At 44.0% G+C, this 230,686-nt stretch carries 210 protein-coding genes, 2 tRNA genes, 1 other RNA gene, 2 pseudogenes, 2 riboswitches and 1 other annotated feature (2 of these 218 only partly in view); of the genes and pseudogenes, 167 read left to right on the plus strand and 48 right to left on the minus strand.

Annotated elements, in window-relative coordinates; translation table 11 throughout:
* From BMX69_RS04125 to BMX69_RS04200, 16 genes are all read left to right on the plus strand, one after another.
* Positions 1–12,559, plus strand: partial view of a hypothetical protein gene (locus BMX69_RS04125; protein ID WP_100041638.1) — the 3' portion only. Its footprint begins 50 nt before the window's first position; the window shows 12,559 of its 12,609 coding nt (coding positions 51–12,609); its start codon lies off the left edge, out of view; its stop codon occupies positions 12,557–12,559.
* A gap of 35 nt (positions 12,560–12,594) precedes the next feature.
* A complete protein-coding gene (locus BMX69_RS04130; RefSeq protein ID WP_166433169.1) occupies positions 12,595–13,191 on the plus strand; it encodes a hypothetical protein in 597 nt (198 codons plus the stop codon).
* Positions 13,192–13,200: 9 nt separating this feature from the next.
* Positions 13,201–13,986, plus strand: coding sequence for a class B sortase (srtB, locus tag BMX69_RS04135; RefSeq protein ID WP_100041639.1), 786 nt, complete (start codon positions 13,201–13,203; stop codon positions 13,984–13,986).
* Positions 13,976–14,875 (plus strand): peptidylprolyl isomerase, encoded by a 900-nt coding sequence (locus BMX69_RS04140; protein WP_054789479.1) that lies wholly within the window; start codon positions 13,976–13,978, stop codon positions 14,873–14,875. The genes srtB and BMX69_RS04140 overlap by 11 nt, the downstream gene beginning before the upstream one ends.
* Before the next feature lie 4 nt (positions 14,876–14,879).
* Positions 14,880–15,362, plus strand: coding sequence for a hypothetical protein (locus BMX69_RS04145; protein WP_054789480.1), 483 nt, complete (start codon positions 14,880–14,882; stop codon positions 15,360–15,362).
* Positions 15,363–15,543: 181 nt separating this feature from the next.
* Positions 15,544–15,981: a coiled-coil domain-containing protein gene (locus tag BMX69_RS04150; RefSeq protein WP_100041640.1), complete on the plus strand. Its 438-nt coding sequence runs from the start codon at positions 15,544–15,546 to the stop codon at positions 15,979–15,981.
* Positions 15,982–16,344: 363 nt separating this feature from the next.
* Positions 16,345–16,602, plus strand: coding sequence for an HPr family phosphocarrier protein (locus BMX69_RS04155; RefSeq protein WP_054789482.1), 258 nt, complete (start codon positions 16,345–16,347; stop codon positions 16,600–16,602).
* Between the two features lie 134 nt (positions 16,603–16,736).
* Entirely contained in the window at positions 16,737–17,828 is a 1,092-nt protein-coding gene (locus tag BMX69_RS04160; protein ID WP_054789483.1) for a DUF871 domain-containing protein, read from the plus strand.
* Positions 17,829–17,875: 47 nt separating this feature from the next.
* Complete coding sequence (locus BMX69_RS04165; RefSeq protein WP_100041641.1) at positions 17,876–19,795, plus strand: BglG family transcription antiterminator; 1,920 nt, start codon at positions 17,876–17,878, stop codon at positions 19,793–19,795.
* A gap of 150 nt (positions 19,796–19,945) precedes the next feature.
* A complete protein-coding gene (locus tag BMX69_RS04170; RefSeq protein ID WP_054789484.1) occupies positions 19,946–20,284 on the plus strand; it encodes a PTS sugar transporter subunit IIA in 339 nt (112 codons plus the stop codon).
* Between the two features lie 38 nt (positions 20,285–20,322).
* Positions 20,323–20,643, plus strand: a complete 321-nt coding sequence (locus tag BMX69_RS04175) for a PTS sugar transporter subunit IIB (RefSeq protein WP_054789485.1) — start codon at positions 20,323–20,325, stop codon at positions 20,641–20,643.
* Positions 20,644–20,702: 59 nt separating this feature from the next.
* Positions 20,703–22,034 (plus strand): PTS cellobiose transporter subunit IIC, encoded by a 1,332-nt coding sequence (celB, locus tag BMX69_RS04180; protein ID WP_100041642.1) that lies wholly within the window; start codon positions 20,703–20,705, stop codon positions 22,032–22,034.
* Between the two features lie 15 nt (positions 22,035–22,049).
* The gene (locus tag BMX69_RS04185) at positions 22,050–22,574 is read left to right on the plus strand and encodes a GrdB-related putative oxidoreductase (protein WP_100041643.1); all 525 of its coding nucleotides are present in this window, start codon (positions 22,050–22,052) and stop codon (positions 22,572–22,574) included.
* 15 nt (positions 22,575–22,589) lie between these two features.
* Positions 22,590–23,558 (plus strand): N(4)-(beta-N-acetylglucosaminyl)-L-asparaginase, encoded by a 969-nt coding sequence (locus BMX69_RS04190; protein ID WP_100041644.1) that lies wholly within the window; start codon positions 22,590–22,592, stop codon positions 23,556–23,558.
* A 3-nt stretch (positions 23,559–23,561) separates the two neighbouring features.
* A complete protein-coding gene (locus BMX69_RS04195; protein ID WP_100041645.1) occupies positions 23,562–24,719 on the plus strand; it encodes a Sapep family Mn(2+)-dependent dipeptidase in 1,158 nt (385 codons plus the stop codon).
* 228 nt (positions 24,720–24,947) lie between these two features.
* A complete protein-coding gene (locus tag BMX69_RS04200; protein WP_054789488.1) occupies positions 24,948–25,169 on the plus strand; it encodes a sulfurtransferase TusA family protein in 222 nt (73 codons plus the stop codon).
* Here BMX69_RS04200 and BMX69_RS04205 read toward each other — a convergent pair.
* Positions 25,159–26,058, minus strand: a complete 900-nt coding sequence (locus BMX69_RS04205; protein ID WP_100041646.1) for a LysR family transcriptional regulator — start codon at positions 26,056–26,058, stop codon at positions 25,159–25,161. The genes BMX69_RS04200 and BMX69_RS04205 overlap by 11 nt on opposite strands.
* Before the next feature lie 251 nt (positions 26,059–26,309).
* Here BMX69_RS04205 and BMX69_RS04210 point away from each other — a divergent pair, with 251 nt between their 5' ends.
* From BMX69_RS04210 to BMX69_RS04235, 6 genes are all read left to right on the plus strand, one after another.
* Positions 26,310–26,996 carry a YeeE/YedE thiosulfate transporter family protein gene (locus BMX69_RS04210; RefSeq protein ID WP_100041647.1) on the plus strand — a complete coding sequence of 229 codons (687 nt, stop codon included), beginning with the start codon at positions 26,310–26,312 and terminating at the stop codon, positions 26,994–26,996.
* Positions 26,997–27,024: 28 nt separating this feature from the next.
* Positions 27,025–27,252, plus strand: a complete 228-nt coding sequence (locus BMX69_RS04215) for a sulfurtransferase TusA family protein (protein WP_025232355.1) — start codon at positions 27,025–27,027, stop codon at positions 27,250–27,252.
* 19 nt (positions 27,253–27,271) lie between these two features.
* On the plus strand, positions 27,272–27,829 hold the full coding sequence (locus tag BMX69_RS04220; protein ID WP_310579650.1) for a YeeE/YedE thiosulfate transporter family protein: 558 nt from the start codon (positions 27,272–27,274) through the stop codon (positions 27,827–27,829).
* A 73-nt stretch (positions 27,830–27,902) separates the two neighbouring features.
* The gene (locus tag BMX69_RS04225) at positions 27,903–29,123 is read left to right on the plus strand and encodes an FAD-dependent oxidoreductase (RefSeq protein ID WP_100041648.1); all 1,221 of its coding nucleotides are present in this window, start codon (positions 27,903–27,905) and stop codon (positions 29,121–29,123) included.
* Between the two features lie 520 nt (positions 29,124–29,643).
* Positions 29,644–31,365, plus strand: coding sequence for an ABC transporter ATP-binding protein (locus BMX69_RS04230; RefSeq protein ID WP_330387621.1), 1,722 nt, complete (start codon positions 29,644–29,646; stop codon positions 31,363–31,365).
* Between the two features lie 3 nt (positions 31,366–31,368).
* On the plus strand, positions 31,369–33,213 hold the full coding sequence (locus tag BMX69_RS04235) for an ABC transporter ATP-binding protein (RefSeq protein ID WP_100041650.1): 1,845 nt from the start codon (positions 31,369–31,371) through the stop codon (positions 33,211–33,213).
* 67 nt (positions 33,214–33,280) lie between these two features.
* Here BMX69_RS04235 and BMX69_RS04240 read toward each other — a convergent pair whose 3' ends face one another.
* From BMX69_RS04240 to BMX69_RS24345, 3 genes are all read right to left on the minus strand, one after another.
* Complete coding sequence (locus tag BMX69_RS04240; protein ID WP_100041651.1) at positions 33,281–34,171, minus strand: helix-turn-helix transcriptional regulator; 891 nt, start codon at positions 34,169–34,171, stop codon at positions 33,281–33,283.
* 170 nt (positions 34,172–34,341) lie between these two features.
* Entirely contained in the window at positions 34,342–34,563 is a 222-nt protein-coding gene (locus tag BMX69_RS04245) for a heavy metal transporter (RefSeq protein WP_025232361.1), read from the minus strand.
* Positions 34,564–34,618: 55 nt separating this feature from the next.
* Complete coding sequence (locus BMX69_RS24345) at positions 34,619–34,771, minus strand: CPC_1213 family protein (RefSeq protein WP_166433170.1); 153 nt, start codon at positions 34,769–34,771, stop codon at positions 34,619–34,621.
* Positions 34,772–35,216: 445 nt separating this feature from the next.
* On the opposite strand from BMX69_RS24345, the gene BMX69_RS04250 reads away from it, so the two are divergent.
* Positions 35,217–35,699, plus strand: a complete 483-nt coding sequence (locus tag BMX69_RS04250; protein WP_100041652.1) for a Csac_0668 family 2Fe-2S cluster-binding (seleno)protein — start codon at positions 35,217–35,219, stop codon at positions 35,697–35,699.
* A gap of 375 nt (positions 35,700–36,074) precedes the next feature.
* A complete protein-coding gene (locus BMX69_RS04255) occupies positions 36,075–37,874 on the plus strand; it encodes a diguanylate cyclase (protein ID WP_160117906.1) in 1,800 nt (599 codons plus the stop codon).
* Here the strand turns inward: BMX69_RS04255 and BMX69_RS04260 are convergent.
* Positions 37,866–39,194 carry a sensor histidine kinase gene (locus tag BMX69_RS04260; RefSeq protein WP_100041653.1) on the minus strand — a complete coding sequence of 443 codons (1,329 nt, stop codon included), beginning with the start codon at positions 39,192–39,194 and terminating at the stop codon, positions 37,866–37,868. The genes BMX69_RS04255 and BMX69_RS04260 overlap by 9 nt on opposite strands.
* A gap of 274 nt (positions 39,195–39,468) precedes the next feature.
* Positions 39,469–39,551: riboswitch (glycine riboswitch) on the plus strand.
* Positions 39,552–39,715: 164 nt separating this feature from the next.
* Here BMX69_RS04260 and gcvT point away from each other — a divergent pair.
* The 8 genes from gcvT (at position 39,716) to BMX69_RS04300 (ending at position 48,689) form a co-directional block, all read left to right on the plus strand.
* Positions 39,716–40,798: a glycine cleavage system aminomethyltransferase GcvT gene (gene gcvT, locus BMX69_RS04265; protein WP_100041654.1), complete on the plus strand. Its 1,083-nt coding sequence runs from the start codon at positions 39,716–39,718 to the stop codon at positions 40,796–40,798.
* 25 nt (positions 40,799–40,823) lie between these two features.
* Entirely contained in the window at positions 40,824–41,207 is a 384-nt protein-coding gene (gene gcvH, locus BMX69_RS04270; RefSeq protein ID WP_054789498.1) for a glycine cleavage system protein GcvH, read from the plus strand.
* Between the two features lie 13 nt (positions 41,208–41,220).
* Entirely contained in the window at positions 41,221–42,540 is a 1,320-nt protein-coding gene (gcvPA, locus tag BMX69_RS04275) for an aminomethyl-transferring glycine dehydrogenase subunit GcvPA (protein WP_054789499.1), read from the plus strand.
* A 4-nt stretch (positions 42,541–42,544) separates the two neighbouring features.
* Complete coding sequence (gcvPB, locus tag BMX69_RS04280; protein ID WP_100041655.1) at positions 42,545–44,005, plus strand: aminomethyl-transferring glycine dehydrogenase subunit GcvPB; 1,461 nt, start codon at positions 42,545–42,547, stop codon at positions 44,003–44,005.
* Positions 43,989–44,987, plus strand: a complete 999-nt coding sequence (locus BMX69_RS04285) for a lipoate--protein ligase (RefSeq protein WP_100041656.1) — start codon at positions 43,989–43,991, stop codon at positions 44,985–44,987. Before gcvPB ends, BMX69_RS04285 begins: the two co-directional genes overlap by 17 nt.
* An 18-nt stretch (positions 44,988–45,005) precedes the next feature.
* Positions 45,006–46,418, plus strand: coding sequence for a dihydrolipoyl dehydrogenase (lpdA, locus tag BMX69_RS04290; protein ID WP_054789500.1), 1,413 nt, complete (start codon positions 45,006–45,008; stop codon positions 46,416–46,418).
* Positions 46,419–46,675: 257 nt separating this feature from the next.
* Positions 46,676–47,794 (plus strand): C45 family autoproteolytic acyltransferase/hydolase, encoded by a 1,119-nt coding sequence (locus BMX69_RS04295; protein ID WP_054789501.1) that lies wholly within the window; start codon positions 46,676–46,678, stop codon positions 47,792–47,794.
* Between the two features lie 19 nt (positions 47,795–47,813).
* A complete protein-coding gene (locus BMX69_RS04300) occupies positions 47,814–48,689 on the plus strand; it encodes an AraC family transcriptional regulator (protein ID WP_054789502.1) in 876 nt (291 codons plus the stop codon).
* A 126-nt stretch (positions 48,690–48,815) separates the two neighbouring features.
* Here the strand turns inward: BMX69_RS04300 and BMX69_RS04305 are convergent, their stop codons facing one another.
* Positions 48,816–49,673, minus strand: a complete 858-nt coding sequence (locus BMX69_RS04305) for an AraC family transcriptional regulator (RefSeq protein WP_054789503.1) — start codon at positions 49,671–49,673, stop codon at positions 48,816–48,818.
* 254 nt (positions 49,674–49,927) lie between these two features.
* Here BMX69_RS04305 and BMX69_RS04310 point away from each other — a divergent pair, with 254 nt between their 5' ends.
* The 12 genes from BMX69_RS04310 (at position 49,928) to BMX69_RS04365 (ending at position 62,213) form a co-directional block, all read left to right on the plus strand.
* Positions 49,928–51,721, plus strand: a complete 1,794-nt coding sequence (locus BMX69_RS04310; protein ID WP_054789504.1) for an L-fucose isomerase — start codon at positions 49,928–49,930, stop codon at positions 51,719–51,721.
* Between the two features lie 13 nt (positions 51,722–51,734).
* Complete coding sequence (locus BMX69_RS04315) at positions 51,735–53,201, plus strand: rhamnulokinase (protein WP_100041657.1); 1,467 nt, start codon at positions 51,735–51,737, stop codon at positions 53,199–53,201.
* Positions 53,202–53,214: 13 nt separating this feature from the next.
* A complete protein-coding gene (locus tag BMX69_RS04320) occupies positions 53,215–53,904 on the plus strand; it encodes a class II aldolase/adducin family protein (RefSeq protein WP_100041658.1) in 690 nt (229 codons plus the stop codon).
* Positions 53,905–53,918: 14 nt separating this feature from the next.
* Positions 53,919–54,356: an RbsD/FucU family protein gene (locus tag BMX69_RS04325; RefSeq protein ID WP_054789506.1), complete on the plus strand. Its 438-nt coding sequence runs from the start codon at positions 53,919–53,921 to the stop codon at positions 54,354–54,356.
* A gap of 128 nt (positions 54,357–54,484) precedes the next feature.
* A complete protein-coding gene (locus BMX69_RS04330; RefSeq protein WP_242941359.1) occupies positions 54,485–55,534 on the plus strand; it encodes a glycoside hydrolase family protein in 1,050 nt (349 codons plus the stop codon).
* A 49-nt stretch (positions 55,535–55,583) separates the two neighbouring features.
* The gene (locus BMX69_RS04335) at positions 55,584–56,114 is read left to right on the plus strand and encodes a nitroreductase family protein (protein ID WP_054789507.1); all 531 of its coding nucleotides are present in this window, start codon (positions 55,584–55,586) and stop codon (positions 56,112–56,114) included.
* Between the two features lie 409 nt (positions 56,115–56,523).
* Positions 56,524–57,609 carry a sodium ion-translocating decarboxylase subunit beta gene (locus BMX69_RS04340; protein ID WP_197678661.1) on the plus strand — a complete coding sequence of 362 codons (1,086 nt, stop codon included), beginning with the start codon at positions 56,524–56,526 and terminating at the stop codon, positions 57,607–57,609.
* A gap of 109 nt (positions 57,610–57,718) precedes the next feature.
* On the plus strand, positions 57,719–59,212 hold the full coding sequence (locus tag BMX69_RS04345; protein ID WP_100041660.1) for a sensor histidine kinase: 1,494 nt from the start codon (positions 57,719–57,721) through the stop codon (positions 59,210–59,212).
* Positions 59,213–59,277: 65 nt separating this feature from the next.
* A complete protein-coding gene (locus BMX69_RS04350) occupies positions 59,278–59,982 on the plus strand; it encodes a response regulator (RefSeq protein ID WP_025232382.1) in 705 nt (234 codons plus the stop codon).
* A 166-nt stretch (positions 59,983–60,148) separates the two neighbouring features.
* Positions 60,149–61,339, plus strand: a complete 1,191-nt coding sequence (locus BMX69_RS04355) for a macrolide family glycosyltransferase (protein ID WP_100041661.1) — start codon at positions 60,149–60,151, stop codon at positions 61,337–61,339.
* A gap of 2 nt (positions 61,340–61,341) precedes the next feature.
* Positions 61,342–61,881, plus strand: a complete 540-nt coding sequence (locus BMX69_RS04360) for a PadR family transcriptional regulator (protein ID WP_160117907.1) — start codon at positions 61,342–61,344, stop codon at positions 61,879–61,881.
* Between the two features lie 113 nt (positions 61,882–61,994).
* Positions 61,995–62,213 (plus strand): hypothetical protein, encoded by a 219-nt coding sequence (locus BMX69_RS04365; RefSeq protein ID WP_025232385.1) that lies wholly within the window; start codon positions 61,995–61,997, stop codon positions 62,211–62,213.
* A 70-nt stretch (positions 62,214–62,283) separates the two neighbouring features.
* On the opposite strand, the gene BMX69_RS04370 is transcribed toward BMX69_RS04365, so the two are convergent.
* The gene (locus BMX69_RS04370) at positions 62,284–63,165 is read right to left on the minus strand and encodes an EFR1 family ferrodoxin (protein WP_100041663.1); all 882 of its coding nucleotides are present in this window, start codon (positions 63,163–63,165) and stop codon (positions 62,284–62,286) included.
* Between the two features lie 224 nt (positions 63,166–63,389).
* Positions 63,390–64,751: an APC family permease gene (locus tag BMX69_RS04375; protein WP_100041664.1), complete on the minus strand. Its 1,362-nt coding sequence runs from the start codon at positions 64,749–64,751 to the stop codon at positions 63,390–63,392.
* 342 nt (positions 64,752–65,093) lie between these two features.
* Here BMX69_RS04375 and BMX69_RS04380 point away from each other — a divergent pair, with 342 nt between their 5' ends.
* The 5 genes from BMX69_RS04380 to BMX69_RS04400 all read left to right on the plus strand — a co-directional run bounded on the left by BMX69_RS04380 (position 65,094) and on the right by BMX69_RS04400 (position 71,403).
* Positions 65,094–66,014, plus strand: coding sequence for an ArsR/SmtB family transcription factor (locus BMX69_RS04380; protein ID WP_100041665.1), 921 nt, complete (start codon positions 65,094–65,096; stop codon positions 66,012–66,014).
* A 346-nt stretch (positions 66,015–66,360) separates the two neighbouring features.
* On the plus strand, positions 66,361–67,776 hold the full coding sequence (locus BMX69_RS04385; protein WP_100041666.1) for an extracellular solute-binding protein: 1,416 nt from the start codon (positions 66,361–66,363) through the stop codon (positions 67,774–67,776).
* A gap of 75 nt (positions 67,777–67,851) precedes the next feature.
* Positions 67,852–68,751 carry a carbohydrate ABC transporter permease gene (locus tag BMX69_RS04390; protein WP_242941360.1) on the plus strand — a complete coding sequence of 300 codons (900 nt, stop codon included), beginning with the start codon at positions 67,852–67,854 and terminating at the stop codon, positions 68,749–68,751.
* Positions 68,741–69,571, plus strand: a complete 831-nt coding sequence (locus tag BMX69_RS04395; RefSeq protein ID WP_100041667.1) for a carbohydrate ABC transporter permease — start codon at positions 68,741–68,743, stop codon at positions 69,569–69,571. The genes BMX69_RS04390 and BMX69_RS04395 overlap by 11 nt, the downstream gene beginning before the upstream one ends.
* A 32-nt stretch (positions 69,572–69,603) precedes the next feature.
* Entirely contained in the window at positions 69,604–71,403 is a 1,800-nt protein-coding gene (locus tag BMX69_RS04400; RefSeq protein ID WP_054789625.1) for a glycoside hydrolase family 2 protein, read from the plus strand.
* Positions 71,404–71,521: 118 nt separating this feature from the next.
* Here BMX69_RS04400 and BMX69_RS04405 read toward each other — a convergent pair whose 3' ends face one another.
* From BMX69_RS04405 to BMX69_RS04430, 6 genes are all read right to left on the minus strand, one after another.
* A complete protein-coding gene (locus tag BMX69_RS04405) occupies positions 71,522–71,710 on the minus strand; it encodes a hypothetical protein (protein WP_025232394.1) in 189 nt (62 codons plus the stop codon).
* A 17-nt stretch (positions 71,711–71,727) separates the two neighbouring features.
* Complete coding sequence (locus BMX69_RS04410; RefSeq protein ID WP_054789519.1) at positions 71,728–71,913, minus strand: alpha/beta-type small acid-soluble spore protein; 186 nt, start codon at positions 71,911–71,913, stop codon at positions 71,728–71,730.
* Between the two features lie 117 nt (positions 71,914–72,030).
* Complete coding sequence (locus BMX69_RS04415; protein ID WP_100041668.1) at positions 72,031–72,618, minus strand: DUF2238 domain-containing protein; 588 nt, start codon at positions 72,616–72,618, stop codon at positions 72,031–72,033.
* Positions 72,619–72,689: 71 nt separating this feature from the next.
* Entirely contained in the window at positions 72,690–73,019 is a 330-nt protein-coding gene (locus BMX69_RS04420) for a winged helix-turn-helix domain-containing protein (RefSeq protein WP_100041669.1), read from the minus strand.
* A gap of 229 nt (positions 73,020–73,248) precedes the next feature.
* Positions 73,249–73,512, minus strand: coding sequence for a zinc ribbon domain-containing protein (locus BMX69_RS04425; protein ID WP_054789626.1), 264 nt, complete (start codon positions 73,510–73,512; stop codon positions 73,249–73,251).
* A gap of 525 nt (positions 73,513–74,037) precedes the next feature.
* Positions 74,038–75,711, minus strand: a complete 1,674-nt coding sequence (locus BMX69_RS04430) for a S8 family peptidase (protein ID WP_174715202.1) — start codon at positions 75,709–75,711, stop codon at positions 74,038–74,040.
* A gap of 357 nt (positions 75,712–76,068) precedes the next feature.
* Here BMX69_RS04430 and BMX69_RS25090 point away from each other — a divergent pair.
* The 5 genes and pseudogenes from BMX69_RS25090 to BMX69_RS04455 form a co-directional block, all read left to right on the plus strand.
* Positions 76,069–76,182: pseudogene (locus BMX69_RS25090) on the plus strand (rubredoxin-like domain-containing protein); the annotation flags it as partial.
* Positions 76,183–76,679: 497 nt separating this feature from the next.
* Positions 76,680–77,204: a GNAT family N-acetyltransferase gene (locus BMX69_RS04440; RefSeq protein ID WP_100041670.1), complete on the plus strand. Its 525-nt coding sequence runs from the start codon at positions 76,680–76,682 to the stop codon at positions 77,202–77,204.
* 105 nt (positions 77,205–77,309) lie between these two features.
* Entirely contained in the window at positions 77,310–77,900 is a 591-nt protein-coding gene (locus tag BMX69_RS04445; RefSeq protein ID WP_054789627.1) for a nitroreductase family protein, read from the plus strand.
* A 565-nt stretch (positions 77,901–78,465) separates the two neighbouring features.
* Positions 78,466–78,687, plus strand: coding sequence for a hypothetical protein (locus tag BMX69_RS04450; RefSeq protein ID WP_054789523.1), 222 nt, complete (start codon positions 78,466–78,468; stop codon positions 78,685–78,687).
* A 132-nt stretch (positions 78,688–78,819) separates the two neighbouring features.
* Entirely contained in the window at positions 78,820–79,065 is a 246-nt protein-coding gene (locus BMX69_RS04455; RefSeq protein WP_054789524.1) for a hypothetical protein, read from the plus strand.
* Positions 79,066–79,784: 719 nt separating this feature from the next.
* Here the strand turns inward: BMX69_RS04455 and BMX69_RS04465 are convergent.
* From BMX69_RS04465 to BMX69_RS04480, 4 genes are all read right to left on the minus strand, one after another.
* Positions 79,785–80,087 carry a hypothetical protein gene (locus BMX69_RS04465; protein ID WP_100041673.1) on the minus strand — a complete coding sequence of 101 codons (303 nt, stop codon included), beginning with the start codon at positions 80,085–80,087 and terminating at the stop codon, positions 79,785–79,787.
* 611 nt (positions 80,088–80,698) lie between these two features.
* A tRNA-Val gene (locus BMX69_RS04470) sits at positions 80,699–80,772 on the minus strand.
* A 6-nt stretch (positions 80,773–80,778) separates the two neighbouring features.
* Positions 80,779–80,851 (minus strand) — tRNA-Ala (locus BMX69_RS04475).
* Positions 80,852–80,942: 91 nt separating this feature from the next.
* Positions 80,943–81,890 (minus strand): 2-hydroxyacid dehydrogenase, encoded by a 948-nt coding sequence (locus BMX69_RS04480; protein WP_054789525.1) that lies wholly within the window; start codon positions 81,888–81,890, stop codon positions 80,943–80,945.
* 323 nt (positions 81,891–82,213) lie between these two features.
* On the opposite strand from BMX69_RS04480, the pseudogene BMX69_RS25095 reads away from it, so the two are divergent.
* Positions 82,214–82,470: pseudogene (locus tag BMX69_RS25095) on the plus strand (hypothetical protein); the annotation flags it as partial.
* Between the two features lie 80 nt (positions 82,471–82,550).
* On the opposite strand, the gene BMX69_RS04490 reads toward BMX69_RS25095, so the two are convergent.
* Genes BMX69_RS04490 through BMX69_RS04500 form a run of 3 tightly spaced genes read right to left on the minus strand, consistent with a single transcriptional unit; the run spans position 82,551 to position 85,426 of the window.
* Positions 82,551–83,642 (minus strand): aldo/keto reductase, encoded by a 1,092-nt coding sequence (locus BMX69_RS04490; RefSeq protein ID WP_054789527.1) that lies wholly within the window; start codon positions 83,640–83,642, stop codon positions 82,551–82,553.
* 33 nt (positions 83,643–83,675) lie between these two features.
* The gene (locus BMX69_RS04495; RefSeq protein ID WP_100041674.1) at positions 83,676–84,596 is read right to left on the minus strand and encodes an NAD-dependent epimerase/dehydratase family protein; all 921 of its coding nucleotides are present in this window, start codon (positions 84,594–84,596) and stop codon (positions 83,676–83,678) included.
* A 14-nt stretch (positions 84,597–84,610) separates the two neighbouring features.
* Complete coding sequence (locus tag BMX69_RS04500) at positions 84,611–85,426, minus strand: helix-turn-helix domain-containing protein (protein WP_100041675.1); 816 nt, start codon at positions 85,424–85,426, stop codon at positions 84,611–84,613.
* A 273-nt stretch (positions 85,427–85,699) separates the two neighbouring features.
* Between BMX69_RS04500 and BMX69_RS04505 the strand changes: the two genes are divergently transcribed.
* The 6 genes from BMX69_RS04505 (at position 85,700) to BMX69_RS04530 (ending at position 94,078) form a co-directional block, all read left to right on the plus strand.
* A complete protein-coding gene (locus tag BMX69_RS04505; protein WP_242941361.1) occupies positions 85,700–86,833 on the plus strand; it encodes a Gfo/Idh/MocA family protein in 1,134 nt (377 codons plus the stop codon).
* Entirely contained in the window at positions 86,830–88,785 is a 1,956-nt protein-coding gene (locus BMX69_RS04510; protein ID WP_242941362.1) for an alpha-glucuronidase, read from the plus strand. Before BMX69_RS04505 ends, BMX69_RS04510 begins: the two co-directional genes overlap by 4 nt.
* A gap of 100 nt (positions 88,786–88,885) precedes the next feature.
* On the plus strand, positions 88,886–90,271 hold the full coding sequence (locus BMX69_RS04515; protein WP_100041677.1) for an ABC transporter substrate-binding protein: 1,386 nt from the start codon (positions 88,886–88,888) through the stop codon (positions 90,269–90,271).
* 231 nt (positions 90,272–90,502) lie between these two features.
* Complete coding sequence (locus BMX69_RS04520; protein ID WP_310579774.1) at positions 90,503–91,324, plus strand: carbohydrate ABC transporter permease; 822 nt, start codon at positions 90,503–90,505, stop codon at positions 91,322–91,324.
* Position 91,325: 1 nt separating this feature from the next.
* Positions 91,326–92,210 (plus strand): carbohydrate ABC transporter permease, encoded by an 885-nt coding sequence (locus BMX69_RS04525; RefSeq protein ID WP_100041678.1) that lies wholly within the window; start codon positions 91,326–91,328, stop codon positions 92,208–92,210.
* Positions 92,207–94,078, plus strand: coding sequence for a sialate O-acetylesterase (locus BMX69_RS04530; RefSeq protein WP_100041679.1), 1,872 nt, complete (start codon positions 92,207–92,209; stop codon positions 94,076–94,078). Before BMX69_RS04525 ends, BMX69_RS04530 begins: the two co-directional genes overlap by 4 nt.
* A gap of 116 nt (positions 94,079–94,194) precedes the next feature.
* Here the strand turns inward: BMX69_RS04530 and BMX69_RS04535 are convergent, their stop codons facing one another.
* Together BMX69_RS04535 and BMX69_RS24895 are read right to left on the minus strand one after the other, a co-directional pair.
* Positions 94,195–95,202, minus strand: a complete 1,008-nt coding sequence (locus BMX69_RS04535) for an ABC transporter substrate-binding protein (RefSeq protein ID WP_100041680.1) — start codon at positions 95,200–95,202, stop codon at positions 94,195–94,197.
* Between the two features lie 78 nt (positions 95,203–95,280).
* On the minus strand, positions 95,281–95,412 hold the full coding sequence (locus BMX69_RS24895; protein ID WP_278280712.1) for a hypothetical protein: 132 nt from the start codon (positions 95,410–95,412) through the stop codon (positions 95,281–95,283).
* Positions 95,413–95,567: 155 nt separating this feature from the next.
* On the opposite strand from BMX69_RS24895, the gene BMX69_RS04540 reads away from it, so the two are divergent.
* Positions 95,568–96,377: a Cof-type HAD-IIB family hydrolase gene (locus tag BMX69_RS04540; protein WP_054789532.1), complete on the plus strand. Its 810-nt coding sequence runs from the start codon at positions 95,568–95,570 to the stop codon at positions 96,375–96,377.
* An 86-nt stretch (positions 96,378–96,463) separates the two neighbouring features.
* A complete protein-coding gene (locus BMX69_RS04545; protein WP_054789533.1) occupies positions 96,464–96,766 on the plus strand; it encodes a YerC/YecD family TrpR-related protein in 303 nt (100 codons plus the stop codon).
* 49 nt (positions 96,767–96,815) lie between these two features.
* Here the strand turns inward: BMX69_RS04545 and BMX69_RS04550 are convergent, their stop codons facing one another.
* A complete protein-coding gene (locus BMX69_RS04550; RefSeq protein WP_100043770.1) occupies positions 96,816–97,436 on the minus strand; it encodes a DUF1836 domain-containing protein in 621 nt (206 codons plus the stop codon).
* 255 nt (positions 97,437–97,691) lie between these two features.
* On the opposite strand from BMX69_RS04550, the gene BMX69_RS04555 reads away from it, so the two are divergent.
* The 13 genes from BMX69_RS04555 to spoVAE all read left to right on the plus strand — a co-directional run bounded on the left by BMX69_RS04555 (position 97,692) and on the right by spoVAE (position 106,247).
* Positions 97,692–98,075, plus strand: coding sequence for a RidA family protein (locus BMX69_RS04555; protein WP_100041681.1), 384 nt, complete (start codon positions 97,692–97,694; stop codon positions 98,073–98,075).
* A gap of 271 nt (positions 98,076–98,346) precedes the next feature.
* Entirely contained in the window at positions 98,347–99,717 is a 1,371-nt protein-coding gene (locus tag BMX69_RS04560; protein ID WP_330387624.1) for a bifunctional folylpolyglutamate synthase/dihydrofolate synthase, read from the plus strand.
* The gene (locus BMX69_RS24350) at positions 99,710–99,850 is read left to right on the plus strand and encodes a hypothetical protein (protein ID WP_166433171.1); all 141 of its coding nucleotides are present in this window, start codon (positions 99,710–99,712) and stop codon (positions 99,848–99,850) included. Before BMX69_RS04560 ends, BMX69_RS24350 begins: the two co-directional genes overlap by 8 nt.
* An 11-nt stretch (positions 99,851–99,861) precedes the next feature.
* A complete protein-coding gene (locus BMX69_RS04565; protein ID WP_100041683.1) occupies positions 99,862–101,178 on the plus strand; it encodes a tetratricopeptide repeat protein in 1,317 nt (438 codons plus the stop codon).
* A 231-nt stretch (positions 101,179–101,409) separates the two neighbouring features.
* A complete protein-coding gene (locus BMX69_RS04570) occupies positions 101,410–101,751 on the plus strand; it encodes an STAS domain-containing protein (protein ID WP_025232427.1) in 342 nt (113 codons plus the stop codon).
* Positions 101,752–101,761: 10 nt separating this feature from the next.
* A complete protein-coding gene (gene spoIIAB / locus BMX69_RS04575; RefSeq protein WP_147297051.1) occupies positions 101,762–102,196 on the plus strand; it encodes an anti-sigma F factor in 435 nt (144 codons plus the stop codon).
* Positions 102,197–102,201: 5 nt separating this feature from the next.
* Positions 102,202–102,915, plus strand: coding sequence for an RNA polymerase sporulation sigma factor SigF (sigF, locus tag BMX69_RS04580; RefSeq protein WP_025232429.1), 714 nt, complete (start codon positions 102,202–102,204; stop codon positions 102,913–102,915).
* A 62-nt stretch (positions 102,916–102,977) separates the two neighbouring features.
* Positions 102,978–103,139, plus strand: a complete 162-nt coding sequence (locus BMX69_RS24355) for a hypothetical protein (RefSeq protein ID WP_166433172.1) — start codon at positions 102,978–102,980, stop codon at positions 103,137–103,139.
* The gene (locus BMX69_RS04585; protein WP_054789536.1) at positions 103,136–103,762 is read left to right on the plus strand and encodes a stage V sporulation protein AA; all 627 of its coding nucleotides are present in this window, start codon (positions 103,136–103,138) and stop codon (positions 103,760–103,762) included. Before BMX69_RS24355 ends, BMX69_RS04585 begins: the two co-directional genes overlap by 4 nt.
* Positions 103,749–104,177: a stage V sporulation protein AB gene (locus BMX69_RS04590; protein ID WP_334292476.1), complete on the plus strand. Its 429-nt coding sequence runs from the start codon at positions 103,749–103,751 to the stop codon at positions 104,175–104,177. Before BMX69_RS04585 ends, BMX69_RS04590 begins: the two co-directional genes overlap by 14 nt.
* A 40-nt stretch (positions 104,178–104,217) precedes the next feature.
* On the plus strand, positions 104,218–104,670 hold the full coding sequence (locus BMX69_RS04595) for a SpoVA/SpoVAEb family sporulation membrane protein (RefSeq protein ID WP_100041685.1): 453 nt from the start codon (positions 104,218–104,220) through the stop codon (positions 104,668–104,670).
* Positions 104,671–104,702: 32 nt separating this feature from the next.
* Positions 104,703–105,722 carry a stage V sporulation protein AD gene (spoVAD, locus tag BMX69_RS04600; protein WP_054789539.1) on the plus strand — a complete coding sequence of 340 codons (1,020 nt, stop codon included), beginning with the start codon at positions 104,703–104,705 and terminating at the stop codon, positions 105,720–105,722.
* A 168-nt stretch (positions 105,723–105,890) separates the two neighbouring features.
* Positions 105,891–106,247: a stage V sporulation protein AE gene (spoVAE, locus tag BMX69_RS04605; RefSeq protein WP_025232434.1), complete on the plus strand. Its 357-nt coding sequence runs from the start codon at positions 105,891–105,893 to the stop codon at positions 106,245–106,247.
* 83 nt (positions 106,248–106,330) lie between these two features.
* Here the strand turns inward: spoVAE and BMX69_RS04610 are convergent, their stop codons facing one another.
* The gene (locus BMX69_RS04610; RefSeq protein WP_100041686.1) at positions 106,331–108,982 is read right to left on the minus strand and encodes a transglycosylase domain-containing protein; all 2,652 of its coding nucleotides are present in this window, start codon (positions 108,980–108,982) and stop codon (positions 106,331–106,333) included.
* A 265-nt stretch (positions 108,983–109,247) separates the two neighbouring features.
* Here BMX69_RS04610 and BMX69_RS04615 point away from each other — a divergent pair, with 265 nt between their 5' ends.
* The 13 genes from BMX69_RS04615 (at position 109,248) to BMX69_RS04675 (ending at position 122,847) form a co-directional block, all read left to right on the plus strand.
* Positions 109,248–109,904 carry a YigZ family protein gene (locus tag BMX69_RS04615; protein WP_054789540.1) on the plus strand — a complete coding sequence of 219 codons (657 nt, stop codon included), beginning with the start codon at positions 109,248–109,250 and terminating at the stop codon, positions 109,902–109,904.
* A 238-nt stretch (positions 109,905–110,142) separates the two neighbouring features.
* On the plus strand, positions 110,143–111,975 hold the full coding sequence (typA, locus tag BMX69_RS04620) for a translational GTPase TypA (RefSeq protein ID WP_100041687.1): 1,833 nt from the start codon (positions 110,143–110,145) through the stop codon (positions 111,973–111,975).
* 212 nt (positions 111,976–112,187) lie between these two features.
* Positions 112,188–112,814, plus strand: coding sequence for a single-stranded DNA-binding protein (locus BMX69_RS04625; RefSeq protein WP_025232438.1), 627 nt, complete (start codon positions 112,188–112,190; stop codon positions 112,812–112,814).
* A gap of 169 nt (positions 112,815–112,983) precedes the next feature.
* Positions 112,984–113,487, plus strand: coding sequence for a cob(I)yrinic acid a,c-diamide adenosyltransferase (locus tag BMX69_RS04630; RefSeq protein WP_054789541.1), 504 nt, complete (start codon positions 112,984–112,986; stop codon positions 113,485–113,487).
* Between the two features lie 23 nt (positions 113,488–113,510).
* Positions 113,511–113,685: riboswitch (Lysine riboswitch) on the plus strand.
* A gap of 177 nt (positions 113,686–113,862) precedes the next feature.
* Positions 113,863–114,747 carry a 4-hydroxy-tetrahydrodipicolinate synthase gene (gene dapA / locus BMX69_RS04635; RefSeq protein ID WP_054789630.1) on the plus strand — a complete coding sequence of 295 codons (885 nt, stop codon included), beginning with the start codon at positions 113,863–113,865 and terminating at the stop codon, positions 114,745–114,747.
* A gap of 38 nt (positions 114,748–114,785) precedes the next feature.
* Positions 114,786–115,544: a 4-hydroxy-tetrahydrodipicolinate reductase gene (gene dapB / locus BMX69_RS04640; RefSeq protein WP_100041688.1), complete on the plus strand. Its 759-nt coding sequence runs from the start codon at positions 114,786–114,788 to the stop codon at positions 115,542–115,544.
* Positions 115,545–115,620: 76 nt separating this feature from the next.
* A complete protein-coding gene (locus BMX69_RS04645; protein ID WP_054789542.1) occupies positions 115,621–115,935 on the plus strand; it encodes a hypothetical protein in 315 nt (104 codons plus the stop codon).
* Positions 115,936–116,137: 202 nt separating this feature from the next.
* Positions 116,138–116,509: a hypothetical protein gene (locus BMX69_RS04650; protein ID WP_147297052.1), complete on the plus strand. Its 372-nt coding sequence runs from the start codon at positions 116,138–116,140 to the stop codon at positions 116,507–116,509.
* A 146-nt stretch (positions 116,510–116,655) separates the two neighbouring features.
* A complete protein-coding gene (purC, locus tag BMX69_RS04655; protein WP_100041689.1) occupies positions 116,656–117,363 on the plus strand; it encodes a phosphoribosylaminoimidazolesuccinocarboxamide synthase in 708 nt (235 codons plus the stop codon).
* 127 nt (positions 117,364–117,490) lie between these two features.
* A complete protein-coding gene (purF, locus tag BMX69_RS04660) occupies positions 117,491–118,933 on the plus strand; it encodes an amidophosphoribosyltransferase (protein WP_054789544.1) in 1,443 nt (480 codons plus the stop codon).
* 137 nt (positions 118,934–119,070) lie between these two features.
* Positions 119,071–120,501, plus strand: a complete 1,431-nt coding sequence (gene purB, locus BMX69_RS04665) for an adenylosuccinate lyase (protein ID WP_054789545.1) — start codon at positions 119,071–119,073, stop codon at positions 120,499–120,501.
* A 73-nt stretch (positions 120,502–120,574) separates the two neighbouring features.
* Positions 120,575–121,468 carry a LysR family transcriptional regulator gene (locus tag BMX69_RS04670; RefSeq protein WP_100041690.1) on the plus strand — a complete coding sequence of 298 codons (894 nt, stop codon included), beginning with the start codon at positions 120,575–120,577 and terminating at the stop codon, positions 121,466–121,468.
* A 101-nt stretch (positions 121,469–121,569) separates the two neighbouring features.
* Positions 121,570–122,847: an adenylosuccinate synthase gene (locus tag BMX69_RS04675; RefSeq protein ID WP_054789546.1), complete on the plus strand. Its 1,278-nt coding sequence runs from the start codon at positions 121,570–121,572 to the stop codon at positions 122,845–122,847.
* A 175-nt stretch (positions 122,848–123,022) separates the two neighbouring features.
* Here BMX69_RS04675 and BMX69_RS04680 read toward each other — a convergent pair whose 3' ends face one another.
* Both BMX69_RS04680 and BMX69_RS04685 read right to left on the minus strand, forming a co-directional pair.
* Positions 123,023–124,003: a dimethylarginine dimethylaminohydrolase family protein gene (locus tag BMX69_RS04680; RefSeq protein ID WP_100041691.1), complete on the minus strand. Its 981-nt coding sequence runs from the start codon at positions 124,001–124,003 to the stop codon at positions 123,023–123,025.
* Positions 124,004–124,112: 109 nt separating this feature from the next.
* On the minus strand, positions 124,113–124,346 hold the full coding sequence (locus BMX69_RS04685) for a hypothetical protein (protein ID WP_025232449.1): 234 nt from the start codon (positions 124,344–124,346) through the stop codon (positions 124,113–124,115).
* A 177-nt stretch (positions 124,347–124,523) separates the two neighbouring features.
* Here BMX69_RS04685 and BMX69_RS04690 point away from each other — a divergent pair, with 177 nt between their 5' ends.
* The 3 genes from BMX69_RS04690 (at position 124,524) to BMX69_RS04700 (ending at position 128,741) form a co-directional block, all read left to right on the plus strand.
* Positions 124,524–125,585, plus strand: a complete 1,062-nt coding sequence (locus BMX69_RS04690) for an N-acetylmuramoyl-L-alanine amidase family protein (protein WP_100041692.1) — start codon at positions 124,524–124,526, stop codon at positions 125,583–125,585.
* A gap of 205 nt (positions 125,586–125,790) precedes the next feature.
* Positions 125,791–128,550: a magnesium-translocating P-type ATPase gene (mgtA, locus tag BMX69_RS04695; protein ID WP_278280713.1), complete on the plus strand. Its 2,760-nt coding sequence runs from the start codon at positions 125,791–125,793 to the stop codon at positions 128,548–128,550.
* Between the two features lie 14 nt (positions 128,551–128,564).
* Positions 128,565–128,741, plus strand: a complete 177-nt coding sequence (locus BMX69_RS04700; RefSeq protein WP_054789548.1) for a hypothetical protein — start codon at positions 128,565–128,567, stop codon at positions 128,739–128,741.
* A gap of 59 nt (positions 128,742–128,800) precedes the next feature.
* Here the strand turns inward: BMX69_RS04700 and abc-f are convergent, their stop codons facing one another.
* Positions 128,801–130,714, minus strand: coding sequence for a ribosomal protection-like ABC-F family protein (gene abc-f / locus BMX69_RS04705; RefSeq protein WP_100041694.1), 1,914 nt, complete (start codon positions 130,712–130,714; stop codon positions 128,801–128,803).
* Positions 130,715–130,966: 252 nt separating this feature from the next.
* Between abc-f and BMX69_RS04710 the strand changes: the two genes are divergently transcribed.
* From BMX69_RS04710 to BMX69_RS04740, 7 genes are all read left to right on the plus strand, one after another.
* The gene (locus BMX69_RS04710; protein ID WP_100041695.1) at positions 130,967–131,638 is read left to right on the plus strand and encodes a redox-sensing transcriptional repressor Rex; all 672 of its coding nucleotides are present in this window, start codon (positions 130,967–130,969) and stop codon (positions 131,636–131,638) included.
* Between the two features lie 104 nt (positions 131,639–131,742).
* Positions 131,743–133,251, plus strand: coding sequence for a bifunctional ADP-dependent NAD(P)H-hydrate dehydratase/NAD(P)H-hydrate epimerase (locus BMX69_RS04715; RefSeq protein ID WP_054789550.1), 1,509 nt, complete (start codon positions 131,743–131,745; stop codon positions 133,249–133,251).
* 38 nt (positions 133,252–133,289) lie between these two features.
* Positions 133,290–134,477 (plus strand): alanine racemase, encoded by a 1,188-nt coding sequence (alr, locus tag BMX69_RS04720; protein WP_054789551.1) that lies wholly within the window; start codon positions 133,290–133,292, stop codon positions 134,475–134,477.
* A gap of 206 nt (positions 134,478–134,683) precedes the next feature.
* Positions 134,684–135,031: a type II toxin-antitoxin system PemK/MazF family toxin gene (locus tag BMX69_RS04725; RefSeq protein ID WP_013272276.1), complete on the plus strand. Its 348-nt coding sequence runs from the start codon at positions 134,684–134,686 to the stop codon at positions 135,029–135,031.
* 95 nt (positions 135,032–135,126) lie between these two features.
* Complete coding sequence (locus tag BMX69_RS04730; RefSeq protein WP_100041696.1) at positions 135,127–136,533, plus strand: hemolysin family protein; 1,407 nt, start codon at positions 135,127–135,129, stop codon at positions 136,531–136,533.
* A gap of 158 nt (positions 136,534–136,691) precedes the next feature.
* A complete protein-coding gene (locus BMX69_RS04735) occupies positions 136,692–137,420 on the plus strand; it encodes a YebC/PmpR family DNA-binding transcriptional regulator (RefSeq protein WP_100041697.1) in 729 nt (242 codons plus the stop codon).
* A 276-nt stretch (positions 137,421–137,696) separates the two neighbouring features.
* Positions 137,697–138,332, plus strand: coding sequence for a GNAT family N-acetyltransferase (locus BMX69_RS04740; protein ID WP_025232459.1), 636 nt, complete (start codon positions 137,697–137,699; stop codon positions 138,330–138,332).
* Positions 138,333–138,471: 139 nt separating this feature from the next.
* Here BMX69_RS04740 and BMX69_RS04745 read toward each other — a convergent pair whose 3' ends face one another.
* Positions 138,472–139,242: a GNAT family N-acetyltransferase gene (locus BMX69_RS04745; RefSeq protein ID WP_100041698.1), complete on the minus strand. Its 771-nt coding sequence runs from the start codon at positions 139,240–139,242 to the stop codon at positions 138,472–138,474.
* A 138-nt stretch (positions 139,243–139,380) separates the two neighbouring features.
* On the opposite strand from BMX69_RS04745, the gene pepF reads away from it, so the two are divergent.
* On the plus strand, positions 139,381–141,165 hold the full coding sequence (gene pepF / locus BMX69_RS04750; protein ID WP_100041699.1) for an oligoendopeptidase F: 1,785 nt from the start codon (positions 139,381–139,383) through the stop codon (positions 141,163–141,165).
* A gap of 34 nt (positions 141,166–141,199) precedes the next feature.
* Positions 141,200–141,973 carry a nitroreductase family protein gene (locus BMX69_RS04755; protein WP_100041700.1) on the plus strand — a complete coding sequence of 258 codons (774 nt, stop codon included), beginning with the start codon at positions 141,200–141,202 and terminating at the stop codon, positions 141,971–141,973.
* Between the two features lie 84 nt (positions 141,974–142,057).
* Here BMX69_RS04755 and BMX69_RS04760 read toward each other — a convergent pair whose 3' ends face one another.
* Positions 142,058–142,471 carry an Hsp20/alpha crystallin family protein gene (locus BMX69_RS04760; RefSeq protein ID WP_054789554.1) on the minus strand — a complete coding sequence of 138 codons (414 nt, stop codon included), beginning with the start codon at positions 142,469–142,471 and terminating at the stop codon, positions 142,058–142,060.
* Positions 142,472–142,952: 481 nt separating this feature from the next.
* On the opposite strand from BMX69_RS04760, the gene BMX69_RS04765 reads away from it, so the two are divergent.
* Genes BMX69_RS04765 through BMX69_RS04780 form a run of 4 tightly spaced genes read left to right on the plus strand, consistent with a single transcriptional unit; the run spans position 142,953 to position 146,269 of the window.
* On the plus strand, positions 142,953–143,609 hold the full coding sequence (locus BMX69_RS04765; RefSeq protein ID WP_054789631.1) for a YkgJ family cysteine cluster protein: 657 nt from the start codon (positions 142,953–142,955) through the stop codon (positions 143,607–143,609).
* Positions 143,610–143,662: 53 nt separating this feature from the next.
* A complete protein-coding gene (gene pyrF / locus BMX69_RS04770) occupies positions 143,663–144,580 on the plus strand; it encodes an orotidine-5'-phosphate decarboxylase (RefSeq protein ID WP_100041701.1) in 918 nt (305 codons plus the stop codon).
* A gap of 9 nt (positions 144,581–144,589) precedes the next feature.
* Positions 144,590–145,366, plus strand: a complete 777-nt coding sequence (locus BMX69_RS04775) for a dihydroorotate dehydrogenase electron transfer subunit (RefSeq protein WP_054789555.1) — start codon at positions 144,590–144,592, stop codon at positions 145,364–145,366.
* Positions 145,367–146,269: a dihydroorotate dehydrogenase gene (locus BMX69_RS04780; RefSeq protein WP_092248386.1), complete on the plus strand. Its 903-nt coding sequence runs from the start codon at positions 145,367–145,369 to the stop codon at positions 146,267–146,269.
* A 781-nt stretch (positions 146,270–147,050) separates the two neighbouring features.
* On the opposite strand, the gene BMX69_RS04785 is transcribed toward BMX69_RS04780, so the two are convergent.
* A complete protein-coding gene (locus BMX69_RS04785) occupies positions 147,051–147,632 on the minus strand; it encodes a hypothetical protein (RefSeq protein WP_100041702.1) in 582 nt (193 codons plus the stop codon).
* A 1,248-nt stretch (positions 147,633–148,880) separates the two neighbouring features.
* Between BMX69_RS04785 and pyrE the strand changes: the two genes are divergently transcribed.
* From pyrE to purD, 10 genes are all read left to right on the plus strand, one after another.
* A complete protein-coding gene (gene pyrE, locus BMX69_RS04800; protein ID WP_025232498.1) occupies positions 148,881–149,558 on the plus strand; it encodes an orotate phosphoribosyltransferase in 678 nt (225 codons plus the stop codon).
* Positions 149,559–149,695: 137 nt separating this feature from the next.
* A complete protein-coding gene (locus BMX69_RS24360; protein ID WP_166433153.1) occupies positions 149,696–149,875 on the plus strand; it encodes a hypothetical protein in 180 nt (59 codons plus the stop codon).
* A gap of 167 nt (positions 149,876–150,042) precedes the next feature.
* Positions 150,043–150,540: a VanZ family protein gene (locus BMX69_RS04805; RefSeq protein ID WP_025232500.1), complete on the plus strand. Its 498-nt coding sequence runs from the start codon at positions 150,043–150,045 to the stop codon at positions 150,538–150,540.
* Positions 150,509–150,829, plus strand: a complete 321-nt coding sequence (locus BMX69_RS04810) for a calcium:proton exchanger (protein ID WP_100041704.1) — start codon at positions 150,509–150,511, stop codon at positions 150,827–150,829. Before BMX69_RS04805 ends, BMX69_RS04810 begins: the two co-directional genes overlap by 32 nt.
* A gap of 5 nt (positions 150,830–150,834) precedes the next feature.
* On the plus strand, positions 150,835–152,910 hold the full coding sequence (locus tag BMX69_RS04815; RefSeq protein ID WP_174715203.1) for an aminopeptidase: 2,076 nt from the start codon (positions 150,835–150,837) through the stop codon (positions 152,908–152,910).
* Between the two features lie 214 nt (positions 152,911–153,124).
* Positions 153,125–154,939 carry a methyl-accepting chemotaxis protein gene (locus tag BMX69_RS04820; RefSeq protein WP_100041705.1) on the plus strand — a complete coding sequence of 605 codons (1,815 nt, stop codon included), beginning with the start codon at positions 153,125–153,127 and terminating at the stop codon, positions 154,937–154,939.
* A gap of 243 nt (positions 154,940–155,182) precedes the next feature.
* Entirely contained in the window at positions 155,183–155,701 is a 519-nt protein-coding gene (gene purE, locus BMX69_RS04825) for a 5-(carboxyamino)imidazole ribonucleotide mutase (RefSeq protein WP_054789560.1), read from the plus strand.
* Between the two features lie 24 nt (positions 155,702–155,725).
* Positions 155,726–156,751 carry a phosphoribosylformylglycinamidine cyclo-ligase gene (gene purM, locus BMX69_RS04830; protein ID WP_100041706.1) on the plus strand — a complete coding sequence of 342 codons (1,026 nt, stop codon included), beginning with the start codon at positions 155,726–155,728 and terminating at the stop codon, positions 156,749–156,751.
* The gene (gene purN, locus BMX69_RS04835) at positions 156,745–157,344 is read left to right on the plus strand and encodes a phosphoribosylglycinamide formyltransferase (RefSeq protein WP_100041707.1); all 600 of its coding nucleotides are present in this window, start codon (positions 156,745–156,747) and stop codon (positions 157,342–157,344) included. The genes purM and purN overlap by 7 nt, the downstream gene beginning before the upstream one ends.
* Positions 157,344–158,618, plus strand: coding sequence for a phosphoribosylamine--glycine ligase (purD, locus tag BMX69_RS04840; protein WP_100041708.1), 1,275 nt, complete (start codon positions 157,344–157,346; stop codon positions 158,616–158,618). Before purN ends, purD begins: the two co-directional genes overlap by 1 nt.
* 129 nt (positions 158,619–158,747) lie before the next feature.
* On the opposite strand, the gene BMX69_RS04845 is transcribed toward purD, so the two are convergent.
* The 6 genes from BMX69_RS04845 to BMX69_RS04870 form a co-directional block, all read right to left on the minus strand.
* Positions 158,748–159,299 carry a helix-turn-helix transcriptional regulator gene (locus BMX69_RS04845; RefSeq protein WP_100041709.1) on the minus strand — a complete coding sequence of 184 codons (552 nt, stop codon included), beginning with the start codon at positions 159,297–159,299 and terminating at the stop codon, positions 158,748–158,750.
* Between the two features lie 110 nt (positions 159,300–159,409).
* A complete protein-coding gene (locus tag BMX69_RS04850; RefSeq protein ID WP_100041710.1) occupies positions 159,410–160,243 on the minus strand; it encodes a pentapeptide repeat-containing protein in 834 nt (277 codons plus the stop codon).
* A 179-nt stretch (positions 160,244–160,422) separates the two neighbouring features.
* Positions 160,423–160,830: an arsenate reductase ArsC gene (locus BMX69_RS04855; protein ID WP_054789564.1), complete on the minus strand. Its 408-nt coding sequence runs from the start codon at positions 160,828–160,830 to the stop codon at positions 160,423–160,425.
* 27 nt (positions 160,831–160,857) lie between these two features.
* Complete coding sequence (locus BMX69_RS04860; RefSeq protein WP_100041711.1) at positions 160,858–162,162, minus strand: MFS transporter; 1,305 nt, start codon at positions 162,160–162,162, stop codon at positions 160,858–160,860.
* Between the two features lie 282 nt (positions 162,163–162,444).
* On the minus strand, positions 162,445–164,106 hold the full coding sequence (locus BMX69_RS04865; protein ID WP_100041712.1) for an ABC transporter ATP-binding protein: 1,662 nt from the start codon (positions 164,104–164,106) through the stop codon (positions 162,445–162,447).
* Entirely contained in the window at positions 164,096–165,859 is a 1,764-nt protein-coding gene (locus tag BMX69_RS04870) for an ABC transporter ATP-binding protein (protein WP_100041713.1), read from the minus strand. The genes BMX69_RS04865 and BMX69_RS04870 overlap by 11 nt, the downstream gene beginning before the upstream one ends.
* 195 nt (positions 165,860–166,054) lie before the next feature.
* On the opposite strand from BMX69_RS04870, the gene BMX69_RS04875 reads away from it, so the two are divergent.
* The 8 genes from BMX69_RS04875 (at position 166,055) to rd (ending at position 173,496) form a co-directional block, all read left to right on the plus strand.
* Positions 166,055–166,420 carry a Na-translocating system protein MpsC family protein gene (locus BMX69_RS04875; RefSeq protein ID WP_054789565.1) on the plus strand — a complete coding sequence of 122 codons (366 nt, stop codon included), beginning with the start codon at positions 166,055–166,057 and terminating at the stop codon, positions 166,418–166,420.
* A 345-nt stretch (positions 166,421–166,765) separates the two neighbouring features.
* Positions 166,766–168,643: a DUF4914 family protein gene (locus BMX69_RS04880; protein WP_100041714.1), complete on the plus strand. Its 1,878-nt coding sequence runs from the start codon at positions 166,766–166,768 to the stop codon at positions 168,641–168,643.
* A 116-nt stretch (positions 168,644–168,759) separates the two neighbouring features.
* Complete coding sequence (locus BMX69_RS04885) at positions 168,760–169,434, plus strand: GntR family transcriptional regulator (RefSeq protein ID WP_025232514.1); 675 nt, start codon at positions 168,760–168,762, stop codon at positions 169,432–169,434.
* Between the two features lie 263 nt (positions 169,435–169,697).
* On the plus strand, positions 169,698–170,780 hold the full coding sequence (uxuA, locus tag BMX69_RS04890) for a mannonate dehydratase (protein ID WP_100041715.1): 1,083 nt from the start codon (positions 169,698–169,700) through the stop codon (positions 170,778–170,780).
* 13 nt (positions 170,781–170,793) lie between these two features.
* Positions 170,794–172,407, plus strand: coding sequence for a mannitol dehydrogenase family protein (locus BMX69_RS04895; protein WP_054789566.1), 1,614 nt, complete (start codon positions 170,794–170,796; stop codon positions 172,405–172,407).
* Positions 172,408–172,505: 98 nt separating this feature from the next.
* Positions 172,506–172,847: an arsenate reductase family protein gene (locus BMX69_RS04900; RefSeq protein WP_054789567.1), complete on the plus strand. Its 342-nt coding sequence runs from the start codon at positions 172,506–172,508 to the stop codon at positions 172,845–172,847.
* A 34-nt stretch (positions 172,848–172,881) separates the two neighbouring features.
* Entirely contained in the window at positions 172,882–173,226 is a 345-nt protein-coding gene (locus BMX69_RS04905) for a cupin domain-containing protein (RefSeq protein ID WP_054789568.1), read from the plus strand.
* 111 nt (positions 173,227–173,337) lie between these two features.
* On the plus strand, positions 173,338–173,496 hold the full coding sequence (rd, locus tag BMX69_RS04910; protein ID WP_013272313.1) for a rubredoxin: 159 nt from the start codon (positions 173,338–173,340) through the stop codon (positions 173,494–173,496).
* 99 nt (positions 173,497–173,595) lie between these two features.
* Here rd and BMX69_RS04915 read toward each other — a convergent pair whose 3' ends face one another.
* Both BMX69_RS04915 and BMX69_RS04925 read right to left on the minus strand, forming a co-directional pair.
* On the minus strand, positions 173,596–175,680 hold the full coding sequence (locus BMX69_RS04915) for a sodium-translocating pyrophosphatase (protein WP_100041716.1): 2,085 nt from the start codon (positions 175,678–175,680) through the stop codon (positions 173,596–173,598).
* A gap of 398 nt (positions 175,681–176,078) precedes the next feature.
* On the minus strand, positions 176,079–177,038 hold the full coding sequence (locus BMX69_RS04925) for an N-acetylmuramoyl-L-alanine amidase family protein (RefSeq protein WP_054789570.1): 960 nt from the start codon (positions 177,036–177,038) through the stop codon (positions 176,079–176,081).
* Between the two features lie 139 nt (positions 177,039–177,177).
* Between BMX69_RS04925 and BMX69_RS04930 the strand changes: the two genes are divergently transcribed.
* From BMX69_RS04930 to BMX69_RS05050, 25 genes are all read left to right on the plus strand, one after another.
* Positions 177,178–178,140, plus strand: coding sequence for a tRNA dihydrouridine synthase (locus BMX69_RS04930; RefSeq protein WP_100041718.1), 963 nt, complete (start codon positions 177,178–177,180; stop codon positions 178,138–178,140).
* 158 nt (positions 178,141–178,298) lie between these two features.
* Positions 178,299–179,693: an amidohydrolase gene (locus tag BMX69_RS04935; protein ID WP_100041719.1), complete on the plus strand. Its 1,395-nt coding sequence runs from the start codon at positions 178,299–178,301 to the stop codon at positions 179,691–179,693.
* A gap of 33 nt (positions 179,694–179,726) precedes the next feature.
* Entirely contained in the window at positions 179,727–180,488 is a 762-nt protein-coding gene (locus tag BMX69_RS04940; protein ID WP_100041720.1) for a MerR family transcriptional regulator, read from the plus strand.
* Between the two features lie 36 nt (positions 180,489–180,524).
* Positions 180,525–181,598: a BMP family protein gene (locus BMX69_RS04945; protein WP_100041721.1), complete on the plus strand. Its 1,074-nt coding sequence runs from the start codon at positions 180,525–180,527 to the stop codon at positions 181,596–181,598.
* A gap of 11 nt (positions 181,599–181,609) precedes the next feature.
* A complete protein-coding gene (locus tag BMX69_RS04950) occupies positions 181,610–183,139 on the plus strand; it encodes an ABC transporter ATP-binding protein (RefSeq protein WP_100041722.1) in 1,530 nt (509 codons plus the stop codon).
* Complete coding sequence (locus BMX69_RS04955) at positions 183,136–184,170, plus strand: ABC transporter permease (protein WP_100041723.1); 1,035 nt, start codon at positions 183,136–183,138, stop codon at positions 184,168–184,170. Before BMX69_RS04950 ends, BMX69_RS04955 begins: the two co-directional genes overlap by 4 nt.
* Complete coding sequence (locus BMX69_RS04960; RefSeq protein WP_100041724.1) at positions 184,171–185,112, plus strand: ABC transporter permease; 942 nt, start codon at positions 184,171–184,173, stop codon at positions 185,110–185,112. It begins immediately after the preceding gene.
* A gap of 236 nt (positions 185,113–185,348) precedes the next feature.
* Positions 185,349–187,607 carry a ribonucleoside-diphosphate reductase subunit alpha gene (locus BMX69_RS04965; RefSeq protein ID WP_100041725.1) on the plus strand — a complete coding sequence of 753 codons (2,259 nt, stop codon included), beginning with the start codon at positions 185,349–185,351 and terminating at the stop codon, positions 187,605–187,607.
* Between the two features lie 46 nt (positions 187,608–187,653).
* A complete protein-coding gene (locus tag BMX69_RS04970) occupies positions 187,654–188,697 on the plus strand; it encodes a ribonucleotide-diphosphate reductase subunit beta (protein ID WP_100043772.1) in 1,044 nt (347 codons plus the stop codon).
* 106 nt (positions 188,698–188,803) lie between these two features.
* Positions 188,804–190,138 (plus strand): H2O-forming NADH oxidase, encoded by a 1,335-nt coding sequence (gene nox, locus BMX69_RS04975; RefSeq protein WP_054789571.1) that lies wholly within the window; start codon positions 188,804–188,806, stop codon positions 190,136–190,138.
* A gap of 183 nt (positions 190,139–190,321) precedes the next feature.
* Positions 190,322–190,664, plus strand: a transfer-messenger RNA (tmRNA) gene (ssrA, locus tag BMX69_RS04980).
* Between the two features lie 500 nt (positions 190,665–191,164).
* Positions 191,165–191,716 (plus strand): DEAD/DEAH box helicase family protein, encoded by a 552-nt coding sequence (locus tag BMX69_RS04985; protein ID WP_100041726.1) that lies wholly within the window; start codon positions 191,165–191,167, stop codon positions 191,714–191,716.
* 201 nt (positions 191,717–191,917) lie between these two features.
* Complete coding sequence (locus BMX69_RS04990) at positions 191,918–192,109, plus strand: hypothetical protein (protein WP_100041727.1); 192 nt, start codon at positions 191,918–191,920, stop codon at positions 192,107–192,109.
* A 70-nt stretch (positions 192,110–192,179) separates the two neighbouring features.
* Positions 192,180–192,347 (plus strand): hypothetical protein, encoded by a 168-nt coding sequence (locus tag BMX69_RS24365; RefSeq protein ID WP_166433173.1) that lies wholly within the window; start codon positions 192,180–192,182, stop codon positions 192,345–192,347.
* Between the two features lie 259 nt (positions 192,348–192,606).
* Positions 192,607–192,999, plus strand: coding sequence for a hypothetical protein (locus BMX69_RS04995; RefSeq protein ID WP_157724388.1), 393 nt, complete (start codon positions 192,607–192,609; stop codon positions 192,997–192,999).
* A gap of 32 nt (positions 193,000–193,031) precedes the next feature.
* On the plus strand, positions 193,032–193,655 hold the full coding sequence (locus BMX69_RS05000; protein ID WP_054789575.1) for a hypothetical protein: 624 nt from the start codon (positions 193,032–193,034) through the stop codon (positions 193,653–193,655).
* 192 nt (positions 193,656–193,847) lie between these two features.
* The gene (locus BMX69_RS05005) at positions 193,848–194,351 is read left to right on the plus strand and encodes a MarR family winged helix-turn-helix transcriptional regulator (protein ID WP_100041729.1); all 504 of its coding nucleotides are present in this window, start codon (positions 193,848–193,850) and stop codon (positions 194,349–194,351) included.
* Positions 194,352–194,355: 4 nt separating this feature from the next.
* On the plus strand, positions 194,356–196,095 hold the full coding sequence (locus BMX69_RS05010; protein ID WP_100041730.1) for an ABC transporter ATP-binding protein: 1,740 nt from the start codon (positions 194,356–194,358) through the stop codon (positions 196,093–196,095).
* Complete coding sequence (locus BMX69_RS05015; RefSeq protein WP_100041731.1) at positions 196,095–197,966, plus strand: ABC transporter ATP-binding protein; 1,872 nt, start codon at positions 196,095–196,097, stop codon at positions 197,964–197,966. Before BMX69_RS05010 ends, BMX69_RS05015 begins: the two co-directional genes overlap by 1 nt.
* Before the next feature lie 529 nt (positions 197,967–198,495).
* Positions 198,496–199,818: an electron transport complex subunit RsxC gene (gene rsxC / locus BMX69_RS05025; protein ID WP_054789577.1), complete on the plus strand. Its 1,323-nt coding sequence runs from the start codon at positions 198,496–198,498 to the stop codon at positions 199,816–199,818.
* An 11-nt stretch (positions 199,819–199,829) separates the two neighbouring features.
* Positions 199,830–200,753: an RnfABCDGE type electron transport complex subunit D gene (locus tag BMX69_RS05030; RefSeq protein WP_100041732.1), complete on the plus strand. Its 924-nt coding sequence runs from the start codon at positions 199,830–199,832 to the stop codon at positions 200,751–200,753.
* A 1-nt stretch (position 200,754) separates the two neighbouring features.
* A complete protein-coding gene (locus tag BMX69_RS05035; protein ID WP_054789578.1) occupies positions 200,755–201,366 on the plus strand; it encodes an RnfABCDGE type electron transport complex subunit G in 612 nt (203 codons plus the stop codon).
* 11 nt (positions 201,367–201,377) lie between these two features.
* On the plus strand, positions 201,378–202,172 hold the full coding sequence (rsxE, locus tag BMX69_RS05040) for an electron transport complex subunit RsxE (RefSeq protein WP_054789579.1): 795 nt from the start codon (positions 201,378–201,380) through the stop codon (positions 202,170–202,172).
* 12 nt (positions 202,173–202,184) lie between these two features.
* Positions 202,185–202,763 carry an electron transport complex subunit RsxA gene (rsxA, locus tag BMX69_RS05045; RefSeq protein ID WP_025232597.1) on the plus strand — a complete coding sequence of 193 codons (579 nt, stop codon included), beginning with the start codon at positions 202,185–202,187 and terminating at the stop codon, positions 202,761–202,763.
* Between the two features lie 15 nt (positions 202,764–202,778).
* On the plus strand, positions 202,779–203,567 hold the full coding sequence (locus tag BMX69_RS05050) for an RnfABCDGE type electron transport complex subunit B (RefSeq protein WP_054789580.1): 789 nt from the start codon (positions 202,779–202,781) through the stop codon (positions 203,565–203,567).
* A gap of 63 nt (positions 203,568–203,630) precedes the next feature.
* Here the strand turns inward: BMX69_RS05050 and uxaC are convergent, their stop codons facing one another.
* On the minus strand, positions 203,631–205,034 hold the full coding sequence (gene uxaC, locus BMX69_RS05055) for a glucuronate isomerase (protein WP_100041733.1): 1,404 nt from the start codon (positions 205,032–205,034) through the stop codon (positions 203,631–203,633).
* A gap of 29 nt (positions 205,035–205,063) precedes the next feature.
* The gene (locus BMX69_RS05060; protein WP_100041734.1) at positions 205,064–206,065 is read right to left on the minus strand and encodes a LacI family DNA-binding transcriptional regulator; all 1,002 of its coding nucleotides are present in this window, start codon (positions 206,063–206,065) and stop codon (positions 205,064–205,066) included.
* A 215-nt stretch (positions 206,066–206,280) separates the two neighbouring features.
* Between BMX69_RS05060 and BMX69_RS05065 the strand changes: the two genes are divergently transcribed.
* The 9 genes from BMX69_RS05065 (at position 206,281) to BMX69_RS05105 (ending at position 216,664) form a co-directional block, all read left to right on the plus strand.
* Positions 206,281–207,042, plus strand: coding sequence for an IclR family transcriptional regulator (locus BMX69_RS05065; protein WP_025232601.1), 762 nt, complete (start codon positions 206,281–206,283; stop codon positions 207,040–207,042).
* A 110-nt stretch (positions 207,043–207,152) separates the two neighbouring features.
* On the plus strand, positions 207,153–207,803 hold the full coding sequence (locus tag BMX69_RS05070; protein ID WP_100043773.1) for a bifunctional 2-keto-4-hydroxyglutarate aldolase/2-keto-3-deoxy-6-phosphogluconate aldolase: 651 nt from the start codon (positions 207,153–207,155) through the stop codon (positions 207,801–207,803).
* Between the two features lie 49 nt (positions 207,804–207,852).
* On the plus strand, positions 207,853–208,884 hold the full coding sequence (locus BMX69_RS05075) for a sugar kinase (RefSeq protein WP_025232603.1): 1,032 nt from the start codon (positions 207,853–207,855) through the stop codon (positions 208,882–208,884).
* A gap of 73 nt (positions 208,885–208,957) precedes the next feature.
* Entirely contained in the window at positions 208,958–209,983 is a 1,026-nt protein-coding gene (locus tag BMX69_RS05080; protein ID WP_054789581.1) for a sugar kinase, read from the plus strand.
* A 364-nt stretch (positions 209,984–210,347) separates the two neighbouring features.
* Entirely contained in the window at positions 210,348–211,664 is a 1,317-nt protein-coding gene (locus tag BMX69_RS05085; protein WP_054789582.1) for an ABC transporter substrate-binding protein, read from the plus strand.
* Positions 211,665–211,972: 308 nt separating this feature from the next.
* On the plus strand, positions 211,973–212,716 hold the full coding sequence (locus BMX69_RS05090; RefSeq protein WP_166433174.1) for a carbohydrate ABC transporter permease: 744 nt from the start codon (positions 211,973–211,975) through the stop codon (positions 212,714–212,716).
* A gap of 12 nt (positions 212,717–212,728) precedes the next feature.
* The gene (locus BMX69_RS05095) at positions 212,729–213,580 is read left to right on the plus strand and encodes a carbohydrate ABC transporter permease (RefSeq protein WP_100041736.1); all 852 of its coding nucleotides are present in this window, start codon (positions 212,729–212,731) and stop codon (positions 213,578–213,580) included.
* Positions 213,581–213,602: 22 nt separating this feature from the next.
* Positions 213,603–214,700: a LacI family DNA-binding transcriptional regulator gene (locus BMX69_RS05100; RefSeq protein WP_100041737.1), complete on the plus strand. Its 1,098-nt coding sequence runs from the start codon at positions 213,603–213,605 to the stop codon at positions 214,698–214,700.
* A 20-nt stretch (positions 214,701–214,720) separates the two neighbouring features.
* Positions 214,721–216,664 carry a glycoside hydrolase family 127 protein gene (locus BMX69_RS05105; protein WP_100041738.1) on the plus strand — a complete coding sequence of 648 codons (1,944 nt, stop codon included), beginning with the start codon at positions 214,721–214,723 and terminating at the stop codon, positions 216,662–216,664.
* 72 nt (positions 216,665–216,736) lie between these two features.
* Here BMX69_RS05105 and BMX69_RS05110 read toward each other — a convergent pair whose 3' ends face one another.
* From BMX69_RS05110 to BMX69_RS05125, 4 genes are all read right to left on the minus strand, one after another.
* The gene (locus BMX69_RS05110; RefSeq protein WP_054789584.1) at positions 216,737–217,510 is read right to left on the minus strand and encodes an ABC transporter ATP-binding protein; all 774 of its coding nucleotides are present in this window, start codon (positions 217,508–217,510) and stop codon (positions 216,737–216,739) included.
* The gene (locus BMX69_RS05115) at positions 217,503–218,387 is read right to left on the minus strand and encodes an ABC transporter permease (RefSeq protein ID WP_025232611.1); all 885 of its coding nucleotides are present in this window, start codon (positions 218,385–218,387) and stop codon (positions 217,503–217,505) included. The genes BMX69_RS05110 and BMX69_RS05115 overlap by 8 nt, the downstream gene beginning before the upstream one ends.
* Before the next feature lie 79 nt (positions 218,388–218,466).
* Positions 218,467–219,534: an ABC transporter substrate-binding protein gene (locus tag BMX69_RS05120; RefSeq protein WP_054789585.1), complete on the minus strand. Its 1,068-nt coding sequence runs from the start codon at positions 219,532–219,534 to the stop codon at positions 218,467–218,469.
* 90 nt (positions 219,535–219,624) lie between these two features.
* Positions 219,625–219,869, minus strand: a binding site (T-box leader).
* Between the two features lie 84 nt (positions 219,870–219,953).
* Positions 219,954–220,688 carry a GNAT family N-acetyltransferase gene (locus BMX69_RS05125; RefSeq protein ID WP_054789586.1) on the minus strand — a complete coding sequence of 245 codons (735 nt, stop codon included), beginning with the start codon at positions 220,686–220,688 and terminating at the stop codon, positions 219,954–219,956.
* A 280-nt stretch (positions 220,689–220,968) separates the two neighbouring features.
* Between BMX69_RS05125 and BMX69_RS24370 the strand changes: the two genes are divergently transcribed.
* Positions 220,969–221,139 carry a hypothetical protein gene (locus BMX69_RS24370; RefSeq protein ID WP_166433175.1) on the plus strand — a complete coding sequence of 57 codons (171 nt, stop codon included), beginning with the start codon at positions 220,969–220,971 and terminating at the stop codon, positions 221,137–221,139.
* Positions 221,136–221,648, plus strand: coding sequence for a cysteine hydrolase family protein (locus BMX69_RS05130; RefSeq protein WP_100041739.1), 513 nt, complete (start codon positions 221,136–221,138; stop codon positions 221,646–221,648). The genes BMX69_RS24370 and BMX69_RS05130 overlap by 4 nt, the downstream gene beginning before the upstream one ends.
* A 78-nt stretch (positions 221,649–221,726) precedes the next feature.
* Here the strand turns inward: BMX69_RS05130 and aroA are convergent, their stop codons facing one another.
* Genes aroA through aroF form a run of 3 tightly spaced genes read right to left on the minus strand, consistent with a single transcriptional unit; the run spans position 221,727 to position 225,129 of the window.
* Complete coding sequence (gene aroA, locus BMX69_RS05135) at positions 221,727–223,004, minus strand: 3-phosphoshikimate 1-carboxyvinyltransferase (RefSeq protein ID WP_100041740.1); 1,278 nt, start codon at positions 223,002–223,004, stop codon at positions 221,727–221,729.
* Between the two features lie 14 nt (positions 223,005–223,018).
* Positions 223,019–224,116 carry a prephenate dehydrogenase gene (locus BMX69_RS05140; protein ID WP_054789587.1) on the minus strand — a complete coding sequence of 366 codons (1,098 nt, stop codon included), beginning with the start codon at positions 224,114–224,116 and terminating at the stop codon, positions 223,019–223,021.
* Entirely contained in the window at positions 224,113–225,129 is a 1,017-nt protein-coding gene (gene aroF / locus BMX69_RS05145; protein ID WP_100041741.1) for a 3-deoxy-7-phosphoheptulonate synthase, read from the minus strand. Before aroF ends, BMX69_RS05140 begins: the two co-directional genes overlap by 4 nt.
* A gap of 421 nt (positions 225,130–225,550) precedes the next feature.
* Between aroF and BMX69_RS05150 the strand changes: the two genes are divergently transcribed.
* From BMX69_RS05150 to BMX69_RS05185, 8 genes are all read left to right on the plus strand, one after another.
* Entirely contained in the window at positions 225,551–226,291 is a 741-nt protein-coding gene (locus BMX69_RS05150) for a GntR family transcriptional regulator (RefSeq protein WP_092248548.1), read from the plus strand.
* Positions 226,292–226,498: 207 nt separating this feature from the next.
* The gene (locus tag BMX69_RS05155) at positions 226,499–227,239 is read left to right on the plus strand and encodes an amidohydrolase family protein (RefSeq protein WP_100041742.1); all 741 of its coding nucleotides are present in this window, start codon (positions 226,499–226,501) and stop codon (positions 227,237–227,239) included.
* A complete protein-coding gene (locus BMX69_RS05160; protein ID WP_100041743.1) occupies positions 227,236–227,631 on the plus strand; it encodes a PTS sugar transporter subunit IIA in 396 nt (131 codons plus the stop codon). Before BMX69_RS05155 ends, BMX69_RS05160 begins: the two co-directional genes overlap by 4 nt.
* Positions 227,632–227,645: 14 nt before the next feature.
* On the plus strand, positions 227,646–228,134 hold the full coding sequence (locus tag BMX69_RS05165) for a PTS sugar transporter subunit IIB (RefSeq protein ID WP_054789590.1): 489 nt from the start codon (positions 227,646–227,648) through the stop codon (positions 228,132–228,134).
* A 15-nt stretch (positions 228,135–228,149) separates the two neighbouring features.
* Positions 228,150–228,896 carry a PTS mannose/fructose/sorbose/N-acetylgalactosamine transporter subunit IIC gene (locus BMX69_RS05170; RefSeq protein ID WP_100041744.1) on the plus strand — a complete coding sequence of 249 codons (747 nt, stop codon included), beginning with the start codon at positions 228,150–228,152 and terminating at the stop codon, positions 228,894–228,896.
* A 16-nt stretch (positions 228,897–228,912) separates the two neighbouring features.
* Positions 228,913–229,740 (plus strand): PTS system mannose/fructose/sorbose family transporter subunit IID, encoded by an 828-nt coding sequence (locus tag BMX69_RS05175; protein WP_100041745.1) that lies wholly within the window; start codon positions 228,913–228,915, stop codon positions 229,738–229,740.
* Between the two features lie 23 nt (positions 229,741–229,763).
* Positions 229,764–230,492, plus strand: coding sequence for an amidohydrolase family protein (locus tag BMX69_RS05180; RefSeq protein WP_100041746.1), 729 nt, complete (start codon positions 229,764–229,766; stop codon positions 230,490–230,492).
* A gap of 63 nt (positions 230,493–230,555) precedes the next feature.
* On the plus strand, positions 230,556–230,686 hold the beginning of the coding sequence (locus BMX69_RS05185; protein ID WP_242941363.1) for a translation initiation factor eIF-2B. 856 nt of this gene lie beyond the right edge of the window; 131 of the gene's 987 nt are visible here — the first part of the coding sequence; the start codon lies at positions 230,556–230,558; its stop codon lies beyond the right edge, outside the window.

Here is a 230,686-nt window from a genome sequence, read left to right on the forward strand (position 1 = left end):
CTTTCCCACTCAGGAACTTATGATTCTGGCTGAAACCACATCAATGGAATATGAACGGATCGAGGAAATGCCATCTTCAGATATAACTGAAGATGGAGCAGACCGCATGGAGGAAACTCAGCCGTCGGAAACAGTTGAAGATGGAACAGACCGTGTGGAGGAAACTCAGCCGTCAGAAACAAAAGAAGATGGAACAGACCGTGTGGAGGAAACTCAGCCGTCAGAAACAGTTGAAGATGGAACAGACCGCATTGAGGAAACCCTGCCTTTAGAACCAATGGAAGATGGAACAGACCGTATTGAAGAAACATTGCCATTAGAACCAATTGAGGGTGGAGGCGGCCGCATTAAGGAAACATTGCCGTTAGAGCCTTTGGATGATGATGGTTATGCAATTTATTGGAATCCGGGCGGTCAGCTGCCTGCAGAACTGGCAACCGCATCCAATGCAACAGCAACCGCATCCATTGCAACCCGATCCATGGCAAAAATGGGAAAAGATTCTGCCAATGGGTTGAGTCCTGCAAAGCCTGTAAAAACTCTTAAAAAGGCACTTGAGCGCGCAAATGATCTGATGGAGAAAGAAGGACTGGATCCATCGGACATTACTATTTATGCAATGAATCCGATGGAGGTGGCAGACGGGGAACTGTATGTATTAAATGCAGGGAATATCCGAATAGCATCCTGGCCGGAACGTCCTTATGAAAGTGACGCGTTGTTTTATGTGAATGGCGGACAATTAACATTGACGAATGTTCTGCTTGAGTCAGAAGATCCGGATCATGATCCTGATGAGACAGAGTTGGTTTATGTTCGGGGCGGTGTCCTTCAAATGGGACAGAATGTCAATATTAATGGATGTGTTGTAATGGATTACTGCAGTGAGCAGGAAGATATAGAGTGGAAAGAAGATACTGCATCTCCTTCCAATGCTGCGGATACAGATAATACAACAGCAGAAAACGAACGAATTGAGAAAACACTACCGCTGCAACCTCTGGCTTCAACCGCCAGTCAAGCAAAGGCGGCAGGAGAGGCAGCCTTTGATATAGATAATTATGCTTTAGATACCGATGAAGATAATGTTGAACTGATCGTAGATAAGATGTCCGTCAGTACATGGAGAGATCCGATTATCGAGTTGATGGAAGGATTTGACGGCGGAAACGGCGAATATCTTCTGGAATTACGGGATGATGGCAAGGCAGAATCACGTGAACTGGTGACAACCCTTTATGCGGATGATGCAACTGAGGAAGAGTTTTTAGGCTATTTTACTCTGGCAGAATCTGATAACTGGAACCTGGAGGTCGAGACTGAGGCAGCTGCTCAGTTAAGAGATACGGGTTCAGAAAATAAAATCATGTCCCGGTCCTTTGCCTTTGAGGCAGATACTTTGACCAGCAAGACTCTGATTGCAAGCCGTTCTTTAGGTGAGGCAAAGGTTATTTACTGGAATCCGGGAGCAGCTATGACCATTGATGGGGAGATTTATCCGGCAGGCGATGATGTTTTATATGATGGATCAAACCCGCGTGCTCCGCTTAAAACCTGGAGTGCAGCAGCCGAGGAGGCTAAGAAGTCCAATGGAATGGTTGTAGCCATGCGATCCCTGAATTTAGGGGATGATAACGCTGGTGAATATCTGGAGCAGCTTTCGGACGGAGAGTTTTACCTGGCTTCTGCCGAAGCTTCATTGATAACTCCTCTTGGCACATGGAATTCTACTGCACAGCCGGCAATCATCGTACCGGAAAACAAGACCTTGATTGTAGAAAATCTTTACCTTGGCGGAATGTATGATAATAGCGGCAATGAGACCGAAGCTCAGACGATCCTGGTAAATGAGGGAGACCTTATTATCGAAAAGAATGTCAGGACAGAAGAAAAGGGATATATTCAGATAAATGCTTTTCTTGATTTAACGAATCATCCGGTACAGGTATGCAGTGTGGATTCTATCCATGATGGTGATTTAAGAATATTCTTTGGCGGTATTAATAAGAACGTAGCTTACCGGTATGTAGATGTAGTGATACCTGGCGGAGATTTGGCATCATCAATCACCGATGATGCAGACCCGATTGCAAAAGCAGATTCCGTTGGTCAGGCGCTTCTTGGCCGGATAAAGCTGCACAGTACCAACCGGTCTGTGGCAAATGGCGGTCTTTCAAGTATTGACTGGTCACTGCGGCAGGATACGGCCGAGGATGACAGTATTGTAAATGCTCAGAATATTGAACTTTATGCAATTTATTACTTCGATGGTATTTATATTGACGGTGTGGATGGCGATGACAGAAATTACGGTGCATCCTGCGACTATCCGGTGAAAACATGGGCCAGAGCAAGAGCGATCTGGCAGGATGAAATGACCAAGAGTCTGCAGGCCAGACAAGATGCAGCCGGTATGACATTAGATAAAATTGAAGCCGACTATCCGATGCCGGAGGTAATTTACATCTGTAATACTGTGACCGTAGACTCTGCCAGCGAACCGGAATGGGAGCTGGAACCCCGTTATGACTACGCGAGAGGTACTGATGTTAAGACAGAAGTCGTATCTCATATTGACAAAATTGCAAGTCAGGGAGAGGGAAGCGCAAATGTGCCGCGTCACGAAGCTCCAAAGACTTTGATCAAAGTAACAGGAAACGGTGTTTTAAGCATACGTGACGTTTTTATCCGTAATATGGTAGATGACACTGACAGTGTTACGATTAAGGTAGAGGCAGGCGGAACCCTGAACTTAAGGGGAGAGACTACCCTGAATGGAACCCGCCTTAAGAGCACGGGTTTTGATCAGAAAGATCTCACCCTTGGTAACCACATAACGGTTACCGGAGGCAGCCGCTTTGTGATGGAAGCAGGCTGGACTGGTTCGATTGAGAACCGGGAGCAGGGTGTGGTTGCTGCCGGAAGCGGTACCACAGTTGAGATGAACAATGGTTTTATTCAGAAGAACAACTCTTACCGTGCAGATTATTATACTGCCGGAATAACCACTCATAAGGCCGGAGGCGGTGTGGTTTTAAGCGATGGCGCCAGGTTTACTATGAACGGCGGTACCATTACCGGTAACCAGACATATCAATATGGCGCAGGCGTTTATCTTGTGGATGCAGGGACCTCCTTTATTATGAATAAAGGAAAGATCACAGGTAACAGCATACTGACTTATCAAATTTCAGGCACAAATAGCACCGTACTGTTTTCAAAAGGGGTCGGTATATTTGCGGATACAGGTACAATCGTAAACATCGGTGATGGGAACGGGGAACAGGAAGATACGGTAATCAGTAACAATAAATCATATTTTGCTTATGGTACCGGTATTTATACGAATGGCAGCCTGAATATTGATCTTGCGGCCATATCTGATAATGAAGCTGGCGGAGTATACAAAAGTTATACGAATGTTAATTTAGGAGTCGGAATTTATATAGGGCCTGATGGTAAGCTTGCGATGAATGCCGGGTTAGTGAATGGGAACCATGGTGCATTTACCACATATGGCTACGTAAGAGGTGTAGGTATCTATATTGACGCCGGTACAAACAGCCATACAATCACCGGAAGTACAATAACTACGAATCAAACGGGATATGAGTACTATACTGACTCTGATATTTACAATTATAACCAGGGCGGCGGTATATATCTTGCCGGCGGCAATACCCTTACGATAACAGACACAAAGGTTTCTAATAACAGAGCCGGACGCGGCGGAGGAATCTATGCATCCGGAAGCTCCGGAAAGGATATTGCTTTAACCTTAAAAGAAACCATTATAGAGGAAAATGAAGCGAGATCATCTCGTGCCAGCAGTTATGGAGATACCGGAGGTATTTACTTCTATGGATATGGGACTCTTACTCTGGAAGATGGAACTAAGATTATTAATAACTCTGCAACAGTGAGTACCGGCGGACTTTACATAGGTGGTGCTTCTGCTGCTTCTTCCCATACTTATATGATGGCAACCACTCCGGGAGCAATTGAAATCAGCGGCAATAAAATCACCAATACCGGAAGCTACGGTACTTATGGCGGAGGTGTCACTCATAGCGGGGGCAGCTGGCATGCTGAGAATGTACGGATCAGTAACAATGAGGCGGTTACACAGGGCGGAGGAATCTATTCCACCAGCTCAACCTCTTACTCTTATTTCAGGAACATGATGATCACTGACAATCGGGCAGGGGATGGCGCTGCACTGGCAATTAGCAGCGGACGCTATTATATGAAGGACTCTTCCATTACAGACAATACTGCAACCAATAGGGGCGGCGGTATTTACACGTCAAGTACCAGTGCTTATGTGTATCTGTCAGAATCGGAAGACGGAAAATTTGAAATAAAGGATAACCATGCGGACTATGGCGGCGGGATTGCTATTACAACTGCTTACTCATTTATGATGGATATTGCCGGCCCGATCCAGAACAGTGCGGCTGTACAGGGAAGCAACTTCTATTTGAGCGGTTATGCATACATTGATATTTTCAAAGGATATTTTAAGCAGCCGGTTCCATCAAAACAGGTGGAGGGCGTATACAATATCTATATTGATGATACATCAACCAGTACCTACAGTAAGAATTTTGATTTCAGTAAGGTGACTGCTGATAAGAAAGATGGACCAAATCCTGATGTTATCTTTTTAAATTCAGGAAGCTCTTTCCTGACAGTACTTGCAGCACCGCTAGATGATAATACGGCTTACGGTGCATTTCCGATTGATTTAAACAGTGAGGTGTTTCAATCCGGCAGTGTAGTACTGAAACCATTGGGAAATGCTGCGACCCGGGCAATGCTGGAGCCAAATGCTGATCTATCCGGGTCGGTTCAGGTAAACCGGCCATATCCCGCATTGTTGAGTGCAATGGGCAATTTAGATCATTTTCGCGGTGGTGAACTTCCAAGAAGAAGCGAACTTGGCGGATTTAGAGATGCAGTTAACACCACCAGAACGAATGTAATTATTGTCGGCCAGGGCGTGTATTTAGCCGGATATAAAAGTGATGGAACCGGCGGAAATGACAACAACGGGGGCACCTCTCCGGCTGATGCGGTTGCAACTTTTGAAAGAGCAAAAGAGGTTTTAAAAAATAGGATTAACGAAACCGTTATTCATGACGGTACCCTTCCAGAGGAAGAAAGGGAAGGCTTTGCACCATTTATCTACATTTGTGGTCAGGTGGATATTAACACCAATGAATCCTGGGAACTTAATTATGATGATCCGCTGTATACTGATATAAATGAGTATTATGCGATTGCTGAAGAACGCAATGGGACCCCGGTATATGAGCCGCAGGTACGCCGGTTTGCTTCTTTTGTGCGGCAGCCGATGATTAAAGTAGGTAATGGCAGCAATACAGTGTCATTTACTACAGGAAGGCTGATTATTGATGGTATGGCGGATACAGTCGTTCTTGCTGATCAGAGTTCATACAGCCCGGTCATCTATGGATCTGCAGGTACATTGGTGACTTTGACCGGAGATTCAATGATCAGGAATAATTACTACAGTGCACTGGACATTTATGGAAAAGTAACACTTAGCGGTGAAATTGGTGAAGTGAATAAGCAGCTATATAATAACCAGTCTCAGTATACGGTCAGGTTGTATGGTTCAGCCAAAATGTCGATGCTGGGAGAGGCAAAGATTATCACAGATAATACAGTTGAAAAGGTTGCCAGCTTTTCCGGGTATGCGATATGGATGGGAGGAACGAATGTCTCCGTATCTATGGAAGGAAACAGTGCTATTATGCAGGAACCGGGTTCCACGCTGCTGAATAGCTATCTGATTTATTCCACCTATGCAAATACCTCCGTTCAAATGAAGGAGAATGCCAGATTAGAAGTCGGCAACGCAGTGAGCGGCGTTATCTATATTTCCGGCAGTGATTCAGCGGTTGATATGACAGGAAATGCCAGCATTGCAACGATGGAGGGTGCTTATTGGTCATACGGCATTTACGGGTGTGCTAATTTTTCCCTTACGATGTCAGACCGGGCCAACATTACGTATGGAGGATATCGCAGCACCACGACCTATGGTATCTATCTGGCCCCCACAAGTACGACAACGGCATCGGTAAAGATGCAGGATCATGCGGCGATTATACTTGATAGTACAGCCACAGGCACATCCTATTGGTTTTATGGAATCTCTGTGAACAACGGAATATCACCGAAAATAGAAATGTTAAACAATTCAAGAATTACTGGTAATCCGAATGTTATGAGTCTTACCTGCGGGATTATAACAAACAGTTCTAATGCAAAAGATGTAATGATTTTACTGAATATGGAAGCTGACGGATCCGAAGAAGAATCAGTTTCGATTACGGACATGAGCCATGGCATTTTCCTTGGGGCGGCAGATAACAGCACTGTTTCAATGGGAAAGAAGGCTCTGATTACTGGCGGAACAGACGGAATATATTTGACGGGACGCAGCAGCGCCACATCAACAGCTAATATTCTGATGAAAGATTACAGCAGGATTTATAAAACCACCTATGGTATTTACTTTTATCAGGTTAATAGCAGTCCAATTAACATTCGGATGGAAGACCATGCTGCGATTGAACAGAATAATATGGGGATCGCCGAAGCGACAGTGACCGGAAGTACTTCCTATGGGGCATCACAGGTGAATGTAGAAATGTTTGGTGACTCCAGAATATCCGGTAACTCCAGTTCAGGAATTCAATTGGTCCATACTCAGAACAACTGGTCAGAAAGCACTGGGTACCAAAAAATCACTTTAAACGACAATGCAATGATCGGCGGCAGTGATTATTACAGTAACATAAATGCTGCTTCCGGTAATCAGGGAGCCGGAATATATGCCAACGGTCCGATTCAGGTGACAATGAACGGAACTGCAAAAATATCCGGAAATGGCACCAGTGTTAATAATGGCAGCACTGCAAATTCGGGGATTTACTTAACACGTTCAACAACTGCCTCCTATCACCGGGCCGGAACAGCAAAAATTACCTTAAATGATTCAGCTTCTATTTGTGATAACAAAGGCGGCGGTGTTTATGCAGCAACGATCGGCGACTCCACAACAAGCTATCACAATGAAGTCATTATTGAATTAAATGGAATTAAAGAAGATGGAAGTTTTTCTGCACCGTCTATTCAGGGAAATACAGATGCGGTCTACTTAGGGGCTGATGCAACCTTAAGGATCAAGGGAGAAGCACTGGTAAAGATCAGTGACAGTCCTTATGCATCAAGCTCCTACGTAGCCCGGGTAATTGATAATTATGGATACATTGAGTTGGATGGAAGAAGCACGGTTAAGGGTCTGATTTATATGAACAACAGTACCAAACCGATTACAATGACCCATGCTGCGGCCGGCCAGGCGCCAAAGTATGATTTGCATCTGGTTGAAGGCTTTGCCGGTAAGACAGTGGTTCAGCCGGATATGGTTGGTATTACGGATCTTACGGGTACGGGAAGCCAGCTGGCATATTTCCATAAGGCCAGTGCTGACGGAATGGCAGCCATGCGGCCGATCGTCGAGCTGTCACCAAACCTTGTACTGCTGGGAGAGAATAATGTTTATCTGTCAGGCAGCGGAAATGATGCCAACTCCGGCAACACTCCATCTACTGCGGTCAAAACCTTTAAACGTGCCAGAGAACTGCTGCAGGGCGGAGGTTATTATACGACCGGAGCGAATATCATTATCTGTACTTCGACCGTTAATGTACTTGCAGAGGATGAAGACTGGTCATTTGAGCCCGGCGGATTTGTAACGAATTCTCTGAGTGGGCAAAGATGGCAGCCACTGGTAACCCGTTATGAAGGGTATGGCGGTATACTGATTACGCTGTACGATAGTACCAGTACGGTTTACGCCTCCACCGTTACGTTTAAAAATATCACGATAGACGGCGGCTCAGCCAATGGTATAGTATTGACAACAGCCGTGAATGATCAATTGCTGATGGTTGGCAGAGGAAGGACCGCTGTCCTTGGAGAAGGCGCAGTATTGCAGAACAACAAGGCAGTAACGACTACCTATAGCAATACCTCAGCATTGGGTGTGAAGGTTTATGGCGGTACACTTGAGATAAGCGGCGGAACTATTCGGAATATAGTAAGAGAAACAAGTCTTAGTTTCAGTAGTTACTACTTTGCCTCTGCGGTAATGGTTCAGGGGGTCAGTACTGCTTATCCGGGTAATTTGATTATGAAGTCGGGGCAGATAATAAATAATGAACTAAATGCTCCAAATGCACAAGGTACCAGTGCCCGTATCGGAACGATTTATATACACAGCACTACTTCCGCTCCCAGTGGTATGGAAATGAGGGGCGGTCTGATCGAGAATAACAAGGTTGTTTCAAGAAATACAAATCCGGGAGCAGCAGGTGCGATTGTAAATTATGATGGTGCTGTAACTATCGGCGGCGGAATTATCCGTGGAAATGAAGGTGGATGCGGCAGTGCAATTTTTCATCAGGGCATTAACAGTTCTTCCCAGATGATTTTCTCCGGCGGGCAGATCAGCGGAAATACGACAAATGCAACCGGACAGCAGTCCATCAATAAATACTCGCCGATTTTTGTTATGCAGAAGGGCTTTGAACTGTATGGCGGTGGAGCGGATATCAAAGATAGTATTTATTTATACCAAACCTTAAGTGCCATTAAAGTAAGTGATCATATTTATCAGACCGGACGTTCCTACCATATATACTTAAATCAGGGAACCAGCTACTTTAGAAAAGGCAGTGTAGTCGTAGAGCCGGATGGTAATAAGGTAACAAACGTTGGTTCCTATCTCCCATATTTTGATGTACGGTCGAATCCGTATGTACTGGATCGGGGAAGAACCAGTAACCTTGCCGGAAATGTGAGCGGGGTAAAGGAAGAACAATGCTTAATCCTGATGAAGGCAGTTTATCTTGATTCGGTAAACGGGAAAGATACGAACACCGGACTAAAGCCGAGCCAGGCCGTAAAAAGCTTTACCAAAGCCAAGAGTGTGGGAGTATTAACGACTCACGGTACCACTGAACATTATGTGATTTATGTATGCGGTAAGGCAATTAATACAAGCAGTGAAAGTGAGTGGACATTACCGGAAACTGCCTATATGTGCCGTTATACCGGATTTGCTGTTTATGAAAGCGATGGTACTGAGACGCCGGAGCTTGAGCGGGCATATTACGGTTGTCTGATTCAGCCGGACTTTAACCTGACATTGAAAGATATCACGATTCAGGGTCGCAGAAGTATAGACAGTACGGTAAGCAATGGTGACAGTCTGGTGAAAATTCCAACCGGGATCAGTGTAACTGTAGAAAGCGGCGCAGTCTTTTCGAATAACAACAACAGCGGCAACTATATTGCCGAAGATGGATTTGTGGATAACCTGGATTCAAAAGGCGGTGCTTTTCAGGTAGCCGAACGCGGAATCCTGACAATCAATGGCGGCGAGATAAAAGGTAATAATGCAACTTATGGAAGTGCAATTTATCTCCATGCAAGTGAAAGTAATCCATCATCCCTCGGACAGCTGTACCTGTCTGGTTCACCGGTTATATCCGGAAAAGTATATTTAAATGGTACAGCTGATATAACTTCGGCGTATATACAGCCTGATGTTTCCTATGTGCCTTCAACGTCATTGCAGATTTCTGTCAGCAATGACTACAATGGCCGTCCATTGATTCGATATAAGGACGGTACAATACCGGGTGAGACACAACTGAAATATTATTCATTTGATGATGCTATCAATGCACTATATGATATTGTAAACAACAGTTCCAATGCTTCCATTCTGGAATTGAGTCTGAGAAGGGTAATTTATCTGGATGGCCAGGTTGGGTCAGATGATCCAAGTCATGATGGCACAACTCCGGAAAAGGCGTTTAAGACATTAAAACGTACCTTTGAGGCGATAGGAAATCAGGCAGGTACCAATGGTGTCCTGATTTATATTGTAGATACATTGGATATTAATGGTGGAACCAGTGAACCAGCCGATATTCAGTTAATGAATATTAAGGTTTACAATAGCAACGGAACCTCCCACTATGAAGGATACTATAAGGATCCGGGTGAGACTGTCAATATCCGGGGCCAGGTATATTTCAAGCGATATTCCCAGCCAAAAGGGTATGATGCTGCTGATCCTGTTTATGATGGATACAGCAATGAAACATTGCTTGATAGTCTGTTCTATATCGGCAATGGCGGTAAACTTACTTTAAGCGGTATTTATTTGGATGGCCATTCTATCAGCAGTGACAGCATTAATCCTACCTTAGTGGCACCGGCTGTAGTGGCTCAGTCCCCGCTGATTACCGTAAAAGGAAGCGGTGTGCTGCAATGTTACCGTGCGGAGGGTGTGAGCAATGGTGTTCCTACCGCAACGCTATTTATTAATAATTTCAATACAAAAAATAAGAATGGACCGGAATATATCGTGGGCCATTTAAATGATTCTGATATTATGGAAGGCAGCAGCGCTGGTATTGAGCTGCTGGACGAAGGAACCTGTATTCTTGAGTATACTGAATTTTCCAACCTTGCATTAGGCGATCAAGTAGTTTCCGGAGGTACGGATGTATACAGCAATGGATACCTGCATTTCAGCCGTTATACGAACTTTGGCGGAAGTGTGTTCCTGGAGGGATTCGGAACTAAAGAGGCAAACCATGATACCAGCCGATATCTGACCGTAGATGTATATGGTACTCCAATACAAAATAATTTCCATGTTATGGTGAGAGATTCGTATATGGGCAGAGATATGGTTCATTACCAGGTTGGAATCAACGCAACAGTCAATGATGCCGGTTATTTCCTGCTGGAAGAGCGGGTAAAAGATTTCTTCTGTCTGTCAAACCGCAGCGGATATCCGCATATCCTGGAGCTGCAGGTGCCGGTAGCCGTCTATATTGACGGTACAAACGGTATCGATGACCAGGGAGACCGGTATGCCGGTTCGACTCCGAAGTTTCCTGTAAAAACGTTGGCAAGAGCTTTTGAGTTATTAAAAACCCGGGGTGGAAATACGATTTATGTAGTCGGTACCATTCAGGTAAACAGTGATATCCAGGTGACGGGACAGTCTTATATCGGCACAGGCGGAGCTGTTATGCTGGGAAGTACCAATAAGATTAACATTGTCCGATATATACAGCCGGATTTTGCAATTCAGGATGCGGTGGCCGGAGCAGCGGCGGAATATGATGTGGAGGACTTTACCGGTGCATTGTTAAATGTCAGGGATGGTGCAACCGCCCAGTTCAGTGCGAACGTATACTTTGACGGACACAGTGAACCAAAGACCAGTATCGATCTACCGATCGGAGCGGTCGTAAATCGGAATGGTAAAGCAAAGGCACCGTTAATAACCGTTGAAAAAGGCGGAGCTCTGAGCCTTCTGTCGAATGTAACCCTTTATAATAATAATAATACTTATGAACTGGATACTGATCTTAATGGCCAGAATGGCGGTGCCATCTTAAACAGCGGAACGACGACGGTTGACGGTACTCTGTTTGAGAATAACAAGGCTGCGAAAGGGTCTGTGGTATATCAGGACGGTATTTTTACGATCGTAAGTGCTCCGGAAAAACTGGATGGCCATCAGAATACATTCTACTTAACCTCTGTGAATACCGGAACGGCAGAAAGTCCGGTCTGGGGAACTGACCACGTGATTCAGACGGCGGTGGAAATACCGAAGAATCAGATCTTTGATATCGATGTGGATCATGCGGTAAAGGGCAGAGATGTGGTACAGTTTACCAGCAGTTCGGCTTATAATCCCAATGCAGATGCGGAGCATGAGCATTTCCGTTTGGGAAGTACGGTACCGGAGAACTTATTCCTGGTAGAAGCTGAAAGCAATCCGGATGTTCTCGAATTACAGGATTGGGAAATTTTAAAAGTTGAAGTACCGGCTGACATTTACCTAGTCGTTCGTCGGAGAGGTTCTTATGACAGTACGAACAGATTAATGAGTGTTAATGATTCTTCTGCAGGTATGGATCTATTTACTGCACCGGAGTATACGATAAAAAACAAGGGTATCTATGATGCGAAAGTATCGATTAGCGAATTTGAGAATAAGACGATGGAGGCAGGTATTACAACTGACCCGGCTTATTTGATGAATCTGACCTCCAGTGCGGCGGTAACAACAGCTGAGAATGATTTATACCTTGCCGTAAAAGGCCTGGATGATGTCATCGGCGGCACGGGATTTGATATCTCAGAGACCTCGTTACAGCACTATGCAGAATCAACAGTTACCGCAGCACCGATTGTGCTAGGAACATTGAAAACGCAGACGTCTGGTAACTTTACCTTTGTCGGGGCCGTAGGTAATGGGTTTGTGGATAAGTATATGGATGCCTCTTTCCCGATTGAAGGATCTACCAAGGCCGAAGTACAAAAATACATGGACGGAACTTCTGACTCCGGTGTAATCAATGCCAGAGCAAAATATCTGTTAAAATATAAAGTAGAGATTGTCCCGTCCAGAAGGACTCCTTAACACAGTCGAAAGAGAGGGTTTTAGCGTTGGAAGAAATGAATGAAACACAAAATATTCAAGAGAAAACCGCGGAAAAAGCCCTGGCAGCTGGTAAGGTAAACAATGAAAATGGAGGGAAGAAGGGCAAGAAAAAGGCCCTTCTTCTGATCCTGCTATTGCTTATCATTGCCGGTGCCGGTGGTGGATATTGGTGGTATACACACAATCAGGTGATGGATGCGACAACCAAATACTGGTTTGACAGGTTGGCTCAGGATGGTTCTTTGCAGGGAAAAACACCTACAGAAGTTCAGGGGATTCTAAACTCTGTTGTGGAAGAAGGTATGTTTAATGTATCCATGAATGCAAAAGCCATTTTCAATGATGCAAAAAGTGAAGGTTCCATTGGATTGGAGAATATTCCGGAGAATCGTTATTACTGTCGTGTGGTGATACGCAGAGATGACACAAATGAAGTGTTGTACGAGAGTCAGGGTATAAAACCGGGGCAGTATATTGATAAGATAAAATTAAAGCAAAATCTTCCGGCTGGAAACTACGCTTGTACTGCCCAGGTCATTGCGACCGATCCGGAGTCTTTGGATGATATCGGGCAGGTTCAGGTAAAGATTCAGGTGAATGTACTTAATTAGGATATTAGAATGAAGAAAAAACGATTATTATTTTTGGGGCTGACTTTATCATGTCTGGCAGGAGCTGTTTTTTGCGGCTGGAATTTTTATCAGGAGATGAAACCCAGGGTTTTAGCAGAGCAGGTATATAACCAGATAAGAGAGAGGGCTTTCCGGGAATCCGATGCTGTGATGGATGGTGATAAAGATATTACGGCCGTGAATACGTATACAAGAAAAAGGCCGGATTTTGAGACCTTGTTACAATGGAATCCGGATATTGCAGGCTGGATCTGGTCGCCGGGATCTGATATTGATTATCCTGTTGTACAGGGAACAGATAATGATTATTATCTGAATCATACAGCGGATGGTGAGAGAAGTATCATAGGCTCCATCTTCATGGAGAGCCAAAACCAGAAAGAGTTTCAGGATGATGTGACCGTTCTGTATGGTCATCATATCAGAGGAGGGCGGATGTTCTCCTCTCTTTCTGGTTATAAGACACAACGTTATTATGAGGAGCATCCTGTTCTATATTTGTATACTCCGGATCAGGATTACCGGGTAGTTTTATTTGCAGGAGAGGTACTGGATGGTCAAAAAGGGTCATTTCCATTAAAATTTGAAAGTGAAGATACGCGGGAGAGATGGTTAAAAAAGCTTTTAGTTTCTTCGACGTTTAAAAGTCCGGTTGCAGTAGAAGAAAATGATCGAATATTGGCACTTTGTACATGCTCCTATGAATATAACAATGCCAGATATGTAGTATATGGAGTTTTAAGTGATATGGAGGAAGAACAGAATGAGAAATAAGAGTAAGATAATTCCACTGGTATGTTTGGCGGGCCTGACTGCTGTGCTGGTCACCGGCTGCGTAAAGAAGCAGAGCTATGCAGAAGTATCTCCGGATATTGCAGACAGTTTTCCCATTAATGCAGAACCGGCAGAGAATCCGCAGTTAGTAGAATCCGATGGGCCTTACGCAATTCTCCATACAACGGCTGGAGATGTTACCATTCTGCTGTACCCGGAACAGGCTCCCAAAGCTGTAGAGAATTTTATCGGTTTAGCAAAGGAAGGATACTACAATGGCAGCCTATTTTATTATGCAAAGCGTGGGGAGCTGACCCAGGGCGGAAAACCGGGAGATCCGGAAGCAGAGGAGAGGAGCCTTTGGGGGGATCCGTTTGAAGATGAGGTTGACAATGGACTGTATCATTTTAAAGGTGCGGTTGCAATGGCCGGAGACGGGGGCAATACCCGCAACAGTAATCTGAGCCAGTTTTACCTGCTTGTAAGAGAGGAGATCCCGGAAGATGACCGGATTATCCCGGCTAACTGTTATATGAATGACCTGATGAATCTGCGTCTGAAAGAATTGGAAGAGATTAGTAAGGAAAAAGAACTGAGTAAAGAGGAAATTCAAAAATTTGAGGACGATTTAAATAAAGAAATTCAGGCCATTGCAACCGATGGCATACCAAGTGAATATGAGGCAAAGTATGCACCTGTCGCAGTGCGGTACAGCCAGGCCGGAGGTGCCTGGGGGCTGGATTATGGTCATACGGTATTTGGTCAGATTGTAGAGGGACTGAATGTAGCAGAAGCAATTACCCAGGTAAAGGTATCAGCTGAAGAACGAAAGCCGAAGAAAGACGTGGTGATTGAGAGCGTTGAAATCGTTGATAAAATCATTGAGTAAAAATATGAAAGCCATAATAGCCGGGCTGTTAATTACCCTTGCTTCCCTGCTCACCGCCGGCTGCTCACAAAGTGGCAGCAGGGAGAGTGCTTATCAGTTTGCAGAGGATGCAAAGGATGGAGAATATGTACTCCCAACCCATAGCCCGGGTCAAAATGAAGACCAAAAGGAACCCTCTTATTTTATGATCCAGGTGAATGCCAGTCCAACGGTATCAAGGGGAGGCAAACGCTGCAATCTGATGATCGGAAATCCAACAGAGAATGAGCAGTATGTAAAGGTGAAATTAATTCTGGATGACACGGGGGAAGAATTGTTTTGTTCAGATATACTGAAGCCGGGAGAGAGAAATGCTTATGTAGATCTGGAACAGGTACCAGAAGCCGGGGAGCATACCGCTACTGCTGTATTCATGGTGTATGATCCGGAGAATATGGAGCAGATTACAGAAATTGATGCGGGGGTTTTATTGACTGTTGAAAAATGAATTTTTTTCTCAAGAAGGAAGTGGGACAAGGAACTTACTTTTTAATGTAGCTGTGATGAGTTGTGATTTATTGATAATTGAATAGACTTTGCGCTATTAAATATGATATACTAAAGTCAGCATTATCATTGGAAAAAATATAATCTTAGTATGTAATAAAATAATAGAGGGGTGTGATATCATGGCATTGACAAATGAAGATCTACAAGCCATAGCAGCATTGATGGATGAAAAAATTAATCCGTTAAAGACTGATATTAATGATATGAAGACTGATATTAATGATATGAAGACTGATATTAATGATATGAAGACTGATATCTATGATATGAAGACTGATATCAATGATATGAAGACTGATATCAATGATATGAAATCTGATATCAATAATATGAAATCTGATATCAATAATATGAAATCTGATATCAATAAGTTGTCCGATAGAATAGAAATTCTGGAAATCAAGCAAGATATTACATCACGCAAAATTGAAGATCTTACGTTTCGTGTCGCTAGTTTGGAGCATTATAGCAAAAAGGAGTTTACTAAGATTAACGACCAGATAGAAACGTTAATAACAGTTTTAGAAGTAAAAAACATTTTGCCCAAACAAGCGTAGTAGTCGCACATAAGCATCGGTCATAACAACTATAAGTATCATTTTTCATGATGCTTTATTACAAAAACACAACAACTATCATAGCCAATTGAATTGTATCATATATAAAGCGTAAAGTCTAAGCAATAGGCAATACGCTTTTTCTAATTATACAATTCCTCAATTATTCTCTTCATGCAATTAAGCTGTGGTGATAAAATCTGTATAATTTCACTGTGGATAATTATGGATTGTATGTTAAAATATGGAGAGGATTTCTCTCCTGCTGAAAATAGCGGGAGTCAACCTACTGCAACCGCCAGTGTCATGCCGTTCTGACATTGGCTCGTCGTTTTCGCATGAATCGTAAAGGGTGATGATGAGATGATTAGTTATGAATACATTGTATCGGACAAGCAGGGGCTTCACGCCATCAATGCTTTGAGGCTGAGCAAGGCGGCATCGGAATACGAGAGCCGTATAACCCTTAAAAGCAGGAAAGGCACAGCGGACTGTAAGAATGTACTCTCACTCATAAGTCTGGGAGCACGCCATGGAGAATGCCTGGAGTTTATTGTAGAGGGGCAGGATGAAATCAAGGCAATCGATTTCCTTAAAGAGTTTCTTCAGACCAATTTATAGCAGAAACATGATATTTCCTAGCAATTAGGAAATAGATTTACCTCCAGACTCTTTCTTGACGGACTATAGTTAAATCAAAGAACCATCCGGTACGTATATACCGGATGGTTAAATATAAGAGAGGGGTTAAACTTATGGCAAAATTGGGTATTTCCGTTTATCCGGAACATTCTACCGAAGAAAAGGACTTGGATTATATCAGAAAGGCAGGGAAATTGGGGTATAAGAGAATCTTTACCTGCCTCTTAAGCGTGGAAGAAAGCAGGGAAGAGGTAATCGGCCGTTTTCGGAGACTGGCGGATGAAGCTCACGCCTGCGGTATGGAGGTCATACCGGATGTGAGCCCTGCCGTATTCTCCCGGTTGGGAATCTCCTACGAGAACTTATCCGTATTTCAGGAAATGCATGTGGATGGCATCCGTCTTGACGAAGGCTTTGACGGTATGAAAGAAAGTCTTATGACTTATAACTCCCAGGGGCTTAAGATCGAGCTCAATGCAAGCACCAAGCTGGCGTATGTGGAGAATGTCATAGACCACCATCCGGATCGTGACAAGCTGATCACCTGCCACAATTTTTATCCTCAGAAGTATACGGGATTGAGCCTTAAACAATTTAATACCTGTAATGATAAGATGAAATCACTTGGACTTAAGGTAGCAGCCTTTGTGTCCAGCAACGCGCCAGGAGCATACGGTCCTTGGCCCGTAAATGAAGGACTGTGTACTCTGGAGATGCACCGTGGCCTTCCGATTGATTTTCAGGTGCGCCATCTGCTTGCCACCGGTATGATAGATGATGTGCTTATCGCCAATGCCTATGCCACTGATGAGGAACTCAAGGCTTGTGCCGACTTAAATACCAGCATTCTGACCTTTGGTATTCAATTGGAGAAAGAACTGACTCAGACCGAGCACCAGATCCTGGATTATGAACTCCGTCATGTGGTAAGAGGTGATTTGAACGACTATATGATCCGTTCCTCCGGCCCAAGAGTCACTTTTGCGGGCCGGTCTATTCCTGCCGCCAACACCAGAGACTTAAAACCCGGCGATGTGGTTATATTAAATGATGGCTATCCCAAATATAAGGGGGAACTGCAAATCGTCACCAAAGACATGCCAAATGACGGCCGCAAGAACGTGATCGGTCATCTTCCTGAGTATGAACATGTTCTGCTGGATTACGCAAATCCATGGACGGTATTTGCATTCTGCATCCTCTAAACAAGGGATTTTACGGAAGAACACAGCAAGAAAGGGAGTATTTTGACATGCAGAATCAAAGACAGGAGCAGCTGCTTACCATATTATCAGAGCTGGGAGACTGGATAACCAGCCGACGCCTGGCTGTTCTTCTGCAGGTGTCGGACCGTACCATACGCTCTGATGTTGAATCCATTAACAGACACATGACCCCGCCTCCCATAGAGTCGAATGTGCGGCGGGGTTACAGAATCTGTGAAAATGCCAGTCTGCCGCCTTTGCCGCCAAAAGAATCCAGGGGGACGGATATTCCCCAGACTCCGGGTGCCCGCTGTGCATACATGATTCAGAAGCTGTTATTCGAGGTGAAGGAACTGAACCTTACCCTTCTCCAGAGCCAGATCTATGTCAGCGGAGCCTCTATTGATAATGACTTAAAGCGTATCCGTAAAATGCTGGAGCCTTATCCCGGTTTAAGGCTGGTCCGCAGTAAGGAATGCATATCCTTAAAGGGGGATGAGGCCGGTAAACGGCGGTTTTACAGGGATTTACTTATGGCCGAGGTGCAGGAGAATTTCCTCAACTTAAATATGCTGGCCAATCTATACAAAAGCTTCAACTTAATTGAGGTAAAGGACATATTCGTGGATGTACTGAAGGAATACGATTATTCCATTCATGAATCCATGTTTCCCATGCTGATCCTGCACGCCGGTACCAGCATTGAGAGAATGAACTGCGCCAACTACATCAGTATGGAAGAGGAGATACAAGGGTTAGAGGATACCATCGAGTACCAGATTTCAAAGGACTTTTTTGACCGCATTTCCAAACGCCTGCATATAAAGATCCATGAGGGAGAAGTGGGGATGTTCGCTCTGGTCGTCATGGGCAGAAAAGCTTCCAATTATACCGACGATTACGTGAATTTCGGCGGCAGGTGGCTGAGTACCAGGAAGCTGGTAGGCGAGGCCCTGGAGCAGATATACACTCTGTTCGGGCTGGATTTCCGGCAGGATGGGGATCTTGTTGCCGGCCTTAAGATGCACATCCATGGTCTGGTAGAGCGTGTCAGGAACCAGGTCCGTATGGAGGATGTGTTTGTGGAAGAGATCAAGCGCAAATACCCTCTGGTCTTCGAGATGGGCATCTACGTGGTGGAATTTCTGGAAGATAGGCTTAAGACTCCCATATCCGATGCAGAGAGCTGCTATATTGCCCTTCATCTGGGAGCTGCCAGTGAGCGTATGAAAACAGAAAGAAAATATCATGCCGTAATGATCCTGCCTCATAACCAGTCTTTTTCTGATATGTGCGTGAAGAAAATTTCAGATATGTTTCGTGAGAGGATGGAAGTGGTGAAGGTCTTTGGTTATTTTGAAGAGGAGGTAGTGTCTTCTCTGGATCCGGATCTTCTGCTCAGTACATTTCCCCTGGAACATAGGTTGAACGTAGAGACCGTCTCCATTAACTTATTCGTGGATTCCGAGACAGAGTCCCGGATTCTCCAGGCCATCAACCGGCTGGATAAGAAAGGATTCCGGCTGGAATTCTCATCCCACATCGGCAGCTTAATCCGCCGGGAACATTACCATACAGAGGTGAACTGTACAAACCCGGAGGAAATTATCCGCATGCTGTGCACTGGTCTGGTACAGGATGGGATTGTGGATCCGGAGTTTACCGATGTGGTATTAAAGAGGGAGCAGATGTCCCCAACCTCTTTTGTGAATACATTTGCGATTCCCCACGCGTTCGGAGCCTTTGCCGGGAATTCCACCATTGCGGTGGCCCAGCTTAAGAATCCTGTGAAATGGGGTGCCTTTGAGGTGCGTCTGGTGATGCTGTTTGCCATCAATATAGGGGATGCCAGGATGATTAAAATCTTCTTTGACTGGATATCCAACATCGTGAATCAGCCTGAGGAGCTGGCAAAATTGGCGGCTCCCTGCGGATATGAGGAATTTATCGACCGGATCATGGAGTGAATTTCCTAAGAGCTAGGAAATGCCTTTAAGGAAAAAAGTGAATATAAGCCTTATAATTATAATTAATTAAGGCAGCTTAAGTTAAGATGCAGCAAACAAAACGGTTTTGCTGCATTTTGCATATCATCAACACATTCAGGAGGCAGCAATATGTTAGAGGGATTAGAGACCATTTGCTTTAAAATCATATCCAATGTAGGAGGAGCAAGGTCCAGCTATATTGAGGCGATCCAGAAAGCAAAGCATGGGGATTTCGGCGGTGCCGGGGAATGCATGAAAGCCGGTCAGGACATGTTCCTGGCAGGACATGAGGCCCACTTTGAACTGATCCAGAAAGAGGCCCAGGGGGAACCGGTGGGTGGTTCCCTGATTCTGATCCATGCGGAAGACCAGCTTATGAGCGCGGAAGGATTCAAAATCATCGCAGAAGAGATGATTGCCAGCTACAGGAGGATCGTAGAGCTGGAGGAGAAGGTGGGGAGTAAATAAAGGAAATAAAAAATGCAAATAGCAAGGAGGATTTTACAATGAAACGAGTGTATTTATTCTGCAGTGCAGGTATGTCAACCAGCATGCTGGCAAGCAAGATGCAGAGCGTAGCCAACCAGCATAACCTTCCCATTGAAGTGGAAGCTTTCCCGGATGGCAAGATCGGACAGATCATCGATGAAAAGCATCCGGATGTGATCCTTTTGGGACCCCAGGTCAAGTACCGTTACGGTGAGATTGTGGAAAAGTTTGGAAGCAAAGGAATCCCGATACAGGTTATTGACCAGACCGATTACGGAATGATGAATGGTGAGAAGGTCCTTAAATCAGCAATAAAACTTTTAAAAGCTTCCAAATAAGGCTATAAAAGCAGAACTTCCATAATAGCAAAAACAAATAAAAACGGGGGAATAACAATATGTTAAGTAAATTAGAGTCAATACTCATGCCTTTGGCAGAGCGAATCGGAAAGAACAAGTACCTTATTGCAATTCGTGACGGCTTCCTGCTGTCCATGCCGCTGTTAATCGTGGGTTCCTTTTTCCTGCTCATTGCCAATTTCCCGATTCCCGGGTGGACAAATTTCTGGGCAAGGTTCTTTGGGGAGAACTGGGATGCCTACTTTGCCAAGCCGACCGATGCCACGTTCTCAATTATGGCAATGCTGGCAGTCGTTGGAATCGGCTATTCCTTTTCCGAACAGATGAAGGTAGATAAGCTGTTCGGGGCTGCCGTATCACTGGTATGCTGGTTCTTGATCATGCCTTATAAGATCATGGTAAATGAAACTGCTGTATCCGGCATTCCCCTGGGCTGGGTGGGTTCCAAGGGAATCTTCGTAGGAATTATTGTGGCATTCCTGTCTGTGCACATCTATGCGTGGGTCAATAAAAAAGGGTGGATCATCAAAATGCCTGACGGTGTTCCTCCTACAGTGGCAAAGTCTTTCTCTGCCCTGATTCCTGCCGGAATTTCCGTGCTGGTGTTCTTCATCATAAACATTATTTTTGCCATGACTCCATATGATAACGCATTCAACTTTGTGTTCACCATCCTGCAGACTCCTCTCCTTAAGCTGGGCAACACCCTACCGGCTATGGTAATCGCTTATATCTTCCTCCATCTCTTCTGGTTCTTCGGAGTAAACGGCGGTTCCGTGGTAGGCGCGGTATTCAATCCCATCCTTCAGACCTTGTCTGCGGAGAACCTGGCTGCATTCCAGGCAGGCCAGCCGCTGCCCAATATTATATCCCAGCAGTTCCAGGATCTGTTTGCCACGTTTGGCGGCTGCGGCTCCACGTTGTCGCTGCTGATTGCAATGCTGTTTTTCTGCCGCTCCAAGCGTATCAAAGAGTTAGGGAAACTGGCATTTATCCCTGGCCTGTTTGGTATCAATGAACCCATTGTGTTCGGCCTTCCCATCTTACTGAACCCAATGATTCTCATTCCTTTCATGCTGGTGCCCACCATCAACATTGTGATTTCCTACTTCTGCATGAGCATCGGCCTGGTTCCTCTGTGCTCTGGTGTGGCAATCCCATGGACCATGCCTGTCATCCTTTCCGGATTCCTTGCAACCGGCTGGCAGGGCGCCGTGCTTCAGCTGATTCTTCTTGTTCTGGGCGTATTCATCTATATGCCGTTCATCAAGATGATGGATAAACAGTACATGGAAGAAGAGTCCAGGAAAACTGAGAAAACCGACGATGACGATATTGATCTTAACGATCTTTCTTTTGATGATCTATAAAATGAGGTATACGGTATGAAGCTTATTATGATATATGACCAGATTCAGTCAGGACTTGGAACCAAGGACGACACCATGGTTCCCCTTACAGGAAAAAAAGAGCCCATCGGCCCAGCAATCATGATGGAGCCTTTCTTAAAACAGGTGGACGGACACATCATGGCCTGCCTGTGCTGCGGCAATGGCACTTACCTTGCCGATCCTAAGGAGGTCAGCCGCAAGCTTTGTGCCATGGTGAACAAGCTGCAGCCGGATGTGGTAATGTGCGGACCAGCCTTTAACTATGCGGATTACGCACAGATGTGCGCCAAAGTGGCCTGCGATATCAACGCCACCACCACGGCAAAGGCATTTGCAGCCATGTCTGTGGAGAATGCGGATACCATTGCAGCTTATAAGGATAAAGTATCAATTGTGGAGACGCCGAAAAAGGGCGGTTTGGGCCTTAATGATGCCTTAAGAAATATGTGTACTCTGGCCAGGGCCCTGGCCGACGGTGCTGACACTTCAGAACTGATTCATGAATTCTGTTTTAAATAAAAGGAGGCCTTTGCCATGTGGGGGATAATAGCAACCTGGCGTATGGCCGTAGAAGGGATTACAAAGGGAGCTGAGATGCTAAAGGTATGCGGCGACGCAGGAGATGCCATCGAGTTGGCCATCCGTCAGGTGGAGGACTTCCCTTATTATAAATCCGTGGGCTACGGCGGACTGCCTAATGAGGAAATGGAAGTGGAAATGGACGCCGCCTATATGGATGGCAACACACTGGATATAGGAGCTGTGGCTGCTATCAGGGACTTTGCCAATCCGGTTTCCATCGCCAGACGCTTAAGCCAGGAGAAAGTCAACAGCATGCTGGTGGCTGAGGGGGCTGAGAAATTCGCCCACAAGGAAGGTTTTGAGCGCAAAAATATGTTGACAGACAGAGCCAGGGCACATTACAGGAATCGGGTAAAGGAGATGGCGGCCAAGGCAACAGCTAAGGAGCTTAAACCTTATTCCGGCCATGACACCGTGGGTATGGCCTGCCTGGATGGGAACGGCAAGATGACGGCAGCCACTTCAACCAGCGGCCTGTTCATGAAGAAAAAGGGCAGGGTAGGCGATTCTCCTATATCCGGTTCCGGCTTCTATGCCGACAGCAAGAAAGGAGCTGCCAGCGCCACCGGACTGGGAGAGGATCTGATGAAAGGCTGCATTTCTTATGAGATCGTCCGGCTTATGGGAGAAGGAATGCACCCTCAGGAAGCCTGTGAGACAGCGGTGAACCGGCTGGATGGGGAACTTCGGGAACGTCGGGGCGAAGCCGGTGACATATCCCTCATTGCCATGAATCCGAAGGGGGAGTGGGGTGTCGCCACAAATATCCAGGGATTTTCTTTCGCAGTGGTTACGGAGGAACTGGAACCTACGGTTTACCTGGTAACCCGCGGGGAGGACGGCCGCTGCACTTATAAGAAAGCCTCTGAGGAATGGATGGAAAATTATATGAAGACGCGTATGGCGCCCATAGAGGAATAAGATATGGGATATGGAACGATTGAAAATGAATCAGATAAGAAGATCCTGGACTGCGTGGACCGGTTAAAGAACCGGTTCATCAGCAGTGTCCAGGAGCTGGTACGCATTGACAGTGTGGAAAGGGAGGCCTGTGATGGGGCTCCCTTTGGCACTGGTGTGAAGCACGCATTGGAATGCGCCCTGGATATCAGCGGGCAGCTGGGATTTGACACCGTGAACCTGGATCATTATATGGGATATGCCCAGTATGGCATGGGAGAAGATTATGTCTGTGCCATCGGTCATGTGGATGTGGTTCCGGCAGGAGAAGGCTGGAGGCAGCCGCCTTTTAACGGCTATCTGGAAAACGGAGTCATCTACAGCAGGGGAGTGCTGGACAATAAAGGACCAATTATGGCATGCCTCTATGGCCTGGCAGCCATTAAAGAGGCAGGACTTGCTCTTAAGAATCCGGTACGCATCATCTTCGGATGCGACGAGGAATCCGGATTTGAGGATCTGAAGTATTATCTCTCAAAGGAGAGACCTCCTCTTTATGGATTCACACCGGACTGCAAGTATCCGGTGGTTTACAGCGAGCGGGGAAGAGCTGTGGTGCGGATTACAGGCAGTATGGACCAGTTGGAGACATTCTTTGATTTTGTAAACAAATATTTCATCGGAGCCAGGAATACAGGCGACCGGTTGGGGATCGACTTTAGCCATGAGGAATATGGCGTGATGGAGATGCGGGGATATAAGCTGAGTGTAGCTACAGACAATCTCTGCGGGGGGAAACAGGCGGCCTTTGATGTAACATTAAGCTATCCGGGAGGCGTTACCATAGAGGAACTCATGAAGCGCATCTGCACTAAGGCCGGGGCGGAGGGACTTAAGGCCGAACTCATACAGAATTATGACCCGGTGGTATTCCCCAAAGACACACCTATGGTAAAGGCCATGCAGGAGAGCTATGAACTGGTCACAGGCCAGGATGGTACCCCTGTAACCACCACAGGCGGCACTTATGCCAAAGCCATGCCGGGAATTGTCCCCTTTGGCCCAAGCTTCCCGGGTCAGAAAGGCATCAGCCACAATCCCAATGAGTGGATGAGTGTGGAAGACTTAATGACCAATGCTAAGATCTATGCACTGGCTCTGTACCGGCTGGGACAATTGTAGACTGCTTTTTACCAGCATTGGTTAGCAGGGAGACAGGGGATAAAAAGAAGCTGTTGCTAAATAGATGAGAAATCTATATAGCGGCAGCTTTTTTTATTGCAGGATATATGGAAAGTTCCCTATTGATAGTCAGCAATATTTTAGATAGAATGAATCTGTCCCCTGTTTTTCGTTGGATCTTAAGCACAGCAGCCTGTGAAGGTTTAGGAATGTGCAGAAGGAGCGCTTATGGTTAAAATTGATTGCCTTGGTGATATGTGTCCGGTACCTGTTTTGAGACTAAAAAATGTTATGGATTCCATAAAAAATGGTGAGGAATGCATGTTGGTTACGGATCATAGCTGTACAATTTCTAATATTAAATCGTTTTGCAATGCCAATCATTTGAAATATGATGCGGAAGAAGTCATTAACGGTGTATGGGAAGTCACCATTTCTGTTAACAAATAGTTTCTTTTAATATCGCTTCCATATACTTAATAAGTTTGGACGATTCATAATTGAGAGGAACACTGCCGGCATTTTTTATGGAATAATATTCATTATCAAACTCCAGGCATGGACATTCAACAATGCGGAGCTGTTTATTGTATAGTTCCTTTTTGATCGCCATGTAGGGAAGAAAAGCAAGCCCGAAACCATTGATCGCAGACAGCTTAATGGATTCCGTGGATTCAAGAGCATAAGGGATATGCAGCTGATTGATGCGGACTCCGTTTTTGTTCAGCATTTTATCCAGTACCTGCCTTGTTTTTTGGGCTTTTACCAGCATCAGCAGTGGATAATGATAAAGATCCTGGCAGTCTAACTGGGAAGGAACCTTCATTTTTTCTCCTGCAACCAGAAAAACACGGTCGGTAAATACTTTTTTGGCAGATAGATTTTTATCCTTTGGCTTGCCTATGATGATTCCCATATCGGCAACGCCTTTTGATATTTTCTCCTCTATGATTCTGCTGGACATCATCTCCATATTAAGGGTATATTCCGGATACTTGTTTTTTACATGGTAGAACGTGCATGGCAGGGCATAGGAATATACACAGGGAGAGGCGAGGATATGTACGGTTTTATTTTGATTCTGTGCGTTGGTGATATCAACCAGCATTCTGTCATAGGACGATAAAATCTCAAGAGCGCGGTTATAAACAATCATACCGATGTTAGTCGGAATCACACCTTGATAGTTCCGTTCAAAAAGCCGCGCACTGAATTCCTGTTCCATGACTCGCAGCTGCTGGCTTAATGCGGACTGGCTGATATTCATCTGCTCGGCAGTTTTTGAGATGCTGCCGGATTCCACTATTTTTATAAACATTTTCAGGTTATGAATGTTCATATTACCCCGCCTTTCTGAATATGACTATAAATCAGTCGTTCGAGCTGTTAAAAACTTAACAGTTCTTTTTTTGTTCTTTTATTATAGCAAATATAATTCGGTGTGGCTAGAGTGATAAAATAATGGGTTATAAGTAAATCTTATGACATATCAGATTCTTGATTAACCGGATTCTGATAAGTATGGTATAATTTGAATTGTGATTTTGTTATAATATTAACAAATACTATTTTTAAGAAAGGGGGATTTACGTGTCAGAGGTTAACACAAAAGTTGGTGGGGAAAGAGTGCGTAAGCCAAGAAAACCGAAAAAAAGCCAGATCCCATACGCAATTCTGGTTACAATCCTGATTATTGCTTTTGGATCTTATTTGGCAGGAGGGAGCAATAAGCTGCCTGTTTATTGGGGATTCGGTATTGCATTCGGGTATATCCTGCAGCGTTCACGTTTCTGCTTTACAGCAGCATTCCGTGATCCATGTATAACAGGAAGCACATCTGTTACAAGAGCCGTACTGGTTGCAGTTGCAGTTGGCAGCGTTGGTTTCTGGGCAATTAAGTATGCTGGTGTATTGGCAAATGCGGATTCCAATCTCAACATGGTTGGCGTAGCGCCTATCGGTTTACCCTTGGCTGTTGGTGCGGTCCTGTTTGGAATCGGAATGGTCATTGCCGGCGGCTGTGCATCCGGAACCTTGATGCGCGTTGGAGAGGGCTTTACCATGCAAATGCTGTCTTTGGTATTTTTCATAGCAGGCTCTTTCTGGGGTGCACATGATATGAACTTCTGGAGCAAATTCAATACAAATGCTCCGAAGATCTTTTTACCGGACGTGTTTGGCTGGTTTGGTGCAATCGTTGTACAGGGATTGATCATTGTGCTGTTATACATAGCGGCTGTCAAATGGCAGGAAAAGAAAATGGGAAGTGCAGAATAAAATAATTTAAAATTAAAGGAGAAATAAAATGGCTGAATTTACATTAGATTGTCTGGGAGAGGCTTGTCCAGTCCCGCTTATGAAAACTGAGAAAAAAATCAATGAATTATCTGTAGGAGACGTTCTTGCTGTATCCATCGATCACAGCTGTGCAATGAAGAATATTCCTGAGTGGGCAAGAAAACAGGGACATAACGTAGAAATTGAAGAAGTAGATGATGGAGAATGGGAAATTGTCATCGAGAAGACGAAGTAGATAACTTCTGTGAAAGCAGGTGAATAAATTGAAACAATTTTTTATTAAGCTTGGCGATCATCCCATTTACAAAAAGCTGTTAAAAGAACCCTTAACATACGTGGCCGGTGCTGTATTGCTTGCAGTATTTCAAATTGCCCATTTTGCAGCTCTTGGCAGCGGCTGGGGCGTAACAAGCGCATTTGCCAACTGGGGCACATGGATCTACAAGGCTCTTGGCGGTGACGCAAGCGGCTGGGTATATTATGCCTCAGAAAAGATGCAGAAGGAACTAAATACCAGCTTTCTGGCAGACGGTGCTTCCATCCGCAATCTGGGCATTGTACTGGGTGCTTTTGCGGCAACGTTATTTGCATCACAGTTTAAGATCAAGAAGATCAAATCTTTACGTCAGGTAATAGCGGCTATTCTTGGTGGTTTGTTAATGGGCTATGGAGCAAGACTTGCAAATGGATGTAATATTGGAGCGTTATTTACCGCAATTTCATCCTTTTCCTTATCCGGATGGGTATTCGGTGCATTTCTGCTGGTAGGAGCTTTTCTGGGAAGCAAATTATTAGCCAAATATTTTATGTAATTTGTAATCATGGGGCGATCATATTGATTGCCCCTATAAAAATATAAGAATATTCAGAGAGGAACAGGTTGCAATGACTAAAAAAACAGAATCATATGACGTTGTAATTATAGGGGGCGGAGCAGCCGGCTTAACTGCAGGGATATATTGCGGCAGAGCCAAGCTGAAAACATTGATCATAGAAAAAACTCTGGTAGGCGGGCTTGCCACATATACCAATGAAATAGAGAACTATCCCGGTTTTCCGGATGGGGCGACAGGCCTTGGACTGATGGAATTATTTCATAAACAGGCGAAAAAGTTCGGTGTGGAGTTTAAATTAACTGATGTAAAATCCGTATCTCTGGAAGGAGATATCAAGCAGGTAGAGACGTTTCGTACCATTTACCAGGCAAAGGTTGTAATTGTCGGAAGCGGCGGCAAGCCACGTTTGACCGGTGCCAAAAATGAGGATTTATATCTTTATGACAAAGGTATCTCTTTCTGTGCCACCTGTGACGCAGCGGCAAACACCGGAAAGACTGTTATGGTCATCGGAAGCGGAGATGCAGCCATTGAAGAAGGTATATTTTTAACTAAATTTGCAGATAAAGTTATGGTATCTGTCATGCATGAGAATGGTAAAATGGACTGTAACGAGATTGCAAAGGCACAGGCACTGGCAAATCCGAAAATGGAATTTATCTGGAATACGGTTGTGGACAGCTTTGAAGGAGACGAAAGGCTGAACACAGTTGTTTTAAAAAATGTGAAAACAGAGGAAAAAGTTCCCGTTCACGTGGACAGCTGTTTCCTGTTTATCGGCTATCTGCCAAATACAGAAATATTCCGTGATATTCTGGACATGAACCGAGGCGGTTATCTGTTAACAAATGAACGGATGGAGACAAACATCCCCGGAGTATTTGCAGTGGGAGATGTACGGGACAAATACTTAAAGCAGGTTGCAACAGCGGTAGGAGACGGTGCCGTTGCCGGATACGGCGCAGAAAAATATGTATCGGAAAGTGAAATATTTGAAAAGCAGATTATGAATGAAGGAAAATCTTCGCTGGCATACATATATAATGCAATTGATCCCCAGGCAAGAGAACTGCTGCCGGTTTTCAAAGAGTTTGAACAGGATCACAGCGATATCCGGGTATCCTGCATCGATGTTTATAAATCAGATGGCATTGCAAAACGGCTTGATGTTGAGAGTACACCCTGTTTCGTCTGGATCAAAGATGGACAGATTAAGGAGAAGTATTACGGTGAAATAACTCCGGAGCGCATAAACAGCATTTGCAAATAGGAAAAAAATTGATCAGGTTCTTATTGAAACGTCCTGCGGCCAGTTTGGCCCAGGGCGTATGTTTTTTTGTTGTACATAGGAAGTGTTTATGATAAATTTGGTGGAATCATAAGATAAAAAGAAAAATGCCCCAAAATTTAAATTTTGGGACATTTTTCGCACTTAGGGTTAAGCTGTTAACAACACTTCGCTAACAGCTAAACTGTTATTTCCGCATTGCCATCCATAGCTTGACACCTCCGTCTATAATGATGTGTTTTTGAACACAATGTTATTATGAGCATAATCTAAAAAAATATGATGGAAATATTTAGAAAATAAAAAAATGCAGGTGCAGACAGCAAATTAAGTTATCAGCCTTTGTTTAACCTCATCAAATATCGGAGCGGATTGCGTATATCAATTGACTGCAAAAGAAAAACTCTGAAATTATTAACTTTCGGCATCTTGCGTGATATACTATATTTTATCACATTTGGCAATGATTTCAGGAATAAGATTATATTGGAAGCAGAGGAGAATGATGAAATTATATAGCAAATATTTCAGAAGATATAAAAAGCCGTTTTTCATAGCCGTTTTGTGCGTGACGCTGGAAGCGGTCTGCGATTTGCTTGGACCGACGCTGATGTCACATATCGTAAACAGCGGAATTGAAAAAGGTTCTCTGCCAGAGGTTTACCACTGGGGCATGCTGATGCTCCTTGTAACTTTGATAGGCGCTTGCTTTGCTGTTGCCCGAAATATATTGGCAAGCCGCGTTTCTCAAAGTATGGGAGCGGATTTGCGGGCAGACTTATTTGAGAAAATCATGTCTTTTTCGGAAGTAAGTGCAGATAAGATTGAAAGCGGTTCGCTCATAACCAGGATGACAAATGATACCTCTCAAATTATACAATTTGTAAATGGAATGATGCGTATTTTTCTTAAGGCTCCTGTTGTCTGTATCGGCAGCATGGTGCTGGCAAGCCTGCTCAATATCCGGCTTAGTCTCATCATATATGGAGTAGTAGCTGTTGTTACCATATTAATTTATTTTAGCATGAAAATCAGCTATTCAAGATTCTACCAGCTGCAAAAGTCTATGGATCAGGTTAATTCAAAGGTACAGGAATATCTGATCGGTGTGCGGCTCGTCAAAGCATTTGGTACTTTTGGAAAGGAAAAAGATAAATTTGAAGAGGCCAACCAGAATTTAATGCAGAAAGGGATCTCCTCCCAAATGGTCAATACAGTCATCTCACCTCTTTTAACACTGGCTGTGGGAATCGGAACAGCGGTTGTGATTTATATTGGCAGCAGACTATTTACAATGGACCTTGCTAATACAGGAGATATTACGGCATTTACAATCTATATGGCACAGATACTTTCCTCTCTGATTATGATAACGAATGTATTTACCATGTTCGTCCGTACCAAAGCTTCTACGGCCCGGATCGGTGAAGTATTTGGCTGTGAAGAAGATTGTTTAAGAAGTTATGAAAACAGAAAACTGAGTGGGAAAATCACTTTTGAAAATGTTACCTTTGCTTATCCAAACGGCAGCGGAGTTCCGGCAATCAAAGATCTTTCTTTCTCCGTAAACAGCGGGGAAAGCCTTGCGATTATCGGCCCCACCGGGAGCGGAAAATCAACGATTACCTGGCTTCTGCTTCGTTTTTATGATGTGGACAGCGGAAAAATAATTCTGGACGATTACGAGATTAAAATGCTGGGTTCGGATGAAGTACGGAGTAATGTAGCGGTGGTTCCGCAGAAACCGATGCTGTTTTCGGGATCAGTAGGGGATAATCTTAAATGGGGGGATAAGCACGCCGCCACTGATGAGCTTCGGCAGGCCGCCGATAAAGCACAGGCAGACTTTATCATGCAGATGCCTGATGGTTATGACAGTATTCTTGGAAGCGGCGGAGTTAATTTATCCGGAGGGCAGAAGCAGCGTCTATCCATTGCCAGAGGGATCCTGAAAAAAGCTTCTATACTGATTTTAGATGACGCGACCAGTGCGCTTGATGCCGTTACCGAGGCAAAGGTAAGGGAAGGTCTTAAGGATAAAGAGTTAAAACAGACTGTGATTATGATCACACAGCGCTGCGGAACTGCCATGTCCGCGGATAAAATTCTGGTTATGGAGAATGGCCGGAACGTGGGCTTTGGCACTCATGAAGAATTAATGGAGTCCTGTGAAGTTTACCAGGATATCTATCACACGCAGATTGAAAGCGGTAGGGAGGCATAATGTATGGCAGAAAAATACAGTCAGCAACAGCCAAAAGTACCGACGATGAGTCAGCGTCCGGGAGGCGGAAGGAATCGTTTTGCTCCGACTGCAAAACCCAAGAATGCAAAAGGAACGCTGCTTCGGATTGTTAAAATCTATATGCGGTGGGGGAAGACCATATTTGCGGCAATCCTTCTGACCATCCTCTCTTCCTTGATATCAGTAGCGATTCCATATTATGTGGGTAAAACCTTCAATACCTTTGATATTACGAACAGGGGTGTGGACTCCGCCAAGCTGGTTTCACTGCTTATCATCATATTAAGTTTCTATCTGATCAACTGGCTGCTTCATTTAATTAATGGTGTAATGATGCTGCGGATCTCCCAGAAGCTGGTTTTTACGCTTCGTATGGAATTTTTTGAGAAAATGCAGAAGCTTCCCCTTGAATTTTACGACACTCGGTCTCATGGGGATACCATGAGCAGAATTACAAATGACGTGGACAATATCAGTTCCACCATAGCACAGACAACAACACAGCTGATCTCCAGCATCTTAACTCTGGTGGGTTCTCTTGCAGTCATGATCCGTTTGAACATGCCGCTTACCTTTACGGTTCTGCTGTGCGTGCCGTTAGTTTCCTTATTGACAAAAACGATTGCCACCAAAAGCCGTGCTTACTTTTTGGCACAGCAGAGAAGCCTTGGAGCACTAAACGGTGTCATCGAAGAGAACATTCTTGGTTTAAAAATGGTGAAAGCCTTTGACAGACAAGAGGATGTCATTCAGCAGTTTAAAGAAATTAACGAGCGCTTATGTGAAAGCAGCAGTAAAGCCCAGGTTTGGTCCGGTTATATGATGCCGTTAATGAATGTCATTAATAATTTTGTATTTGCTGTTGTTGCAATCTTAGGTGGTATCTTATCGGTAAGCTATGGCCTGAAAGTAGGTACGGTAGTGAGCTTTTTAAGTTATTCAAAGCAGTTTGCACAACCGCTTAATTCGGTGGCAGGAATGTTTAATACGATACAATCTGCACTGGCAGGAGCCGAGCGGGTTTTTGAAATACTCGATCATGAGGAAGAAACTGAAGATCATATGGATGCAGTTGAGATCCAACATCCGGTCGGAGAAGTTTCCTTTCATAATGTGTGTTTTTCTTATGATAAAACAAAGCCGATTCTAAAAAACATAAGTTTTCACGTAAATCCAGGAGAGGTCATTGCATTAATCGGGGAAACAGGTGCTGGTAAAACCACAATTGTCAATCTTTTAACAAGATTTTATGATGCGGACAGCGGTGAAATCATGATTGACAAGGTACCGATTACCCATATCAAACGGGACAATTTAAGAAGATGCTTTTCCGTTGTGCTTCAGGATACCAGTCTCTTCAGCGGAACGATCATGGACAATATCCGTTACTCCAAGAATGATGCCACGGAGGAAGAAGTGATCCAAGCGGCGAAATTTGCCCATGCCCACGACTTTATCGATAAGCTTCCGAAAGGTTATGAGACGAATGTCTCCGCAGCTACCGATAATTTAAGTCAGGGACAGAGACAGCTGATATCCATTGCAAGAGCCGTTCTATGTGACAGCCCGATTTTGATCCTTGATGAAGCAACAAGCAGTGTTGATACCAAGACGGAGAAGGAGATACAAAAGGCCTTGGTCAGTCTCATGCAGAACCGGACCAGCTTTTTGATAGCCCATCGTCTTTCAACCATCCGCGATGCGGACCACATCATGGTAATTGGTGACGGGCAGATCCTGGAAAATGGAAATCACCAAAGCCTGATGAACGAGAAAGGCCGGTATTATGAAATGGTTATGAGTCAGATGGGGAAGTCGCTCCAATAAGGCAATGAAACAGACGGGAAATGCAGTGATTACAGGCGAGACCGCGCAGCAGTATCTTCCCAATGCGCTATTCAGTTTCCTTATTACCCAGTTTTGCTTGAATGTATTCGCTGGGGGTCATCATTGTATATTTTTTAAAAACAGTAGAGAAATAGCTGCTGGTATTAAAATTCAACTGCATGGCAACCTCTGTTACAGGGATATCCTTAAGAAGCAGCATTTTTGAAAAGTTAATTTTTTTCTTATTGATATAATTCCGGGGAGAGATGCCTACAATCCGCCTGAATTTCTGTTTAAACTGTGAGACGGAAAGATTACAGATTCCAGCCAGGGTATGCAGTGATAATTCTTCCGTAACATGATCATCCACATACTGGACTGCTGCTTCGATATCATGGGTCAGATAATATCTGTCCTCTTTGGAGGCCGCGATCATTAACTGGAAGAAGATAATCAGATATCCGGCAATCAGCAGGTGGTTTCCTTCGGACAGGGCCAGCTCAAAGGCTTTATCTAGCAGGGGACGGGTTTCCTTGATATCCGTGGATACGATATGTCTTTTTATGTTTTTTAAATCTTGGATCAGTTGTTTTGCAGTTTCCTCATTTAAAAATAACAGGTTTTTTGGATCGCTGATATCGACCTGGAGCCGGTACTGCTCATTCAGGGAAATGGGGATTTCTCTTGTGCCGTGGACTTCGCCAGGAAAAGAAATAAAGATATTTCCACCGGATACTTCACATTCAGACTCCTGCATATGAAAGGAAATGCTTCCCTTGGATATAAAGGTAAATTCAAACGCATTCTCATGATAATGTGGGATAATAGGAAAAATCGTGTTGTGGATATTGTGCATGGCAAACAGCCGTATACCCGGCAAGTTCAGTTCCTGCTGCGTCAGTACGGTACGGTCTTTTGAATAGATATATTTATCATGCCGGTTGATCGGTGAATCCATGGCTATGCCTCCCTGGGTTTTAAAATTGTACAGTGTACTATTTAAATTGTAATATAAAATTGTAATAGTTACAATACATAGTTTTTTGTTATTTCAGAATTTAGGTTCATTGTAACAAAAAAAGAATAGGGACTTTTTCTCTCCCTACTCTTTTTTCATATACTCATTTTCTAGAATTCATCAGATTGGCTCATTATAGTGCAACCAACATTTTCAATACAAGATTTAATAGAATTTTCGTCCGTTGATTGATTGTATCCAACTTCTATGGAACCTCTTGCTGCATCAATATTGACCATAGAAATTCCGTCTACTTTATCTAATGCATTTTTAAGCTGTGTTTTAATCTCCGAATTCTGTATGCCTGATATATCATAATGAATTTTGTTCATAAGTTAACTCCTTTACCGTTTAATTTTACTTTACGAAATATTTCAATGATATTGTCTAAGATTCTTTATCTTTCGAATTATCTGCCTTTAAACCGAATACTGCACGAGCGCTTTCTGCTTGTGGATTATGATTAATATGTTTTGAATGAAAAGTACCATCTTCCTTTTTATGATTCTTAGTACTTTTTTTTGAATTATCGTTACTCATGATTTGCCTCCTTTTCGTATATTACTTTTTTTAGTATACCATTCCGCTATAAGTCTCATTCTTTAACTAGTTTCCATATCAACCAGAAAATTGTATTGTGCATGATCGATCAAGTGTTAAACCAGACTTTATATAAGTGTATACTGAAAAACTAAATATTACCTATTTATATAATAAAGTAATAATTATGCTATTTTTTTGATATTAGAGAACTTATATATTCAAATATTAATTATATGAAATATCATAAGATTATTATTGTGAAAATTTAATAAATACACTTTTATCAAAATAAATGGTACAATGTGTGGTATAAAAGTTAATGCCGTACATTAATAGCGGAAAAGCGGCAGCGTATGGAAATTAGAAGGCCGGAAATCTTTAACATCGGTGTTGGGAGAAAAGAAAATAAAATAGAATATGAATTAGGAGAGAAATATATATCATGGGAGAGAAAACTCTAAGCTGCTGTTATTCGGAAAAGAATACCTGTAATACGGAAACAAATCACTTGTGTCCGGTATGCGGAAAAGATGGTGCCCTTGTTAAAAACATCACAGTAAAGCATTTGATACTTGACGAATTAACGGAGCTGATCGGTGATAAGGATTATTTTTTATGCCTGAGTGAGGACTGTGATATTACTTATTACAACAAAGAATCTAACATTGGATTCAATAAACAGCAAATAAAAGTACCAATATGGTATAAGAAAGATGCAGATCCTAAATATGCATGTTACTGTAGTCAAGTTACAGAGGAACAAGTCATACATGCTGTTCTGGCAGATGGTGCTGATAGTATGGAGGAGGTTTTAAAGCTCACCGGAGCAATGAACGCTGCACAGTGCCAGAAGAATAATCCACTGGGTAAGTGCTGTCATCAAATCATTCAAGATGCAATTGATAAGGCACTATCCATGAAATAATCTTAATTAATGTTACCAGCTGTCTGTGAGGTAAACTATGAATAAGGTACTCAAATATGGTAACGGCGGCTTATAGAAGAAAGCTGCAAAGAAGTAAAACACAATTCTACAAAATATAAGGGGTGCTTGAACGGATATTGGTTCTGTTTGAGCGCCTTTTTATTACGAAAACTTTTTAAAGGCGGCAAAATATAAATTCAGAACATAAAAAAACAAATTAAGTACATGAAAGGACAAAGCTGGCTTTCGTTATTATATACTGATAATAAAATGTATTTATTTTTGCATCAAATTTAAAGCTAAATTAAAGATATGCTATAAAGGCTTATTCCAGATTTATGGTGCCGCAAGCACAGCGGCGGAATGGAGTTAAAGTTGAACAAGTTTATTTTTGAAAATATCTATAAAGATATTAATATCCCTGTCATAGTGTGTGAGGACGGAGATGAAATGATGGTATCCTTTGCCAATCGGGAAGCATATCTACTTCTTAACCCGTCAATTATTTTAGAAAAACCTGACGACGCAGATTCCTCCTTGCATATTCCACTCCGCCAATTAATGCGTTTTCAGAATGAAGGGGATCAGGATAATATCCGGAAAACCCTCGGACATGCCGGCTCACTTAGCCAGTACTCATTAAAACTGATGTCACCTGAAGCGGGAGTTATTCCCGTTAAAATTGCCGCAAATACTGCAAACCTTGGAGAGTCGAAATATATCATTATATACATATATTATGACGAATCAGACTGTGATTCAACGAATGAATATAATGATATTTTAGCCTATGTTTTGAATACATCTTACCACTCCACGGATATAAATCAGGCTGTGCAGATGATCCTTTCCCGAGTGGGTGAATATATCGGTGTCAGCCGTGTATATATCTTTGAGGATCTTTTCAATAATTACACGCGCAATACCTATGAGTGGTGCGCACCGGGCGTGGAACCTGCGATACAGGATTTACAAAACCTATGCAAAGATGACTATAGTTATGATATTATAGTAGACCCCTCTGGCCTGTATGTTTCCGATGATGTAAGTACGCTTACTGAAAAGGATAGGGCCATACTGGAGCCGCAGGGAATCAAAGCACTTGCCATACTGCCGTTATTCAAACAGGATATGCCGATTGGATTTATCGGCTATGACGACTGCATTAAAACACGGCAATGGAGCTACAAAGAGTTGATGTTTTTAAAAGGGGTAGGCAGTGTCATATCCTCATTGATTATCAGGCGCAACGAGGAAACCGAGATTATCCGCAGTCACGAGGTACTGCAGACGATCAGCGACAATATTGACTCTATCATCTACGTAAATGATATGGAAACCTTTGAACTTAAATTTGTCAACAGGACCCTTACCGAACAACTGGGTGTTAAATCGGAAGGACTGTTGGGCAGAAAATGCTGGGAGGTGCTGCAAATGGGTATGGACGGTCCTTGCCCTTTTTGCCCGATCCCCAAGCTTCAATACAACGGCTGTGCTCCTGATAAGAGAGTGAAAGAATATGAGCATCAGAATACAATCACCGGTAACTGGTACTGGGTCAAAGATTCTGTCATTCGCTGGGTAGACGGTACTTTGGCTCATTTTGAAGTAGCGATCGATATTACCTTGCGGAAAAAGTATGAGGAACAATTACACTATTTTGCTTCGACGGATGCGCTGACCGGCGTATCTAACCGCGAATGGGGCATCAAGATGCTGCATAAGACGCATGGAGCGATTCAGGTGACGAAACCTGCTGCGTCATTATGTTTTATTGATTTGGATGGCTTAAAGCCCATAAATGACATTTACGGGCATGCTGCAGGCGATGAGGCAATTAACACGGTTGCCCGCGCCATTTCCAGGCGCATCCGCAAGGAGGATATGGTTTGCCGGTGGGGTGGCGATGAATTTCTTATTCTGCTTGCATGCGATGTTATGAACGCTGATGCAGTAATTAGTAATATACAGGAAGACTTAAAAGCAAAGGCTAAGAACGGTACCGGCCACTCATTATCCTTTAGTTATGGAATCGTAGATTTTACCATGTTTGATAGTGTAGAGGCTGCAATCGCCGCTGCTGACAGTTTTATGTACAATAATAAAAATTCCAAATATTCTCGGAAACCATCAGCTGTCGCGGGCATAAATTTACAAAGTCATATCTCAAGATGAGCTTCTTGGAATACAGATCCTGATTTTAAATATTCTTTTTTCCTGATCCGGATCCGTTATTACCAGACCTCCAAGGCCTTCAACCGTATCCTTTATAATACGCAGCCCAAATCCATGGATATCCTTATCTTCCTTTGTAGTTGCCGGTTCGCCTCCTGATAGGGACAGTTCGCCGTTAAAAGAATTAGCTATCTCAATTGTTGCCCACTCCCGGCTTCCGGCGCCTGCGATTTCAATAAAGCGTTCTTTATCTGATATTTTACTGCAGGCTTCTATGGCATTATCGATTGTGTTTGAAAAAATACGGACAATGTCCAGCTCTGACATCCGTACATCTTTAGGAAGAAGTGCGTGTGCTGAAAAACGGATGCTCTTTTCCCCGCAGGCATTGGCTGCGTCCTGCAGGATGGCATCCAACAGGATATTATCAGAATAAGTTTTATGAATAAGTACCTCCCTTTGCATCGTATCTTGGATATCATCTAACATACGTGCCGCTTTCTCATATTCATTGTTGTTCATTAAGACTTTAACGGAAGTCATCATGTTCTTATAATCATGGCGGAATATGCGGTAGCTTTCCGTAAACTTACGGTACGCCTGATAATGCCGCATTTGTCTGGACAGCTGTTCCTGCAGCTTGCGGGTGTGAAGCTCATATTCAAGTAATTCTACCACCTTGGCAGTGTGGTGAAAAACAAATTGCATACATAGCTTACTTATAATGCTGGCTCCAAAATATAAAGCAGAATACCAGGTTGATTTGATTTCATTATAAAAGCGTCCGTCGTTAATAAACATAAGAAAAAACAATTGGCTAATCAGGCAGACGACGGTAAAACCAAGCTGCTCATTGTTATTAAATGCATGCCTGGCCTTGTTATCCGGAACAATTATCTTTCGGACAAACATGATGCTTAGTATAGATAGTAGTACGGTTAACGCTGTTACCGCATTATAATATTTATCATTCTGCAGGACATCCTGGATGCTGGTATGCAGCACCATCGAATAGATCGAACAGACAATCCCTCTGCTGCTATAGATAGAAAACATGTAGACGCTGCCGGCATAAATAATCTGTACCCGGTTTACACGAAACAGCAGAATCAAGCCTAACATAATCGAACCCATTATAAAAAAGACTGCGATCCGATGGTCCAGAAACAGATAGGCCGGTAAAGTAATGCTGATATTGATGAAAACTGCGGCCGCATAAAAAAACAAATGGTCTCTTTTTGCCGGAAACATATGTTTGAAATAGCTAAAATAATAGATATCATAAATAATAAGCATTAAAACAATCTCAAGCAGCTGCATGCTTATTTTTCCTCCTTTAAGGGGTTTTCCTTTTAATCCTAGTATAACACATTATACCTCTAATTTATATTCTGTCTATAATCATTTGCCTGTACTGCAATAACATCGAGTATACCATTTTCCTTGTTATGATTTTAACAAAAAAGATGATTCAGGAGGCCGTTTGGAGGCATATGAAAGTCAGCATCATAGTTGTCAGAATCATTCTAAAAGGTTGTGTAAAAAATGATTGACAGTGCCAAAATACTCTGATAATATCAATAATAAATAACGGATGATGAATCAGAGAGAGAGCACAAACCTGTGCCGCCGAAGGGGAAGGCAGAAACTCTCAGGCAAAAGGATCGGATTCGGACGTAACTCTGGAGAACATTTATGTACCGACGAAGTTAATCTTTCAGGTAAAAGGACAGAGGCAGACAGGAATATCCTATAGGAATATTTCTTTCTGCCTTTTTTTGTGCATATAAACGGATGATGTTCCTATATTATCATATAAATTATTTAAGGAGGATTAAAACATGGAACTAAAAACACCGCTTTATGAAATGCATCTGAAGTATCACGGCAAGCTGGTCCCTTTTGCCGGGTATCTTCTTCCCATCCAGTATGAAGAGGGGATCATAAAGGAGCATATGGCAGTAAGAACAAGGGCAGGGCTTTTTGATGTTTCCCACATGGGGGAGATCATCTGTAAGGGGAAAGATGCGCTTATGAATCTTAATCGGCTGCTGACCAATGATTTCACCGATATGGAGATCGGACAGGCAAGATACAGTCCCATGTGCAACGAGCACGGGGGAACGGTGGATGATCTGATTGTTTATAAGAAAAAAGAAGAGGAGTACTTTATCGTTGTTAATGCGTCCAATAAAGAAAAGGATTACCAGTGGATGCTGGAACATAAATTAGGAGAAGTGGTGTTTGAAGACATTTCTGATAAAATCACACAAATCGCCCTGCAGGGTCCCAGATCACAGGAAATACTTATGAAACTGACCACAGATATTCCTGAAAAATACTACTATGCAATTTTTGATGGAAAAGTGGCCGGAATTTCATGTATGGTATCCAGAACCGGTTATACAGGGGAGGATGGTTTTGAGCTTTATTTAGACAATGCATATGCTGAGACAATGTGGGAAACGCTCATGGAAGCAGGCAGGGAATATGAACTGATCCCCTGCGGGCTGGGGGCCAGAGACACTCTGAGGCTGGAGGCCGGCATGCCGTTATACGGACATGAAATGAACGATGATATAAATCCGGTGGAAATCGGTCTTGGGTTTGCAGTGAAGATGCAGAAGGAAGACTTTATCGGAAAAAGCCATTTGCCGAATAAAGATTCTCTAACAAGAAAACGAGTAGGCCTAAGGGTAACCGGACGGGGAATCATCCGGGAACAGGAAGAGGTTCTTGCAGACGGGAAGAAGGCAGGTTTTACAACATCGGGAACCCATTGCCCATATCTGGGCTATCCGGCAGCCATGGCTATCCTGGATAAAGAATATACAAAAACAGGTACAAAGGTAACGGTAATCGTCCGGGGAAGAGAAGTAGAAGCGGAAGTGGTTACCCTTCCATTTTATAAAAAATCAAAATAATCCACAAGGAAAAGGAGAATTAATTATGAAAGTATTAGGGGATCTGGTTTACACTAAAACACATGAATGGGTGAAGTTTGAAGATGAAACAACAGCTTTGGTCGGGCTTACGGATCATGCCCAGCAGTCATTGGGAGAACTTGTTTTCGTCAATCTTCCGGAAGAAGACGACGAGACGACAGCCGGAGACGTATTTGCCGATGTGGAATCTGTAAAAGCTGTTTCAGATGTATATTGCCCGGTAACCGGAGTTGTATCGGAAATCAATGAAGAACTTCTTGATGCACCGGAAAAGATCAACGAAGCTCCTTATGAAGCCTGGTTTGCAAGGATAACCGATATCACGGATAAAGAAGAATTCTTAAGTCCTGAGGAGTACGAAGAATTTGTAAAAAATGAAATCGAATAAAGGAGATCTGCATATGGGTTCATTTGTACCGGCAACTGATCAAGACAGAAAAGAAATGCTGTCAGCGATCGGTATTAATAGCGTAGAAGACCTTTTTGGGCAGCTTCCCCAGGAAGTTATTTTAAAGGAAGGATTGAATCTTTCCGGTGGAATGTCTGAAATGGAAGTATGTAAGAAAATGGAAGACATCGCAGCAAAGAATACGGTATTTCCTGTCATGTTCCGGGGGGCAGGTGCTTACAGACACTATATTCCATCCATTGTGAAAAGCGTATTATCCAAGGAAACCCTGTACACGGCTTATACCCCATATCAGGCGGAAATCAGCCAGGGTATCTTACAATCCATATTTGAATACCAGACGATGATCTGTGAGCTCACCGGAATGGATACTGCCAATGCCTCTGTATATGACGGTGCGTCAGCGGCGGCAGAAGCGGTAGCTATGTGCAGGGACAGAAAGAAAAACAGGGCCTTTGTCTCTGCAGCGGTTCATCCTCAGGTGATGGAAACCATAAAGACCTATTGTTTTGGAAATGGGATGGAACTGACGGTTATTCCCGAGAAAGACGGCATAACAGATCTGGATTTTCTGAAAGAACATCTGGATAGCCAGGCCGCATGTGTCTATATTCAGCATCCAAATTATTACGGAAGTCTGGAACCGGCAGAAGAGATCGGCAACATGGCAAGGGAAGCCAATTCACGCTATATTATGGGCGTGAATCCTATTTCCCTGGGAATCATTAAGACGCCGGCGGAATACGGTGCTGATATTGCAGTGGGAGAGGGGCAGCCCCTTGGACTGCCGTTGGCATTCGGCGGACCATATATCGGTTTCATGGCATGTACGAAAGAACTGATCAGAAAGCTGCCGGGAAGGATCGTCGGAGAAACTGTTGATTCCAACGGAAAAACAGGATATGTCCTGACCCTTCAGGCAAGGGAACAGCATATCCGGAGAGAAAAAGCATTAAGCAACATCTGCTCAAATCAGGCACTTTGTGCATTGGCAGTGACAGTCTATTTATCTGCTATGGGAGCAGAAGGACTGAAACAGACTGCCATACAGTGTATGTCAAAAGCCCATTATATGGCTAAGCAATTGGAAGCAATCGGGTATCCGGTTGTAAACTGCGGAGAATTTTTCCATGAATTTGTGACCACTTCAAAGGTCCCGGCGGAACAGGTGCTGGGGATTCTGGAAGAACATGGAATTCTTGGGGGCTATCCCTTAACCGGTGAAAGAGCCGGACAGATCTTATGGTGCTGCACGGAAATGAATGCAAAGGATGACATTGACCGTGTCATTGGCATTCTGAAGGAGGTGTAAGGTTATGCTGATATTTGAAAAAGGACAGGATGGAAGAAAGATGAGCATTCTGCCGGAATGTGATGTGCCGGTGAGCCTGCCGGAAGAAGGCAGCCTTAGAAAAAAGAGCCTGAACCTTCCCCAAGTGTCTGAAAATGATATAAGCAGGCATTATACAGAAACAGCAAAAAAGGCATATGGTGTCAATGACGGCTTTTATCCTTTGGGTTCCTGCACCATGAAATATAATCCCAAGATCAATGAAGACATAGCGGGTCTTCCTGGCTTTAAGCAGATTCATCCGCTGCAGCCGGAGCATACGGTACAGGGCTGCATGGAAGTATTAAAGACAGCAGAGAAGTACTTATGTGAGATCACTGGAATGAACCGTATGACCTTTCAGCCGGCAGCAGGAGCTCACGGGGAATTTACCGGACTTTTGCTGATAAAAGCATATCACGAAAGCCGCGGCGACAAAAAAAGAACAAAGATCATAGTACCGGATTCCGCCCATGGAACCAATCCTGCCAGTGCGACAATGGTGGGCTATTCCGTAATCAGTATCCCGTCTGCAAAAGACGGGGGAGTGGATTTGGAGGAATTAAAAAAAGCGGTCGGGGAAGATACGGCCGGACTGATGTTAACCAATCCCAATACATTAGGACTTTTTGATAAAAACATACTGGAGATTACAGAAATCGTTCATGAAGCCGGAGGACTTAACTACTATGACGGAGCTAACTTAAACGCCGTTATGGGCATGATTAGACCAGGTGACATGGGATTTGATGTGGTCCATTTAAATCTTCACAAGACATTCTCTACTCCTCACGGCGGCGGAGGCCCGGGCAGCGGGCCAGTTGGCTGCAAGGATCTACTGGCTGAATTTTTACCGGGCAGCATGGTGGAGGAAGATAAGGGATATACGTTTCATCATCCTGCCAGTACCATTGGACAGGTGAAAAGCTTTTATGGTAATTTTTTAATTGTGGTCAGAGCCATGACATATTTATTTATGCTTGGAAAGGAAGGCGTTCCGGAAGCCTCAAAGCATGCCGTATTAAACGCCAATTATATGATGGCGCAATTAAAGGATGTATATGATATGGCATACCAGGGACCCTGCATGCATGAATTTGTCATGAGCCTGGCAAGGCTTAAAAAAGAAACCGGTGTATCAGCCATGGATATAGCAAAAGGACTTTTGGACCATGGGATCCATCCGCCGACTATGTATTTCCCACTGATCGTACCAGAAGCTTTAATGGCAGAACCTACGGAAACAGAGTCAAAAGAAACCTTGGATGAAGTGATATCTGTATTGCGCAGCCTCCATGAAACTGCAATGACTCATCCGGAAACTCTTCATCAGGCACCCATCCATACACCGGTCACCAGACTTGATGAAGTAAGAGCAGCCAGAAATCCAAAGTTAAAGTACGACTTCTCAGATAAGGAAACAAATAAAGATGATACAGGAAATTAAATTTATAGACGGAAGCAGCCATGACCCGTATCTGAATCTTGCAATTGAGGAGTATTTATTAGAAACAGCAGGGCGGGACACCTGTATCCTATACCTTTGGCAGAATGAAAATACCGTTGTAATCGGTAAAAACCAGAATCCATGGAAGGAATGCAGGATCCGGGAACTGGAGCAGGATGGCGGTCACTTGGTGAGAAGGCTTTCAGGAGGCGGCGCCGTATTCCATGACCTCGGCAATTTGAATTTTACGTTTCTTGTTAATAAGAATCATTATAATTTGGATAAACAGCTTGAGGTCATTTTAAATGGGGTCAGGAAACTGGGAATACATGCAGAAAAATCCGGACGAAATGATATCACCGTATCAGACAGGAAGTTTTCCGGCAATGCCTTTTATACCAGAGGGGAGAAATGCTATCATCATGGGACCCTGCTGGTTCATGCAGATATGGAGAAGCTTTCCAAATACCTGCAGGTTTCAAAGGATAAGCTGGCATTAAAAGGAGTGGATTCCGTCAGATCCAGAGTAACCAATCTATCGGAATACCGGGCTGATTTAACCGTTGATATGCTAAAGGAAAAGCTTCTGGAAGCATTTGAGGAAACTTATGGACGTAAGGCGGTATTCTGCAGGCAGGAGGATTTAGACCAGGAAGCATTGTCTGAGGGAAGAAAGAAATTTTCTTCCTGGGATTGGCTGTACGGGCGCAACATGGATTTTCAGTACGAACTGTCCAAGCGTTTTGTTTGGGGAAATGTAATCTGGCAGATTCAGGTAAACAGCGGGATCATACAGGATCTGCAGTTGTTTTCCGATTCCATGGAACCGGATCTTATGGACCGGATCCCCGGATATATAAAGGGAAGCAGATATGAGAATGAAGATATCTGCAATAAGCTGGATCAGGTGCCTACGGAAACCCAGGCCCAGTCGGCCATGATAAAAGACTTAAAAGAGTTTTTTGCTGCTGCAGAATTATAAAGACCAGGGAGGGATAGGATGGAAGAACGATATGATCTGCTTGTTATTGGTGCAGGGCCCGGAGGATATGTAGCAGCGATTAAGGCTGCAAAGCTTGGAATGAAGACGGCTGTGATCGAAAACCGGGAAGTGGGCGGTACCTGCTTAAACCGCGGCTGCGTTCCTGCAAAGGCCATGCTGCATGCTGCCAAATTATATCAGGAGGTCCTGACAGGAGAGCGATTCGGAATCATCTCAAAAGAGGTGAGCTGTGATTATGGAAAAGTGATGTCCTATAAAAATGAAACTTCCGAAAGTCTCAGACTGGGTGTGGAACAGCTTCTTAAGGGAAATAAAATTGATCGGATACACGGGACTGGAACGCTGACCAAGGATGGAAGGGTCAGGGTCAAGACAGAGGAAGGGGAAGAACTCCTTCAGGCGAAACATATCCTGCTGGCAACAGGGTCGAAACCAGCCATTTTGCCTATAGAAGGAATCCGTCTTCCCGGTGTCATGACCAGCGATGAGCTGTTTCAGCTTGATCATGTACCGGAAAGCCTGATGATTATAGGCGGAGGAGTCATTGGGGTGGAGTTTGCCACCGTATTCGCTTCCTTTGGCTCCAAGGTCACCTTGCTGGAGGCGGAAGAAAGACTTCTGCCCGGTCTGGATAAAGAAATCTCACAGAATTTAAAGCTGATTTTGAAAAAGAGAGGCGTTGACATTCATACCAGAGCCTTTGTCCGGAAAATTGAAAAAGAGGGCAGGAATTTTATCTGTACCTATGGGGAGATGGCAAAAGACAAAGAAAAGATTGAGGTCATAAAGACGCCATATCTGCTTTCTGCCACCGGACGCATACCCAATACGGACGGACTGCTGGAGGAAGGAACCCTGTTGGAAATGAACCGGGGCAGGATTGTGGTAAAGGAAAACTTTGAAACAAGTATGCCGGGTGTGTTTGCGATCGGAGACGTGATCGGAGGCATCCAGCTGGCCCACGCTGCAAGCTCCCAGGGCATCTGTGCCGTGGAACTTATGAACGGAAGAGAGCCGTCCATTGATCTGTCGGTTATCCCGTCGTGTGTTTATACGGATCCTGAAATTGCATGTGTCGGTATAACAGAAGAGGAAGCAAAAGGGAAAGGAATTGAGACCGTTACCGGGAAAACCTTAACCCATGCCAACTGTAAATCCTTTATAACAAAGGAAGAGAGAGGCTTTGTTAAAGTTGTAACAGATAAGGAATCGGGCGCATTGCTGGGAGCACAGATGATGTGCGCCAGAGCTACGGATATGATTGGAGAGATGGGAACTGCCATTACCAATAAACTTACTGCAGAGCAGATTTTAAAAGCTATGAGGGCTCATCCTACCTATAATGAATCCGTAGGGGAAGCGCTTGAGGATTGTATTGGCGGAGCGATTCATACGCTGCCTCGCAGGTGATTCGTTTCAGGAATTTTAGCTATATTTATTAAATAGGAAGGTCACCTGGTAAAAATTTAGGATCAATAATGAAGGTACATTTTCTGTTAAGAAGATGTACCTTTTATTAATGCTGTAAGTGTATTGCTTTGTTTTCAAACTCCACTATGGTATAATGGTTTATCAGAAAACACATTGCAAAACAGCAGAAAATATCATGCAGCCCCTCCATTGTTTCGGTAAACTAAAGAAAACGAATACAAGGAGGAATCAATACTATGCTAAAAATACAAACCTATACCGCAGAACTTGTCGGTACAAGCTATGAAATTGGATATCAGTTTGGAAAATTGACCGCTGCAATTCCGCAGCTGCAAGCAACACATACTGCCGGAATGGAGGACTTTGGACTAAAGCAGGCTGAGGAGGCGGCAAAACTTTTTGACCGCTGGTGTCCCGGTCTCACAGAAGAGCTTTGCGGTTTTGCTGATGCGCTGAAGGTAAAACCTGAGCAGGTGTTTTTTTACGGAATGACCTATCTGCTACCACGGTGCAGTCATATTGCACTGCTGCCAAGCCGTACTGCCGAGAGGAAACCCCTGCTCGCCCGCAACTATGAGTTCAGTCACGAAGCTGAGGATTTCTGTCTGATTAAAACCAGCGTGACAGGAAAATACTCGCATATGGGTACCAGCGTACTCCACTTCGGACGGGATGATGGCTTTAACGAACACGGCCTCGCCGTCACGATGAGTTCCTGTGGCTTTCCGGTAGGGGCTCTTCCATATATGCGATCACCGAAGTTTAAAGGTCTCCAGTTTTGGGCGGTTACCCGCGCTCTGCTGGAAAATTGTAAGGACGTAATGGAATCACTCGAATATCTGGAAGGCATGCCCATCGCCTACAACCTCAACATGCTTCTGCTAGATAAGGCAGGCAATGCCGCTCTGGTAGAAACGATGGATGGCCGCACTGCTGTCAAGCAGATTAATCCAGATTCCCAAGAGCAGATGCTGTATGCTACAAACCATGCACTTTTTCCAGATCTTCAGTCGATGGAACCACAGGTGATGGCGCATTCAGCAAGACGATACGAATTTATCGAAAAAAAGATTGCACATAAAAGCGAAATAACGCAAGCACAGCTCAAGGAAATGCTGTTGGCTAAGTATCCGGAAGGCCTATGCTGTCATTACTTTGAAGAGTATTTCGGAACCACTAAGAGCATGGTGATTTCGCCATCAGATGGTATCATTAACCTTTGCTGGGGTGGCCGATCCGAAAATGGCTGGCATACCTATGATATTAACAAACCATTAGAAGATGGTATGCAAGCTGTGGAGATCAATTTGGAGAAAGCGGTACCAGGCACTTACGATTGGCAGCCGCTGACTTAAAATCGGAAGGAGGATTGCTGTGAATTATCGAAAATCATTGGAGCAGGCGGTTATATACATTGAAAACCATCTGGGATACAATATCATGGTCGAGGATGTGGCAAAGGCTGCCGGATATTCTTATTATCATCTAAATCGACAATTCACAGCGATCCTGGGTGAAAGTATAGGCAGCTACATCAAGAAGCGCCGTTTGGCTGACGCATCAAAGAAGCTTCTCTATACCGACCTTAAAATTATAGATATTGCGATTGAATACGGTTTTGATTCTCCGGAAGCTTTTAGCCGTGCATTTAAAGCAATCTATAAGGTCAGTCCTCAGAGCTATCGTCAAAACCGTCTGGACATCTTCATCGGCGGTAAGGAACGTTTGGATACAGGATTGTTGGATCATCTGGCCCGTAATGTGACTGTCCATCCGCGGATAGTTGAACTGTCGGAGATCAAGGTCGCGGGGATTCGGGGAGAAACCACCTTGCGAGACAACCGTCTGCGAGAACTATGGGATAGGGCTAATTCTCTATATAGACTAATTCCCAACCGAATCCCAGGCGGGAGATCCTTCGGTATCTGCGAGGCATGTGCAGAAAATACGCTGTACACCATGAATGACGATATCCTTTTCACCGAAGTAGCGGGAACGGAAGTATCGTCTTTTGAGGGACTAACCGAATCCTTTGTACAGAAGGTAATCCCTGGGGGACGCTATGCGGTTTTTACACACCGAGGTACTCTGCGGATGCTGCCTCAGACCTTTGACTACATCTGGAGCACATGGTTTCTCACCACAAAAGAAGAATTAGACTGGCGGGAGGACTTCGAGCTTTATGATGATCGCTTCCTAGGATATGATCATCCGGACTCTGAAGTGGAATTGTATATTCCAGTAAGATAGACAGCTGCGAACAGTGGCTATTCCGAACGCTCTTGCGAGTTAATTTCTTAGTTTAACGGTCATTATGCATGGTATAAATCCAGTGCATAATGACCGTTTTTGGATTCGGTCCGCAGGGTTTTGTAGTTATGGCATAAGTTCCTTAAAATACTGTCTGGGTGATTTCCCTTTGTATTTCTTGAAAGTCTTAATGAAATAACTGATATCATTAAATCCGCAGGAAAGGGAGATTTCTGTTATGGAGTCATTGGTGGTTATCAGCTGATAGCAGGCCCGTTCAATGCGATAATAATTTACATAATCGATAGGCGTCCGGGAAGTCATTTCGAAGAAGAAACGGCAGAAATATTTAGGAGACATTCCGGCAATTTTTGCCAGATCATTCAGTTCTATTTTATTGGAGTAATTATGATCAATATAATCCAATACATTTTTTAAAAGGTAAATGTTCTTGTGTTTGGAACGTTCCGCCTGGTCAGGGATGACATAACGGTTTTCTGAATAGATATACCCTATGATCTGATTTAATAACCCAACGGCAATTAACTCCTGTCTGGCCGTGATACACCCCATAATCTGAAAGGAATCTTCCATGAGGGAATAGATTTTGTTCTTTGGATCATATGGATAGTATTCATCTAATCTCAGTTCAAATCTATTTAATTTGTCCAAAAAGGGAGAAGCAAAGGATTTGCCCAACAGGAGGCTGCAGGGGAAAACGATGCACTCATAAGTACAGTCATGAGGTATGCCTCCGTGCAGACAGCCGCTGTTGACGATGAGGATATCTCCAGGCAGGGCGAGCCGGCTATTCTCATCAATCGTCACCTCGAACTCCCCTTCTATAATATGAATAAGTTCCAGCTCTTCATGCCAGTGATAGGGCATTGTATATTGCGGATGCAGATGATTTACATAGTAATAGCCAACAGGAAATTCAGATGTACCGTGACTTTTGTTTTCTTTGTATTTAATATATTGCATGGCTTTCACCTCTTTCGATCTGATGTTGAGTGAAGGTCAATAGTTATTATTGGTATACAGTAAGCAAACAGTAATATCTGTAATATCTTTTGATATTATAATACCAACAGAATTAAAAAATCAACGATATTTTAAATAAACATATGAATATTATCATACTTTTTGCAAATATCAGCCAAGAATCATCGGGTACAATATGATACACTACAGTTAGAAATAATCGTTTTCTAACGCAAATAGAAGGAGGAAGGAATATGGCAGTGAGCAGATTAATTGGAAGTTACCCGGTGATAGGTATTCGGCCTGTAATTGATGGAAGAAGAGGATACTTAAAAGTAAGAGAATCGCTGGAAGACCAGACCATGAATATGGCTAAGGCAGCGGCAGAATTGTTTCAAAGTAACATTTGTTATTCCAATGGAGAGCCTGTAAACGTGGTGATTGCAGATACCACCATTGGGGGTGTGGGCGAAGCAGCCGCTTGCGCGGATAAATTCCGCAGGGCAGGTGTGGATATTACCTTGACGGTGACCCCATGCTGGTGTTATGGGGCAGAGACAATGGATATGGACACGAAAACCATTAAAGGGGTATGGGGACTTAATGGAACAGAGCGTCCGGGTGCTGTATATTTGGCTTCGGTACTGGCGACTCATGCTCAGAAAGGCCTTCCTGCTTTTGGGATTTATGGACATGATGTGCAGGACGCTGATGAAACAGGGATACCTGAGGATGTGAAAGAAAAGCTGCTCCGCTTCGGCCGTGCAGCCGTGGCTGTGGCTACCATGAGAGGAAAATCCTATCTCCAGATTGGTTCTATCTGTATGGGAATCGGCGGATCCATCATTGATCCATCTTTCATAGAAGAATACTTAGGCATGAGAGTTGAATCTGTGGATGAAGTGGAGATCATCCGGAGGATGGCAGAAGGCATTTATGATAAAGAAGAATTTGACAGGGCGCTGGCATGGACAAAGAAAAATTGTGTGATAGGCTTTGACAAAAACCCGGAAGCGGTACAAAAGAGTCAGGAAGAAACAGAGAAAGACTGGGAATTTGTAGTAAAGATGATGTGCATTATCAAGGATCTGATGAATGGCAATCCGAATCTGGAAAAAGGCTTCGAAGAAGAATCCTTAGGCCACAATGCAATTGCTGCAGGTTTTCAGGGACAGCGTCAGTGGACGGATTTCTATCCCAATGGCGACTTTGCCGAGGCCATGCTTAATAGTTCCTTTGATTGGAATGGCGCCAGGGAACCATACATATTGGCTACAGAAAATGATGTCTTAAATGGGATCGGTATGCTATTTTTAAAGCTTCTTACCAATCGGGCACAGATTTTCGCTGATGTTCGTACCTACTGGAGTGAAGCAGCCGTAAAACGTGTCACAGGCTATAACCTGGAAGGACGGTCAAAAGAAGCCGACGGGTTCCTGCATTTAATAAATTCCGGTGCCGCTTGTTTGGATGCCAGTGGAAAGGCTGTGGATAAAAGCGGAAACCGCATGATAAAGCCTTGGTTTGAGGTGACGGAAGAAGACCAAAAACAGATATTGGAAGCGACCACATGGAATCAGGCTGATTTCGGATATTTTAGAGGCGGCGGATTTTCTTCCCGTTTTCTTACTGACTGTGAGATGCCAGTGACCATGATCCGTTTAAACCTGGTCAAAGGCCTTGGGCCATCTCTGCAGATTGCAGAGGGGTATACGGTTCATCTGCCGGAGGAAGTGTCGGATATTCTTTGGAAGAGAACTGATTATACCTGGCCTTGTACCTGGTTTACTCCAATTATCACAGGCCAGGGCGCATTTACAAGTGCTTATGACCTGATGAATAACTGGGGCGCAAATCATGGGGCAATCAGTTATGGACATGTGGGAGCTGACCTGATCACCTTGTGTTCCATATTAAGAATCCCTGTCAGCTTGCATAATGTTCCGGAAGAAAAGATCTTTCGGCCGGCTGCATGGAATGCTTTTGGTATGGATAAAGAGGGGCAGGATTACCGGGCATGCCAGACATACGGTCCTCTTTATAAATAAGATGGGGGAAAATATGGCTCAAAAACAAGTATTGGCAGCGGATCTTGGAGCATCCAGCGGGCGGGTCATGGCAGGGAGATATGATGGCAGACGAATCACATTAGAAACGATCCATCGTTTTTCAAATGATCCGGTCACTATGGGGGATACGATGTACTGGGATTTTCCCCGATTGTTTTATGAGATAAAACACGGACTTTTAAAGGCCAAAAGCTATGGCGGATTTGGCAGTATCGGAATTGATACATGGGGTGTGGATTATGGACTTCTTGATTCTAGGGGAAGGCTCCTGGGCAATCCGGTCCATTACCGGGATAACCGTACGGAAGGCTATCTTAAAAAAAGTGAACAGATGATCGATAAAAAAAGATTTTATGAAATTACGGGTAATCAGTTCATGGAAATCAACACGGCGTTTCAGCTTCTTTCATACCATGCGGATTCGCCCGAACTCCTTAAGCAGGCAGACTCCCTTTTACTAATGCCGGATTTATTCCGCTATTTTCTTTCAGGGGAGAAAAATAGTGAATGCTCCATCGCATCAACAACCCAGCTTTTTGATATGAGGGAAAAACAATGGTCATGGGAAGTGATAAAGCGGCTTAATCTGCCGGAAAGATTGTTCACACCTCTGGTACCTTGGGGAGCCGTAACCGGAAAAGTAAGCAGCCAGGTCTGCGAAGAGCTTGGAATACTGCCGGCGAATGTCATTGCAGTCGCCGGCCATGATACACAGAGCGCTATGGCAGCAATTCCGACACAGGAGAAAGATTATATCTTTCTAAGCTGCGGAACCTGGTCCATTTTGGGAACAGAACTTGATTCACCGGTAATCAGCGAAAAGTCGCTGAAATATAACATAACAAATGAGCTTGGGGTGGAGGGAAAGTATTCGTTCCTTAAAAATATCATTGGACTTTGGCTGGTACAGGAAAGCCAGAGACAGTGGCTCCGGGAAGGAAAGAACTACGATTTTGCCGGGTTGGAAGAGATGGCTTTTAAGGCTGATATATTAAAAAGTTTTATTACGCCGGACGCTCCGGAATTTCTTCCTCCAGGTGATGTACCAGAACGGATCCGCAGCTTTTGCAGAAAAACCGGTCAGCCGGTACCGGAGACAGAAGGGGAAATCATTTGCTGCATAAACCAAAGTCTGGCTATGGCCTATAGGAAAGCTCTTGATGAAATTGCAGAGTGTACGGGAAAAACATATTCCATGATTTATCTTGTGGGAGGAGGCGCTCAGAGCAGGCTGCTTTGCCAGATGACTGCTGACGCCTGTAACTGCACGGTGGTTGCCGGTCCAATCGAAGCAACTGCATTTGGTAATGTGATGGTCCAGTATATAGCGGATCATGAGTTTTCGGATTTGCAGCAAGCAAGAAAGGTGCTGGCAGAATCTGTGGAGCCGGTCCTATATGAACCAAAGCATACAGATCGGTGGGAAGAGGCGTATCAGTGGTACCGCGGGAATCTCTAAGAAAGGAAGAACGATGATAGATAGCCAATATAAAGAATTAAAAGAGCAAATTTGTGATATCTGCCACAAGATGTGGCAGTTAGGCTGGGTGGCGGCCAATGATGGAAATGTGTCAGTGAAACTGGAGGATGGGAGCTACTTAGTGACACCTACCGGCATCAGCAAAAGCTTCATTACGCCGGAAAGGCTGCTCCGCATTGATGAGAATGGAAATGTTTTAGAAGGACTTGATGGATTCCGCCCGTCTTCTGAGATAAAAATGCATCTGCGCTGTTATAAAGAGAGAGAGGATGTGGGGGCCGTTTTACATGCCCATCCACCGGTAGCAACAGGATATGCGGTGGCCGGAAAATCCCTGGACGAATACTCCATGATTGAGACTGTAATTGCATTGGGCTCCGTACCGGTCACCCCTTATGGAACTCCATCCACATATGAAGTACCGGATGCGATTGCACCTTATCTGGAAAGTCATGATGCCGTATTGCTGCAAAATCACGGTGCCCTGGTGGTAGGAGCTGACTTGCTCACTGCTTATTACCGGATGGAAACCCTGGAACTGTTTGCAAAAATCAGCTTGAATGCCCATTTATTAGGCGGAGCTAAGGAAATTTCCGAGGAGAATATCGACCGGCTGATTTCCATGAGAGAAGGCTACGGAGTGACAGGAAGACATCCTGGATACAAAAAATATAATAAATAATTGGGGAGGCAGGTATGCTGAAAGGAATTCCTCCGGTTTTGTCGCCGGATCTTCTGAAGGTATTATGTGAGATGGGGCATGGAGACGTGCTTGTGATTGCTGACGGTAATTTTCCCGCTGAATCAGTTGGAAAAGACGGGAATGTGATTCGTATGGATGGGCATTCCGTCCCTGATATTCTGGAAGCCGTGCTGTCAGTATTTCCTCTTGACCGCTATGTAGAACAACCAGTGCACTTAATGAAAGTGGTGGAAGGCGATCAGACGGAAGTTCCGATCTGGGAAGATTATAAAAGGATAATGAAGCAAAAAGAGGGACTTGGTGAGGAAGCAACAGGGTATCTGGAGCGTTTTGATTTTTATAGGGAGGCGAAGAAAGCCTATGCTGTAATCGCTACAGGGGAACAGGCCTTGTATGCCAATATCATGCTGCAAAAAGGAGTTGTAAAATAATAGAAATTTTACTTAATAAATGCAGTATGGGATGATATAATAAAATAGAAGCAACTGGTAAGAACTGTACTGATTGTCTTATAGTACAGTTTTTGCCTGACGTTGATTATTTAGTGAGGAAAATGTTGATGGGAAATCCAATTGATCTAAAGAAAAGAATGCTTCCGGCTCCAGTTGGCGGAGGCTTTCGGATGGAAGGATACTGGGTATGGTGCGGATCTGTGATCAAAGGGGAAGATAACCGGTATCATATGTTTGCATCGCGCTGGCCGAAATCACAGCCGATGCATCCGGGCTGGCTTTCCCTGTCGGAAATTGTACGTGCCAGTTCCGATACGCCGGAGGGTCCATATCAGTTTGAAGAGGTAGTACTCCCGGCCAGAGGAGCCGAATATTGGGATGGGAGGATGACACATAATCCTCAAATTATAAAATGTGAAGATACATACATATTGTATTATACAGGTTCCACCCATCCATTTCCGGATTTAAAAGAGGGAGAGCGGCTGGTCCACAACGACTATCGTTCGATTGTAGCCCGTGCGAATAAAAGAGTCGGAATTGCAACTGCAAAAAGCATCTTTGGACCATGGACACGTTATGATAGACCGATACTTCCAACCAGGCCAGGACATTTTGACAATTTCCTGACCTCGAATCCGGCACCGTGCATAGAAGAAGATGGTTCGGTCGTACTGATGTTTAAAGCGAGGTCATATAAACCGATGCCATATACAGGAGATACGTATGGACAGATGACAATCGGAGTGGCAATGGCAAAGGAAGCTTCCGGGTCATATCAGGTGATGCAGGAAAGACCGTTATTTGTAGATGAATCCATAGAGATTGAGGACCCGTTTATCTGGAAGGAAGGTCTTTACTATCAGATGATTGCAAAAGATATGCATGGAAATATATGCGGTGAAAAATATGGAGGGGTCCATGGCTATTCCAAGAACGGACTTGATTGGACTCTAAACATGGGAGAACGGATCTATTCCCGTCAGGTGTTATGGGATGATGGAAAAGTTCGCCAAATGGGTAATTTAGATCGGCCCTTTATCTTATTTGAAAACGGTACGGCAACCCATATGTTCTTTGCAACGAGCGACGGGACAGAAAGCTTTTTTGATGCGGAAAACACCTGGAATATGGTGATCCCTTTAAAACAAGATTAAAATATTTATTCTGCCTTATAAAAGGCTTTCATAGAAAGGAGCAATTAAAATGGAAGATTTTATGGATTTATGCCTTCGCAGGCAAAGCTGCAGAAATTTTAAAGATCAGTCAATAGAACATGAAAAGCTGGTTAAATGTGTTGAGGCGGCCCACCTGGCACCTTCCGGCTGTAATGGCCAGCCCTGGAGCTTTGTGGTAGTCGAAAATCCGGAACTTATGGAAAAGATAGCGGAAACTGCACAGCAGTTAGGGAATGGATTTGCTTCTAAAGCACGGGCGTTCTTTGTTGTGGTTGAAGAACACGCAAATTTAATGCCTCATGTAAAAAGCCTTGTAGACAGCCAGTATTTTGCTCCCGGGGATATTGGCGCGGCAATGGCTTATCTTTGCCTGGAAGCCGAATCACAGGGAATCGGAACTTGCATATTGGGAATGTTCGATAGAGAAAAAGTTGCTAAGCTGCTGGATATCCCCTTGGAAAAGCATATCTGCGGTTTAATTGCAGCTGGATATCCCGCTGACCAGACGGTACGGAAGAAATCCCGCAAGCCACTTGATGAAATTGTCAGGTTTGTTTAAACATCTAATTCTAAAAGTCAGTATATTGCCTATGGCAATATACTGGCTTTTTTCTTTTGCCAACAAAAAAGTGATGTATGAGACAGGGGGATTATTCGGTATCTCGGATTTTCTTAACATCTTCTTTATACATATTTCTTTTATAATTAATACAAATAAATAAAATAATGATAAAAAGGAGAAAATTATGTTACAAAATTGTAGTTTTGCAATCAATTCCACGAGAAAGATGATTATTTCTTATCTATCAAAACCACTGGATATAAAATATTTAAAGAAAACCCAATTATAGATATAATTATTAACTTTAATAGGCGCACAATCGTGTAATAATACAAACAATTAGGAGATGATCGTTATTAATTATATTACTTACATAATAAGCAATTTAACTCTATCGGAAATTATAATGATAATTTTGGCGCTTGCCCTTGCATATATGGCGGTTGAAAAAAGATATGAGCCCCTGCTTCTTCTTCCATTGGCATTTGGAATGCTCATTGCCAATATACCGAATGCGGGCCTGTCCTCTTATGATGAAGGCGGACTGATTTATTATTTATATAAGGGCATTGAGCTTGGGATTTATCCTCCCATGATTTTTATCTGCATTGGTGCAATGACAGATTTCAGTCCCTTAATATCATCACCTAAGACAGCATTAATTGGTCTTGGAGGTCAGGTTGGTATTTTTGCGGCGATGTTTGGAGCATTAGGTTTAGGACATATAATTTCTTATTTTGTCCCCGGTTTTGTGAACTTCACCATGCAGGAAGCGGCAGCCATCGGAGTAATAGGAAGTTCTGACGGTCCGACTTCTATTTATATCACAAAGCAGCTGGCAAGTCATCTGCTTCCCACAATCACGATCGCAGCGTATTCCTATATGGCTTTAGTTCCTCTTATTCAGCCGCCGATCATGAGAGCGCTCACCACTCAAAAAGAAAGAATGGTAATTATGCCTATTCCGAAAGAGGTGTCCAGGAAAAAGAGAATTCTTTTTCCTATTGCAACTACGTTATTGGTTCTAATCTTTGTACCCTCCGCTGCTACATTGATATCAATGCTGATGCTTGGTAATCTTATCAGAGAGAGCGGTGTGGCAGAACGGTTAGTCAGAATGCTTGAGGGCGATTTACTGAATCTTCTTACCTTATTAATTGGTTTATCCATTGGAGGAAGTGCAACCGCTGAGAGGGTATTAAATATTAAAACAGTTTTTATTATTATCCTAGGCCTTTTTGCATTTATCATGGGGACCGCAGGTGGAGTACTGGTAGCTAAAATTTTATATAAATTGACAGGAGGAAAAGTAAATCCCCTCATTGGAAATGCAGGAGTATCTGCGATGCCAATGGCTGCCAGAATATCTCAAAGATTAGGTCATGAATACGATCCGACAAACCATCTTTTAATGCATGCAATGGGACCTATTGTTGCAAGTACTATAGGTTCAGCAATTATAGCAGGAATTTTTATTTCCATGTTCGGATAATAAATTAATGATAGCTAAAATAGCTAAAACAATGGTATACTAGTCGTAAAAGCAATGAGCAATCTTTTCAATTTTTAATAACATATGAAAAAGTGTAGGGTGACTTGAAGTGAATAAGAAAAGGGCTAAAAATATTATTTTCTCTTTCTGCATTCTTTGCTGTACATTACTTATCTGCGAAGTTCTTTACCGTAATAATTTTGGATATCAGAATATAAATATTGTTATGGCTATGGCAATATTTATTATTACAGCTGTTACAGAAGGATATATTTATGGAGTATCATCAGCAGTTATAGGGGTATTTACTTATGATTTTCTCATAACTTCTCCAAGATTTGGTTTTAGTTTTACTGTGAACTTTCCGGTAACTCTTATTGTACTGCTGTTAGTCGTTGTAACAAGCAGCATTATTACAACCAGCATTAAGAAACAGGCGGAACAAGCAAGGCAGAAGTGTCAGCATGCTGAACTGCTATACAGTATTAACCGGAAGCTTCTTTCTACAAGGGATCTTGATACGATTATAAGGTACTCGATGGATTACTTAAAGGATGAGTTAATGCATTCTGTTGCTTTTTTTGAAGATATCATACCTAATGGAAAGCTGACTCCTTACTTCTTATATGAAGAAGATGATGTTGGGATTGAATTTTTTAAGAGAGAGGAAGTATTTGACTTCGTAAGGCTTGCTTTGGATAAGCAGGAGGCTTTGGAGGATAAAGACTATGGCTATTTTATGCCTATCATGACTCAGAACATTACTTATGGAGTATTTGCTTTTTCTTTTAGTGAGAAGGATTTGAATAAGAAGCAAAAGATGTTTCTGGAATTAATTGCGGAGCAAACGGCTCAGGCACTTAGAATGTACCGGCTCATGTCAGAGCAGCAGGAAACTAAGGTAATGATGGAAACGGAAAAAGTAAAGAACAGCTTTTTAAGAAGTATATCTCACGATTTAAGAACCCCGCTTACCGGTATTATAGGTGCCAGCTCTACTTTACTGGAAGAGGGGGATAAAGTTCCTTATGAAGTACGGGCCAAACTGGTAGAAGGGATACAAAATGATTCCCAATGGCTTTTAAATATGATTGAAAACATATTGTCCATTACAAAGATTCAGAATAATGATATGGTGATTGATAAATCCGAAGAAATCGTTGAAGAGGTGATAGAAGGGGCCGTCTTAACTTTTCACAAGCGCTTTCCTAATACTAAAATTACGATTAATCAGCCTGATAATGTGATTTTACTTCCCATGGATATTATGCTGATCTCACAAGTCCTTACTAATATTCTGGAAAATACACAAAGACATGCAGGGGGCCGGAGATCGGATGTGACGTTAGAGGTAAAAGAAGAGGGTAATTTTGTGCGTTTTATCATAACAGATACAGGTCCGGGAATAGATCCAAAGATTCTTCCTATGCTATTTAACTTTACGATTACGCAGGAGAATCCATATAAAGATTCAAGACGAAATTTGGGAATCGGGCTCTCCATTTGTAAAACCATAATCAGAGCCCATGGAGGAGAAATACAAGCAAATAATCGGCCGGAAGGCGGAGCACAATTTGTGTTTACGTTACCGCTTGATGATTAGTAATGATTTTTAAAGATTGTTTGCGCCTGCGGCTCAAAGAATGCAGTTTATAGAAAGGTGTTGTTATGGAAAATAAACACGTTATTATGATAGTAGAGGATGAAGACGCAATCATCGAATTTATTTCTGTAAAATTGGAATTACAAGGCTATAGGGTATTGAAAGCCGTCAATGGGCAAGAAGCCATTTCCTTTGCCTCATCCCATTGCCCGGATTTAATTTTGTTGGATTTGGGACTGCCGGATATGGATGGCATGGAAGTACTTAAGTCGATCAGAAGCTGGAGTATGGTTCCTGTGATTATTATATCGGCAAGGAATGATGAGAAGTGCATTGTTTCTGCTCTTGACAGCGGTGCAGATGACTATATTACAAAGCCTTTCAACAATGCAATTCTTGTGGCAAGAATCGGAACTGCTCTGCGAAGAGGGCATATATCGAAAATAAAGAACAGCATATTAAATCAGCCATTTCAATCGGCGGATTTATATATTGATTATGATAAGAGAATCGTTACGGTAGCCGGAGAAGCGGTACATTTAACCCCTATTGAGTATCGGATTATCGTTCTTCTCTCTTTGAATGCAGGCACTGTATTGACACATGAATTTCTATGCCGTGAACTTTGGGGGCCTTATGTGAACAAAAGTAAAGCCCTTCGGGTAAATGTTGCAAACCTGAGAAGGAAAATTGAAAAAGATACGGCGAATCCTCAATACATCATAACAGAAATGGGAGTGGGATACAGATTGTTAGAAGATATAGGATAGTCGAAAGGGATTTGTAAAAGAACAGAGACGTTGGGTTTGAAAAACCTGATCTCTCTGTTCTTTTAATTAGGGTTAAAAAGGGGAAGATTACTTAATACTCGTGCTTGACATATATATCACTCTGATATAATATAACTATATCAGAGTGATATAAGGAGGCTGGAAAATGAACGTTTTGTTTGTTAATGCAAATTTATACGGTCACATAAACCCGACGCTTGGACTGGTAAAGGGGTTGACCGGGAGAGGAAACGTAGTCAACTATTATTGCTCCGCCCAGTTTTCGGGTAGTGTCATACAGGCCGGAGCGAGGTGGATTGGTTATAGCAGTCGCTTGGAACAGTTTTTAAAGGATTACCGGCCAACGGACAGGCATCCGTTTTTTATGCTTATGGAATACATTTTACAATATGATGAAGTGATGCTTCCGGAAATACTGGAAAATGTGGCTGAAAACCAGTATGACATGATTATTTGCGATTCTATCTTTGGAGGAGCATGTTTTTTAAAACAGATTCTCAAGATACCGGTATTGTGTTCCCACTCTTCCTTTGCCATGAGTAAAGCTCCGGTTCCTGAGGAGATGCTTGCAAAAGGATATCACTCACAATTGGATCATTGCTATCAAATTCTAGAAAGAATATGTGAAAGCTATAATATTGAGAAACCAGAACTGGATCAGGTTTTTACCAGCAAAGGAGATATGAATATTGTATACACTACCAAGGAATTTAACGGAGATAACGGTATGGAGGAGCCGGAATATTTATTTACCGGCCCATCCATTGACAGGTATCAGGAAACGGCAGATATTGATTTTAGGAAAATAGGGGACAGAACGCTTATTTATATTTCTCTTGGGAGTCTTAATACAGATCATATTGATTTTTATAATTTGTGTATTTCTGCATTTCGTGATACTGATTATTTTGTGTGTATGTCCACTGGAAAAAAGTGTGATATTTCTGAATTGATTGAAATACCATCAAATTTTATGGTAAAGAGTTATTTTCCACAGCTGGAGGTATTAAAACGGGCGGAAGTATTTATAACCCATGCAGGTTTTAACAGTGTGAACGAAGCTTTGTATTTTGGAGTGCCGATGCTTGCATTGCCGCAGGTAAATGATCAGCATATGGTGGCAAAACGGCTTGTTTCCATGCACCTGGGCATGGCAGAAAGTATGAAAGAACTGTCATCAGAAATACTTAGAACTAAAACAGAAGCCCTCCTTTTGAACAGGCAAGTGAAAGAATGCTGTATCCAAATCTCTCAAAAGATGAGGGAAGCAGGAGATCTGGAACAGGTTGTGAAGAAGATGGAACGATATGGGATGACATGGAAGGAGAAGGAATAGCCATGGCTTTGAAAAATAAATCCATGTATGCAATATTAGGGATTTTAAGTTTATCACCTGGCACTGGTTATGATATCAAGAAGTACTGCGATACGGTGCTTGCAGGATTTTGGAATGAAAACTTCGGTCATATCTATCCAACGCTGAAAAAATTATTGGAGGATGGATTGATCGATATTGTATCAGGGGAAAAGAATGCCAGGAAAGTGGAGTATCGGATTACTCAAAAAGGAAAGCAGGAGTTTGATGCATGGCTTTTAGAAGAGACCTTACTCCAACCGGTGCGCTCTGAGTTTATGCTTAAATTATTGTTCTCAAGCAGCCGGCCCAAGGAAAGCGTAATCCGGATGCTGAAAGATTATAAAGATATACATGAAAAAAAGCTGGAACAATATCTTCAAATGCAAACGAATTTAGAGAAGGGAATCAAGGAGATAACGAAGGAACGGTCACGTTTTATCAAAGCGGTTCTTAGAAAAGGAATCATATCCTGCGAGGGTACGATTCTTTGGTGTGAAGAAACAATAAAAGATATCTTATGATACAGGACAAAAAGCAGTAAAAAGTTGAAAAAGTAATTACCGGTCATTTCATGATTTAATCTGCATAGTTTCCGGGGAAATACAAAAACTATCGACAGATAGGAGGTATCATTATGGCAAAAGCAGGTATGAGAAGACCGAGTCCTTATGATTCAAACAATCATGGAACGGAGAATCATGAGAAAATGCATCGCCCCAAAAATGAACAGGCCCATGTGCCCGAAATCCAGGGTGCTGCGAAAAATGGAAATGACAAGGCCGGTCCGGTCAATGCTCCAAACTGGGCTAGGGACGATTACAAAACGGGAAATAAGCATGACGGTGATTCATAAAGAGGGTGCCGCTTCGCAGCTGTGAATCAGCTATGAAGCGGCACCTCGCTTATTATATGTTTTCATAAAACTAATTTTTTAAGTAATCGATAACTCCCTGCCAGAGCATACTTCCAGATGGCTGATATTCTGGGTCTAATTGTGTTTTTGCCTTCTCACTCATTTCTGTTAAGTTATAGCCGTCCTTTAAAACAGAAAACTTAAAAATTCCCGGAGAAAGGGCCAGATGCGGACAATCATAGATGCATTTCAAACACCACATGCAATTAGATCCAAACTTTGGGAGGCTGTCATGGATCTTAATGTTATTAGCCGGACATTTTCTTGCACATAGACCACATTGGGTACATTCTTTTGAGGCATGGATAGATAAGCCGAAGATTTTTGCACCAAAGTGCTCTGCTTTGCCTATATATGCAAAAAAATAATCAAGAACCCGGGGCTTTGTAAGGTGTATTTTACCTGATGAAATCTCTGTGATGGCCTGGGTTACTTTTAGCGGAATGACATTAAGCAATTGGAGATTTAACTGGTAATCCGCCTGAGAGGCATAATTAGACGGCATAACAAACATTTTTTCGTAGATTATATGATATCCCTTTTTTGCCAGCAAACGCTTCCCGTGAACGCGGCAGGCGGTATTGGGTGAGGTTTCACCCCCGCCGGAAACTGAGATAACTGCGGCAGGCATATTCTGTACTTTGGGCAGATTCTTTATCCAGTGTTCCACGATAGAAGCCAGCCTGAAGGCGTATACAGGAGAGAAGATGATCAGAAGATCCGGTGCTTTTTCCTCATGATATGTATTGCAGCAAGATATATCAATTACATTTACATGTATTCCCGATTTTATAAACTGGGTTTCAAAGCAGGATACAATGGCTTTTGTGCCTCCTGTTCCAGAGAAATATGCTAAAGTAACAGTCTTAACTTCACGCTTTCTATCATTCATAAAAGTCTCCTTTGATATGAAATCATGTATAACATTATTATTGGTAATTTAGTAGAATCACAGTGTACTCCCTTTGCATGATTTTCCCCTCCAAATATTCATATCATATTTCGATATATTGTATATCTGCAAAGTGAATTTGTAAAGGAAATATTATAAACAGCAAGCCGCTTTTCTTTACAAAAAGCGGCCGCCAGGATATCAGTACTATTTTTATATTTATGTTAAATCTCGTTCGCTGGCTGTTTCGTACTATGCAAAAGCACAGCGCCAAATGCCATAATAATAAAAAACACAATCAGATATGCGATTGCAGCAATTCCGTGGGCAAACCAGGCGGCAGCAATCATAAATATACAGCCTGCAAGGGATATACAGGGCATAAGGAACCTGTTGAAAAAATTAAGCTCTTTCCCTTTTTTCATGAACATAATAAAAATAGGAATGTACAGGGCGTAAATTGTAATAATGGGTAATTCTGAAGAATCAAAGCTGAAGAACCCAAACCAGTTGTCGGTTAAGTTAGCCCCATAAAAATAAAATAACCAGAGGCTGCAAAGAAATAACCCCATAATTGCGGAATTAGCAGGCATATTAGTCGCCGGATCCACCTGGCTGAACACTCTGGGCTTAGGACCAAGGCCTCTTGCAGCGATAGAGTAAATTCCCCGTGTGCAGCCAAGCATCAGCCCGTTTAAAGTCCCCAGGCATGATATGATGACGAATACAAATAATAGGGAACCGCCTGCCGAGGTGAAAACTGTTTGGAATGCCAGTTTGGCACCGGTTTCGCCACCAGCCATCATCACCTCATTTTTAATCGTTCCTGCCAAACCAATATAATACAGGATGTAAACAGACATAGTAATAAAAGTACCTGCAATCAAAGCCAAAGGAAGATTTTTCTTTGCATTTTTTAATTCTGCGTTAATACAGGTTGCAATGATCCAGCCTTCGTAGGCAAAGCTTGCTGCAACAACAGCCGTAAATAACCCGTTGGTAGTACTTTGGGACACGTAGTGGGTGAAATTATACATCGTCATACCGCTTCGAAGTCCTGCAAACGTTCCGGCAACTGCCATTAAGAATAGGGGAATTAGTTTGATAACCGTAGTGCTTACCTGGAATTTTCCTGCCAGAACAGGAGATAAAGCATTCATTGTAAAGCTTGAAACCAGATAAAGGCAGGCTATGGTCATACATTCTCCGCCTGTAATGGAAAAGCCGAAGATTACGCAGGTATACCGGGCGGAGACCCATGCAAGCACAGAGGTAATTGTGGGATAATAAATCGCTGCCATAAACCAGCCCACATAATAAGCATACGTTTTCCCCATTGTTGCTTCTGCGTAATCTACCACACCATTGATAAACTGATATTTGGTAGCCATGACAGAAAACGTGTAAGCGCAGGAAATCATTATGATACCTCCGATCACCCACGCCAGGATGCCCTCCTTTAAATTACCGCCGGTTGCCGTAAGGATCTTTTCCGCCTTAAAAAACACACCGCTTCCGATGACGATGCCTACAACCATTGCAATGGCTGTAAAAAGGCCATATTTCTTTTCTAATTTCGGTTCCATAGTTTAACCAGTCCTATCATTCCATAGGATTCCTTTTTTTATTATTCTTTCATCATCAAAGAAAATAAATGCCATACAACCAGATTTGATAACATGACGGCCCTATTTATTAATGAGGAAACTTTTCTTATTTTATCATAAAATTTAATATAAAACAGCAATATTTTTTCTATTTGAAGTTTATTTTTCGTTAAGATAATAATTTTCCAATAAAGGTAAATATAGGCACAAAAGAATGGCCGGGATTGACAGCGTTACCGGAAATAATGTATGATAAATATCAAATATGGGGGAAGTCTTTTCGCGCCTGAGGCGCAAAAAAGAGTAAAAGGAGAGAGGGTCATGGCAAAAATAAAGGAGTATACTCTGGAAAATATCAAAGAGATCTGTGAGTTTGGTAAGGCGATCTCGTCGCCTGTCCGGCTGGAGATCATAAAGCTGTTATACCAGGACAATTATTCAATCAGCCAGATCGCGGAAGCTCTTGAACTTCCCCAGTCCAGCGCTGCTTTCCATCTGAAGCTTCTTGAGGCGGCGGATTTGATCCGCATGGAAGAACAGCCGGGGAGCCATGGGACCATGAAGGTATGCAGCAGGAAACAGGATTATGCCAATCTTTGCTTTCTGCCCAGAAGCAGCCAGATCAATGAGGTATTAAGCGTCGAAATGCCGGTGGGTGCATTTGTGGACTGCAGTATTTCTCCTACCTGCGGCTTATATACTCATTCTGGAGTGGTGGGAATGGAGGATAAGGTATACAGCTTTTATCTGCCGGAACGAATGGAGGCCGGTCTTTTGTGGACCTCCAAAGGCCATGTGGAATACCGGTTCCCCAATCAGCTTCCTTCAGGAAAACGGCCCGTGCGGCTGTCCTTTTCCATGGAGATATGCTCGGAAGCGCCTGGGTATGCGGAGGACTGGAAGTCCGACATTACCATGTGGATAAACGGTGTGGAATGTGCCACCTGGTGCTGTCCGGGGGATTTCGGATCCAGAAGAGGGAGACTTACTCCCTCCCTATGGCCTAATGGTTCTACCCAATACGGTCTTTTGGTAAAATGGGAGATTAAGGGAGACGGAAGCTATATCAATGGAGAGCGGGCCTCCAAAGTCAGAATCAACGACATCGGGCTGTCAGAGAACGCCTTTATCAGCATGACCATCGGGAATCGTAAGGATGCAAAATATGAGGGCGGCTTTAATCTTTTTGGTAAGACCTTCGGCGATTATGCCCAGGACATTATTATGGAAATCGAATATTGATGATATATGGGGATAGATAAGACAACTGTTTGGAAAATATGCATATTTTCCGGGCGGTTGTTTTTTTGCTGCCTTGTGCATGGGAGAAGAAAACGATGTATTATAACAGGGATTCTATTTTTCTAAATGATAGAAATAAATAATAAAACATTAATACTGTTGTAAATAGATAAAATAAACAAATTATTAAATAAAACAGAGAATAATATATTGACTAACACAACAGAAAGGTGTATTGTTGATTTATTGGAACAGTAATACTGTTGTTAGTCAAGCTTTTATTGGACAAAATACGACAGGCTGTTTTATGGTTTGCGAGGTAACTAAACAAGACAAGGAGGTAATTATGAGAAAGGGCAAAAAATGGATGGCTGCATTAGGTGCAGCGGCACTGGTTATGGCGGCAATGTCAGGATGCGGAAGCAGCGCATCAACGCAGACAACTGCGGGTACCCAGGCGGCACAGGGGACCCAGGAGAGCAAGGAAACTTCCGGTGGAGAAACGTCGGCAGCAGCTGCAGAAGAAACAAAGAATGTTAATGACGACGGAACGGTTAACAATCCGGAGCAGGTGGCAGTGGATGCCAACAAGCTTGTCATGTGGTCTCTGTTCAGCGGCGGTGACGGCGGTTTCATGACCAAGATGATTGAGGAGTATAATGGCACAAACCCGACGAAACAGGTACAGTCCATCATGCTGGTATGGGCGGATTATTATACAAAGCTCCAGACAGCTGTTGCTGCCGGAAAAGGGCCGGATATCGGCATTTCCCACGCATCTTCTCTTCCTCAGCTGGTGGAAGACGGTGTGGTACAGCCGATCACTTCCTATCTTGACGAGCTGGGGATCGATTTAAGCCAGAATTATTCACAGGCCTCCATTGATGCCGTGACCTTTGACGGAGAAATCTATGCGGTACCTTTGGACACCCATGCAGAGATCATGTATTTCAACAAAGAGATATTGGAAAAGGCCGGCGTGACCTTGAATGCGGCAGGAAGCGTTGATATTAAGAGTGCGGATGACTTTTATGCCGTTTGTGATAAGATCAAGGCCGTGATCCCGGAAGATGGCACAACCATTGCTATTACCAATAACGGAGACGATCCGTACCGTCTGTGGTGGGCAACCTATTTCCAGATGGGAGGAACCCCTATCGTCAGCGATGACGGCAAGAAAGTTACCCTTGATAAGGAAAAGGCAGTAAAAGCGGCGGAATTTGTAAAGGGACTGTATGATAAGGGTTATGTTGCCGAAGGCATTGATGACCACCAGAAATTCTTCCAGACCGGAAAAGCGGGAATCTGCATCGGCGGAACCTGGGCGGTAGGCGCTTTTGAGCAAACGGATAACTTAAGCTTTGTACCCATGGCATTCCCCAAGCTTTTTGATACCGATAACTGCTGGGCTGATTCCCATACCTTCATTCTACCTACAAAGAATTCAAGGAATGAAGCCGACAGCAAAGCAGCGGTAGAATTCATGGTAGCAGCCTCCATGAAAGGCGGTGTGACCTGGGCCGGCTCCGGCCAGATCCCGGCATGCAAGGAGGTTCTTGCAAGTGACGCCTATAAGGCACTTCCATACAGAAGCAGCTACATGTCTGAGGTGGAGAAAGCAGTCCTTCCGGCAAAGGTATCTACCTTCAACGGAATGAAGAAAGGGATGATCGACAGCCTGGATACCATCTGGACCGGAAAGGGAGATGCTGCCTCCGGAATTGATGCCCTATATGATGAGCTTGAGTCAAACCTTCCGTAACTTTTAATGAAATAGAGGGGGGAATCGTTCTCCCCTCTTTGTAAAAAGGATTGCATGGTTAGGGAGGACAGTAATTTGAGCAGAAGCAGAAAATTAAGAGATATGGCTACAGGCCTGGGATTGTGCCTTCCTTTTTTGGCCTTATATACGGTTTTTACCATATGGCCGGTGATTCAGGGGCTGTATGTGAGCCTGCATAAGTGGTCTTTAATGGGCAAGGTAAAATTTGTAGGACTGGATAATTATACTAAATTTTTAACGGATCAGAAGTTTGTTGACGCACTGGAACATACGATCATCTTTGTCATCCTTTCCGTACCTTTTCTGGTGATTATGGCTTTGATACTGGCGCTGTTTGCCAACAGGCCGGTGAAAATCAGACGGGGGTTAAGGGTCGCATATTATCTTCCCAGTATTATATCCGTTTCTGTTGCGTCCTTTATTGCAAAATATATGTTTGCACCCTATATGGGTTTTGTAAACGGAGTTCTGCATCTGACCGGAATTTTAGGTCCCGGATCGGAAATCCAGTGGCTTATTGACACAAATCATGCATGGGCGGTAGTAACCATGATGACCGTATGGTGGACCGTGGGATTTTCCATGCTATTATATTTATCGGCTCTGCAGGATATTTCACCGGAGATTTACGAGGCAGCGGAAATCGACGGAGCGGCGAAATGGCAGCAGTTATTTTCCATTGTTCTGCCTTTATTAAAGCCAACCACTTACTTAATCGTCATGCTGCAGATCATTGCCAGCTTCAAGGTGTTCGGCCAGATCCAGTTAATCACGGCAGGGGGGCCGGCAGGAAGTACAAAACCCTTGATTCAATATATTTATGAGACAGGATTTACGAAGAACAATATGGGCTATGCTGCGGCCATGTCCTATGTGCTGTTTGCCATTCTGGTCGTATGTACGCTTATCCAGAAGGCGGTTCAGAGGAAGGGGGAAAAGGAAGATGAAGCGTAAGAAAGTAAAAGCAGGGAGCATTGCGTTGACTCTTTTATCCGCAGGACTGGCCGTCATTTTTCTGGCACCTGTGATCTGGGCCTTTTTCGTATCCCTGCAGTATGAGGGAAAGCAGATCATAAGCGTGGGCAGCTGGTTTACGCCCCCCTATACATTTCGGAATTATCTGGACTTAATCATCGGTTCCGATGTTGCCAAGTGGCTGTTGAATTCTGTGATCGTTGCTGTGCTTGTTACAGTTTTAACAGTCCTGTTTTCCGCCATGGCAGCTTATGCTCTGGCAAAAATTAAATTTATGGGGAGAAATAAGCTGTATATTTACTTTTTGTTAGGACTCATGGTACCGGGGGAAGCGACTATTGTGCCGCTGTTTATTACTGCTAATGGATTAAAGCTGATTGATACATACGCAGGATTGCTTTTTCCATCCGTGGCAGTATCCATGAATCTGATTATCATGGTGACGTTTTTTAAGGGCCTTCCGGATTCCCTCATCGAAGCCGCAAGGATCGACGGAGCCGGAGAAATTATGATTTTTGCCCGGATCATCATGCCCCTATCAAAGACAGTGATTTCTACCATCAGCATTTTCGCATTTATCGGAAGCTGGAATAATTATCTGTGGCCTCTGCTCTGCGCCATGGACAGTAGTAAATTTACATTGCCTGTGGGTATTCCCATTTTTGCCGGAACTTATACCGTGGATTATGTGAAACCGATGACGGCTAATATGATCGCATCCATCCCTGCCATCATCATTTATCTTATATTTGAAAAACAGATCGTGCAGGGAATCACGATGTCCGGCGTTAAGGGATGAGCAGGCTGGAAAGAGGAAAGGAGAATTATTACATGCTATGCTATCAAAAAGACTATCCAAGACCACAGTTTGTCCGTAGGGACTGGATCAATTTAAACGGTGCTTGGGACTTCGATTTTGATGATGACAATAAAGGAGAAGCTAAGTGCTGGTATGAGGGTTTCCATACGGAAAAGGAGATATGCGTACCCTTTACTTATGAAACAAAGAAAAGTAAGATCCATGACGAAGGGGTACACCACTATGTGTGGTATGGCCGCAGATTCCAGGCGGAAAAAGAAAAATTATCAGGAAATAAGCTGTTTCTACATTTCGAGGGAAGTGACTTCCTGACGAAGGTATGGATCAATGGGCAATTGGCCGGTATGCATGAAGGCGGATATTCCCGTTTTTCCTTTGATATCACAAACCTTGTAAAGGATGGAGAAAACCTTGTAGTCGTAAAAGCCGAGGATCATATGGATCCCCAGCAGCCTAGGGGAAAACAGCGTTGGGTTTCTGAAAATTTTGGCTGCTGGTATGTGCAGACGACAGGAATCTGGAAAACTGTATGGATGGAGTATGTACCGGACATCAGCTTAAGCTCGGTAAAAATGACGCCCAATATACAGTCAGGCGGGCTTGAGCTGGAATATACCGTGGACTGTCCAAATCCCCTTGACGGGAGAAGGCTGGAGGTAGAGGCAGCTGTCAGTTTTGGTGGCAGGTTTGTGATAAAGACGCTGACCGGCATAGGGAAAAATCCCACAAAGACTTTCATTGACCTGGAAGCAGCCGAGGCAGATAACCCATGGGGGATATGTACATGGACCCCGGCAGAGCCCCGGCTTTATGATATCTGCTTCCGTACCCTTTATGATGGAGAGGTCTGTGACGAGGTTGGCTCCTATTTTGGAATGCGTGAGATCCGGATCGATGGTCCAAACATTCTTTTAAACGGGGCACCATTATATCAGAGACTGATTCTTGATCAGGGGTATTGGGAAGAAACCCATTTGACACCGCCGGATGAGGAAGCGCTGATCGAAGATATTGATAAAATTCATGCGCTGGGGTACAACGGTTTGAGGAAGCATCAGAAGATAGAGGATGAAAGGTTTCTTTACTGGTGTGACGTTAAAGGGATGCTGGTCTGGAGTGAGGCACCTGCCGCTTATGTTTATTCCGACCGCGCAGTGGAACTGTTTGCGAGGGAATGGCTTGATATTGTAAAACAGAATTATAATCATCCGTCCATTATTACATGGACTCCGTTAAATGAATCCTGGGGGATTCCCCGGGTCGAGACGAACAGGAGTGAGCAGCATTTTACCGAAGGGATTTATCACTTGACAAAAAGCATCGACAAATATCGTCCGGTAATTGTAAATGATGGCTGGGAGCATACGGTTTCCGATATCATCACCCTGCATGACTACGAGGAGAAGGGGGAGGTGCTCAAGAAGCGTTATACAGAATACAAGGATGAGATTTTGGCGGCAGAGGTTTACCACTCCACATCTAAATCAGCTTTTGCCAATGGCTTTTCTTACAAGGGCCAGCCGGTGATGATCAGTGAGTTTGGCGGCATCGCGTTTGACAACGACAAAGAGGGCTGGGGGTATGGGAACAAGGTCAATACAAAAGAGGAGTTTTTAAATAGGTTTGAGAGTATTACGACTGCCATTAAGGAGATCCCCTATGTATGCGGCTATTGCTACACCCAGGTTACGGATGTGCAGCAGGAAGTCAATGGATTAATGGATATCAGGAGAAACTTTAAAGTGGATCCTGAGAAGATAAAGGAAATTAATGAGAAGAGAGTGGCATATTGGAGAGATGAACTCCGGTAGTTTACACCTCTTGTCATAATCTGTTATTTATTATTGCTATTTATAAAAAACAGTCACTCCTGTAAGGGTATTTGTCCATTACAAGAGTGACTGCTGTTTTTTTGGAGATTTGCTTCTTTTATTTTGATGCTACGATAGATTGTACATACGAAAGCATTTCTTCTCTGGATTGTACCGTTTGAGTATGATCGATGATTTGCTGCTGCGCCTGGGTGGGTAAGGAGAAAAAATAATCCATTGCTTTATATTCTTCCAGCGCCAAACCAAGGCCTACCGGCAATTCTGCACCGCTTGTATAATTTCCCATCTTTAAACCTCTTTGCATTAAGATCTTTCTATTATCTGTTTTTCCTGCTCTTCAATCATCTTTTTAACCATATAACCATATTGATAAGATGTCATTTTGCTATAATCATTGCTTTTTATAGGGAAGCCGGTTTCTTCGGCGATTTCATACTTAAACCGGTCAAGAGCCTCCCTTGCTTCCGGAATTACATTTCTGTTTGGCATATAGAATCACCTCAATTCGTTTTATATGTATTATGAGGTTTTTTAGAAAAAATATTCAGAAGCATAATATAACCTCCCTTCCCGGCAGACACTGCCTGAAAGGGAGGTACAGAAAATTTAAATAAAAAACCACCAGACAAGAATGGAAAGACCAGCACCTGCTATGCAGCAGATCGCATCATTCATCGTATCCACAAGACCGGCAGGCTGAAGTGCTTTTTCAGATACATGGTTATTCGAAGTATGGAACTTTTGCCAGCGCTGCGCATTCCCATGAGTGATACAGTCGCTTATATATTCAAGCACTTCCCAAATCACATGAAGTGTTACGGAAAAAGTAAATCCAAACAACAGGATCACCAATTTCATAATGCCGGAACCTGTACCGGCAAATGCAATTCCAAAGCCCGCAAAACCTACGCCGGACAGGAAATGGATCGCCCGGTCCCACCATTTATATTTATCATAAAAGCGGTATGAGCTGCCCAGGTATAATGCCATGAATATGATGGTAAAATACACGAGGATGCTAAAGCCGTCAATTCTTATTTTAAATACGGCATTTAGAAGTTCCGGTAAGAAGGACAATGCAAATACTAAGATAACGGATTTCATTAACTTAAATTCCCGTTTGAAAACATGATAAACTGCCAACGCAAATAAAGCGCACCGAAAAATAATCTCGCAGAGATTCAAAAGTTTCATATGATCACCTCACGAGTTGAGTATGCGCAGCGGCTGAAAAATTATACGTTTTGGTATATCAGGCCCATCTTTTAAAAACGGAATTCCTGTTCAATCAGATTTTCCGCATAATCTTCCACGGCTTTCTCAATCCTTCGATACGTTTCAAGGACTTCTTTGCCTTTTTCGGTTAAACGTGTTCCTCCCCGATCATTTCCGCCCTTTTCGGAAATAACAACAGGAAATCCCAGTTCTTCTTCCAGAGTCCGAATCATTCGAATGGCTTTTGGATAGGAAATTCCTGTTTGTTCCGTTGCTTTTTTAATGGATTTACACAGTTCAATGGCATCTAACATTTCTTTTACGCCTTTGCCAATAAAAATTTTATCTTTTCCGATTCTTATTCTTGTAACTACGCGCATGATTTATCACCTCAGATTTACTATACAGAGATTTTGGATTTGTGGCAAGTGGATTATGAATGAAAGAAAAATTTTGTAGGCTAGATTACTTATGGCAATCGGTCTCATAGAATTCTGATGAGATATTGAAAAAAACTGCTGACTGTCATTGAAGACTAAATCAGCAGTTTTTTGATGCGCAGCCTAATTAGGAAAATGATAACTTACAGGGATCACTTACCTTTTCAGTTTATGATTTCTTCCAACGTTTAAGAGTTGGCAGTACAGCTGTTATATCTTTTCTTGCTTCTTCCTCGCCTATGGATCTCCCTAAGACAGGTACAAGCATCTCAGTCATTTCTTCCATCGTTAGATCAGGCTCAATAAATTTTCCGTCTTTATAACAATTCGTGCAATAAATACTTCTGCTTCCGTCAGGCTCTGTTGCAATGAAATGAGAGTGTTCTTTGTTAAAAGGTAAACCACAGCTTTGACACATTGTCACTTCCGCCATATTTATCATTCCTTTCGTAGAGTAACTCATCAATCGTCCGCTTATATTGTCAATACAAGCTAACTTTATTATAAAGGAGTGCCATGTAGATTGTCAACGGCAATGCCTGATTCCTTTTATGGGATTTATTCTGATAGCAAGTTGTTAAGATAGTGTTAAGATTATCATATCTCTATTCCTTTTATTGGTAATTTTCACTAAAATAGAGGCAGAAGAGGAGGGGTGATATATGAATGCCGTTATTATTTTATTGGTTGTTGTTTATGCAATCATAGGTGGGTTGACCACTCTGTATTTGTTTCTTAGTATGCCTGCTGTTATTATATGGAAGTTTTACAGGAAGATTAAATATAACATATCCTTAATGGATTAAGCGACGCATTGTATCCAAATCTTAAAGGGTGTCCCTGAACTATGGTTTTCATAGGAGGGGGCACCCTTATGCGTATCAAACTGCCGGATCTTGCCTGATGGTTTATTTCGTGATCCGGAATACAGAGACTTATGCCGGCCCTGGCAGACAGATTATACATTGGTAAGCCTGCGAAACAAATTGTTTACATCCAACTGGCCATATCCCCATATGTTGTTTGGAAAAACATTAGCCCCTTCCCGCCGGGCCCCTCTTATAATCAGCCGGTTGATATCGTATCCGGTCATGGAAGTATAATTTCCCCTGGAAATGCCCCATTCCAGGATCATGGCAATAGCGCCGGCCGTATGTGCGGCTGCAGCCCCTGTTCCGGTAATGGATCCATACTGATTCCTGGGGAGGGCACAGGGAAGCTCGTAGCCAGGGGCGGCGATATCTGGTTTGACCTGCCCGCTTCTTGTATAGCCTCTGCTTGATTCTAAGAGTATGCTGTCATTAAACTGGTTATAGGCAGTAACCGTCAGCTGATGGAGGCCATTGCCGGGAGACGTTATAGTGGTATCCGGATTCGGGTTAAGAAAAAAGGTTTCATTTGAAAGAAGATCTCCGGAAGGCAGCCAGGAGTGAAAGGATATGGGCTCATTATCAATGCTTTGAATCCGGATGCTCCAGACTCCGGGAAGGGCATCCCTAAAACGCAGTAATATGAGCTGATCCCCGGTTTCCTCTTCAAATATAAAATTATTCACCCAGAGCACACTTGGGGTAAAAATGAAGTTAAACATTCTGCAGGATCCAATGGTGGGATAAATCAGCTGAGTGGATTCCCGGTTTGGCGTGGAAATATCAACGGCGAACCGTCCAAGAGCGTAAGGCCATATTTCCATGGAAAACATTTTATCCCTTTCTCCTACGCGTAATTCAAAGTCATTGTAAAAGGGCGGCTCTTTTGTGTTGTTAAAGTAATGCCTGCGGTTGTTTCCTTCATTCCCTGCTGAAACAGAAAGGCCGATACCGGGAAGTCTTCCCAGGTAGTTTAGGTAATTACTGAGCGCGCCGCTGCCGTCATGCCCGCCGCTGCTGCTGCCAAGGGCGATGCATATAACCACAGGACGGCTTACACTTTGCGCAAAGGAAATCAAGTAGCGTATTCCAAGTATGATATCGGATTCCTGGAAGCACACGGTGTCATTCGGTACAAAAAAGATTTCCTTTAGATTTTGTTTTGCGTCTTTCAGCTTTACAACCACAAGTTCGGATTCTGGAACAATGCCGGAAAAGGTACCTTCGGCATTTGGTTTGCCGGCGATTACGCTGGCAATTGATGTGCCATGGCCGTTGGTGTCGACGGAAGGTACAATGGATAAGGGGTTATCTGATTTCAGGGCCAGATTGATGATTTCCTTTCTATATTCAGTACCAAATGTGAAACCCTCAGGAATAGGACCGTTCTGTATGGATTGGTCCCAGATGGAAAGGATTCTGGTGGTGCCATCATTATAAAGAAAGGCCTGATGCTGGTAATCAATCCCGGTATCTATAACTCCAACGATGATTCCCTGCCCAAACAGGCCTAAAAAAGGATTTCTCTGAACCGTGCCGATTCCTGATTTTTCAATGCTGATAGTGGAAGTCGGCACATAGAGAGTCGGAAAGCTGTGATAAGGATAAACACCCAGGTTGCAGGGATCTGAGTTTGTCTTAAGAACATGAGCTAAAGAGTGCCTGAAATTCAGCGTAGTAATGTTGTTCCCGGTATCATACATGGGGATTGAAACATTGTTAATCATAAGGTCATAGTAGTTATTGTCCAGAACTTTTTCCAAATTTCAGCCTCCAGGTCTGATTCAAAAGGAGCATTTGTTTTATATTATGCAGCAGGAGTGCTATTATGAGCAGCATAGAGGTTTGTTTTATCCTGGATCTGATAAAGATTTTGACAATGTGCTTGTCTAACCTGCCGATTGCCGGCGGCAGAATTATTCCGGTATTCCATAAATGGCAGAACCCTTGCAGATACAAAGGAAGGGGCTGAAAAAGGGGACCGGTTGGACAGAGGAATTAGCAAAAATTATAAAATAAAATGATAAAATATCTATAATAGATTGACAAATATAGCAAAGCAGGTAATATAATATTCATTAGGTATTAAAATTATCTTTTAACTAAGGAGGCATATTATTATGAAGTTATTTAGATGTACAGTTTGTGGCTATGTTTATGAAGGGGAGACTGCACCGGAAAAATGTCCAAAGTGTAAAATGGGTGCTGAGAAATTTGAAGAGCTTAGTGAAGAAGATGCGGAGAAAATATATCGTTCTGACCGTACCAATGCCATTCATATGGAAATCATCACGTTAGCAGAAAAAATCATCGCATTAAGCAAGGAAGGAATTGAGGATAATTTAGATCCTAAATGTGTATCCGCTTTCACCCAGGCAAAGGATGAAGCATGGGTAATTAAACAGAGATCAAAAACAGAACTTGCAGGACATATGAAATTGGGTAAATACTAATTGCGATAAAAGTGCTTCGGCAAGAAATATTTTAATGTTCATGAAAAGCAAAAACACCGGGAATTCTTGTAATTACAAGGAAATCCGGTGTTTTTTGCTTTTTTAGGGAACCGGGAATCGATGGGGCACTGCCGTTGCCTGAAGTAATACTTTTGCAGTCATGGTTTAATGTTATCTAAATTTTAAACTATTTGTTGATAGTTCGCGGTTTTTTAGATAAAATCATACTGTAGCAAGAGTTTGAATTACTTATTAATTCTTTAATGGGAGGTGCAGGTATGGTTTATTACTTAGATGAAGAGGTTCTGATAAGAACAATGATTGAAACAGACCCTAAAGTTATTTGTAAGGAAGAAATAGCTCAAGGATGGCAGGCAAATGAAGAGAAGTATTTGAAGAGGTTAGCGGATAATGCTGCTGGTAAATCCATTGCCCTTGTTGCGGAATACAAAGGTAACGTTGCTGGATATATCAATGTATATATCAATGCTTTATGGGGCTCTTTTGCAAACATGGGCTATTGTGAAATTGTTGATTTTGGTGTATTAGAAAAATACCGTTGCTATGGAATAGGTTCTAAACTTATGGACGCTGCTGAAAAAATTGCTTCAGAATATTCGGATACCGTTTATCTTGGTGTAGGCTTACATAGCGGATATGGCAGTGCTCAAAGAATGTACCATAAGCGTGGTTACATACCCGATGGAAAAGGTGTATGGTATAAAGATAAAATAGCAGAACCGCATAAAACTTATTGCAACGATGATGACTTAAATCTATATTTCAGCAAAAAATTAAGATAGCCATTATGAGCGTTATTCGAAGGCTGCTGAAAGAAAATTGATGGTTAGGAAAGATTATGATACACTGTAAAGCGGATTTCACAGTTGAGTTAGGAGAATTAAATGATAAAATCGATATCGAATAGGCGCAGCATTCGAAAGTTTAAAGAAACAGCAATACCAAAAGAAATGGTTGAAGAGATTTTAAATGCAGGAAGACTTGCTCCGTCGTCAAAGAATAGACAACCCTGGAAATTTACTGTTGTTAGCGGTCGATCAAAAAATGAAATGCTTTTGTTAATGAAACAAGGTCTATTACGAGAGAGAGAAGGCGTATCCCTGCTTCCTAACAGCAAGCAACATTTGGCGGCGGCTGAATATACTCTGGAAATTATGAAACAAGCTCCGATAACAGTATTTGTAACCAATCCTCTGGGTATTGAATTATCGGATAGCCTTAATGAGGAAGATAGAATTTATGAAATCTGCAATGCTCAATCCATAGGTGCCGCTATGGAAAACATGACACTTACAGCTACAGAATTAGGTTTGGGAAGTTTATGGATTTGCGATATTTACTTTGCCTATGAGGAATTGAGCAGGTGGTTAGGTACAGAAGGTACTCTGGTCGCAGCTATGTCATTTGGACATCCAGATGAATGCCCCAGGCCGCGGCCGCGTAAAAGAATGGAAGATATAGCCGAGTGGAGAATGTAAATATAATTTTATAAAAAGATATCGAAGATAGTCACAGGACATGTCGAAGATTTATATCTTAATGGTGTAATGGTTTTAATGACTACGACATAATAATCCATAGTGATTTGTTCATACTGTGCCTCCTTTTTGAAAACGCCTGTCGGAATTTGTACGATGGGCGTTTTCTTGATTAACTTATTATATAGAAAATGACACTTATCCACAATGTTGTGGAAATAATTGTGGATTAACTGTTAATGTCTGAAAATACGACATAAAACTGCAAGTTATTACAGGGTTTCAGTCATTATTATACAAAGATCGGAAGGTGAGGTAGGTGGAAAACAATGAAAATCTAATAAAAAGGATCCTCTCCGAATATGCCCATGGGATTATAAAGCTTACTTTTATATTACATGAAAAACAAAAGCACCGGATAGCCTCGTATTGGCAAAACCGTTTTCTTGCAATGTCCATACAGGTGATATATAATTGTAGTATCAATATTAGGAGATTTTGGAGGTTTCATTGATATTATTTAACTGATCTAGGGACTTGAACAAAGAGCAGCGAGGAGACTAGGGTGAATAAGAGACAACTAAAGAAAAATATAAAAAAGGATAAATTAAATTCAGGTAAGAATGATTTACCAGTAAGTACATTTTACCAAGTAAGTGGAAAACGTGATGAAAGTGGTATTCTAAATTGTTTTGAAGTAAGAATGGTTCCGATGTTTGGACTTAAAAGGTTTTACGGAGGAGCAGATGTGAAAAATAAAGGCTGTGATAGCGTTTCTTTGTACTAGAAAGTCAATAACCAGGTCGAATAGTTGATTGATAAAATGGGCTTTATCATTCATAATCCGTTTCATCAGAAAACATTTGTCGAATTCTTAGCATTGGGTTTGCTGAGATGAAAAAAATTATAGGAGGAACATATGGTGAATAAGAATTTGATATTGGCACTTTTTGGAGCGATATTCATTATCGGCATAGCAATACTGATTGGTAGTACTGAGCTGGGTGTTAATAATATGTCAGGCTTTATGCGAATGAATGGTGGCAGCATGGATACAAATATATATTTGATCTACTTGGAACAGTCAATTATAAAATTTAGATTTTTAGGTTCAATATTATCAATACTTGGTGGTTTGGGGTTAATAAAAATTATATTACCTTAAACTGCAGAATTAGAAATTAAATACCGTAGGTCCGCCTGATCGGAGCCGTTACATCAGTGGTATTAATCTAAGTTATCAAAATTGCTATATAGTAGATGAGCAGGCGAATTACCGATTTCTTTTAAGAAAGTAATATAGTAAAAACGATTTTGTTATGGTATTATAATATTGTTGCAGATATGAAATTACTTAATATGGAGGTTCCGAATAGATGGCTCTTTTAAGTGTTGTGAATTTAATCATCTTACTCTTAGTCATTGCTGGTATAGGAGTGGGCATATATGTGTTATATCTGGTAATAAAAGCATTAAAAATATACATTAAAAAGAATTCATGATATATCAATAAGAGTATTAGCTAACCACATTTAGCTGGTACTTTTATTATTTACCCAAGGAATAGGAAAGCGCCCGATCGCTGTTTATAAAACTAAATATACATGTTAACCGGAGCCTACTGGCTCTTATTTTTATGCTCGTAAGGCAGGAAGGAGCATTTGTGAACAATTAATCAGATCTTTGGCTTGGTTACGGCAGGTGTAGACATTGGGGATAATGAAGGACCATTTTTTCAAATAGGATGGAGCACTGCAATATTCATGATCGATAGAATAAATGACGCAAAAGGCGGGCATCTTTCCATGCCCGCCTTACAAGGAACCACTCTATTATCTTTTATAATACTGAATAAACCATTTGCGTTGCTTTATAAGTAAATTACTACAAATAATAATTAATAGTAAATGATAAAAAACCTAGAATAGCAAATAAACTGATTTTTAGAAGCTGTTTCGTTTTGTTTTCTTCAGTATAATATTTTTTTACCCAAATAAGAATGGAAACATAATATAAAACAAAAAAAATTGCAATAGCCAGTGAGCCACATAATATCCTAAATTGAATTTCTTGGCTTAAGTCACTTCTCCAATCTGCAAACCGAAAACACTGAAAAATAAATATCTCAAAGATGCATGGCGGAACAATACCAATTGGAGAAAGAATAAGTGTATCTTTTTTATTCATATTAAAAACCTCATTTCTATGATTTATTGATTATCCGCCAACAGACTGGTGATATTCTGTTCATGTTTCCAGCTTATAAGCTGTTAAGGCGGCGCAAACGGTGTAAATAAAAGTGGCAATTTCTAAAGCAGTTCCTCCTGGTAGTCCTAAGCACTAATTATTAGATCAGCAGCAGTACTGGCACCACTTATGATAATCTGTTAAACAGCGTTATTTGTAATTGTGCTTTTGATGATCGTTCATATTAACAGTATACTATAAGATGTCTCTGATAAAATATAGTTGCAATTTTCGTAGTTCTTTTTTCCCTAAGCGTAAACTATATTTATTAACAACAAAATCTGATTATTCACTTTATTACCTAAATTGTTATTCATTTAATAGATGTGAGGAAGCAACTGTATAAGATTGCAAAGCTGTTTGCGTTAAATAAGCAGGTATCCGACATTCCGGGCCGCCACTTTTATGAGTGAATTATATCATTTTCGTGTAATATCGTGTTGTATTTATGAGTAGTTGCATGCCTTATACAGCAAGTTACTGTAAATTCAAGTATTCAAAAACCCTAGTATTTGCAAGGAATTCTTGCATTTACTAGGGTTTAAAAATAGTGGAAGTAATGGGGTTCGAACCCATGACCTTTCGCGTGTGAGGCGAACGCTCATCCCAGCTGAGCTATACTTCCGTCACATGGAGATAGCGAGACTCGAACTCGTGACCTATGCGTTGCGAACGCATCGCTCTCCCAGCTGAGCTATATCCCCATGTCTAAATTATAGCACGAAGATTCTGAATTACAAGTATTTTTTATACAAATGAGACAAAAATTACCATATTTTTTACTCGGCTTCAATTTTAAAGAATGATATTAGACTGACAGCCTTCCATCCAGTTTTTGATGTTATCAAAGACAATTTTTGCCCTGGTATCCATGGACTGTGCTGAGGCAAATGCCACGTGTGGGGTAACGATGGTATTCTTGCTTTTAAAAAGTGGATGATCCTGATCAAGGGGAGGTTCAGTTTCAAAGACATCGATTCCAGCACCGGAAAGGTAACCGTTATTTAACGCTTCAGCCAAGGCTTCAGAATCTACTACAGGCCCTCTTGCGGCATTGATTAAGTATGCGCCCTTTTTCATTTTTGCAATGGTTTCCCGGTTTATTAAATGGCGGGATTCATCGTTTAAAGGACAATGGAGGCTTACAATGTCAGAACGGGATAATAACTCCTCAAGGGATACGAATTCAATAAATGAAGGCTCGTCTCCAGTCAGGTGCCGTTTGTATCCCAGAACCTTACAGCCAAAGGCGGAACAGAGTTCTGCAGTTCTTGTACCGATAGCGCCGGCACCTATGATACCTACGGTTTTACCCATGATTTCACAGCCTACCAGGCCATCTTTGGTTTTCCCCTCTCTGCACCGGGCTTCCACCTGGGGAACATTGCGAAGCAGGGAGAGCATGAGGCAGATCGTAAGCTCTGCAACGGCCTCGGTAGAGTATCCGGCTGCATTGCTAACTTTGATCCCTTTTGTTTTTGCTGCTTCCAGGTCTACGTGATCAACCCCTGTAAATGCAACATCTATGAATTTTAAATGCTCACAGGCAGATATTACCTGCCCGGAAAGAGGCATGTTGGCAATCATGATGACATCTGCCAGTTTGGCCCGTTGGATCTGGACTTCAGGGTCCGTATCCTTCGGATAAGAGGTGAAGCAGTGGCCGGCTTCCGTCAGCGGTTTTGCGTATTCATTCAAAAGGCTGTCCGGAATGCCCAGGGATTCTAATAATACGATATTCATAGGTATCACTCCAATCATTGCATAAAATTACAGGGTCGCAGTAAGAAGGCCCTGCATTTCCTATTATAGCACTGATTGATGGATTAAAAAAGATGGGATTTATTTTGCTACTTCCGGCTCCATGTGGAAAACCCCTTTCGCCGCAGAGTACTGTAGGAAAAACTAAAGATTCACCTATTCGTAAGAAGTGGAAAAATGAGATAGAAGATGATAAAATCTAAAAGAATGAAGAAGCGGCTGTTACCTTTAGTATTTGAAAAAAAGCTGCATTGTTAAAAGATTAAGGAGGAACTGTCATGAAAATAGTTGTGTTAGATGGGTATATTGAGATCTGCCATCATGTGGCTCATCACAGCAATGCAGTGTATGAGGGGTGCTGGGAAAATAATGCGGACTGGTGCTTCTGGGATTATCCTCTCATTGAGCTTTCAGGCAAGACGGCGGGACTGCAAAAAACTGTTTGACCACCCCACATATCAGCTGGGCGCCGAAAGAGAGCCGTGAGCGGTTGATGAACATAGAAACCGAAAATCTGCGTGCTTTTCTAGAAAAATCACCGGTGAATGTGGTGAATTCCTGATGCTCTGTTGAATCGGCGTTAGTTATTTAACAGTGGACAGATAAACTAACAGGCAGCCTGCATGGCAGGCTGCCTGTATTTTATCCTGCTATCTCAGCCAGTCTATTGATTATGGGCAGATGCTGTGTGCACAGCTTCTCGCATTTGCCGCATTTGATACAGTCTCCGGCAGAGTCTTTTGATATCTGCCAATGGCCTTTCAGGCGATCATACATATCATTTCCCAGCAGCTTCATGTTGTAGGCATCCATGAATTTGGGGATATCGATATCTTTTGGACAATGCTTACAGTAAGCACAGCCGGTGCAGAGGTCGTTGCTGATCATGCCCTTGTTTTCATATTCTTCATAGATTTCAGCAGCGGGACGCTCGGTTAAGTTTTCCACGGCTTTCACGGCATCATCGACATGTTCCTTTGTGGTACAGCCTGCGAGAGTGATTGTTATCTCTTTGTGGGATGCAACAAAGTTTAAGGCTGCCTGTGCCACGGTAAGGTCTGTTCCTTCTGTCAGATAGCGGAATGTATCTGGATTTCCCGGTATAAGACCGCCTCCTAAGGGATTCATGACTACGACGCCCATACCATTGTCATAGGCGGCTTTAATGCCGGTCTGTCGGAAACGGTAGTTGAGTGCATTGTATCCAATGAGCATTCCCTTAAATAAATTGGAAGCTACGGCAGTTTCGAGCTCGTTGCCCTGCATATGGGATGAAAACACGATATTGCGGATCAGCCCTTCAGATTTGGCTTTCTCAAAGAAAGAATAAAGGATTTCCACCTGATTGGAAAAAGAATCCAGATTCAATACGCACCACAGATGATAAAAATCAAGATAATCCACCTTTAACCGGCTTAATGTGGTTTCCAGTCTCCTTCGGAAATCTGCTTCTGTGTAGCTGCCGCCTACGGTGCCTAAGTTGGTCTTTGAAGAAATATAGTAGCTGTCTCTGGGCAGCTGTGATAAGGCCATACCTGTGATGATCTCGCTTTTATCGTCACAGTAAAAAGGAGCAGTATCAAAGTAGTTGATGCCTTTTTCATGGGCATACAGCGCAATTTCCGCGCATTTTTCAAGATTACCAGATTTGACATCATCGGAGTCATACCGCATACAGCCCATGCCGATGGCGGAGACTTTCATATCGGTGTTTCCATACTGTTTATAATACATATAAATACCTCCAGGTTTCGTTCAGAATGAGTGTTAAAGATAACCGAGTGATTTTAAGTGTAAGCTTAATCCTGTCTCAAGGGGTGTATCAGGCAGCCGTACTCCCGCCTCCCGCAGGGCAGACAGATCATAGATCCGATGGCACAGATGGCCGCTGTACTCCGGGTGTTCTTCAAGGTATCCAGTCAGCGGGATCTCCTTTATAGTCAAGTCCCTGTCAAGCAGCTGTCCAATAATCTCGTAATATCTGCGGTTTTCCACTGCTTTTGGTCCACCGATACAGAAAATACGGTTAAAAGCGCCTTGCCTTTCTGCGCAGTCGAGCATGGAGTTTGCCAGATCGTCCACAAATATGGGCTGCGTCAGATAGATTCCGCCTCCAACAAGAGATATGGGTTCCCGGTCCAGGATGAGCTGGGGCAATTCCTTCTGTCTGCTATGCTCCGGATAACACCCTATGAGGAAACCAGGACCGTAGATATGCCCGGGGCGGAATAATGTAACCGCTAAGGAGGTGTTGAAGTTGCTGATAAAGATATGTTCCATACGGCGCTTGTTGCCTGCATAGGTGAGTGCTTCGGGTTCGCCTTTTTCCTCGACGAAATATCCGTCTTCGTTCTGCGGCGTATCTTTTCTTAAGGAATCATACACGGAATCCGTGGAAATCACGACCAGGCGCTTCGTTATCCCGGGTAATACATCTAAATCCTGTAAGGCGTGCCTTTCATTCATGCAAATGCAGTCAAAGACGATGTCCCAGTTTGTATCCGCTTCTAAAATCGTTTTCCGGAAATTTTCAGTATCGTTTCGGTCGGCTTTTAAAAGATGGATCCCGTCCCCTAAGGGCCGTTGTCCTCTGGTAACCGCCCAAACTTCATATTCATCTTTTGCAAGTGCAGCCAGACGGCCGCTTAAGCCTCCGCTTCCTCCGATAATCAGTGCTTTCTTCTTCATACGGAATCTCCATCTTATTTGAATATCTCTATATGTTTCTTCCTCTCCGTCGGGAGCAGCTTTGAAGGCGGGATTCCCTTTTTTTCTTTAAATAGTTTTGAAAAGTAATAAATATCGGAAAATCCGCTTTGCAGAGCGGCATCGCCTACGTTAGCCTCACCGCTCCTCAGTATGTTTTCCGCATGGTTCAGCCGCAGAGAGATCAGGTACTGTTTAAATGTCATGCCCAGCGCTTTTTTAAACAGATTTCCGTAGTACACCGGATGAATATGAAACAGACTGGCCATGGTATCGATACTTACATCTTCTGCAAAATGAGTGCTCATATAGCGGATGCTGTTGATGATGCGGATGTCCTTACTGCTGATCCGGTTTTCATTGAAAAGGAGATCCAGTATATGGTATAGAATCAGACACATGCTGGCCCGCACCTTTAATTTGTAGCCGAACTCACGCTTTAGCCATTCTTCGTGGATCTCATGAAAGCATGATATGAGCTGGGGAACATTGCCTATATGGCTGATGAGGTCAATGGGCAGCGTGATATCGTTGCCTTTTTGATCTGTGAGAAAGAGGTTTGTGGAGTAACATTCCATCAGATCCTCCGGTACACTGACCGCTGCTCTGTGGGTGCCCTTGGGTATGCAGATCAGATCACCTTTCCGGACGATAAATTCTGTCCCGTCTATGAAATATCTGGCTTTTCCCGCTATGACATATGTGATGTCGATGAAAGATATGTAATCCGGATCGATCTTCCAACTCGCAGTACATTTTCTGTGAATGTAGTAGTGCAGATCGGGAATCATGTTATCAAAATTCACTTCCATAAGCTGCGCCTCCCATTTTTTATTGTAACTTTTTTAGAAAAAATACAGTGGCTGTTACTGATGCAGGATTTTTTAGTATATTTAGTATATCTTGTCCGGTAAAAATGTGCAATAGAGAATACAAAGCAAAAAATATATTTAAAAATTACAAATGGTATTTTAATATTACATTCACATAATTGGAGGATATGGCTAAAATGTAAAGCATAATAAACGTTTATTTAATCAAAATGCTGACAGCCCCAATGAAACTGTTTCAAGAAAGGAATTATTATGGTAGGTATCATCGGAACGGGCGTTATTGCTGAAACTCATCTTAAAGCATACCTTGCACTTTCGGACAGATGTCAGGTGGCTGCGCTTTGTGATATCTTTCCCGAGAAAGCGCAAAGTCTGAAAGAGAAGTATGGTCTGGATGCAGCGGAGGTCTATGGGGATTATAACGAGATGCTTAAAAGAACGGATATCGATCTTGTAAGTGTGTGCACCCCGCCGTTCACCCATTTGCCTGTTTCCATAGCATGTATGCGGGCAGGGAAGCATGTACTGGTGGAAAAGCCCATGGCCTTATCACTGGAGGAATGCGACGAAATGATAGAGGTCCAAAAGGAGACTGGTACTTATCTGGGAGTCGTATGCCAGAACCGTTTCACGAAAGATAATCAGATACTAAAGACACTGATAGAGAGTAAAGCTGCAGGCAGAGTGCTCTTTGGCCAGGTGGAGTCATTCTGGTACCGCGGCCACAGTTATTATGATCTTTGGTGGAGAGGCACCTGGGAGAAGGAGGGCGGAGGCTGTATCATGAATCACGGCGTACACCAGATAGACTTACTTAACTGGATCATGGGCCCTCCTGAGACTATAACGGCAGTTCTGACAAATGCTGCACATGATAATGCTGAGACAGAAGATCTGTCAGCTGCAATACTCACCTATAAAAGCGGAGCAGTAGTGACCTTTGCAGTAAACCTGGTGACTCATGGCCAGTATCAAAGACTTGCCTTCCAGTGTGAAAAAGCGGGTATCTCATCCCCCTGTCAGATCACGAGCAGCCGTTCTACTGACACAGGATTCCCCGTAGACGACCCGGATGCAGCAGCAGAGCTTGAGAAAGTACTGGAAGCAATTCCAGAGTCGGATAGGACGAAGCATGAGGCACAGATAGAGCGGGCGATCCGTTTTATAGAAAATGGTGAGAACCATCCGGAAGACAGTGCAGATGGCCGCCTGGCTCTTGAAGTTATTACGGCGATCTATCAATCCGGATTTACGAAATCTACGGTTCGTTTGCCTCTGGACAGGAATAGTCTTATGTATAAGAAAAACGGAATAATTGAAAACGGAAAGAATTTCCTCGCAGCGAAACAGAATGCTGGCAGCGGAAATCAGGAGGAACTGAATTGATTACAAAAACAAGGGATCTGTGCTGGCTGAATAAGAAAGTACATCAGCCGGATATATCCGGTTATCATATCAAAGATAAAAAGGACAGCATTGTATTGAAAACCATAGAAAGAGAGCTGCCACTGCTGTTTGAAGGTGCAGAACCATCGGATGAACCGGGATCCTCTTTGGTGTTATCACTTGCAGGTGATGACGGCAATGATGGATATGAGATAAGAAAGACAGAGACAGGCTACGAAATAACAGCATCTACGGAGACAGGTCTTCTTTATGGAGTATTCAGTCTGCACCGTATTCTGATCACAAAAGGTACGCTTCCCTTTAAGAGCAGACCGGATCAGAGCATACGCATGATAAACCACTGGGACAATTTCGACGGTTCCATTGAGCGCGGTTATGCGGGAGAATCAATTTATTATGATAGTAACAATTTTAGAGGAGATATGGAGATCGTCCGCTCTTATGCAAGACTGCTTGCAAGTACAGGGATCAATGCCATTTCAATCAACAATGTAAATGTACATAAAAAAGAGACCTTCTTCATAAAAGGTGAAAATCTGAAAGAGATCAGAAAGATCGCTGATTTGTTTGGCGAATACGGTATCAGAACCTTTCTTGCCATTAACTTTGCAGCTCCCATCGTGGTAGGCGGGCTTGACACAGCGGATCCTCTTTTACCGGAAGTTGCTGCATGGTGGGAGAAAGTGGCTGCCGACATATACAAAGAGATTCCTCAGTTTGGCGGTTTCATCGTGAAAGCGGACTCTGAGGGGGAGCCGGGTCCATTTACCTATAACAGGAGCCACGAAGATGGTGCGAATATGCTGGCACGGGCGATAAAACCCTCAGGAGGCATCATCATCTGGAGGTGTTTTGTATACAACTGTGGGCAGGACTGGAGAGACAGAACCCTTGACCGCGCCATGGCTGCCTATGATATATTTATGGAGCACGACGGAAAGTTCGAGGACAATGTTATCCTTCAGATTAAAAATGGCCCCATTGATTTTCAGATCAGAGAGCCTAATTCTCCATTATTTGGGGCACTTAAAAAGACAAATCAAATACTGGAATTCCAGATCACCCAGGAATACACAGGGCATCAGGTTGATATTTGCTATCTGGTCCCCATGTGGAAGGAAACTTTGGATTTTGACACCCGCTACGGGAAAGATGCTTATATCAGGAATGAGATCAAAAAGAACTCCCCGGATCCCAAACTGTCAGGAATAGCGGCGGTTGGAAGTGTAGGAATGGACACAAACTGGACAGGCAACAAGCTCGCTCAGGCAAATCTCTATGGATACGGCAGGCTTGTATGGGACAATTCACTCAGTTCTGAAGCCATAGCCGGAGAATGGGTAAATTTAACCTTTGATCTTCCGCGGGAAGAGGCCGCAAAGATCATGGAGATCCTTACCACCTCCAGAGATGTATATGAAGACTATACCTGTCCTCTGGCAGTTGGATTTATGTGCAAACCGACGATTCACTACGGAGTGGACATAGACGGATACGAATATGACAGATGGGGGACCTATCATTATGCAGACCGCAACGGCGTAGGAAGAGAACGTTCGGTTGCAAACGGTACCGGATATACAAGGCAGTACTCCGATGACAGATTCAGAGAATATGAAGATTTATCCACCTGTCCGGATGAGCTTTTACTGTTTTTCCATCATGTGCCGTATACCCATATCCTCCGCTCAGGAAAGACGGTTATACAGCATATATATGACACACATTTTGCGGGAGTGGAGAAAGTAGAGCAATACGAGGAAGTTTGGGAGAGTCTGGAACCGCTTTTAGATGAAGAATGCTATAGGAATGTGAGAGAACGTCTTAAGAAACAAAAAGAAAATGCAATCAATTGGCGGGATCAGATCAATACCTATTTCTACCGTAAGTCGGGAATTCCTGATGCCCATGGCAGAGTGATCTATGATTAAAAATATCAGCTGTATTATGTATTACCAGGCATCGTATGAATTGGCGGTATAGGGTTTTGCAGACCCTGTAAATAAAAAAGAAAAGGAAGGAATTAGTATTATGAAAAAATGGAAGAAACGTTCAGCAGTACTTGCAGCAGTTTTAACGGCAACAGTCAGCTTCACCGGATGCGGAAGCAACGGAGGAAACACTGCACCGGCTACTACGGTAGCATCAGGCAACGGCGGAGAGGCTAAGTCAGATGCGGCACCGGCTGGTGAACTGGCCAAGTTAAGCTTTTCCTGGTGGGGCAATGATGACCGCCATCAGGCGACCCAGGAAGCCATTGACGCATTCAACGCAGCTCATGCAGGCGCAATCGAAGTGACAGGCGAGCCTTCCGGCTTCGGTAACCTGGAAGAGACTTTTGCTACCCGTTATGCGGGCGGTACGGAAGCCGATATCATGACCGTCAACTATCCGTGGCTTATCAAATACAGCCCTGACGGCACTGGTTTCTATGATTTAGACAAGGTTGGGGATATCATTGACTTTTCACAGTATGATGCAGGATTTTTAGAGACAGGAAAGACCGGCGGTGTGATGCAGGCCATTCCTTACGGACAGAATACTCTGGGCGTCTATTTGAACAAATCCGCATTTGAGAGAGCCGGTATCAATGAAATTCCGTCTACATTCGAAGCGTACAAGGAAGCGGCCAAAGCCATTACGGCACAGAATCCAAACGCTTATCTGATCGTAAGCCCGACATTCCGTTTTGCGGCCGTTTATTATCTGCAGCAGAAGACCGGTAAGGGTGAATTCGATGAAAATCTGAATATGAATTATACGGTAGAGGACTACAAGGAAGCTATGACCTGGTATAAGGAACTGGCAGATCTTCATGTATTCTGTTCCAGACAGGATTACCTTGAAAATGTAGGAAATGACCCTGTATCCATCGCTCAGAATGCAAAATTTATTGACGGCGGATATTTGGGAGTACTTGAGTGGACAGGCGGAATCGCTTCCAATGCACAGACACTTGCAGATAAAGGAGACGAGCTTATTGTAGCACCCCTTCCAACGATTGACGGAGCGGTATTTAAAGGAACCATGGCAAAACCGTCACTGACATTTGCTATCTCAAAGAACTCCAAGCACCCAAAAGAAGCGGCAGAATTCCTGCAGTATATTTTAAATGATCCGGAAGGCACCAAGCTTATGGGTTCAAAGAGAGGTATGGTGGCATCTAAATCTGCAAAAGCCACACTTGAAGCCGACGGTCAGATTACGGGAGCCGTAAAGCAGGCTTATGACTTTACAGATGAAGCAGAAGTTATCAATAACTCACCTATCTTTGAAGATGCCGTGTTTACAAGTTCCTATGAAAGCAATTATGAGAAATATGAATTGGGCGCAAGTACCGTAGATGAAGCGGCTCAGGCATTCTTTGACGAAGCATCCGCTCAGGTTGCAAAGCTGAAAGCAGAATATGGGAAATAAATAGAAATAATCTGCCACATTCCTCAGTGTCAGTCTGCCGGAAAGCAGGTGAAGGATTCGATTTATATAAACCGGATCCTTTCACCGCCTGCGGCGGCCAAAAACGTCAAATCTGATATAGGAACTTATTAACTATATAGCTCTTAGTGGCTATATCATTATTAGCTAGGAGGAATTTTTTTGAAAAACAGCAAGATCGGGCTTTTGTATATTCTCCCCTGGATAATTGGAATGGTTTTTCTTACGTTGTATCCGTTTATTAATGCACTTTTTATCAGCTTTACGGATTACAACCTGGTCAGAGAACCCAATTTCATAGGATTTGCCAACTATGCAAAGCTATTTAAAGATAAAGACTTTTTAGGTACGCTGAGGCAGACGCTGAAATATACAGTAATTACAGTGCCTTTGCAGCTTGCATTTGCACTTTTTATTGCATTTATCCTGAATTTTAAATTAAAGGCTATTAATTTCTACCGGACGGCATACTATGTTCCCTCCCTTCTGGGCGGAAACGTGGCGGTTGCCGTATTATGGCGATTTTTATTCCAACAAGATGGATTTGTTAACCATTTTCTTGGTATATTCGGTGTGAGTCCTGTAAAATGGCTGTCTTCCGCATCCGGAGCCATGGCTGTTATTGTACTTTTAAAAGTCTGGCAGTTCGGTTCTGCCATGCTGATATTCCTGGCGGCTCTTAAAGATGTGCCTCAGGATCTCTACGAGGCTGCAAGTGTGGACGGAGCTACGAAGTCATATTCGTTTTTTAAGATCACGATTCCTTTGATCACACCTACAATTTTCTTCAATTTGGTCATGCAGTTGGTCAATGCTTTCCAGGAATTCAACGGACCTTACCTTATCACGAAGAAAGGCCCTTTAAATTCCACTTACCTTACCTCTATGTTCATATATGACAATGCTTTCCAGCTTTTCAACATGGGTTACGCAAGCGCCGCCAGCTGGGTACTGTTTCTCATCATCGTATCTGTTACGGTAGTGTTATTTGCTACCCAGGATCGCTGGGTATTTTATTCGGATAAGGGGGAATAACATGGCACGGACAATTTTGATCAGCGAAGTCGAAAGACGCAGAAGAAGAAAGTACATGATTAATGCTGCTTTCAGATATACCTTACTTACGGCAGTGGCCCTCGTTATGATTTATCCCATCATATGGCTTGTGGGAGCTACATTTAAGACGAACAATGAGATATTTACATCAATAAATTTCATACCGAGCAAAATAGACTTTACGCCTTATATCAATGGCTGGAAAACAAGAACGAAATTTACGTTTACTACGTTTTTCTTAAACACATTCAGTTTTGTGATACCTAAGATACTGTTTTGTCTGATATCGAGTACACTGGTGGCGTATGGATTTGCCAGATTCAATTTCCCGCTAAAAAAGATATGTTTCTCCATACTTATGGCGACAATGTTTTTACCGTCAGTCGTAACCAGGATACCGCTGTATATTTTATGGAAAAACCTTGGACTTTTAAATACATATGTACCTTTGGTAGCACCAACCGTATTTGCCAACGAACCGTTCTTCGTATTTATGCTGATCCAGTTTATGCGTTCCATACCGACGTATTTGGATGAGGCGGCGACGATTGACGGCTGCAACTCATTTGGAATTTTGACGAAGATACTGCTCCCTGCATTGAAACCGGCACTGATAAGCTGTACGATCTTTCAGTTCGTATGGAGTTTCAACGATTTCTTAGGCCCCCTGATTTATGTGACGAGCCTTGCGAAATATCCCGTGTCACTGGCTCTTAAGATGTCAATCGATCAAAGCAGCGGTATTGTGGAATGGAATCAGATCCTGGCGATGTCGTTCCTGGCTCTGCTTCCTGCATTGATCCTGTTCTTCTGCTGCCAGAAGTATTTTGTAGAGGGAGTGACCAGTTCTGGAGTGAAAGGATGAGCGGCTTTCGTGTCACCCCATACCTTTCAGATCATGCGGTTTTGCAGAGAAATGAGTTTATACCCGTAAGAGGTACAGCAGATGCGGGAGTGCGGGTAGTGGCTATATTCTCAAAGGAAGATGGGGGTGCCGATTTTATAGAAGAGACCTTGACCGATGAAGACGGAAACTGGAAGCTTTTGTTTATGCCTATGCAGGCAGGGGGACCCTATTCGATTTCCGTTATATGCGCTGGTGAGAGAAAAGAATTTTCTGATATCTATATTGGAGATGTCTGGCTTCTGTCCGGACAGTCGAATATGCAGCTGCCTATGCAGAGGGTAAGGTATCGCTTCCCAACAGAGTATCATGAAGACGGAGATCCGCTTATCCGGCAGTTCACTGTCCCGATCAAATGGGATTTCAAAGCTCCTGAAGACGAACTGTCAGGAGGAACATGGGAAAGTTATTCTTTGGAGTGTGCTTCTTATTTTTCAGCCGCGGGATATTTCTTCGGGGCAAAATTACGGGAAAGATATCCGGTACCCATAGGCCTTATACTTACTGCAGTGGGCGGTACGCCTATAGAGGCATGGATGAGCAGAAAAGCGCTTGCGGTTTTTTCCGGTAAAGCAAAAGCAGCTGACGAGTGTAAATCAGATGAATATGTCAGGAATATACAAAAAGAAGATGAACTGAGAGCTTCCTCGTGGTATAAGAAATTAGATGAGACGGATGCAGGGATTCTAGAAGACTGGCTGAATTCCGGTTTCCGGGATACCTGGAAAACAGTCAGCCTTACCGATGATTTTTATGCAAATGAAGATTTTGAAAAGCCAGGCTCTGTCTGGTTTAAAAAGACTGTGACAATCCCTCCTGAACTTTCAGGCAAACCGCTTCGTCTCTCCCTTGGAACCATCAAAGATGCGGACTGCACTTACGTTGACGGGCAGTGCATCGGTAATACCACATACCGGTACCCGCCCAGGGAATATCACCTGGAGGGACTTACCGAAGGGGACCATGAGATCACGATACGCGCGATCGCGGTGTCCGGGCGGCTGGACTTTACCAAAGGGAAGTCTTATCAAATGATTTTTGAAACAGGAGAAACGTTGTCTATCTCTGAAGGATGGACGTATAAGAGAGGTGCATATGCGGAAGCTCTTAAACCGCCGACCTTTTTTGAGAGAATACCCATGGGTATGTACCAGTCTATGATAGCACCTCTTCATGATTTTCCTATCTGCGGTATGTGCTGGTATCAGGGAGAGAGCAATGCAGACGACGACATTTCCTATCCTCAGTATTTTGGGCGCATGATCGAGGATTACAGACGGAAGTGGCATATGGGAAAGTTTCCTGTTATTTACGTACAGTTACCGAATTATGATCTTGAAGATGCAGGGAACTGGGTACGTTTTCGAACTATGCAGCAGAGCCTTTCAAAGCTTCCAAACAGCGCTATGGTGGTTACCATCGATTGCGGCGAGTATAATGACCTGCATCCAACAGATAAGAAGACGGTAGGAGAGAGAATGGCCATGGCGGCGTATGAGATTGCATACCATGAACCGGGAGAGTGGCTGTCCCCTGCATTTTCCCATGCGGAAAGGAAGGATGATGAGATCATACTTCACTTTGATCATGTGGGGAGAGGATTCAATGTATCAGACGGTAAACCGGGCGGGTTTGAAGTCTGCATATCAGGTGAATGGATCTCAGATTGCATCAATGTCCGGACCCAAGGGGGGACGGTTATTTTGAATGTCCAAAAAGGAAAGACAGTTACCGGAGTACGCTATGCATGGTCAAACAATCCGGTGGATGCGAATCTGTACGCAGCCCAGGGACTGCCGGTATCGCCGTTTGAAGCAACGATCGTCTGACTGGACGGCAGGAATGCTGAATCTATCTGTTTTTGGGTATAAAATATACAGGACCGCAGTAGATGCGGCCCTGTATATTTTATTATATCACCAGATACATTTAAAAAGGGTGGGGTTTACTTTGCTGCTTTTTCTGAATAAGTGGTCGTCACAAGTTCCTCATAAGGAACCCGATCCTTTAATTGTCCGGATTCTTCCAGGATGTTTTCCAAAAGCTCAAAGCTGTCTTTTGCAAAAATCGTATCCTTTTTCCAGGTATCCTGTGCTTTATACCGTTCAATAATGGTTGCAATCGTCGCTACGTCGGTTTCTTTGAACTGGGGATGGATCACCTTTGCAATTTCTTCCGAAGAATGGGAATTCACATATTCCAGGCCTTTTTGGATTGCATTGGTGAATTTCTGGATGGTTTCCGGATTCTTTTCCAGATAGCTTTTCTTTACGCTGTAGGCAGTGTAAGGAATATAACCGGAATCAACGCCAAGAGAAGCTACAACGTGTCCGCTGCCTTCTTTTTCAAGCCCTGTGGCAAATGGTTCAAATTCCACGGTATAGTCTGCGTCATTGCTGGTAAATGCCGCAGCAGTCAGGCCAAAGTTTATACTCTGGTCAATGGACAAGTCCGTAACAGGGTCGATGCCATTTTTTTTCAGGATATACTCAAATACCATCTGCGGCATTCCTCCGGCTCTTCCGCCAAGTACCTTTTTGCCTTTAAGATCCGTCCATTTAAAGTTGGGCTGATTATCTCTTCCTACAAGAAAGTTTCCGGCTCTCTGGGTCAGTTGGGCGAAGTTGACAGCATAGTCTTTCGAACCGTTCGCGTAAGTATAGATGCTGGCCTCAGAACCCATAAATCCGATATCGGCATCGCCTGATATCAGAGCAGTCATAACCTTGTCGGCGCCGGCTCCGTTGACTAAGGTTAAGTTAATGTCCTCATCCTCAAAATATCCCAGTTCAATGGCTGCATACTGGGGAGCGTAGAAGATAGAATGGGCAACTTCATTTAATGTGACCGGAGTTAATTCAGATGCCTTTGCTTTTGGGCCGCAGGCAGTCAGGCTAAGTAGAGAAGCTCCGGTGAGTATGGTCGCCAGAAAAAAGTGATAGGCTTTTCTCATAAAATCCTCCTTAAGGAAATCTTAATACTACATTTTATTATGAGAATATGGGAAGGTACTTTGTCTTATGAAAAATTTTTATAATACCGTAAACGTACCGGATACCTTATAAAAAAGCGGTCTAATATGCTTTCTGGCCGAGATTCTGCAGCTTGTCAGGGAGGCAGCCAGCATGAATGCAACCAGGAGTAAAGCGATTGCCTTTTTCATATCATTCTCCCTTTCTTAGTATCTCCTATTGGCATTGTATGAGGGGGGCCAGGCTGCGGTTCCAGACATTTATATATTTCTGTATTTTAAGATGGAATAAGAAGAGAAACTGTGTTATACTGCTATAGTAAAATTTACAAAACAGGAGAAATTCAATGGACTATCGGATGATTGTGCTGGATTTGGATGGGACGCTGACCAATCGGAATAAGGAGATCACACCCAGGACCAAAGAAGCGCTTTTTGAATTAAAACGACAGGGCGGAATTATTGTACTGGCTTCCGGACGGCCCACTTACGGGGTGATGCCCCTTGCCAAGGAATTGGAGCTTCATAAGTCAGGAGGATACATCCTGTCCTTTAACGGAGGGCGCATCATTGACTGCAGAACCGGAGAAACGGTTTTTGCAAGGGAATTGCCGGTGTCCTCAAATTCCAGGATTATCCGCATGGCAGAGGACCATGGAGTGAACATCCTAACCTATGAGGATGATTTGATCGTCACTCCCAATGCCAGGGATGAATATGTAGAAAAGGAAGCGGCCGTCAATAAGCTGGAAGTAAAAGAAATCCAGGATATGGAGGCTTATGTACAGTTTCCGGTTGTTAAATTCATGATGCTTGATGAAGGCGACTATCTTGCAATGGTAGAGCCAAAGGTAAAGGCGGCCTTAGGGCGGGATTACAGCGTTTACCGTTCAGAACCCTATTTTTTGGAGATACTCCCAAAAGGAGTGGACAAGGCTGCAAGTCTGGAACGTCTGCTTTTAAAGCTTGGCATGAGCAAGGATGAGATGATTGCCTGCGGAGACGGTTACAATGATTTGTCCATGATCCAGTATGCAGGCCTTGGCGTTGCAATGGACAATGCAGTTCTCCCTGTGAAGAAGGCAGCTGATTATGTGACCCTTTCCAATAATGATGACGGAGTGGCTCATGTTATAGAAAAATTTATGCTTTCATGATGTCCGCGAAGGGTGGACTTTACAACTTTAGTATGTTAAAATGTTACTAAGGGCAAAAACAAGAAAAAAGGGGATTGAACGATATTATGAATAAAAAGATTAAGACAGATGCGGTAGATCATCTGTTTGAAGCGATTCTAACCTTGAGATCATCAGAGGAATGCTATACTTTTTTTGAGGATGTATGCACAGTCAATGAACTGCTAAGCTTATCCCAAAGATATGAGGTGGCAAAGATGTTAAGAGAGGGCCGTACTTATCTGGAGATCGCGGAAAAGACGGGGGCGTCCACTGCGACCATCAGTCGTGTGAACCGCTCCTTAAATTATGGAAACGATGGATATGATATGGTGTTTAAGCGTTTGGAAGAAGAAAAGAGAGAAGATTGATAAAAACAGGGACAAGCCGGGTATCGATACTTGCCCCTGTTTTCATCTGTCATTTTTTCTTTTTTATGTTTATGGGCTCGGTTTCTCTTAAATCATCAATGATCTGCTCAATGATCTGCTTCTTTAAATATACATCAAAGGAAAGCTCACAGATCCAGGAAAAGAGGCGGAGATATTCCAGATCATCTTTCTGGAGCCCTTTGTCTTCAAAGGTTTTACCGGCGTGCTCGTATTTTTGAAGGATATCCTCCTTGATACGGTCGATACCGCCTTCTACCTGGGAGAAAATTTCCCGGTAGATATCCTCCAAAGGAATCCCTTCCGAAGAATTAAAGTGCTTTTCCGTAATAGGCTTAAAGAGCTGCTCGATGTCATGAAAAGAGAGCAGATTTTTAAAGTAATATATAAATATTAGCAGCAGAATATGTTCTCTGGAATATTTCTTTTTATCAGGAGCCGGAAGAAGATTGTTCTTGGCATAATTATTGATCATGGTTTTGGTCAGGACTTTGTCCTCCGGATAGCGTTTGGTGTCTTTTAAATGCTCATCCATGAAGGTGGTGACCTGATCCATGTACAGATCAATATTGGGAATGGTTTCCGGCCTGATATGGTCTAAGGATTCCAGATGCTTCAGGATGTCCTGCATTCTTTCGTCGTTGGTCTTCATATGTTTTCCTCTTTCCTGCCCATGACTTGGCATAATACTCACAGGGCGCCGACCTTCTGTACGCCCGCTGCCGCACATGAGGGATGATCCCCTTTATCATATCATATTATATAGTATTCAATACCAGATGACAAGGGGGAAAAGGATTTAAAGGACTAAATTTTTTTAAGAATACCTGAAAAAGTTTCTTGACTTTTGTGGAATGTGTGCTAATCTAGAATTATCAGAGAAATGAACGAAAGGAGACACATCATTATGAAAAAAGTATTAGCAACAGAAAAAGCGCCGGCAGCAATCGGCCCATATTCTCAGGGCGTACGCGGGGGCGATTACGTATTTATATCAGGACAGCTTCCTATTAACCCTGCTACCGGTGAATTTGCAGGTGAGGATATCGTATCCCAGACAAAGCAGTCATTGACAAACATCAAGTCCATTCTGGAAAGCGAAGGCTTATCCATGGCTAACGTGGTTAAGACAACCGTTTTATTAAAGAATATCAGTGAGTTTGGAGCAATGAACGAAGTTTATGCATCCTTTTTTGAAGGAGAATGCCCGGCAAGAGCCGCATATGAAGTGGCAGCTCTTCCTAAGAACGCTCTGGTTGAAATCGAGGCCATTGCATATTGCGGTAAATAGTCTTTCCAGGAATTGATCGAAAGAAACGAATGCAGGGAGCAGGATCCTTTGAGATGCTTAAAAGTGTTTCAGAGGGCTTTGCTCTCTTTTTGTATTTCTGTAAACTTAAGGCATAAGAAAAGGGCAGTTGTAGAAATAAAGGGCTTTTTGCGAAAGAAATGGGTTGCATATTGACGGACATATATTATAATAAATTAGAAAGTCCGATTTGTTTTATGGCTATCGGGCTGCCGGTTTTCTGAATGTTAGCCCTCTAAGGCTTACGTTCATCATGAAAATCAGGTCTGAAATTCATATGGAAGCTGGTACTCTAACGATGAAGATTGACGAAACGGCAGAAGAATATCTGGGCCGGATTCCTATGTGGACCAGAAAGAAAAATTCTCTGGAAGATATCCGGAGGTACCTCTGTGAGATGGGGGATCCGGATGAAGGAATGAAAATTTTTCATGTGGCAGGTACCAATGGAAAAGGGTCGGTATGTGCATTTTTACAGTCTATTTTAAGGAAAGCAGGCTGCAGGGTGGGGACCTTTACCTCCCCTCATCTGATTGAAACCAGGGAACGTTTCTGCATAAACGGAGAGATGGTATGTTCAAAGGTTTTTGAAGAAAGCTATGAGACCGTCCGAATGTTATCGGAGAATATGATGGAGAAAGGATATTGCCATCCGTCTTATTTTGAGTTTCTGTTTTATATGGCAATGGACATGTTCCATAAGACAGAAGTGGATATTGTAATTTTGGAAACCGGCCTTGGAGGAAGGTTTGACACGACCAATGTTATTAAGTCTCCCCTGGTATCGGTGATTACCTCCATCAGCCTGGATCATACAGAATATCTGGGAGATACGATTGAAAAAATTGCATGGGAAAAGGCTGGAATTATAAAAAAAGGTGTGACAGTCGTCTTTGATGGAAACGATGGACAGGCTTCCCAGGTCATCCGCAGCAGGGCAGAGGAGCTTGAATCCCCTTTCTGTGAAGTGGACAGGCAGGGATATGAGATAACCGGATATGAAGGTCATGGCTGCAAGGCCAGATTTTATAAAACGGAAGACGATTTTATTGAAGTTACTGTTCCCACCGTAGCTGAGTATCAGGTGATGAATGCCTTCCTTGCGTTTAAGGCTCTTGAGGCGGCAGGGCTTAAGGAGGTCATGGACCTAGAGATCAGCCGGTCTCAGATGAAGGAAGGAATCGCTCACATGTACTGGCCGGGAAGAATGGAAGAGGTGCTGCCGGGAGTATATCTGGACGGAGCCCATAATCCGGGTGGTATTAAGGCCTTTTTAAAGGCTGCAGCAGGCCTTTGTGAGGCAAGGAAGAAACGGGCTGATCTTTTGTTTTCGTCAGTATCCGATAAGGATCATGATAAAATGATAAAGGAGATTGCAGATACGCTGCCCCTTGATCAGGTGGCGGTGGCTCACATTCATTCAGAAAGAGGACTGGAAACGGAGGTCCTGCTTAAAGAGTTTCAAAGTGCCTGCGGCTGCGGTGTGGAAGGATTTCAGACAGTGGAAGAGGCGGTTTTATACATGCTTCATAAAAGGGATGAAGAGCATCTGCTGTTTTGTGTAGGTTCACTTTACCTGATGGGGGAGATAAAAGCGGTTTTAAGGAGGAACGGATATGATTGATTTTGAAGCTGAGATTAACAGTTACAGGCCAAGCCTGGAGGTTGATGCCATTGAAGATGCCATTGTAAGAAGTGATTTGACGGATATGAATGACCTGATGATGGATCTTATAAAAGAAATCAACAAGGAATAGGCGGTTAAAATATGGATTATGAAAGAAAAACCCGGGTAATCGCAAACAGCTATTACAACATGGGGCTGGAACGGGCAAAGCTCAGGGACTTGTCAGGAGCTTCCGAATGTCTGAAAAAAAGCCTCCATTTTAACAAGTATATGACAGATGCAAGGAACCTTTTGGGTCTGATCTATTATGAGGTCGGAGAAGTGGGCGAAGCTCTTGTTCAATGGGTAATCAGCATGAACTTCCAACCAGAAGGAAACCAGGCGGATAACTACCTCGGTGAGATACAGAGAAAATCAGGTATCATGGAGACGGAGCGGCGTGCAGTGAGAAGATTCAACCAGGCCTTAATTTACGCCCAAAGCGGCAGTGAGGATCTGGCGATTCTGCAGCTCAATAAGGTTGTGGAAAGCAAGCCTAACTATGTAAAGGCCCAGCTTCTGCTGGCACTCCTATGCATAGCCAGAGAGGATTATCAGAAGGCTGGTAAAGCCGTTTACAAGGTATTACAGATCGACCGCAATCATCCAAAGGCGCTTTACTACAAGTCCTTAGTCAAGGATACGGCCGGAACTGGAAAAAGTGAGCGGGAGCCGGAAAAAAGAAAGCTGAAAAATGTACTTTCCCACAGGCAGATGGAAGATGACGATGTGATCATCCCCCCAAGCTATCGGGAGAATACCAAAGATCAGGCGGTATGGAATATTCTTGCAGGGCTTTTGCTTGGGGCTGCAGTGGTCTTTTTTCTGGTAATGCCGGCAAATACAAAATCCATAAATGAGCTCCATAATCAGGAGATACTAAAATACAGCGAGCAGTTAAGCCAGGCCAACCAAAAAGCAGACGGTCTTACGGCACAGCTGGAATCCATAGAAGCAGAAAAAAAGACTGCAGAGGCTTCTTTAGCCTCTCTCACCAGTGATTCAGACAGTGTTCTGGCCCAGTATCAGGCCGTGATCGGGATCCTTCAGGCATATAAGAAGGATGATTTTCCGGCTGCAGTGCGGATTTATGCCGGGCTTAACCCGGATCTCATCGCTTCCGCAGATGTCCAGACAATCGTAGGTGAGATAAGGAAGGATATGGCGGAAAATGGCTGTCCGATTTTAGAAGGCTTTGGGGACAAGGCGATGGAAGCAGGCGATGCCCAGACTGCACTTGCTTATTACTTAAAATGTATTGATTTAAAACCAGCCAGCTGGCAGGCCAAATTCAAGACGGCGGTCATCTATAAGGGAATGGACCAGAAGGAGCAGGCCAACGGGCTGTTCTCCGACATTATAAATAACAGCAAAGATGAAGAACTATCTGCTAAGGCAAAATCAGAGCGAGGTTTTTGACATAATTTACTTATTGAAGGCAAGCAAAATGCAGCCTGAGCTTGGTAAATTAGTCGTTCGATGAACGAAAGTGAATCGAACTTCCTTTGTTTTTTTAGCAAATGAAAGACACTACAGAAGAACGATTATTTTGTGGTGTCTTTTTTTCATTTTCCCGGTACGTTTCCGGCGGCCGGGTGGTGCTCTTTTTGGTATTACGGACAGACAATAAGGAATGGAGGAGTATTGCATATGAATCAACCATACTTTACATATGAAGCAGAAGGGCAGACACTGATCGTCCATCTGCCGGAGGAGTTGGATCATCATAACTGTTCAGGGCTTAAATACGAAACCGATTTAATCCTTTCCGAGAACTATATCAGGCGCATTGTTTTTGATTTTTCAAGGACCAGGTTCATGGATTCCTCGGGAATTGGTATTTTACTGAACAGGTATAAGCAGATGGCTTTAAGCGGGGGGACCATAGCCATCTACGGTGCAGGCCCTCAGGCTCTCCGCATTCTTAAAATAGGGGGGATATTAAAATTAATGAAATTATATGACTCTAAGGAAGCAGCAGTCACAGGTTGAGGAGGAACGTATGTCAGAACAGAATAAACCAGAAATTCTGAAAATGGAATTGGAAGCCCTGTCAAAGAACGAGGAATTTGCCAGAGTGGCAGTGGCAGTTTTTATGGCAAGGTTGAACCCCACCCTGGAAGAGGTGGATGATGTAAAAACAGCCGTGTCGGAGGCAGTCACAAATGCAGTCATCCATGGATATCAGGGCAACGGAGGAATCATTTACCTGGAAGTGGAGATTGATGGCCAGGAAATTGCCGTAACCGTCAGAGATACGGGTATCGGTATCCCCGATATCAAGCTGGCCATGGAGCCTATGTACACCACAGATCCGGATGGAGAACGGTCGGGCATGGGATTTTCCTTTATGGAAGCGTTTATGGACCAGGTGGAAGTAAAGTCGGCTCCTGGAGAGGGTACTGCCGTAACCATGACAAAGAAGATGAACGGGTGAGCCTTATGGATGAGACCATGAGATTGATAGAAATGGCTCACGAAGGAGATAAAGCGGCAAGGGATCAGCTTGTGACCGACAATTTCGGGCTGGTTTGGAGCATTGTACGCAGATTTACAGGGCGTGGTTATGAACCTGAGGATTTGTTTCAAATCGGCAGCATTGGCTTAATGAAAGCCATTGATAAATTTGACTTATCCTATGAGGTGAAATTTTCCACTTATGCGGTGCCCATGATAACAGGAGAGATCAAACGCTTTTTAAGAGACGACGGAATGATCAAGGTCAGCCGCTCCATAAAGGAAATGGGCCTTAAAGTAAAAAACGTCAGGGAAGAGTTAGTGTATCGTTTTGGAAGAGAACCTACGTTGGAAGAAATTGCAGGAGAAATAGGGGCCAGCAAAGAAGAAGTGGCAGCATCCATCGAGGCGGGCGCGGAAGTGGAATCCTTATACCGGTCTGTTAACAAAAATGACGAAAACAGCATTTTACTCATTGATAAAATTGAAGAGGAAAGTTCCGCCCAGGAAGAACTATTAAACCGCATGGTTCTTCGGGAACTTTTAACGGCGCTTTCCGATAAGGACAGAGAAATTATTATCAGGCGTTATTATTATAATGAGACTCAAAGTCAAATTGCCGCAAAGCTTGGAATATCTCAGGTTCAGGTTTCCAGACTGGAAAAAAAGATTTTAAAACAGATGCGGGAAAAATTGTAGAATAAAATATTTTATACGGCTCATACTAGCTTTGAAAACCAGAGAAAAGGATGTGAGCACGTATGGAATCCATAAAACATAAGCTTGTCATGGCGCTTCTTGTGTTATGCCTGATTGCAGTAGCCGCTGCTATCTGGTATATGATTGCGGTTATGCCGGATGGAACAGAAAAAGAAGGGACGCTTGTAGAAGCCATTCCGGGATGGGAGATGATGGTTTCATGAGCAAGACCGTTTATTTGAATATCAGCCAGATTACAGAGGTGCGGCATAAGGATATCCAGTTAAAGGATGTGGCAGATGTTTATTGCGACGATTCTGCCATCATGAATAAGTGTAAAGCCCTTCGGATCAAGACCATCCATTTGGACCGTAACAAGCGGTATATAGAAAAAACTCTGGATGTAATCCAGAAACTGATGGAAATGGATTCGACTCTTCAGATCAATAACGTGGGGGAGGTAGACTTTATCATAGACTACCATAAGCCCAAATCACCCATGTGGGTCTGGCAGTGGATCAAAACCATTTTTGTCTGTATCGTATGTTTCTGCGGTGCATCCTTTGCCATTATGACCTTTAATAATGATGCCAGTGTTACGGACGTTTTTAAGGAAATTTACCGGATCATCATGAAGCAGGAGTCAAGCGGATTCACGATTTTGGAGGTCAGCTATTCCGTTGGACTGACTATTGGAATTGTGGGATTCTTCAATCATTTCGCAAAATACAAGATCAATACCGATCCAACTCCGCTGGAGGTGGAAATGCGGCTTTACGAAGACAATATCAGTAAGACCCTGATCCAGAACGATGGAAGAAAGGAGTCGGATATTGATGTTTCTTAGAGAAGTATTTCTTGTTTTTATTGGGCTCAGCGCTGGCGGCATTATAGCAGCCGGCGTTTTTGCTTTTTTGGTAATTATTGGTGTATTTCCAAGATTGATCGGAGCGACCAACACAAAAAAGCACATATTGCTATTTGAATCGGTCATCATACTTGGCGGTGTGCTTGGGAATGTATGGGATATTTATGAAATTCCCATAGGGTTTGGCGGAAATCTGGCTCTTGGAATATATGGACTTTCCGTTGGAATCTTTGTGGGAATCCTTGTCATGTCCCTTGCGGAGACGTTGAAAGCCCTGCCAGTCATCGGCCGAAGGATTCATCTGGCTGTTGGTCTGCAATATTTGATCCTTTCCCTGGGGCTTGGCAAATTGATCGGTTCTTTGATCTATTTTACAGCGAATTTTGGACAGTAGCATCAGGAAAAGGATTGTATGGACGAGAAGGAGAAAAATAATGGAAATAAACAAAAAAGCTTATGAAGCTTATGTAAAACAGGTGACTCCGGTGCACAAAAAGTGGCCGGGGATTATAAAGGCTTTTCTGGTGGGGGGAATCATATGCGCCCTTGGCCAGTATATTACAACCTTATTCATGAATACAGGTCTGGAAAAGGAAGCGGCCTCTGCCTGGACCACTCTGGTTCTGATTGCAGCCACTGTCATCCTGACCGGACTTAATATTTACCCTAAGATTACAAAGTTTGGCGGAGCAGGAGCTTTGGTACCAATCACGGGTTTTGCCAATTCCGTTGTGGCTCCGGCTGTGGAATTTAAGGCAGAGGGCCAGGTGTTCGGTATCGGTTGTAAAATCTTTACCATTGCCGGTCCTGTCATATTATACGGGATATTAAGCTCCTGGGTCCTTGGAATCATCGCCTATGTATTAAAGGCCTTTCAAATGCTGTAGGAATGAACCGGTCAGAGAAATGGAGAGAGAAAATGCAGATAGGAAAAGCAAGTATTAGATTTGAAGAACCCCCGATTATCGAAAGCATGGCTTCCATAGTCGGTAAAAAAGAAGGCCAGGGTCCCTTGGGAAGTTTGTTCGATGTGGTAGAGCAGGATGACATGTTTGGGTCGGATAACTGGGAAAAGGCAGAAAGTGCCCTTCAAAAACAGACAGCTGATCTGGCCATTGAAAAGGGAGATATCCGGAAAAAGGACATCCGATATTTATTTGCAGGAGACTTACTGGGCCAGCTGATCGCCACATCCTTTGGAACGGTAGATTTAGAAATTCCCTTATTCGGTTTGTTCGGAGCCTGTTCCACCATGGGAGAAGCCCTCAATCTGGGGGCTATGACCGTGGCAGGAGGCTATGCGGATAAAGTCATGGCCATGGCTTCCAGCCATTTTGCAACGGCTGAAAAGCAATTCCGTTTCCCGCTGGGATATGGAAACCAGAGGCCGTTTTCCTCCTCTTGGACTGTCACCGGCTGCGGTGCGGTGGTACTCACCAAGTACAGAAAAGAAGGAATCGCAGCCATCACTGGAATCACTACCGGACGCATGGTGGATATGGGCATCAAAGACTCCATGAATATGGGGGCAGCCATGGCTCCTGCCGCCTTCCATACCATACAGCAGAATTTTGATGATTTTCAGGTGGATGAATCCTATTATGACAAAATCATAACAGGAGATTTAGGCCAGATCGGCCGGACGATCCTGCTTGATTTTATGAAGAATAAAGGACATGACTTAGAAAAGATCCACACGGATTGCGGGATCGAGATATTTAACAGCGAAGACCAGGATACTCATGCAGGAGGAAGCGGCTGTGGATGTGCGGCTTCCACCCTTTGCTCCTATATCCTTCCTAAAGTTCAAAATGGTACGTGGAAACGAGTCCTGTTCGTGCCCACCGGTGCCCTCCTTTCCACAGTGAGCTTTAACGAAGGTGAGACGATCCCTGGAATCGCCCATGCAGTTGTGATCGAAAATATGGGAAACCTATAGCCAAGCAGAAATATTTGTGCGGTTTGTGGGTGGGAGCTTGCTCACTAAGCACAAACCGTGCAAATATTTCTATAGGGCGCAGCCCGCATTCATAATTTGGCGATGCTTTTTCGCCAAATTATGAATGGTATGGCGAACACATTAACAGTTGAAAGAAAGGAGACATCCATGGAATACTTGAAAGCATTTTTAGTAGGAGGAGCGATCTGCGCCCTGGTGCAGATATTAATGGATAATACAAAACTGATGCCCGGACGAATCATGGTACTTCTGGTAGTGACTGGAAGCATCCTGGGCGCGATTGGTATCTACCAGCCTTTTGCTGACTGGGCCGGAGCCGGGGCAACGGTTCCTCTTCTTGGCTTTGGAAACACCTTATGGAAAGGGGTTTCAAAGAGCATGGGAGAGGATGGATTCTTAGGAATCTTTAAAGGGGGATTTACTGCAAGCGCTGTAGGAATCTCCGGAGCTCTGATTTTCGGTTACCTGGGATCCATTTTATTTAAGCCTAAAATGAAGAGCTGATACGATCAGGAAGGAACATAGTTCTGTTACAAAAAGGGTGCCTTAAAAACCAATTTGGTTTTTAAGGCACCTTTATGTTTTTCTTAATAGCCTCCCCAGGGAGGAATCTGCGTTGTGCCGCCAGGATTTTGAGGTGTATGCCCAGGTCCATACTGCTGCGGAAGGCCGCTTGGTGAATCCAGATTATCTCCCGGAGGAAGGATAATGGAGTTTGCAGAATGAATGGTGCAATAACCTGGCATTGCGAATTTGGAGTCATCCGTTGCTCCTTCTTCTCCCGCAGGAATTGCCATGAATATGGCAGTGGTCCGTTCCGGACAGTAAGGAGTTGGCAAACGGTGGGATACGGAGCAGACCGTTGCACGTACATGATTGTTGCATACGTCGGTGGGAACCGTACCTTTAGCAAAATATTCCGTGTATACCGCATTGCCTCTTGGGTCGTTGTTACAGACGCCTGAGACTGCCAGTTTGCCGGATTTACGGCAGATCTGAGCGGTTTCAACGCTGTCAGGCACCGGAAAGCCAGGATCAGACATTCCTTCATGGACCCTGGTCATGATCTTCCGCCATATGGCTTTGTGGAAGGAGGTGCCTCCATTTTGTTTCGTCAGTTTCTGGTTGTCGTCACAGCCGGCCCAGATACCAGCGGTATAATAAGGAGTGTAGCCTACGAACCAGATATCATTGTTTGCGGAGGTGGTACCGCTTTTTCCTGCTCCTGACATGCCGGGAATGCGAGCGGAAGCGCTGGTGGAACCTGGTCCCGAGCTTGAGAACTTTCTGCTGCTTTCCATGGAACCAGCCATGGCATCAGTTAATAGGAATGCGGTGGAATCCTTTAATACCCGGTGGGTTTCCGGCGTATTGTCAATTAACACCTTCCCGTCATGATCCAGTATTCTGGTAAAAAATATGGGCTTTTTGTAAACGCCGCCGTTGGCGATGGTAGCAAAGGCGCCGGTCAGTTCTAAGTTGGAAACACCGGTGGTGATTCCTCCAAGGGCCAGAGCCGGGTTATAATCGGTATCGGTTAAGGAGTTAATTCCGAAATTCTTCGCATATTCCACACCAAGCTGAGGCGTTACGGTTTCCATCAGGCAGCGGACTGCCACGATGTTCATGGAGTAGATAATTCCATCACGTATGCTGGAATAGCCTTGATAACCGGAGCTGTACCAGTTGGAGAAGGTCTTATTGCCCACCGTATAGACGGAATCATAATAAACAGATCCCAGGGTGGCTCCGCAGGTGTCTATGGCAGGGGCAAAGGCTGTCAGAATCTTAAAGGTTGAACCTGGCTGACGGTATGTGCCGCTGGCCCGGTTTAAAGTTAAGCTGGCTGTTTTTTGTCCCCGTCCGCCGCTTATGGCTTTTACCTCTCCGCTTTTCTGGTCCATGAGAACAAAGGAAGCCTGAGGCTGCAGTGTCTTGTGGAGGCTTTCCCCTAAAATGGTATCCCCGTCTTTTAAAAGATAAGCCTTGTATCCGTCTATATCGGCCTGGACTGCCTCTTCGGAATTATATAAGCCGTCAAATCCCGTATCTCCGTTTTCCTTGTGATAACGTTTGATATTTTCTTCGGAGTAATGGGTGGTCGTTCCATCCTTATGCGTGACAGACAGCCTGTATTCAACGGAATATCTGGCAGCAGAGTAGTTTTCAGGATTGTTGATTTCTTCGTCAACAATGGCCTGAATCGCAGGATCCTGAGTGGTATAAATCGACAAGCCGCCGCTGTAAAGCATGTTGTGGGCCTGGGTGTCCGTATAACCTAACTGGTCCTTCATGGCTTTTTTGACCTGCTCCACCAGTTCATCTGTAAAATAGCTGTATGGGGTAGAGGTTTCCTTGGTGGCGGTATCTACGTTCTGGATCCTGGAATAAACATCATCGGACAGGGCTTCATCTTCTTCCTGCTTTGTGATATATCCCTGGTCATGCATATACTGAAGAATAACCTTTTGCTTGTCCGAATTGGCTTTTTGCCCTGTGATCGGGTTGAATTTTGAAGGGTTCTGGGTGATCCCTGCAAGGACTGCGCATTCTGATAAGGTTAAGTCCGATATGTTCTTATTGAAGTATCTTCTGGCAGCCACCTTAACTCCCAGGGAATTGTTTCCCAGGTTAATGGTATTCATATAGTTGGTTATGATCTGTTCCTTGGACATGGCCTCATCCAGCTTAATGGCTAAAAACCACTCCTGCAGCTTTCGCTCCAGCCGTTCCCCGAAGCTTTTTTCCATGCCGCCACCGAATACGCTGTTTTTAATTAACTGCTGGGTAATGGTGCTTCCCCCGCCTGCGGTGGAATCGCCTGTCAGTACACCCCTGACGGCGCGGAGAATGGAACGCAAATCGATTCCATTGTGCTCCCAAAATCGGGAATCCTCATAGGAAACAAAAGCATTGACGAGATTCTTCGGAAGTTCCTCATAACTGGCTTCCTCCCGGTTGGAACCTGCAGTTACCAAAGTTTCAGTGACGTTGCCGGCGCTGTCATAGACTGTTGTTGCATATTCATTTGGAACAATGGTTTCGATATCTACGTCAGGAGCATTGTCTATGATTCCTTTTACCATGCCGAAACAGATGCTGGCAACAACAATGCTGCCGAATAAGCATAGCACAAATAGACTCTTTAAAAATGCAAGAAAGACCTTAGTGGTATATTTCCTTGCTTTTGAATTGGCAGATCGGATCTTTTTTTCTGTTGATTGTTTGCCATAATTCATAGGAAATCTCCTTTCCACTTTACTGCCCATGGTTTTTGGGCATAAAGGTATACCCGCAGGGTGTTTCCACTTTACTGCCAATGGTTTTTGGGCATAAAGGTATGCCTGCAAGGCATTACCGGTTTATTATACCAAAAATTGTCGTGCAATTCAACACCTACCATTTTTGGAGATAATCCGGCAAAATATACATGGAAGCTTGCCTGGGCTTATACTTTTGGGTATAATGGGGGTGATTGGTTAAAAAGAAGAAATGAGGAAGTTTATGAGAAAGTCTTACAGGATTTTATATCAGGGCGGCACAGGAGAAATTACAGAGAAAAAATCCCGGTTCATAGCTAATTTAAAACCTGTGGAATCTGAGGAAGAAGCGCTGGCATTTATAGAGGAAACAAGAAAAAGGTATTGGGATGCAAGACATAACTGCTACGCCTGGATTGTCGGGAGGGGTGGGGAGGAAAAACGCCTGAGTGACGACGGGGAGCCCAGCCAGACTGCGGGAAAACCCATGATGGATGTTCTGGAAGGTGAAAAGCTTGTAAACCTCTGTGCAGTGGTGACCCGTTACTTTGGAGGGACTCTTCTTGGAACAGGAGGCCTGGTAAGAGCTTATTCAAAGGCAGTGCAGGAAGGGCTAAAGAATTGTACGGCTTTAACCGCAGAACCGGCGGTGAAGCTTTCTGTTACTACGGATTATAACGGAATTGGAAAGATCCAGTATCTTCTGGGACAGCGGGAAATCACGACTCTTGGAACTGAATATACAGACCGGGTGGAGCTTACAGCCCTGGTTCCTGAGGAGGCCTTAGATAAGCTTCGGGCCGATATTACAGAGGTGACAGGCGGGAGAGCAGGACTCCTTCTTTCAGGAGAGGTCTACTACGGTATTTTTAATAAAGAGGTGATTCTGTTTCCAGGATAAAAAAGGAAGGCTTTATGAAACTGTCGAAAAAAGAAGAAAAAATCTTGCAATATGAAATATAGGATGATATACTGGATAATCGTGATAATGTAAATGAAACTAAGGGCAGAGTTGGTCCTTAGTTTTTTATGATATGGGAACAGGATTGCCTGTATTATAAAAATGTACTTTGGCCGGTATATCCTCCGGGAGGCCGGGGTACATTCTTTGTTTAAAGAAGAGAAAGAAGAGTACATTTATGAAGATGAAAAGAGAAGACGTAAGAAATGTGGCGATTATTGCCCACGTCGATCATGGTAAAACAACACTGGTAGACGCCCTGCTTAAGCAAAGCGGCATATTCCGCGAGAATCAGGAAGTCGTGGAGCGTGTAATGGATTCCAATGATATCGAGAGAGAGCGGGGAATCACCATTTTATCCAAGAATACGGCTGTTCATTACAACGGAACCAAGATCAACATCATTGATACCCCTGGCCACGCGGATTTCGGCGGCGAGGTGGAGCGTGTTTTAAAGATGGTAGACGGCGTAATCCTGGTTGTAGATGCTTATGAAGGAGTTATGCCTCAGACAAAATTCGTGCTTCGGAAAGCATTGGAGCTGGGACTTTCAGTGGTAACCTGCATCAATAAGATTGACCGTCCGGAGGCAAGGCCCATGGAGGTAGAGGAAGAAGTATTGGAGCTTCTCATGGACCTTGATGCCAGCGAAGAACAGCTAGATTGTCCGTTTGTCTATGCTTCCGCTAAGGCCGGATTTGCTAAAAAAGACCTTGATGACCAGGAAACCGACATGGCCCCCTTGTTTATGACTATTATTGATCATATACCGGCTCCGGAGGGGGATCCGGATGCAAATACCCAGCTGCTGATCAGCACCATTGACTACAATGAATACGTTGGACGTATCGGCGTGGGCAAGGTGGATAACGGCAGGATCAGAGTGAACCAGGAGTGCGTGATCGTAAACCATCATGATCCGGATAAATTCCGTAAGGTTAAAGTTGGAAAGCTGTATGAATACGAAGGCCTTAATAAGGTAGAGGTTCAGGAAGCTACCATCGGTGCCATTGTTGCCATTTCCGGAATTTCGGATATCCACATCGGTGATACCCTTTGCTCTCCGGAAAAACCGGAGGCGATTCCGTTCCAGAAGATCTCAGAGCCTACGATCGCCATGAATTTCATGGTAAATGACAGCCCTCTTGCCGGACAGGAAGGAAAATACATCACCTCCCGTCATATCAGAGAGCGCTTATTCAGGGAATTGAATACGGATGTCAGCCTCCGGGTGGAAGAGACCGATTCTCCGGACTGCTTTAAGGTATCCGGCCGCGGGGAGCTTCATCTGTCTGTTTTGATCGAGAATATGAGAAGAGAAGGCTTTGAATTCGCTGTCAGCAAGGCTGAAGTTTTGTACCATTATGATGAGAGAAACCACAAGTTAGAGCCCATGGAGATCGCTTATGTTGACGTTCCTGAGGAATTTACCGGAGCAGTCATTCAGAAGCTTACAAGCCGTAAGGGAGAGCTTCAGGGCATGAGTCCTGCCAATGGAGGCTACACAAGACTGGAATTTGCAATTCCTTCCAGAGGTCTGATCGGCTACCGGGGAGAGTTCATGACGGATACAAAAGGAAACGGAATCATGAATACGTCTTTTGACGGCTATGCAACCTTTAAGGGAGAGTTATCCTACCGTAAGACAGGATCCCTGATCGCTTATGAGTCAGGAGAATCCATTACCTACGGCTTGTTCAGCGCCCAGGAAAGAGGAAGCCTGTTTATCGGGCCTGGAGTAAAGGTTTATTCCGGCATGGTTATCGGCCAGAATCCAAAGGCAGAAGACATCGAAATCAATGTTTGTAAGACGAAAAAACTGACCAACACCCGTTCCTCCAGTGCAGATGAGGCTCTTAAGCTGACACCTCCAAGGGATATGAGTCTGGAACAGTGTCTTGACTTTATTGATACCGATGAACTTTTGGAAATCACTCCTTCAAACCTTCGGATCAGAAAGAAAATTTTAGATCCTACCTTGAGAAAAAGGTCATCTATTAATAAAAAGTAATTGACGTAAATTGTAATTTAAAGGAGGATACTGCCTTCGTTCGCCGAATATTCGGCAAAGAAGCAGTATCTTCTTTTATTTTCCGGCGCATCCTGCCCTGATGTGTCGATATTTTTGGATTGTTTTCTATCATTTTAGAGCATTCTCTCACATAAATTTAATATTAGCTGTGAAGCATATTAGCAAATAAGTGAAAGAAGAGGGGAAATACAATGTCAGAAAAAATGATTGAAAACAACAAAGTGAGCGTCATCGGAGAGATCGTCTCCGGCTTCACCTTCAGCCATGAAGTATTTGGAGAAGGATTCTATATGGTGGATGTTGCGGTAAATCGTCTTAGTGAACAGGCAGATATCATACCGCTCATGATTTCAGAACGTCTTATAGACGTGGAAGGAGATTACTCAGGCTTAACGGTGGAAGCCATTGGTCAGTTCCGTTCCTATAATCGTCATGAAGGAACAAAAAACCGGCTGGTGCTTTCTGTTTTTGTGAGAGAAGTTCATTTTATAGAAGAGTTTACGGATTATACAAAGACCAATCAAATTTTTCTGGATGGATACATATGCAAAGCCCCCATTTACAGAAAAACACCTTTGGGAAGGGAAATTGCGGACCTGCTCCTTGCTGTTAACCGCCCATACGGGAAATCAGATTACATACCCTGCATCGCTTGGGGTAGAAATGCCAGATATGCTTCCGGATTCACAGTAGGAACAAGAGTAAAAGTATGGGGAAGAGTCCAGAGCAGGGAATACACCAAAAAGTTAACTGAAACAGAGTGTGAAAAAAGAGTGGCTTATGAAGTATCAGTCAGCAAACTGGAATGTGCGGAGTAAACGCTGTTATTTATAAATATGTGGAACGCCTTACAGACATGCCTTTTCGCTGGGAAATATTAAGGAAATGGTAAGAAAACTTGCAAAAGTATTAAAATTATGATACTATAATCAGGTTCTAACATAATATGTAAATAATTGCTTTTTAGCTGTTATGAGGTGCTTAAGGATGAATAAAGGTGCGATACAGGTTATATGCGGGGAAGGTAAAGGAAAGACTGCAGCCGCTATGGGTATGGGAATCGGAGCTCTGACAAAAAACAAAACTGTGATCATGATACAGTTTTTAAAGGGCTGCCCCGGCCGGGATTCTTTTGATATTATGAAACGCATGGAACCTGAGATGAAAATATTCCGGTTTGAAAAGTCCGATTGCTTTTTTGAAAGCCTTTCTAAAGAACAGCAGGAAGAGGAGCGGATGAATATCCGCAACGGTCTGAATTTCGCCAGAAAGGTCGTATCAACAGGAGAATGCGATATGCTGATCCTGGATGAAATCCTCGGACTTCTGGACCAGAAGATCATAGAAGCAGAGGAACTTGCAAAGCTGCTTCAGTCCAAAGTTGATGAGATGGAAGTCATATTAACCGGTAAGGTTTTTCAAAAGGAAATGGAACCGTATGTAGACAGTATTCTGGAAATCAACCATGTTAAAGTTGACAACACAATATAATAATGATAGTATGGTAACATACATATTAGAGTAGAGGTTGCGTTGCTTATAAGTACCCTGTCCGATGTATCAGGTACAGATGAGGGCAGGGGGAAGGAAGAAACGCCGAAGAACGGTATGGCCTGAGCATGCTTGTTCTGGGCATATGGTTAAGAGCCATATGACTGTCATCCTTTTGGATGGGGAGCTACTTAAAGAAGGATGAGATTACCAGATTCTAAACTTTAAGAGCTGACCCTGTTGTCAGCTCTATTTTTAATTCATAGGAGTTTAAGTCCGGTGAAAGAAAAACGCTTCGTTACGGATGCGTACGACCCGCATGGGCCGGATGAAAGTTTACTGAGTATGATGAAAAAGAATCAGGAGGAAGATATCATGGCAATTTATGAAGGCGCAGGTGTAGCTCTTGTCACACCATTTAAGGAAAACAGGGAGGTAAACTATGAGAAGCTGGAGGAACTGGTAGAAGAACAGATTGCTCTGGGAACGGACTCTATCATTGCATGCGGTACAACAGGCGAGGCGTCCACCATGACTCATGAGGAACATTTGGACGTGATCAAATTCGTATGCCAAGTAACGAAAAAGCGGATCCCAGTCATTGCAGGAACCGGTTCTAATTGCACGGAGACGGCTGTTTACCTGTCTGAAGAGGCGGAAAAACACGGTGCTGACGGGCTGCTTCTCGTATCTCCTTATTACAATAAGGCAACTCAGAATGGACTGAAGGCTCACTTTAAAGCAGTCGCTGATATGGTGAAGATCCCTATTCTTCTTTACAATATCCCTGGAAGAACTGGGGTAACCATTGCGGCTGAGACCATAGCGGATTTATGCTTACATGTCACTAACATTGTAGGGGTAAAGGAAGCCAGCGGTAACTTTTCAGCCATAGCGGATATCATGAACCTTACGGACGGCCGTGTGGATTTATATTCCGGCAATGACGATCAGATCGTCCCCATGCTGTCCCTGGGAGGAAAAGGCGTTATTTCCGTCCTTTCCAACATTGCGCCTTCCCAGACCCATGAAATCTGTGAGTCTTATTTTAAGGGAGATGTAAAACGAAGCGCTGCACTTCAGCTTGCTGCTATCCCTCTTATCAATGCCTTGTTCTGTGAGGTTAATCCCATTCCTGTTAAGGCTGCCCTGAATCTTATGGGAAAGGCTGCAGGTCCTATGCGTCTGCCTCTTACTGAGATGGAACCTAAGAATCAGGAACGCTTAAGAGAAGCCATGAAAGCGTATGGAATTTTATAATCAGTGAACGATATACCTATAGAAGAAAAGAGGATTACATGATTAGGATGATAATGCACGGCTGTAATGGGGCCATGGGTCAGGTGGTATCCCAGATTGCAGCAGAGGAAACGAATATAGCCATTGTTGCGGGAATTGATCCCCATGATACCATGCAGAACCGGTATCCGGTATTTCCGTCGCTGGAAGCCTGTGGGGAAGAGGCGGATGTGATCGTGGATTTTACCTCCTCTAAAGCAGTAGACAGCCTTCTTGATTACAGTGTTAAGAAAAAAATACCTGTGGTAGTTTGTACCACCGGACTATCGGACGAACAGATAAAAAAGCTTGAGGAGGCTTCCAGTCATGTTGCAGTCCTTAGGTCCGCCAATATGTCTCTTGGGGTCAACCTGCTTATGAAACTGGTAAAAGAGGCAGCCCAGGTCCTTGCGGCCTCGGGATTTGATATTGAAATACTGGAAAAGCACCACAATAAAAAGCTTGATTCCCCAAGCGGGACGGCTCTTGCCCTGGCGGATTCCATTAATGAGGCCATGGATCAGGAATATCATTATGTTTATGACAGAAGCCAGGTAAGAAAGCCCAGAGACAAAAAAGAAATCGGAATCCAGTCTGTCCGCGGCGGAACGATTGTCGGGGAACATGATGTGATTTTTGCCGGAACGGATGAAATCATTACCTTTCATCACACCGCATATTCCAAGGCGATTTTTGCAAAAGGCGCTGTTTCTGCGGCAAAATTCCTTGCAGGAAAAGCTCCGGGATTATATACCATGAAAGATGTTATAAAATCATAAATTTTCCAATATCTTCCACCATAATTCGTTCTTCCTTTACACATACTAATCGTAGAAAATGAAAGGAGAATGTATTATGAAAAGGATAAAACCTTATGCAATTACCCTTATTGTCATTATGACAGTAATGTGTCTGACTGCTTGCGGAACCACAAAAGGAAATAAGGGAACCTCAGCAGGCACCACTGGTGCAACAACCCAGACAACTGCAGCAGTAACAACCAAAGCTACTACTGAAACTACTACTGTAACTGGAACTACAGGTACAGGAGCAGCAAATGAGAGCACTGGTGTGATTAACGGTGTTGTTAATGATGTAGAAAAAGGGGTTGACAAAATTACAGGTGAAACTAATGGCCAGCCTACTACAGGAGCCACAAAAGCACCATAATAGAACGAGATCAGCAATAAAAAAGCTTCAGGCATGGAATCAATGCTTGAAGCTTTTTTTATTATAAGATATAATATAATTGAAACACATCTTACAATATTAAATAACGGTTCTATTTTTTATCAGAAAGACCATATTCTGGCCAATTATTCAGTGATTATGCCATAATAACAAGCCTTCCCGGCAGAGAGGCAAAATGTCCATGAAAAGGAAAATTGATTATTTTAAATATCAGCGGTATAATAATAAAAGGAAGAAGCCGTGGAGAAGTCTTAAACAAGCGATTCCTCAAAAGGAAGGTTTAAATATCCGCCTGAGAAAAGGCTTACTGCTTGTAATCCTTTTGGAAGCGGCAGTATTTATCCTGCCGTACGGAGAAACATTTGCAAGTAATCCTCATGAATTCCTGCCTGTTCACAAAGAGGCGGAGGTTCATCAGGAATCGTTTATTGAAGCCTTTTGGGGCCGGAAAACCGGGGAGACTAAAGAACAGGGGCTTTCTGTTGACTGGAAGGAAGGTAAGGTTAAGTTATGGCAAAAAGTAGAGCGTGTGATCCTTCAGGGACCTGATTGAGAAACAAAATCATAGAAGGGTCATAAGTATTTATAATAATAAAACCAGTTGCAATCCTATTTTCACTGTATTATAATTTCTACTGAAACACCGTAGTTTTATTTGAAAATCTTATAAATTAATTCAGTAAAGGACAGGTGGATACCGTGGAAAAAAGAGAATTGCTGTATGAGGGAAAAGCGAAAAAGGTTTATACAACGGAGGATCCGGATGTATTGGTTGTTTCATACAAAGACGATGCCACAGCATTTAATGGCCTTAAAAAAGGCACCATTGTAGGGAAAGGTGCGGTCAACAACCGGATGACCAACTTTATTTTCAAAAAGCTGGAAGCCAAAGGCGTTCCCACTCATCTGGTGGAAGAGTTGAACGACCGGGAGACTGCAGTGAAGAAAGTGGAGATCATTCCCCTTGAGGTGATCATCAGAAACTATTCCGCTGGAAGCTTTGCCAAGAAGATGGGAATGGAAGAAGGCGTGAAATTCGCCTGTCCGACTCTTGAATTCAGTTATAAAAATGATGATCTGGGCGACCCGTTCATTAACGACTACTACGCATTGGCCCTTAATCTTTCCACTCAGGAAGAAATCGACAAAATAACGGAATATGCTTTTAAAGTAAATGAAGTACTGATAGAATATTTTGACGGTTTAAACATCGATTTGATTGACTTTAAGATAGAGTTCGGCCGTTATCATGGACAGGTCATTCTGGCTGACGAGATTTCTCCTGACACATGCAGGCTATGGGATAAGGATACCCATGAAAAGCTGGATAAGGACCGTTTCCGCAGGGATTTAGGAGGCGTGGAGGACGCATATGAGGAAGTGTTCCGCCGTCTTGGCATCCGGTAAACAGCATAGAGAGAAATACCTGCGGGTATACCTTTATGCCCAATAAAAACGGGCAGGAAAGAGGATCGCCCTACGGGTATACCTGTATGCCCAGAGGGTATGGGCAGAAAAGAGGAAAAGACATCAAATGAATAACGAATGGAATTTCAATTTTGAGGATGAGCTGCATGAGGAATGCGGCGTATTCGGAATGTACGATTTTGACGGCGGCGACGTTGCTTCCACCATTTATTATGGATTGCTTGCATTGCAGCACAGAGGCCAGGAGAGCTGCGGAATCGCGGTCAGCGATACCGGCAGTTCTAAGGCAAAGGTAAGCGCCCATAAGGGGATGGGGTTATGTAATGAGGTCTTTACACCGGAAATTTTAGAAGGCCTTTGCGGCGACATCGGCGTAGGTCATGTTCGTTATTCTACTGCAGGCAGCAGCACACGGGAGAATGCCCAGCCGCTTGTACTCAATTATCTGAAAGGAACATTGGCCATGGCTCATAACGGCAATCTGGTCAATGCACCGGAATTAAGACGAGAGCTTGAATATAACGGAGCCATTTTCCAGACGACGATTGATTCAGAGGTGATCGCTTACCACATTGCAAGGGAGAGAGTGAAAGCTGCAACCGTTGAGGCTGCTGTTGTAAATGCCATGAAAAAGCTTAAAGGGGCTTATTCCCTTGTCATAATGAGTCCCCGTAAGATAATCGGAGCCAGGGATCCTTATGGATTTAAGCCTCTGTGTATTGGAAAACGTGATAATGCCTATATCCTGGTATCGGAAAGCTGTGCCCTTGATACCCTTGGTGCAGAGTTTGTCCGGGACGTTTGCCCCGGGGAAGTCGTGACCATTACAAAGGAGGGAATCGCTTCTGATACAAGTCTTTGCCTTGTGGATAAGTCAAAAGAAGCCAGATGTATTTTTGAATATATTTATTTTGCCAGGCCGGACAGCGTGTTTGACGGTGTCAGCGTCTATCATTCCAGGATGTGCGCCGGCCGTGCGTTAGCGATGGATTCTCCGGTGGAGGCGGACCTTGTGGTCGGAGTTCCGGAATCAGGCAACGCCGCTGCACTGGGATATTCCCTTCAGTCCGGAATCCCTTATGGGACCGCTTTTGTAAAGAATTCTTATGTTGGCAGGACTTTTATAAAGCCCAAGCAGAGCAACCGGGAATCCGCGGTCAGAATTAAGCTTAATGTGTTAAAGGAAGCGGTAATGGGGAAGCGGGTCATCATGATCGACGATTCCATCGTCCGTGGAACTACCAGCGCCCTCATTGTCAATATGCTTCGGGAGTCAGGGGCAAAGGAGGTCCATATCCGGATCAGTTCCCCGCCATTTCTCCATCCCTGTTATTTCGGAACCGATATACCTAATGAGGATCAGCTGATGGCACATAACAGAACCATTGAAGAAATCCGGGATCTTCTGGGTGCGGATTCTCTGTCTTACTTAAAGATTGAACGGTTGAATGAAATGGCAGAGGGACTTCCGATCTGTACAGCATGCTTTAGCGGAGATTATCCCATTGAGCCGCCTAAGGAGGACATCCGGGGAGAATACATGGAGTAAAAATGGATATTAATAGAGACGGGGGCCGCCGTGATGACTGGGTTTATCCAGCCGGAGGGTCCCCGGTTTCTCTTCCCATCAAATAAAAAATATGTTACTATGAATGTAAATGAAGTCCAAGGAGGAATATAAGAACCATGACAGATAGATACCAAAGCCCGCTGTCTGAGCGCTATGCAAGTAAGGAGATGCAGTATATCTTTTCACCGGACAGGAAATTTAAGACATGGAGAAAGCTGTGGGTTGCCCTTGCGGAGGTAGAAAAGGAACTGGGACTTCCCATAACAGAAGAGCAGATAGAGGAATTAAAAGCCCATCAGGAAGAGATTAATTACGATGTAGCAATACAGAGGGAAAAAGAGGTCCGTCATGATGTTATGTCTCATGTATATGCATATGGAGTCCAGTGCCCTAAGGCAAAAGGTATCATCCATTTGGGAGCCACTTCCTGCTATGTGGGTGACAATACCGATTTAATCGTCATGACAGAAGCATTAAAGCTGGTCCGCAGGAAACTCATCAATGTGATTGAAGAATTGTCCAGGTTTGCTGATTCATATAAGGATTTACCGACCCTTGCTTTTACCCATTTCCAGCCGGCTCAGCCCACCACCGTAGGAAAAAGAGCGACGCTTTGGCTTCACGATCTGACCATGGATTTAGAAGATCTGGACTATATCCTAAGTTCCATTCGCCTCCTTGGCTCTAAGGGCACCACAGGAACACAGGCCAGCTTTCTGGAGCTGTTTGACGGCGATATGGACAAGGTGAGAAGGGCAGATTCCATGATTGCTGAGAAGCTTGGATTTGCAGGCTGCTATCCGGTTTCCGGCCAGACCTATTCCAGAAAGGTGGACAGCCGGGTGGTCAATGTTTTAGCAGGCATTGCCCAGAGTGCCCATAAATTTTCCAATGATATCCGCCTTTTGCAGCATTTAAAGGAAGTGGAAGAACCTTTTGAAAAGAGTCAGATCGGTTCTTCCGCCATGGCTTATAAGCGCAATCCTATGAGAAGCGAACGAATGGCTTCCCTGTCCAATTATGTCATGGCAGATGTGATGAATCCTATGCTGGTTTCTTCTACCCAGTGGTTTGAGAGAACACTTGATGATTCTGCCAATAAAAGATTAAGTATTCCGGAAGGGTTTTTGGCGGTTGATGGAATTCTGGATCTTTATCTGAATGTTGTGGATGGGCTTGTGGTATATCCCAAGGTAATAGAAAAGCACATGATGGCAGAGCTTCCCTTTATGGCCACGGAAAATATCATGATGGATGCGGTTAAGGCCGGCGGGGACAGGCAGGAGCTCCACGAACGGATCAGGGAACTGTCTATGGAAGCAGGCCGGAATGTAAAGGTCAATGGACTTGACAACAATTTGCTGGAGCTGATTGCAGCAGATCCCTCCTTCAACCTTTCTTTGGAAGATTTAAAGAAAAGCATGGATCCCAAAAGATATGTGGGCTGCGCTCCGGCCCAGGTGACTGCTTATCTGGAAGAAGTGGTTAAGCCTCTTCTTGAAGATAATAGGGAACTTCTCGGGATGAAAGCGGAGATTCACGTATAAAGGCTTGAAGGCAGACGTCAGAGATTATGGGAGGTCTGCCTTTGTTTTTGATTTTTCATATCAGGAGGAAGTCATGAGCAGCAATTTAGAGTATTACAAGGTGTTTTATTATGTGGCCCAGCTTAAAAGCATCACTTTGGCGGCGGAGAAGCTGTGCATATCCCAGCCTGCTGTGAGTCAGGCTGTCAGGCAGCTGGAAAAAGCTCTGGACAGCCAGCTGTTTCTGCGGACCTCCAAAGGGGTCCGTCTGACCCGGGAGGGAGAATTTTTTTACGGATATGTAAAATCAGGTTTAGAAAACATCTGGCATGGAGAAAGTATGTTAAACAGGCTAAAAGATCTGGATACGGGCGAGGTGCGGATCGGAGCCAGTGATATGACGCTTCAGTTTTATTTACTGCCCTATCTGGAGAAGTTCCATGAACTGTATCCTGGTATCAAGGTAAGTGTTTCCAACGGGCCTACGCCTGAAACACTCCGGTATTTATATGACGGCAAGATTGATTTCGGAGTGGTCAGCACTCCCTTTGAGGCAAAGAGCGAGGTCATGCGGACCGATGTTAAGGAAATCAGGAACGTGTTTGTGGCGGGGGATAAGTTCCGTTATTTAAAGGATCAGGAGCTGGATTATGATGTTTTAAAGGAACTGCCTTGTATATTTCTTGAAAAGAATACCAGCACAAGAACCTTTATGGATGAATATCTGGCAGGCCATGAGATCGTGGTAGAACCGGAGTTTGAGCTTTCCACCAGTGACATGATCGTTCAGTTTGCCATGAGAAATCTTGGAATCGGCTGTGTGATGTCAGGGTTTGCACAGATGGAGTTGGAGAAGGGGAGTCTTTTTGAGCTTAAGTTCCGGGAAGATATGCCGAAACGTCACTTTACCATTGTCACTGATATCAAAACGCCCGTATCTCCGGCAGGAAAGCGCCTTTTACAACTGATGACAGATGATATAATCTAGACTTATGTCAAATATAAATAATATTAATTTTACTTATGCGTATTCATGAGTTATCATAGGTAAGTAACAGGCATTTTTTCACTCGAAGGAGGAGCAATCATATGGTAAGAGCAATTGTAGGAGCCAACTGGGGCGACGAAGGAAAAGGTAAGATCACGGATATGCTGGCAAAGGAATCGGATATCATCATCCGTTATCAGGGAGGCAGCAATGCCGGACACACGATCATCAACAACTATGGAAAATTTGCCCTTCACCTTCTGCCATCAGGCGTTTTCTATAATCATACCACCAGCGTCATCGGCAATGGTGTGGCATTAAATATCCCGTTCCTGGTTAAGGAAATTGAGGATCTGGTAAGCAAGGGAGTTCCAAAGCCTGACATTCTGGTTTCAGACCGTGCCCAGATATTAATGCCATATCACATTCTGTTTGACCAGTATGAAGAGGAACGCCTTGGCAAAAAGTCTTTTGGTTCCACAAAATCAGGGATTGCTCCATTTTATTCAGATAAATATGCAAAGATCGGATTTCAGGTCAGTGAGCTTTTTGACGAAGAATCTTTAAAGGAAAAAGTTGACCGGGTTTGTGAAACAAAGAATGTTTTAATGGAGCATCTCTATCACAAGCCGGCCATGGACCCGCAGGAGCTGTTTAAGACTCTTCTTAAATACCGTGAGATGGTGAAGCCATATGTGTGTGATGTGTCCAAATACCTTCATGAGGCAATCAAGGCGGGTAAGAATATCCTTTTGGAAGGCCAGCTGGGATCTTTAAAGGATCCTGACCATGGAATATATCCTATGGTTACGTCATCCTCAACACTTGCGGCCTACGGGGCCATTGGCGCAGGCATTCCACCCTATGAGATTAAGAACATTACCACTGTGGTAAAAGCTTATTCCAGTGCTGTAGGGGCAGGAGCGTTTGTCAGCGAACTATTCGGAGATGAAGCAGATGAGCTGAGACGGCGCGGAGGAGACGGCGGCGAATATGGAGCAACTACCGGAAGGCCAAGGCGTATGGGCTGGTTTGACGCAGTTGCATCCAGGTACGGATGCCGGATCCAGGGGTCTACAGAGGTTGCCCTCACCGTTCTTGATGTGCTGGGATATCTTGACGAGCTTCAGATATGTGTGGGCTATGAGATCGACGGAAAGGTTACCAGAGATTTCCCCACAACCGTAGAACTTAACAAAGCAAAACCGGTATACAAAAGCCTTCCCGGCTGGAAATGTGAGATCAGAGGAATTAAAAATTACGAGGATCTTCCGGAGAACTGCAGGAATTATATTGAATTCATAGAGAAAGAAATCGAAACACCCATAACCATGGTTTCCAATGGACCGGGAAGAGATGAAATTATCTTTCGTAAATGATCATATGGGAATAAATAGGAAATTAGAGAATAAAGAACTTGTTTTTTGAGAAAAGCTGCAGGATTTTAAAGTCCTGCGGCTTTTTATTTGTTGTGCCATACACGGTACATCGTCAGGTGGTGAAAGTTAATGGGAATATGATGAGTTGTTGCATATAGTGAAACCACCTTTTTCCCTATGCCCTTTCAAGCGGCTGTGTACTGCACCGAAAGGAACCTCCCAGACTCCTGGAGATTTCAAAATCAATATACTCCACGGTTATACCTCTTGCTTTTAGCTGCTCTGCAATATATTCGAATTGAGGATCTAATATATACGTAGACTCATTAATTGGAAGTCCATTCACTGCCAAATAGGCGATATCTTTGTAAGGGACAGAGATTTTATCCCAATCTTTTAGAGCTTCTGGTATTCCATTTATAAAGGCCTCTTCACAAATAATCATCAGTCCGTCTCTTACAAGGCTTAATGCACAATCCAAATGCAGTACATCCTGTTTTAACGGAACCTCCACCACTTCATAGCCAAAATGGGATAAAAATGATTGAAGCCATAGATAACCGTTATGATTAGAGGCCAAGCCTGAATTCCCCACGAAAACGGTTTGTTCTAAGACCAGAACATCTCCGCCTTCTAAAAAAGGACCCTGCTCAGCATCAATCCCTTCTGAACTATCTGGTCTTGGAACAGAAACATAGAAGGCCCCCGTGCGGTAAGCTTCATTAACAAGGATATCTCTGATTGGCAAAACTTCATTTCTACGATGGAAAAAGCGTAACGTCCCTTCAATAATGGAGGGGCCAACTGTAAAGAAAGGATCACGTACAAAGAAATTACAGGAGCCGAATTCCCTGCCGGCTTCTTTCTCGTAATCAGTCAGCAACCGGGGACGTACGACCTCAACTCCATACTTCTCAAGGACTCCTTTTAAGTTTTCCCGTTCTTTTTCCCATTTTCTTTGGCGCTCAGGGAATACCTCATTATAATTCCTTCCTGCAGTATCTACGCCTTCAAGCAGGCTTAGGCTTTCCTCTGAAAGAAATGCATCATCTTTAGAATTTCCTGTCCGGGCCGGAAAGATAAATTCGGATTGCGTTAAGACAACTTTTTTTAAAGGAGCAAATTCACTTTTTACTTTTATTCTGTTCGTTTCCATATAAAATCATTTCCATTCCATATAATTTTATTAATTAAGACCATCTCATATCATTCCACTCAGGAACGAATATCATTGACAACTGTATCAGGACATTATAAGGCTTATTTTACAGTTCTTTATTTTTTCCGGCTGTATCCGTTTCATCTTTATCATGTCTGATCACCCGGGCAACAAGCTGAGCGGCATAAAGAAAGACGGGGACGACGACAGAGGAAAATATAGCGGCCATCAGCCAGTTTTTTGCTTCCGGATTATGGGAAAAGGCGGATATTATGGCGATAAGGTACATGGAGAGAATGAGTACTACTCCGGCCATAGCCAGAAAACGTTTCCATTTCACAAGTATTACCTCCCTTTTAAAATTTATATTTTATAATTATAGCCTATAAATGGAAAAATAGGAAGGAGGGCTTTTCCTTGTTAATAAAAACTTTAAATTTGAAACCTGTACTTTTCTGCGGAAATATAGTACTATTTTATTATAAAAATTGGAAGGCCTGGAAGGAGTGCAAAACTCTTGAGGAAACGATGGATAGCGGCAGCAAGTATCATTCTCATCATGGGAAGCATGATGACTTCCATGGCAGCGGAAGAGAAGATACAGGAAGAGGGCGAAAGCCAGCAGGCGTCAGTATCGGACCGGCAATGGCAGGAAGACTCAGGCGGCTGGAAATATGTCAATGCCGCGGGAGAATTTAAGAAGAACCGCTGGGAAGAGATAAGTGGATATTGGTATTACTTTGACAATGATGGGTATATGGTTTCTGATTGGACAAGGATCGGCGGAATGAACTACTGCTTTTCTGAGACGGGGGAGCTGCAGCTTGGCTGGTGCTACAACGACGACGAAGAGAAGTGGCATTATTATAACGAAGACGGTACTGCCCAAAAAGGCTGGTATCAGGATAAAAACGGAAGCTGGTACTGGTTTTCCACAAAGGGGGAGATGGCTTCTTCCGGCTATAAAAACGTAGCGGGAAAACGATATTATTTCTATGATAACGGACAGATGGCTGCAAATCAGTATGTAGGCCTTTTCTACATGGATGAAAACGGTCAGAGAAACAAGGAATTCGATATTAGTATTGATGGGAAGAAAACTTCTGCATCCGTGTCTTCTGAAGTAAAAGATGCCATTACAGAGGCCACTAAGAATATTCCCAGAGATTGGATCAGGAAGTTTATAGATCAGGGCTGGGAGATCATCTACTATCCAGGAAAAAAGTATTTTTCTGCGCCAATGACGGATAGCGGCATTTATTACGTATGCTATAAATTGGATACGAATTATAAAAAAATCAAAATATGCCAGGCGGAAGAGTTGACGGCAGCTTTTGGGGAATACATCGGATATGCCTCCGGCTGTTATGGCAGCAACAGCCAGGATGCTACGGATCTGATTATGAGCAGGGATTCCGTGGAGGATTTTGTGTACATTCCAGATTATTTTTCCGATGATATGAGGTTTTATTTTGGAAAGCTGGTGGCAGCGTATGTAGGGAGTTCCTATACAAGGGGAGAGATGGAAGAAGAGGCGCCCCGTGTGACGGAAATATTAAAAAGGATATTGTATACATAGTAAGCAGTTTAATAAAAACAGAAAGCAGTTATTTTCTCTTTTGGATGTTTATTGATATTGCCGCAGGACTTTGATGTCCTGCGGCTTTTATCTTGCCCGGAACCCTGGCAGTTCTGTAATGTCATAATTTACTATAAAAGGGGGCAAGATAAATGGAGTCCGGCGCTTCCAATTTTATAAGGCGCAATTTAGGAGGAATAGACTCGTGAACAAGAAACAGAAAAGAGCGAACGCAAGAAAAATCTCAGAGAGCTTCACCCGCAGAGAAAGAGCCAACGAAACCATTGCTTTCGCTGCAGCTAATGAGCTTGAGACCGTTTTACAACAATTCAATGCTTCACTGGGTGGTCTTTCTGAAAAAGAGGTAATTGCAAGCCGCAGTTACTATGGCGAAAATAAGGTGACCCGGGAAAAGAAAAAAACACTGCCTCAAAGGCTGGCGGAGGCGTTTATCAACCCCTTTACGGCAATTCTGTTTTGCCTTGCCATTGTATCCACAATTACAGATATAATTTTGCCGGTTGTACAGGGTACGCCGGAAGAAGCTGATCCACTTACGGTTATTATCATCATGACAATGGTTATAATTTCCGGCGCGTTGCGCTTTGTTCAGGAATCCCGTTCCGGCAATGCTGCCGAAAAACTTTTAGGGATGATTACCACAACCTGTACGGTTGACCGGAAGGAAGAAAAAAAGCAGGAAATTCCTCTTGTCGAAGCGGTGGTCGGTGATATCATCCATCTTTCAGCCGGTGATATGATACCTGCGGATGTAAGAATAATTGAGGCAAAGGATTTGTTTATCAGCCAGTCTGCCCTGACCGGCGAAAGCGAACCTGTGGAAAAGTTTGCGTCTGTTGGCAAGGATGAAGTAAATACGGCTACAGAGTATTCCAATATCGCATTTATGGGCAGCAACGTAATCAGCGGCAGTGCCACCGCAGTTATAATCTCCGTCGGCGATGATACCCTGTTTGGCTCCATGGCTTCTTCGGTTGCAGGTGAAGCCGTTGAGACCAATTTTACCAAGGGTGTGAATGCCGTGTCGTGGGTTCTCATCCGGTTTATGTTTGTTATGGTTCCCATTGTGTTTGTCATCAACGGGATCACCAAAGGCGACTGGATCGCGGCGTTTCTCTTCGGCATCTCTATCGCAGTCGGCCTGACTCCTGAAATGCTGCCCATGATTGTCACTACCTGTCTGGCAAAAGGTGCCATATCTATGTCCAAAAAGAAGACAATCGTAAAGAATTTAAATTCCATTCAAAATTTTGGAGCGATCGATATTCTTTGTACGGACAAAACCGGTACATTGACTCAGGAGCGTGTGGTGTTGGAGTATTCTATGGATGTAATGGGAAACAGAGACACCCGTGTGCTTCGCCATGCTTACTTAAACAGCTATTTTCAGACAGGTTACAAGAATCTAATGGATGTAGCAATCATCCGCAAAACAGAGGAAGAAGAAGCCTCCGACCCAAAACTGATCGATTTGTCTGAAACCTACACAAAGGTGGACGAGATTCCTTTTGATTTCACCCGCCGCCGTCTTTCCACCGTGGTCAGTGATAAAACCGGCAAGACCCAGATGGTTACAAAAGGCGCTGTAGAGGAGATGCTTTCTATCTGTTCTTATGCCGAATATCAGGGTAAGGTAGAACCTCTTACGGAAGAAATTAAAACTAATATTCTTCAGACGGTAGACCGACTGAATGAAGATGGGATGCGGGTTATCGCTGTTGCACAAAAGACCAATCCATCTCCGGTCGGTGCGTTTGGAGTAAAAGACGAGCATAACATGGTGCTGATCGGGTATCTGGCTTTTCTTGATCCGCCGAAAGAATCGGTTCAGGAAGCAATCAGGGTTCTCAAGGAGTATGGCGTTACTACCAAAATCCTGACCGGTGACAATGACAAGGTAACCCGTTTTATCTGCAAACGGGTAGGGCTTAAGGTCAATAACCTGCTGTTAGGCTCTGATATTGACAAAATGGATGATACTGCTTTGGCAAAGGCGGCGGAACAAACCGCTGTGTTTGCAAAGCTTTCACCGGATCAGAAGACCCGTATCGTCACCGTCCTCCGTAACAGCGGGCACATCGTGGGCTTCATGGGTGACGGAATCAATGATGCGGCCGCAATGAAATCCGCCGATATCGGCATTTCTGTGGATAACGCAGTTGATATTGCAAAGGAGTCCGCTGATATTATTCTTTTGGAAAAAGACCTGATGGTTTTGGAGGAAGGGATTATCGAAGGGCGTAAGACCTATGCCAATATGAATAAATATATCAAGATGACAGCATCTTCAAACTTTGGTAACATGTTCTCGGTGCTTGCTGCCTCAGCGTTACTTCCATTTCTGCCCATGATGAGCCTGCAGTTAATCTTTCTTAATCTGATTTATGACTTATCCTGTACAGCAATCCCCTGGGATAACGTAGATAAGGAGTTCCTCAAGGAACCCCGCAAATGGGATGCGTCTTCTGTTGGAAGCTTTATGCTGTGGCTCGGCCCTACCAGCTCTATTTTCGACTGGACCACCTATGCGTTCATGTACTTTGTTTTTTGCCCGTTGTTTGTGTCCAATGGAATTTTATATAACGACCTGGCAAATCACTTTTCCGGTACGGAATTGTTGCGGATGCAGACGAGTTATGTGGCATTGTTCCAAGCTGGCTGGTTTGTAGAATCCATGTGGAGCCAGACCCTGGTGATTCACATGATTCGTACGCCAAAGCTCCCGTTCATCCAAAGCCGTGCTTCCGCCTCGTTAACACTGCTTACCTTTGCCGGCATTGTGGTGCTGACCATTATTCCATTTACCGCTTTTGGAGGGACGCTGGGATTCCTTCCGCTGCCTTCCGCTTACTTTGCATACCTGATCCCGTGTATTATATTGTACATGGCACTGGCTACAAGCCTGAAGAAAGCATATGTACGGTATTACGGTGATCTTCTCTAAAGGAAAGGAGAGCTATGATAAATTGGGCCAATATCTGGTTAAAGCTTTTTGGTGCAACTCAATGGATGGGCATAGACATAGGCTTTTGGGTTTCCATGCTCCTGTGTGCGCTCATTGTAGTTGTGATGAATGTTGTATTTTGGGGGATGAAACCGAAAAGGAACGATGATGACACGGCAGGAGATAAGTAGGAGATGAGTAAATTTAATTGAGCTGCCCTTTTACAAAGGACAGCCCTCTTTTCTAACGTTTATTCAGCCAGGTCTTCCCACAGCTCATACAGCTCTTCCAGCCGCAGCCGGATCGTTTCCTTTTCGTTATTAAGCTCCACTAACTTTGAGACATCGGTAAAAATCTCTTCCTTACCAAGCAATTCATCAATTTCACCGTCTCTGGTTTCTAATTTGTGGATCTCATCCTCTGTTTTCTTTAATTCATTCTGGCGTTTACGAAGGCGGGCCTGCTCTTCCTTTTGCGCCTTCCAGTCCAGCTTGGTCTCGGTGATCTCCTCCGGGGCAGCAGCCTTTGCAGAAAGAGGGGCTGTGTACAAGCTGGTCATGATCTCTTTCTTTTCCAGATAGTAATCATAATTGCCGATGTAATTGATCAGAGTCTGATTGGTTAAATCCAGGATTCTGGTTGCGGTTTTGTTAATGAAATAACGGTCATGGGACACATAGAGAATGGTTCCCGTATAATTGACCAGGGCATCCTCCAGGATTTCTTTGGAGGTAATATCCAAGTGGTTGGTAGGCTCATCCAGTATGAGGAAGTTGGCTTCGGAAAGCATCAGCTTTGCCAGGGATACCCGGCCACGTTCGCCGCCGCTTAAGTCTTTTACCCGCTTGAATACATCGTCTCCGGTAAATAAAAAAGCAGCCAGGATGTTTCGGATCTGGGTATTGTTCATGGAAGGGTAGGTGTCCTGCAGTTCATCAAATAGATTCTTGTCCATATTCAGAACCTGATGCTCCTGGTCATAATATCCGATATGTACCTTGGAGCCTAAGGAGATTTCTCCTTCATCCGGTTCTAGAATACCGTTTAACATTTTAAGAATGGTGGTTTTTCCGGTTCCGTTGCCGCCGATGATCGCTACCCGTTCTCCCCGTTTGATTTCAAAATTAACGTTTTCAAAAAGCCGGTTCTGATGAAAGGCTTTCCCCAGCCTGCGGACCGTGAGGACATCGTTTCCGCTGATGATATTGGGTTCCAGACGGATCCGCATCTCATCATTTATTTCCATTGGTTTTTCCAGAACTTCGATTTTATCCAGCATCTTTTCCCGGCTTTCCGCCCGCTTGATGGATTTTTCCCGGTTAAAAGACTTTAATTTGGCAATGACCTCTTCCTGATGCTTAATTTCCTGCTGCTGGTTTAAATATGCTTTCATCTGGGCTTCCCGGATCATGGCCCGCTTTCCGCTGTAATCGGTGTAGTTTCCCTGATATACGGTCATAAGGCCGTTATCCAGTTCCATAATTTTCGTGACCACACGGTCAAGGAAATAGCGGTCATGGGCAACGATAATTACACTGCCGTCATAATTGATCAAATATCCTTCCAGCCATGCAATGGATTCCATATCTAAGTGATTGGTAGGCTCATCAAGCAGGATGATATCTGGCTTGGTGAGAAGGAGACGGCCTAAGGATACCCGGGTCTTCTGGCCGCCGGATAATGACATGACAGGTTTATGGAATTCTTCTTCCGTAAAGCCAAGTCCTTTTAGTACTCCTGTTACTTCGCTTTGATAGGCATATCCGTTTATCAGCTCAAATTCGTGGTTGAGCCTGCTGTAGGTGGTAAGCATGGCTTCCAGCTCGTCGCTTGTGGCGTGCTTCATATCCACTTCCAGCTGGCGGATCCTTGCTTCCATTTCCATGACAGGCCGCTTGGTCTCCAGGACTTCTTCATAAACGGTCCGCTCTCCGGACAAATCCTGGTGCTGCGACAAATAGCCGATGGACTTCCCCTTGGAAACAACCACTTCTCCTTCGTCGGTGGGAAGCTCTCCGATGATGATTTTTAACAGTGTGGATTTTCCGGCGCCATTAATTCCTACAATGGCGGCTTTTTCATGGTCTTCTATATGGAAGGAAGCATGCTTGATCACTTGATTGCTTCCAAATGCTTTGCTTATATTATTGCATGACAAAATCATGTTTCATTTCCTCTTTCCTGCCTGTTTTATGGCATAAAGGCATACCCTGGGGTATTTCCTCTTTCCTGCCTGTTTTTAAGGCATATAAGTATATCCGAAGGGTGTTTTCTTCCTGTATAAATGTAAGGCAATAGAAATAGTATAATATAGGTCCTTCCTTTTTTCAAGGATACAATGATAAAACCCGTTTGACATTATTTTGTCACGCAGTTATAATAATGTTAGTTAGATTAAGTTAAAGAAGGTGAAGAAGTGTCAGAGAAAGAAATTTCCAAAGCAGTGATTACCAGGCTTCCGAGATATTACCGGTATCTGGGCGAATTACTAGAAGACGGAGTGGAACGTATTTCCTCCAATGATTTAAGTGTACGAATGAAAGTGACCGCTTCTCAGATCCGCCAGGATTTGAATAATTTCGGCGGATTCGGCCAGCAGGGCTATGGTTATAATGTAAAGTTTTTATATGCAGAGATCGGGAAGATATTGGGAATAGACAGGCAGCATAATATCATTATCATAGGCGCTGGAAATTTAGGACAGGCAATTGCCAATTATGCAAACTTTGAAAAGCGGGGCTTCCTCATTAAAGGAATGTTTGATATCAATCCGCGTCTGATCGGCCTTGTAGTCCGCGGGATAGAGATCCGCAGCGTAGATGATCTGGAGCAGTTCGTAAAAGATAATGATGTCCAGATCGCAGCTCTGACCATTCCAAAGACAAAGGCGCCGGAGATTGCAGACCGCCTTGTGAAGGCAGGAATCAAGGCGATCTGGAATTTTGCCCATACGGATTTAAGCGTACCGGATGATGTGGTTGTTGAGAATGTCCATCTATCGGAAAGCCTGATGCGGTTATCCTACCGGGTATGCAGTATACAGGACAGCGAGGAAGAAAGAAACAGACAATCAGAAATAATGGAGTAACATGCCTGCCGGCAGGTGAAGGGAAGTCTCTTCGCTGCCGGTAGTTTTTCTATAGACCTTTATGCCCAAAAGTGTGGGCAGGAAAGCGGAAAGGTGGGAGATATATGAGATATCTGGTTACAGGAGGACAGATGAAGCAGGTGGACCGCTACACCATAGAGAATATAGGGATTCCCTCTCTGGTGCTTATGGAACGGGCTGCCCTGGCGGTTACAGGAGAAGTAATGAAGCATGGGCAGAAAACGGACCGGATATGGATTTTATGCGGAAACGGTAATAATGGAGCGGATGGAGTCGCGGCTGCCAGAATGCTGCATTTGAAAGGATATAAGGTTTTTGCTTTACTGGCTGCCGGAAAAGACAAGGGAAGCAGTGAATACCTGACTCAGGTTTCCATCGCGGAACGTACGGGGGTCAATCTGGCAGGATTTTCTGATCTCATACCAGGTACCTGCGATGTTCTCATTGACGCACTTTTCGGCGTGGGGCTGGACCGGGAGATTCTTGGCAGATACCGGGAGATCCTGGAGACAATCCTCCGCTGCCGGCCGAAATTTACGGTGGCCGTGGATATTCCTTCGGGCATTCATTCGGATACGGGCCAGGTCATGGGGATTGCTTTAAAGGCAGACATGACCGTCACATTCGGCTATGAAAAGCTGGGAACCATGCTCTATCCCGGAAAGGAATACAGCGGAAAGGTCCTTGTAGCTGACATCGGTTTTCCGGAGGAGAGCTTAGAACGCCTTAAGGCAGAGTATTTTACCCTGGATCCGGAAGATGAGAAACTGCTTCCAAAGCGCCCGTCCTATTCCAATAAAGGGAGCTTTGGAAAGGTCCTTGTTGTGGCTGGATCTAAAAATATGAGCGGGGCTGCCTATTTAAGCGCCCTTGCCGCTTACCGGACAGGAGCAGGCCTGGTGAAAATTTTCACAGTAGAAGAAAACCGGACCATCCTTCAAACCGGACTTCCGGAAGCCATCATTACCACCTATGAAGCCGGGGATGCAGAAGCAGGGACGGAAGGATTTAAAAAGCTTTTGGTAAAGCAGTGTGAGTGGGCCACAGCCATAGTTCTGGGGCCGGGACTTGGGCAGGAAGCCTATGTAAGGAATCTGGTGGAAGAGGTCCTTGCCAATGCCTATGTTCCCATTGTTCTGGATGCGGATGGGCTTGGTACCATTGCTTCAAACCCGGAGCTGACCAGCTATTTCACGGAAAACATCATTGTGACTCCTCATTTGGGAGAAATGGCGAGGCTTACGGGAAGCGCTGTGGAAACCATACAAAAGCAGCTGATCACCACTGCCAGAGAATATGCGGACCGGTTCGGTATTACCTGCGTGTTAAAGGACGCGGTAACGATTGGGGCCTTAAAGGACCAGAGAACCTATGTCAATGGAAGCGGAAACAGTGCTATGGCAAAAGCCGGGTCAGGAGATGTGCTGACCGGGATTATAGCCGGACTTCTGGCTCTGGGTCTGGAAGAGTCTGATGCAGCGGCCTATGGTGTATGGCTTCATGGCCGTGCCGGAGACATAGTAAAAGAGAAGCAGGGAGATCACAGCCTTCTTGCCAGGGAACTGGCGGAAGAGATACATTCAATACGTTAGGAACAAATGCCTGTAGAAATAAACGAGGTGATAAAGTGATGAAATTATACAGCAGGGTTTATGAAACAGTAGATCTAGATGCCATCCGCCACAACATGGAGGCCATGAAGGCAAATCTAAAGGAAGGGACCAGGATAATCGGCGTTGTAAAATCAGACGGATACGGACACGGAGCGGTTCCGGTAGCCTGGGCCATGGATTCTTATGTGTGGGGATATGCGGTTGCCACCGTGGAAGAAGGCGTAATTTTAAGAAAACACGGAATCAAAAAGCCTATTTTGGTCCTTGGCGTAGTACCTTATGAAGGATACAGTCTTTTGGTAGAATATGGGATCAGTTCATCCGTATTTCAGCTTAAACGGGCGGAACGTCTGTCCACTCTGGCGGAAAAGGCGGGAAAAAAGGCAGTGATACACCTGGTGGTGGATACAGGCATGAGCCGGATCGGATATCCGGTCACAGAGGAGGCTGCAGAGGAGGCGGTGAAGATCTGCGGCCTTCCGGGAATTGAAGTGGAAGGGTTGTTCACTCATTTTGCAAAGGCAGATGAAAGGGATAAGAGCGCCACAGATAAACAGATAGAAAAGTACCAAACGTTCGTAACCATTCTTTCTGACAGGGGGATCACGATCCCTGTCCTTCACTGCTCCAACAGCGCCGGAATCCTGGACCTTCAGAGGGCCAACTTTCATGCAGTACGGGCCGGAATATCCATCTACGGCATTTATCCGTCAGGAGAGGTTGACAGGGAAACGGTCAGTCTTCTGCCTGCGATGGAATTAAAAAGCTTTATTTCTTACATAAAAAAAATAGAGCCGGGAACTTCTGTAAGCTATGGAGGAACCTTTACCGCTGACCGGGAGATGACGATCGCCACGATTCCCGTAGGATATGGCGACGGGTATTCAAGAAATCTTTCCGGCAAAGGGGAAGTACTCATAAGGGGGCAGCGTGCCAGGATATTAGGGCGCATTTGCATGGACCAGTTCATGGTAGATGTGACCGGAATAAAAGGCGCAGAGGAAGAGGATGAGGTGGTTTTGATCGGCAGGCAGGGAAACGAAGAGATTACGGTAGAAGAGCTGGCTGCGGCCGGAGGCGGCTTCCATTATGAAATCGTCTGTGACATAGGCAAACGGGTGCCCCGGGTTTACCTTGAAAACGGCCGGGTCATAGGTACGAAAGATTATTTCAACGATTGTTATGAAGGGTTTTGCAAGGGCTGATAACAAACACCATGTCCAAAACATATGATAAGGTATGCGGCGGAAAAACTTAAGTGAATACTCGAGTCAAAGAAGGTCAATACTAGACTTAGGCATAATTTGTGAATGAAAGAAAAGGTCATATACAGCCTGGATTTTGCAGATTAGCCGTTCGGTGAGCTTATAGGCGAACCGAACTTCCTAAATAATTGACGGAGTGTGAGAGTGTGATTATCAGACGTGGAGACATTTATTATGCTGATTTAAGGCCGGTAGTAGGCTCTGAGCAGGGCGGGATCCGCCCGGTTCTTATTATACAGAACGACATAGGCAATAAACATAGCCCTACTGTGATCTGTGCGGCAATTACATCAAGAATGAATAAGGCAAAGCTTCCCACCCATGTGGAGCTGGATACAAAAAAATGCGATATGATAAAAGATTCGGTGATTCTTTTAGAGCAGCTTCGCACCATTGATAAGCAGAGGCTGAAAGAGAAGATTTGTCATATCGACGATGAACTTCAGCAGGAAGTGGACTGTGCATTAAGGGTGAGCCTGGAACTGGATACATAGTTCACCATTGACGGAATGCTGATAAAATGGTATATTTCTAAATAGTTACGAGAAAAAATACGAATGATAAATAACAAAAGGAGTAGATTTTTAGAATGGACGATGGCAATCCGCTTATACGCGTGATTATTTTTATTGCTTTTATCGTATTAGACGCTATTTTTTATGGGTTTGGATCAGCAATCCAAAACGTGAATACAAGCGAACTGGAGCATCAGATGGAGGAAGGAAGTAAAAAGGCCGGTCAGCTGTTACATATAGTTAACAGACCGACCAGATTTGTAAATACGATACAAATCACCACAAATTTAATCGGTATGGTAACCGGGGCTTTTGTTTTAGAGCAGCTGGGAGCAAGGCTTGGGACCGTCTTAACAAGAGACGGGGCTTATCCCAACCAATGGATATCCCTTTTAAGTCTGTTGTTAGTTTCTGTTGTACTGATCGTGCTTTTGATCAGCTTTGGTATCATTATTCCAAAACGCTGTGCGGCAGAGAACCCTGAAAAATGGGGTTATCGTATGCTGCCTGTAGTATCCCTCATCATGATACCCCTTATCCCCTTTACCTGGCTGGCAAATGTGGTGGCTTACTTTGTCCTGAAGCTGTTTGGAATCGATATGGCATCAGATAATGAGAACGTTACGGAAGAAGACATCATGTCCATGGTGAACGAGGGCCATGAACAGGGCGTTTTAGAGGCCAGAGAAGCGGAGATGATTACAAACATCTTCGAACTGAATGATAAGGAAGCCGGAGATATTATGACCCACCGAAAGAATCTGGTCGCTTTGGATGGCGAGATTACTCTTCGGGAGGCAGTGAATTTCATCCTGAAAGAGGGATTTAATTCCCGTTATCCGATTTACAAAAAGGATGTGGATGACATTATCGGGATCCTTCATATGAAGGATGCTCTTATTGCTGTAGAAAATAAAAGGAATGCATCCCGCCAGCTATGGGAGATCGAAGGGCTTCTCAGAGAAGCTCATTTCATTCCGGAAACCAGGAATATTGATACTCTGTTTAAGGAAATGCAGTCCAGAAAGATCCATATGGTAATCGTAGTAGATGAATACGGGCAGACAGCGGGTATTGTGACAATGGAAGATATTTTGGAAGAGATTGTGGGCAATATCATGGATGAATATGATGTGGATGAAGAATACATTGTCCCCTCAGATGACGGTTCCTATGTAATCAACGGCATGACTCCTTTGGATGAAGTGGAAAGGGCCTTGAATATTGAGTTTGATGAGGAGGATTATGACTCCTATGATACCATCAACGGCTTGCTGATTTCCAGGCTGGACCGGATTCCCCAGGAAGGGGAAGAGACAGAGGTGTCTATTCTTGGATATTGTTTTAAGATCCTTCGTGTGGAAAATAAGATCATTCATACCATCCGGGTTCGGAAAGAGCAGCCGGAAGAGGAACATGAGGAAGAACAGGAGCTTAGACATATTGAGGCTCGTGAGGAATTCTCGGACATAAAAATGTAATATCGGCACAGCTGTCATTTGTTCTCGGAAAAAGAGGGAATCGGCAGCTGTGCATTATTTTTCTTGCAAGATGAAAAAATTAGTGCTAAAATGGAAAAGATGTTGATTTATTAGATATTATAAGGACGAAGTAGAGAAAGAAAAGGAGTGTTGGAACAATGTCAGGACATTCAAAGTTCGCGAATATTAAACACAAAAAAGAGAGAAACGATGCGGCTAAAGGCAAGGTTTTTACTATCCTCGGAAGAGAATTGGCGGTAGCGGTGAAAGAAGGCGGACCAGACCCTGCAAACAATAGTAAACTCCGTGATATTATCGCAAAGGCAAAAGCCAATAATATGCCAAACGATACCATTGACCGCGGCATTAAAAAAGCAGCCGGCGATGCAGGCTCCGTTAATTATGAGACAATTACATACGAAGGATACGGCCCTAACGGGGTTGCGATCATCGTAGATACGCTGACAGACAACAAGAACCGGACTGCAGCAAACGTAAGAAATGCATTTACAAAAGGCGGCGGCAATGTGGGAACTCCTGGCTGCGTGTCCTTTATGTTTGATAAAAAGGGCCAGATCATCATTGATAAGGAAGAATGTGAGATGGATCCGGATGAACTGATGATGGTTTCCCTGGATGCAGGGGCCGAAGATTTTTCGGAAGAAGAGGACAGCTTTGAAATAATTACCGCACCTGAGGAATTCAGCGCAGTGCGTGAGGCATTAGAGACCGCAGGCATCCCCATGGTGGAAGCAGACGTTACCATGATTCCTCAGACATGGGTGGAACTGACGGATGAAGATTCCATTAAGAAGATGAACCGGATTATGGATCTTCTTGATGTGGAGGATGACGTACAGGCCACTTACCATAACTGGAGTGAATAACAGGACACAAAAAGAAAAAGTGAGGAAAAGCCCTGCAGCAGGCTTCCTCACTTTTTTATATCCGGATCCTCTTTGCAGCTTCAGTGCTTTTTGATGTCGATCACAAACTTTTTGCCGCTCTTTCTGTAGTAAAGTACTGTACAACTTTTACGTATTATATTATATAATATTGAAGGGGGAATTACAAACAACGTAACGAACAAAAGAAGAAGAGCAATAGAAGCACGCCATGAAAAATGGTACGGAGTTTAAAGCAAATGGAAGAGGTTTAAGATTATGGATAGCGACCGATTGTACCGGGTTAAAAAAGAAGATGTGGAGAAATTAAAGGAACTGCTGACTGAATGCTTTGCCGGAGATCCGCTTTATTGCAGGTTGATCCCTGACGGGAAGACCAGGAGCCGTCTGCTCCCGGAATTATTTGAATGTGATATGGAGGAATTTTTAGAGACTTGCGAAATATATGCTGACAGTCCGGATATTAACGGGATCCTTGTGGTGGATGATGAATCTCAGCCTTATAATGCCTTTCATTACTATCTGGCAGAAGCAGCCGCCCTTTTAAAAACGGACGGCTATCTGATCAAGGAGGACCCTTCTTTAAAAACATTCTGGAACTTTTTTCAGGGCAGGGAGTATTTGAATTCCAGCTGGACGGACCGTCTTAACCAGGAGAAACGGCTGCATCTTATTTACCTGGCTGTACGGCCTGCCATGCAGCATCATGGAATTTCCTCTCTTCTTTTAAGGGAAGCCATTGACTACGCAGATAAAAATAAGCTCATGATTTCCCTGGAAACACATAATGTAAGCAATGTAAAATTTTATGAACATTTCGGTTTTAAGGTTTTCAGTATTGTGGAAAAGCGTTTTCGTTTAAAACAGTACTGCATGGTCCGGGATATAAAATAGTGGTTCGTATATAAAATGGTGGTTCGTATTTTCATATATAAAATAGAGTTTCACATATAAAATAATAGTTCGTATATAAAGTAGTGTTTCGTATATAAAGTAGTGTTTCGTATAAAAAGTAGTGTTTATATTATTATGTTTAATAAATATAATAGGACAGGCTTTCCGTAATTTGGAAGCCTGCCTTTTTATATAAGGCCAGAGCAGGACCGTTCTGGCCGGACACCTGAAGAGAAATCTTTTTAAGATTTTCTGGCCCGGGCCTTAAAAAACAGGTTTCCAAAAGCAGAGAGAGACAGGCGCCACCGAGCCCCTGGTTCCGTAAATTTTCGGTAATTTCAAACCCGTAAAAATAGGAGGTAGACTGTCCTCTGAAATCAAGATAACAAAAGCCCACAGGGCTGTCATCTATCAGAAAGGTACAAAGGGAAGGTTCCTCTTTATTACCGCGGGTCATGGAGAGCGTAAGAGACTCAGAAAAACGGTTGTTCTTTACCAGACCGGTTTTCAAAAAATCAGAAGAAGTAAGCTCCATTAAATGTTCCTGATACCAAAGATCGGCTCCTATGGCGTTAAGGGTCAGGGCAGTATCTTTGCAGGTTTCCTCTGCAGGAAAAATCAGATCATTGTCTCCCGTCTCCTTCAACAGCTCTTCCAGAAGCATCATGAAATATCCGCACCGCCTGTTTAACGGAAGGGTATAAGCGCAGCATTCATAGTCTCCGTTTTCATTAAAAAATGCACAAAGAGCGGATAAGAGGCTATCTTCTTCGTATAATAAGAAAAAAATACATTCTTCTTCCATGGGAAATGTAAGAGAAATATGGTCATGCTTTCTGCAGGCATCCTGCAAGTGGAGCAAGTCACTGATTTGCGTTTCGCTGGGGGTTTTCGTTCGTATAATATTCATTTGGGACTCCTGGTTCGTTTTCGTATAGTATAATACAATAAAATGTATAAATTCAATCAAATATTTTCCATATTGCTGATTGTTTCTTTGAAATATGGGTGATAGAATAAACACAAGTGAAGGAGTGGAGGGATTTAATTGAAAAAGAGAGAAGAAATACCGGTTTGCGATACCTGGAACCTGGCGGACATTCTGCCGTCTGAGAGTGCATGGGAGGATCTGTTCCGTGAAACAGAACGCTCGCTTTCAGGTTATAAAAGATATGAAGGACATCTGGCAGATTCAGGCGAGATGCTTTTTTCCTGTCTGAAGTTTGATGAGGAGATATCCCTAAAGATTGAAACACTGTTTGTATACGCAAAGCAGAAATCCGATGAGGATACAGGCAATGCCAGATATCAGGAATTTTCCTCAAGGGCAAGGTCCCTTTCCTATGAGGCAGCAGGGCTGTCTTCATTTTTGATACCGGAAATCCTGGAAATGACGGAGGAGACCCTTGACCATTACCGGAAGAATACGGCTGAGCTTACACGTTATGACAGAACCTTGGAAATTATTTTAAAGAAGAAGGCCCATACGCTGTCAGCTCCTATGGAAGCCTTGCTGGCAAAGTCCATGGAAGCCACCTCCGCCCCTTCGGAAATCTTTAATATGTTTAATAATGCGGACGTGAAGTTTCCTGAAATCATGGATGAAAAGAATCAGCCTGTCAGGATCACCCATGGAAATTATGTTGCCCTTATGGAAAAGCAGGACAGAAGGGTAAGAAAATCCGCGTTTGAGGCCCTGTACAGCGTCTATGGACAGTTTGGCAACACTTTGGCTGCTACTTTTTCTTCCAATGTGAAACAGGCGGCTTTTTACGCAAAGGCAAGAAATTATCCCTCTGCCAGAGCTCATTCCCTTGGGGAGAATGAGATTCCGGAGGAAGTGTATGACAATCTCTTGAATGCGGTTCATGAGGGCCTGTCCAGTCTCCATGGATATGTATCCGTAAGAAAGAAGGCCCTTGGAGTGGATGAGCTGCATATGTATGACCTATATGTGCCCATGGTATCAAGGGAAGAACGTAAATATACTTTTGAGGAAGCCAAGGCCATGGTGTTAGAAGGCCTTAAGCCACTGGGAGAGGACTATTTATCCCTTTTAAGAGAAGGCTTTAATAACCGGTGGATCGACGTATATGAAAATGAAGGAAAGCGGAGCGGTGCTTATTCCTGGGGTGTTTACGGGATCCATCCCTATGTATTGTTAAACTTTAACGGAACTCTTGACAGTGTCTTTACTCTGGCTCATGAGATGGGGCATGCCCTCCACAGCTGGTTTTCCGATAAGAACCAGACTTATATAGATGCAGGATACAAGATCTTTGTAGCGGAGGTGGCATCTACCTGTAACGAGGCGCTGCTCATCCGGCATTTATTGGAAACCACGTCAGATAAAAAGGAACGGACATACCTTGTGAATCATTTTATGGACAGTTTCCGGGGGACTCTTTACCGGCAGGCCATGTTTGCGGAGTTTGAAGCAGAGACCCATCGCCGTGCAGGGGAAGGAGAGGTGCTTACTGCCGAGGTTCTTTGCAGAATATACCACCGGCTGAATGAGGAATATTTTGGCCCGGACATGGTGGTTGACCAGGAAATCGATTATGAATGGTCCAGAATTCCGCATTTTTACACACCATTTTACGTATACCAGTATGCCACAGGGTTCTCGGCTGCCATTGCCATCAGCAGCAGGATTCTTAAGGGAGATGAGAAGACGGTCAAGGGATATTATGAATTTTTAAGCGGCGGAAATTCTATGACTCCTATAGACTTGTTAAAGCTCTGCGGCGTTGACATGGGGACAGCAGAACCGGTGAAGGATGCACTCCAGGTGTTTGCCGGGCTTTTGGAGGAAATGAGCCGGCTTATTTAAGTCTGGTTGTTGGATAGAGGAGAGGGGAGCAGGTATGAATCTGTATCAGATGATATTTAAAAGAAGATCGATCAGGAAGTTTAAGAAGGAACAAGTCCCGAAGCAGCTGCTAAAGGATATCATTTATTTTGGGGACAATATACCAAGGCTGCACGGGGATATTCAGATTAAGCTGGAAATAAGTGAAAATATGGAAGAGCATCTGCCTGTTAAGGGATTGTGGAAGGTAGAGGCGCCTTATTATCTGGTATTTTATTCTGAGGAGAAGGATGGGTATCTGGTAAATGCAGGATATGTGCTGGAGCATGTTCTTTTATATATGACCGGAAAAGGACTAGGCACCTGTTATCTCGGGAGTACCAAGGTTCCGGAGCCAGGGCCGGCAGGAATGAAGCAGGTGATCATAGTTGCCTTTGGTTATCCAAAGACCCTGCTTTACCGGGATCCTGCAACAGCAAAACGGCTTCCTTTAAAGGAATTATGCGTATTTAAGGAAGAGGCCGGAGAATCCATGAAAAATATTTTAAAGGCTGTCCGCCTCGCTCCGTCGGCCATGAATACCCAGCCCTGGCGCTTTATCGTTTATCATGACAAAATCTATGTGTTTTCCTGCAGGGAATTCCTGCCGTCGTCTTCTCTTGTATCCATGCGGGAGATCAGCACCGGGATTATGCTTTCTCATTTAACCATTGCTGCGGAAGAGATGTGGATTAATGTGAAACTGGAAGCAGAGGAAGCCATGGAGAAAAAGTCTTATAAAAGCGGGGCATATGTGACTACGGCATTTTTGAAAGAGTATAAATGCTGATAAAATGCTGATAGATCGTTCGACTGGTACAGAAAGAAAGGGAAGGTCCTCCATTTGGGGCCTTCCCTTTTTGTCTGTATCGGATTACTCAATGGTGATATAGTTGTTTTCTTCGATCTGTTTTGGCGCTTCTTTCGGAACGACAAGCTTCAAGATGCCGTTTTCAAAAGATGCCTTGATATCTTCCTGTTTCAGGCCGGTGCCTACATAGAAGCTTCTCTTTACAGAGCCTCTGTAGCGTTCCCTGCGGATATAGTTTTTCTGGTCCTTTACCTCATTTTCGGAAACAGTTTCTGCACATATGGTCAGATATCCTTCTTTTAATTCGGCCTGCACTTCCTCTTTTTTATAGCCTGGAAGCTCGATATCAATGACATAGTCGTTTCCGTTGTCCTCAATGTCGGTTTTCATCAGGGACTGTCTGTTGTGATATGCATCCGTAAAGAACGGGTCATTGAAAAATTCATCAAATAAACTATTTCTTCTTGTTAATAACATAAAGGGTTCCTCCTTTTGGAAATTTATATGTCACCGGTTATCCGATGCATTGCTATTTGTTATACATGTAATATAACACACATTGTTAGCACTGTCAACAGGTGAGTGCTAATTGAATTGTGAAAATTTTATGAACCATACAAAAATGAACCGATCAAAGAAAAAATATTGTTTCTAAGAATCGTGAGCTATTATACAATCTCAATGTCATCATCATGGAGCATATATATTCCCTATATAAAGATAATACAGTTCTGTTAATATATTATAGGAATCTGTTACTTCAACTATGAACGCTTTCATGGAGCTCTGTAAAACGTATGGCAGGGAAGTATAGTTTTCCCTGCCAATGTTTGCGGCGGAAACATATCATTCCGGCCGCTTCTAGTTTTAAAAAGAATTGAATCCCCCATTGAATGTATGGGCCGGAGATGATAGAATAACCATGTTTGCTAAAAAGAAAGTTGAGGAAAAACTATTCATGAAACGGGAAATCGATTGGAAAGAGATCTCAGATGGGAAATTATATAGCTTAAATGATATGGTAAAGGCGGATTGCGGCGACTGCAAAGGCTGCTCGGCATGCTGCCAGGGGATGGGGCAGTCGGTTACCCTGGATCCCCTTGACTGTTTCCGGCTGACGGTAAATCTTAATTGTACTCTGGAGGAACTGCTGGCTGAGAAGCTGGAACTTCATGTGGTGGATGGAATCGTGCTTCCAAACTTAAAAATGGGTGGAAATGAGGAAAGGTGCGGCTTTTTAAACCAGGAAGGGCGATGCGGGATTCATAGCTTCCGGCCGGGGATCTGCCGCCTGTTCCCCTTAGGGCGGATCTATGATGAGAAGGGATTTCAATATTTTCTCCAGGTACATGAGTGCAGGAGAGAAAACAGGGCAAAGGTCAAGGTGCGCAAATGGATTGATACCCCTGATGCAAAGCGGTATGAAAAGTTTGTGTCTGACTGGCATTTCTTCTTAAAGCGGCTGGAAAGAAAGCTGGAAGAGGATGGGGATCAGACCTTGGCAAATAAAATCAGCATGTATGTTTTAAAGCAGTTTTATCTTGTGCCTTATGACAGGGACCAGGATTTTTTCGATCAGTTTGGCAAAAGGCTTGAAGCTAGTTCTTTCTTATGATAGAATTGGTAAGAATAAAAAAAATAAGGGAAAAGAGATCCAAGGAGGAAGCTATGATCAGGCAGTTAATAGACAAAATTCAGAAAACAAAAGCCCCAATCTGCGTAGGTTTGGACCCCATGTTAAACTATATACCAGAGCATGTTATAAAAAAGGCATTTGAAGAATTCGGTGAAACCTTAGAAGGCGCTGCGGAAGCTATTTGGCAGTTCAATAAAGAAATTGTTGATCATGTTTATGATCTGATCCCATCCGTTAAGCCACAGATTGCCATGTACGAGCAGTTTGGCATCGAAGGCTTGAAAGCGTATACAAAGACTGTTAATTATTGCCAGGAAAAGGGGCTTTTCGTCATTGGAGATGCTAAGAGAGGAGATATTGGTTCCACATCAGCCGCTTATGCTACAGCACATATCGGTCAGGTGAAGGTTGGAAACAAAAGTTATTCTGCTTTCGGTACAGATTTCCTTACGGTCAATCCATATTTGGGGACCGATGGCGTAAAGCCCTTTGTGGATGTATGCAAGGAAGAAGACAAGGGCCTTTTCGTTCTGGTGAAAACCTCTAATCCTTCCAGCGGGGAATTCCAGGATCAGCTGATTGACGGAAGGCCGCTGTATGAACTGGTTGCAGAAAAGGTTGTGGAATGGGGAGCAGACTGTATGGAAGGCGCTTACAGCAATGTGGGAGCCGTTGTGGGGGCCACCTATCCGGAGATGAGCAGGATTCTCCGCAAACTGATGCCAAACACCTATTTCCTGGTTCCGGGATACGGCGCCCAGGGAGGAACGGCAGAGGATCTTAAGCCATGCTTTAACGAGGACGGCCTGGGAGCTATTGTAAACTCCTCCAGGGGAATTATTGCAGCCTATAAATCTGAAAACTACGCCCGGTTTGGTGTAGAGCATTTCGGTGAAGCCTCCAGACAGGCGGTTATTGACATGGTCACCGATATCAACAGGGTATTATAGGGGGATCGCATGGCAAAGGTAAAGGATATTGCAGTGGTTGCCAGCCAGACACGGCTGGGAGATGATGTATACAGTATGTGGATTAAAACAAAGGATATCACTGCCCAGGCAGAGCCGGGACAGTTTGTTGACCTATATACAAAGGATGGAGCAAAGCTTTTGCCCCGCCCCATCAGCATTTGCGAGACAGATAAGGACAAGGGACTTTTAAGGCTGGTGTACCGGGTAGTAGGGGGCGGAACGGAAGAGTTCTCCCATTACAAGGAAGGTGATACCATAGAGGTCCTGGGACCTTTGGGCAATGGATTTCCCCTGGAAGCCGGTACAAAAGGGAAAAAGGCATTTTTGATCGGCGGCGGAATCGGAATTCCACCTATGCTGGAACTGGCAAAGCATTTGCCTTGTGAGAAACAGGTGGTACTTGGATACCGGGATGCTCTGTTTTTAAATGAAGAGTTTTCTCCATATGGAGACACTTATATTGCAACAGAGGACGGAAGTACCGGAACGAAGGGCAATGTTTTAGATGCAATCCGGGAACAGGGCTTAAAAGGCGATGTGATCTTTGCCTGCGGTCCTACCCCCATGCTGAAGGCTATTAAGGCTTATGCTCTTGAAAATGAAATAGAATGTTATCTTTCCCTGGAGGAAAAGATGGCCTGCGGCATTGGGGCCTGTCTCGCCTGCGTATGCAAAAGCAAGTCAGTGGACGAGCATTCCATGGTTCACAATAAGCGTATCTGTAAGGATGGTCCGGTATTTAAGGCTGAGGAGGTAGAATTTTAGATGAATACGAAAGTGAATCTGGCCGGAGTGGAGCTTAAGAATCCGGTTATGACTGCTTCCGGCACCTTTGGTTCCGGTGAGGAATACAGCGAGATGATCGATTTAAATCATTTGGGAGCCGTGGTTACAAAAGGCGTGGCCAATGTGCCATGGCCAGGTAACCCCACGCCCAGAATCGCGGAAACCTACGGAGGCATGATCAATGCCATTGGCCTTCAGAATCCGGGAATGGAAGTTTTTATTAAGAGAGATATTCCATTTTTAAAGAAGTACGATACGAAAATCATTGTCAATGTATGCGGAAAGACCACAGAGGATTATATCGAAGTTGTGGAGCGGTTGGCGGATGAGCCGGTGGATATGCTGGAAATCAACATTTCCTGCCCTAATGTGAAAGAGGGAGGAATCGCTTTTGGACAGGATCCCAAAGCGGTAGAGGCTATAACAAGGGAAGTTAAAAAATATGCAAAGCAGCCGGTTATCATGAAGCTGAGCCCCAACGTAACGGACATAGGGGTAATGGCAAAGGCAGCAGAGGCCGGAGGAGCAGATGTACTGTCCCTTATTAACACCTTAACCGGAATGAAGATTGACATAAACCGCCGTACCTTTGCAGTCGCCAATAAAACAGGAGGCTTATCCGGTCCGGCTATTAAGCCCATTGCAGTACGCATGGTATATCAGGTGGCCAATGCGGTGAAACTTCCCATTATCGGTATGGGCGGGATCATGAATGCGGAGGATGCCATAGAATTCATTCTTGCAGGAGCTACGGCTGTTTCCGTTGGAACGGCCAATTTCCGGAATCCTTATGCAGCGGAAGAAGTAGTCAGAGGCATAGAGGATTACATGAAGAAATATGACGTAGAAGATATCAGGGATTTGATAGGAGCTGTACGGTAACAGTATTATTTTGAATGGATTTTGAATTTATGGTGTGTTCAAATTTTTGAAATCTTTGATGTTATAAAAATCACTTGAGATTACGGAATAGTAAATATTTTACTATATTGTTGGAATTTAATAGGTTATTAACATTAGCCCTTTTTCGGTTGTAGAAATATGATTGATAGAGGGCTTATCTTAGGGTCTTAGATTATCCGGAGAAAATGAATTGTGTTGAAGAATGCACTTTTGATATTGATATCGGTATTGTATTATAATGTAATACAGTAAAGTGATAAAATCAAATTGTTAATGAGGGTGCCAATCAGCTTACTTAACGAAAACGATAGAAGATATTTGTGTAATATCGGATAGTGTTAAGGAATTCAAAACTTTTGAAGGAATTACAATTAAACCACATTTTACTTTGGAAGATTGTTTGGGTGATAAAATTGATTTGTTAATCATTACTGGTGGGGAAATAGGAAGGGGGAAATCACTCCACCAAAAGAGGAATTAGTCGTGTCAGTAAATGGGTGCGGCTAAAGTATGATGCCATGAATCTAAAAAACTGGCTATGTGGCGATGGAAAGATCACCATTTTTACGTATGAATTGAAAGAACCCTGTTTTCGTTCATTGAAAACAAGGTTCTTTGACAGCCTGCATTATCAATCATATTGATAACTTTATAATATTACTTTTTAAAACTTTTAATAATAATTTTTACGATAACGATGATAACAATAATAAGAAACGTATAATTTATTAGTGAAACAATACTGTCAATTATCATAATATTATCGGATTACAGCAACATTTCCAGATAAATTTATATCTCTAGTGCTGAGTTTTATTAATCCATTTATCAGTAAATAAGATGAAAGTGTTCCATCTACGTAGACATGCACGTCTTTACCACTAGAACTAATTGTGGTACCTATATTATTTTCCTTCCACTCAAAGCCATAAGTAAAACCAGTAAATTGTGTATATGGCTCCAATTTTTCAATGCGTCCTGTATTGCTATTACCGGAAGTTGTATATCTTAACTTTAAAAGGATTTTTGCATTCGTTAAATAATTAGTTTTTTGAGTAGCTACTGTAACATTTCCATTAGTCTTACGAGCAAGTAAGTTAATAGTTGCAGAATTTGATTCTACTTGCATACTATCATACATTTTATTTAAGTATACTATAGCTTCTTCATCGGATTTAAACGACATTGGTTTTACGCCAGCAGGTACCTCCTTTTCTGATACTACTTTCAAATCTTCGGTAGTAATATGCTTGTAATTTTCCTCTGAAGCTAATACATTACCAGAACAAATAATGGAAAATAATAACATAATACTAATTAATCTTTTAATCGTTTTAATCATTTTCTTTTCTCCTTATTTATATAATATGATTCAAGTGAAAAAAGCCATATTTTAAAATCCCATTAGAAATTTGCACATATTGTAATTTTGAGATTTTAAAGATCAGCAGCCAGGCGGGAACTGATTAGTCCATTGGAATCACCTCTTTCTTTAAAAATAATATTATATAATTGCCTTATTTCTTTGAAATAAAATTTGCTGTTTTAAAAACAATTATACCTGATTAAAAAACCGGGAATCTTGTTGTCCTTGCAGGATTCCTGTTGCTGAAATATCAAGTGAATGAAAGAAACTAAAAAAAAGCAGCCGTTGGTGTATTGGAAAATAAGCACTTGATAAATCACAAGTACCCTCCAATCAACTACCAACGACCGCTTACAACAATCGAATTTCATTGATATAAATATTTAGCCATATTATAAAGGATAATCAGGGATGTGTCTATATAAATTGCTCGACAATTTTCGCCATTTAACTTATCACGTTAATTACAGCTAGTATTTATTTATAAAACCAACAAACGACAGGGAGCTGTTTGCATGGCCTCAAAATGGTTAACAATTAAAATTAGTAATAGATTGTATGCCCATAAGGACAAGTTGGACAAATGGTCACTAAATCAAATTTTATATTGATTGTTAATTGAAAATACGTATTGAGTATGGTAAAATTAGGGACGGATGTTCTAATAGTAATCCTTTCCCCGGATTTATGCAGGAAGGAGGATATATTGGGTAAATCGCTCAAGGGGAAAAACTTGGAAAAGGTATATCCAGGAACGATGTACTTTATCAGTCCTGGTCTGTTAATAGGTTTGGCAAAAGAAAGACTATTCATATGGTTGATTATTTGTATAAATAATTGCAGAAATTCGTCAAAGGAATCTTACGCTACTCACTATAAACGGATAAAAAAAGATTTATTGTCAAAGAATGTATAGGTGTGATTATAAAAACATTCAAAAGAAAAATGCTGGCTTTAAATATATCACACTATACACATTTAGACATATTCTTGCAACACGAGCTATTGAAAATGGAATGCAGCCCAAAACACTTTAGCGCATACTTGGTCATGGGACATTAAAAATGACTTTGGATTTATACTTTCATGTGACAGAAGATATAATCTTTACGGAGATGCAGATAATGAAACAGAAACAAGTATAATGATTAATGGTGCAGTAGAGCAAGTTTAATACATATAGAAGAGATAGTAAAATACATAAAATAAGGAGAAAATGACAATATGGAACAGTATAAGCAGGAATTTATTGAATTCATGGTAGACAGCAATGTCCTTAAATTTGGCGACTTCACATTGAAAAGCGGAAGAAAATCTCCGTTTTTTATGAATGCAGGTTCCTATGTGACAGGTGCACAGCTTAAAAAGCTGGGTGAATACTATGCAAAGGCTATCCACGATAATTTTGGTGATGATTTTGATGTTCTGTTCGGGCCGGCTTATAAGGGAATCCCCTTAAGCGTTACCACTGCCATCGCTTTTCACGAGCTGTATGGAAAGGAAATTAAGTACTGCTCAAACAGAAAAGAAGAGAAGGACCATGGCGGTGATGCCGGAATCCTCCTCGGAAGCCCCATAAAGGATGGAGACCGGGTAGTGATCATTGAGGATGTGACTACTTCCGGAAAATCCATTGAAGAGACCTTCCCCATTATCAAGGCTCAGGGAAATGTGGAGATTTTAGGCCTTATGGTTTCCTTAAACCGCATGGAAAAGGGAAAAGGGGACAAGGGAGCTTTGGATGAGATCCATGAAAAGTATGGATTTAAAGCCGCCGCCATCGTTTCCATGGCAGAAGTTATTGAATATCTGCATAACAGGGAGTATAATGGAAAAGTTATTATTAATGATGGTATAAAAGAGGCCATTGACGCTTATTACGAAGTCTATGGTATAAAATAATCCCTTCCAGGGATACTTTTATGCCCAGAGAACATGGGCGAGAGAGAGGAAACACCCTACGGGTATACCTTGATGCCCAGAGAACATGGGCGAGAGAGAGGAAACACCCTACGGGTATACCTTAATGCCCAGAGAACATGGGCGAGAGAGAGGAAAGGAGACTTGGTATGGAAAGAGTTTATAAAACGATGAGAAATATTGGAGCTTTAAGCATTGGTGTTGGAATTGTAGTGACAGTTATCGGAATTGCCGCCGGGACCATATCAATTATAAACGGAGCGTTCTTGTTGAAGAGAAAATCTGAAATTACATTTTAACTGTTATTATAGGAGAGGATGCTGGTTGAAAGGTGTGGCTTTAAGCAGCCTCTCTCTTTTTTGCGCGAGTAATGAGCGGAATGAATATGCTTGCATATTCATTGGGCGAATACCACGGCAGCTAAGGAAAACTTGTTTCCTTAGCGCCGCATATAGATGGAGCTGTTATGATTAGAAATGCGACAAAACGGCAGAAGATGGGTTGGGTAATCTTTATATTTTACCTGATCTTTTTGGCATACTTTTTATTTTTTTCCGATTATTTCGGCAGGGGGAGTCATGCTCAGCAGGAATATGCATACAACTTAACCCCGTTTAAAGAAATACGGCGCTTTATTATTTACCGCCATGTGGTCGGAATGAAGTCCTTTCTGCTGAACATTGTGGGAAACATCGTGGGCTTTATGCCCTGTGGTTTCTTTCTTCCGATCATCAGCCGCAGAAGCCGCTGCTGGTTTAATACGACGTTGTTGAGCTTTCTGTTCAGCTTATGCATTGAAACCATCCAGCTTGTATTTAAGGTGGGATGCTTTGATGTAGACGACATGATACTGAATACGCTGGGGGGTATCCTTGGATACATCCTTTACAAAATCGTACAGTATACAAGAGTAAGATTAAGGAGGAAAAAGCGTGCAAAAGCAGAAAAAAGTGTCCTATATTAGGAAGTCCTTTGCAAAGAGAAGCTTTCTATGCCTGGGACTTGCGGTTGGGGCACTTGTACTTGGAATTATTGGAATCATCAGTTCTGTAATGGCGGAAGGACAGGCACAGCTTAATGTGGCGGCTGTTTGCTTCTGCAGCTTATTGATTTCATTTTTTTCAATGGTTTATGGTGTTTTTTCTTTCTTTGAAAGGGAAAAAAAATACATACTGTCTAAAGTAGGAATGGGGATCAGTCTGATCCTTATCATTCTTTGGACAGTTCTTATTATTATAGGAATAAAGGGGTAAGGATTATGGATTATCAAATGATGTTTCAACAGGAAAATGAGAATATTAAGGAGCGCTTTGAACTGTCTATGGAGCGGATCGGTCAGATGGCATCGGAACAGACTGTGCCGGAGCCGTATCGTGATTATTTTATCAGGACAGCATCCTTTATCGCCATGATGGGGGAATATCTCCGGTTCATTGAGTCCGGAAACCAGAAAGCAGCTCCGTTGGAGATTTTAAGAGAATGGAACCAGAAGCTTTACCAGGATATTTTACCAGGCCATTATGAGGAAAGCTATGCAAATCCGGCGTATGCAGTATCAAAGCTGGGAGAGGGCTATGGCCAGCTTCTTTCGTATCTGTATAAAGAGATCCGGGGAGACATTGTATTTGTCCACGAGTGGAGGCTTACGGATCTAACCATATTAAATGAAACGCTTATTGAAATTTACAACATATTTGAGGAGGAAATCCCTGAGGTTTCCCGGATAAAAGAAGTGATCTACTGGTTTGTCAGCGATTATACGGATCATACGGTTACTTTCCGGGTCAGAGAAGGGCTTGACCCGACGCTTTCCTTTGCAACGGATATCATCCGGGATAATGATTTAAATGATCTTCGGTATTTGTATTACTTTGGCGAGTATATTTCCGACTCAGAATTAAAAACTGCAGAGTTCTTAAATTCCCTGCCAGAGGAAACGGTACGCCTTATGGCGGATACCTACACAGAAGGGTACCGCAAAGGCTTTGAGGTAATGGGAAGGGATTTAAAGAAAAAAGGAGCGGTGCAGATTCGCTATGAACTGGGCTTTGAACGTATGGTGAAGTATGCCATGGAGAATTTTGAAAAGCTTGGCCTTCAAGTGATCCTTTGCCGTGCGGCTGTCTGGACAGTCAATACCAATGCCGGCCGGAAGAACGGTTACTACAGCACATCCCCCAACAGGCAGTATGTTTACGATCATAGGTACGACGATGCTCTATATCTGAATAAAGCGTTTAAAGACCGGAAAGCGGCTGTTTTGAAGGTGGCTTATGAAACCTACAAAGAACAGGCAGCAGCATTTGCCGGCCCAGCGGTAATGGAAACCTTTGGAAAAGAAGGCTTTGAGCCAGTTAATAAGCCAGAAGCCAACCGTCTGGATGCCAGACAGGAAAAGCTTTCAGCGGAAATGTCTAATGAAACTTCTAGAATTCTCAATCAATACGTACCAGGAGATGAGACCAGCTTTACGATTATAGCTTTCCCGGTACCGGAAATCGGAGAAGACTTTGAGAAGATTTTTGAAGAGACCATTGCCATCAACACCCTTGATTATGAGAAATATAAGGCGATCCAGCAGGCGGTTATCGATGTTCTCGATGAGGCTGATTACGTGGAGGTAACGGGAAAAGGAAACAACAAAACCCACTTAAAAGTGGCCCTTCACCCGTTGAACGACAGGGATAAGGAAACAAAATTTGAAAACTGTGTGGCTGATGTGAACATTCCCCTTGGAGAGGTGTTTACGTCCCCAAGACTTACAGGAACAGAAGGAACTTTGGCTGTCAGTACGGTATATATTACGGATTTCCAGTTCAAAGACCTTGTCATGACCTTTGAAAATGGTATGATAAAGGACTATTCCTGCAGCAATTTTGAGGATCAGGAGGAAGGAAAAGCACTTGTAAAACAGGTGATCTTAAAGAACCAAGATACCCTTCCCATGGGAGAATTTGCCATAGGAACCAATACCACGGCCTATGCCATGGCCCGTAAGTTCGGAATTCTCGATAAACTGCCTATCCTCATTGTGGAAAAGATGGGCCCCCACTTTGCGGTGGGTGACACCTGCTACAGTTGGGCGGAGGACAGCCCTGTTTACAACCCCAATGGGAAGGAGATCATCGCCAGAGATAATGAGGTTTCCATTCTCAGGAAAGAAGATGTATCAAAGGCCTATTTCAGCTGTCATACGGATATAACCATACCTTATGCGGAACTGGATAGGATCGAGGCTGTCACGGCTTCCGGAAAAAGGATTTTAATTATTGATGACGGCAGATTCGTATTAAAGGGCACTGAGGAATTAAATATTCCATTGGCGGGTCTCTAATTGTTTAAAATAACTAAAAATATACAAATATTTAACAAATATTATAAAAAAGCTTATAAAATAAAAGAACATGCCGATAAGATATACAAAGGTTTAAGGTTGAAAGAAAAACTTCTTTCAACCTTGAGTTTATGAATCGGCGGAATATGAAATTATATTGCCTTGATTCATTCGTATACAAAAATAGGATAGATAAAGTGAATGGAGGACAAAGGTGAAGAATTTAAAGATTGGTAAAAGAATTGGACTTGCTTTTGGAGCTATCCTCGTGCTGTTCTTATTAGTTTCCACAATTTCCGTGATAAGCTTAAGGCAAAATAACGGTAAGTTTGTAGATTTTTTTAACAACGGACACCAGATCGATGTAAAGACACTTGAGATGAGACGTGATATTCAGTCTGCAGCTAAAAATGTAGGATATGCAACCATGAGCCTTGATTTAAAGACTACCGGGGATTATATTGATGCTGCGGAAGCGGATTTAAAAACGTTCCGTGACAAGATACAATTTTTAAGGGAAAACTATCAGGGGGACCTGTCCCTGGTGGACGGCATTGAAAATACCTTAAATGAGGCGCAGCCTTTCAAGGATCAGGTGTTTGGTCTTGCAAGGGAAAATAAAACCAGACAGGCAGCAGATATATTCTTTGAATCGTTAAACCCCTATTTTATAAAGGTTCAGGAGGATCTGGTAGAGATCAGTGACATTGTAGAGGAGAAAGCCGATGCCAATTATAAGAACGCCCAGCAAATGGCGGGAGTCACTCAGACGGTAGTGGTCGCTTTACAGGTCCTTGCTGTATTAGCTACCTTAGGCTTTTCTATTTTTACAACTAGAAGCATTGTTTCGCCGGTCAAAGAGATTGAGAAGGCCGCCGAAGAGATGTCAAAGGGAAGCCTTCATATCCAGTTAAATTACAAGTCAAAGGATGAACTGGGCGTTTTGGCCGACAGCATGCGGACCACCATTTCCAATATAGGAAACATGATTGACGATATCAGCAGCTTGTTGACATCATTGGCAATCGGTGATTTCCGGGTCAGCTCCAAGCACCAGGAACAATATGTCCAGGATTATGAGCCTATTCTTATGGCTATGCACGGAATCAGGAATAATTTAAGTGAAGCCCTTTTCCGCATTAACCAATCAGCAGATCTGGTAGCTAATGGTTCGGAGCAGGTATCCTCCGGTGCTCAGGCATTGTCCCAGGGATCAACGGAACAGGCTTCTTCCATTCAGGAGCTTGCGGCTGCTATAAGCGATATATCAAATCAGATAAATGTCAACGCCCAAAATGCAAAAGAGGCTCGTTCTACATCAGAGGAATCAACCAGGAATGTGGAGAAGAGCAGTGAGAAAATGTCGGAAATGAACCAGGCAATGATGAAGATCAGTGATAAGTCCAATGAAATCGGAAAGATTATAAAGACCATTGAGGATATCGCTTTCCAGACCAATATCCTGGCATTGAATGCGGCCGTTGAAGCCGCCCGTGCCGGCGAAGCCGGAAAAGGCTTTGCAGTTGTGGCGGATGAAGTACGTAACCTGGCAAGCAAATCCGGAGAAGCAGCAAAGAACACCACGCTTCTCATTGGAGAAAGCATGCAGGCCGTGGAAAACGGAACCAAGATTACTGCTGAGACAGCGAAGGCTATGCAGGCAGTCGTGGAAGGAAGCAGGCGCATTAACACAATTATTGAAGAGATTGCATTGGCCTCTGACAAGCAGGCGGTGGCAGTTGATCAGGTGGCACAGGGAATCGACCAGATTTCCTGCGTGGTTCAGACGAACTCCGCCACAGCGGAGCAAAGTGCTGCGGCAAGTGAAGAACTGTCAGGCCAGGCCCAGATTATGAAGGGACTTGTTGAGGGGTTTGACCTTTATGAGGGCGAGGAGGAAAAGGTATCCTCAAAACCCAGAGATTCCCGGCCAGAAAAGCCGGTTTATGGAGAAGCTCATGATGTCCCGGTTCTTAACATTGATCCGGTTTATTTTGAAGAACCCTCATTTGGAGGCGGAAAGTATTAAACATACATAGTCAGGCGGGAGGCCGGAGAGATTAAGATATCTTTCCGGTTCTCCCGCCCTTCTTGTACTCCCCGTGAGCGATGGTAAAATTTTTAGAAAACCATTGACGAAGCAGAAAAAAACTTGTATTATAATTAATAAGTAAAGATAGAATAATAGGCTATAATTATTAATTTATCTAATAAACTGTATTACTGTTAATAATGAATCCTCACATCAAACAAAATAAAAGGAGAATTTACTATGGCAAAAGTATCGATTGTTATGGGAAGTGATTCTGATATGCCTGTTATGGCTCAGGCTGCAGATGTTTTGAAAAAATTGGGAGTGGAGTTTGAGATGACGGTGATCTCCGCCCACAGGGAACCGGATATATTTTTCGAATATGCGAAAACGGCAGAAGCAAGAGGCGTAAAGGTCATAATTGCCGGTGCAGGCAAGGCTGCTCATCTACCGGGGATGTGTGCTGCTCTGTTCCCAATGCCGGTGATCGGCATTCCCATGAAGACTTCGGACCTTGGCGGAGTGGATTCTCTTTATTCTATCGTCCAGATGCCTTCCGGAGTTCCGGTTGCCACTGTTGCGATTGGCGGAGGGACCAATGCTGGAATTCTTGCAGCTAAAATTTTAGCGGTCAGTGACGAAGCGCTTTTAGGAAGGCTTAAAGAATACTCGGAAAACTTGAAAAACGAGGTGGCAGAAAAAGCGGAGAAATTAGATCAGATCGGCTATCAGGAATATTTATCCCAGATGAAGAAGTGAGAAAATCGGAGGCGAGGAGAAAAAATGGATTATAAGAATGCAGGAGTGGACATTGAAGCCGGATATAAATCGGTTGAATTAATGAAAAAGCATGTGCAGGATACCATGAGACCTGAGGTTCTTGGAGGGCTCGGGGGATTTTCCGGGGCATTTTCCATGTCAGCCTTTAAAGACATGGAGAAACCGACTCTGGTATCAGGAACCGACGGGGTAGGCACAAAGCTGAAGCTTGCATTTTTAATGGACAGGCACGATACCGTTGGAATCGACTGTGTGGCCATGTGTGTCAATGATATCGCATGTGCAGGCGGGGAGCCTTTGTTCTTCCTGGATTATATTGCCTGCGGCAGGAATTACCCGGAAAAAATCGCAGAGATCGTCAGCGGAGTTGCAAACGGCTGCAAGCAGGCCAATGCTGCTTTGATCGGCGGTGAGACCGCGGAGATGCCGGGATTTTATCCTGAGGATGAATACGATCTGGCCGGTTTCGCAGTAGGTGTGGTGGATGAGAAGGATCTTATTACCGGGGCTGATGTCAAAGAGGGGGATGTGCTCATAGGAATCGCCTCATCCGGAATTCACAGCAATGGCTTTTCTCTGGTACGCAAGGTGTTTGACATGACAAAAGAAAGCCTGGATACCTATTATGAAGAACTGGGAAAAACCCTTGGCGAAGTGTTGATCACTCCTACCAAAATTTATGTTAATTCATTAAAAAGTGTAAAAAACAGCGGAGCAGTGATCAAAGCCTGCAGCCACATCACCGGAGGCGGCTTTTATGAAAACATTCCCCGTATGCTTCCTGAGGGTATCCGGGCGGTTGTTGAAAAGAACAGCTATAAAGTGCCTGCCATCTTTGGTCTGCTGGCGGATAAAGGCGGTATTGAGGAAGAGATCATGTACAATACCTATAATATGGGAATCGGAATGATTCTTGCAGTGAGTCCGGCGGATGTGGATACGGCTATGGAAGCAATCCGCGGAGCTGGGGAGGTTCCCTATGTGATCGGCCATACGGAAAGAGGAGAGAAGGGCGTGACCTTATGCTGAAAATCGGGATATTGGTTTCCGGCGGGGGAACCAACCTTCAGGCAGTCTTAGATGCGATAGATTGCGGAAGGATCACCAATGCAGAGGTAACAGTGGTCATCAGCAATAACCAGAACGCATATGCCCTGGAAAGGGCCAGAAAACATGGAATTGAGGCTCTCTGCATATCTCCTGTGGATTATAAGGAGAGGGAAGACTTTTATGAAGCGCTTCTTTCAACGATTGACCAGTACTGCCTTGATCTGATCGTTCTGGCCGGATATCTGGTTGCGATTCCGGTATCCATGATACAAAAGTACAGGAACCGTATCATCAACGTTCATCCATCCCTTATTCCGTCTTTTTGCGGAAAGGGATATTATGGGCTTAAGGTTCATGAAGCTGCCCTGGCCTGTGGGGTGAAGGTTACGGGAGCTACGGTCCACTATGTAGATGAGGGAATGGATACAGGGCCGATTCTTTTACAGAAGGCGGTTGAGGTCCGGGAAGGAGATACACCGGAGACTTTGCAGCGGCGTGTCATGGAAGAGGCAGAGTGGCTTATCCTTCCCCAGGCCATACAGATGATTGCAAACGGACAGGAGGAATCGTAATGAAGGTTTTGATCATAGGCGGAGGCGGGCGTGAGCATGCCATTGCATGGAAAATCTCCAGAAGCCCTAAGGTTGATAAAATATATTGCGCCCCTGGAAATGCAGGAATTGCAGAGATTGCAGAATGCGTGGATATGGGGGTAATGGATTTTGACAGGCAGGTAGCATTTGCCAGGGAAAAGGAAATCGATCTGACCATCATAGGACCGGATGATCCTTTGGTTGCCGGAGCTGTGGATGCGTTTGAGGCAGCCGGACTAAGGGTGTTCGGCCCGCAAAAACGTGCGGCTTTGCTGGAAGGTTCCAAGTCATTTTCCAAGGATTTAATGAAAAAGTATGGTATTCCCACAGCAGCATATGAAGTTTTTGATTCTCTGGAAGAGGCATTAAGTTATGTGAAAACAGCCCCAATGCCCATTGTGTTAAAAGCTGACGGCCTGGCTTTGGGAAAGGGAGTCCTGATTTGCGGCACAAGGGAAGAGGCGGAACTCGGGGTAAAGGATTTAATGCTTGATAAACGGTTTGGCTCCGCAGGAGACCGGATCGTGGTGGAAGAGTTTATGACGGGCCGGGAGGTATCGGTGCTCTCCTTTGTGGATGGAAAGACTGTTAAAATTATGACATCCGCCCAGGATCATAAGCGGGCAAAAGACGGAGACCAGGGTCTTAATACAGGGGGAATGGGAACTTTTTCTCCAAGTCCGTTTTATACGGAAGAAGTGGATAGATTTTGTAAGCGATATATTTATCAGGCGACCGTGGATGCCATGAAGGCAGAGGACCGGGAATTTAAGGGTATTATGTTCTTCGGACTGATGCTGACGGAAAAAGGCCCCAGAGTATTGGAATACAATGCCAGGTTTGGTGACCCAGAGACACAGGTGGTGCTTCCCAGGATGAAGAATGACATCGTGGAGGTTTTTGAGGCTTGTATTGACGGAACTCTGGATCAGACAGACCTGCAGTTTGAAGATAATGCGGCGGTCTGCGTGGTATTGGCATCAGAGGGCTATCCGGAGAAGTATGAAAAGGGCTATCCCATTGACGGGCTGGAAGCATTTAAGGGACAGGAGATATATTTTGCCTTTCATGCAGGAAGCAAGTTTGACGGCAGCGGTACAGTGGTGACCAATGGCGGAAGAGTGCTGGGAGTGACGGCAATCGGAGCGGATTTAAGGGAAGCCAGAGAACATGCCTATCAGGCGGCGGAATGGGTATCTTTTGAGAATAAGTATATGAGACGGGATATTGGTAAGAGTATTGACCAGACTTAAAAAAGAAGCGGGAAATTAAGAGACTCTTGGCGGGAACACCGCTGCAGTATAACTGGTCGATTCTCATCTTTTGACAAAAAGCACAAGACGGCTTATTTAGCCATCTTGTGCTTCTTTGTCGCTTTTTTGTCATTTGATTGGCAGAAGTTCAATGTAACCTCTTGTGCCGACAGGCTCAAGCTGGATGCGAGGGTTTGATGAATCCCACTGTGCGCCAATGACAGCTGGATCGTATTTACTGATTGCTGTCTGCACATCTTCAATGGCCACAAATACACTTTTTACAGTTTCCATCTGTTTCTCCTTTCTGAGTGCGCGGTATTTGACTCCATAAGGCGTGAAAAGATAGAGCGGAACGGGGCTTTTCGCATATTCCCTGGGATTGCACCCAAATTCACGGAAGAACGCCCGCTGATAGCCGTCCACGCTGCCAAATCCAAGGTCCAAAGCAGTATCTATAATTTTACAGGATTCATCCCGCAGCTTGATTGCTGACTTGGAGAGCCGCAGGCGCCGGATATAATCGGCTGGCGTCATGTTGGTATGCTGCAAGAACAGACGGTAGGAGTACCACGGCGAATAATAGGAAACGCTTGATAGAGCAGTCAGTGTGATAGTTTCTGATAAGTGTTCCGCAATATAATCCTGCATCCTCTGGACAGCCTCGATTTTTTCTTCCATTTTTTCACCACCTTATGCTCCTTATCTTACATTGACAGTGAGAGAAACTTCTCGACTATTTTTGCTAATCCGGTATAAGTTTACCACGTAACCATGGCGGAAGAACCGGCTTATTTTTCCCATGTTGCCGGACGGGTCAAATTTATAGGGATATTTGTATTCGAATTTCCGATTGCTGAATTAATCTGCATTTGTGTTAAAAAGATGCTATTACTCAAATCTGCATTTTTTATGTTGGCGTCACGGAGGTCAGCACCTAAAAAGTTAGTCTTCCATAAGCTGCATCCGGATAAGTTTGCAGCGATCATTAATGACATACTGAAATTCTTTCTGTCAAGATTTGCTTTCTTAAAATTTCTTCCCAAATAGTTTAAACCGTGAAATTGATTTGATGTATCATTTGATGAAATATCAGTGCTTATCTGTTTTAATACGTTGTTTACGTTTAATCTGTATTCTGAGAGATCCAGCATCGCAATATGATCCATGGGCTGCTGTACCATTTGTTCACTTTCGGAGATAAGCAAATCAATCGTTGATTTTAGTAGTTCATCTGATGTCAAAGTAAATGCCTCAACCAGGTACCATAGCATCTGATGCAACTGATATACAATCATAAATATCTGAAAGAGTTTATCTTTCTGTTCAGAATTTGATTTCCATGTTCCATCTGGTAAATATAGTTGAGTCGTTCTTTGCCCCGCTCCGAAACAGTCATAAGCCAAACAACCTTTGTAATTTTTGTCCGCCAGTCTGGAATGGATTTTGCAGCAAAAATCCGAATCAAGATGTTTGCATGGTGTCCCAGCTTCTTTATTGGCAGGAAAACCATCTGTTTTTGTGCAGTACAAAGCAACGCAGCATAAGCCGCTGCATTTTTTGCAATCAATTTTCAGCTTACTTATCAAATCGTCATATTTACCATCTGCTTTATCCTTTGTCACAAGATCACCGCCTTAGTTTATTGATTAAATTCCTGTTATGAATGAGTAAACAATTTTTTCTTATAGATATCTTACCATATATTGAAGAAAATTTTAACCAGCTTTCACAGGCATAGACCGTATGATTGCCATAATGTAATAAAATAGCCGGCAAGTGCCAAAGCACCTGCCAGCCTCTTTTATAAAGTCCCGTTTTGGATACGGTCTCTAAGGTTTAAAATTTTATCCCGGATAAGGGTTATTGTTTCTAAAAATGCGGTATCATCCATGCCGCTGGGATCGTTAAGTCCCCAATCTTCCCGGTATTTACAGGGCAGGAACGGGCACTTTACATTACAGCCCATTGTAATAACAATATCTACCGGAGGAATTTCAGATAGGAGCTTGCTATGCTGGGTTTGCTCCATATCAATTCCATAAAGTCGATTCATAAGCCGTACTGCGTCCTGGTTAATTTGCGGTTTGGCCTCTGTCCCGGCGGAATAGCTTTCATAAGTATCTGAGGCAAGGTGTTTGCCAAGAGCTTCGGCTATCTGGCTGCGGCAAGAGTTATGGACGCATACAAACGCTACTTTGGGTTTATTCATATATAAACTACCCCCTGGTTTTATTAATTACAACGTTTCTTCCAGTTTCCAAATATTTCTGTCCGCCCGAAATGGCAGACATGATAAGGCACCTAAAAACCCGATCACAAAAAATAACATCGCCGCGCCGGAGCCTTTTCCTGTTCCAAACAGTGGAGTCCACAGACTGCCTGCCGGCTGTCCTGCCATAAATGGTTCAAACACCCGGTCTACCAAAATGCCGCCGCACAGATATCCCAGGGGAATGGTGAAAAACTGTAAGGTATTCCTTGCTGAATAGACACGGCCCTGCATTTCAATAGGGATCATTGTTCGGAAAAGAACATCCATGTTGGCGTTCATAACAGGAATAAAGATCCAGCCAAGGACTGCGCCAAAACACCATACAGGAGTACTCCTGCCAAAAGCAAGGATAAAGTTCTCAGTACTCATGGAAAAAAGCAGGCAATTACAAATCACTCGAACCCGGCTTTTTGGCGGAGGCAGCATAGAAACCAAAATGCTTCCTACCATTGTTGCAATTCCTGTAACAGTGCTGATCATTCCAAGGGCCAGTTCTCCGCCGCCGGCACGTGACAGTACCATAGCGGGCAGGGCGGCATTGAAGATAGAAGCAGTAAAATTGATCACAGCCAAAAACAGAATCAGATCCAGAATTCCCCGGTTATCTTTAAGATACCGCAAGCCGCTTTTGGCAGACTGCAATACCGTTTCCCTCTCCAGGCCCCGGCCTTCTTTGGCCTGCGGGATTTTGACAAAGCATAACAGCGATAGGAACGCTATGGAAAATGTAATTAAATCGAATAGGATGACAAGACGGATGCTTCCAAAAGAAAGCAGGGCGGAAGCCAGCATAGGCGTCAGTACGGTAACCAACGAATTGGATAAGGAACGCATCCCGCTTACCTTCTGGTAATGCTTTTGCGGGGCCAACAGGCTGATGGCTACATCCGATGCAGGCTGCTGTACCGTGTTCATCAATCCATTCAAGGTGTTGATTAAATACAGATGCCAAATCTGGAGTTTACCAGTTGTCATCAGAATAAGCACCGAAACAGTACACAATGCCGCAAAGCTGTCACTGAGCAGCATCGTAGCCTTTTTGTTCCACCGGTCACTCAGTGCACCTGCAAAAATGCTTAAAAGGACATAGGGTGCATAGGAACAGATGGCCAATAACGAGGTGGTGAGAGCCGACCCCTGCTGTTGATAAGACCAGATCACCAGCGCAAAGTTGGTCATTGCACTGCCCAAGGCCGAAAATGACTGCGTAATCCATAAAATCAGGAAATTACGAAGTTCCCCGATGTTTGTTTTTAAATTTTTTAACATGACTTTGCTCCTTTTTCAAATAAAATCTTTATGATTTATTGAAAGTGCAAAGTCCAACGGACGAATTCAATCTACTCCGTGCAGTTTCGTCCGTTTCAGACTTTGCACGGAGCGGTGCCAATACAGAGCAGCATTTTTATTCTCCTTTATATTTACGGTTTTCGTTTCAAATCAAAATCACTTATAAGTAATTTTATTTATTTTACCATATCTGAGGCCAGAAAACTATACGGAATTCTAAAATGATAAGCGAATCATCATATCGTGCAGGTTTCATTAAAATTACAAGCATTTACTACCTATTTCTATTATTCGATGATTCCGGGTATTTACGTGCAGGCGGTGGGATATGGAAAGTACTGTTCTGCCTTCGCAGGCACGCTCTAAAGCATCCAATACTCTGCGTTCCGTATCGCTGTCAAGGCTTGCCGTAATTTCATCCAACAGCAGAATTTCTGGAGAGGCGGCTACCGCCCGGGCAATGGAAAGCAGTTGAAACTGCCCCTGCGAAAAGATGGCTTTTTCCACAGGGGTATTATAACCTTCCGGGAGTGCCAAAATGCTTTCGTGAAGTCCAACCAGTCTTGCAGCATCCTCCACCTGTTTTTGGCTGATGGCAGGATCAAACAAAGAAATCTGTTCTGCCATCGTGCCTGATACGGAATGGAATGACTGTTCCACATAGCCGAACAGCTTTCTCTTCCTGGTATCTGGGATTTTAGATGCCTCCACACCGTCTACAAGCACTCGCCCTTCATTAGGGCAATACAGTCCCAGCAGCAAACGGAAGATCGTGCTTTTTCCTGCGCCCGTTCTGCCCACAAGGGTGACCGCTTCGCCGCTTTCTACCTTAAAGCAAAGGTCGTTTAACACGGTATTTTCCTTATCATAGCAAAAGCTTACATGATCAAAGAAGATACAGGGCTTTGTGTTTGGAATTGGTCCCTTACCGGTGACCGATTCGTCTGTTTTTTCCCGTTCCGGCTCATTTAAGAATTCGTTGATTCTCTTTACTCCTGCAACAGCGGATTGGATATTTTGAATTTCCATACCAATACTTTCCAGAGGGTCAAATACCTTATTCACATAAGCGATGATGGCTACTGCAGTACCGACGGTAACACCAAAGAACTGCTGCACCTGTCCGCCCAGAGCGGCGCATATCATCATCACCGCAATTACGCAAGAACTGATGAAGATAACAATGGGAGAATAAATGGAATCATAAAGGTTTGATTTATCTGTTGCGTGGTAGCTTTCTTCAATGTAATCATCATATTTCTGCTCCATGTATTTCTGCCGGAACAGGGTGCGGATCATGCGGATCGTCCGTATTGTCTCAGGCACATGATTATTGACCTTACCCACTGCTGCGCGGTTTGCAAGCTGTGCCTTCAGTATCCGCTTCTGGAACAGGCGCGTCATGACAAACAACAGTGGTGTGACCCACAGCATCAGAATGCCAAGCCCCATGCTTTTATAAAAGATGACTGCCAGGATACTAAGTACCTTGCAGGCATCGGCAAACATACTGATAATGCCATTGGTGAACAGCGAATCTACCACATCCACATCATTTACAAAACGAGAAGTAGTTTTGCCTGCCTCGTGCCGTGCAAAATAGGCGGCAGGCAGACGCTGGAGCTTGGCGCACATTTCACTTCGAAGGCCGTGGGTGACCTTTTGACCAAACACGGTGATCATCACGTTCTGACCAGACTCCAATAAACCCGAAAGCGCCAGCAGTCCAAAATAGATCAGTGCGAGATAGAGTGGGATCGGCTGATGGGCAGTCAGCCGATTGACGATGTGTTCCAAAACCAACGGTGGGAGAAGGGCTGTCGCAATCGCTCCTGCGATGATGATCACCGTCATAAGGGTCATCCATTTGGAAGAGGAGATGATTTTTCTCAGCACAGAACCAAGACTGTTCTTATTCTTCATTTTGCTTTTCCCCCTCCATCTGTGCATGATACAATTCTGCATAAGTGGGATTTTTCTCCATCAAATCGCCATGGGTAGAAAAAACGCCTCTGCCGCCGTCTAAAAACAGCACCTGATCCAAGGCGGGAAACAGATACAGCCTATGGGAAATGAGTATCACGATTTTATCCGCAGCCAATGTACGCAGATTTTCAAAGATTTTCTGCTCCGTGCCGCGGTCAACCGCGGAAAAGGGATCATCCAAAATTAAAATGTGCTGTGCATGATAAAGTGTGCGGGCCAGAGCGGTTCGTGCCTGCTGACCGCCGGAAAGTTTTATTCCCCCGCTGCCTACTGAAGTAGCTGCTCCCTGGGGCATTTGTGACACCTCTTTCCCGAAACATACTGCCTGCAGATAAGGGGCAATGCTCCCATGTTCTCCAAGACGGATGTTCTCCTCAATACTGTCACTTACCAGGTCCGGCTGATGCCCCATGTAGGAAATCAGTCTGCTGCGTTCGTAGCCGCTCAGAGTGGAGAGTTCCCGTTCTCCCACACGGATGCTGCCTTCATAGGGAACTTCTCCAATCAAGGCTTTGCCCAGTGCAGATTTACCGCTTGCCACAGGCCCTGTCACACCAAGGATTTGCCCGGGGCCGGCAGAAAAGGAAAGGCCTTTGAGGATTTTAGGGCCACCCGGCCAACCCAGGGATAAGCCAGATACCGTGAGTCCCGCAGGTTTTGAAAAGTCGATGGCGGAATCCGTATTCTGTTCCACATATTCTTTCATCAGCGGTTTAATTCTTACCCATGAAACTTGTGCCTTTTGCACGGCATTGAACAGATTAGCTGCTTTGGAGGATTTGAGGGCCATTTTTGTAAAACAGGAAAGAAAAGTAGTAAACGCCGCGATGTTCCAGTTGGTCCAACCGGTTCCAAGCACGTTTTTAGAGCCTGAATAAATAATCAAAACTGCTCCGCACATGGAGATAATGTTGTAAATCGGCTGCATGGCACTTCCCCATAGGTTCGCTGAAACTGCACGTTTCTCATAATCCGCAAGATGAGATTCGTAAACACTGTCACGATTTGGCTCACAGCCATACACACGGTAGGTAATGGAATTAGAAATTCTGTCCATGGTGGCACTGTTTAACCGGCCTGCACTTTTCTTATATTCCATATTATACTGTGTGATGCGAATTTTCAGCTGCCCTGCAATGAAATAGGCAATGGGTGTAAAGATGCCGGAAAGCAAAGCCAGCCGCCAGTCATAAACAAAAAGCATGGCAAGATAAGATGCCAGTACCACGCCGGTATCAAATATTTCCGTGGTAAATTTCCGCATTCCCTCCACGCATGCGTCCACATCGGTCACCGCTTTGGTCATGATAGCTCCAAGGCTTTCCTGCTCCAGTTCCTCCTGGCTCATATTTACCAAACTGTTATACAGCATGTGCCGCATGTTGCGGCTTGTATCATTGGCGAACCTCCGTACATAAAACCGTTTGATGCAGCGCATCAGCTGAACGGCGAAAATGACGGCGAGGTAAGTGACTGCAAGCGATATCATGGTAGAAAAGGTCTGATACCCCTTCATGATATCGAACAGGCATTGTGCCAGCCTCCCTTCAAAATAGGGTCCGGCAATCATACCAACGTTATATAAGATACCTGAAACCATGACTAATAATAGCGGCCATAGCTCCAGTTTAAAATAGGACAGGATGTGGTCGGGCTTAGTAACTTTTTCGATCTGTTTTGGCTGGCTCATTATTGATGCCCCCTTTTAAAATGCGCTTAACTTCATGATACTATATCTATTTTCTTTGGTCAAGATTGGAGGGGGCTGGCCGATTGCCGGGGCCGATTGAAATCTAAGTACCCGATAAAATGTTAACTTTCGTTAATTAAAAAATCATTGACAGGCCCAGATTTTCATGATATTGTATCTGACAGGTGGTGTAATATGACAAAAGGTCAGCTGGAAGCTAAAATCAGTGAAGTTGTCAGTAAATTTGAAGTTGAATATATGGGAAGGGGTCCAAAGACGATCCGTACCTATGTATTAAATGATATGATCATAGTCAGGTTAATTGGATTCTTAAGCCCTTCAGAAAAGAAACTGACGGAAAGCGCGCAGGGTATTGAGCTGCTTAAGAAAGTCCGGACTTCCCTGTTCGAGGGCGGAAGAGAATATCTGGAGAAAATATTAACAGATGTTATGGATATGTCAATTATCAGCACTCACTCGGATATCAGCACGAAAACAGGTGAAAAGATCATTGTTATTACGGTTGATAGAAATTTGGAAGAGTTATATACAGCTAAATAACACCGGAAGACGTCACAAAGTAGAATTAATTCTAAGTTGTAAGTAAGCCGATATCCATGAACTGGATATCGGCTTTATATATATCGAAGGAGGAGGCGATGAATGAATAGGAGAATACTTTAACAACGAAATAAGAAGGTATTCGGCATGATTTTGTAAAGGGCATTTGGAAAAACAGCAGAACAATCACATGCCTGGAATATTAAAATAGAAACTATGTAATACTTAATAAAATTGGGAAACAAAGGTTGAAGAAGATCATTATAACTACATGGTTTGCGCCTGCCCCATGTTTGGCGCGAACTTCAGATGTGCATAAGGGCTTGCGCAGGAACGGAGGAAAATATGCTGGAATGTTTACGTGATATGAATTTACCCGAGTATGTAATGGATATATTGACTGAGTCAAAAGGTGTTGTTATTCCAAAGACCAGGGAAGATTTACTGACACTGGCAATGGGGAATTCTGAAAATACCAAGTTTTACATTGAATATGAAGTAGAAGGAAAAGGCAAGGTATTGGAAGCTACTGCTACGAAATGTAAAAACGGAGTCGTAGTCAATTATACGGACGATTACATGAGAAGACGTGATCCTGACTGTCTGTTGATTGCGGATCATAAACCAACAGATAAACCCAGATACGAAGAGGTTTATCAGTCTGATTTTAAAACTCTGAGAACGGAAACCTTTGACTGGCTGAAAAAGCAGGAGCTGATTTTTTTTCCATTTAAGTCAGGCGGACTTGAGTATGGATATGATTCAATCCTGATTGCCCCCTTAAACGCCGGATTTTTCGCTGCCGGACTTGCAGATCTGCAGGGATTTTTAAATATTGACGAGATTTCTTCTGATTTTAATCCTAGAGCGGTTGTATTTCTGGCTCCTCCGTTTCGGCATACCCATTTTGACGGTAAGCAGATCGTGGTTCATAACCGTCTGGATGAAATTCATGAAGTTTATTCCTATAATTTATATCCAGGCCCAAGCGCCAAAAAGGGCATCTACGGAGTTCTTCTCAATATTGGAGAAGAAGAAGGCTGGGTAACGGCACATGCATCTACGGTAAAAGTAATCACTCCTTATGACAATGAGATCGTCATCATGCACGAAGGTGCTTCCGGCGGCGGAAAAAGTGAAATGATCGAAGACATTCACAAGGAAATGGATGGAAGAGCTATATTAGGAAGAAATACGATTACAGGTGAAAAGAACTATCTGGTATTAAGTGAAACCTGTGATCTGATACCGGTGACAGATGACATGGCATTATGCCACCCCAAGATGCAGAATGACAGCAAAAAGCTGGTGGTTAAGGATGCGGAATCCGCATGGTTCTTGCGTCTTGATAACATCAAGTGTTATGGTTCCTCTCCTCAATATGAGAAAATACTGATTCAGCCGGAGGAGCCCCTTATCTTCTTAAACATGCAGGCAGTACCTGGTGCCACCTGTCTGGTTTGGGAACATACCCTGGATCAAAACGGAAAGCCCTGCCCCAACCCCCGTGTTGTTTTGCCAAGAAGACTGGTTCCCAAAGCCATTGATATACCTGTGGAAGTAGACGTGAGAAGCTTTGGCGTACGGACCCCGGCATGTACGAAGGAAAACCCGACATACGGAATTCTTGGTATTCTCCACATACTGCCTCCGGCACTGGCCTGGTTATGGCGTCTTGTGGCCCCAAGAGGATTCAATAATCCAAGTATTATCGATTCCCTGGAAATGACCAGCGAAGGAGTAGGATCCTACTGGCCGTTTGCTACCGGCAAAAAGGTGACCCAGGCAAACCTTTTGCTTGACCAGATTTTAAATTCAACCAATACCAGGTATGTCCTGATCCCTAACCAGCATATCGGTGCGTATGAGGTGAGCTTTATGCCCCAGTGGGTTGCCAGAGAGTACATTGCCCGCCGAGGCAGCGCCAAGTTTAAACCGGAGCATCTTGTGGAAGCCCGCTGTCCGCTTCTTGGCTTTGGTCTTGATTCCTTAAAAATTGACGGACAGTACATCAGAAGAGCATTTTTAAGGCCGGAAACCCAGCAGGAAGTAGGCATTCAGGGATATGACGACGGAGCAAAAATCCTGACAGACTTCTTTAAACAGGAGCTGATGAAATATTATACCGATGATTTAAATCCGTTAGGAAAGCAGATCATAGATATGTTCCTGGCAGGTGCTACGGTTAAGGAATATCTGGAAATCATCCCTATGAGATATTAGGATTGTCCGGAGGCCGGAGGTTTCTGGAAACAGCGCACTTGTATACTAGTGCTTGACAATGAGATTATTTTCGCTTATTCTAAGTATGAACAGAATTTGAGAAAAGAGGTCATGATATGCGGCTGACAGAACGGTATTCCAAAGAGACAGGAAGGGAATATGCACTCCGGATGTTAAAGGATAATATCATACATCTTGATCTGGTTCCCGGGAGTATGCTGAGCGAGAATGAATTGTCGTCAGAGATGAATTTATCCCGGACTCCGGTGAGAGAAGCACTGATTGAGCTGTCAAAGGTGAAAATCGTGGAAATTTATCCTCAAAAGGGAAGCGCAGTGGCTTTGATCGATTATAAGCTGGTGGAAGAGGCGATTTTTATGCGCAATGTCCTGGAATGCGCAGTTGTGGAACTGGCTTGTAAGACGGCTGGGGAAGAAGCAGTCATGGGGTTGAGAGAGAATGTGAAGCTTCAGGAGTTTTATCTGGAAAATCGTTCTCCGGAGCGGCTTCTTAAGCTGGATGATGAATTTCACCGGCTGCTGTTTCACATAACCGGCAAGGACCAGGTTTATCAGCTCATGGACAGCATTACCATTCACTTTGACAGGATACGCAGCATGTCTCTGATTGCAGTAAAGGATCTAAAGACAATTTCCGACCATCAGGCCATTGTGGAAGCCATTGCTGCAAAGGACGGAAGCAAAGCAAAAGGATTGATGGAAAAGCATTTATCCAGATATAAAATCGATGAAGAAGCCTTGCGAAAGGAATATTCGGAGTATTTTCTGTGATGTTGGCTTTATGATTTAAATATAATATAAGCGGTAATAAGAGAAGGAAAGCCTCTTTCTCTTATTACCGCTTTTTTGTGATCTGATGTCAGGCGCTTGAGAAGGATTGACTTATACATTATAAACAAAAAAAAAGAAGATATTTATGAAATATGCTGATTGAACTACTAGTATACTAGATATATACTTAAGTCAGGACTTAATAGTCATAAACAATTGCATTTGGATAGGAATAAGAAGTAAGGAAACGGAGGTATTCAAACATGAAAATGATTATGCGTTGGTTTCCCTTTGGGGATGACAGCGTGACCCTTGGCCAGATCCGCCAGACACCGGGGGTTTCCGGTGTGGCCACCTGCCTGCCTAAGGTTCCTGTGGGACAAGTATGGCCCCTGGAGACCTTAAAAGCCCTGAAAAAGGAGATCAATGAGGCCGGTCTTGAGATGGAGGTAATCGAAAGTGTCAATATCCATGAAGACATAAAGAAAGGCCTTTCTACCAGGGATGAGTATATTGATGCTTATATAAAGACCCTGGAGCATTTAAGCCTTGTTGGGGTCAAGTGTCTCTGCTATAATTTTATGCCTGTGATGGACTGGGCACGAAGTGATCTTGCCTATCAGACGGAAGACGGAAGCTATGTTATGGCTTACCGCCATGATGAGGTTTTACAGATGAATCCGGAAAAGATGGCAAAGGCCATGGAGGGAAAAGCAAGAGGATACTCCCTTCCGGGCTGGGAGCCGGAGCGGCTTTATGCCATGGCTCAGGACATTGAGTTTTATCAGTCCATGACAAGGGAGCAATATTGGAACAATATGAAATATTTCCTGGATGCGGTAGTTCCATATGCGGAGAAGTATGACATTAAGATGGCAATTCACCCAGATGATCCGCCATGGCCTCTTTATGGGCTTCCAAAGGTCATTACCAATGCGGAAAATATCCGGACATTTCTTGATTTAAACAGCAATCCCTATAATGGACTGACCTTATGCACCGGCAGTCTGGGAAGCGATTTAAGCAATGACATTCCGGCCATGATGCGGGAGTTTGGAAACAGAAAGCGGATTCATTTTGCCCACATCAGGAATGTGCACCATCTTTCGGAAAAGGATTTTGATGAAGCGGCTCATCTTTCTTCCTGCGGGGATTTAGATATGTTTGCCATTGTAGAGGCTTTGTATGAATCTGGCTTTGAAGGATATATCCGTCCGGATCACGGCCGCATGATCTGGGGAGAGCAGGCTCGTCCTGGATATGGTCTGTATGACCGGGCCATTGGAGCTAATTATCTGTTAGGTCTTTGGGAAGCCATTGATAAAACCCATAAAAATAGAAAATAGGAGGCATGGATTTATGAAACTGAATCGGTCCTGTTTAACAAACCGGGAAGCCTGGGAAAAGGCATCCGTAAAGCTGCCGGAATTTGACTGGGAAAAAATGAGGTCGACCACGGATAAGTCGCCGAAATGGATTCATTTTGGAGCAGGGAATATTTTCCGGGGATTTATCGCAGTTTTGCAGCAGAGCCTGCTAAACGAAGGTCTTGAGGAAAGCGGAATCATCGCGACAGATACCTTTGATTATGATATTATTGATAAAATATATACCCCCTTTGACAATATGACCATGATGGTCAGCTTAAAACCGGACGGAACCATGGACCGGGAGGTTGTGGCAAGCGTTGCCAGGGGCGTAAAAGCTGATGTGAGCAATGAAACAGATTTCGGATATCTGGTGCAGACGTTTGAGAACCCTTCTCTTCAGATGGTAAGCTTTACCATCACTGAAAAAGGATATGCCCTTGCCAATTTCCGCGGAGAGCTTTTTCCTGTTGTGGAAAAGGATATGGAAGATGGTCCGGAAAAAGCCACCCATGCCATGAGCGTAGTGACAGCCCTTCTTCTTAAACGGTATCTTGCAGGAGGTTCACCTTTGGCACTGGTCAGCATGGACAATTGCAGTCATAACGGAGAAAAATTAAGGGACAGTATCGTATCCATCGCTGAAGCATGGACAAAGAAGGGGTATGCCTCCGAGAGTTTCCTTTCCTGGGTTCAGGATGAAAACAAGGTTTCCTTCCCCTGGTCCATGATCGATAAGATCACTCCGCGACCGGCTGAAGTGGTGCAAAAATTACTGGAGGAAGATGGAATCGAAGATATGGCACCCATCATCACCAGCAAAAACACATACATTGCCCCATTTGTCAATGCTGAGATTCCTCAGTATTTAGTGGTAGAAGACCGCTTTCCAAACGGACGTCCGGCACTTCATAAGGCTGGGGTATACATGACAGACCGGGATACGGTAAATAAGACAGAGCGTATGAAGGTTACCACCTGCTTAAATCCTCTGCACACGGCACTGGCAGTATACGGCTGTCTGTTGGGATATAACAGCATTGCTGCAGAGATGAGAGATGAGGACTTAACAGCCCTTGTCGAGCGGATCGGCTACAAAGAAGGCCTTCCGGTGGTTACGGATCCGGGAATCTTAAGTCCTGAAGATTTTATCAGAGAGGTGATAGAATACCGTCTGCCAAATCCATTTATTCCGGATGCCCCGCAGAGAATTGCAACTGATACCAGCCAGAAGATCCCCATCCGTTTTGGAGAGACCATAAAGGCTTATCTGGCAGATGAAAATCTGGATGTGCAGACCTTAACCGCGATTCCGCTGGCGATTGCAGGCTGGCTCCGTTATCTCCTGGGTGTGGATGATGAGGGAAATGCCATGGAGATCAGCAGCGATCCCATGCTTTCAGAATTAAAAGAACAGTTAAAGGGAATCAGGCTGGGAGAAAAGCCTGAAGGAAAAGAGGGACTTGAAGAGATCCTGTCCAATCCTGTTCTTTTTGGAACTGATCTGGTTAAAGCAGGACTTTCCGGAAAAATTGAAACCATGCTTTATGAAATGTTAGAAGGTCCAGGAGCAGTGAGAAAGACACTGCAGCGGTATGTAAAATAATACTATAAAATGGGGAACTCCTGGTTATTGAAACCAGGGGTTCCCTGTGTTATAATGGGCCTGTCAGAAAGAAAGTACCAGAAAGGTGGACAAGGCCCGTGAACATACAGATTTTTGGAACCGGAAAATGTTTTGAGACCAAGAAGGCACAACGCTATTTTAAGGAACGCGGAATCAAATATCAGTTTATTGATATGAAAGAAAAGGGGCTGAGCAAAGGCGAGTACAATGGGGTCAAGCAGGCGGTAGGAGGACTGGAAGCGATGCTTGATGAAACTTGTAAGGATCAGGAAGCCCTTGCGCTTATCAGATACATTGCCGGTGAGGATAAAGATGAAAAGGTCCTAGAGAACCAGAAGGTACTGAAAACTCCTATTGTCAGAAACGGAAGGCTGGCTACGGTTGGATACCGGCCGGAGGTGTGGAAGAATTGGAGTTAGGCTTATAGAATGAAAGGAGCGAGGAGAAGACATGATGAAAAAGCCAGAGAAAGATCAGATGTGGGTATTTAATAAGGATATAGAAGGTGTTCAGGCTTCCGAAGGCGTTGTCAGAAAGGTTCTGGCATACTGTGATGGAATGATGTGTGTGGAAAACCAGTTTGAGAAGGGGGCTATTGGAAGCCTCCACAGCCACCCCCATACCCAGATTACCTATGTTGCCAGCGGAAAGTTCGAGTTCACCATTGGTGATAAAAAGAATGTCGTAGAGGCAGGAGATACTCTTTTAAAGCAGGACGGCATCGTCCATGGATGCGTTTGCCTTGAAAAGGGGATTTTGGTAGATATTTTTACACCTATGAGAGAAGATTTTTTATAAATAACAGGGTCTTCGGAGAAATAAAAATAGGACATGTAAAATAAATCTATTGATAAAAATGGTATAATATGCTATAAAGAAAGCACAGTGAAGTTAAAGGAGGTGATAGGGATGGGAAAGTATGTTTGTGAGCCATGCGGATATGTGTACGATCCTGAAATCGGTGATCCAGACTCTGGTATTGAGCCAGGTACTGCATTTGAAGATTTACCCGAAGATTGGGTATGCCCAGTTTGCGGAGTTGGTAAGGACATGTTTGTTGAAGAGTAAGATTGCAGCCGTCTGGCCGCAAATAAAACCTTCAAGCTGTCGGCAGGTAATCTGCCGGGCTTGAAGGTTTTTTACTTTTTGCGGATCAGTGTGTATCCATTATAATAAATGGAAAGCCAGAACAAGTGATGCAAATACAATAGAAACCATGGAAGTAAGTTTTATTAGAATGTTGATCGATGGTCCGGAAGTATCCTTAAACGGATCACCTACCGTATCGCCTACGACTGCGGCTTTATGCTGGTCGCTTCCCTTTCCGCCATGTGCGCCCTGTTCAATATACTTCTTTGCATTATCCCATGCGCCTCCGGAGTTAGCCATCATGACAGCAAGAACAAACCCTGTAACGGTATTGCCGGCAAGAAGAGCACATACGCCTTCCGGCCCTAATAATAAGCCAATGACAATCGGAATAACAACGGCTATCATGGCCGGTGCAATCATCAGCTTTTGTGCCGATTTTGTACACATATCAACACAGGAAGCATAATCCGGTTCCGCTTTTCCTTCCATGATTCCGGCTATGGTCTTAAATTGACGGCGGACTTCCAATACGATGGATTGTGCGGCTTTGCCTACGGCCTCCATGGTGAGAGCTGCGAATAAGAACGGTAATACACCGCCGATAAACAATCCTACAAGAACTTTTGGATTGGTTATGGTTAAATCCAGGAATAGATCCGGTTGAATCTGATGTACTTTATCAACATAAGAAGCAATCAGTGCAAGAGCGGTAAGGGCAGCAGAACCGATGGCAAATCCTTTTCCTGTTGCTGCAGTGGTATTGCCAAGGGAGTCCAGAGCGTCTGTTCTCTGTCTTACGGAAGCATCCATATGTGTCATCTCAGCAATGCCGCCGGCATTATCAGCGATCGGTCCGTAAGCATCCGTAGCCAGTGTAATACCCAAAGTGGATAACATACCGACAGCAGATAAACCGATTCCATAAAGTCCGAGGTTAAAATCACTGGCACCTCCGGAACAATAGTAGCTTACAAGGACAGAAATACTTACGATGATGACCGGTGCGACAGTAGAAAGCATGCCAAGGGATAATCCGCTGATGATGACTGTTGCGGCTCCGGTTTCACTGGATTCTGCTAATCTTTTAGTTGGGCTATAGGTATCTGATGTGTAATATTCTGTAATGGCTCCGATTAAAACACCCGCTATTAATCCTGAAAGAACGGCTGCATAAAGTCCCATATGACCGGGAAGCATCAGCTTTATAATAAAAAACGCTGCAACAACAATGATTGCCGCACTAATATAAGTACCGGTTCTAAGTGCTTTGAGTAGGTTCTTCTGAGAGGCACCTTCCTCTGTCTTGACAAAAAAGGTACCAATGACGGAAGCGATTACACCCAGTGCTGCCAGCAGCATCGGTATGGACACGCCCTTGATTCCGTATCCAGCGGCAACAGCAAGAGCTGCTGTTGATACAATAGAACCCACATAGGATTCGTAGAGATCAGCGCCCATTCCGGCTACGTCACCTACATTATCACCTACATTATCGGCTATAACAGCCGGGTTACGCGGATCATCCTCTGGAATACCGGCTTCTACCTTACCGACAAGATCTGCCCCCACATCTGCTGCCTTGGTAAAGATACCGCCGCCAACCCTGGCAAAGAGGGCCATACTGGAAGCACCCATTCCAAAGGTCAGCATATTCGCTGTGATTTCCGTAATGCGCTGTTCAACCGGAAGATGTTGAAAAGCTGCGTTTAAAATGAAATACCAAATAGAAAGATCCAGGAGACCAAGCCCGACTACTGTAAAACCCATAACCGAACCGGCTGAGAACGCCACCTGAAGTCCTTTATTCAAACTTTTTGAAGCTCCTTCTGCAGTTCTGCAGTTAGCCATAGTTGCAGTGCGCATACCTATGAAGCCGGAAAGACCTGAGAAAAAACCACCCGTTAAAAATGCAAACGGGGTAAAAAAGCTTAGGAAACCGTTAAATGCCATAATAAGTAAAATACAAAAAACAGCAATGAAAAATATGGCAACCCCTGAATATTGACGTTTCAAGTAGGCATTTGCCCCTTTTCTTACAGCTTCAGAGATCCGGGCCATTTCTGGGGTACCCTCTGGTTGTTTTTTAACACGAAGGAACATGACCCAGGCAAAGATAATCCCCAACAATGACCCCATTGATACAAAATAAATTGCATCCATTACTTCATACCTCCAGTTTTATATTTTGATGATTTCATTATAGTACCAATTAATATATAATTTCAACAAATAAATGAATGAATTTACTAAAAAAAAGTAATATTTTGCACATAATTAAGAAGAAATCCGAATTTGAATGTTGTTTTTTAACACTTTCTTAACACTGCTCTTTATGTCAGTGATTATTCGGTTCAGTGGATCTCTAATAATGATGATATTCGATTTTTGCTGGATTATTATTGGTAATATTATAATTTTTTTCTTTTGGGCTTGATATTTTTGCAGGAAAAGATTTTCCAACCAAAAAGAACCCCCTGCCCTCATGAGTGAGGGGCAGGAAGTTCTTGCTGCCATTGGCATTTTTTTCATTTGCAGGTTATTGACTGTAAGTGTAGTGCTTAACTTACACCAGGCCCCTTACTTTCGGAGACAGCGGGTGGAGCAACAGTCCCTTCGTTCTGACTGTTGGTATTCTGGGTTGTCTGAGCTGTCTGAGTGGCCGGAGCTGTCTGGACAAATGTAGATTTACCTGCTTTTTGCAGATATTCCATAATTCCTTTTGCATCCGCCTCTCCCAGTGCCTTATACTGCTCCTCTGTTGACAAAAACAGGGTCAAGTCGCTGGTATGGTTTAAAAAGCCGTGTTCAATGATAAAGCCTCTGATTCCATACATCTGGGAATAACGGGGAATCGCATAATAATCGGCCTGGCTTCCGTCGGGGAATAAGGTCCCGTTCTCCGAATCCCGGAGAATCAGTCCCCGGTTGTTAAGTCCCAGACTATTTAACTGCTTTAGGATGGTACTTGCGGCTTCCTGGGACTGGAGGGCCAGTTCGTTGTTATAGCGGCCGGTTCTGGGGGCCATGGAGCTGACTCCATAAGCATTTTTCACTGTGCCGTTTCCCAAAGCCGAATCTACATGCTGGCTTACGAAAAGATCTGCATGTACAGAGGCGGCAAAGGCGGCCCGCTGATCCAGAGGGACGGTGACTTCTGCACTGTCCTTTGTTAAATAAACCGTATAATTGGAAAACTGTTCCAGATACTTCTTTGTATAGGAAGCGATCTTCATGGTGATCTCATCTTCATAATAGGTGACTCCATTATATACAAAGTTGCAGCCGGAATAATGCCCGCCTGTCTTGCCATGGCCCGGATCCAGGACTACGATAAAGTTGGAGTTGTTGCTTCGTACGCCCGGTCCTATTTCAGGTGTAATTGTCTTGGTTACCGGAGGTGCAAAGGCCGGCCCGGTTTCTTCTTCTGCCCATGAGACGGAAGAGGAGGTGGTAGAAATAAGAACAGCAAGTAAAAGGGCCTTGGCGGCTGCAGGCAGTAAGTTCTTAAAGTGTGTCATGATCGATCCTCCAGAATAATGCATTTTGCATTATATTATAACACTCTTTGGCAGATTCTGTAAATGGCCTTCTATGAATTTGTCGCTTATTGTGGTAAAATGTACCGATATAGAAATAACAGAAAATGGAGACTGAAACATGAAGTATTATTTTGCCCCCATGGAGGGGATCACCGGCTACATTTACCGGAACGCTCACCGTAAATTTTTTGATCAGGTAGATATATATGTGACTCCTTTTATTGTGCCCACCCAGAACCGTAAATTTACCTCCAGGGAAAAAAATGACATTTTGCCGGAGCATAACGTGGGATTGCATGTGATTCCTCAGATTCTCACCAATAAAGGGGAAGATTTTATATGGGCGGCAAATGAACTAAAGCAATTCGGATATGAAGAGGTGAATTTAAATCTGGGCTGCCCTTCTCCCACAGTGGTTACTAAGGGCCGGGGATCCGGCTTTCTTGGAGAACCGGAACTGCTTCAAATCTTCTTTGATCAGATCTTTTCCGCCTTGGATATGAAAATTTCTGTAAAGACCAGGATCGGAAAGGACAGCCCGGAGGAATTTGGAAGGCTCATGGAAATTTATAACAAATATCCGATCGAGGAGCTGATCATCCATCCCAGGGTCCAGAAGGACCTCTATAAGAATGAACCTGATTGGAAGGTGATGAAGGAGGCAGTCTCATTAAGCAAAAACCCTCTGTGCTACAACGGAAACTTGTTTTCCGCGGAAGATTATAAGGAATTTACTACGGCCTTTCCTTCCATAGACCATATCATGCTTGGAAGGGGAATGGTGGCCAATCCCGGACTTGCAGGGGAAATGAAAAACGGGGAGAAAATGGAAAAGGGGCAGCTGAAAGCCTTTCATGATGAGATCCTGAAAGGATATGAAGAGATCATATCCGGGGACCGCAATGTCCTGTTTAAGATGAAGGAGCTGTGGGCTTATATGATCCAGATGTTCGACGGCAGCGAAAAACACGGGAAAAAGATCAGAAAATCCCAGCACCTTGCAGATTACAGGGCAGTGGTTGACAGCCTGTTTGGAGAACTGGATTTAAAAGAATCGGGTGGGGCTTTTGGCGGCGTATAAGAATGGAATGATCGTTTATAAGAAAAATATAAAATGATTATAAATTTTTTTAATTAATGAATTGACGTTTCAAACTTGAACCTATAGTAACTATAGGATATATAATGACCTCGATTTAAAATGACGGCATGGAGCCGTACTGAAAATGGAGGGATAACATGGCTTCAAAATTATTAATAAAGAATGCCAAAGCAATTATAACCTGCGATGAAAATGACCATGTGTACAAAGACACCGATATCCTGATTGAAGGGCCTAAGATTGTGTCAATAGGCCCTGGGATAGAGGAAGAAGGAGCACAGGTTATTGACGGTTCAGGAAAATTTGTATACCCGGGACTAATCAACACCCATCATCACTTCTTTCAAACCTTTGTAAGGAATCTGATCACCATTGATTATCCGAATCTGACGGTCATGGACTGGATCGATAAGATCTACCGGATCTTTCAGATCGTTGACAATGATGTCATTTATTATTCCACTCTTACGGCTTTTGCCGATTTAATCAAGCACGGCTGCACCTGCGCCTTTGACCACCAGTACTGCTATACGAAGAAAACCGGCAAGGATCCGGTGGACCGGCAGATGGAAGCAGCAAATCTTATGGGAATCCGTTATCATGCAGGGAGGGGCAGCAACACGCTTCCAAGGAATGAGGGGAGCTCGATTCCAGATAATATGCTGGAGACCACAGATGAATTTATAAAAGACTGTGAAAGGCTTATCCGTCTCTACCATGATCCCAATCCTTATTCCATGCAGCAGATCGTCATGGCGCCCTGCCAGCCGATCAACTGCAGGCCGGAAACATTTACCGAAACCGTTGCCGCAGCCAGAAGCATGGGCGTTAGGATGCACACCCATTTAGGAGAGGGGGAGACGGAAGGGATCAAGGCCCGCTGCGGAAAGCGCACTCTGGAATGGTGCAGGGACATCGGCTTTATCGGAGAAGACGTCTGGTATGCCCATAACTGGGAAGTGCTGCCGGAAGAATACAGGCTGCTTGCTGAAACAGGAACCGGAATTTCCCATTGTCCTGCGCCGGCTGTGCTGGGAGGTTTCCCGATTCTTGATATCAAGGCCATGGAGGAGGCTGGAGTGCTTATAAGCCTTGGCTGTGACGGATCCGCGACCAATGACAGCTCCAATCTTCTTGATGCCCTTCGCTCGGCTTATCTGATGCAGACTTATCATGCAAAGGAAAGGGGCGGCTGTGTATCCGCCTATGATATGTTAAAAATCGCTACCGTAAATGGAGCAAAGACTCTGGGAAGACCGGATCTTGGTTCTCTTGAACCGGAAAAGGCAGCTGATCTGTTTATGATAGATGCAGAAGCCCTGGAGCTTACGGGAGCAATCCATGATCCTAAAAATCTCCTTGCAAGGGTTGGCTTGACAGGAAACGTATGGCTCACTATGATTAATGGAAACGTGGTTTATAAGGATGGCGTGATCACCGGAGTGGACGAGAGACGGTTGGCTTCTGAGGGAGAGGCGGTCTGCACCAGAGTGATACGAAAGCCAAGCGAGGCATTCCGTCCGTTTTTATAAGCCGCCTGATCATAGAAAGTTGAGGAAAAAGGTTTGAAGGAATTTTTATCCATTGGAGAGATGGGATCACTATTCGGGCTGAATATACAGACCCTGTATTATTATGACAGCATAGACATATTTAAGCCAAGGATGCGGGACTTAAAAAACGGCAGGAGAAAATACGAGTTTGACCAGATTTATGAACTGGCAACCGTATGCTACATGCGAAAGCTTGGATACTCCCTGGAGGAAATTACAAAGCAGCGGAGCACACAGCATGCCGGTTCCGCTCTGGATTCCTTAAAGCAGCGTTCAGAGGAGCTTCACAGGCAATGGATGGAGCTGATTTCCATTGATGAGGCCATTCAGAGAAAACTTCGTTTTATTGAAGAAGAAATGGAAAATATCCGCACGGATGAGATCACCATCCGCCATTTTGAGGACAGGGCCTATCTTGCCATTGGTGAAGAAGAAATGATCTATCGGCAGAATTCCTTCTATTTTTATCCTACCATTGCCTTTTATCAGGGAGAAGGGAAATATTTCGGAGCTTATTTATATCCTTCTGGCGAACCGCTGCCGGAGACCATAAGAAAGGATCAGATCCGTAAAATTCCTGGCGGCGATTTTTTGTGCGGCTATCACCTGGGCTCTTATGAGACGGTTCCTGCTACCATAGAGCGGATCCGGAACGCTAGACCGGATCTGGAATTTGAAGATCTTACCATTAATTTTAACATTCTGGATCAGTTTGTGGAAAACCAAAGCTCCAATTACATCACTCATACGCAGATCCGGATATTGAAACCTTAACAACTGCGTAATCGACAACAAGAGAGGAGAATCATTATGAAAAACTTAAAAAAATTGGCAGCCCTGGTTCTTACCGCTTCCATGGCGGCCGCATCCTTAGCCGGATGCAGTAAAAACACAGAGACAAAAACGGAGACCCCTAAAACAACAGAAACAGCTGATCCTTCTGAGTCATCTGAAACTTCTAAAACATCTGAGACCTCTAAATCTTTGAAGGTAGCACTTTGTCTTTCCGGTGCGGCCAATGACATGGGTTGGTGCCAGTCCGCCTATGAAGGATTAAAGCTTCTGGAATCCGATTATGGCTGTGAGACTGCCTATACGGAAAATCTGACTCCTGATGACATTGAAGCTGCATTTGCCGATTATGCTGCCAATGGCTTTGACGTAGTGATCGGCCACGGCTATGAGTTCGGCGATCCTGCCATTGAAGTGGCAGAACAGTATCCGGATACAAAATTCATTGTAACAGAGGGAGAGGTTTCCGCTGACAATGTTGCTTCCTATGTCACCAAATGCGAAGAAGGCGGTTACATTATGGGAATGCTTGCAGCAGGAATGTCAAAAAGCAATAAGATTGGTTTTGTAGGACCCATTCAGGGCTCTTCCCTTGTTAAAATCATGAATGGCTTTGAGGATGGGGCAAAGTCCGTAAAACCTGATATTGAAGTCCAGACTGCATGGACCGGTTCTTTTACGGATACGGCTCTGGGAAAAGAAGCTGCACAGGCTATGATTGACAATGGAGCTGATGTCATCGGCCATTGTGCCAACGAATCCGGTACAGGAGCTATCAATGCGGCTAAGGAAGCAAAGGTTTATGCAACCGGAGATTCCTATGATCAGAATGGTCTGGCTCCGGAAACGGTTCTTTCTTCTTCTGTATACCATATCCCCCATGTGATTGAAGTAGCCTTTCAGACGGTGGCAGACGGAAGCTTTGCAGGAGGAATCTATGATCTTGGCATGAAGGAAGGCGCGGTGAGCATCGCATCATACCATGAACTGGAGGCCAAAGTCCCGGATGAGGTGAAGGCGGAGATTCAGAAAAAGGTATTATCCATTGCAGCCGGAGAATTTACGGTAACCTGTGATACAAAGATCAGATAGGGAGTATTCATATGCCATTATTGGAAATGAAACATATTACAAAGGCATTTTCCGGAGTGTATGCCAATGAGGATATCAGCCTTTCCGTGGAAAAAGGGGAGATCCATGCCTTACTTGGAGAGAACGGAGCCGGGAAGACTACGCTGATGAACATATTATTTGGCATTTACCAGTCTGATGGCGGGGATATCTTCTACAAAGGAGAAGCGGTCCGGTTTAAGTCTCCAGCTGATGCCATAAGCCATGGAATCGGCATGGTCCATCAGCATTTTTCTCTCGTAAACCGGATGACAGTGCTTGACAATATCATTCTGGGATCTGGCAGCAGGAAAGAGGTTCTTAACAGAAAACAGGCCTCAGAAGAGGTCTGCCTGCTGGCGGAAAAATACGGCCTTTTTGTAAAGCCTGATGAACCGGTTTATAGCCTTTCCGTGGGAGAACAGCAGAGGGTGGAGATTTTAAAAGCACTGTACCGAAAGGCGGACCTGCTCATTTTAGATGAACCCACAGGAGTTTTGACTCCTCAGGAAACTGAAAATTTCTTTCATGTGTTAAGGCGGCTAAAGGCTGAAGGCCATGGCATCATCATCATTACCCATCGCTTAAGTGAGATCATGGCGATCAGCGACAGAGTTACCATTTTAAGGGATGGAAAGGCGGTTAAGGATCTGGTCACATCAGATACCACTCCGGAGGAATTATCTGCCTTTATGATAGGCAGGCCCCTTTCCCCTAAAACGGAAGACTGGAAAAAGACGTCAAAGGAAGCTGCATTAAGCCTTGAAGGCGTTTCTTTATTAAAAAAGCGGGCCGGCAAAAAGGCGCTGGATCATATCTGCCTTACGGTTTATAAAGGGGAGATCCTTGGAATTGCCGGAGTGGAAGGAAATGGACAAAAGGAGCTTGCTGAGGTTATCACAGGAATCCGTAAGCATACGGAGGGAACCATCGCGTTTGACGGGCAAGCAATTGACAGCCGGTCTGTGAGAGAACGTTTTCATAATGGCATCTCCTATATATCCGATGACCGTCACATGGATAGTCTGGTTGTAGACATGACGGTAACAGAAAATATGATCCTGCGCACCTACAACCGTCAGCCATTTTCAAAAAAATGGATTCTGGATCATAAAAAGGCGGAGAACCGGGCTTTAGAAGCCATTGAAGAGTATGGAATCCGAACATCGGGAAAAAGCGGGGCCAGGACGCCGGTCAAGCTTATGAGTGGCGGAAATCAGCAGAAGGTGATCTTATCCCGTGAGATATCGAAAGAGGCCAGGCTCATTGTAGCCAGCCAGCCTACCAGAGGATTGGACATCGGAGCAACAGAATTTGTACATCAGACTTTGATCAGGCAGAAGAACCAGGGAAAAAGTGTTTTGCTCATTTCAGCTGATTTAGATGAGATCCTTTCCTTAAGCGACCGGATTGCAGTGATGTTTGAAGGACGGATTATGGGGATCCTTAGCAGGGAAGAAGCGGATGTATTTAAAATCGGACTTTATATGGGCGGAGTGACGGAAATAGGAGGAAGGCCATGAATCACATGAAAAAATGGAAGGCAATGGAAGTTACGGAGATCGCGTTCCTTTCCATTGCAATGGCGGCCATCCTTATCATTTTATCAGGGGCCGATCCTCTTACGGCTGGCCGGATGTTTTTTAATGGAATCTTCGGCAACGTGAGCGGCTTCGGGGAAGTGTTTGTAAAAGCGACTCCTTTGATTCTCACCGGACTTGGCTGCTCGGTGGCGTTTCGGACCGGCTTTTTTAATATCGGTGCAGAGGGACAATTCTACATAGGAGCTCTTGCATCTGCCTGGGTGGCTTTGAATGCCACCGGGGTTCCCGGGATTTTCCGGATCCTCCTTGCCATTGGCTGCGGCTTTCTCTTTGGCGGTTTATGGGCTTTGATAGCAGCCATATTAAAGGCAAAGCTTGGAATATCAGAAATTATATGCACCATTATGCTTAACTATATTTCCATGAATCTTTTGGGCATCGCAGTCCGCACCTTTCTCATGGATCCGGGGGGAAGCATTCCCCAATCTGAAAAGATAGATGCATCTGTCACGCTTTTACGCTTCTTAAAGCCAACCAGAGTACATACGGGCATCTTTATAGCCCTGGGAGCCGTGTTATTTGTATGGTTTCTTATGGAAAAGACGACCTCAGGTTACGAATTCAAAGCGGTGGGTTTTAATAAACGGGCAGCAGCATGCAGCGGCATTTCTGTGGTGAAGAACATAATCCTGTCAGCGGTATTAAGCGGAGGCCTTGCAGGAATAGCGGGAGCTGTGGAGGTATTGGGAGTTCAGAAGAAGCTGCTTGAAGGAATCTCAGGAGGCTGCGGCTATACGGCAATCCTCATAACTCTTTTGGCCTTTAACCATCCGGGCGGCGTACTTTTGGTTTCTGTTTTATTTGCGGCTCTGGAAGTTGGGGCAAACTCCATGCAGAGGCAGATGGGAGTTCCCTCTGCGATCGTAGATTTTCTCATTGGATTTATCGTTCTGCTTATACTGGGCAGGGAGCTTCTGACTGGAAAAATGAGAGCAAAGGAGGAGAAATAGATGATGCATCAGATTTTAACCGCCAGCTTTCTGACTGCCTTTTTATCGGCAGCAGTTCGAATGGCTGTGCCTCTTGCCTATGCGGGGCTTGGGGAGACGATATCGGAAAAGTGCGGAATATTGAACATCGGAATGGAGGGCGTCATGCTTTCCGGCGCTTTTTTCTCCTTTGCAGGCACATTTTTCTCAGGAAGCATTCTTGTAGGGCTTCTTTGCGGTATGGCAGGGGGAGCGGCTGTCAGTATGCTTCATGGAGTTCTGTCTGTCAGGCTGTCCAAGGACCAGTCGGTCAGCGGGATCGCCATTAATATTTTTATACTTGGTGTTACCAGCTTCCTGTATAAACTGATTTCAGGCGGACAGTCCTACCAACAGATCGAGCCTTTGTTAAAAGTGCGGATACCGGTGCTTGCCGACATTCCTCTCATTGGCAATGCTCTTTTTAATCAGGATATTCTAACCTATCTGATATATTTTCTGGTCATGGGAGTATCATTTTTTTATAAGAGGACAAATACCGGGCTTTCCTTTGCCGCCATCGGTGAAAGTCCCCGTGCTGCGGATTCAGCCGGGATACCGGTTTACCGGTACCAGTACATCTCCATGGTGTTAAACGGAATTCTGGGCGGGATTGGGGGCGCTTATCTGGTCCTGGTACAGGTAGGGAATTTTTCGGAAAATATGACCTCAGGACGGGGATATATCGCTCTGGCGGCTGTCATCTTAGGGCGTTATCTTCCCTTTGGAATGTTGGGAGCTGCTTTTTTGTTCGGTGCTGCCAATGCGCTGCAGATCCGTCTTCAGGCGGTGGGAGTGCCCCTTCCTTCCCAGGCATTGTCCATGCTTCCTTATCTGATCACATTAGCAGCCCTGCTTGGCTCCGCCCACAAAAATCATGGGCCGGAATGCCTTGGGAAGCCTTATGTGCGCGGTGCAAGATAAAGATTTTCCTCTTAATGAAAACGCTTGAAATCTTACTTTGTAAGATTTTAAGCGTTTTTTTAATAATTAATTTTCTAGCAATTATTTGGAAATAATAAAAGAAGAAAGTCATTAGAAAACGAATATTTTGTGTATCGGTAGTTGAAATTAACTATATGTTGTGGTATATTTTTACATATGAGATCCAATAACAGTTATTGATACTAATATAAAACATGGAATGGCAGGAATTATGAATGGACAAGACAGATGGAAAAAAGGAAATTCTGGAATATTTTAAAGAGGTGCCGGAGCTTGATGGCGTTTTAGAGGGAATCCGGAAGGATTGGGGGGGTGCACCATATGATTTGGAACACCTCGCCGTAAAATTCACAGGGTTCTGTAAGAAAAATATGAGCCTGGGAGAACGGTTTGAGGCGCTCATCCAGGCGGCTGTGGAGCTGACGACCCAGGAGACTCCGAACTGGGAGTATATAGGGGCCAGGCTCTCCATGCTGCGTTATGAAAACAGGTTAAAGGAAGAACTGGATCGCAGAAAAATTGGAAGCTTTTATGATAAAATTCGTTTTCTGACAGAGGATGGGCTATATGGGGATTACATTCTGGAGAATTACAAGAAGGAAGAAATTGACCGGTATGAAAGCTATATGGTTCAGAACAGAAATCATCTGTTTAATTATTCCGGGCTGGAATTGCTGCTTAACCGGTACGTGATCCGTAGCCGGCAGAATGCGCCTTTAGAGTCGCCCCAGGAAATGTTTCTTGGAATTGCCATGCATCTTGCCATGCTGGAAAAGGAAGACCGGGATACTTGGGTAAAACGGTTTTATGATATGTTGAGTACTTTAAAGGTCACCATGGCAACGCCCACCCTCTCAAACGCCAGAAAACCTTATCATCAGCTTTCCTCCTGTTTTATCGATACCGTACCGGACAGTCTGGATGGCATTTACCGGAGCATTGACAGCTTTGCAAAGGTCAGTAAGTTCGGAGGGGGCATGGGGCTTTATTTCGGTAAGGTCCGCGCCGCAGGGAGTGCGATCCGCGGCTTTAAGGGAGCAGCAGGAGGCGTGATCCGGTGGATCAAGCTGGCCAATGATACGGCTGTGGCAGTGGACCAGCTGGGGGTACGGCAGGGAGCTGTAGCGGTTTATTTAGATGTCTGGCACAAGGATCTTCCGGAGTTTTTAACTCTCAGGACCAATAACGGAGACGACCGCATGAAGGCCCATGATGTTTTCCCGGCTGTCTGTTATCCCAACCTGTTTTGGAAGCAGGCAAAAGAGAACATAGAAGGGGACTGGTATTTAATGTGCCCCCATGAGATTCTGACGATAAAGGGCTGGGCATTGGAGGATTCTTATGGAACCCAGTGGGAGGAACGATATTTGGACTGTGTGAATGACAGCCGTATCCACAAGCGGATCATTCCTATTAAAGATATCATCCGTCTGGTTTTAAAAAGCGCTGTGGAAACAGGAACGCCCTTTACCTTTAACCGGGATATCGTCAATGAAGCCAATCCAAACAGCCACAGCGGCATTATTTACTGCAGCAATCTGTGTACGGAAATTGCTCAGAATATGAGCGGGGTGGAACAGGTGGACCAGCAGATACAGACAGTGGACGGGGAGACAGTTGTGGTTACCGTAACAAAGCCGGGAGACTTTGTTGTGTGCAACTTAGCCAGCCTTTCCCTGGGAAAAATTGATCTTAAGGATACCAAAGAGCTTACAGAGCTTACAAGAAGTGCGGTCCGTGCTTTGGACAATGTCATTGATTTGAATTTTTCCCCCGTGCCCTATGCAAAGGTCACCAACCTCCGCTACCGTCCGGTGGGACTTGGAATAAGCGGATATCATCACATGCTGGCAAAGAACGGAATCTCCTGGGAGTCAGAGGAGCATCTTGAATTTGCGGACAAGGTGTTTGAGGCAATCAATTATGCGGCAATTGAAGCAAGCTGTGATTTTGCCGGGGAAAAGGGAAGATATGACCTGTATGAAGGAAGTGAATGGCAGACAGGGGCATATTTTGACAAACGGGGATATTTTTCAGAGAAGTGGAAGGGCCTTCGGGAAAAAGTAGCAGCCAATGGCATGAGAAATGGCTGGCTCATCGCCATAGCGCCTACCAGCAGCACCAGCATGATCGCCGGTACCACGGCAGGGCTTGACCCTGTTATGAACCGGTATTATCTGGAGGAAAAAAAGAACGGCTTGGTTCCCCGGGTAGCCCCGGACTTAACGCCTGAAACATTCTGGAAATATAAAAATGCTCATTACATTGATCAGAGATGGTCCGTAAGGGCGGCGGGAATCCGCCAGCGCCATGTGGACCAGGCCCAGAGCATGAATCTTTATATAACCAATGATTACACCCTTCGTCAGGTACTGGAGCTATATATCCTGGCCTGGGAAAAGGGAGTGAAAACCATTTACTACGTCCGTTCCAAAAGCCTGGAGGTGGATGAATGCGAGGCCTGCTCCAGCTAACAAAACGGTTGGGAATAATAAAACAAGAGAGTGCGGAGAAAACGATATGGAACAATTAAAAAAAAGGCCCCTTTTTCATCCGGATGGGGAGATTGAGGTAAGAAAACGGCGGATGATCAACGGCAACACTACGAACCTTAATGATTTTAACAATATGAAATACACCTGGGTCAGTGACTGGTACCGGCAGGCCATGAATAATTTCTGGATTCCTGAAGAAATTAATCTAAGCAGAGACAGGAAGGATTATCCCTTATTAAGTCCACAGGAACGGAGGGCTTATGATAAGATATTATCCTTTCTGGTGTTTTTGGACAGCATCCAGACCGCTAATCTGCCGGCCCTTGGAGAATATGTGACGGCCAATGAGATCAATCTCTGCCTTTCCATTCAAACCTTTCAGGAGGCGGTGCACAGCCAGAGTTACAGTTATATGCTGGATACCATCTGCGAGCCTCAGACTCGGAATGAGGTGCTCTATCAGTGGAAGAGCGATCCTCATCTTCTTGCGCGCAATACCTTTATCGGGGACCTGTATAATGAATTCCAAAAGGACAAGAGCGCATTTGCCTTTATGAAGGCGGTTGTGGCTAATTTTATTCTGGAAGGTGTGTATTTTTACAGCGGATTCATGTTTTTCTATAACCTTGGGCGGAATCATAAAATGACCGGCTCCTCCCAGGAGATCCGTTACATCAACAGAGATGAGAACACACATTTATGGCTGTTCCGCAATATCATTCTGGAACTGGAGAAGGAAGAGCCGGAGCTGTTTACCAGGGAACGGATAGAAGTTTACCGAAGTATGATAAGAGAAGGCTGTGAGCAGGAGATCGCCTGGGGATGCTATGCCATTGGAGATGAGGTTCCCGGACTTACAAAAGAAATGATTACAGACTATATCATGTATCTGGGTAACTTACGCTGTGCAAGCCTTGGCTGGGAGCGGATTTATGAAGGCCATGACAGGGAGCCGGAAAGTATGCTGTGGGTCAACCAGTACAGCAATGCCAATCTGATCAAAACGGATTTTTTTGAAGCGAAAAGCACGGCATATGCAAAAAGCAGCGCTCTGGTGGATGATCTGTAGTAAGCGAAGGTCCGCTTAAAAAAAGTTTGTAATTTTAGTAATAATAATTGTTTTTGTTTTAACGATGTGTTATAATTAAGAAAAACAATTCTTAAGGAGGCTATTTATGGAACGTATTGTAGTAATTGGAGCAAACCATGCAGGGACGGCTGCAATCAATACAATCTTAGATAATTATAAAGACAGTAAAGTTGTTATATTTGATTCCAATGATAACATCAGTTTTCTGGGCTGTGGTATGGCTCTTTGGATCGGGGACCAGATTCATTCCTCTGAAGGCCTGTTTTATTGCAGCAAGGATATCTTTGAAAAAAAGGGCGCAAAGGTCTACATGGAAACCAAAGTGGAGCGCATTGATTATGATAAAAAGATTGTTTTCGCTGAGGGAAAATATGGCCAGAGATACCAGCAGGAATACGATAAACTGATCCTTGCAACCGGTTCTCTTCCTATTTCACCAGATATTGAAGGAAAAGAACTGGACAACGTTCAATTTGTAAAGTTATTTCAGAATGCGAAAGATGTCATTGACAAGCTGCATAACAATTCCTTGAAGGATATTGTGGTTGTAGGGGCAGGGTATATCGGCGTAGAACTGGCAGAAGCATTCCGCCGTGTCGGAAAGAATGTAACCTTGATTGACAATATGCACACCTGTCTGTCAAGCTATTATGATCAGGAATTTTCGGATATCATGTCCGAGAACTTATCAAGCCATGGCATTCAGCTGGTTTATAACGAAATCGTGACTAAGCTTGAAGGAAACGGCAAAGTGGAAAAAGTGGTCACTGACAAAAATGAATACCATGCCGATATGGTAGTACTGGGAATTGGTTTCAAACCTAACAACCAGTTAGGCAAGGAGGATCTTGAACTGTTCTGCAACGGAGCATTTCTCGTTGACAAACGGCAGCAGACCAGCCGGCCGGATGTATATGCCATCGGCGACTGTGCCACTGTTTTTGATAACTCCATCCAAAAGACAAACTATATTGCTCTGGCAACCAATGCTGTGCGGTCCGGAATCGTTGCAGCTCATAATGTCTGCGGAACACCCCTGGAATCCATTGGCGTTCAGGGATCCAATGGAATCTGCATCTGGAATCTGAAAATGGTTTCTACTGGAATCACCTATGCAAAAGCCAAAAAGCTGGGGTATGACGCTGAGGCGGTGGATTATGAGGATACTCAAAAACCGGCCTTTATTGAACATGACAATTACAAGGTAAAAATCAGGATCGTATACGATAAGAAGACCCGCATCGTTCTGGGTGCACAATTATGTTCGGAATATGATATTTCCATGGCAATACACATGTTCTCTCTTGCGATCCAGGAGCAGGTAACCATCGACCGGTTAAAGCTGACGGACATTTTCTTCCTGCCTCATTTTAATCAGCCATATAATTATTTTACAATGGCTGCTTTGCAGGCGAAATAGGCTGAACAGGCATGTGCTTTTCCTGCTGATTAAATTAGATTTTAATTTTAAAACCAAAAAAAGGAATAAGGTGAATCTTCAGGCAGTGTTGCCACAAGGTAATAGCAGCAGGAATTGCACAGGTCTTGACAATTGATTTTTTTCATGTTAGTATGAGAATGCTCTCCAGAAGAGCACCAGTCAGGGGCAGTACTGGTTTCGACAGGGGCTATGCAGCTGGTGAAGCTATCCGCATGCGATGCGTTAAATGGCAAACCTAAATATAAACGCTAACAATAACGAATTAGCATTAGCTGCTTAATGCAGCTTGTCGGCCTTAAGGCACTCACACTTTAAGATCCCGGCATCGACTATGTGAGAAACGACGTATGCAAAGCTTTGAGCATGCGGTCGTATTATGAAGCTACTGAAGCTGCCAGGGTGTTAGTTCCCGGGCGGTGGAGGGAATGTCAATAAACTAACTATGATAGTAGAAGAACAGGGAATTGGTTTTTGGACACGGGTTCGACCCCCGTCTGCTCCACTCAAAGTGAAAAGCCGTTAAACACCTTTAGATAAAGGGGTACGGCTTTTTTATTTATGTAAAAATATCCATTTAAGCTGTTTCAGAACGTTATAGGACGCTATAAGATAGGTAGAATTGTGGGTAAAATCGCATTTGTATGTGGGGCCAGAAAATGTAACAATGATTATAGTTGAAGAGCCTATTACCAATATGGGGGTAATTGAAATCGGAACAAACGAAAGAGAATTGATAGCGAAGATAGCATGGTAAGATTTACTATATCTAAAGCTTAGTTTACCACCAGTAGCAACCCAAGATCCCTGAGTATGTTGGAAGGTGATTACGGGAATTATAAACTTATATCTTAACCGCTAATTATTTCATGAACGTTAATCGCCTATAACTTGGCGCATAGGGTGTAAAAACATACTCAAAAGCACGAGTTTAGTGGGTTGATAATTGGTAAGCAGGATGTTATTCTATTTATAAAGTTATTTATACTATGTGGGGGGAATGAGTTTATGAAAGTCGTATTTATATTTGGAAATGCGTCTGTAGGAAAAATGACTGTTGGGCAGGAATTGATGAAAATTACAGACTTACGTTTGTTTCATAATCATATGACAATTGAGCCGGTAATTGAAATTTTTGGTTCCTATAATGGAAGAATAACTTCTCGTTTAAGGGATGTGGTTTTTGAAGAATTTGCAGCATCTAATAATTACGGACTTATTTTTACTTATATGTGGGCGTTTGACCAGAAGTCCGATTGGGATTATATTGAGCATGTCAAAGATATATTCAGACCATACAAAACTGAATTTTACTATGTTGAACTTGTCGCTTCAAGAGAAGTACGTTTGGAAAGAAATACAACGGAAAATAGATTACGCAACAAGGCATCGAAACGGGATATTGATATTTCTAATCAAAGATTAATCGGTGATGGTGGAAAATACCGTTTAGTAAGCAATGACGGAGAAATACCATTTGATAATTACATTAAGATTGATAATTCGTATATTTCACCTGATATTGTTGCTCAAAAAATAAAAACCCTTTTTCAATTGTAGTACGAAGCCTCAAAATTGAATTCACAAAAGCTGCGAACGATCAGTAGTTACGCTATCAATTTTTTCGTAACAAATTATTCGAAAAAATAGGAAATAATAGTTCGTTTATGGTGGCATAGCAATATGGCTTTGCATACATTAATCATATAAAATTATAGAAATAGGAATATTTATATGGATTGTTCTCAAGGTGATCCCAGAATGGGCTCTGATGGAAGAGGCGTAGGCGGAAGAGGTTTCGACAGAAGAGGTTTCGACAGAAGAGGTATGCGTGAAGAATTCGATAGAAGAATGGAATTTGACAGAAGGCAAGAAGCGGAACGGAGAGAAGAATTCGATAGGAGACATGATTTTGACTCAAGATTTCCGTTTTGGTGGTTATTATTTTTTTAATAAAAGTCAATGTAAGCCGAACTACCAGCTATTAAAATATTTAGCTGGTAGTTTTTTATTGCCCTAAGATATGAAGGGGTGCTGCAGCATCCAGAATGTAGTAGAAGCGGATGGATACGATGAGGCAGGCCAACTTGGCCAGAATTATTTCTGTTCATCCTTTAAGTGCTTTTTTGATAAAACCCATTCAAGGCTGGAAAAGATAGCCAGACAACTGATGCGGGCAGAAATGGGGTAACCGGCTTCTTGAAAGAGCGGTAAAGGAGGCTGCTTGCTCTAAGATGGGGGGGATGGCAGTTGAAATGGAGGCAACACTTTGCATGAATGCAGCCGCGGGAGCAGAGTAACGTCTGGATTTTTAAACCAGAATACCTTTGAAACAGGCAGATTTCACACCTTGTCTATGTGTCCCATATAATATAGTACAATTAAAAAAAGAGAGGTGTTATATATGTGTTGTTTTTTCGGAGGATGTAGAAATAATTGCAGATTCGGCTGTGGATGTTGCAGATGCTGCAGATGCTGCAGATGTCGTAATTTCCGCGATCGTGATTGTGAAGATGAACGCGATCGTGATGAATGTGAAGAAGAAAGAAGAAGAGCATTCTGTGCTGGATTCAGAGCAGGATGTAATGATCCACGGTGCCACTGCTGCAGGCGTGACCGCGATCGTGACCGTGACTGTGACCGTGACCGTGATCGTGACCGCGATTGTGATCGTGATTTTGGACGTGATTTTGAAGATTTTTGCGAATAGAGATTATAGAAGCGGGGGCCTGTATATAAATTCAGGCCTCCGCTTTTACATAAATATCCGGCTGCAGGATTATTTTAACCGGTCAGGTAAAATTACAGACACAATTTCCGGAAATGGTGCATATACTGAATGATATGATAAAAATGTCAAAGGAAATTTGGTACAATGCGTGGGGAGAAAATATGGCGGAACCGTCTGGCCGTTGAAAAGCAGTATAATCATGGGGTTATCAGGCCTCAGATAAAAGGAATGTCCTGTTACATCAGGGCTGCGGTGTATGAACCTAAAATTACAAGACAGGTCAGAGCAATGGCAGGGCGGGCAGGAATGGATATGGCAGGTGTGGAAAACCGCATAAAGTCCAGGGATTCTTATTTGGAAAAGATTCATAGGAAATACGACCCTTGCTGCCAGGCATACGAGGTCAAGGACATATTGAGATATACTTATACAGCTCCAGCAGAAGAGCTTGCGGAGAAGGTTTTAATAGCCATGGAACTTTATTGGGAAGCAGGCTTTCATACGGTTGAAATTAAAAATTACTGGCTTGACAGGCAGAGTCCTTATAAGGGGATCAACACCACCTTATATTCGCCTTATGGCCAGATTTTTGAATTACAGTATCATACACCGGAAAGCTTTTCTATAAAAAATGGGCAAATGCATGAATTATACGAAAGGCAAAGGCCGATCAAGGACATGAGCAGCAAAGAGTACTTAGAGCTGAGGGATCAGATGATTAAGCTGTCCAATGCCATGGAGATTCCCAGGGGAATCGAACGGGTGTAGAATCTTACAGGCAGTGTGGGCACAAAAGTTTTTTGGACATGGAATGGAAGTTTAAAAATAGGTTATGATATTAAGAAAATTCACAAAATTTTCAAAGTTTTCCGGGTTGCAAACCGGAAAAAATGGTGATATACTGCTACATAGTTAATTAGCTAATTATTAGGAAGCTAACAGAAAGGGGAATATTTGCAAATGAAACCAATGTGCCCGTTCCGGGATAAGGGACTGAAGGGAGATTTTTCACCGGCCCACGGCGTGATGGTAAGATATATGAGGATTATGAAGCTGCACCGGTATATTTTGGATGAACGTCTGAAGGAGACAGGGGTATACCGCAGCCAGCATCAGATTCTTATGATGCTGGCTGATCATTCCAATGTATCCCAGAAGGAGATTGCAGAACGCCTTTATGTGTCCACTGCCACCATAGCGGTATCGGTAAAGAAGCTGGAAAAAGGTGGGTATATCACCCGGGCGGTGGATCAGGAGGATAACCGGATGAATAAGCTTTGTCTGACGGAGAAGGGAAAACACACGGTAAAGCATAGCCGGGAATTTTTTCACAATGTAGAAGAACGGATGTTCCGTGACTTTTCTGCGGAAGAAATGGCTGCTATGGGGCAATTCCTGGACCGCGTATATGATAATTTATCTCATCTTCCCTTGGAAAAGGACACAACAGAAAGAGAGGATTAATAACTTGAAACGATATTGGAAATATATCAGGCCGTATCTGGGAGCCTTTATACTGGCGCCCCTTTTAATGTTAACGGAAGTATTTGGTGAGATCATGCTTCCCAGGCTGACGTCCTTGATCATTAACAACGGAGTTGCCACAAGAGATGTAGAATACATTTTAAAAATGGGAGGCAGAATGGTTGGAATCGCTGTTGTAATGGCAGCGGGAGGAATCGGAGCATCCTATTTTTCCTCCAAAGCATCTATTTGCTTCAGCACAGATTTGAGAAAGGATGTATTTCATAAAGTTCAGCAGTTTTCCTTTAAGAATATTGATGATTTCAGCACAGGGTCATTGGTCACCAGGCTGACAAATGATATCCAGCAGATTCAGAATGTGGTCATGATGAGCCTGCGTCTGCTGTTTAGGGCTCCTGGACTGCTGATCGGCGGCCTTATTATGGCCTATCTCATGAACCGCCAGCTGATGGTGATACTTCTGGTGGTGATTCCTTTGCTGATCTTTGGTATCTTTTTGATTTTAAAGGCGGCATTTCCGCGCTTTGAGGTAATGCAGAAGAAGATCGACCGCTTAAACTCCGGTGTGCAGGAGGCTTTGACCAATGTGCGCGTCATAAAATCCTTTGTCAGGGAAGATTTTGAGGAAAAGAAATTTCAGGCAACTAACCGGGATCTAAAGGAAGGCAGCCTTGATGCCATGAAGATTGTTATAATCAGTATGCCGGTGATGATGCTTGCCATGAATGTCACGACCCTTGCAGTGGTCTGGTATGGGGGCAATCTCATTATCGCAGGTAAGATGCCTATCGGTGATCTAACAGCGTTTACCACTTACATCGTACAGATCCTCATGTCCCTGATGCTGTTATCCATGGTATTTTTACAGGCTTCAAGGGCCATGGCGTCCTTAAGGCGTGTCAGAGAGGTTTTGGATACAGAGATCTATTTGACAGATGAACATGCTTCTGAACTATCAGCCCAGGTTACAAGCGGTAAGGTGGAATTTCGTAATGTTTCCTTCCAGTATGTAAAGGGAATGGATGAAATGGTCTTAAAACACATTAATTTTACTGCAGAGCCTGGAGAAACCATTGGAATCATTGGTTCTACTGGAAGCGGAAAGACTTCACTCGTGCAGATGATCCCCCGTCTTTATGATGCGGATGAAGGACAAGTTCTGGTGGATGGTATTGATGTAAGGGATTATTCCATCAGGAACCTTCGGGAAGGTGTCGGAATGGTTTTACAGAAGAATGTCCTTTTTTCAGGAACCATTGAAGAAAATCTCCGCTGGGGTGATGAGAATGCCACCATGGAAGAAATCATCCTCATGGCGGAAAGTGCTCAGGCCGATGGCTTTGTTTCTAATTTTAAGGATGGATATGACACGGATTTGGGCCAGGGTGGTTCCAATGTATCCGGCGGTCAGAAGCAAAGACTTTGCATTGCCAGGGCTCTTTTAAAGAAGCCGAAAATACTGATTTTAGATGACAGCACCTCTGCTGTGGACACGGCAACCGAAGCCCGTATCCGCCAATGCTTCCAGACGACCCTGAAAGATACTACCAAATTCATCATTGCCCAGCGGATCGGATCCGTGGAAGGCTCGGATAAGATCATTGTGCTTGATGACGGTCAGATCGTAGGTATGGGATCCCATGAAGAACTGATGGAGTCCTGTGAGGCTTATCAGGAAATTTACTATTCCCAGAGAGATTTGGATAAGGAGGCAGGTGCATAATGGATGAGCAAAAGAAAATAAAAAGCTTAAAAAGGCGTTATAGCCGGTCTTCCCAGCCAGTCAAGAACCATGGGCCCATGGGCGGGAATGGAGGCGGCCGGCAGATCAAGGGCCGCCTACCGAAAAATGCCAAGGAAACCATCCGGCGCCTTATGTCTTATTTAAATGAATATAAGCTTTACATGGGAGCGGCGTTTGTCTGTGTCATTGTCGGTACGCTTGCGACGTTAGCCGGTTCTTATATGTTAAGGCCAATTATAAATCAATATATTGCACCTCCCGGAGGCGGGATGGGGAGTGTGTCAGGCCTTGCAAAAGGCATTGCGGCAATGGCTGCCGTTTTTCTCATCGGTGTTATTGCTAACTATGCCCAATCCAGAATCATGCTGACGGTTGCGCAAAATGCCCTCCAAAAGATCAGGGATGATTTATTCAGCAAAATTCAGACACTGCCGGTACGGTTTTATGACACCAATAATACCGGTGATCTGATGAGCCGGTTCAGCAATGATGTGGATACCATCGGACAGATGCTGAGCAGCACCCTGGTCCAGCTTTTTACCGGAGTCTTAAGCATTATAGGTACCCTGGCGCTTATGATATATACAAATATCTGGCTGACTCTGGTGACCATAATCATGATTCCAGTTATGATGAGGGTAGGCGGCTTTGTGGCGTCAAGAAGCCAGAAGTTTTTCTCCGCTCAGCAAAGCTCCCTTGGCGCTGTAAACGGATATATAGAAGAAATGATCAGCGGCCAGAAGGTTGTAAAGGTGTTCTGCCATGAAGACGTGGCAGAAGAAGAATTCGAAATCCTCAATGAGGATCTAAGGAACAACATGATCCACGCACAGTTTTTCGGTGGCGTGATGATGCCGGTCATGGGAAATTTAAGCCAGCTGAACTATATTCTGACTGCATGCATCGGAGGACTTCTCTGTGTGCTCCGAGGCTTTGACGTGGGCGGACTGACCGTATTCTTAAGCTTTTCCAGGCAATTCGGCCGTCCGATCAACGAGATGTCCATGCAGGTGACCAATGTATTCTCCGCCATTGCAGGAGCAGAACGGGTATTTGCTGTTATGGATGAGGAGCCGGAGCCTGCAGATGACGAAGATGCGGCAGAGCTTGATCCGATGAACGGATATGTGGAATTAGACCATGTGACCTTTGGCTATGACCCGGACAAAGTGATTTTAAAGGATCTAAGTCTTTATGCAAAGCCTGGGCAAAAGATCGCCTTTGTGGGTTCTACCGGAGCAGGAAAAACCACGATCACAAATCTTCTGAACCGTTTCTACGATATTCAGGGCGGTGAAATTACCATTGACGGAGTGGATATCCGTCACATTAAACGGAAAAACCTGCGCCATAATATTGCCATGGTCCTTCAGGATACCCATTTGTTTACTGGAACCGTTATGGAAAACATCCGTTACGGAAGGCTTGATGCGACGGATGAAGGGGTGATCCAGGCGGCAAAGACTGCCTCCGCTTATTCCTTTATCATGAGACTGCCTGCCGGCTTTGATACGCTGCTGGAAGGTGACGGGGCCAACTTAAGCCAGGGGGAGAGACAGCTTTTAAACATCGCCAGGGCAGCGATTTCAAAGACACCGGTTCTGATTCTTGATGAAGCGACCAGCTCCGTGGATACCAGAACGGAAAAGCATATTGAACGGGGCATGGACCGCCTCATGGCGAACCGTACTACGTTTGTGATTGCCCACCGCCTGTCTACGGTGCGCAATGCCAATGCCATTATGGTTTTGGAAAACGGTGAGATTATTGAGCGGGGAGATCATGAGGATTTACTGAAACAAAAAGGCAGGTATTATCAGCTCTATACCGGGGCAGTGGAACTGGATTAAACAAAAACCCCGGTCTGCATACCTTAAGGGGAGCATTGGAAAAAACGGCAGTCACGGAGCCATTCGTGATTTCGTTATCACAATGCTTCCTTTTATTTATTAAAATTTCTAATAAATAAAAGGGGAGAACCATGATATTACTTCATAGAACCAGGAGAAGGGTCTTTTTATATATAAAAAAATTAACAAAAATATAACAAAAATTTAACGAGGAATAGTGTACAGAATTAAAAATACTGTTGAAAAATGGCTGATAATCTGGAATTTTAAAAAAAATGAAGAAATAAATGTATTTTTACAAAAACATACCAGAGCTGCTTATAATAAAGTTGTTATTTATTTAACAAAAATTGAAGTCAGGGACCAGCTTACGTTCCTGCAAATAAGGCAAATTGTATATAAAACACAGTATACAATATGTATTTATGCATTGTTTCGGTTACTAAATTATGATATACTGTTTCAGGTGGCAAAATGTTGAAATTTTGCTAGGAGAGATAAAGAATTGTAGAGAAAGAGGGTTAGTTAAATGGGTCTGGCTACATTTAAAGGCGGCATTCATCCTTATGAAGGAAAAGAATTGTCGGAAAATAAACCTGTACAAGTGCTGCAGCCAAAAGGCGAGATGGTGTTCCCCTTATCCCAGCATATCGGTGCGCCGGCGAAGCCTTTGGTGGCGGCAGGTGATCAGGTGCTGGTTGGACAGAAGATCGGAGAGCCGGGAGGCTTTATTTCTGCATGCGTGATCAGCTCTGTTTCAGGAACGGTAAAAACCATTGAACCAAGAATGGTTGCAAACGGCTCTATGGTTCCGTCTGTTATCATTGAAAACGACGGAAAGTATCAGGCGGTGGAAGGATTTGGCAAAGAGCGGGATCCAAAGACCTTATCAAAGGAAGAGATCAGGAATCTTGTAAAAGAAGCAGGAGTTGTAGGTCTTGGCGGCGCCGGATTTCCCACTCATGTGAAGCTGACGCCAAAGGATGAATCAAAGATCGATACGATCATTGTCAACGGTGCGGAGTGCGAGCCGTACTTAACTTCTGATTACCGGATGATGTTAGAAGAGCCGGAGAGCATCATAAAAGGGCTTAACATAATCCTTCAGCTGTTTGACAATGCAAAGGGCGTGATCGGCATTGAGAGCAACAAACCGGAAGCGATCAAGCTCATGACAGAGCTTGTAAAGGATGAACCAAGGATTACTGTCTGTCCTTTACAGACCAAATATCCCCAGGGCGGTGAGCGTACTCTGATCTATGCCGTAACAGGAAGAAAGATCAATTCCACCATGCTTCCGGCAGATGCAGGATGTATGGTAGACAATGTGGATACGGTGATTTCTATTTATAATGCGGTCGCAAAGGGCATTCCTTTGATCCGCCGTATCATTACGGTGACCGGTGATGCGATAGCAAATCCACAGAACTATAATGTTCGGACCGGGACCAGCTACACCGAGCTTATCGAGGCTTCCGGCGGTTTTAAGACGGAACCGGAAAAGGTGATTTCCGGAGGTCCTATGATGGGGCAGGCTATGTTTAACTTTGATATTCCTGTCACAAAGACCTCCTCTGCCCTTACCTGTCTGACAATAGACGAGGTGGCAGGTAATGCGCCTTCTGCCTGCATCCGCTGCGGAAGATGCGTTAAGGTATGTCCGGGCAATATTGTTCCGCAGATGATCATGGATGCGGCGGAACGGTCTGACCTGGAGCGGTTTGTAAAATTAAACGGCATGGAATGCTGCGAATGCGGCTGCTGTGCATATATTTGTCCGGCCAGAAGACCTCTTACCCAGGCATTTAAAGAAATGCGCAAAGAAGTTGCGGCAAGCAGAAAGAAAGCGTAGGAGGAGGAAGCATGAGTAAATTGTTAAACGTATCATCATCACCTCATGTCAGGGATCAGGTTACAACACAGAATATTATGCTGGATGTTGCCATTGCCATGATTCCTGCGTCTGCGTATGGTGTATATCAGTTCGGGGTGAAAGCAGCGCTGATTTTGCTGATCAGTGTGTTATCCTGTGTTCTTAGTGAATATGTATTTGAATCCCTTATGGGAAAACCCATTACCGTGAGCGATGGAAGTGCCCTGGTGACCGGAATGATCCTGGGCCTTAACATGCCTCCGGCCATTCCTTTATGGATTCCGTTTCTGGGAGGTGTATTTGCCATTATCGTGGTAAAGCAGCTCTACGGCGGCCTGGGACAGAACTTTATGAACCCGGCCCTGGCGGCAAGATGTTTCCTGCTTATTTCTTTTGCAGGCAAGATGACTGACTTTACATATCGTGACGCAGTTTCAGGCGCTACTCCCCTTGCTGCATTAAAGGCGGGAGAAGCAGTTGATCTAACATCCATGTTTATCGGGAAAATTTCAGGAACCATTGGTGAGGTATCTGTGATTGCCCTGCTTTTGGGTGCAGCTTACCTTTTGTTCAGAAAAGTGATTTCCATAAAGATCCCGGCAGCTTATCTGATCACTTTTGCAGCATTTGTATTTATTTTCGGCCAGCATGATCTCATGTTCGTGCTGACTCATTTATGCGGCGGCGGTCTTATCTTTGGTGCATTCTTCATGGCTACCGATTATGTGACCAGCCCCATCACTCCAAAGGGACAGATCCTTTTCGGCGTTCTTTTAGGCGTGCTGACCGGATTATTCCGTCTTTTCGGCGGTTCTGCGGAAGGCGTTTCCTATGCCATCATCATCGGCAACATTCTGGTGCCTCTGATTGAGAAGATCTCTATTCCGGTAGCATTTGGAAAGGAGGGAAAGTAAGATGAAAAACGGCGGATACATGAAGGACGCATTGATTTTATTTGTGATCACTCTGATTTCCGGCTTTTTGCTGGGCGGCGCTTATCAGATTACAAAGGATCCCATTGATAAGGCAACTGAGGCTGCCAATCTGGCGGCATATAAGAAGGTATTTCCGGAGGCGGCTGATTTTACATCGGATGAAAAGATGGAAACGGCTGTGGAAGCCTGCAATACAGAACTGCTTTCCCAGAATTTTGGAAAAGTCGGTGTGGACAATGCGTTTCAGGCAGTGGATGGAAGCGGGAGTGTCCTGGGTTATGTAATTACTGCTCATTCCGATGACAGTTACAGCGGAGTCGTAGAGATTTCCGTTGGTATCAAAGAAGATGGAACCATTAACGGCATTGAATTCCTGGCAATCAGCGATACCCCGGGTCTTGGCCTAAAGGCAAAGGAACCGGCATTTAAGGGGCAGTATGCAGGAAAGAACAAGGAATCCCTTACTGTTACGAAATCCGGCAATGCCGGTGATGGAGAGATCAATGCCATCAGCGGTGCAACCATTACATCAAGCGCAGTAACCAATGCAGTCAATGCCGCATTGTATTACGTGCACAATATTGACCGTTAGGAGGTGGGAAGATGAACAAGAAATGTATGGAACGTTTATTTAACGGTATTGTAAAAGAAAACCCAACCTTCATCCTGATGCTTGGCATGTGCCCGACTCTGGCTGTTACCACGTCAGCGGTGAACGGTGTGGGCATGGGGCTTTCCACGACCGTGGTACTGCTATTTTCCAATATGCTTATTTCTGCCCTTCGTAATATCATTCCGGACCGGGTGAGGATTCCGGCTTATATCGTTGTCGTAGCGACTCTGGTTACGATTGTGCAGCTCCTTTTACAGGCCTATGTACCAAGCCTTTATTCTGCGCTTGGAATTTATATTCCTCTTATTGTTGTAAACTGTATTATTTTAGGCCGTGCAGAATCCTATGCCTCCAAGAATGGTGTTATGGAATCTACCTTTGATGGAATCGGTATGGGACTTGGCTTTACCATCGCTCTTACCTGCATCGGACTTGTCCGTGAGCTGTTAGGTTCCGGAGCTATATTTGGATTTACCTTTATTCCGGAGGATTTTCATATCTCCATTTTCGTCCTCGCTCCGGGCGCGTTCTTTGTGCTGTCTGTTTTAACGGCGCTTCAGAATAAGTTTAAGGCACCTTCCGCTACCAACGGTTCTGTTCCTCCGTCTAAGTTAGCTTGCGGCGGCAACTGCGCTTCCTGTTCCGGTTCCTCCTGCATGTCAAATCATGAGGTCCTTCAGGCCAAGAAGAAGCAGATGGAAGAGGAAGCACTGGCAGCAAAGAAGGCACAGGCAGCCAAAAAAGAAGCGGAAGCCAAAACCGCAGCTTCCAGGAAAGATGAATAGGAGGATGGATAGATGAAAGAATTATTATTGATAGCCATTGGCTCCGCATTGGTCAACAACGTAGTGCTCAGCCAGTTCCTTGGCCTATGTCCATTCCTTGGAGTTTCCAAAAATGTGAAGACCTCTGCCGGTATGGGCGCAGCCGTTATTTTCGTAATTACCATTGCAGCATTTGCAACCAGTGTCATTTATAAAGGTATTTTAGTGGGGCTTCATCTGGAATTCTTACAGACCATTGTATTTATCCTGGTTATTGCAGCTCTGGTGCAGTTTGTAGAAATGTTTTTAAAGAAATCCATGCCCGCTCTTTATGAGGCTCTGGGTGTGTATCTTCCTTTGATCACAACCAACTGTGCGGTTCTGGGCGTGGCTCTGACCAACGTGCAGAAGGGATATAACATTCTGGAAAGTGTTATCAACGGTGTCGGTATTTCCGTAGGCTTTACCATTGCCATTGTTATGCTGGCAGGTGTTCGCGAGAGAATCGAAAACAATGATGTTCCCTATTCCTTTAAGGGTTCTCCTATTGTCCTGATTACCTCCGGCCTGATGGCAATCGCATTTTTCGGATTTTCCGGATTAATTAAATAAGGAGGAGACGAAAGAATGGTAACAGGTATAATATTTGCGGCAGCCGTTGTGGGCATCATCGGAATTTTGATCGGTGTGTTCCTGGGAATTGCCAGCGAAAAGTTTAAAGTAGAAGTTGATGAAAAAGAGATTCTTGTCCGGAACGAGCTTCCAGGTAACAACTGCGGGGGCTGCGGATATGCAGGCTGTGATGCTCTGGCTAAAGCCATTGCACTGGGCCAGGCGGATGTTTCTGCCTGTCCGGTAGGCGGCGCAGCAGTAGCCGAAAAGATCGGCGAAATCATGGGAGTTGCGGCCGGTTCTACGGATAAGAAGGTTGCATTTGTAAAATGTAAAGGAACCTGCGATAAGACAAAGGTTCAGTATAACTATTACGGAATTGATGACTGCCGGATGGCGTCGGTGGTTCCCGGCTCCGGTGAAAAGGCCTGCGTCTATGGCTGTATGGGATACGGCTCTTGTGTAAAAGCCTGTGAATTTGATGCCATCCATGTGGTTGACGGAATCGCAGTAGTGGATAAGGAGAAGTGCGTTGCCTGCGGCAAATGTGTTTCTGCCTGTCCTAACAATCTGATTGACCTGGTTCCATACAAGTCAAAGCATCTGGTTCAGTGTAATTCCCATGACAGAGGCAAAGATGTAAAGGCTAAATGTGAAGTTGGCTGTATTGGTTGTATGCTGTGTACAAAGCAGTGTGAATTTGATGCCATTCATATGGATAACAATGTTGCAATCATCGATTATGAGAAATGCACCAATTGCGGGAAATGCGCTGCAAAATGTCCGGTGAAGATAATTCAGTAAAATAAAAAAGGGAGTTCGATCTTTTTTTGAAAGGATCGAACCCCTTTTTTCATTGAAATATAATTATATTTCGAAATTAAAATACTTTATCGCATTGTTAAAGGAAATTCCCTCAATGATTTCCTTCAGGGAATCCTGGTCATCCGGATACTCTCCGTTGTCTACCCAGCCGCCGACCAGCTCGCAGAGGATTCTGCGGAAGTATTCGTGTCTGGTGTAAGATAAGAAGCTTCTGGAATCAGTAAGCATTCCGATGAAGTTTCCAAGGCAGCCTAAGTTAGCCAGAGATATCATCTGCTCGGTCATACCGGTCTTGTGATCGTTAAACCACCATGCAGAACCCTGCTGGATCTTTCCTGGGAATTTGCTCTGGAAACAGCCAAGGATTGTGCCGATGGAGGCGTTATCATTCGGATTTAAGGAGTAGATGATGGTTTTTGGAATCTCATCGGTTGCACTTAATGCATTTAAGAAATCAGCCATCTGTGCGGAAGGAGCGTAGTTGTTGATGCAGTCGAAACCGGTGTCTGGACCCAGATTTTCAAATGCCATGGCATTGTTGTCACGCTTACAGCCGTAATGAAGCTGCATCACCCAGCCCATGCGGTTGTATTCCTTTGCTGCGAACAGCATGAAGGCAGTCTTATATTTTAATTCATCTTCTTTAGAGATAGCTTTGCCGGAAAGTCCGTTTGCAAAGATCGTATCAAGCTCGGCCTCATCAGCAGGAGCATACATAACATATTCAAGCGCATGGTCGGATACGCCGCAGCCCTGGTTGGTGAAATACTCCATACGGATCTTTAAAGCGGTCTTTAGGGAAGCGAAATCCTTGATTTCCACGCCGCTGACAGCGGATAATTTTGCCATATAGGCGGCAAAATCCGGTTTTTCGATGTTCATGGCCTTGTCAGGTCTCCAGGCAGGAAGTACCTTTCCTTCAAAGGTTTTATCATCTGCAATTTTCTGATGCCATTCCAGAGTATCGGCAGGATCGTCGGTGGTACAGATCAGCTTGACATTTGACTGCCTGATGATGTTGCGGACGCTCATGGAATCCTCCTGAAGCTTTTGATTGCACAGATTCCATACTTCTTCCGCTGTATTGCCGTTTAAGTGGCCGGTATAGCCGAAATATCTCTGAAGCTCTAAGTGGCTCCAGTGGTAGAGCGGATTGCCGATCAGCTTCGGAAGGATCTCTGCCCACTTCTGGAATTTTTCACGGTCGGAAGCATCTCCTGTAATATATTTTTCATCCACGCCGCAGGAACGCATCTGACGCCATTTGTAATGATCGCCGCCTAACCATACCTGGGTAATGGTGTCAAACTTGCGGTCTTCATAGATTTCCTGGGGGTTGATATGGCAGTGATAGTCTACGATAGGCATGTTTTCTGCATATGTGTGATAAAGCGATTTTGCTGAATCGGTTGACAGTAAAAAGTCCTTGTCCATAAACTGTTTCATGATAGAGAGTCCTCCTTCAATATGTGAAATTAAAAATTAGTAGTACCTCGTTTTATCAGCTCCGGGGTGATGGTAGTTTTTCCCGGCACGTTTCCCTCTTCCAGAACCTTCATTAAAGTATTCACAGTGGTGGTGCAAATGGCTTCCACCTTATTGTCTACGGAAGTTATTTCCGGAGTTGTGCATCTGGAAAGAATGGAATTGTTGTATCCGATGATGCTTAAATCCTTAGGGATCGTAAGCCCAGCCTTGTCTGCATATTTTACTGCTCCAACAGCCAGAATATCCTCGGAAGCCAGTACTGCGTCGAAATAGACTCCGGAACGGGAAATCATATCCAGGCGCTCCATGGCAGCATCTAAGTCCTTGCTGCAGAGTACCATAAGCTCGTCCCGGATCATAAAACCGGCATCTCTTACCGCATCCCGGTAGCCGGAAAGCTTGTGTAAATTGCTGAAGGAGTTTCCGGAATAAAGATAAAGCACCGAGGAACGGCCGGAGCGGTAAAGCCGTAAAGCAGCATCGTAAACTGCGGCGTGGTCGTCACAGACCGTGCTGTAGATCTGCTCCCCTTCCAGCTGTCCGTTGACCAGCATAATGGGCAGATCCTTTGCTGCTTCCAGAAGATAGGCATTGTCCTTTGCCTTTGCTTCTATATAATGGGAACCGGTAAGGATGATGGCATCCACCCGTTTGGAACGCAAAAGCTCCAGATACTTCTTCTTGGTTTCAGGAAGATAGCCTGTGCAACAGAGAATGGAATCATATCCGTTGCCCCGTAATTCCTTTTCCAGATAATAGATGGCTTCCGCCAGCCATGGGTCGGAAGAATCGGCGCACATGATTCCAATGGTCTTCATCGTATTTAGCCCCAGGCTTCTGGCGAATACATTGGGGGTGTAACCCAGCTCTTCCATGACGGCGAGAACCCGCTTCCTGGTTTTCTCGCTGACATTGGGATTTCCGTTGATAACGCGGGAAACGGTGGCAATCGATACGTGAGCATGTTCGGAAACATCATAGATATTCAAAAACATCACCTCCGTAATTGTAAGTATTTACATACCCGGTTCATTATACATAATTATGATAAATATTACAATCCCTGATTTATTGTTTTCGTAAATAAACCAACAAAACCCCTATCATTTTGTAAATACTTACAAATGTTTCGTATATGCGAAAATCATCTTGCTTTTTTCTGGTTTTCCGGAGTATACTAGGACATAGAAATGGAGGCCAAACCATGAAACTAAACAGAACGACACAAAGAACCGTTGAGATCTTAAAGCTGATCTCCAGAACACCGGAGGGAGCGACTCTGGACGATCTATGTGAAAAGCTGGATCTGCCCAAGACCAGCGCCTACGATATTGTGACAACTCTTGCCGAGATGGGCATGGTGAATGTAGCAAGGGGACAAAAGCAGAATTATACCATAGGCTTAATGGCCTACCGCATCGGGATTAATTATACCAATAATCTGGATTTTATCGGAATCATTGAGCCGGTGCTCAAGGCATTTTCCAAGGAAGTGGGAAAAACGGTCTTTTTTGGGATTCCGTCGGATCATCATGTGGTATACATATGTAAGTTCGAACCGGAAAACCCTATTATAACCACAGCCACCGTTGGTTCTAAAAATCCCATGTACTGTACCTCTCTTGGAAAAGTGATTCTCGCCTACAGCGATGAGGAAGCCAGAGAGCAGATGATCAACCGGCTGAAATTTACACAGTACACCGAGAGAACCATCAGAAACAAAGGGCAGCTTCTGGAAGAGCTGAAGCAGGTAAGGGAAAGAGGCTATGCATTTGATGCCAGGGAGATGGAGGAGCATATGCAGTGTGTGGGAGCCCCGGTTTTTGACCGGGATGGCAATGTGCTGGGAGCCATCAGCGTATCCAGTCTTTATAAGCCTTCGAATGATTATGAGGCATTGGGAAAGCTGGTTTCAGAAAAGAGCATGGAGGTTTCCCGTTTGTTAGGCTTTCTTGGAAAAATATAAGGAATACCTGTTGACAAAATGGATGGAAACGATTAATATTTCAAGTATAGGAATCGTAAATATGAAATTAATTCGTATATACGAAATTGAAGAAGGAGAGTATAAGGATGATGAAAAAAGAACAGGTTTTATCAAAGATGAAAAAAGACTGTCTTGTAGCTGTTGTTCGTGCAAAAGACTTTGAGCAGGGCGAGAAGGTAGTAGACGCCATCATTGCAGGCGGCATCAATTTTATTGAAATCACAATGACCATGGATGAAGGAAATCCAATTGAATTCATCGCAAAAATGTCTGAAAAATATAGCAAAAATGAAGATGTTGTTATTGGGGCAGGTACAGTTCTTGACCCGGAAACAGCAAGAGCAGCAATCCTTGCAGGTGCTAATTATGTTGTAAGCCCTGGCTTAAATGTAGAGACCATCAAGCTTTGCAACCGTTACAGAGTTCCTATGCTTCCAGGCGTTATGACACCTACCGAAGCAATTACCGCATTGGAGTGCGGCTGTGACGTTATTAAGATATTCCCAGGCAACATCATGGGACCGGATGCGATCAGCTCCTTTAAAGGACCTCTTCCTCAGGGTGACTTCATGCCATCCGGCGGCGTTGACGTTGACAACGTTGATAAGTGGATCAAGGCAGGAGCCTATGCCGTTGGTACCGGCAGCAGCTTGACAAAGGGTGCTAAGACAGGTGATTTTGCAGCAGTAACAGCGAAGGCAAAAGAATTTGTTGAGGCAGTAACAGCAGCCCGCAAATAAAAAAACTAATTATAAAAAATAATAATAGAATTTTAGGAGAGTATACAAAATGGCAAAACTTGTGACCATGGGCGAGATCATGTTAAGATTATCTACCCCCAATAATGAGAAATTTATTCAGGCAGATGAGTTTGATGTAAACTATGGCGGCGGAGAAGCTAACGTAGCTGTTTCCTTAGCAAACTATGGACATGACGTTGAATTCGTAACAGCAGTTCCGAAGAACCCCATCGGTGAGTGTGCGGTAGCTGCTTTAAGAAAATACAACGTAGGAACAAAGCACATTGCAAAATGCGGCGAAAGACTTGGTATCTACTTTTTAGAGACAGGTTCAGCCATGAGAGCATCTGCAGTTGTATATGACAGAGCACATTCCTCCATCGCTACAGCAACTGCAGCAAATTTTAACTTTGACGAGATTTTTAAGGATGCAGACTGGTTCCATTTCACAGGAATCACACCGGCAGTAAGCGATGAAGCGGCAGAACTGACTGAGGCAGCTTTAAAGGCAGCTAAGGCTCATGGCGTAACCGTTTCCGTAGACTTAAACTTCCGTAAGAAATTATGGTCTTCTGAGAAGGCTCAGAAAGTTATGACAAACCTGATGCAGTACGTTGATGTGTGCATCGGTAACGAAGAGGATGCAGAAAAGGTACTTGGCTTTAAGCCAGGCAACACCGATGTAACTTCCGGCGAACTGGAATTACAGGGTTATGTAGACATCTTCAATCAGATGATCGATAAGTTTAACTTCAAATATGTGATCAGCTCCCTGCGTGAAAGCTACTCAGCTTCCGATAACGGCTGGTCTGCATGCATCATGGATGGCGCAACCCGTGAGTTCTACCACTCCAAGAAATACCGCGTTACCCCTATCGTTGACCGTGTAGGCGGCGGCGATTCCTTCGCAGCTGGCGTAATCTGCGGCCTGGCTGACGGTAAGGACTTTAAGGGCGCTTTAGAGTTTGGTGTTGCAGCATCTGCATTAAAGCACACCATTCCTGGAGACTTTAACCTGGTAACCAGAGAAGACGTAGATACTCTGGCTGGCGGTGACGGTTCAGGACGTGTTCAGAGATAATCGATAAGAAATAGAGAAGGGGAGTCACCTGGCAATGACTCCCCTTTTATAAAACTATGGAGGAAGGTTCAAGATGAGTGACAGACCTTTTGATTTACTGAGCCTTGGAGAATTGTTATTGCGCTTGTCTCCAGAAGGTGTGGAACGGCTTGTACGGGGAGATTCCTTTCAAAAACAGGTGGGCGGGGCAGAACTTAATGTTGCCGTAGGAGCGGCTCTTTTAGGGCTTCATACCGGTGTGGTTACCCAGCTTCCGTTTAATGATATAGGAAATTTCGTAAAGAGCAAAGTCCGTTCCTATGGAATCAGTGATGACTATTTTGTTTACGATAACAGCTCGAATGCAAGACTTGGGCTTTATTATTATGAATACGGAGCATATCCAAGAAAACCCAAGGTCATTTACGACAGAAAGAACAGTTCTTTTGTCCAGATCAGCACCTCTTCGTTCCCTGAGGAGATGTATACGGCAACTACCTGTTTCCACACCACAGGAATCACCCTGGCTTTGTGTGAAAATACCAGGAAGACAGCCATTGATATGATCAAAAAGTTCAAGAAGACAGGAACCATCATTTCCTTTGATGTGAATTTCCGCGGCAATCTCTGGACAGGAGAGGAAGCCAGAGCATGCATTGAAGAGATTCTTCCCTATGTGGATATTTTCTTCTGCTCAGAAGAAACGGCCAGACTGACCTTTAAGAAGGAAGGGACCGTTAAGGAAATGATGAAGAGCTTTACGGAGGAATATCCCATTTCCGTTGTGGCTTCCACCCAAAGGATCGTGCACAGCCCCAAGAGCCATACCTTTGGCTCCGTGATTTACGATGCTTCCAGAAAAGAATATTACGAGGAAGACCCATACCACAACATTGATGTTGTTGACCGGATCGGAAGCGGAGATGCTTATATTGCAGGTGCTCTTTATGGACTTTTAAGCAGCGGAGGGGACTGCATGAAGGCAGTCCAGTACGGCAATGCAACCGCAGCTTTAAAGAATACCATACCAGGAGATCTTCCTACTTCAGATTTAGGTGAGGTCAATACCGTTATAAAAGACCATAATGACAAGGGACCTCAGAGCGAGATGAGCAGATAAAATAAAGGTAATATCGGCAAATGAGGCAGGATTTCCAGGAATCCTGCCTCATTTTCATATTCAGTCCTGTGATTGACAAATTACAGAAGCAGGGCATTAATCCAACTTTTCAATTTAAACCTTTAAATAAATAAAATGACTAGTAAAAAATGAATTAGATAAAATATAATTAAAATATTGACAAATAAATAAAAAGATTATATATTAAAGTTGTACATTATAGTGTATATTTTTTTATAGATTTAATTTAAACGATTAAATAGATTAAATATGGCTGATAGATATTAATACCAATCGGCCAAAATTTGAAAAAATTATTTAATCGTTTAAATAAAAAATAAAATAATTTATTGGAGGGTTTATTATGGGAAGTAAGAAATTACTGGCATTGCTTCTGTCAACAGCTGTGGCATGTGGTTCATTAGCCGGCTGCGGCGCCAAGGGAACAGAAAAGCCGGAAGGGACTGTGGCCGGAAGTACTGAGTCAAAGGCAGGGGAAAGCAGTAAGACAGATTCAGCCGAAGCAGGAAAGAAGGTAACCATTGCAGTCTGGAATGAGCCGAGTAAAGACGAAGCACTTAATATGTATTTACAGGCTGAAAAAGCAACAGGTATTGACGTGGAAGTGACTGTAATCCCGGAAAGTGATTATTCCTCTAAATTGAACCAGATGGTTTCAACCGGGAATGATTCCGTTGACATCTATGTGATCTGGGAAAATGACATCGCTAACTTTGCCCAGGTAGGAGGAATTATTCCGCTTGATGATTATCTGGCCAAATCCACAATTAAAACAGATGATTTTATTGATGCGGTAGCAAAGCTGTCTGAGGGCCTGGGCGGTACCTATGGTTTGCCGTGGTGTGCGGCTACGGAAATTCTGTACTACAACGAGGATATGTTTGATGCAGCAGGCATTGCCTACCCGACGAATGACTGGTCTTATGCAGATTATAAGGCAGCGGCAGAGAAGCTTACCAAAAAGGCAGCCGACGGCACGACTGAGGTATATGGAAGCGCTCTTCCCAACACCCAGACCTGGTGGGCAGGGATCGGCGGTGCAGGAGATCAGGTTTTTGACCCGGCCAAGGGTCAGATGGTGATCGGCGACGGTGCGGTTTCTTTTGTCTCCGATGTGGTACAGATGGCCAAAAACGGCATCATGCCGGAACCTTCTTCCGATACTGCAGATCTTTTTGCAGCCGGAAAAGCGGCTATGAGCTGGCAGGGAAGCTGGAATATCGGAACTTATGGCAGCGGTCTTGCCTTTAACTGGGATATAGCCTCAATACCTACCGACAAACTGAAATATAACACGTTACATACCGGTTTTTACAGCATTAACGCAAAGAGCAAGAATCAGGATTCCGCGTTTAAGGTAATTGAATATCTGATGGGTGAGGAAGGGCAGGCCATTAACTCTAAGGCAAGCGGCAATCCTTCTGCAATCAAATCCATAGCAGAAAAAGGAGACTGGAAGGTGGAGAGCGTAACGACTATAGAAAACTGGGAGGCCATAACAGACTCCTTGAAAGCCGGTATATTTGGATATACATGCTTGCCATCCGGTGTAACCAACAATGCAATCAGTGAATTTAACTCAGCGGTATTAGGACAGAAAACTCCGGAAGATGCGGTTAAGAATGCTTCCCAGTATGCAAAGGAGACGATTGGCTATTAAGCTTTCATAGGGCCAGATGAAATAATTAAGCCAGGTACAGGAGCGGCCGCAGAACAGACGGAAAGCGGAAGGGAAGCGGCCGCAAGGAGAAATCATTTGTGCCTCTAAGTGAAAGGATCGTGAATGCTATGAAAAATGAGAAAAGGAAGCCGAAAATCAAGAAGAAGCTTATGAATCATCTGACTGCATATGCTTTTTGTGCCCCATGGTTTATAGGTTTTATATGTTTCACCTTATTTCCCATCGTTTTTATGTTTGCAGTGAGTTTGACAAACCGGAAATTAAACGGTATTTCAAATTTTGTAGGATTGGCAAATTACGTAAATATGGTTCAAAGTCCTACCTTTTGGAATTCCATAAAAGTGACCTTGTTTTTTACGGTTGTTATGATGGTGGTTACTACGACCTGGGCAGTGATTCTTGCTATGCTGTTGAATGATAAACAGAAATTAAACGGCATATTCCAGTTCTGTTATTTTCTTCCTTCCGTTATACCGACAGTTGCGCTGGCGTATACATTCCGTACGATTTTCGGAAAAGAGGCAGGTCTTTTAAATGCCATCATTTCACAGCTAACTGCAAAAAATGTCATGGTGAACTGGCTGTATGACAAACACACCATTTATCTTGCTGTATTTTTTATTACCTTGTTTACATACAACACCGGACAGATGATGCTGATTTTCCGCTCAGGCTTAAATGATGTTCCCGGAGAACTTTATGAAGCGTGTGACATTGACGGTGCAAGCCCGTTCCGGAAGTTTTTCGGCGTAACGCTTCCCATGATCTCCCCCATTGTTCTGTTTAATGCGGTTATGGGCTGCATCAGCGCGCTTAACGGTTCCTTTGCGCTGCTTTATCCATTGACAGGGGAAAGCGGGGATCCTAATGGGATGACCCAGGTTTTAAGCCTTTTGATCTATAAGGAAGCTTTCAGCAATATGAAGGTAGGATATGCCTGTGCTCTGTCGGTAGTTCTGTTTCTGATCGCCTGCGGTTTTGGGATCGGCATATTTGCAGTATCAAAAAAACTAGTCTATTACGAAAATTAAGGAGGAGAGGCCATGAGTTCAGCAAAGGCAAAGAAAAAGGCAGGCAGGATTTTGATTTTTATTCTTAAGATTCTTGTTGCTGTTATCATGTTTTCTCCGATCATATGGGTGTTTTCGGGAGGTTTTAAAAATTTAACAGAGTTCACCACCTCTTCTGATATTATCCCTAAGAATGTGACCCTGGAGAACTTTAACTATATCTTCTTTCATTCCAACTATTATTTATATGTACGAAATACCGTTCTATTAATGGCAGGTACAACCTTAGGGACTTTAATATCCTCTTCCTTTGTAGCCTATCCTCTTGCAAGAATGGAATTTCCCGGGAAGAACTTAATATTTTCATTGATTGTGGGAACCATGATGATTCCGGGTATTGCCCTGATTATTCCGCAGTACATTATGTTCGGGAAGATCGGCTGGCTAGATTCCCTTCTCCCCATGATCGTCCCGTCATTTTTTGCTTATCCCTATAATGTGTTTCTTTTCCGGCAATTTTTCCGGTCTATCCCAAAGGAGCTGGATGAAGCAGCAACCATAGACGGATGCAGCAAGCTGGGCGTATTTTTTAAAGTGTTGCTGCCTCTGTCAAAATCCACCTTTACCACCATTGGCGTGCTGTCCAGTGTATTCTGGTGGAATGAGCTGACCCAGCCTGTGTTCTATATTAACAGCGACAAGTGGAGAACGCTGACCATTGCATTAATGACGACATTTATGTATACTTCTGGTAACGCATTTGTTATTAACTGGCCGTCAATTATGGCAGCTTCATCTCTTATGATTCTGCCCCCGATGCTTCTTTACCTGTTTGGTTCCAGATTCCTGGTTGAAGGGATCAAAACTTCCGGTTTAAAAGGATAGGGAAATAGGCTGCCATGAAGTGATGGATAAAGGAACGGAAAAAGAGGAAAGAGGGAGTATTACCATGACATTAAAAGAAATTGCTTCTATGGCCGGTGTATCCGCAGCAACGGTATCATATGTGCTCAATAATACGGCTCAGGTAAGTGAAGAGACAAGAAAACGGGTAGAAAAGATCATAAAAGAAACAGGATACCGGTCCAATATCCTGGCGAAAAGTCTTCGGACTAATGAATCGTTCCTGATCGGTGTAATTGTTGAAGACATTACTGTCTGGCATACGGCTCATATCATTGACGGGATCAATGAAATTGCGGAAGCCAGAGGATATAATACCATCTTAAACAATTTAAGGCTTCTTAGCAAGATAGAATCCCAGTTTGAACATATTTCAAATTTTCAGAAGGACATCGACAAGGCGGTGGATGTATTAATCGGAATGCAGGTGGATGGTATTATTTATGTGGGGATGCATGACCGCAAAATAAGCCATGTGCTTCATGATATCAAAAAACCGGTGGTATATTGCTACTGCTATACGGATGGGGAAGGATCCTCGGTCCGCTATAGCAACGAAAAAACAGTTTACCAGATGACACAGATGTTAATAAGCAATGGACACAAGGAGTTTGGCGTGATCAACGGGCTAAAGGGATCAGAGCCTGCCGCCCTCCGGTTTAAAGGCTTTCAGAGAGCCTTGGACGAGGCAGGGATAGAATTAAAGCCTGAGAACATTGTTAGCGGAAACTGGAAGTACCGGGACGGAAAGGAGGCAGCCGGAAAGCTTCTTAATAAAAAGAACTTTCCAACTGCGATCGTAGCGATGAACGACGATATGGCAGTGGGTGTTTATGATGCTGCGAGAGAGCTCGGACTTAAAATTCCAGACGATATTTCAGTTACGGGTTTTGATAATGGAGATATTGTCCAGTATGTGACTCCAAGAATCACCACAGTGGAAAGGCCTCTTCAGGAAATGGGATACCGTTCCATGGAGCTGTTGCTGGAAAGCATTCATGGAACCAGTGTGGGAGATGTAAACATCACCCTGCCATGTGCCCTGATCGAAGGAGAGTCGGTAAAGAATCGGAACGAATCTGAGGTTTATGAAAAAAACTAATTGCTGAGTGAGGAAAAGATATGGAAGCTGGTAAGTTGACAACAGTGGATTTAAAAAACATTATAATTAATGATCCATTCTGGAACAGATATATAGATCTGGTGGATAATGTTATATTACCTTTTCAATGGGAGCTGATCAATGATCGGGTAGAAGGGGCCGAAAAAAGCTATTGCATCAGAAATTTCCGGATTGCCTGCGGCGATGAAAAGGGAGAACACAAGGGCATGGTATTTCAGGATACGGATGTTGCCAAATGGCTGGAAGCCGTCGCCTATTCCCTCGCTAAAAAGAAGAATCCGGTACTGGAAGCCGCCGCTGACAGCGCCATCGATTTAATTGCCAGAGCCCAGTGCGAAGATGGATATTTGAATACGTATTACACAATTACAGGCAATAGGCGGTGGTCTGACCTGTTTGAAGGTCACGAGCTTTACACTGCAGGACATATGATCGAAGCGGCTGTAGCATATTATGAAGCAACGGGCAAGAAGAGATTTCTTCAAGTGGTTTGTAGGTTTGCCGATTACATGTGTAAGGTATTTGGCAGGGAAGAGGAGAAAATCCATGGCTATCCGGGGCACCCGGAAGTGGAGCTGGCTCTGGTAAAGCTTTACCGGGTAACAAAAATGACAAAATATCTGGAACTGGCTGATTTTTTTGTACGTACCAGAGGGGAAAGACCTTGTTATTTTTTAAACGAAGACTGTATCAAGAATCAGAATTTTATCTTTCCGGAATTTAAAGATTTTGACTTGGACTATAACCAGTCCCATATGCCATTGAAAGAACAGGAAACCGCGGAAGGGCATGCGGTGCGGGCAGTTTATTTATACAGCGCCATGGCTGACTTAGCTTATGAATATCAGGATAAAGAACTGTTAAAACAATGCGAAACCCTGTGGAACAACATTGTGGAAAAACGGATGTACATCACCGGAAGCATTGGTTCTGCATCCTATGGGGAGAGATTTACCACGGATTATGATCTGCCGAACAATTCAAACTATTCGGAATCCTGCGCCACGGTGGGGCTTGCCATGTTTTCCAACCGGATGTTTCGGATCACAAAGGATGGAAAATATATAGATATAGTAGAAAAGGCATTATACAACACCCTTTTGGCGGGAATCGCCCTTGATGGAAAGCATTTCTTTTATGTCAATCCTTTAGAGGTGGTTCCGGAGATTGCAGAGAAAAATCCGACTTACCGCCATGTGAAGACCACAAGGCAGCTTTGGTTTGGCGTATCCTGCTGTCCCCCTAATATTGCAAGGACCCTTACTTCCCTGGGCAATTATATGTATGCTTCAGAGCAGAATACGGTATACGTGAACTTATTTATCGGCAGCAGGATTGATACCGGCCTGTCCTCTGGCCATGTGGAGCTTCTGCTCAGTTCTGATTATCCGGTAAAAGGTAATGTGACACTGGAAGTCACTCCGGAAACAGACGGGCAGGAATTTACCGTAGGGATCCGGAAACCGTCCTATTGCGGCAAAGCGGAACTAAGTGTCAATGGTGTTAAGGAAGCCATTTGCCTGGAAAAGGGATACATATATCTGACACGTAAATGGAAGGCAGGAGATAAGATCACAGTGGTTTTTGATGTTTCTTTTCGCTTTGTAAGATGCAATCCCAAAGTTCGTGACAACATCGGGAAGGTCTGCCTGATGAAAGGGCCTATGGTGTATTGCCTTGAGGAAGCGGATAACGGCAAGTATCTGGCTTCAAACATCATGGACAGTTCGGTACCGCCTAAGGAAGAGTTTGACGAATCATTGCTTGGCGGAACCATGTGTGCCGGACTGGAAGGCATGCGCATTGATTACTCCAGGGTAGGCGATTCTCTCTATGAGGAAGAAAGACCTTCTTATATGGATGATACGTTTAAAGCAATTCCTTATTGCTGCTGGAATAACCGGGGCAAGGGTGAAATGATTGTGTGGATGCGTGAAAAGTAAAAATGGGCAGTCAAAAGAAGATCCGGCAAGGTACCTTGCCGGATCTTCTTTTAATGAAATAATTATAATGATCTAATTACCGCATTCAATGCTGATCTCATTGAACTTATCTAAAATGTGTTCCACATCCATATTGGACTTTTCGTCCCCTTCTGTATCAATGATGGCATTTCCCTGATGCATCATCAGCAGGCGGTTTCCGTATTCTACTGCATACCGAAGGTTATGGGTAACCATAATGGTGGTCAAATGCTTTTCCTTTACAATCTTATCTGTCAGCTCCATGATGTTCTCGGCAGTTTTTGGATCCAGGGCAGCGGTGTGCTCATCTAAGATCAGGAATTCAATGGGAGTCATGGTGGACATGAGAAGAGCCATAGCCTGCCTCTGACCGCCGGAAAGAACGCCCACCTTTACATGCAGCTTATCCTCTAAGCCAAGGCCCAGGAAACGAAGCTGCTCCCTGTAATAGGTTATCCGCTGCTTGTTGGTGCCGGGAAGAAGATTAAAAGGCTTTCCCTTGGTATCGGCCAGAGCCATATTTTCCAGGATGGTCATATTGGGGCATGTGCCCATAGCCGGGTTCTGGTAGACTCTTCCGATACGGCGCTGGCGCTTAAATTCCGGCATATTGGTGATGTCGATGCCGCCTACCAGGATAGAACCGCTGTCCAAAGGAATGCTTCCGCAGATGATGTTTAACATGGAAGTCTTGCCGGAGCCGTTGCTTCCTACCACAGATACGAACTGCTGATCCTTAATGGTAAGATTAAAGTTCTGGAACAGGCACATCTCATTGACCGTTCCCTGGTTGTAGTATTTATTGATGTTTTGAAGTTCAAGCATGTTGTTTCACCTTCTTTTCCCTGCCGTTGCTGAGCACCAGAATTGCCAGGAACAGCACTGATGTGATCAGTTTTAAATCCGATGCTTCCATTCCAAGATAAATGGCAAAGGACACGCAGGCTTTGTAAATGATAGAACCGATAATGACTGCAGTGGTGGATTTTACAAACCCAACCCGTTTAAACAGCTTTGTTCCAATGATTACATTGGCAAGGCCGATCACAATGGTACCCGTTCCCATACTGATTTCAAAAAAACCTTTTTGCTGGCAGTATACGGAACCGGCCAGTGCAGCCAGGCCGTTTGCGATGGCAAGGCCGATGATCTTTACCATGCCTTTGTCCTTGGCAAGAGAGGTAACAAGAGTTTCATTGTCACCCACAGCCCTTAACAAATAGCCGGAGCGGGTCTTTAGATAATGATCAAGCAAAAGCTTAACGATCACCACAATGACCGCTAATATAATCACAACGCTGATATCTGCAAGCTTCCCGGGAAACAGGCGGCTTACAAAACTGTTTTCAAAGATGGAATCATTATTGAAAAATGGGACATTGGACTTTCCGGCTACCCTTAGGTTCACAGAATAGAGGGCAGTCATGACAATGATACCTGACAGAAGATCCCGTACCTTTAATTTTACATGAATGAAGCCTGTGATGCATCCGGCCAGGGCACCGACGGCAAAGGCAATAAATAGCGTTGCCACCGGGTTTATTCCGGCCAGGATCATGGTAACGGTAATTGCACCTCCCAAAGGGAAGGTTCCATCGACGGAAAGATCCGGAAAATCCAGAATCTTATAAGTGATGTAAACGCCCAGCGCCATAATGGCATAGACCAGGCCTTCTTCCAAAACGCCAAGTATGATTGACATGGTTTAACTTCCTCCAATTATATTCCTTGTATTTAACTTAATCAGGTAGGATCGCGGATTGCGACTACCCGATTTGCTGCTAGTGGGCAATCTCTGTAAAAATTTCAGCAGCGGAACCGGTAAGCTCTGACGGAAGGGTAATTCCCAGGTTTTCGGCAACCTTTGAATTTCCGTAGAATGCGGCTTCTTTGATCACTTCAAAGTTTATTTCGCTTGCTTTTGCTTCGCCCTTCAATACCTTTGCGGCCATTTTACCGGTCTGCTTGCCTAAGTCCATATAATCAAGACCAATGGAAGCCAGACAGCCGATTTTTACCTGTTCTACTTCACTGCCGAATACGGGTATGTTCTTCTTTCCGGCCTTATCCAGGATCAGCGGAAGAGAGCTTACTACGGTGTTATCCGTTAAGTTGTTTAAGCAGTCAACCTTTTCCAGAATGCTGTCAGTTGCCAATGGGATATCAGCAGTTGCGGACACCGGGCCTTCTACGATTTCAAAGCCATAGGAAGCGGCTGCGGCTTTATATTCCTTGATTGCTGTTTCTGAGTTCACTTCACTGGTGCTGTAAAGGATGCCGATGGTTTTTGCATCGGGAAGAATCTTGCGGATCATTTCCAGCTGTTTTTCCACTGGAAGCTTATCACTGGTTCCGGTGATTTCCCCAACCGGAGTTCCATCCCCATTAGCCAGAGCCGCGGCAACCGGATCTGTAACTGCCGTGAAAATGACGGGAACGCCGGCCTTTTTTGCTCCGCTATAGGCAGCCTGAGCCATTGGGGTAGCGATGCCGCAGATCAAATCCACTTTTTTGGAAAGGAAGTTATTAACGATCTGGCTTGCGGTTCCACCGTCAGCCTGAGCATTTTCATACATGACGGTTAAGTTTTTTCCTTCCTCGATTCCTTCTTCTGCAAGGCCCTGTATAAAGCCTTCCCGGCAGTTATCAAGGGAACCGTGCTCTGCAAACTGTCCGACACCGATGGTATAGGATGTGCCGTCTGCAGCATTTCCAGCCTCAGTACCAGAAGATGCCTGGGTTGTAGAATTATTGTCAGCAGGTTTTTCCGGAGCTGCCTTGGAAGAACAGCCGGAGAGTGCGGCAGCTGCCACAGCAGCCAGTAACAGGGTTTTGATCGATTTTTTCATAATATTTCCTCCTTAAGATGGTTTCCGTTGGCAAGAAGAGGGAACGGATATCCTGAAAATAAAAAAAGTCCCAAGTACGCTAAAAAACGTACTTGAGACGAATCATACAATCCGCGGTGCCACTCAAATTGACTTTATAAAAGCCCACTTTTCATATACTAACATATATGCCACGAGAAATAACGGTTGTGGTCTCCGTCAGCCCCTACTGGAACAATGGTTCGGGGCCGCCCTCAAAAGTCCATTCAGCTATCAGCTTTATACCGCACTCGCACCAACGGCGGCTCTCTGAAATATTGCCTGGAAAGCTTACTCTTCTTTTTCAACGGTTTATTTTTATTTCATTTAAACAGTATATTAATACGTCTGTATGGATTTGTCAACTGCTAATTAGAAAAAGTCAGAAATTGCCTGTCTGCCTACCTGCCTATCAGTTCATATGTTACATATGGATGAGAAAGGTGATAACCGAGTTTTTCCGCTAAAGCTACAGAACGTAAATCATGAGCATCCCAACTTGGATAAACATTTCGTTCCAGGCTTTCAAGAATCAATTTGGCGCCGCATACTGTCGCTAGTCCCTTGCCTCTATAATCGGGTTTTGTATCTATCTCTATTTCAATACCATTATTATAAACAGCATAAGGGGAAGCACCTGCCACCAATTCACCATTGTGTAATATTGACACCCCGAATGCACGCCGCTGATAGTCAGCATAATCTTTAAACTGAGAACATAAATCCACGGACCATGCTTCCTGTCCAGCTAATTCATATACTTCCCTGTCTATCATCCGAAGTTCATAACAATCATCGAGACCATTAATGAAAGAAGCCAGTCTAGCTTTATCAAAAACATCTGGTTCCTTTTTAATAGCATAGCGAAATATTTTGTTTACCCGCCCATCAAAAAAAATCTCGATCAGTGCTTCCCAAGCCTTATCTTTCGGTATGAGCAGCTTTTCTCCTTCTAAATCATGAAAAAGGGCGGTATTTGGCTGGCCTGCGAAAAAGCAGAAGTCACCGATTTCAATCATTGCAGACGCGGGATTTTTTTCATTATCTAAGATAATATTTCCCATATGGCCTTGCAAACATGACCATATTAGAGCTTCTTCCCAATCATTAAACATGGCTGTAACATTGCTGTGCATTTTTATCACCTTACTTTCTGATGAAAGCTAATATAAACTATCTTTATATCAACTTTTATTGTTATCGAAAGATTATACTATATTAATTGCTATCCATCCATACATTTCTTTTCTTTTGATTGCTGCGGAAATTCTACTTTTCTTAAGTGGGAACGGAGAGAGCGTAAATTATAACAAGAAAATGAACAAATCGTCCCTTTTTACCTCCTTGTGTGTTATATAAATCGAAAAAATAACAAGAAGAATTTTTATGAAAGTATAGAAAATTGCAATATTCGTTATGGCAGGAAATTTGTCAGCAGGAATATATGCAATTCCTGCAGCAGAAATAGTGGAGAGATGGCATAAAAGTAAAAATAATTCCAGCAAAAAAGTGAAGAAAAATAATATGCTTATGAGTGCAAATGTGTTAAACTATAAACACTATTTATTATCGGAGGTTTGTCCATGAAAAAGCTGTTAATCGTAGTAGATATGCAAAAGGATTTTATCGACGGCTCCCTGGGAACGCCCGAGGCGGTTTCTATCGTTCCTAAGGTAAAAAGAAAAATAGAGGAATATCAGGCAGCAGGTGATGAAGTAATCTTCACCCTGGATACCCACGAGGAGAATTATCTTAATTCTCAGGAGGGGAAAAAGCTTCCGGTCGTTCATTGTGTCAGGGGAACAGCCGGATGGGAGCTTGATAATTCCTTAAAGGAATTTCAGGGAATACGTTTTGAAAAAAACACGTTTGGAAGCTCAGTGCTTGGTGAATATGTGACAGAAAGAAAATATGAATCCATTGAACTGATTGGTTTATGTACGGACATCTGTGTAATTTCCAATGCCCTGCTGGTCAAAGCTTTTCTTCCTGAGACTCCGGTGCTGGTGGACTCCTCCTGCTGTGCGGGTGTGACTGTAAAAAGCCATGAAAATTCGTTAGAGGCTATGAAGATGTGCCAAATCGAAGTTTTATAGAATCAATAAAAATACCGGGTTGAACTTAAGTTCTCCCGGCATTTTTGTAATCAGACATAAATGCATGACTGATCTATTTTATTTCATCAATCTCTCCAGGTCCTGATAAAAGCCAGGATAAGAGATATTCACGCATTCTGCGCCTAAGATTTCTGTTTCTCCTTCTGCACAAAGCCCTGCAACTGCAAAGGTCATGGCGATCCGGTGATCCAGCTTACTGTCTATGACAGCACCGCGAAGTGGCTTTCCGCCTCTGATGATCATGCCATCCTCTGTTTCCTCTACATCGGCTCCCATGGCAGATAAATTCCTCACCATAACCTCAATACGGTTGGATTCCTTTACCTTTAATTCCGCCGCATCCCTAATAATGGTTTCGCCCTCTGCTAAGCAGGCCATGGCGGCGATCATGGGAAGCTCATCGATGAGGGTAGGGATAATAGCTCCGCCGATAGTAATGCCGTGCAGAGAGCCTGATTTTACCAGAATATCCGCAGTAGGTTCCCCGGAATCCGTATTTACTTCCAAAAGAGTGATATCAGCTCCCATATTCCGGCAAACGTGAATGATCCCGTCCCGGGTAGGGTTAATTCCCACATGCTTAATCAGTATTTCTGATCCCGGAATCATCAGGCCTGCCGCAATAAAGTAAGCAGCAGAAGAGATATCCCCCGGGACAACGATCTTATTCCCGTAAAGTTCTTCGGCGGGAGCGATGCAGGCGGTGGTTCCTTCTGTCTTAACATTGGCCCCAAAATAGTTCAGCATGATTTCCGAATGGTTTCTGGATACATAAGGTTCCGTCACCTTTGTTTCGCCCTCTGCATACAGTCCGGCCAATAGGATGCAGGATTTTATCTGGGCGGAAGCTACCGGGCTTGTATAATGGATGCCGTGAAGCTTTTTACCGCTTATGGAAAGAGGAGCACAGCCATTTTCCTTTACGCTCTTTATATCAGCCCCCATTAAGGATAACGGCTCCATAATGCGTTTCATAGGTCGTTTTTGAATGGATTCGTCACCGGTTAAGGTTACATTAAAATCCTGGGCAGCCAGAAGACCGGAGATCAGGCGTGTGGTGGTTCCGCTGTTTCCACAGTCTAAGATTGTTTCCGGTTTTTTTAAGCCCCGGAGTCCATTGCCATGGACAATGACAGTGTCATGGTTGTTTTCAATCTGAATTCCCATTTTCTTAAAGCAGGAGATGGTGGAAAGGCAGTCGGCCCCCTGGAGAAAGTGGCTGATTTCCGTGGTTCCTTTTGCAATAGAACCAAACATCACGCTGCGGTGAGAGATGGACTTGTCACCTGGTATGGTTATTTCGCCCTTTAAAGGGGAGGCTTTTGTGAATTTCATAGGAATCCTCTCTTTTAATTTGAAATTAAATCGTAGTGGTACCGTTCCAGCTGTTTCCATGCGTTGTCCATGGTTTCTTTGTCATAAAACGCAATCCTTAAAGTTCCCTCTCCGTGCTCCCGGTTGTGGTTGATGCCGATGTTCTTAATGCTGATGCCTTTAGCGGCCAGGATGACGGATAAGGTGGAGATAGCGCCTACTTCGTCAGCCATATCCACCGTGAAGGAATAATCCGGTGCTATGAGGCCCGGTATCTTTTCTGAAAAGGAGTTGCGGTAATCCCTGGAAGTTTCAAATAGCTGGTAAATCGATTGTTTGTCATTTGCCTTAAGCTCACCCAGTACTTGACTTAAAGAGGCAATATAGCGTTCCAGAATCACAGAAAGATTCTGGTTGTTTGTCATACAGATCTGTTCCCACATTTCCGGAGAGGAAGAAGCGATTCTTGTAATGTCCTTAAAACCTCCGGCAGCAAGCCGTTTCATAAGCCCTTCTTCATTATCGGAAGCCCTTACAAGGTTTACCAGACTGGAGGCTATGATATGAGGCAGATGGCTGATTGCTGCGGTGATAAAGTCATGCTCTTCATAATTGAGGACGAGGGGAATGGAGCCGATCATGTTTGCGATCCGCACCAGACGGCTAACCTGTTCCTCTGCAGAAGCCTGGGTAGGGGTAATGATATAATAAGCATTCTCAAGCAAATGATCGGTGGAGTTCTCATATCCGGTCTTTTCCGAACCGGCCATAGGGTGGCCTCCCACAAACATGCTTTCCATGCCGAGACGGCTTACTTCCTCATGAATATCCGTCTTGGTGCTTCCTACGTCGGTAATGATGGCTCCAGGCTTTAAGAAAGGCTGGATTTCTGACAAATACTTTGCGTTGTACTCCACAGGAGTACAGAGGAAGATAAGATCGCATTCCCGGAGTTCTTCTCCGATTCCGTCTAAGATGACATCAACGATCCCGTCTTCCTTTGCCTGCAAAAGCCTGGAACGGGTGCGCATGTAGGCCATGATTTTTGTATCTGGTTCTTCACGCTTGATCCCTCTGGCGATAGAACCGCCGATGAGACCAAGCCCGATAAAGGCAATGGTGGCATCGCTCATTCACATGTCCTCCCCGCAAGCTTGGCGTAAGGTTTTAATTCATCGATCAAATTGTCAAATTGTTCAAAGGTCAGGGACTGGGGGCCGTCGGACAGGGCGCAGGATGGGCATGGATGAACTTCCACGATGATCCCGTCAGCACCTACTGCTATGGCAGCCTTGGAAATCGGCTCAATATAAGCCCGTACTCCGGTTGCGTGGCTTGGATCAATGATGATAGGCAGGTGGCTCTTAGCGCGGATAACCGGTACGGCACTGATATCCAGGGTGTTTCTGGTAGCAGTCTCGAAGGTACGGATCCCCCGTTCGCAAAGCACGATGTTTGTATTACCTTCAGAAGCAATATATTCTGCGGCATTCAGCCATTCATCAATGGTAGCGGACAGGCCTCTCTTTAACAGAACCGGGATGCCAGCCTTTCCTGCTTCTTTTAAAAGCTCGAAATTCTGCATATTCCTTGCACCGATCTGGATCATGTCCACATATTTTATGGATGTTTCAAGAGCCCTCAGGCTTGTGACTTCGCAGACTATGTTAAGCCCGGTGGCTTCCCTGGCTTCTTTCATGTATTTCAGCCCTTCCTCCTCAAGACCCTGAAATGCGTATGGAGAGGTTCTTGGCTTATAAGCTCCGCCGCGCAGGAACTGGGCACCTGCTTTTTTTACTGCAAAAGCTGTTTCAAGTACCATATCGTGATTTTCTATGGCACATGGACCTGCCATTATGGTGAGATGGCCTGGTCCGATTTTTGCGTTTCCAATGGTTATAACGGAATCTTCCGGATGAAATTTTTTATTTACCAGCTTGTAGGTTTCGGTTACGGCAACGATCTTGTCAACACCTTCTAACATCTCGATGTTTGCGCCCTGGAGTTTTGTCTTATCGCCTACAACGCCTACGATTGTCACTTCCGTCCCTTTTGATAAATGAGCCTGAAGTCCGTTTGATTCGATTAAGTCTTTTATTTTACCAACAGCTTCCTCAGAAGCGTTAGGCTTCATAATAATGATCATGTTTTTTATGTCCTCTCTTTTGCAAATATATTCCCCATTGTAATCCATTGCAGGAAAGTTGTCAACGCTTTTACGCGTTAAACTTCGACGCTTTAACGTAAATTATTATCAGGAAAGAGTTTTCAGGCATATTCAGCAAGCAAAATAGTGGAATATTTGAAATCATTATGTATACAAGAATATACGATATCAACACCTGACCGTTAGCTTTCGTATCTAAGTATAGTTTTCCTAAGCTATATAAGACCTTTTCAAATTTTTCTATCATATAGAGAAGTGGAATTTAACTTATCAATTTTCTGAATTTTTTGAAGTTATAAAAAAGGTGATGATAAATTTGTGTTATGGTGATATAATAACGTCATAAGGTTATAATGTTTTAGGTGTAGTATGAGAAAGGTACAGGAGGTCAAGTGGCAACATGGATTCGGTGATAGATAAAAAAATAAAGGTACCTCTGCATTATCAGATATATCTGGATCTGCTCAAAAAAATTCAGAGTGGCGTTCTGAAAACAGGCGACAAAATTCCCTCGGAACCGGAGCTTGAGCGTATATATGGGGTTAGCAGAGTTACTGTTAGGGGAGCGGTCGAAATGCTGGCCCAGGAAGGGCTGGTTGAAAAAAACAGGGGAAAAAAGGGAACGATTGTCTGCAAGTCAAAGCATGCCTACGATATGAAGAAGCTGACCAGCTTTACGGATGATGTAAAGTTGTATGGGGAAAATGCCAGTTCAGAGCTCCTGGATTTTAAGGAGATGGTACCGGATCAGAAGGTGGCGCAGTCATTGGAGCTTAAGGCCGGAGAGACGGTGTATTATGTTGAGAGAAAACGGTACCGTGAGGGAGTGGTGGTGGGTCTTCACAAATCATATATCAAAAGACTTCCGAGCCTGGAGCTTAAGGCCGGGCAGTTTGGCCCGGATGTTTCCCTCTACGCAATTCTTAAGTCAGGCGGTATCATTCCTACCACGGCCACGGAACTGCTCGAGGTAAAGGTTCCATCTTCGCGGATTTTGGAGGTACTGGGACTTGTGGCCCGGACGGCTGTCTTTTATAAGGAACGTGTAACTTATTCGGGTGACAGGATACCTTTTGAGTATGTAGAGATGTTTTATAATCCTGAATATTATAAATATAAGGTAGAACTGCAGCTGGATTGACAATGGTTGAGACTGGCTGGCCTGGGCTTTATCGGTTTTGTAAGAAGATTTCGTCATTATTTTGATCTGTTTTGGTCAATTTTCTGGTCGAGATCTTCTTTTTTTATTTATTTTGGAAAAACTATTGACAAACTGCCATAAATTTATTACACTAACATCATAACGTTATAATCTTAATATGTTAAAGAGAGTCAGGAGGACGGTCGCATGCTTATCTATGATATTCATTCTCATCTGGGCAAGACGAGCTCAGGAGATGAAAACTCTCCGGAAAAACTGGTGAATGATCTGAAGGCTTACGGTATTCAGAAAGTGGGGATCAGCAGCTTATCGGGTATCTCCACGAGAGAGCAGAATGATCTGGTTTACAGAGCTATGAAATCATTTCCGGATATTATTAAGGGCTATGCCTTTATCAATCCCAAGGCGCCGGATGCCATTGACGAGGTTAACCGCTGCCTGGGAGATTATAAGATGGACGGGATTAAGTTCCATTCATGGAAACACGGATACTATCCGGATAATACGCCGGCTTTAAATGACATTCTGGCTGAGGTTGAGAAATACGGGGTCCACGTTCAGACACATGTGGGTACGGCGCCATTTTCTACCCCATATACATGGGCTGAATATGCCAGAAGGTTTCCTGGGATCGATTTTTTGTTCACCCATATCGGATATTATGAATTCGGACTTTCTACCATCGAGGCCGTCAAGGATTTGAAGAATGTGTGGGTGGAGACTTCCGGGCAGATGGATGTGGAGGTTCTGCTTCGGGCAATTGAAGTGCTGGGTCCGCAGAGAGTGTGTTTCGGAACAGACTGGCCCTACAAACCAGTAAATATTGAGGTGGAGAAGTTCTATGAGTTAAATATTCCGGAGGAAAAGCTGGAATACATCTTCCATAAGAACGCGGAACATTTGTGGAGATTGGAGACGAGAGCATGATAAATATTCTGATGACCTCACACGGAGGCATGGCCCAGGGAATGATGCAGTCGGTAAAGATGCTGATGGGAGAACAGGATAACCTGGACTTTGTCACCTTTGACGAGGAGATGGGGGCAGATGAGCTGGACGAGCTGATTGGGGAAAAGATTACTGATACTTCGCTGGACAACCAGTACCTGATTCTGTGCGATATCAAAGGCGGAACACCCTTCAATGTGGTTTCCAGATATTCATTTAAGAATGACAATGTAGCTGTTATATATGGAATGAATCTTCCGATATTGGTTGAGGCGATTATTAGGAGTCAGAGTAGTGAGGTAAGTTTGCAGGAGTTGACATCCTATCTTGAGCAGCAGAGTGGTTCGACTATCGGTTTGAGTAAATTATAGTAGGAGGAAGACAAATGGACGTAAGTGTATTTCGTATTGACGACAGATTGATTCATGGGCAGATTATCACGGCGTGGATTGCTTACGCTGATGCAAAGACGATTGTTGTGGCAGATGACAAGGCAGCGAAGGATGAGTTTCAGCAGAGCCTGCTTAAGATGGCGACGCCTGATTCCGTCACCCTGAAGATATTGAGCCTTGATGATACGGCTGAATATCTCCGGTCCGGAGAGGACAAGGGAAAGGTTCTGCTGTTGGTGCGCGGACCAGAGCAGGCTCTTAAACTGGTTGAGTCGGGAGTTGTGAAAGAGAGTATTAATGTAGGTAATCTGAATATGAAGAAGGGCAAGACAAAGGTGCTGGGTAACCTTTGGGTGTTCCCGGAGGATGTGGAGATGATTAAGAAGATCTATGACCGCAAAGTGACCCTGGAAGTGCGTGCAATTCCCAGCGACCGCAGCCAGGATGTCTTGGAGCTTTTGAAGAAAAACAAACTGGCTTAATAAGGGGGAAAAAACATGAGCTTAATTACGCAGGCATTTTTAGTGGCATTATTTGTGACGATTGCATTTATTGATTCCCATACAACGCAGACACATATTTTTCGTCCGATCGTAGTCGGCCCGGTGGTTGGACTTATCATGGGGGATGTGAAGACGGGATTTGATGTGGGGGTTACGGTGGAGCTGATGTTCCTGGCGGTTATCTTTGTGGGAACTGCGGTACCCCCCAACCCAACCATCAGTACGGCTATTGCCACCGGAATAGCGATCCTGGGCGGCGGCGGAACCGATCTGGCTGTGGCCACCGCCCTTCCTGTTTCTTTTATCGGGCAGATGGCGGAGACCTTTCAGAATTCAGTGATCAACGTTTTCTTTATGCACCGGGTTGAGAAAGCGGCAGAGAGGCTGGATCCAAGAGGGATTGTCGCGAATAATCTGGTCTTTCCCATGGCGGTTAACGCGATTCTCTACGGAGTCCCCACCTTTCTGGCCATCTACTTCGGAGCTGGCTATGTGCAGGGAATTATCAATGCAATTCCTGAGAAGGTGATCACGGGCCTCTCCGTGGGAGGGAGCATGATCGGAGCGGTTGGATTTGCGCTGCTGCTCAATTCCATCAAGGTGAAGAAATTATGGCCATTCTTTCTTTTGGGATTTTTTGTAGCCTCCTACCTGGGTATCAATATGATCGGGGTGGCGCTGCTGGCCGTAATCTGTGTGGCGATGTACTATTATTTTAAGATTGCAGATGAAAAAGCATGAAAGGGAGGAAAATGATATGAATGCAGAGCACAATAATACAAAGCTGACAAACCGTGATTTATGGAAGGTATTTTTACATCAGCTTACTATTAGAGGAGCCAACAACTATGAACGTCAGCAGAACGCAGGCTTTACAGAAGCCATGATGCCTGTGATTGAAAAGTACCATGATGATCCCGATGAGAAGAAAGAGGCATATGCGCGGCATATGGAATACTTTCTCACCAACGATATTACATCGGCAATACCCGTGGGTGTTGCCGCCGCGATGGAGGAGCGGTACGCAACGGAGGGGGACATTGATGCCGATTCCATCAATGCTGTGAAGACGGCGCTGATGGGACCCCTGGCGGGATTGGGCGATTCTCTGTTAAATGGTACTGCAAGACCTATACTTGCCGGTATCGCCATATCCCTGATCACAGCGGGCCTTGGATGGGCGGGTCCTATATTCTTTATTATCGGCATGTCCATTGTCTCGCTGGGTGTGCGCTATCTGGGAGTATTCCAGGGCTATAAGCAGGGTGTAAAATTCGTGGAGAAGATTCAGTCCAGCGGGCTTATCAACAGGATCTCCGAGCTGGCGGCGATTGCGGCCTATGTGATTGTCGGGGGCTTTATACCGGCCCTGGTAGTCATTTCGATTCCCATTGTATATCAGAGCGGAGATACTGTTTTGAGCATTCAGGAAACCCTGGACGGGCTGATGCCGGGCATTCTGGGGATGCTTTATACCGGACTGATGTATTTTCTGATATCAAAGAAGAAAATATCTGCAATCAGACTGATTCTCATCACGATGATAGTGGGAATCGTCGGTGCTTACTGCGGAATTCTGGGATAACGATAAACAGGAGGTGTCTTTTCATGATAGTGGATATCCATTCTCATATAAAACGGAATCTGTCCTGTCAGGAGGAAGAGGAAAAAAAACTTCTCCTTGATATGGAAAAAAACAAGGTGGACGTCCGGGTAGTATCGGCGATGGACGGCTGGACTGTGGAGGAGGGCAGCAGATATATTTCCGGCTTTGTATCCGCCCATCCCGGACGTCTGGTTGGGTGTGCGGTGATCAATCCCAAGGAGGAGGACTGCAATAAAAAAGCGGCAGAAGTTCTGACGCTTCCGGGGATGGCGATGCTGGAATTTCAGTCGGTGGAGCATGGCTACTATCCTGATACGTGTGACGGTATAGAAAGGGTGCTTCAGGTTGCGGAGAAAAAAGGGGTCCCGGTGAAGGTATTTACAGGTATTGGCGCCCGATCCATGCCTCAGCAATGGCTGGGGCACGTAAAGAGACATCCGGATATTACCTTTATTTTCCTCCATATGGGCTGCTTTGACTACGGCTACGGCTGCGTGGATCTGGCGGCACATTATTCTAATATTTTACTGGAAACCTCCAATCAGTATGAGGTTCAGATTTTAAAAAAGGCCGTCGGATCACTGCCCGCAAAAAAGCTGGTATTCGGCTCCTCCTATCCGGAACGCCTGACCAGGTGCTCCCTGGATGTATTCGATATGTTCCATCTGGATGACGAGTACAGGAGGCTTCTGTTTGGCAGGAATGCGGCCGGACTGCTGGGCTATGTCTAAAAGAGGTTTCTCCAGGATGTGTGTCCGGAAAAATTCAAGATGGGAAGAGGGGAGATCTATCGAATGAATTTGATGACGAATGAAGTTAGGGAGATACTCCCTGATAATATGAGAGAAGCGTTTGATTCGATTGTGGAGCAGAAGGTTCTCGGGGCCAGCAATCACATCGCGATGGTTGGCGATATGATAGAGGC

The organism is Lacrimispora sphenoides JCM 1415 (assembly GCF_900105615.1).
Classification (GTDB): domain Bacteria; phylum Bacillota; class Clostridia; order Lachnospirales; family Lachnospiraceae; genus Lacrimispora; species Lacrimispora sphenoides.

Coding starts and splice junctions, on each gene's coding strand:
- BMX69_RS04845 (WP_100041709.1), bottom strand. CDS start 159,299: ATGGAAGAAAAAATCGAGGCTGTCCAGAGGATGCAGGATTATATTGCG.
- BMX69_RS04480 (WP_054789525.1), bottom strand. CDS start 81,890: ATGAATATCGTATTATTAGAATCCCTGGGCATTCCGGACAGCCTTTTG.
- BMX69_RS04325 (WP_054789506.1), top strand. CDS start 53,919: ATGCTGAAAGGAATTCCTCCGGTTTTGTCGCCGGATCTTCTGAAGGTA.
- BMX69_RS04420 (WP_100041669.1), bottom strand. CDS start 73,019: ATGCGCGTAGTTACAAGAATAAGAATCGGAAAAGATAAAATTTTTATT.
- BMX69_RS04185 (WP_100041643.1), top strand. CDS start 22,050: ATGAAGCTTATTATGATATATGACCAGATTCAGTCAGGACTTGGAACC.
- BMX69_RS04700 (WP_054789548.1), top strand. CDS start 128,565: ATGATAAATTGGGCCAATATCTGGTTAAAGCTTTTTGGTGCAACTCAA.
- BMX69_RS05125 (WP_054789586.1), bottom strand. CDS start 220,688: ATGCACAGCAATGTTACAGCCATGTTTAATGATTGGGAAGAAGCTCTA.
- BMX69_RS04595 (WP_100041685.1), top strand. CDS start 104,218: ATGGAAATAAACAAAAAAGCTTATGAAGCTTATGTAAAACAGGTGACT.
- alr (WP_054789551.1), top strand. CDS start 133,290: ATGAAATTATACAGCAGGGTTTATGAAACAGTAGATCTAGATGCCATC.
- BMX69_RS04240 (WP_100041651.1), bottom strand. CDS start 34,171: ATGGATTCACCGATCAACCGGCATGATAAATATATCTATTCAAAAGAC.
- aroA (WP_100041740.1), bottom strand. CDS start 223,004: ATGAAATTCACAAAAGCCTCCCCTTTAAAGGGCGAAATAACCATACCA.
- BMX69_RS05115 (WP_025232611.1), bottom strand. CDS start 218,387: ATGTCAATCATACTTGGCGTTTTGGAAGAAGGCCTGGTCTATGCCATT.
- BMX69_RS05080 (WP_054789581.1), top strand. CDS start 208,958: ATGAGTGACAGACCTTTTGATTTACTGAGCCTTGGAGAATTGTTATTG.
- BMX69_RS04520 (WP_310579774.1), top strand. CDS start 90,503: ATGGTTTTTCTTACGTTGTATCCGTTTATTAATGCACTTTTTATCAGC.
- pyrE (WP_025232498.1), top strand. CDS start 148,881: ATGGAACAGTATAAGCAGGAATTTATTGAATTCATGGTAGACAGCAAT.
- BMX69_RS04310 (WP_054789504.1), top strand. CDS start 49,928: ATGGCAGTGAGCAGATTAATTGGAAGTTACCCGGTGATAGGTATTCGG.
- BMX69_RS04235 (WP_100041650.1), top strand. CDS start 31,369: ATGGCAGAAAAATACAGTCAGCAACAGCCAAAAGTACCGACGATGAGT.
- BMX69_RS04200 (WP_054789488.1), top strand. CDS start 24,948: ATGGTTAAAATTGATTGCCTTGGTGATATGTGTCCGGTACCTGTTTTG.
- BMX69_RS04465 (WP_100041673.1), bottom strand. CDS start 80,087: ATGAATAAAAAAGATACACTTATTCTTTCTCCAATTGGTATTGTTCCG.
- BMX69_RS04765 (WP_054789631.1), top strand. CDS start 142,953: ATGAAACGGGAAATCGATTGGAAAGAGATCTCAGATGGGAAATTATAT.
- purE (WP_054789560.1), top strand. CDS start 155,183: ATGGCAAAAGTATCGATTGTTATGGGAAGTGATTCTGATATGCCTGTT.
- uxaC (WP_100041733.1), bottom strand. CDS start 205,034: ATGAAACAGTTTATGGACAAGGACTTTTTACTGTCAACCGATTCAGCA.
- rd (WP_013272313.1), top strand. CDS start 173,338: ATGGGAAAGTATGTTTGTGAGCCATGCGGATATGTGTACGATCCTGAA.
- BMX69_RS04415 (WP_100041668.1), bottom strand. CDS start 72,618: ATGAAACTTTTGAATCTCTGCGAGATTATTTTTCGGTGCGCTTTATTT.
- BMX69_RS04170 (WP_054789484.1), top strand. CDS start 19,946: ATGTTAGAGGGATTAGAGACCATTTGCTTTAAAATCATATCCAATGTA.
- abc-f (WP_100041694.1), bottom strand. CDS start 130,714: ATGATTTTGTCATGCAATAATATAAGCAAAGCATTTGGAAGCAATCAA.
- purB (WP_054789545.1), top strand. CDS start 119,071: ATGACAGATAGATACCAAAGCCCGCTGTCTGAGCGCTATGCAAGTAAG.
- BMX69_RS04530 (WP_100041679.1), top strand. CDS start 92,207: ATGAGCGGCTTTCGTGTCACCCCATACCTTTCAGATCATGCGGTTTTG.
- BMX69_RS05000 (WP_054789575.1), top strand. CDS start 193,032: ATGCGTGGGGAGAAAATATGGCGGAACCGTCTGGCCGTTGAAAAGCAG.
- BMX69_RS04425 (WP_054789626.1), bottom strand. CDS start 73,512: ATGGCGGAAGTGACAATGTGTCAAAGCTGTGGTTTACCTTTTAACAAA.
- BMX69_RS04385 (WP_100041666.1), top strand. CDS start 66,361: ATGAGAAAGGGCAAAAAATGGATGGCTGCATTAGGTGCAGCGGCACTG.
- BMX69_RS05110 (WP_054789584.1), bottom strand. CDS start 217,510: ATGCTTGAACTTCAAAACATCAATAAATACTACAACCAGGGAACGGTC.
- BMX69_RS04225 (WP_100041648.1), top strand. CDS start 27,903: ATGACTAAAAAAACAGAATCATATGACGTTGTAATTATAGGGGGCGGA.
- BMX69_RS04165 (WP_100041641.1), top strand. CDS start 17,876: ATGCAGAATCAAAGACAGGAGCAGCTGCTTACCATATTATCAGAGCTG.
- BMX69_RS04675 (WP_054789546.1), top strand. CDS start 121,570: ATGGTAAGAGCAATTGTAGGAGCCAACTGGGGCGACGAAGGAAAAGGT.
- BMX69_RS05150 (WP_092248548.1), top strand. CDS start 225,551: ATGGATTCGGTGATAGATAAAAAAATAAAGGTACCTCTGCATTATCAG.
- BMX69_RS04540 (WP_054789532.1), top strand. CDS start 95,568: ATGGACTATCGGATGATTGTGCTGGATTTGGATGGGACGCTGACCAAT.
- BMX69_RS04320 (WP_100041658.1), top strand. CDS start 53,215: ATGATAGATAGCCAATATAAAGAATTAAAAGAGCAAATTTGTGATATC.
- BMX69_RS04405 (WP_025232394.1), bottom strand. CDS start 71,710: ATGGGAAATTATACAAGCGGTGCAGAATTGCCGGTAGGCCTTGGTTTG.
- purN (WP_100041707.1), top strand. CDS start 156,745: ATGCTGAAAATCGGGATATTGGTTTCCGGCGGGGGAACCAACCTTCAG.
- BMX69_RS04875 (WP_054789565.1), top strand. CDS start 166,055: ATGACAAAAGGTCAGCTGGAAGCTAAAATCAGTGAAGTTGTCAGTAAA.
- BMX69_RS04355 (WP_100041661.1), top strand. CDS start 60,149: ATGAACGTTTTGTTTGTTAATGCAAATTTATACGGTCACATAAACCCG.
- BMX69_RS04930 (WP_100041718.1), top strand. CDS start 177,178: ATGAAGTATTATTTTGCCCCCATGGAGGGGATCACCGGCTACATTTAC.
- BMX69_RS05030 (WP_100041732.1), top strand. CDS start 199,830: ATGAGTAAATTGTTAAACGTATCATCATCACCTCATGTCAGGGATCAG.
- BMX69_RS05140 (WP_054789587.1), bottom strand. CDS start 224,116: ATGAGCGATGCCACCATTGCCTTTATCGGGCTTGGTCTCATCGGCGGT.
- BMX69_RS04865 (WP_100041712.1), bottom strand. CDS start 164,106: ATGAAGAATAAGAACAGTCTTGGTTCTGTGCTGAGAAAAATCATCTCC.
- BMX69_RS04570 (WP_025232427.1), top strand. CDS start 101,410: ATGAATCAACCATACTTTACATATGAAGCAGAAGGGCAGACACTGATC.
- BMX69_RS05035 (WP_054789578.1), top strand. CDS start 200,755: ATGAAAAACGGCGGATACATGAAGGACGCATTGATTTTATTTGTGATC.
- BMX69_RS04610 (WP_100041686.1), bottom strand. CDS start 108,982: ATGAATTATGGCAAACAATCAACAGAAAAAAAGATCCGATCTGCCAAT.
- BMX69_RS04340 (WP_197678661.1), top strand. CDS start 56,524: ATGATAATTTTGGCGCTTGCCCTTGCATATATGGCGGTTGAAAAAAGA.
- BMX69_RS04815 (WP_174715203.1), top strand. CDS start 150,835: ATGGATTATCAAATGATGTTTCAACAGGAAAATGAGAATATTAAGGAG.
- BMX69_RS04785 (WP_100041702.1), bottom strand. CDS start 147,632: ATGATTAAAACGATTAAAAGATTAATTAGTATTATGTTATTATTTTCC.
- purF (WP_054789544.1), top strand. CDS start 117,491: ATGAATAACGAATGGAATTTCAATTTTGAGGATGAGCTGCATGAGGAA.
- BMX69_RS04670 (WP_100041690.1), top strand. CDS start 120,575: ATGAGCAGCAATTTAGAGTATTACAAGGTGTTTTATTATGTGGCCCAG.
- purM (WP_100041706.1), top strand. CDS start 155,726: ATGGATTATAAGAATGCAGGAGTGGACATTGAAGCCGGATATAAATCG.
- BMX69_RS04730 (WP_100041696.1), top strand. CDS start 135,127: ATGGACGATGGCAATCCGCTTATACGCGTGATTATTTTTATTGCTTTT.
- BMX69_RS04555 (WP_100041681.1), top strand. CDS start 97,692: ATGAAAAAAGTATTAGCAACAGAAAAAGCGCCGGCAGCAATCGGCCCA.
- BMX69_RS04250 (WP_100041652.1), top strand. CDS start 35,217: ATGGGAGAGAAAACTCTAAGCTGCTGTTATTCGGAAAAGAATACCTGT.
- BMX69_RS04360 (WP_160117907.1), top strand. CDS start 61,342: ATGGCTTTGAAAAATAAATCCATGTATGCAATATTAGGGATTTTAAGT.
- BMX69_RS04755 (WP_100041700.1), top strand. CDS start 141,200: ATGAATCTGTATCAGATGATATTTAAAAGAAGATCGATCAGGAAGTTT.
- spoVAE (WP_025232434.1), top strand. CDS start 105,891: ATGGAATACTTGAAAGCATTTTTAGTAGGAGGAGCGATCTGCGCCCTG.
- BMX69_RS04880 (WP_100041714.1), top strand. CDS start 166,766: ATGCTGGAATGTTTACGTGATATGAATTTACCCGAGTATGTAATGGAT.
- BMX69_RS05065 (WP_025232601.1), top strand. CDS start 206,281: ATGAAACTAAACAGAACGACACAAAGAACCGTTGAGATCTTAAAGCTG.
- BMX69_RS04160 (WP_054789483.1), top strand. CDS start 16,737: ATGGCAAAATTGGGTATTTCCGTTTATCCGGAACATTCTACCGAAGAA.
- BMX69_RS24350 (WP_166433171.1), top strand. CDS start 99,710: ATGATTGATTTTGAAGCTGAGATTAACAGTTACAGGCCAAGCCTGGAG.
- gcvPA (WP_054789499.1), top strand. CDS start 41,221: ATGGGTTCATTTGTACCGGCAACTGATCAAGACAGAAAAGAAATGCTG.
- BMX69_RS04925 (WP_054789570.1), bottom strand. CDS start 177,038: ATGACACACTTTAAGAACTTACTGCCTGCAGCCGCCAAGGCCCTTTTA.
- BMX69_RS24355 (WP_166433172.1), top strand. CDS start 102,978: ATGGAATCCATAAAACATAAGCTTGTCATGGCGCTTCTTGTGTTATGC.
- BMX69_RS05120 (WP_054789585.1), bottom strand. CDS start 219,534: ATGAAAAAATCGATCAAAACCCTGTTACTGGCTGCTGTGGCAGCTGCC.
- spoVAD (WP_054789539.1), top strand. CDS start 104,703: ATGCAGATAGGAAAAGCAAGTATTAGATTTGAAGAACCCCCGATTATC.
- BMX69_RS04215 (WP_025232355.1), top strand. CDS start 27,025: ATGGCTGAATTTACATTAGATTGTCTGGGAGAGGCTTGTCCAGTCCCG.
- BMX69_RS04295 (WP_054789501.1), top strand. CDS start 46,676: ATGCTAAAAATACAAACCTATACCGCAGAACTTGTCGGTACAAGCTAT.
- BMX69_RS04915 (WP_100041716.1), bottom strand. CDS start 175,680: ATGGATGCAATTTATTTTGTATCAATGGGGTCATTGTTGGGGATTATC.
- BMX69_RS04150 (WP_100041640.1), top strand. CDS start 15,544: ATGGCATTGACAAATGAAGATCTACAAGCCATAGCAGCATTGATGGAT.
- BMX69_RS04285 (WP_100041656.1), top strand. CDS start 43,989: ATGATACAGGAAATTAAATTTATAGACGGAAGCAGCCATGACCCGTAT.
- BMX69_RS04260 (WP_100041653.1), bottom strand. CDS start 39,194: ATGCAGCTGCTTGAGATTGTTTTAATGCTTATTATTTATGATATCTAT.
- nox (WP_054789571.1), top strand. CDS start 188,804: ATGGAACGTATTGTAGTAATTGGAGCAAACCATGCAGGGACGGCTGCA.
- BMX69_RS05075 (WP_025232603.1), top strand. CDS start 207,853: ATGGCAAAACTTGTGACCATGGGCGAGATCATGTTAAGATTATCTACC.
- BMX69_RS04500 (WP_100041675.1), bottom strand. CDS start 85,426: ATGGAAGTGAATTTTGATAACATGATTCCCGATCTGCACTACTACATT.
- BMX69_RS04190 (WP_100041644.1), top strand. CDS start 22,590: ATGTGGGGGATAATAGCAACCTGGCGTATGGCCGTAGAAGGGATTACA.
- BMX69_RS05155 (WP_100041742.1), top strand. CDS start 226,499: ATGCTTATCTATGATATTCATTCTCATCTGGGCAAGACGAGCTCAGGA.
- BMX69_RS04960 (WP_100041724.1), top strand. CDS start 184,171: ATGATGCATCAGATTTTAACCGCCAGCTTTCTGACTGCCTTTTTATCG.
- uxuA (WP_100041715.1), top strand. CDS start 169,698: ATGAAAATGATTATGCGTTGGTTTCCCTTTGGGGATGACAGCGTGACC.
- BMX69_RS04870 (WP_100041713.1), bottom strand. CDS start 165,859: ATGAGCCAGCCAAAACAGATCGAAAAAGTTACTAAGCCCGACCACATC.
- BMX69_RS05015 (WP_100041731.1), top strand. CDS start 196,095: ATGGATGAGCAAAAGAAAATAAAAAGCTTAAAAAGGCGTTATAGCCGG.
- lpdA (WP_054789500.1), top strand. CDS start 45,006: ATGGAAGAACGATATGATCTGCTTGTTATTGGTGCAGGGCCCGGAGGA.
- rsxC (WP_054789577.1), top strand. CDS start 198,496: ATGGGTCTGGCTACATTTAAAGGCGGCATTCATCCTTATGAAGGAAAA.
- BMX69_RS05070 (WP_100043773.1), top strand. CDS start 207,153: ATGAAAAAAGAACAGGTTTTATCAAAGATGAAAAAAGACTGTCTTGTA.
- BMX69_RS05095 (WP_100041736.1), top strand. CDS start 212,729: ATGAGTTCAGCAAAGGCAAAGAAAAAGGCAGGCAGGATTTTGATTTTT.
- BMX69_RS04495 (WP_100041674.1), bottom strand. CDS start 84,596: ATGAAGAAGAAAGCACTGATTATCGGAGGAAGCGGAGGCTTAAGCGGC.
- BMX69_RS04935 (WP_100041719.1), top strand. CDS start 178,299: ATGGCTTCAAAATTATTAATAAAGAATGCCAAAGCAATTATAACCTGC.
- BMX69_RS04565 (WP_100041683.1), top strand. CDS start 99,862: ATGGATTATGAAAGAAAAACCCGGGTAATCGCAAACAGCTATTACAAC.
- BMX69_RS05175 (WP_100041745.1), top strand. CDS start 228,913: ATGAATGCAGAGCACAATAATACAAAGCTGACAAACCGTGATTTATGG.
- BMX69_RS04525 (WP_100041678.1), top strand. CDS start 91,326: ATGGCACGGACAATTTTGATCAGCGAAGTCGAAAGACGCAGAAGAAGA.
- gcvH (WP_054789498.1), top strand. CDS start 40,824: ATGAAAGTATTAGGGGATCTGGTTTACACTAAAACACATGAATGGGTG.
- BMX69_RS04455 (WP_054789524.1), top strand. CDS start 78,820: ATGGTGAATAAGAATTTGATATTGGCACTTTTTGGAGCGATATTCATT.
- BMX69_RS04335 (WP_054789507.1), top strand. CDS start 55,584: ATGGAAGATTTTATGGATTTATGCCTTCGCAGGCAAAGCTGCAGAAAT.
- BMX69_RS04780 (WP_092248386.1), top strand. CDS start 145,367: ATGAATACGAAAGTGAATCTGGCCGGAGTGGAGCTTAAGAATCCGGTT.
- BMX69_RS04365 (WP_025232385.1), top strand. CDS start 61,995: ATGGCAAAAGCAGGTATGAGAAGACCGAGTCCTTATGATTCAAACAAT.
- BMX69_RS04775 (WP_054789555.1), top strand. CDS start 144,590: ATGGCAAAGGTAAAGGATATTGCAGTGGTTGCCAGCCAGACACGGCTG.
- BMX69_RS04505 (WP_242941361.1), top strand. CDS start 85,700: ATGGTAGGTATCATCGGAACGGGCGTTATTGCTGAAACTCATCTTAAA.
- BMX69_RS05085 (WP_054789582.1), top strand. CDS start 210,348: ATGGGAAGTAAGAAATTACTGGCATTGCTTCTGTCAACAGCTGTGGCA.
- BMX69_RS05100 (WP_100041737.1), top strand. CDS start 213,603: ATGGATAAAGGAACGGAAAAAGAGGAAAGAGGGAGTATTACCATGACA.
- BMX69_RS05180 (WP_100041746.1), top strand. CDS start 229,764: ATGATAGTGGATATCCATTCTCATATAAAACGGAATCTGTCCTGTCAG.
- BMX69_RS05170 (WP_100041744.1), top strand. CDS start 228,150: ATGAGCTTAATTACGCAGGCATTTTTAGTGGCATTATTTGTGACGATT.
- dapA (WP_054789630.1), top strand. CDS start 113,863: ATGGCAATTTATGAAGGCGCAGGTGTAGCTCTTGTCACACCATTTAAG.
- BMX69_RS05005 (WP_100041729.1), top strand. CDS start 193,848: ATGAAACCAATGTGCCCGTTCCGGGATAAGGGACTGAAGGGAGATTTT.
- BMX69_RS04760 (WP_054789554.1), bottom strand. CDS start 142,471: ATGTTATTAACAAGAAGAAATAGTTTATTTGATGAATTTTTCAATGAC.
- purD (WP_100041708.1), top strand. CDS start 157,344: ATGAAGGTTTTGATCATAGGCGGAGGCGGGCGTGAGCATGCCATTGCA.
- BMX69_RS04990 (WP_100041727.1), top strand. CDS start 191,918: ATGGGCTCTGATGGAAGAGGCGTAGGCGGAAGAGGTTTCGACAGAAGA.
- BMX69_RS04315 (WP_100041657.1), top strand. CDS start 51,735: ATGGCTCAAAAACAAGTATTGGCAGCGGATCTTGGAGCATCCAGCGGG.
- BMX69_RS04205 (WP_100041646.1), bottom strand. CDS start 26,058: ATGAACATTCATAACCTGAAAATGTTTATAAAAATAGTGGAATCCGGC.
- celB (WP_100041642.1), top strand. CDS start 20,703: ATGTTAAGTAAATTAGAGTCAATACTCATGCCTTTGGCAGAGCGAATC.
- BMX69_RS24895 (WP_278280712.1), bottom strand. CDS start 95,412: ATGAAAAAGGCAATCGCTTTACTCCTGGTTGCATTCATGCTGGCTGCC.
- pyrF (WP_100041701.1), top strand. CDS start 143,663: ATGATCAGGCAGTTAATAGACAAAATTCAGAAAACAAAAGCCCCAATC.
- BMX69_RS05050 (WP_054789580.1), top strand. CDS start 202,779: ATGGTAACAGGTATAATATTTGCGGCAGCCGTTGTGGGCATCATCGGA.
- BMX69_RS04490 (WP_054789527.1), bottom strand. CDS start 83,642: ATGTATTATAAACAGTATGGAAACACCGATATGAAAGTCTCCGCCATC.
- BMX69_RS24345 (WP_166433170.1), bottom strand. CDS start 34,771: ATGAGTAACGATAATTCAAAAAAAAGTACTAAGAATCATAAAAAGGAA.
- BMX69_RS04860 (WP_100041711.1), bottom strand. CDS start 162,162: ATGTTAAAAAATTTAAAAACAAACATCGGGGAACTTCGTAATTTCCTG.
- BMX69_RS04130 (WP_166433169.1), top strand. CDS start 12,595: ATGAATGAAACACAAAATATTCAAGAGAAAACCGCGGAAAAAGCCCTG.
- aroF (WP_100041741.1), bottom strand. CDS start 225,129: ATGATCATTATTATGAAGCCTAACGCTTCTGAGGAAGCTGTTGGTAAA.
- BMX69_RS04645 (WP_054789542.1), top strand. CDS start 115,621: ATGAAAAGGATAAAACCTTATGCAATTACCCTTATTGTCATTATGACA.
- BMX69_RS04535 (WP_100041680.1), bottom strand. CDS start 95,202: ATGAGAAAAGCCTATCACTTTTTTCTGGCGACCATACTCACCGGAGCT.
- BMX69_RS04745 (WP_100041698.1), bottom strand. CDS start 139,242: ATGAATATTATACGAACGAAAACCCCCAGCGAAACGCAAATCAGTGAC.
- gcvPB (WP_100041655.1), top strand. CDS start 42,545: ATGCTGATATTTGAAAAAGGACAGGATGGAAGAAAGATGAGCATTCTG.
- BMX69_RS04230 (WP_330387621.1), top strand. CDS start 29,644: ATGATGAAATTATATAGCAAATATTTCAGAAGATATAAAAAGCCGTTT.
- BMX69_RS04140 (WP_054789479.1), top strand. CDS start 13,976: ATGAGAAATAAGAGTAAGATAATTCCACTGGTATGTTTGGCGGGCCTG.
- BMX69_RS04410 (WP_054789519.1), bottom strand. CDS start 71,913: ATGCCAAACAGAAATGTAATTCCGGAAGCAAGGGAGGCTCTTGACCGG.
- dapB (WP_100041688.1), top strand. CDS start 114,786: ATGATTAGGATGATAATGCACGGCTGTAATGGGGCCATGGGTCAGGTG.
- BMX69_RS04715 (WP_054789550.1), top strand. CDS start 131,743: ATGAGATATCTGGTTACAGGAGGACAGATGAAGCAGGTGGACCGCTAC.
- BMX69_RS04905 (WP_054789568.1), top strand. CDS start 172,882: ATGAAAAAGCCAGAGAAAGATCAGATGTGGGTATTTAATAAGGATATA.
- BMX69_RS04855 (WP_054789564.1), bottom strand. CDS start 160,830: ATGAATAAACCCAAAGTAGCGTTTGTATGCGTCCATAACTCTTGCCGC.
- BMX69_RS04550 (WP_100043770.1), bottom strand. CDS start 97,436: ATGAAGACCAACGACGAAAGAATGCAGGACATCCTGAAGCATCTGGAA.
- BMX69_RS24370 (WP_166433175.1), top strand. CDS start 220,969: ATGGCAGGAAATTTGTCAGCAGGAATATATGCAATTCCTGCAGCAGAA.
- BMX69_RS04195 (WP_100041645.1), top strand. CDS start 23,562: ATGGGATATGGAACGATTGAAAATGAATCAGATAAGAAGATCCTGGAC.
- BMX69_RS04630 (WP_054789541.1), top strand. CDS start 112,984: ATGAATAAAGGTGCGATACAGGTTATATGCGGGGAAGGTAAAGGAAAG.
- sigF (WP_025232429.1), top strand. CDS start 102,202: ATGGATGAGACCATGAGATTGATAGAAATGGCTCACGAAGGAGATAAA.
- BMX69_RS04145 (WP_054789480.1), top strand. CDS start 14,880: ATGAAAGCCATAATAGCCGGGCTGTTAATTACCCTTGCTTCCCTGCTC.
- BMX69_RS04370 (WP_100041663.1), bottom strand. CDS start 63,165: ATGAATGATAGAAAGCGTGAAGTTAAGACTGTTACTTTAGCATATTTC.
- BMX69_RS04740 (WP_025232459.1), top strand. CDS start 137,697: ATGGATAGCGACCGATTGTACCGGGTTAAAAAAGAAGATGTGGAGAAA.
- BMX69_RS04350 (WP_025232382.1), top strand. CDS start 59,278: ATGGAAAATAAACACGTTATTATGATAGTAGAGGATGAAGACGCAATC.
- BMX69_RS05160 (WP_100041743.1), top strand. CDS start 227,236: ATGATAAATATTCTGATGACCTCACACGGAGGCATGGCCCAGGGAATG.
- BMX69_RS04625 (WP_025232438.1), top strand. CDS start 112,188: ATGTCAGAAAAAATGATTGAAAACAACAAAGTGAGCGTCATCGGAGAG.
- BMX69_RS04330 (WP_242941359.1), top strand. CDS start 54,485: ATGGGAAATCCAATTGATCTAAAGAAAAGAATGCTTCCGGCTCCAGTT.
- BMX69_RS04585 (WP_054789536.1), top strand. CDS start 103,136: ATGAGCAAGACCGTTTATTTGAATATCAGCCAGATTACAGAGGTGCGG.
- BMX69_RS04615 (WP_054789540.1), top strand. CDS start 109,248: ATGAGAAAGTCTTACAGGATTTTATATCAGGGCGGCACAGGAGAAATT.
- BMX69_RS24365 (WP_166433173.1), top strand. CDS start 192,180: ATGAAGGGGTGCTGCAGCATCCAGAATGTAGTAGAAGCGGATGGATAC.
- BMX69_RS04400 (WP_054789625.1), top strand. CDS start 69,604: ATGCTATGCTATCAAAAAGACTATCCAAGACCACAGTTTGTCCGTAGG.
- BMX69_RS04985 (WP_100041726.1), top strand. CDS start 191,165: ATGAAAGTCGTATTTATATTTGGAAATGCGTCTGTAGGAAAAATGACT.
- BMX69_RS04515 (WP_100041677.1), top strand. CDS start 88,886: ATGAAAAAATGGAAGAAACGTTCAGCAGTACTTGCAGCAGTTTTAACG.
- srtB (WP_100041639.1), top strand. CDS start 13,201: ATGAAGAAAAAACGATTATTATTTTTGGGGCTGACTTTATCATGTCTG.
- BMX69_RS04955 (WP_100041723.1), top strand. CDS start 183,136: ATGAATCACATGAAAAAATGGAAGGCAATGGAAGTTACGGAGATCGCG.
- BMX69_RS04305 (WP_054789503.1), bottom strand. CDS start 49,673: ATGCAATATATTAAATACAAAGAAAACAAAAGTCACGGTACATCTGAA.
- BMX69_RS04965 (WP_100041725.1), top strand. CDS start 185,349: ATGGACAAGACAGATGGAAAAAAGGAAATTCTGGAATATTTTAAAGAG.
- BMX69_RS05105 (WP_100041738.1), top strand. CDS start 214,721: ATGGAAGCTGGTAAGTTGACAACAGTGGATTTAAAAAACATTATAATT.
- BMX69_RS04545 (WP_054789533.1), top strand. CDS start 96,464: ATGAATAAAAAGATTAAGACAGATGCGGTAGATCATCTGTTTGAAGCG.
- BMX69_RS04440 (WP_100041670.1), top strand. CDS start 76,680: ATGGTTTATTACTTAGATGAAGAGGTTCTGATAAGAACAATGATTGAA.
- typA (WP_100041687.1), top strand. CDS start 110,143: ATGAAGATGAAAAGAGAAGACGTAAGAAATGTGGCGATTATTGCCCAC.
- BMX69_RS04950 (WP_100041722.1), top strand. CDS start 181,610: ATGCCATTATTGGAAATGAAACATATTACAAAGGCATTTTCCGGAGTG.
- BMX69_RS04560 (WP_330387624.1), top strand. CDS start 98,347: ATGAAAATCAGGTCTGAAATTCATATGGAAGCTGGTACTCTAACGATG.
- BMX69_RS05165 (WP_054789590.1), top strand. CDS start 227,646: ATGGACGTAAGTGTATTTCGTATTGACGACAGATTGATTCATGGGCAG.
- rsxA (WP_025232597.1), top strand. CDS start 202,185: ATGAAAGAATTATTATTGATAGCCATTGGCTCCGCATTGGTCAACAAC.
- rsxE (WP_054789579.1), top strand. CDS start 201,378: ATGAACAAGAAATGTATGGAACGTTTATTTAACGGTATTGTAAAAGAA.
- BMX69_RS04245 (WP_025232361.1), bottom strand. CDS start 34,563: ATGAACAAAATTCATTATGATATATCAGGCATACAGAATTCGGAGATT.
- BMX69_RS04885 (WP_025232514.1), top strand. CDS start 168,760: ATGCGGCTGACAGAACGGTATTCCAAAGAGACAGGAAGGGAATATGCA.
- BMX69_RS04970 (WP_100043772.1), top strand. CDS start 187,654: ATGGAACAATTAAAAAAAAGGCCCCTTTTTCATCCGGATGGGGAGATT.
- BMX69_RS04155 (WP_054789482.1), top strand. CDS start 16,345: ATGATTAGTTATGAATACATTGTATCGGACAAGCAGGGGCTTCACGCC.
- BMX69_RS04680 (WP_100041691.1), bottom strand. CDS start 124,003: ATGGAAACGAACAGAATAAAAGTAAAAAGTGAATTTGCTCCTTTAAAA.
- BMX69_RS04395 (WP_100041667.1), top strand. CDS start 68,741: ATGAAGCGTAAGAAAGTAAAAGCAGGGAGCATTGCGTTGACTCTTTTA.
- BMX69_RS04895 (WP_054789566.1), top strand. CDS start 170,794: ATGAAACTGAATCGGTCCTGTTTAACAAACCGGGAAGCCTGGGAAAAG.
- spoIIAB (WP_147297051.1), top strand. CDS start 101,762: ATGTCAGAACAGAATAAACCAGAAATTCTGAAAATGGAATTGGAAGCC.
- BMX69_RS04945 (WP_100041721.1), top strand. CDS start 180,525: ATGAAAAACTTAAAAAAATTGGCAGCCCTGGTTCTTACCGCTTCCATG.
- BMX69_RS05130 (WP_100041739.1), top strand. CDS start 221,136: ATGAAAAAGCTGTTAATCGTAGTAGATATGCAAAAGGATTTTATCGAC.
- BMX69_RS04805 (WP_025232500.1), top strand. CDS start 150,043: ATGATTAGAAATGCGACAAAACGGCAGAAGATGGGTTGGGTAATCTTT.
- gcvT (WP_100041654.1), top strand. CDS start 39,716: ATGGAACTAAAAACACCGCTTTATGAAATGCATCTGAAGTATCACGGC.
- BMX69_RS24360 (WP_166433153.1), top strand. CDS start 149,696: ATGGGCGAGAGAGAGGAAAGGAGACTTGGTATGGAAAGAGTTTATAAA.
- BMX69_RS04375 (WP_100041664.1), bottom strand. CDS start 64,751: ATGGAACCGAAATTAGAAAAGAAATATGGCCTTTTTACAGCCATTGCA.
- BMX69_RS04650 (WP_147297052.1), top strand. CDS start 116,138: ATGAAAAGGAAAATTGATTATTTTAAATATCAGCGGTATAATAATAAA.
- BMX69_RS04175 (WP_054789485.1), top strand. CDS start 20,323: ATGAAACGAGTGTATTTATTCTGCAGTGCAGGTATGTCAACCAGCATG.
- BMX69_RS04735 (WP_100041697.1), top strand. CDS start 136,692: ATGTCAGGACATTCAAAGTTCGCGAATATTAAACACAAAAAAGAGAGA.
- BMX69_RS04380 (WP_100041665.1), top strand. CDS start 65,094: ATGGCAAAAATAAAGGAGTATACTCTGGAAAATATCAAAGAGATCTGT.